Origin of the sequence: Campylobacter concisus (assembly GCF_015230035.1) — a bacterium.
GTDB classification, from domain to species: domain Bacteria; phylum Campylobacterota; class Campylobacteria; order Campylobacterales; family Campylobacteraceae; genus Campylobacter_A; species Campylobacter_A concisus_BK.
The window spans coordinates 57,672-254,869 of record NZ_JAAKZD010000001.1; the positions used below are offsets into that span (position 1 = coordinate 57,672).

Below are 197,198 nucleotides of genomic sequence, written 5' to 3' on the forward strand. Positions count from 1 at the left end.
TTTTCCTGATGGGATGATTTTACCACTACCTCTTGTTATCTCGTCTATCTGTGCCCACGAAGCCCAAAGAAGTAGCCAAAATACAGTTATGCTAACTGCATAAAGTATCTTTTTAGAGGTTGATGGAGCTTTTGCCAAAACTGCTTCCGAGAGGCTTGACATAAATTTCAAGTCATAAGCATCGTAGTTTTTAGCTTGGATGTTTGACTTGATGCCATCTACGCTATTTAAAATTTGATCTCCAGCGCTCTCTTGCTCTTTTATGTCGCTTTTTTGGACTGGCTTTTCGTCTGGCTTTAAATTTTCATTTTGTTGATTTTTTATATCTTCTTGCATAATCACTTCCCACTAAGTCTAGCTAAAACTTCGTCTCTTGGACCATCTAGTAAAATTTTGCCGTTATCCATCACTATGAGCCTATCAACAAGATCGAGCATCGATGTTCTGTGAGTTACTAAAATCATAGTTTTATTTACGGTATTTACCTTTAAATTTGCTTTTAGCTTGCTCTCAACTGTATTGTCTAGTGAATTTGTAGGCTCGTCAAGCAAGATGATAGGACTATCAAGCAAAAATGCCCTAGCCACAGCTATACTTTGACGCTGACCGCCGCTGATACCATCGCCTCTTTCAAATACTGGCATATCAAAACCAAGTGGATGGGCATTGACATATTCATCTACACCACTTACCTTAGCAGCTTTAATGATCTGCATATCATCGACATAAGGAGCTTTTTGAACGATATTTTCTCTAACCGTTCCTTTAAATAGCACAACATCTTGTGGCACGTAGCCGATATTTCTTCTAAGGTCAGCTGGGTCTATCTGGTTGATATCTATACCATCGATTAGTACCGAGCCTTCGGTCGGTGCATAAAGGCCTAGGATTATCTTTTGTAAGGTTGTCTTACCAGAGCCATTTCTACCGATGATGCCTACTTTCTCACCCGGCTGAATGACAAAATTTATCCTATCAAGTGAGCCTTTTGTAGTGTCTGGATATGTAAAGCTAACGTTTTTAAACTCTATCTTGCCCTCAAAAGAATTTCTTCTAACAAATTTCTTGCCCTCAGGTCTTTCAACTGGCATCTGCATGATCTTGCTAAGGCTTTGGTAAGCTGTCTTTGTCTGCTCGAAATTTGCAGCTAGTGAGGCTACTTGACCCATAGGGGCGATCGCACGAGAGCTAAGCATAACAGCAGCGATCAAACCACCCATAGTAAGGTGCGTATCTTGTATCATATAAACACCAAGAACGATGATAGCGATAGTGTTTAACTGCACCAAAAATGAAGTTACGGTTGTGATCGAAGTAGTGATTATTTTTGATTTGATGCTTCTGTTTGCTATCTCGCCAGTCGCCTCTTCCCAGTTCCACTGCACATGGCCGCTAGCACCAAGAGTTTTAATGGTCTCTAAGCTACTAAGGCTCTCTATCAAAATTCCATTTTTCATAGCTGAAGCCTCAAATGTGCTCTTGATAGCGTTTTGAAGTGGGTCTTTTATAAAAAATGTGTAGCACAAAATAGCTATCATGATGACGATAGGCACAAGCACAAGATAGCTTCCAATAAAATAAGTAACTATCAAGAAGATTAACGCAAACGGTAGATCCACAATGGCAGCAAGTGACGCAGATGAGAAGAAATTTCTAACTGTGTCAAATTCTTTCAAGTTACTAGCAAATGAACCAACTGACTTTGGCTTATTGCTAAATTTCATATCCATTACGCGTTCAAACAAGATAGAGCTCATAATAATATCGCTCTTCTTACCTGCGATCTCAAGAAAATATGAACGAACAAATTTTAAAAATAGATCGATGCCATAAACGACGCTCACGCCAAGCGCTAGAACCCAAAGTGTCTCAACAGCGTTATTTGGCACAACGCGGTCATAGACGTTCATCGTAAAGAGTGGGCTTGCAAGGACAAATAAGTTTATGATAAAACTTGCTATCACGACGTCAAAGTAAATTTTCTTAGAGCGCTTTAAAGTGCCCCAAAACCAGTGGTCATTACCAGCGTCGATAAGCTTTGTCGAGCTTGTATCTTCTGGGACAAATTCACGTTTTAGGTAGTAAGCATAGCCTAGATACTCATCTTTTAGCTTGCTTGTTTCTATCGTGCTAGTGCCAGTTGAAAGATCAGGTGTGATGATGTTTGCCATCTTTTTGTCTTCGCTGAAAGATTGCAAGATGCACGCTTTTTTGCCTCTAAGCATCAAGATACAAGGCAAAACTAAAGGCGAAATTTGATCAAGGTCTTTTCTGACAAGCGTCGATGCAAAGCCAGCACGAGAAGCTGCACGAGAAAATAAAGACTTCGAGCTCTTTAGTGAAAAAAGCTCGATCTCTTCGCCATCTTTTACAGGCAGACCGATAGTCAAAGCATCGGCACTATATGGGTTGTTATGAAGTTTGGTAAAGATCACCAAACATTGAAGCAGTTCGTCTTTTATCTTATCGCTATGCATCTATCATCCAATATTTTTGATTTCATCTATGTAAATTCCTTGCATATTTTTAATGCCAAGCTCAATTAGCTTACTCTTTTGCTCTTCGCTCTCAACACCAATCGCAATCAAAATGATATCTTTTGAGCTTAAAACAACATCTAGTGATTGTTTTGTGTTTGCTCCTGATTTATCACTTAAAAAGTCGATTAAGACGCTTGACTGGATCTTTACGTAGTCTGGATTAAATTCTTTTAGCTTCTCAATGCCTTTTGCGCTGAGTTCAAAGTGGTCAAATCCAAAACCAAAGCCGAGTTCTTTTAATTTTTTAGTAAGTCTAACTATACTTTCGATACTAATATCGTCTTTGTTTGGAATTTCTATATAGTTTTTAGATTTTGAAATTTGAGCGATTTTCTTAAGCGTAGCTTCAAGTTTTGAGAAATTTTCGTCCGAGCTTAATATCTCTTTACCCAAATTTATCGCCAAGCTTCCTTGAGGCAAGATATTTTCAGGCAAAATTCTAGCGATTCTATTTAGGATATGAAGATCAAGCATCGCACCTAAATTTAGCTCATTTACCATTGGCATAAAGTATGATGCCATACGCCATTTGCCCTCGCTATCGACTAGCCTTAGATAAAGTTCGTACTGCTCAAAGTTTGAGTCAAAACCAACTACTTTTTGAGCTGCAAATTTAAATTTATCCTCTTTTATAGAGTCAAAGATAAGCTCTTTGTATTTCTCTTTGCCGATGACTAGGGTGTTTTGATTTGCATTAAACTCCTTGCAAGCAAAGCAACCAGCCAGTCTTGCACTAGCCAAAGTGACGTCAGCTGATGTAAGTAGTGTCCTCATGTCAGTACTTGGCGAGTACTCGACAATAGCAGCATTGACTGGGCATTCGCTATCATTTATAGAGAAATTTGCATAGAGCTTTTTAAACTCAGCCATGATCTTATCGTCTAAAGCTGAGAAATTTGATGAGTTTTTACCGTAAGAAAGCAAGATAAAGTCGTTGTCATTTAGCCTTGCAACAATCGCATTTTGGTCATTTTCGGTTGATTTTTCTTGTAAAATTTGAGCTATTTTTATGATGACACTTTGCCATTTTTCAAAGCCAAGAACGCCTTTTAGCCCTGCTAGATCTTTAAAGCTAACAAGTGAAGCAACACCGCTTGAATACTCTTCACTCGCTAGATACTCGCTAAATTTAGTTTGAAAAAATCTTCTATTGTAAGCGCCACTCATAGAGTCTTTATATAAAAGCTCTTGATACTTGCTAAGTGTAGCCGCCTCTCTTTCAAATATGTCTTGAACCTTGCTAACCATTGAGTTCATGGCGAGCACCATCTTTTTAAGGTCGGTTGTGAATGGAATTCTCTTTTGGATGATAAATTTATTATCAAGTATCGCTTCAGCTTGATCTTGCACCTTAACAAGCGGTCTAAATATCGCCTTAAGGGCGAAAAACGCCACGACAAGAGCGATGATGATCATTAAAGCTAGAAAGTTAAAAATATTTTTTGAGTTTGAGTAAAGCTCATTGTAAGCAAGTGCTGTGCTACCTTGAACATAGAGTGTGCCAAATTTAGCCCAGCCAGTCATGATCTCGCTTGTTGCAACAGGAGCTTCAAATTTAGCGATCTTGTAAAACCACTCAGGGATATCTTTAACGATAGTTTGTTGAGAATTTTCTATAAGCACCTTACCATCGACGTCTTCAAGTTTAATGAGCTTGTATCTGCCGCTATCAAACATAGAATTTATCATCGTTTGTGCCAAAGACATATCCTCAGGATCAACAATCGGCTTTAAAGCAAGTCCAAGTGAGTTTGCTGTGTGTCTTGCGTTTTCACCGAGCTGGTCGTTGATGTATCCATTTAGGCTCTTAAAATTTAAGTAGCCAACAGCCATAAAAATCACGATGCCAAAAGCTATCACAGCGATCATAATCTGTTTAAATAGCGTCATAAATCCTCTTTTCCTATCCTATCTATTAGTTCCATCCACTTAGGATTTTGTTTTTTATTTCCACCTGGTATTGCCTGACCAAGACCTTCTTGTTTTGCCAAGTATAGCGAATCACCGTTGAAACTATAAACTGGCACAAGGTCTGTTCTTTGAGTTGCGATTTTTATTTTACCATTTATGTTGTCTAAAATTAATGGAATAGACTTTGGTGTATCATAATATGCCAAAACCATATGTGCTTGGTTGTATCTTAAGGCTTTAACGTATGTGAAGTATAATTTTTGAGTTGGAATTCCAAGTTGCTTTAGTGTGAAATATTTTGCGATAACGTAGTCTTCGCAGTCACCAGCGCCTTTTCCTACAAATTCCATTCTGGTAGCCCAGTAATCTTTTTTATGCCAAAGTTGCATATCATCAACCCACCTAAAAGAGTTAAAAAAATCATTTACTTTTATTAATTTCTCTTGTTCGGTTGCATCTTGCAATGAAGTCATTAAAGAATTTAATGCCGATGCCCTTCTTCTTGCATCTTCTCCATAAATTTTAGCCACCTTTGCTATCGTTGTTTGTTTTATAAAATCCCCGACAGCATTTAATGCTAATAACGAAAAAAGGACGCTTAAAGTAAGCGTCCAGAATTTTGCTTTGACCCTCATGGTCATCACTTTTTAAATTTTTATCTTAAGTCGTTTTGAATACTGCAAGCGCCTTGAATATATCTCTTAGCAAAGCCTGGCTCAAAACTATCTGAAACCATACCCATGTTATCTAGCAATCTATATTTTGCATAAGATAGTGCAGTCTCAGTTGTAGCGATCTCTTTTAAAGCTGTATTGTACTCGTTTTCTGCATCAAGTAGATTGATAAGGTCACGGCGACCGATTCTAAACTCATCTTGGTATGCATCAAGAGTAGCTTTTGAATATTCAACGTGTTGATTTAGATATCCCATTTTCTCTTGGTTAAGAACATAGTTTTGCCATGAGAATTCTAAAGACTCTTTAAGTTCTCTTACAAGCTCGTCCATAGTTTGTTGCTCTTGTTGAACAGCAAGTTGGCTCTTCTCTTTATTTAGCTTATCGTTACCTTTGTTGTAAAGGTTATAGTTTAGTCTTAAAAGAGCATCAAATGTTTGCTCCTCATAATCATCATATAAAACATTTGAGTGATCATAAGCACCTGACACAACAAGATCTAGTTTTGGTAAAAATGGCGCATTTGACTCTTTTACAACAGACTCTGCCATAGCGATGTTTGATCTTTGAACTAGAAGTGTTGGGTTACAAAGAACAGCTTTGTCATAAACAGCCTCTTTAGTGCTTGGTAATGGCAGGTTAAATTCAGGCATTACTAGATTTTTAGCAGCAACTTTTCTTCCATATAGTTTTTCAAATGTAGAAAGTGCGTCTTCATAGTTATTTTTAGCAGCTACATAGTTTGATTGAGCCAAAGTATAGCGTGATCCAGCTTGTCTCTCTTCAGAAGCTACGCCGTAACCTGATGCGGCTCTATCTTTGATTTGATTATAAATTTCCTCATGGCTTTTTACGTTTTCTTCTTCAATGTCAAGAATTCTCTTTGTTTGAAGAACTTGTAGGTAAGCATTTGCAGCACTTAGTGTTAGTCTATCTGCAGCTTGAGCTACTGTGTAAGCAGCTGAGTCAAGTCTTGCGCTTTGAGAGTTGATTCTATTTTTATCAGCACCACCATTGTAAATGTTTTCAACCAAAGTTAAAGATGCGCCAGATACTCTGCCATCGCCTCTTCTTGTTGAGATGCCATCATCAAGACGTTTTCTCTCATATCCTACTCTAGCAGCTGCATCAAGTGTTGGATAGTAAGCATTTTTAGCTATTTTTAGATCTTTGCCTACTTGTAAGTAGTTAAATTCTGTAGCTTTTAAGCTTGGGTTTTCATTTAAGATAGTTTTTACAACTTGATCCAAAGTCAATACACTATCATCAGCTTGTGCTGTAGCTACTGCTTTAGGCTCTGCTGATATAGTTTGCTCTATATTAGATTTTTTAGCTGACTGAGCATTTGTTACAGGTGACTTAGCTCTCATTAAAGCATCTTTATAACCTGACTCATTTTGAACTTTTGCAAGTAACTCATTAGCTTCATTTTCAGAAACTGGAGCTGTATCAACATATAAAAACTTTCTTCCACCAACTTCATAAACGCCAGTAGTTAGTCTGCTATCTGATATTTTGCTGTTTAATTTATTAACAGCATTATCAACCTTAGCAGCGCTATCATCTTGAGCGAATGAAGCTAGAAAAATCCTATAAGGGACATCTTGAGCAGACAGCAGTGTTGCTGCGGCCAAAGCACTAATTGCCAACATCTTTTTCATAACTGGATCCTTTTACCTTTTTATTGTCAAGCTTTGGCTCGACCTTTTTTCGCGGATTATACACTAAAAAGCATTAAATATATTTTAAATATCTTATGACAAAAAAATAATTTTTATATCGTCTTAGAAAATCGCCTTAAATTTTCAGGAATTTTCTTAAGATACTCATCAAAACACATTGCAATATTTCGTATTATCAGCGTTCCTGTCTCATTTACGCTGATTTTATCTGTCGTAACATCGACAAATTCACTTAAATTCTTTAGCTCTTCAAGCTCATTTTTAAAATGTTCAAAGAAATTTATATGAAATTCATCCTCGACTGCCTTGATATTAAGCCCAAAATTACTCATCAAACTCATGATCACACTTTTTCTAAGCAAGTCTTCATCGCTTAGATAAATTCCCTTTGCGTATGGCAATTTTCCACTATCGATCGCTTTTTCGTACTCATCCATATCTTTATGATTTTGCGCGTAGTGTCTTTTGCACTCACCGATACTTGTGATGCCTATACCGATAAGATCAGCGCCACCCTTTGTCGTGTATCCTTGAAAATTTCTATGCAAAGTGCCGTTTGCAAGAGCGCCAAAAAGCTCATCATTTGGCTTTGCAAAGTGATCCATTCCTATCATTTTGTAGCCATTTTTGGTTAAAAACTCAGCTGTAAATTTTAAAATTTCAAGCTTCACTTCTGGATTTGGCAGGGTTGTCTCATCAAATTTACGCATTGATTTTTTTATCCATGGTACGTGAGCGTAGTTAAACACTGCAAGCCTGTCAGGATCAAGCGTAAGAGCAAGCTCAAGCGTCTTTTTAAAGCTCTCTAGGCTTTGATACGGCAGGCCGTAAATTAAATCCATATTGATTGATTTTATGCCCTTTTGCCTAGCCATTTTTACGGCATTTTGAGTGATCTCATAGGGCTGAATTCTATGAATTTCTTTTTGCACCTTCTCATCAAAGTCTTGCACGCCGTAGCTTATGCGGTTAAAGCCGTGAGATATGAGCACATCAAGCTGCTCATTTGTCAAAAATCTAGGGTCTATCTCGCAGCTTATCTCAGCCTCTTTTGAGAAATTTTTAAATTTAGCCTTGATAAGTTTAATAATCTCATCAAGCTGGGCGGCATTGTAAAATGTCGGTGTGCCGCCACCAAAGTGCATCTGCAAGACCTCAGTGCTAGTATCTAGGTGGTGAGCTAAAATTTCAAGCTCTTTTTCTATATATCTTATATATCTCTCTTTGCGGTCTTCTTTGCTCGTGTAGATGACGTTACAGCCACAAAAATAGCAAGCACTCCTGCAAAATGGCAAGTGTAAATAAAGCGAAAGCGGTCTTTTTTTATCGCGGTTTTCAAGCTCTTTTACGTAAGCCTCGTAGCTAAATTTATCGCTAAACTCCGGTGCTGTCGGATAGCTCGTATATCTTGGCCCTGGCCTTGAATACTTCACATACGCGCTAAAATCAATCATCTGCCCTGCTCCTTGCCATTTGGATCATCTCTTTTATATCTACAAATAAATTTGGATGCTCTTTTTTGATATTTTTTACCAGCTTATCAAGGTCGATGTTAAACTGCCTGCTCTTTTTATCGTGAGCGATCTTTTTGATCTCATCCATCGCAACCACCCAAACATCGCTAAAATCAACTGGGATATTTTGCCAGATCGTCTTTTCAAGTCTTAGGTCAAAATTCTCTTTTTGCGACTCTTTTAAGGCCTCTATCAAAGCTGAGAGCGATTGTACAGAAATGACCGTGTGTAAATTTTGATTTTCATCAATGCCAAACCACGGCTCTTTCGAGTCCCAAGAGCCACTTTTTAAATTTAAAATGTGCTCGTTTGGATTTTTCGTTGAAACTATCTCAAAGACCGTTTTTTCAGGCTCGCTTAACCCAAGGTTATTACCGATCTCATCTATCTCATCATATATATTTTTCTCTTCACTCATCTTCTTCTCTCGTCTAACCAGACCATCACGCCCTTTTGTGCATGAAGTCTGTTTTCTGCCTCGCTAAAAATTTCATCCGCGTGCCTTTCAAAGACCGCCTCGCTCACCTCGTAGCCTCTATAAGCTGGCAAGCAGTGCAAAAATATCGCATCTTTTTTAGCTAGGCTCATCAAATTTTCATCCACGCAGTATCCAGCAAAGTCTTTTAGCCTCTTTTCTTTCTCGGCCTCTTGACCCATAGACACCCAAGTGTCCGTAGTCACTACATCGGCACCATTTAGCGCTTCTTTTATATCATTTGTGATAAAAATTTTCGCACCTGAAATTTTTGCGTTTTCATTAGCTATTTTTAAAATTTCAGCATCCACCTCGTAGCCTTTTGGCGTGGCGACCCTTAGCTCAAGACCAAGCTTGCTTGCTAGCATGAGCCACGAGTGCGTCATGTTGTTGCCGTCCCCTACATACGCGACCTTCTCGCCTGCGCTAAATTCAAGCATGGTAAGATAGTCCGCCATAAGCTGCACTGGGTGAAATTTATCGCTTAGGCCGTTTATCACTGGCACGCTTGAAAATTTAGCAAATTCTTCTAGTGTCTCGTGTTTATCGACCCTTAGCATAGCCATATCGCACATCCTACTTATCACTCTAGCGGTGTCACGGATTGGCTCACCACGACCTATTTGTATATCATTTTTACTTAAAAATAGCGCATATCCGCCAAGCTCATGCATGCCCACATCAAAGCTCACTCTAGTTCTGGTTGAACTTTTTTCAAATATCATCGCAAGCTTTTGATCTTTAAGATATGGCTTAAATTCTCTAGCCTTCGCCTCTTTTTTGATCTTGCGGGCTAAATTTATCATCTGCTCGATTTCATCTTTGCTAAAGTCATTTAGCGTCAAAAAGTGCCTCATCTTAGCCCCTTAAAATTTTAGCCGCTTCTTTTGCGTGATAGGTGATGATCAAATTTGCCCCTGCTCTTTTAAAGCCGATTAATGTCTCCATCATAACGCGCTCATAGTCGATGATGCCAGCTTTTGCGCCAGCTTTTAGCAGTGCGTACTCGCCACTTACGTTATAGACGCAAAGTGGCAGAAGTGTTAAATTTCTAAGCTCTCTAACGACGTCAAGATAGGCAAGTGCTGGCTTTACCATCAAGATATCAGCACCTTGCGCCTCGTCTTGCAAGCTCTCATTGATCGCCTCTAGGCGGTTTGCGCTGTCCATTTGATAGCTCTTTCTATCGCCAAAGCTTGGTGCGCTTTGCGCTACGTCGCGAAATGGATCGTAGTAGGCTGAGGCAAATTTAGTTGAGTAAGCCATCACTGGCAAATTTTCAAAGCCATTGTTATCAAGTGTCTCTCTTAGCGTTGTGATGATGCCGTCCATCATACCACTTGGTGCGATCATGTCGGCGCCATTTTGAGCGTGTATCAAGGCTTGCTTGGCTGAAATTTCAAGCGTTGCGTCGTTGTCGATGGTGTTATGCACATGGTCGATTATACCGCAGTGGCCGTGGTCTGTGTATTCGCAAAAGCAAAGATCGGTGACGACTACTAAATTTGGAAATTTATCCTTTATAGCTCTAAGTGCGGTTGCGATGATGCCGTCGTTACTTAGTGCGTCGCTGCCAACGCTATCTTTTAGGCTCGGTATGCCAAATAAAATGATCGATTTTATGCCTAAATTTACTATTTCTTCGCACTCTTTTAAAATTTCATCGATACTCATATGATAAACACCTGGCATCGAAGCGATCTCGTTTTTAACGCCCCTGCCCTCGACCACAAAGAGCGGATAGATGAAGTCATTTACGCTAAGGCTAGTCTCTCTTACCATGTCTCTTAAAGCTGGATTTATTCTTAATCTTCTAAAACGTTTAAACATATTTTTTCCTTTTCTTTGTTAAAATGCGTGATTTTTAGCTAGTTTAGCACAGTTGGAGTAAATTTAAAATGAAAATAGAAATTTCAAACGCCGCAAATCTACCCTCAAGATTTGGCACTTATAAGGTTCAAGCCTTCAAAGAAGGGGCAAAAGAGCACCTCGTGATCTACAAAGAGCCATTAAGCGAAGTAGTAAATCTTAGAATTCACTCTGAGTGCCTAACTGGCGATGCTATCGGAAGCCTAAGGTGCGACTGCCGCGACCAGCTCGAAGTGAGCCTAAAATATATCGAAGAAAATGGCGGCATGGTCATCTACCTGCGTCAAGAGGGCAGAAATATCGGGCTTTTAAACAAGATAAATGCCTACAACCTCCAAGACAAGGGCTTTGACACGATAGAAGCCAATCACCAGCTAGGTTTTAAGGCTGATGAGAGGACGTATGAAGTGGTTGATTTTATCCTAAATCACTACGGCATAAAAGAGGTAAATTTACTCACAAATAACCCTTTAAAACTTCATGGACTAAGCTCAGTAAAGATCGTAAAGCGCGTGCCTATCGTCATCAAACCAAATAAATTTAACGAAGGCTACTTAAAGGTCAAAAAAGAGCAAATGGGGCACATCTTGTGATGAAAAATGGGCTTTGCTTGCCAGCTGAATTTGAGGAAAAAGTAAAGGCTTACGCTCAAATTTTTGCTAAATTTAATAAGGTTCATAGCTTAAGCAACTATAAAGATATAAGCGAGCAGGTGTTTGATAGCATAAAACCGCTTGAAATTTTTGACCTAAGTGCCAAAACAGCGATCGATGTTGGTAGCGGAGCTGGCTTTCCAGCGATATTTTTAGCGCTTGCGATGCCTCAAACGAAGTGGCACCTTTTTGAGCCGATAGCCAAAAAGTCATCATTTCTAAGCTATGCTAAGATCGAGCTTGGCTTGCAAAATTTAGAAGTTCATAGCCAAAAGATCGAGCTTGCAGATAAATTTACGGCTGATCTCATCACTTCAAGGGCGCTTAGCAAGACAAAAGAGCTTATAAAAATTTGTGAGGGATTTTATGATGAGAGCACTAAATTTCTCATCTACAAGGGCTCTAGCATCATGGATGAAATTTCAGGCATAGACGCGCAAATTTATAATGAAAAAAACAGAAACTACATATTTTTTAATCTCAAAAATCAAGGGGAGATACGTTGAAATACTTGCTTTTTGTAGCGATTTTGGTTGCGATTTACATTATATTTTTTAAAAATAGGAAAAAAAGCGACAAGATAAGCAGCAGCAACTTCGAGGAGTGCAGCAAATGCGGCGTCTTTACAGACATCGATCAAATGGTGCTAAGGGACGGAAAATACATCTGTAAAGAGTGTATAAAGGGTGAGAGATGAAAATTTTAGGTGATGAGCTGATCAAATTTGAGCCATTATATCTTTGCAAAAGCGAAGATGAAATTTTAAGCGGCAGGCAAAATCTCTTTAAATTTGATAGAAATTTGATAAAAAAAGCGCTAGAGGCTGGAGCAAACTTTAGTATCATCGCAAATGACATAAACGAAGCCATCATCGCAAACGGCGCTGGAGCAAAATTTATTATTGCCGATATTACGCTAGCAAAAGATCTAGCAAAAATCGCGCAAAACTACCTATTTGACGCGCTTATTGCTGTTTTGATAGAAAGTGAAGCAAGCCTTTGCGAGCTTGCGAAATTTGAGATCGATGCAGCGATCTTGCCAAATGCTATAAAATAAGGAAAAAAATGGAAATTTTCAAAACCGCTTTTTTAATGGTTGCTTTAATGCTAGTTTTTATCGCTGTTGGCGGCTACGTGGGCGGCGAACAAGGTATGATGATCGCCTTTTTGATGGCAGCTGGCATGAACCTATTTTCTTACTTTTTCAGCGACAAGCTCGTTCTAAAAAGATATAACGCCATCCCAGTTGATGAGAGCAACGCTCACGGCCTTTACGAGATCGTCTCACGCCTCACACAAAAGGCGAATTTGCCGATGCCAAAAATTTACATCATACCAGAAGAGGTGCCAAACGCCTTTGCCACAGGGCGCAACCCAAGCCACGCAGCCGTTGCAGTAACCGAGGGGCTTTTAAAAATTTTAAATGAAAACGAGATCGAGGGCGTGCTAGCTCACGAGCTAAGCCATGTAAGGCACTACGACATCCTAACTGGCTCAGTTGCTGCCATACTAGCTGGGGCTATCGCGATGGTCGCAAATTTTGCCAAGATAGGCACCATCGCCGGTCAAAATCAAAACTCGCAGCGAAACGCCAACCCAGTGATTATGCTAATCATCGCCGTTGTGATGCCACTAGCTGCTACGGTCATACAAATGGCGATATCAAGGGAGCGCGAATACAAGGCGGACAAAGGCGCAGCCTATCTAACGGGACACCCAGAGTGGCTAGCTAGCGCGCTAACAAAGCTTGAAAACTACTCGAATTCTTACGTCATGCAAAACGCAAGCGAGCAAAGCGCACATATGTTTATCGTAAATCCATTTGGCTCGCTAACTAGCAAGCTTGGTGTGCTTTTTAGAACGCATCCTAGCACTAGCGACAGGATCGCTGAGCTTCAAAGACTAGAGCAAGAGATAAAAAGAGGTATGTAAAAATTTAGCCCTTAGTAAATTTTGGGCTAATCTTCTTTTTTGCCATCTTTTTTGGCTTTAAATTTAGACATTTGCAAGCAAATTTAAATTTCATGAACGAGCATGTTACGCTTACAAATTCAGAGCATGAGATAATGTGACCTAAATTTGATAAGTTACTAAGGCGATTGAGTAAAGATTTAAAATTTGTAAATTTGCTTTGTCAAATCAGGTGAGCGTCAGGCAAATTTTAAAATTTATGAGTGAGCATATCACGGCTCTAAATTTAGTGGCGAGTGGCTACGAGACCTAAATTTAGTAGTCTGCTAAGGCGAGTGAGTAAGATTTTAAAATTTGCAAAGCAATCTAATGAAATTTATAAATTTTATTTATCAAAAGGGAGACAAGGGGACTCAAGTTACGAGGCCGTCCCCTTATCTCCCTTTAGATCCCCCAATCCCCTCGCACGTTAGAGGTGCATGCTTCAGTGCTTCGCACTGCATGCGGTTTTGTTAAAATTTACAAAGACGGTTTGGCTAAAAACTAAATTTGCAGGACAAAAACGAAAATTTAACCCCGAATTTCACTGAAGTCTCTTGCAATCTTCATCTTTTATGGTGTATTCAAAGATTAGTTCGCCGTTTTCTGAGTAGAAAATTTCATCCAAGCTAACGCCGATACTTAGCATATTTAAGATTTCTTTATCCTTGCATGCAGTTCTTAAATTCTCTTTTTTTATAGCCTCGATAAATTCCAAAAGTTCTTTTTCTTCAAGCCTTTTGATCTCTTGCTTTCTTGCGTGTTTGACGGCGTATCTGTAGATGAGCGTATCGCCGACGTTTAAGATATCATTAAGTGTCAGTGTCGGTGTGCAGATAAATGGGAGCTTTTTTTTGTAGTATGTTACGTGATTTTTCGCTGCCATATCTGGCGTAAGAGCCAGAGCTAGCGAGCAAAAAACCAGCGCAAAAATGGCTACTCGCAACTACTCTTATCCAGCTTCAAATCAAAAAGATGCCTGCCCTCAAAGCCGTAGCTACCACTTAGCGTGATGCCGCGATTTAGCGCAGCCCTTGCCATGCCTGAGTTGCAAAGCGCCTCTTTTCCGTTTTGATAAAATTCATCTTTTAAAGCCGAAATTTGAGCTTTGTTGTAGCCTTTTAGCTTCTTTGTCTTGGTCTCATTTAAGACAAACTCGCCATGAATATTCAGCCCGTCGCTACTTACATCTTTTAGCGTGATCATCTCATCGACCCTGCTTGGTAAATTTGGCTTTGCAGTTTGGACGACAAAGGCTGGGATCTGCTTTGTATCAAGCTGATTTAATATCTGCTCATAGACTTTAAACTCACTCTCTTGCACACCAAAAGCAAGGCTTGCAAGAGCTAATAAAACGATCTTTTTCACATATTACCTTTATATAAATTTTCTAGTGATATTTGGCGAGAGTTTGACCAAGATGTCGTAGTTTATCGTGCCAAAAAAGTTAGCCCAAACGTTTGCGTCCTCAAAGACACAGACCCACTCGCCACTATCTTTGCAGCTAAAACTATCCATCGAAATTTTGCCAAGTACCATCTCGCCGTTTGCAAGCCTTAGCTCGCCATCTCCGCCATATCTTAGCAGTCCGTCGCCATATCCAAGGTCGTAAGTAGCGACGTTTATATCATCTTTTGCTATAAATTTAGCCCCATATCCCACGCTTTGACCACTTTTTAAAACGCGTCTGCTAACGCGCTTTGCCCAAAGTGAAAGCACTGGCTTTAGCTCCAATGAGCCGTTAAACTGGGCATATCCATACTGAGCGATGCCAACGCGCACCATCTCATCTTTTATATCGCTTGCTCTTTCAAGGGCGGCTGAGTTGTGAGAGTGAAAGATCGGTTTTTTTATACCAAACTCATCGCAAAGGGCTAAAATTTTCGCTTTTGCGGCGTTAAAGTTTTCTCTTTGCACGAAATAATCAGCATTTAGCTCATCGCTTGCGCGAAAGTGCGTATAAGCGCCAAGAAGCTCTAAATTTCTTCTAGCTAAAATTTCAAATGCATAATCAAGCTCGCTTATATCAAGCCCATTTCTATGCATGCCAGTGTCGATGGCGAGGTTGATTTTTGTATTTTCTTTTATCTTTAAAAGTGCGTCTATGTCGTTTATGGCGTAGGTAAATTTAGCGCTCTCATCGCCTGTTGGGATGTGCGAGAGGATCAAGATATTTTCAAAGATATCAGCAATCTCATCTGCTTCAAATTCGCTCTTTACAGCGCAGTTTTTTATGCCAAATTTCTTAGCCTCGCTAGCTATGAGCCTTGCGCCGTGTCCATAAGCGTTATCTTTTAGCACAACGATCACTTTTTCTTTTCCGCCAGCTTTGTCACAAATTTTAGTTAGATTATGGATATAAGCTGCTTTGTTTAGGCGTATCTCAGACATTGAAATTCACATTATAAGCTTTATAAACGTCAGGCAAGAGCTTTCTTACGTTGTAGTCAAATGCGTAAAATTTAGCGTAAATTTCTTTTAGATCAGCCTCTTTGACCTTGCTAAAGTCAAAGACATCAGTGCCATTTTTCTTTGGTACTTGGCGGTCTAGCTCAGCAAAAAATGCAGACCTCGCCTCTAAAATTTTCTCTATCTTCTCTTTTACTTCTTGAGATTTTTCCACTTCTACTCCTCTATAAAAATTTTCATCTCATCGCCATAAAGCTTGACATAAAGGGTCTTTTGACCTGCAAATTTATGCGTATCAGCAGCATAATCCTCATAAAAACTCACGCGAAAGAGCTTGTCATTTTTAAGGTTTGGATAAGGCGTGATGAGAAAATTTGAAAAAGCGATATGTTTTTTCTCTTTTTTAGAAAAGATCGCTCGTTTCATATTTTTAAAATTTTCTAAGCTCATGCCGTCATATCGCTCAAAATCTTTATCATAAAATTTCAAATAGCTATCGATGTCACTCTCGCTCCAAGTCTTCTTCCAGTTAAGAATTCCAGAGATGATCACCGCTATGTCGTTCGCGCTTGCTTCTGGGCGCTTGTCCTCATAGATAAATGCGAGTGTTTTTTTATGGTCTATAACTTCGTCAAATTTCATCAAGATGTCATTTTGCATAGCCACGCAGCCTTTTGTCTTTAGCTCATCTGTCCTTTGACCATCGAGTGGATAGCCATGTATCCAGATGCCGCTGCCATTACGTTTTGCAAGTTTATCAAGTAAATTTGGATATGAAAGAGAAAAGGCAATAGGTCCAAGATATCTATCATTTGGCGTAAATCTACGTGTGAGCTGATAGACGCCAACTGGCGTTTTTAGGTCGCCCTCAAGCAGTTTGTCGCCATTTTTGCCAACAATGACGCTTGAGCTAAAGAGTTTTTTTGTAACTCCATCTTTATAAGAGATGACCTCAAGCTCTTTGTCAGTCTTATCAACCACGCTTAGAAGTATCTCGTTGTCGTAATATCCGTATCTAACGTCCTTGTCTTTGAGCTTGTTTAGCCAGTAGTCCTTACTTAAAATGTTCTTTTCAATGGCTTCTATGACAGCAGATGGGCCATTTTTTAAGTAAATTTCTTCGTAATTTTGGGCAAAAAGACAAGGCGCTAACGCGATGAAGAAAAATAGTATCTTTTTCAAGTGAAGTGTCCCAAAAAGTAAAATTTAGTGCGTAATTATAACCTAAAAAATTTCAATTTTTAAATTTTAAAGGGAATTTTAGTTTCTTTATATGTATAATCTGAAAACCATTATTAATTTACCATAAAGGAAAAAATATGAAAAAACTTGTTTTTGGTGCATTGCTTGCGGCTTCTACACTAATGGCAGCTGACATCAGCCTAGAAAATGTCAGAGCAAGAGATACAAAGCCTGGCACAAACAATAGCGCTATTTTTATGAATATCAAAAACGCTTCAAATGCCGATGTAAAGCTAGTTGGCGTTCATTCAAGTGTTTGTAAAAGCACTGAAATTCACACTCACAAGATGGAAAATGGCATGATGGCTATGGTTCAGGTTAAAGATGCCGTGATCCCAAAAAATGGCGAGACTAAGCTAGCACCTGGCGGTCTTCACATCATGCTTATGGATCTAAATAGACCTATAAAAGATGGCGACAAGGTTGATCTGGAGCTTAAATTTAGCAACGGCGAAAGCATCAAGCTTGATAATATCGGAGTAACTAAAAACTTTAAATAATGAAAAAAATTTTAATCCTTTTTTCACTCATCTTTATCGTAGCAGGCGCTTTTTGGATAGGTCATAAATTTATGGTCAGCAAAGAGGATCCGCCTGAATTTGCCGATGTAAATACATCGCTTGATCCTCTAAAATGTGATCTAAACAAAGATGCTTGCGAGGTGAAATTTAATGGCGTTAAGCTAAAGATAGACATCTCGCCAAGACCGATCTTTGCGATGAGGCCATTTAGCTTTAAGATCATTAATGGCAAAAATTTAGGGCTAAAAGATCCAAATCTTGTAATCGATGGCATAAACATGAACATGGGTTCTATAAAGGCAAGGCTTGATCAAAGAGGCGATAATCTAATAGCACAAGTCGTGCTAAGTGCTTGCGTAGTCGATCTTATGAGGTATAGGTTTAAGCTGCTTGATGGCGAAAAAGAGACTGGATTTTTTGTCGATCTTGATCTAAAAATGTAAGGGCAAATGATGAAAAAGACACTTTGGGGCTTGATAATAATCTTAATATGTGCTGGTCTTGCGATGCTTTTTATAAAGCCTAACAAGTATGATTTTAAGGCGCTTTCAGAGCATGGCGAAGTGAGCCTTAAAAACTATAACGGCAAATATAAAGCGATATATTTTGGTTATCTTTACTGCCCCGATGTCTGCCCTACTACGCTCTCTCTTGTGGGCGATGAGCTAAATAAACTAAAAAGAGATGACTTTGAGCTACTTTTCATCACCCTTGATCCTGAGCGTGACACGCCTGAAAATTTAACCCTAATGGCAAAAAATTTCTACAAAGATGCAGACGGACTAAAGATGAACGATCTGCCAAAAGTCGCTAAAAACTACGGCGTAAAATACCAAAAAGTGCATCTTAAAAACTCTGCTATGGGCTACTCTGTCGCTCACAGCTCCGCTATCTATCTGCTAGATAAAGAGGGGAATTTCTACGGTGAAATTTCAAATTTAACTAGTGAAAATATCAGAGAAAATCTTTTAAATTTGATAAAAGAGCGACCTTAAATTTATCTTTTAGATCAGAATTTCTTATTTTTAAAGAAAAACTTCTTAAACAGCTATACAATTCTTTTTAAACTAGCCGATATAGACAACATAAAATCATTATGTAAAGGAATTCGTGTGAAGTCAATCACCAATAAAATAGCGCTAATGCTAATAGTTGCTCTATGTATATCGTTTGTGGCTATGTCAGCCGCTAGTTACTACACTGCTCAGAACAAGACAACCGAGCTAGTCACACAAGCTCAGCGCCAAATTCTAAAAGATATTAAAGATGCAATGGATATATTTTTTAACAATAATCTTCATATTGTCGATAGTATGTCTTCTATCCTGTCTAAGCTAGATGAAAACCGCAACGGTATCGACGCCATCTTAGCTCAAGGCAAATCGATGTCAAATAAAGAGGTTGGGCTTGTTTATGCTGGCTATAATGACGGTGCGATGTACCGCTCAAATGGTAAAAACGAAACCCCAAAAGATGGCTATGATCCAAGGGCTAGAGACTGGTATAAACTAGCTAAAGAAAAAAATGGCATTACCTTTACTGATCCGTATATATCTTCTTCTTTAAAACAAATGGTAATAAGCTTCGTTGCTCCCATAAAAGATGCCGGCGTTGCAGCTACAAATGTTAGTATCGAAGAGCTAAGCAAAGAGATCATGAGTATCAGCAAGACTGATTATAGCTATGCTTTTGTTGCAGATAAAGATGGTAAGATCATCATCCACCCTGATAAAAATATAATAAATACAGCCCCTGAACTAACCAAAAAGTTAATCGAGCGATACAAAGCAAAGGATTTTGACGAGAATGGTCTTATACTATATAAAAATTTAAAAGGTGAAGACTTATATGCTGACTTCATAGAGCTAAATGATCGTGGCTGGCTAGCTATCTCTGCTATGCAAAAAGATGTATTTACGTCAAATACTATGCCACTACTTAAAATACAAGCTATTATGGCTGTTCTTTTTATTGTTATTTTATCTGCATTTGTTTTCTTCCTTTTAAAAAGATCTCTAAAACCTATCAAGACCATACAAGATAAATTAACTGAAGTCTTTAAATTTGTTACATATAAGGCTGATGCTCCAGCTAAATTAGATATAAATAGAAATGATGAGTTTGGAGATATGAGCAAGGTTATTAATGAGAATATCAGCGAAGTAGTTGAAGGCATCAAAAAAGATAATGTAATGATTAGTGAGCTTAATGCTATTGTCAATACTGTCAATAAAGGTAAATTAGGAGTTGTTATAAACCAAAATCCAAATAACCCATCTTTGGCAGAGTTAAAAACACTACTAAACAGCTTCTTTGCTGGTATAACACATAATATTAGAAGTGTTACTGCTATTTTAAACACATATTCTAAGAATGATTTTACACCAACTATAGAGGTTCCAGAAGGTGCTGAAGCCGACCTAAAAGATATGATACTTGGAGTATCAAATATGGGTGAAGTAATTTGCACTATGCTAAACTCAAATTTAAATGATGCCAAGATGCTTGAAGAAAAGGCTACAACTTTGGCTTTGGCTATGAAAGAGCTCACACAAGGTGCTAGCACACAAGCAAATAGCTTACAAGAATCAGCAGCAGCAGTTGAGCAAATGTCTAGCTCAATGAATGCCATCTCTCAAAAGACAGCTGATGTTATAAGACAAAGTGATGAAATTAAAAACATCATAACTATCATTAGAGATATAGCAGATCAAACAAATTTACTTGCTCTTAATGCTGCTATAGAAGCAGCAAGAGCTGGAGAACACGGTAGAGGATTTGCAGTTGTGGCTGATGAAGTTAGAAAGCTAGCTGAGAGAACTCAAAAATCACTTGGTGAGATAGAAGCAAATACAAATGTCCTAGCTCAATCAATAAATGAGATGAGTGAATCAATCAAAGAGCAAAGTGAAGGTATCAATATGATCAATCAATCAGTTGCTCAAATAGATCACCTAACAAAAGAAAATGTAGTAATTGCAAACCAAGCAAATGAAGTCACATCAGAGGTTGATAACATGGCTAAGACAATAGTAAGTGAAGTAAGAAAGAATAAATTTTAATCAAACTGCTTTATAAATCTTCATAAATTTCAACCTGGTTTAGACTGGGTTGGGATTTGTATATTTTTAAATTTAATTTTTATCCAACTGCTTTAAATTTAATAATCAAAAAGCTTAAACAAAAATGCATGCAGTGCTAAAGCACTGCATGTGATTTATTTTTAAGAAATTTCTAGCAAATTTTAAAATTTCCGATTATAAACTAAAAATATTTTTTACAAGAGAAGCTCTAGCAAATTTTAAAATTTGCAAAACAAAAAGATGATTTTAAAAAATTAGATCGCGGACTAAGCCGCAATCCATTATAGATAAACTGGGATATTTGTATGTTCTAAGAAAAATCTTGATGTTCCGCCAAGGACCATCTCCATTAGTCCGTTTTCGCCATATCTGCTGGCTACGATAAGGTCTGCGTTTCTATCATTTGCAGCTTTTAAAAGTGCCTCGCCAGGTATCGTTGTAGTTGCTATGATCTCAAAAGACGCACTAATGCCATGAACCTTAAAATACTCTTCAAGCTTTTTAAGATTTAGCTCAGCATTATCACCAAGGCTTGCCTTTGAAGTGATGCACTGAACTTTTTTAGCGCTCTTTAAAAGATCGATCGCTCCAGTTAGGGCTCTTGAGCTTTGAGTAGTTCCTGTCCAGCTTACAAGGATATTATCAGCCTTAAAATCACGCATCTTTCTAGGGATAACGATCGCATTTTTGCCGCTTTTTAAAACAGCTGACTCAAATGTGCCAGTGATCTTGCCATCAAGTGGCACTGCAGCTACGACTAGATCGCAAAATTTACTCTCTTGCTCAACTATGGCGCTTCTTTTTCCATTATGGATCGTGAAATTTGCAGTGCAAACATCTTCGATGATCTCATTGCTCACCTTTATGCCTAGCTCGGCGCAAATTTTATTAAAAAGCTTTTCGTTCTCTTCGTGCTCAACCGCAAGCTCAGACTTGGCTGATTTTAAAAATTCCTCAAAAAGCACTCCACCACGAAGCGTCATTTTCATATTATAAACCACGCTTGGATCTAGTTGGCAAGTGAGGATCTCCATGTGAGCTTTAAACCATTGTGCAACCTTTAAAGCACCGTAAATTCTTGGCTCGATATCGTCCCCTGCTCCTATTGGAAAAAGCAACTTTTTGTATTTCATCATCTATCCTTTAAAAATTTATTCAACCAAAGAGAGCGAAATTTTGTTTCCTTTTTGCTCGCTCACACACACTTTTACCTGATCGCCTACGTTTAATGGGCTCTTTATCTTCGAGATGTGAAGCAGACCATCAACTCCGTCTTTTAACTCAATAAATACTCCAAAATCAACCACGCTTTTTACGCTTCCAACAAATTCATCTCCGATATTAAATGTCGGTTTTACACGCTCTTTGTCGTGTTTAAACGGCTTTTTGCCAAATGAGCGAGAGTTCTCTTTTGAAGTGATAGAGATGATGTAGTCTTTTGCTGCATCGACGTTTTTCTTAGCGCCGCCTGCGATTTTGACCTCGCCTTTTTCTCTATCAAGGTCGATCGAAACTTCAAATTTCTCGATGATCTCTTTTATAGTCTTGCCAGCTTGACCGATGATATCTACGATCTTGCTTGGATCAACGTTAAATAGCTCAAGTTTTGGTAATACATCTTCGTTTATCTCTATATTTTTATCAGCCTGTGTCATTAGAGTAAGGATGTGCTCTCTGCCGCGTTTTGCTTGATAAAGCGCCTCTTTTAGCACCTCTAGGCTGATGCCTCCAAGCTTGATATCCATCTGAAGCGCTGTGATGCCATCACTTGTGCCAGCAACTTTAAAGTCCATATCTCCGTCGTGGTCTTCAAGACCCATGATATCAGTTAAAACAGCGTGCTTATCACCTTCAAATATAAGACCCATAGCAACACCAGCGACTAGTTTTTGGGTATTGACCCCAGCTGCTCTAAGTGCAAGCGAACCACCGCAAACGCTAGCCATAGAGCTTGAGCCGTTGCTCTCTAAAATTTCTGAAACGACCCTTATCGTATATGGAGAAGCTAGATCGATGCTTGGTGCAAGGGCACGTTTGGCTAAATTTCCATGTCCAAGCTCACGTCTGCCTGGAGCTTTAAGTGGGCTTGCCTCGCCGACACTAAAGCCTGGGAAGTTGTAGTTAAACATAAATTTCTCAACCAAAGGAGCTTTTTCAGTTAGGATGTCATACATCTGCGCATCGCTATCTGTACCAAGAGTGGCGACAACTAGAGCCTGAGTTTGACCTCTTGTAAAGAGGCATGAGCCGTGAGCGTTTGGAAGGACATTTGTCTCGATGCTAATAGGTCTAACCTCTTCAAGCCCGCGTCCGTCGGCTCTAACGCCCTCATTTATGATCTGCTCTCTTACTATTTTCTTTTTATATTTACCAAGGACATTCGAGATGACAGCCTCGTCCCAGCCCTCTTTTTGAGCTACCTCATCGCTTGAAATTTGTTTAGCGATCTTGCCAAGCTCGCTTGCACGCTCGCTCTTTGCCATTTGATTGATCGCGTTTTTAACCTCTGCTTTATAAAATTTATCGATGTAAATAGCGATATTTTCGTTTTCTATCTCTGGTTTTAGCTCAAGTGCGGCATCCTCTTTTTTATGCTCTTTAAACGCCTCTTCATAAGCGCTGCTAGCTCTTAGTATAGCCTTGCCAGCAAAGTCGATCGCCTCAACCATCTTATCTTCGCTAAATTCATTCATCACTTGCTTTTGAGCCATGCTATCACTTAGGCTTGGATCTATCATCGGCTCGATCGCTACCATCGGTATGAGCTGCGTAGTTTGCTGAGGTAAGCTTCTCATCTCGATCATTAAAAGCTCATCTTTTGTGCCAGCAACATAAAGATCGATCGCGCTTTGTTTTAGCTCAGAGTTGCTTGGATTTATAACAAATTTATCATCTATATAGCCAACCCTTACGCCACAAACTGGGCGATTTACAGGGATGTCACTAAGGTAAAGTGCAACTGAAGCCGCATTTAGGCTCACAACTTGTAAATCAACCTCAGGATCAGCTGAAAGCACCATGACAACGATCTGTGTTGGGTATGCGTAGCCTTTTGGGAAAAGTGGGCGAAGTGATCTATCTATGATGCGAGCTGTTAGTGTCTCAAAGTCGCCTGGCTTGGTCTCACGCTTGACGTAACCGCCTGGTATTTTGCCAGCTGCGTAAGCTTTTTCGATGTATTGCACCGTTAGAGGCAAAAAGTCCTCTTCAACTTGCACATCTTCTCTTGCCACAGTTGCTAAAACTACGGTGTTTTTCACCCTTAAAAGCACTGCCCCGCTAGCTTGTTTAGCTACTTTATTAAGGTCAAAAATTTCGACCTGATTATTGACTTCTATACTATATTGCATTATTTTTATCTCCTTGTTGTTTTTGTAACGGTAAATAGTGAGGGCTCTCTTCTAATATCGACATGATGCGCTCGCTCGTAGCCTCGATCTTTTTCTCGTAATACGAATCCACATCGATAAAATCAACAATCTTATTTATCGTATAAATTTCATCGACCATATCATTTAAATTTGCAAAGACATCAGTGGCTATCATCGGCGTTGCGTATGAGATGGACTTTACCTTCACATCAAGCAGCGTCTTTATGCAAATGAGTGCCGTCATGCCAGTCTCACACCCCTCATCGATCAGTAAAATATTCTTGCCCTTTAGCTCTCCTATCAAATTTCCTTTTCTATATTTATAGACATTTTTTAAAATTTTCTCTTCATATTTTCTATGCGCTTCGCCGTAGATGTAGTCATAGCTTATGTTAAAAGCTTTTATGAGAGGATCGTTTAGCACGATATCCTCGGTCTCGCTAACTATCGCTACGTCGCATTCGGTGTTGTTTGGCGCAGGGATTGGCTCGCTAAAGAGCATCTCGTAGCTTAAATTTAGCCCCCTGCAAACCACATCAGTCAGGATAACTGACTCAAGCGACATGCAAAGAACTATCGTCTTAGCGTCATTTAGCTCTTTTTTTGGCAAGATCTCGATGAGCTTGTTAGCTGCATCTAGTTGATCTTTAAATTTAACGCTTGCCATTTATCTAGCCATCTTATTTGCTACTTGATGAAGTAGTGCTGCTTTGTGAAAAGTCATAGTGCAAGCCGCCCATCGGATAGAAATTTATAGTAAAGTAGATGCCACTTTTCTTAGTTGAGGCTGAGCCATTTGTCGTTGTTGTCGGCTCGACATCGTGTTGATAAATTAGCCCGTAGTTCCAGCACTTTCTTTGATGAAGCACGCCAACTCTCCAGCTCTTTGTATAGCTTCTCTCAAGGTCGTATTGCCAGCCGCCAATTAGGCTATATTGATGAGGGAGCTTCACGCCTGCACTGCTTGTAAAGTAGCTATCTTTTGTTGCGCTGTTTTTAGCAAGGCTATCGCTCTTTTTCATCGTATGGAGCATATTTATCCAAAATAGATCATGCGTATAGTAAAGTCCATTTTGAACCTTTTTAAGCTCTCTATCTTTGTGTGAATACTCTAGCTTGTTATAAATGCTAAAATTCTCAAACGGATATAGGTAGATGGCATTTTTTAAATTTGAATACTCATCATCTTTTGTGTAGTAACCTTGTGAGATGCTGTGTTTGACGACTTTTCTGCCACTGCCGTTAAAGAAATACTGCGTCAAATAGCCAGAAACTTCCTCTTTGCTCTGATCTTGAGCTAAGAAATTTTCATATTCATTTAGATCTTTGTCATAGATAAACTCGTCGTCTAAATTTCCTTTTCTGTAGCCTGGTAGCAAATACTCAGCACCAAAATTTAAAGTGTGATAAAAGCTCTCATACGCCTTTGCAAGGTCTGTGTGAAGAGCAAATTTATGGTAGTTATTTACAAAATTTGCGTGTTTATCTTCTCTTTTGTCATCAAATGAATTTATCTTATTTTCGTAGTTTATCCTTGAAGCGTAAAGGTACTCGTAAAATGAAAACGTTAAGCTATCATCAAACAGTGGCACATGCACTGAAGCTGGCAGCGTAAATTCATACTGAGTTGCTCTAACGCCTATCTTTCTATCATATCTATGTGATTGAAGATCGATTGAATATAAGATATTTGGCAAGACTATATCGTTTGTAAATTTATGATACTGAAGCGATGGAAGCTCTTGAAGCGTATCTTTGTTTTCGTTTTTTGAGCCGATTTTTTCGGTATCTATGTAGTATTTCGCATAGGCACCAAAGTAGTGATCGTCATTTGCTATGAAGTAGTTAAATTTAGAGGTGACAAGCGAGTCATAGTCATCATCTCTGCCCTTTAAATTTAGATAGTCTATATCATTTAGCTTAGTTGCATCTATCCACATGCCCTCTTGCAGATCGGCCTCGCTAAGGTATTTTATAAGCTTATCTCTTTCATATTTTAGCCCGACACCTTTATGGGTTTTGTTTTTTAGCTCAGCTCTGTTTGAAGTCTCGCTTTTTTGCTTGGCTCGGTAGCTGTTTTTATCAGTAAATGAACCAAAACTGATCTCACCTCTTGAATCAGGTGAATCAGTAAATCTAAAAGTACCGTAAATTCCAGCGCCCCTGTTTGTTCTTATCTGCGGATCAAACTCCAGATCCCACTCATTATAAGGAGCAAAATAGACTGGCTGCTTGTAGTAAAAGCCCTCTGACTTGCCATATCCAAGCTCTGGTGGCAAAAGGCCTGTCCTTCTTGTAGTATCAGTTGAGAAGCCAAAGTATGGCAAGTAAAAGACTGGCACGTTTGCTATGCGAAAGACTGGGTTAAAAAGGTGCAAAAATTTACTCTGTTTGTTTAGCATGGCTGAGCTTGAGGTGATGCTCCAGTCAGGATCTTGGACGTTGCAGCTTGAAACCATCGCCTTTCTTACTCTGTAGTACTCGCTATCTGAGCTGCTCTCATCACTTCTCATCCACACTTCCATGTCTTTGTTCATCATAAAGAGCGACTCAAAGGCAGCGTTGTTGTTTTTCAAATTTAGCTTAGCGTAGTTTGAGCGGGAGACCTCATCTTTGCCCTTCATCATATTGACATTGCCAAAGAGCTCAATGACTGAGTTGTTTTGATCATAAACAGCACAATCAGCCGTCACAAGATACTCTTGCGAATATACAACGACGTTTTTGTTTGCCGTTACGATGCCATTATCTTGCTTCACATCATCAGCCAATAGCTGCACATCTTGCACTGCTGCACTTAAACTAAAAACACAAACCGGAATCAAAAATAAAATTTTACGCATTTATCACCACTGTTTTTGCTATTTTGTCTTGCCACGTCTGCCTTGCAGGGTTTGAAAGTGCCCAAGCAAAGCCAAGATAAAAACAAGCTTCACTAACTATCCTAAATATCGCCCTAACAAGACTTTGAGTTAAATTTGGCTTATCTAAAATTTCTACATTTATACACATCGTCTTTGTTATCATCTGCCCGAGGCTTGCGCCATAATACCAAACAAAAAATGTGTGATAGATGACTTTTAAAGCGACCACTTGCCAAAATAAATTTAATACTAAATTTCTAGCGTCATCATAGTTAGTGCTAGTAGAAAGAGGCTCCCAATAGATGATCATAAAAAGAAACGAAACTATGATCTCATCGATAGAAAACGCCATGATCCTTTTAGCAAAAGGGGCAAGTGAAATTTCTTCGTTTTGAAGCTTCTCTTCTATCTGCATACTCATTTTAGAGCCTGCCACGCGATATCTTTTCTATAGTGTGCTCCGTCAAATTTGACATTTTCGCAAAGCTCATAGGCCTTATCACGTGCCTCTTTTATGCTCTTTGCAGTCGCCACGCAGACTAGCACTCTGCCCCCATCTGCGTAAATTTCATCACCCTCTTTGCTCACGCCTGCGTAAGCTATATGGGCATCTTTTACATCATTTAAAACAGAAATTTTAGCCTTTGGGCTGCTTTTATAAGGATAATTTTTGCTAGACATCACGACACCAACAGCAAATTCATCTTTTAAACTAATAGGCTTTAGCTCGCCCTTTGCAGCACTTAGTAAAATTTCGCTCAAATTTCCGTCGATTAATGGCATCAAAACCTCGCACTCAGGATCGCCAAATCTCACGTTAAACTCAAGCACATAAGGCTCATTTTTCACAATCATCAGCCCCACAAAAAGCACTCCACAAAACGGACTGCCCTCGTTTTTCATCCCTTTTAACGTAGGTTTTACAACCTCTTCTTCGACCCTTTTTATAAGCTCTTTTGAAGCAAGCGGACTTGGAGCATAAGCGCCCATGCCGCCAGTATTTAGACCCTCATCGTTATCAAGTAGGCGTTTGTGGTCTTGCGCCACTGGCAAGCTTACAAAATTTTCGCCGTCACAAATGGCAAAAAAGCTTAGCTCAAAGCCGTCCAAAAACTCTTCAACCACTACAAATTTACCAGCATCACCAAAGCTAGCTCCACTTAGCATGTCGCTAACTGCCTCTTTGGCTTCTTCTTTGGAATTTGCGATGATCACGCCTTTTCCAGCGCAAAGTCCGTCAGCCTTTATAACCATCGGAGCACTTAGAGTATCGATAAATTTAAATGCTTTTTCTTTATCGTCTGTGTTTAAATATTTTGCAGTTTTTATATTATTTCTAGCTAAAAAGTCCTTCATATAGGCCTTGCTAGCCTCAAGTCTAGCAGCTGCTTTGCTTGGTCCAAAGATGAGTAAACCCTCTTTTTTAAAGATATCCACTACGCCTTCACTAAGAGGCGCTTCAGGTCCCACGATAGTTAGCTCGATACTATTTTTTTTGGCAAAATTTGCTAGCTCATGAAAGTCTTTTATGCTTAAATTCTCACCAAGGCGTGAGGTCGCACCATTTCCAGGCGCAAAGTATAAATTTATATTTTTTTCGCTTTTTAGTTTTAGAGCAATGGCGTATTCGCGGCCGCCACTTCCTATTATGAGAATGTTCATATTATCTCCGTAAATTTAAAAACCCAAGTGGGCGTCGCATAGAAGAGTGGCCCATAAACAAAGCCAATCTTGCAAATAGATGGATACCAAAAGGTTGCAACTTCTCGCTGTTTAAGGCTCAAACGAAGCCACATCGCAAGGCACCCATACCTTTTCGCTAACAAAAAAGTGTTGGACCCCGTAAAATGCTGACTCGCTTCACTCAGGCAATAAAATTATATAAATTCTTTGCTTAAAGTAACGTTTTGGCAAGTGCGATACAAGCGTTTATATCTTGACTTTGACTAACAAGTGGCGTGCTAAATTTTAGCTCTTTTGCAGTGACCTTTCCGATGCTTATCGTCTGATAGCTCTCGTCCCAGCCAAAATTAGTAAGAAAATTTCTCACATTTATCGGAGATGCGAAGATCAAAATGCTATTTTTTGGTGGTTTTAGCTCCATTTTGCAAGGATTTAAGACATTTTCATAGGCAATGACCGCCTTTATATTTACGCCACCGTTTTGCAAAATTTCTAAGAAATTTGAAGCGCTATCTTTGCCCTTTAGATAAAGCACCTTTTTGCCCTTTAAAAGTGGCAAAATTTCTCTTGCAAAGTCATCTCCATGAGCATTTTGTCCAGTGTAAATTTGAGTAAAACCAAGCCCATTTGCAGCCGCCGCACAGCCACTTGCTATGGCAAAAACTGGTAAATTTTCTAGCGCACTGATCTCATTAAATTTTAAGGCATTAAAGGCATTTTTGGAGGTTGCCACAAGCGCGTCAAATTCGCTTAAATTCAAATCAAATTTCAAAAACTCTATCCTGCTAACGCTTAAATTTACAACGCTCTCATCGGCTGTTTTTGTGTTTGAGACAAGATAAATTTTACGCAACTCTTTTTAGCCCTAAAAATGAGATAAAAGCAAGCACGCTGCAAGCTAAAATGGCGATCGAAGTCGAGTAAAAAATGTCACCAAGACCAACTAGTGGCGAGATGATGCCACCTAAGAAAAATGGGCAAAATCCAAGCACCGCTGAGGCTGAGCCAGCGTACTCTCTGCCCTCATTCATCGCGAGTGATGAGGCTGTTGGTAAGATAAATCCAGTAAAGAGCAAAAGCAAGAAAAATGCGATGATAACGCCGATCACTTCAAATTTAAAGCAAAGCATAAACGCTATAAAAATGCTAGCAAACAAGGTGCCAAAAAGCCCAGTTTTTAGCGCTTTTCGTTCATTTAGCAAGCTTGAAAGCCTAGCACCTATAACGATGGCTAGGCCATTTGCCGCAAAGCAAAAGCTATAACTTACTGGGCTTAGCAAGTAAAACTCTTGTAAGATAAAAGAAGATGCCGCGATATAGGCAAACATCGCAGCCATCGTAAATGTCTGGATCGCAATAAATAGCATAAATTTCTTTTTTCTTAAAATTTTGCCAAAGACGCTGTAGGTCTGAAGCAAAGGCACTTTTAGGCGGTTAGCAGGGCTTAGGCTCTCTTTGAAGTAAAAATTTGCGATAAATAGCAAAATACCAATGATTGTTAGCGCCATAAAGATGCCGCGCCAGTCGGTAAATTTAAGTAGCAAGCTGCCGCCTATTGGTGAAAATATCGGAGCAAGACCATTTACAACCATCATCAAACTAAAAAATTTAGTCATCTCGTGACCCTTATAAAGGTCGCTCACAACGGCTCTTGAGATGACGAGACTGCCCGCACTTGCAAGCCCTTGGATGATGCGCATAAAGATAAAAAACTGGATATTTTGCGCAAAAAATATAAAAATAGTGCTAATCGTGTAGATGATGAGCGAGATGGTAAGTGGTGTTTTTCGGCCAAATTTATCGCTGATTGGACCAACTATTAGCTGGCCGATCGCAAGGCCTGCCATCGAGGTCGTAAGAGTTAGCTGGGTTGCTGGAACGCTTGTGCCAAACCACTCAGTTATGGCTGGAAGTGCTGGCAGGTAAAGGTCTGTGACAAATGGACCAAAAGCTGAAAGCGCGCCCAAAAATAGCAGTAAAAATAGTTTGGAATTTTCTTTTTTCATAGCTCTTCTTCAAATTTTAAAGGGATTATATTATGACTTTGCTTTTTGGGTTATTAAGGGTAAATTTAATGTGATTTATAAAAGAGAGAAGCCCTAAAATAGGGCTTATTTTACATTTTGTCTTTTGTGACGATTAGAAGCATTTTGAATTTGTCTTTCACTTTTAGACCGTGTGGGATCTTACCTGGAAGCACGATACTATCGCCCTTTACTAGATGAAAGCTCTCATCAGCTATCTTTAAATCAAGCTCGCCATCAAGCGCGATAAGTAGCGCATCTCCTGGGGCAGCGTGGGTTGAGAGCTCTTGGTCTTTGTCAAAACTAAGTAGCGACATCGAGCCATTTTCGTTTTTGACAAGCGTCTTGCTAACTATCTTGCCACTCTCGTAGCTAACGGCATCTGCGAGGCTAAAAACACTCGCCTTGTCTAAATGATCTATCATAACATTCTCCTTAAAATCTATTAGTAAATATTTTGTCTTCTTTGTAAATTTGAGCTTTCTCCAGGTTTTTGCCTCGATAAGGCAGGCTTCGTCGCGCCCAAGCCTCATCTGCTTTTCGCCATACTCAAGCTGCGCTTCGCCGTCAATGACGAAGGCAAGGCTATCTATAAAAAGCATCTCGTGATCAAGCTCCTCGCCCTCGTCAAATGCGTATATATCTACGCTTGCGTTTTTGTTTTTAAAGAGCCTTTTGCTAACGACGCTTTTTTCAACTATCTTTGTGTCTTTGTCAAGATTATAAATTTTGCTCAAGTTGTATCCTTTTATAATTTTACATGCCATTGTAGTTAAATTTTTTAGATGATTTATTGATAGAGATTATTTGTTTTTCAAATTTTAAAAGATTTATGTAAAACCAAAAAATATCAATACAACACCTGTTCTATTAGTAGTGATAGAACTTTTGCTGACCTTTATTTATATAAAAATTCTTGTATATCAAATTTCTTTTTGCTTCATATCTAGAAAGTAATCTTATTTTCATGTTTCCGTATCATTAATAGATATTCAAATATTAATCCATATAGTGTTTTTAGTTGTTGCTTTGCTATATAAGGCTATTTAATGATATACTGGTATATTTTAATCAACCTATAGTAAAACAAGACAAACATATTCGTCCAAACCAGGTGGTAAATGTATAATGTCTTTTTTAGAAGCCTACTGTAACTCATTATTGTTTTAATATATAAATTCAGCGTTTGTTAAAAAAATCTAATTTAACATTATATAAGATTATAAGTTTTATATAAAAATCACTACTATTTTATATACATTTAATGCATAGATTTAGTACTTATGTCATTATACTTTTGTTTTAAACGATAAAAATTTTTTATCATTTTTAATCTTCCAACTCAATTTCCAGTTTTTTTATAATTTCTCTAGAGAATTTTGCATATTGACTTGATGTATATGGAAAATTATCTTTTGAAAAATCAAAATCTAACTTATTTAAAAGTTCATCATAAAATTCAAAATCTTTAATTCCATATTTATCAATAAGTGTAAGATAGCTCATAATAAACCCATTTATAGATGTTACAGATAATATCTTAGATTTAGGATCATGCCATTCACTATTGAAATGTTTCCTTATTGCCTCAAAATATGTTGAGATTTTTTCTACACAAAATTTTTTATATTTATCCAAGGTTGCATCATCCATTCTTTTTAGTGCCTCTTTATCGCCATCCCAGTGAAAGAATAGATTTTTTCTACCATCCTTGGGGTCTAAAGTTATTAAATAACGCAACGCAAATTTAATTATTGACGCAATTTTAATTTTATTTTCATCCAATAATGACATTTCAAATTTATTTCGAAAAATACTTTCTTTATTTAGGAGATCAATGATTGACCTAGATAAACCAAAATCCGAAATAGGATCTTTAACCATTTGAATATGTAGTAATACATCTTGAGATACTGGTTTGGCATTAGAATTAATATCTAAAAATATTTCACTCTGTATCTTTATTTTTTGAGTATCTGACATACCTTTTGGAAAAATAAGACCCGTAACTAATAAGTGCAACTCTTTTCTTAACTGTGATATTTTAGACTCATCACTATCTGTTTCCAAACCTTCATAATGAGCATAAATACGATGTTGTCCATCAATAATACATATACTATTCATACAATTTGGGATAAGCATAGTGCATACATCAAGCTTATTAATTTCATCAATATTAATAGGTGTATTATCTCTTTTAAAGGAAATATCTTCAGGCAAAGCTACAATGATATTATTATAAAAAGCTTCTTTATTTGTTACTAAAAATTTTCTTATGCTGTTAATTCTTTTATCCTGAATTAGACGTTGATAAAGCAAAGAAGAATCTTCCCAGTTATCTTTTCTTAAGACATAAGAGTTTTTTATTAAAGTCTCTGCAGACATCATGAAGGATACTATTCTTACATTGTCTTTAATGCCGGTAAACGACTTTGGAGTAATTATTGTAGTTTTTATTTCTTTCTGGCTACTTTCTGTAGTAACAATACCTATGTCATCATCATTTAATCCTAAGAATCTAAAAATTTCATATCTGGCCGACCTTTTTATACATTTTGACATTTTAGATAAATACATTAAAGCATTATGGTCGACGAATTTTATCAATGAGTATAATTTATAATCATCATCACTAAAATCAAGTTTTTCTTGAGGAAAATACAAAAACTTGATTTTATATCTATCTAATGAATATTGTTTAATAAATGAACCTTGAAAATTATCATATAGCCATTGGCAAAACTCTGCTGTATTTTTATTGATTTCTACAAATCCCTCATGCTTTTTTCTAACATGATCTTTAATTTTATCTGTTTTTGTTGCTGTATCTTCACAAATCAAAATTATATTCTCATAAATAAATATAAAATCTAATTCTACAGTCCTATGTCCTACTTTAAAGTGTTTATTTAGTGTATTTAAATATTCAAAACCAGCCATAATAAAAGTATTTTTTATACTATTCCTAAAAATTCTAGACAATATTGCTTTTTTTATCTCTTCCGGAGATTTTTTTGATTTTCTAATACTTTTAGGCATTTATACTTGTCCTTCTCTAATTTTACGGAATTCTTCTGGTAACATCGCAACCGAACTATTTAAGTCAGGCTCCATAACTGGTACATCCTTTCTGACTTTTATAACCCCATCAATAGCTTCCTGAATACGCGTTTTGGCAATATTAAAGTATTCTTTTTGTATCTCTGCTCCCACAAAGCATCTCTGCTCTAGTATGGATGCTACACCTGATGTTCCAGAACCCATAAACGGGTCCAAAACTATTCCATTGATGGGCGTTAATGCTTTAATTAGCCTCTGTGGGATAGCAATTGGAAATTGACATGGGTGCTTTGTTTTTTCTATATGGTTGGCCTTAACATTTGGTATATCCCACACATCTGATGGGTTCTTACCCAAGGGGTTACCGCTAAATTCCCCTTTATTCCCTCCTTTATATGAACGTTTGCCTGGGTATTTTTGTGGTATACGTACATTGTCTAAATTAAAATTATATTCTTTGCCTTTTGTAAACCATAGTATTGTTTCATGTCTTCCACTAAAACGTTTTGAACTATTTAGACCATGTCCAAAAGTCCAAATAATTCTATTTCTTAAAACAAGTGGGATTTTATGCTTTAAACTACTTTCATAAAACACCTGATACACATAGTAGTCTAAAGGAAATATCTCTGTTTTGTTAACATGATATCCTACCTGCCAACACAAACTACCACCAACCTTTAGAACCCTATAAATATCATTAAATATTTTTGATTGTTGCTCCTTAAAACTCATAATATCATCATGAATATTTTCATACTCTTTACCTATACAATATGGCGGCGATGTGACAATTAGATCGCAAAAATTATCTGGAATTGTCTTTAGCAACTCCAGACAATCTCCATTAAAAATAGTTACCCTATTGTCTATTGCAAATTTTTCGTTTACTTCCATTTTGTATACCGATATAAATTTTACTCCCACTCGATAGTTGCAGGTGGCTTGCTTGAGATGTCATAAACTACGCGGTTTATGCCATTTACCTCGTTTATGATGCGGCGGCTTACGTTTTCAAGCAGATCATAAGGAAGCCTTGAGAAGCTTGCAGTCATGCCGTCGCTCGCATCGACCACGCGCACACAAACAGCGTTTTCGTAGGTGCGGTTATCACCCATTACGCCAACAGAATTTACGTTTAAAAGTACGCAAAATGCCTGCCAAGTTTTGTTATACCAACCACTACTTTTTAGCTCATCGCGCAAGATCACGTCAGCTTTGCGAAGCAGCTCAAGACTTGGTTTATTTACCTCGCCCATGATGCGGATAGCAAGGCCAGGTCCAGGGAAAGGATGGCGGAAAACTAGCTCGCGGCTTAGTCCAAGCTCAAGACCTAGTTTTCTAACCTCATCTTTAAAAATTTCTCTTAGCGGTTCTATCAGCTCAAATGTCATCCAATCAGGTAAGCCGCCAACGTTGTGGTGGCTCTTTATAGTCTTACTTGAGCCAACGACTGAGCTTTCGATGATGTCAGTATAAAGAGTGCCTTGAGCTAGAAATTTCACATCGCCATGCTTTTTAGCCTCTTTTTCAAAAATTTCTATAAATGTCTCGCCTATGATCTTGCGTTTTTTCTCAGGATCAACGACGCCAGCCAAGCGGTTAAGAAAGATCTCGCTCGCATCTATACTAACTAGCTCAACGCCAAGTTTCGTTCTAAATGTAGCCTCAACCTGCTCTTTTTCGTTTGTTCTAAGAAGTCCGTTATCGACAAAAACAAGGATCAAATTTTCAGGCACAGCAGCTGCCAAAAGTGCCGCAGTAACAGAGCTATCCACACCACCGCTAACTGCGCAAAGCACCTTGTGAGTGCCCACTGTTTTTCTGATCTCTTCTATTTTATTCTTAGCGAAGCTTCCCATGTTCCATGTGCTCTCGCAGCCACAGATATATTTAGCAAAATTCTTTAAAATTTGCGTGCCATACTCGCTATGTTGCACCTCTGCGTGAAACTGGATTGCATAAAATTTACGCTTATCATCACCAAAAGCGCAATAAGGTGAATTTTCGCTAATCGCAATCGCCTCAAAGCCCTTTGGCAGGTCTTTTACATAGTCGCTATGGCTCATCCATACGATTTGTTTTGAAGGTGTATCTTTAAAAAGATCGTGCTCTTTTACGACGCTAAGTTCAGCCTTGCCGTACTCTTTGTGATCAGCTGCTAAAACCTCAGCACCATGTGTGTGAGCAAGTAGCTGCATGCCGTAGCAAACGCCAAGTATAGGGATATTTAGCTCAAAGACGCCGTTATCGCAAAAGTAGGCATCTTTAGCATAAACACTAGCTGGGCCACCACTTAGAATGATACCTTTTGGATCTTTCGCCTTTATATCGCTTAGTTTTGCGTTAAATGGCAAAATTTCAGTATAAACTCCTTCTTCTCTTAGCCTTCTAGCTATTAGCTGAGTATACTGCGAACCAAAGTCCAAAACTATAATCGTATTGTTCATTTATAACCTTTTAAAAGTAGATGTGAAAAATTTCAAACTGCACATACCAAACAATGAGTGATACGATGTATCCTAAAACTACCATCCATGCATATTTCATATGCGCACCAAAGGTATAAATTCCTTTTAATTTACCCATTACTCCAACGCCAGCTGCTGAACCAAAGCTGATCATCGAACCGCCGATACCAGCTGTAAGTGTCACTAGTAACCACTGACTCATAGCCTCGCCCGCATCAGCTCCCATGGCTGGGTTTGCTTTTAGCACAGCTGACATAACAGGGACGTTATCAACGACTGCTGATAAGAAGCCAACTCCGATATTTACAGGTGTTGAGCCAAATTTATCATAAAGTGACACAGCGTAATTTAAAAATCCAGCAAAGTGAAGAGCGCCAACTGCAGCTAAAATTCCAAAGAAGAAAAATAGTGTGTTGTTCTCGATCTTTGACATATAGTGAAAGACATTCATAGGCTCTTCATCTTTGTGAGCTTTTTTGAAATAATATGTATAAAGGCTAAGCAGTGAGAAGCCAAACATCATGCCCCACATAGCTGGTAAATGAAACAACTGGTGCATCATAACAGCACAAAAGATGGTAAATGCACCTATGAAGATAACCGCTTTACCACCCTTTTTCATAACCACTTTTGGCTCATTTGCGACGTCAAAATGAGGCGCAGTATTTGGCACGATGCGTGAAAGTAAAAACGCTGTCACAAACCAGCCGATAAATGAAGCTGGGAAAAGTGCAAAAAAGTCTAAAAATGGTGACTTGCCAGCTGCCCAAACCATAAGTGTAGTGATATCGCCAAATGGACTCCACGCTCCGCCTGCATTTGCTGCTACGACGATGTTTATCGCACCTGCGACTAGGAAATTTGTATTATTTCTATCTATCGTTAAAAGAACGGTTGATAGGATAAGCGCTGTTGTTAGGTTATCAGCCACTGGGCTAATGAAAAACGCCAAAATACCAGTTAGCCAAAATAGCTTTCTGTAAGTGTAGCCTTTTGAAACTAGGTTGTATTTAAGCGCGTTAAATACATCTCTTTCAACAAGTGCTTCGATAAATGTCATCGCTACCATTAAGAAAAATACGATCTGAGCTATCTCTAAGATCAGGTGATTTACCTCGTGCTCTAGCGAATGCACATCCATGCCGTTTATAAGCATATAAACGCCGATTAGTAAAAACATAAAAGTGCCGATAAAAATGGCAGGTTTTGCCTTGTCGATGTGAAAATTCTCTTCTGCTGCTATGAAAAAGTATCCAACAACAAAAATGATAAGCGATAAAATTCCCGCCCATGTAGTAGTTAAGTCAATAGCCACAGCTTCTCCGTCAGCACCAAAGGCTATAGCAAAAAACAAGCCTAGAAGTCCAAATAACCTCATATACTCTCCTTGTAAGATAAAAATTTGCGTATTTTACTTAAATGAGCCTAAAATTTAGGTTAGTTAAATTTATTAAGCTTGCATTACATTTTTATCTTACGCGAAATTTAAGATCAAATTTTATTGATCTTGTCAGTTTTTTTCTCTTTCACAGGTGCATCGCCATAAAATGGATCGTCCTTGTAGCCGCAACCACTAAGTGCAAAAAGAGCGAAAATTAAAATAAAAGATGATAAGATTGCCTTATGAAAGACGCCAAATTTATGATAGATGCTATCCACGAAAATCCTTTGTATAAAGAAAAATTAAGCATGGCAGACGAGTGCCAAGAGCTTCTTCGCCTCATGGGTAAAGCAAAGCGATTTTACATAGCCTTTTGCTACGTTAGAGAAGGCATTTTAACCTTCGTTCTCACTCATCCCTCAGGGCTTTTGGAGCTTAGACGTGATAGTAGTATAAATGATATAAAAGGGTTATTAAAAACCTTTTGCAAATTTAATAAAAATAGCATTTTTGCAAGCGTCATCGAGCCAAAACCTCTTAATGAGATCAACTATATAAAAAACAAAAAAGAAGAAAATATAAGATTTATCGTGAGCAAATATCTAAAATTTTTCACGCCTCAACCTACGCAAAGGTCAAATTTCATCACTCCAGCAAGCAAAGGCGAGTTTAAAAATTTAGCCACAAATGAGCAAATTTATAAGAAATTTGAAGAGCTAAGAGAAATTTTGCTAAAGAAAAACGAGCAGGCAAGATGCTGATAGACGAGATAAGAACGCTTCCAAACGAGCCTGGCGTATATCAATATTTTGACGCTCAAAACAGACTTTTATATGTCGGTAAGGCCAAAATTTTAAAAAACAGGGTCAAAAGCTACTTTAAATTTACCCCAAGCCTAGCCCCAGCTGAAAAGCTAAGCCCAAGAATTTCAAAGATGATAAGCGAGGCTGTGCATCTTGAATACATCGTCACACCAAGCGAAGCAGACGCGCTCATACTTGAAAATTCATTTATCAAACAGCTTAAGCCAAAATACAACATCTTGCTTCGTGACGACAAAACCTATCCTTATATCTTTATAAATTTAAACGATGAATTTCCAAGATTTGAGATCACTAGAAAGGTGGTAAAAGGCTCAAATATACGCTATTTTGGTCCATATTTTAGCGGAGCGGGCGAGCTTCTTGAGGCGCTTTATCTAAATTTTAATCTCGTTCAGAAAAAATCCTGCATCAAAGGCAAAAAAGCCTGCCTTTTTTACCAGCTAAAACGCTGCTACGCCCCATGTGAGGGTAAAATTTCAAAAGAGAGCTACGCCAAAATAGTAGCTGATGCCACAGCCGCTTTGCAAAATCCAAATTTGTTAATCGCTCGCCTTGAAGAGCTCATGCTAAACTACGCCAAGGCCGAAGACTACGAGCAAGCAGCCGCGACTAGAGATAAGATGCAAACGCTTAAAAATATGCAAACAAAGGTCGAGGTCGATCTAGCTAAGCTTGAAGACTTTGAGGCCTACTCGGTCGCTTGCGTGCACGATATGATCTGCGCGGTGAGATTTAGCGTGCAAAGTGGTAAGATAACAGGCGTAAAAACCGATATCACACAGGCTAAAAACGCTCAAAAAGACGAGATAAACGAGGCTTATAAGCAGGCCATTTTAAAAAGCTTTATCGCTGGTCAGCCAATAATCAGCACCAAAATTTATGTCAATGAAAACTTTGAAGATAGCGAGCTGGTGGAGGAAATTTTAAACGAGAGGTTTGGACGTAAATTTAGCATCACTTGCCCAAAAATAGGCGATAAGCGTAAAATTTGTGAGATCGCTACAAAAAACGCTGAAGTTAGCATCGAAAAATACCTAAAAACGCACGACAACGAGCTACTAAACGAGATAAAAGAGTATTTTAATCTAGCTCACACGCCTTACGTGGTCGAAGCCTACGACAACTCACACCTTTTTGGCGAGGCAAGTGTCGGAGCAATGGTGCGCTATGAGCATGGCGAGTGGGCGAAGCAAAACTACCGCCACATGCATCTTGGCTCCAAAAACGACTACGATCAGATGAGAGAGAGCCTCACTGCTAGAGCGCTTAGGTTTGACAAGCTTAGCCCACCTGATCTTTGGGTTATTGACGGGGGCGAAGCGCTTTTAAGCTTAGCCTGTGAAATTTTAGCAAGTAGCGGTGCAAATGTCGATGTGATCGCTATCTCAAAAGAAAAGATAGACGCCAAAGCTCACCGCGCAAAGGGCGAGGCGAAAGATAAAATTTATACAAAAAATGGCAGCTTCAGTCTAAGCACGAGCGATAAAAAGCTGCAGTTTTTCCAAAAAATGCGCGATGAGAGCCATAGATTTGTCATCAGTTTTCACAGAAAAACAAGGCAGAAAAACGATATGCAAAGATCACAGCTAAGACAAGCTGGCGTATCTGAGGGCAGTATCACGAAATTAATCAGCTTTTACGGAAGTTTTGATAAAATCAGCGAAGCAAATTTAGACGAAGTGGCAAAAATAACAAACAAAAGCGTAGCAGCAAAGCTTTTAACGCTCAAAGAAGGAAATTTGAAGTGATAATATACGACAAAAACGGTCAAATTTTAGCGATGGGAGATATCTCTCTTGGTCTGCTTGAATTTAAAGATATAAGGGAGTTTTTAAGCGAGCATAAAGACATTGACGAGCTAGTTTTAGACTACAAAGAGTCTGGAGTTTTTATAGATTATCTAGCTAAAAGACCAAATTTAAGAGTAAATTTAAAGACCAAAAACGGCAAAATTTTAAATGCTACGCTTAAATTTTCAAAGATCAGCTCAGTAAAAAACGAAGAGTATTTCGAGCTTTTGATCCTCGATCAAACAGAAATTTACAGCCAAAACCAACAAGCTGCGATGAAAGCAAAGACCAAACTTCGCTTGCCAAATTTAAAGGTAGATGAAAAAGAGCTTTTGGATAAAGAAGAAGAGGTCTTAAACGAGAGCTGGTTTAGCGAGACTGCTAGCTTTTTAAATTTAAGCAAAAGCGAGTTTGCGACCTATCTTGGTATATTTTTAAGCAAAGCCAAAGATAAGATGATCTTTATCCAAAGTGCGGTGCAAGCGCGAGATACTAAATTTTTAGAAGAGAGCATAAAGATCTTAAAAGAGCCAGCGCTAAATTTAAAGATCACTCCGCTTGTGGCAAATTTTGATGCGCTACTTACCAGACCAAACAAAATTAAAAAGATCGCTCAGATAAATGAAAGACTAAGCGAAATAAGCACGCTTTGCAATAAATTTTCAAAAAGGCTTGGCAATGAGGGTTAGTAAATTTTTAGTTCTTTTGCCGATATTTTTGGCGGCTATCGCCTGCTTTTATAGTGGCGCTCTCTACTTTGATAAATTTAGGATCTCTTATGGCATAAATAGCGAGCTAAAAAGAGAAAGTTTGATAAGAAGCGCCGCATACTCTATCGTTTCAGAAAGAATTGCTTACGAGAGATATAGTCAGACTAGGTCACCACAAGACGAAATAACACTTAGAAAGGCAAATGCTGCTAAAAATTTAGCTGTAAAAATATTTTTAAATAGCCTCTCTAACACTTCAGATGATACAAGGATGAGAGATAGGCTAAATGAAGTTTTAAAAAACGCAAATGCAAGTTGGGAGAGCTTTAACCTCTCGTTTTTCAGCTTTGTTGAGCTAGCAAATTCTGCCTTAGAAAGTGGGCAAGTTATATTTAGAGATGTATCTATAGATGTTGATATCAAGCGCTACATACTCTCTTTGATCAGAACTTACGAGCTACTTAAAAATGTAAATACTGCAAAAGAGCACATTTTAGCCGTGCTTATGGGTAAAGAAAAAATCACCGAAAGCTCGTTAAAACAAACTGTAAATAGCCTTAAACATAATGATATAAATGCAAATTTACTCCCAAGTGGCGAGATAAAAGATAGCATAATAAGAGATATAGATAGGCTTGAAAATATAGAGACCACGCAGGGCTATGACGAGATCCGCTTTAAGCTAAAGCTAAACAATGAGCTGACACGTGATGAAATTTTGCAGATAAATGCCTTTGAAAGCAATAGAGTCAAACTCTTTAGCAAGATAGCAAACATCTTAGCTGACGAGCTAAAGCGCTTAAATGACAACTTTAGAATCAAGGCGCTTTCTCTAACGTTTTTGATGTTTTTACTATCGCTTTGGCTATTTTACGCTGGCTATAAAACATATATCTGGCTAAAAAATTTAGAAAATTTAAACCAAAAAATAAAGCTTATAAGAGATGAGGTTTTAAAAAGAGGCGATAGAAATCCACAAAATTTAATAGAAAATTTCATCGCGCTATATAAAGAGCTACTTCAAAAGTATGAGCAAGAAAGAAGCTTTACAGCGATAAAAGATAGGCTGCTAGTTAGGCTAAATAAGAAATTTTACCTCTCAAAAGAGCAAATTTTAAGCTCGGTCGCTACGCTAAAAAAAGATGAAAACGTGGTAAAAAATGAGCTAGTTTTTGAAAATTTAGAAAAAAATAGCCAGATAATCGCGATAAATTACAGCAATATAAAAGGCTTGCTTGATAGCAGAAATGGCGAAGTTGGACTAAATTTAAAGCCATTTAACCCACAAATTTTGTTTTCAAACATACTTGAAGCGCAGATACCTTTCACGCAAGAGAAAAAGCTAAATTTCTTAACCTACCTTGATGCAAACATTAGCGACGAGCTAGAGGGCGATAGCGAGAAGATAAGCGTCGTCTTTGGCTCTATCATGCAAGCTGTCGTGACAAAATGCGATAAATTTGCCAACTTGATAGTAGAGATAAAAAATGTCAGCGACGCTCTTAGTCAAAGTGGTCTTTTGCTCATCGAAACAAAGATAAGGACAAATCAAATTTTCATAAATGAAGAGCAGATAAAAGCTTTAAACGCAGAAGATGAAAGCGAGATAAATGACGAAGAGAGCGAGTTTTATCTAAGACTTGCTAGCTTTTATCTAAAGCTTTTTAACTCAAGCCTTGACATAAGCACGCTTGGCGGAGCTGGCAATGAGTTTAAATTTATCCTTAGTCTAAAAAAGGTGCAAAAACTGCAAAATTTCAGCCTAAATCACGAGCTAAGGATCGCGTATCTGCCTGATATAAATGCAAAATATAATGAATTTTTCGCAGCCACTTTAGAAGATATGGGGCTTAGGTTTCAAAATATCATCTCAAACAACCAAGCACTAGCGAAAAACTACGACATCGTCTTTGCAAGGCAGAGTGCTAGTAAAAATATAAATATAAAAAATGTGGTCTTGCTAAAAGATCCACTCACGCCACTTAGCGTTGCGCGGCTTGTCTATATGGAGAAGAATAGGGGCGAGAGCATGGCTGAAGAGAAGGTGCTCTTTTTGCTTTGCGACAAAAACCCACTTAGCCTTGAGATGTTTTCGCGCGCTTTTAGCTTCTTAGACTGCGAAGTCATAGGCGTTAGCAGCCATAAAGAGCTTAAGCAAGCACTACTTTTAAATAGATTTAACGCAGTCTTTATCGATGCTTCATTTTTTGAAAATGGCGTGGCAAATTTCGTAAAAGAGATAAGATCGCTTCAAGAAGAGAAGATAAATTTAGTCGCTGTGGTCTCAAACACCTCAAATATCCCTGAAAGAGAGCTTCTGCCAGCGTTTGATGAGAAGATCAGAAAGCCTTTTAGCAAAGATGAGTTAAATCAAATTTTGCCTAAATTTATAAAAAACTATAAGCCAAGCAAAGAAAATAGATATTTTAGTAAAAATGAAAACATAGTGATTTACAAGAGCACGAAGCTTGAAAATAAGATATTTGCTGGCGCTCTTGGCGAGTTTCAAAACACGCTTGAGGTCGCAAATAGCTTTAGTGAGTTTTTGATAAAGATAAAGACGAAACCTTGCTCGCTAGCGCTTGTGGATGAGGCAGCGGAGGGCTTTGATATAAAAGAGCTTTTAGCTACGATATCTGAGCTTAGAGCTGGGCTAAAGCTGGATGCTAGAGTGCTTCTTTTTAGCAATAATTTAGAGCTTAAAAATCAAAAAGAGTATATAAAAATCCTATCTCCAAGCGTGAGCAAGATAGAGCTTACAAACTTCGTAAAATCAGAGCTTGGCGAGATAAATTCGACCCAAAATGAACTAAAGAACAACTTTAAATTTATAAAATTTAAGATTTGAGTTTTTACTTAGCCTATAAATTTAAACTAAATTTATAGGCTTGTATCTTTAGTAAATTTATGTGAGATAAAATTTAATTTTTTGCCGGGAAATTTGCCGCTTTGATTTAAAGTAGCTTGCGTTTTGGCAAAACTATTTTAATCAAATTCTTGCTAAGGATTTGCAGGTTTTTGAATTTATTTAAGCTGCCAGTAGATCAAATTTATTCTCAAAACGACATAGGTAAAAATAGAAATTTAACTAGCCTGTAATTTTGGCATCAGGCTAACTTTAAATCAAATTTACTCTTTTATCCTGCCGATCGCTTCAGCAAATTTTAGCTCTTTGTTTTCAAAGAGGTTGTACTCGATCGCATCTTTTTCGCTAAGTATGACAATGGTTGAGCCAAGCTCGAAATTTCCAAGACACTCGCCCTTTTTGATGTGTAAATTTTCATATTCATAAATTTGCGTAAAATTTGCCACCACATTTGTCTGGATACGCTCGTCAAAGCTAAATTTCATCTTGCCAACATTTAAAAAATAGGATCGTTACAGCTAGGATAAATTTATCTTGACATTAGTTATTCTTTTTAAAGCCAAGCAACGTAAATTTACCCTTGCAGATTGATTACTACCTTTTAAATTTAATAAATTTTATCTATCTTTCTTTTGCAAACTATTTTTATTGTCCTTATGCGCCATAAAGCACGCACATATAAAAACAAAAATCGTTATAGCTAGGATCAAATTTTGCCCTGGCATGAAAGCTCCTGATTTGTAAATTTAAACCTCTTTTGCGCTGTTTTTAAAGACATTTACCACGCTGGCTCGTTTGTGGCAAATTTCAGCATACTCTTTTTCGCTCTTTGAGTCATAGACTATGCCAGCTCCAGCTCCGACAAAGACGTCGCTAAAGCCGTTTTTAGCTGGCACAAAGATGGCTGAGCGGATGAGGATCGCCACCTGAGCGTCGCCATTAAAATGCAAAAATCCAATGCCCCCGCCATAGATATTTCGCTCAAAAATTTCAAGCTCATTGATGATCTGCATCGCTCTGATCTTTGGCGCACCGCTTAACGTGCCAGCCGGGAAGATGCTAGCTAGCACGTCAAAAAGGTTAAGCTCCCTAGCGCACTTGCCATAGACGTCGCTAACGATATGCATCACTTTTTCAAATTTTTGGATATGCATCGCATTTTTCACGACCACGCTCTTTGGCTCTGAAACCCTGCCGATGTCGTTTCTGGCAAGATCAATTAGCATCTTATGTTCAGCCAGCTCCTTTTCGTCACTTAGTAGCTCATTTTCAAGCGCCACGTCAGCGTTTGCGTCGCCTCCTCTTGGTCTTGTGCCAGCGATTGGTGCTACAAAAATTTGCTCACTTTTCATCTCAAAAATAAGCTCAGGTGACGAGCCAACCACATCGCCATAAGGCGTAGGAAAATGAAACATATATGGACTAGGATTTGCGGTGGCTAGCTTTTTGTAAAAATCCAAACTGCTCATATTCGTTGAAATTTCAAGTAGCTCTCCAAGTACAACCTGAAAGACGTCGCCGCTTCTTATATATTCTTTTGCCACTTCAACCATATCTTCAAAGTGTTTCTTTTCGCTACTAAGATCACTTTTTATGCTAAATTCACACTCTTTTTCGCCCTTATGCTCTGCCTTTAAATTTAGCAAAAAGTCATAATACCTCTCTTTATCTCCATAAAAAGTGTAAATTTTACTCATCTTGTCAAAGTGCAGATATGCTTTTGCATCGGCGTAGATAAATTTTGGAAATTCATACTTTTTAGCCTTCTCTTCGCCGATATACTCAAAGTATCTCACGCCATCATATGCAAAGACGCCAAAAAGTCCAGCAAAAGGTGCGAGCGCTCTGTTACAATTAGTATCAAAGTAGCTTCTAAGCCCGTAAAAGTCCATATCCTTTTCATCGATATATTCGCAGTCTATACCGATTATCGTTTGCGTCTTGTCTTCAGCAAGGTAGCTATTTTTAAATTTCTCTCTGATCGCTTCATAATAAAAAAGTGGTTGTTCTAAGAGCATATTTTTCCTTTTAAATTTTTATTGATTATAAAAAATTTTCGCTTTTACTTTTTAGAATTTTGGCTAAATTTTTAAATTTACCCCTTTTTTACTATTTTTTTAAGAGCCCCTTGGCTAAAATTTACGCCAGTCGAGGGAGAAAAAATGCTTTTTGTAGAACTATTTATAATCGGTATCGGCGTTGGTTACATCGCTGGGTTTTTTGGCATCGGTGGCGGCACGGTCGTCGTTCCTATCATGGTCGCCTTTGGATATGACGTGAAAACTGCCATTGGCATAAGTGTCATGCAGATGATCTTTAGCGCGACGTTTGGCTCGTATCTAAACTACAAGGCTGGGCTTTTAAAGCTAGATCGTGGTGTGGTTTTGGGGCTTGGAGGTTTGGTTGGAGCCAGCTTTAGTGGCATCATCGTGTCGCACGCGCCAGCACTTTTGCTTGAGTCTATGCTTCTAGCAACATTTATCTTTTCGCTTATCAAGTTATACTTTTCACCAAATAGCGACGGCTCAAATGCGAATAATTCGCTCTTTTTGCTATTTTTAGTCGGCGTTTTTGTTGGCGTTTTTGCCATTAGTATCGGCATCGGCGGAGGCGTCTTTATCGCTCCTATCTTGGTTGGCTTTTTGCGTTATGAGCTTAAAAAAGCGGTTTCTATGGGCGTGTTTTTCGTTATGTTTGCAGCCATTGCCGGCTTCACATCACTCTCACTAAATGGTCACATCTCATACGCTGAGGGCACATTTTTAGGTCTTGGCTCGCTAATAGGCGCATACTTTGGCACCAAAAAGACGCAAAATACCGACAAAAAAACACTTAAAAAATGGTTTTTGGTCTTTTACATAGCGATGATATGTTTGATATTAAAAGATATGTTTTTTGAGTAAGAGCATGGCTAAATTGCCACGCTCTTTTTTTAAATTTCTTCAAAAAAGTAAGCTTCACTTAGTTTAAAAGCAAGCTCTTTTAGCTCATCTTCGCTTAAATTTACGCCCTTTGCGATCTCTTTAAGGCTAGCCTTGCCGTCAAATTTCAATACAGCCTTGATCTCTTCAACGCTTAAACTAAGCTTGCCATTTAGCTCATTTGCCAAAGATATGACTGGCGAGCTAGCCTCCAGAAAATACCCAAGATAGGCCGCAGCTCTAGGTTTTAGCCTAGTTTTTTTAGGCTCGTATGTGAGCGCAGCAAGCTTTGAGGATGAAATTTTGGTGTTTTGATCGTTTAAAATTTCAAGTAGTCCCATAAATGCTTTGCTCTCGCTCTCTCCAAGTGCAGCCTTTACTTCGCTTAAATTTAGACTTTGAGGATAGGCTTTGCTTAAAATTTCTTGCGTTTTTGTCCTTGGCTGCTCACTAAAATATGCAAAATAAACCCTATCAAGCTCGCTCTCTCCAAGCACCGCGTCAAAGTCCTCAGCGCCTTCAAGCCTTTCTTTGTGCGCGATGAGGCTCTTTCTAAAAGATCTATTAAACAAAAAGTCGTTTAGCTGCTCTTTTTTGATGCGGGTGTTGTAACTTTGCTCGATGTGCGCATCAAAGCGGTAGATCCCGGTTGAGCTTGCAAAAATGTCATTTAGTGAGGCGTCTATGACGTAGCAAAGTCCGTGTTTATCGATGTGCTTGGCAAATTTATGAAAGTAAGTTGGCTCGTTACTAGCCTCCAAAAAGTCGTGCAAAATGTAATAATCACTACCCTTTGCGATGATGCCTTGTAAGAAATTTAGCTGCGTCAAAAGTAGCTTCATGCTGTCTTTATAGACGACGTCACTTTGGTTTTGCAGGCTAAATTTCAAATAATCCTGCAAAAAATTTAGCTCCTCTTTGACGTTAGGTAGCGACTCTTTATCGCCTCTATTTGCGCTGGCAAAGAGCATAAAGTCCCTTAAGATATCAAGGCTTTTCCAGCCTGGATAGGTATTATAAGAGACGTAGGCGATGCCATCTTTGCTAAGTAGCGCCTTTATCGTTGCAAGTAGCGCGTCTCTTACGTTTGGGCTCACCCAGCTATAAACGCCGTGAGCGATGATGTAGTCAAACTCGCCAAGCTCCTTGATATCGTGCTCATTCATGTGCAAAAAGTCACGCTCAAGAAGGGTGAAATTTTCTAAATTCATCTTCTTTGCTATCTTGTTGCCCTCTTCTACTTGGTGGCTTGAGATGTCGATACCAACGACCTTTGCCTCTTTGTGAGAAGCTGCAAATGGCAAGATATTGCCGCCATACGATGAGCCAAGCTCAAGCACTCTGGCATCTTTTAAATTTGCCACCTTTAGACCTAGAAATTTAGCAACCGCCTCTATCCTAACGGGCGAGCAGTCGCTAAATGCAGCGGAGAAATAGGGAATTTCGTCGTAAGCTTTTTTTGCCTTGTTCATCAGCCGTGCTTTCTGGCAAATTCTCTCATGAACTCGCCAAGTTTCTCAACGTCGCTTTGGCTAACGGCGTTGTAGATAGAGGCTCTTATGCCGCCAAGATGTCTGTGACCTTTTAGCCCTAGCATGCCCTCTTTTAGCGCTTCTTCGACAAAAACTGGCTCAAGCGCATGATCTTTTGGTATCGTAAAGCTCACGTTCATATCTGACCTGCTTGATTTTTTGGCGTGACCCACGTAAAAGCCATTTGAGCTGTCTATGATGCTATAAAGCGTGCTTGCTTTTTTGGCATTTATCTTCTCAACCTCGGCAAGTCCGCCAAGATCTAGCAGGTGCTGCATGGTTAAATTTAAAAGATAAATTCCAAAAGTTGGCGGTGTGTTGTAAAGTGAGTTTGCCTCTACGTGCGTTTTGTAGCGCAAAAACATAGGGACGTTTTGGCTGCTCACGCGATCAACTAGGTCTTTTCTTAAAATGACGATAGTCACGCCGCTTGGGCCTGCATTTTTCTGAGCGCCACCATAAAGCAAGCCGATACTGCTAAAATCAAGCGGTCTAGCGAAAAAATCGCTCGAAGCATCGACAACAAGGGGCGATTTGGTCTTTGGCATAGCCTTATACTGCGTGCCGTAAATCGTATTATTTGAGCAGATATAGGCATAGTCGGCATCGTCGCTAAATTTAAACTCAGGGATGTAAGAGAAATTTTCATCCTCGCTGCTTGCTACGACATCTACATTTACGCCAAGCACTTTTGCCTCTTTGATCGCTTTGTTTGTCCAAACGCCAGTGTTTGCGTACTCGGCCCTGCCACCTTGATATAAATTCATCGGTATCATGCTAAATTGCAAGTGTGCGCCGCCTTGCAAAAATAAAATTTCATACTCATCGCCGATGCCGTAAAGCTTTCTTATCTTCTCCATCGCGCCAAAGTGGATCTCCTCAAAGGTCTTGCTTCTGTGGCTGATCTCCATGATAGAGTAGCCCTCGCCTCTGTAGTCGGTAAATTCAGCCTTTGCGTGCTCTAAAACATCTAATGGTATCGCGCTTGGGCCTGCGCTAAAGTTGATTTTTCTACTCATTTTTACTCCTTGATAATTGCTTTTTTATGTGTATTTTGCGAGACAAGCTCGATCTCATCGTTCAAATTTAAATCCCTAAGATCAACCCTCTTGCCATCTTTTCTAACCTCGATAAGCCCCTTAGTGCTCTCAAAAAAGAGCTCCCTCATCTCATAAGCCTTCTCTAGCGAGCCAAGAGCTGAGCCAAGAAGCAAGATCTTTCTTTGCACGGCGTTTGTTAGGGCGTTTTGCTTGTTTGCTACCTCGCTAAATTTTAGCTCGATTCTAGCTTTTAGAGCATTTGATGAAAATTTAGAAAGTAGTAAATTTAATAAATTTTGCTTCTTTGTGATCTTTAAATTTAATGCGCTATCAAGATCATCGCTGAGCCTGTCAAGATACTGAAAAAACGCCTCTTCATCAGGCAAAAGATCAAGCATGGCTGCACTTGGCGTAAGCGATCTGCGGTCTGCCACAAAGTCACTTATAACATAGTCGATCTCATGTCCGATAGCGCTTATGACTGGCGTTTTTGTAGCGTAAATTTCACGTGCCAAGCCCTCGTCGTTAAAGCACCAAAGATCCTCTTTGCTGCCGCCTCCACGAGCTAAAACGATCACATCGACGCCGTATTTATCGGCTCTGCGCAAGGCTTTTATAAGCGAGCTTGGAGCACTTTCGCCCTGAGTTAGCGCGTCAAATATATAAATTTCACTTAGCCTCCAGCGGCTTCTTACCACCTTTAGCATGTCCTGAAGTGCAGCTGAAGTGGTGCTTGTGACAAGGGCTATTTTCTTAGGTAAATTTGGTATCTCTTTTTTTGCACCGATGTCAAAAAGCCCCTCGTTTTCGAGCTTTTCTTTAAGCTGCCTAAACGCAAGCTCAAGCTCGCCCTCGCCATCAGGCAGCATCGCGCTAGCCACTAGCTGATACGACCCACTTGGCGAATAAATGGTCACTTTGCCATAAATTTTAACCTTTAGTCCCTCTTTTGGCAAGAATTTCACCTTTTGGTTATTCATGCGGTACATCACAGCTGAGATACTTGACTTTTCGTCCTTTAGCGTGAAGTACCAGTGCCCAGAGGCGTGCTTAGTAAGGCGTGAAATTTCGCCACTTACCTCGACGTAGTCAAGTGTCGCTTCAAGCAGTGCCTTTGCTTTTTCGTTTAGCTCAGATACGCTAAGCATTGATCTCTTTGACCTTTTTAGCGATAAATAGCGTCGAAATGTCCATGCTAAAGCCCTTGCAAAGCTCTATCTCAAAGCCAGCCTCTATAAGCTCGTCGCAAAAGCTCTTTGCATCCAAGAAATTTTCGATCGAGCTTGGTAGATACTCGTATGCCTCTTTGTTTTTCGAGATAAAGCCCCCAATACTTGGCAAAATTTTACTTAGGTAAAAATCTCTTAGCGCAGTTATAAAGCCCTTTTTTTGGCGTTTGGTAAATTCTAGCACGACGACGTATCCGCCATCAGCCAAGACCCTGTTAAACTCCCTAAGCGCAGCCTTTCGCTCGACCACATTTCTTATGCCGTAGCTTATGCTTAAAATTTGAGCCTCACCGCTTGCAAGCGTTGTATTATCAGCGTAGGCCTCTATAAATTTAAAATTTGGAAATTTCGCCCTCGCCTCTTTTAGCATGCCGCTTGATGGGTCGATGCCAGTTAGGCTTTTCACCTCTACGCCAAATTCTTTTGAAATTTCACTCCAAAGCCCCATCATATCGCCAGTGCCACAAGCCACATCCACGATATTTATGCTTTTATTTTTAAAAATTTCTAGCATATATCTGCAGGCAAATTTCCTCCAGCTCACATCCACGCCAAGGCTTAACACCCTGTTTGCCACGTCGTAAGTCGGAGCGATCTGGTTAAACATATCAACTATTTTTTCTTGTTTTTGCATAAATTTTAGACCTTTATATGTAGTAAATTTTTAAATTTCGCGAGATCTTGCGAGTTGCTTTTATAAATTTAAGCCGTTTTTTTAGTATCTCTTCTCTGGTTTTGTAAATTTGTTTGTAGATTTTACTCTCTAGCTTTTCTTTACCAGCAGCCACTGGCAAGCGCTCTAAGATGCCCAGCCAGACGTCATAGTCTTGAAGCGCACCAAAGATCTCTTGCATATCTTTTAGCCGCTCTTCATACTTTTTAAGCCCGTCAAAATAAAAAATCTCACTCAAAAACTCGTAAGTGTATCTCACCTTTTTAAGCTCGATCCTGATCTTGTGAAAGCTCTCATTAGGGCAGTCTTGATCTAGGCTTTTTAGCCTTTTTTGAGCCAAAACTAGAAGCGTTCTTAGCTTAAACGAGCCAAGGCGCGAAAGACTAACGTCAAAGAGCTTTGATCTATAAAACTCGCCCTCGTTTAAAAATATCTCCCACTCTTTTAAAAATGCGTAGTTTTCCTCATCGCCTAGGTAGCTTTTAACGTTTTCATACTCTAAATTTAGAGCCTTTTGCACAAAGTAAATAAGCTCATTTGCATGCTTTTGCTCGCTTAAAAAACTTAAAAATATGTCTAGGTCTCGCTTTTTATTGGTTGAGTTTGCCAAAATTTTAAAATTCTCTCCAAAAAAGAGCGTCACTTTTTCATCAAAAACGCCGTTAAAAATTTTAAGTAGCGACCTAACTTTTCTTAAATTTACTCGCAGACTATGTAAAATTTCTTCATCGTGATCTTGCAGATAGTCGCTCTTTAGCCTCTTTATCTCTTTAAAGATGCTTAAAAACAAAGCTCTAAGAGCCTCGCCACTTTTTAAATTTGCAGCAAAATTTGGCGAAATTTCTTTGTTTTTAAAGACATTGTAGGCCCTTTTGTAGTCGATTTGTTCATTTTCATTTGCGTGAATGGCAAGAAATTTGTTTTTATATCTTTTATCGCAGGTGACATCGGCCTTACAAAACTGCTCCAAAAATGGTGGCAGTTTAAAATAGACAGCCTCGTTTTCATCAGCAAATTCGATCTCAAATGTGCAAAGTCCATTTAAGCCGTCTTTAAAAACGTCGATGTTGCAAGGGTTATTATTTAGCCGAAAAATGTATCTATCTTTTGTGATTACGCGTCCGATGCGGTTTTTTAAAGCCTTTTTAAACTCCGCCTTTTCGCAAAATTCCTCATTTTCTTCTCTTATAAGATCTTTGCCGACCTTGATCGTTTTTATAAATTTACCCTCTTCACTTCTGAAGCGGATCTCTTCATTTTGCGTGATCTTAGTATAAAACTGAGAAATTTCAAGGTGCTTAAAAACTACCCCAGCCTCTTTTAGAAAATCTAGAATTTGAGAATTTTTGAGTAAAAATTTACGCTCTATCTCCAAACCCACATTTTTCTCCGAAATTTTTTGTTTATTTTAGCGAGTTAGTGCTTAAAATAATGAGAAAAAAGCTAATTTCAGGCTTGTTTGAAGTGTTTTATGAAGAAAAATAAAAATTTATGTTGCATAATGCAACATAAATTTTGCCTTATCGGCAGTGTTTACAGCTTTTTACGCTAGCAACGATATTTAGGCGCTCGATGATGTTACCGATCTTTTTTTCAAGTGCTTCTTGGTATTTGCCAAGCTCTGAGTCATCATAGCTCATATCCTCGACGCTACCGCAGTTTTCGCAAACCACGTGGATGTGCGGATGCTCGTAAATGTCGTATCTCGCCTTTTGATTGACGATATTTACTTCAACCACTAGACCCTCGTCTTTTAGAGTGTTTAGGTTTTTATAGACAGTTGCGAGCGAAACTGATGGATTTTCTTTCAAAATTTCATCATAAAGCTCATCGATCGTTGGATGTGTGTGACGATCAAGAATTCTCAAAACGCTAAGACGCTGCGGCGTTACTTTAAGCCCAGACTGTTTTAGCAACGATACATATTGCATAATTTTCCCCTATACAAATTTTTGCTTTATGCTAGCAAAAGTAATATTAAACGTTTCTTTATTAAATAATATTAATTATTCTCTAGTAATTTTTGGGTAATTTGCTCAGCGCTTATGCCAAGACTCTTTTCAACCTCAGCTGTCGAGCCATGCTGGATAAATTTATCGTCATATTCAAAGCTAACAACGCTTACATTTGATATGCCATTTTCTTGTAAAAAGGCACTTACGATCTCGCCAACACCGCCTTTTTTAGCGCTATCACTAAAGATATACCACTTTTTAGTGCGTTTTGCTAGCTCACATAAAAGCTCTCTATCAAGCGGCTTTACAAAGACTAGATCAACTAAGATCACCTCAAGCTTGCCAGCTAGTAAATTTCTAACCAAATTTGCCTTGCCAACGCCGTTACCATAGCCTAAAAATGCGTTCTCACTCTCTGCATCAGCTAAAATTTCACCCTTGCCAAACTCTAGCGGTTTAGCTTTAAACTCATCCCTTAAAATAAACGCCCCACGCGGATATCTAAACGCGCTAACACCCTTGTAAGAGTAGGCAAATTCCATAACATTTTTCATGCTCTCTTCGCACCTTGGAGCAAAAAGAACCATGTTTGGCACAGCGTTTAAGAAGCTAATGTCAAAAGCGCCCTGATGCGTTTCGCCGTCCTCGCCAACGATGCCTGCTCTATCCATAGCAAATGTGATGTTTAAATTTAAGATAGAAGCGTCGTGGATGACCTGATCGTATGCCCTTTGCATAAAGGTCGAGTATATCGCGACAAATGGCTTAAAGCCCTCTTTTGCCATGGCTGACATCGATGTAACTGCGTGCTGCTCGGCTATCGCCACGTCCCAAAAGCGGTCTGGAAACTCATGTATGAGCGCGTCCATGCCAGTGCCTGTTGGCATCGCAGCCGTTACACCAACGATGTCGCTGTGCTCTCTCGCCATCTTTAAAAGCTGCTCGCTAAAGATCGCCGTGGCTGACTTGTTTGACTGTCTTTTTATAAATTCGCCACTTTTTAGATCAAACGGCCCAACTCCGTGCCAATTTTCATAATAACCCTCGGCAAATTCATACCCTTTACCCTTTAGCGTCTGCACGTGCACGATAACTGGTTTTTTCATGTTTTTGGCGGTTTCAAATGTGCTAAGAAGTGCTGAAAGGTCGTGGCCATCGACTGGACCTATGTACTCAAGCCCAAGCTCTTCAAAAAACATGCCAGGAGTGATGAGCCTGATGCCCTCCTCCATGCGTCTAGCCATGTAAGCTGCAGAGTCTGGCATATAGCTTAAAAAGCGCTCAACCCTGCCTTTAAATTTTTGATAAAACTGCCCTGCCATCATCTGGCTTAGATACTTGCTAAGTGCGCCTATTGGCTTACTTATGCTCATCTCGTTGTCGTTTAGGATGATGACGCAAGGATATTTTCTATCCCCCAGCTCATTTAGCGCCTCATACGCCATGCCGCCACTTAGCGAGCCATCGCCTATGACAGCTACTGGCAAGCGCTCTTCATTTTTTAGTTTGATCGCCTTTGCAGCGCCAACTGCAAGCGAAATGGACGTTGAGCTATGGCCTGCTACAAAGTAGTCAAATTTACTCTCGCTTGGCTTTGTGTAGCCGCTGATGCCATTAAATTTTCTAAGCGTATCAAATTTGTCCCAGCGCCCAGTTAGTAGCTTGTGCGCATAGCTTTGGTGGCTCACGTCAAAGATAAACGGATCTTTTGTAACGTCAAAAATTTTGTGCATCGCAACAATGATCTCGACTGCACCGATGTTTGAGCTAAGGTGACCACCATTTTTGCTAACGGTGGATAGAATTTTATCTCTGATGTCGTGGCAAAGTGCGTTTAGCTCATCGACATTTAGGCTTTTAACGTCTTTATTCATTATTTACCAGCATTTTTAGCTTCTCAAGCCTTGTTTGCATCGTCGCATCGATGTTTCCGCCCTCGCTTATTATCACCACGCCACCTTTGCTTATGGCATCATCAGCGCTTACTTTAACGCGTTCGTTTTTACTAAATTGCTCTTTTAGATAGTCGCTATCTTCAGGATTTACGCGAATTTCTATGTTTTTTACGTCGCTTAGCTCTTTTATAAGCGAATTTGCTAGGTGATGAGCGATCTGGCTAGATGCGCTTGATACCTCTTTTTCTATCACCTCTTTGGCGATCTTTATCGCAGTTTGTCCAAGCTCTTCCTCGCTCTTTTTCAAAAACTCATCAAATTTAACGTATTGCTCGTCAAGCTTTGCGGCTGAAGCGCTAAATTTAGCCTCAAGCTCTTTTATCTTTGCCTCATTTGCAGCGTTTGTTTGAGCTATGCCCTCATTTTTGCCATCCTCTTTTGCACGGATGGTCTCAGCTTCAAGACGCTTTGCAAATTCACTCTCTTGATTTTCTATTTGCATTTGAAGTTTGATGATGTTGCTACTTAGCTCATCTGTCTTTTTAAGCAGCTCCTCAACAAAACTCGAGTCAAATCCAGGCTGGTGAGCTTGGCTATTTTGAGGCTGAGGTGCAAAGTGATTTTGCATATTTGGTTGCACTGGGTGCGGCATCTGAGGCGTGAAATTTTCACCACCTTGCTCTAAATTTTGCTCATTTAGCTCTTCACTAAGGTTGTTCTCTTCTATCAAAACAGGTGCGCTATCTTGGGCTCTTTCATTGCTCCCAAGTACCTTAAATCTATAATTTTCTATAAAATGAGCCGGCGAGGTCTCACTTGTTATCACGCTACTTTTCATTCTATCATCTCATCTGCTTCGCCAACTTGGAAGACACCTTGATCAGCTAGACCTTGGACGACCTCAACGATGCGTCTTTGCGCCTCTTCAACATCTTTTACACGAACAGCGCCAAGGTATTGCATCTCCTCTTTAAAGGCTTCGGCCGCACGCTGAGACATATTTGATAAAAATTTATCTTTAATGCCGTCACTAGCCCCTTTAAATGCGATCATAAGATCTTTTTTATCGACATTTTTGAGAATTTCTCTAATCGCAGTTGCGTTAAGATTGATAATATCTTCAAATGTAAACATAAGCTCTTTGATCGTTGTAGCAAGCTTATCGTCACTTTGTTCGATGCGCTCGATCGTGCTTTTGCTAGCTTTTTGACCAAGTCTGTTAAGTACTTCTGCCACAGCTCTTGGACCACCGACCTCGACCTTGTAAGATGTGAGGCTCTCAAGTTTGCCCTCAAGTACGGTTGAGACACGCTTGATCACTGATGGGCTGATCTCACCAAGGTTTGCCATCCTGATCACGACCTCGCTTCTTAGCTCATCTGAGAAGAAGCTTAGCGTTTCGGCAGCACTTGTTGAGTCCATGTGAGCAAGGATCAGCGCAATGGTTTGAGGGTGCTCTTTTACGATGAAGTCTGCAAGCTGCTGTGGCTTTATCTTATCAAGATAGCCAAAGCTTTTTGAGTTTTCCATGCTTTTTGCAAGCTTGTCTAAAATTTTCTGCGCAGCCTCTGGACCAAATGTGCGGTATAAAATTTCTTTTGCATACTCTAAGCCGCCACTTCTCATGTATTGATTTGACTGCATGAGAGCGTAAAATTCTTCCAAAATAGCGCCTGCTACTTGCTTGTCTATATTTTTTGAAGTCGCTATGTAGCCTGAAATTTCAGTGATGATATCAACATCCATATGAGAAAACATAAGAGCTGTCGCCTCTTCGCCAAGCTGGATCAGTAAAATAGCGATCTTTTCTGGCATCGAAAGATCGTCATATATTATCTTTTGCTTATCGGTTAGTTTTATAGACATCAAATTTCCTTACGCATGTTAAAGTCACTATCGTTTTTAATCATATCTTGGAGTAAATTTGAAATTTCCTCGCTTCGTTCAGTGACTATCGTCTTCATCTTTTCAAGAAGGACGTCGTATTTTAGCTCGTCTTCGTTAAATTCACCGCTAAGACCAAGCTGTTCCTCGACTTTCTTACGAGCAGCTTTAAATTTCTCAAGCGTATCTTCAGCATCCATCTCGATATCTTCAAGATCGTCCTGGGCTTGTTCCTCTTCTTCTTTAGTCTCTTCAAGCATCTTTTGCATAAATGGCACAATGACTTTTTTGTAGAAGATGTAGAGTAGCAGTGCTGCAAAGATGTATTTTAGTAGCGGCAAGAAAGGCATCACGTAGTTGTTCATAAAGCCATCCATCTTCTCGCCAGTGCTGACATCTTTGCCAGTTTTAAACTCAAAGTTATCTAAGCTTACCTCATCGCCTCTATTTTGGTTGTAGCCGATTGATTGCTTGATTAAATTTGTGATTGATTCTCTTTGCTCTTTGGTAAGCGGGGCAAATTCAAGCTCACCAGTTGGCTTGCCGTCTTTGTCCTTTTTGCTTTGATAAAGTCCGTCTATAACGACAGCTGCACTCACTCTGTTTATGCTAGCAAACTGCCCTTTGACATTTGTCACTTTCTTTGAAATTTCGTAGTTTGTCTGCTGCGAGCTTTTGTTGTACTGCTCTTTTAAAGTGCTATCATCAAGACCTTGAACAGGGCCTATATTACTAACTGCACCAGGCACACCGCCTACTTCATTTGGAGCTGAGCCTTGGCGCTTTTCTTCGATGTTGCTCTCGCTTCTTACGACGTTATTTGGGTCATAAACCTCGCTTTTTGTATCTTTTTTATCAAAGTCAAAGTCGATATTTACCTTTGCTACGACCTTGTCCGCACCGCCCACGATAGGAGCTAGGACATTTGCGATCTTTTGCTCGTAATTATTTTCAAACTCGCGCTTATAGCGGATCTGCTGAGCTATGGCATCACTATCAAACTCACCGTCCTCATCGCCAAGTGCGACGCCGTCTTGATTGACGATCTTTACGTTTTCGGTGCTTAAATTTGTAACAGAGGCCGCCACAAGGTTTTTAATGCCAAAAATTTGCTTCGCGTTTAGACTAACGCCTGGCTTTAGCTCAACCACGATCGAGGCAGTTGGCAGTGCTTGTCTTTCAGTAAAGACGCTCTCTTTTGGTATGGCTATTCTTACAGTTGCTTTTTGGATAGATGAGAGGCTCTCGATCGTTCTAGCTAGCTCGCCCTCAAGCGCTCTTTGAAATTTAACTCTCTGCTCGGCATCCGTTGCGCCAAATTCTTGCTTGTCAAAAATTTCAAAACCGATCTTGCTCTCTTTTGGTATGCCAAGCGTTGCAACAGCGATACGCTCTTTATATACATCGCTTGTTGGCACCAGTATTGTGCCTTCATTTGCTAGTTTATACTTGATACCATCTTTGTTTAGCTGATCGACTATTAAGGCTGAGTCGCTTGGGCTGATGTTTTCAAAAAGGACGCTATATCCTGCAAAGCTATCACTTTTGCTTTTGTAAAGCGTTAAAAATACCAAAAAAGCCACAACCAAAACGATCGAGCTGCCTGCGACGATCTTTTGTTTTAGTGAAAGCTTTTGATAAATTTGACTTATTTGATGAAGTAATGCCTTAAAATCCATATCCCTACTTTAAAATTTGCTTTAACTCTTCAAAAACTCTATCGTTTTGCCACGCTTGGCCGATGGTTATTCTCACCGCATTTAAGGCGTAGCTTTTTAAATCTCGTAAAATTATACCTTTTTTTAGCATCTTTTCGCATATCTGGCTTGATTTTGGCTCATTAAATTTAAATGTGATGAAATTTGTGTAGCTTGGGATAAACTCTATGCCGTTTTGCTCTGCAAACTCCTCATATCTTTTCATCTGCTCGAAGTTGTTTTGCATAGTTTTTTGCACAAATTCATCATCTCCAAGCGCTACTATCGCTGCTCTTAGGCTTGGAGTTGTGATGTTAAATGGAGCTCTTAGCTTTGAAAGAGCACCTATGATCTCTTCATTTGCCACGCCGTATCCCACGCGCATGCCACCAAGTGCGTAGGCCTTTGAGAAAGTGCCAAGATAGATGGCATTTTTAAATTTCACCACCTCACTTGGCTTTATCTCTTTTTTGCTATCTTTAAATTTAGCAAATTCGTTGTAAGCGCAGTCAAGCACCACAAGCGTGTTTTCATCAACTTTTTCTATAAATTTAAAAATTTCTTCAGCGTCCAAGCACTCGCCCAAAGGGTTGTTTGGCATACATAGAAAAATAACTGAAATTTCATCTTTTTTCGCGTTATAAATTTCTAAAAACTCGCTCAAATTATGCTCCATGCTCTTTGTGCGATAAATTTTAGCTCCTGTTTGCTTTGCGTAAATTTCATACATCGCAAATGTCACGCCAGCCATCAAAACGCCACTTTGCTTGTTTGCCTTTGCGTGAAGTGCAAACTCTATGATCTGGTCGCTTCCAGAGCCGATGATTATATTTTTGCTAGTTACGCCAAATTTCTTAGCCAGCCCCTCTTTTAGCTCAAAGTAGCTATCGTCTGGATAGAGATGTGCGTTTTTGGCGACCTCTTTTAGCGCCTCTTCTACGCGTTTGCTCGTGCCAAAAGGGTTTTCATTGCTCGCTAGCTTTATCACATCTTTTGCATCGATGCCAAACTCTCTAACTACAAGCTCGATCGGCTTTCCAGCCTCATAATTTACTAGATCATCTAAAAAGTCATTAAATTTCATTACTCATCTCCGTTTAAATAGCTTCCAAGCCAAGTTATCTCAGCGCCACTCTCTTTTGCGAGTTCAAAGGCATTTTGCACCTTCTCATCGTCGATATGCCCTTCAAAGTCAAGGTAAAAAATTGACTTAAATTCGCGTTGCTTTATAGGACGTGACTCAAGTTTTGTGATATTGATATTTTCATTTTTAAAGATAGAAAGCAGATCAGCAAGGCGTCCTGGACTGTGATCAGTCTTTGCTAGGATCGAAGTTTTCGAGTTTTCAACCTTGGCATTTTTAAAATCACTTAAGATCAAAAATCTCGTTCTGTTTGCCATATTATCTTCGATCGTTTCATAGACGATTGGCACGTTGTAAATTTTAGCTGCGATTTTTGAGCAAATGGCGGCTGATTCTCTATCCATAGATGCCATATATGCGGCTGCTGCGGTTGATTTAGCTGGGACAAATTCGACCTCATTTAGCAAGTGATCTTCTAAAAATTTACGGCACTGGTTGTAGCCTTGCGGATGCGAGTAAATTCGCTTTATCTCTTTTAAATTTTCATTTATGCTAACAAAGCTGTGGTGGATATCTACGTAGAGCTCTGCCACTATCTTTATATCATCAAATTTACTCAAGCAATCAAGCGTAGCTCCAACAGCACCTTCAGTGTTGTTTTCGATAGGCACGACGCCGTATTTTGCCTCTTTTTGAGCTAGCTTTGTAAAAACTGCCTCGATCGTAGCAAGTGGTAAATATGCGCTCATCGCGCCAAATCTACTTTGCGCCGCTTGATGCGTATAAGTGCCCTCAGGCCCTAGATAGACGATCTTTTGAGGCATCTCTAAATTTCTACTAACAGCAAAAATTTCAAGATAAATGGCCTCGATCGCAGCCTTGTTTAAAGCTTTATCTTTGCTAAGGCTTGTTAGGCGGCTTATAATGGCTCGCTCGCGCTCAGGACGATATATAGGCGTCCCAGTTGTTTGCTTTAGCTTGCCGATCTGCTCGACAAGCTTCATTCTTTCATTTAGTTTATTTAAGATGAGATCATCGATACTATCGATCTCTTTTCTAAGCTCATTTAGCTCTTGCATCAGCGCTCTCCAAAAACTCAATCTCAGGTGCCACGACGTCCTCAAAGCTCTCTCGTCTTCTTATCAGCCTATCTTTGCCATCAAGCACGCAAACTTCAGCGGCTCTGTTTCTTGTGTTGTAGTTTGAACTCATGCTAAATCCATAAGCCCCAGCCCCTTTAACCACGATGACGTCGCCACTCTTGCACTCTGGTAGATTGATATCTTTTGCTAAAAAGTCGCCGCTTTCACAAACTGGACCGACCACATCGCAAGTGCCTAAATTTTCATCCTTACCATCGACAAAAATTTTGTGATGCGCGCCATAAAGGCTTGGTCTTATGAGATCATTCATCGCGCCATCAGTGATGACAAATCTCTTTTTGCCGTTAAATTTCTCATATAAAACGCTTGCGACAAAGTAGCCAGCATTGCCCACGATGAAGCGTCCTGGCTCGCAAACGACGGTCACATCTTGACCTTTTAGTGCGCCTAAAATTCCTTGTGCGTAGTCGTATAAATTTATCTCTTTTTCATCGTTATAGATGATGCCAAGTCCGCCGCCAACGTCAAAGAATTTGATATCGACCTCAAGCGCTCTTAGCTCTCTTAAAAGCTCGCTTACGATCTTTGCAGCGTCTATTATCGGGCTTAGTGAAGTTAGTTGCGAGCCGATGTGAAAGTGTATGCCAGTTGGTTCAAGAAACTCTGATGCTTTAGCGTGGATATACATCTTTTTAGCCGTCTGCGCATCGACGCCAAATTTGTTTTCATTTAGCCCTGTCGAGATATATGGGTGAGTTTTTGCATCAACTCCTGGATTTACCCTGATGCTAATCCTTGCCTTTAAATTTAGCCCTTTTGCTATCTCTTCAAGCCTTAAAAGTTCGGCAAAACTCTCAACATTTATCAGCAAAATTTCATTTTCTAAAGCCTCTTTTATCTCTTCATCGCTCTTGCCAACGCCGCTAAAGATGATCTGATATCTCTTAGCTCCTGCAAGAAGCGCTCTTTTGACCTCGCCGATGCTCACGCAGTCAAATCCAGCTCCAAGATCAGCCAGAAATTTTAAAACGCTTAAATTTGAGTTTGCTTTTACAGCGTAGCAAACTAGAGATTTTCTAGCGTAAAATGCGTTTTTTAGCGCCTCATAGCGCTCTTTAATGTAGTTAAAATCATAAACGTAAAGTGGGGTTTTGTATTTGCTTGCAAGCTCTTTAAAATCCATAAAATAGCCTTTTTTAAAATGGCTTGATTTTACAAAAAAGTTGCCAAAATTTGGCTTAACGATGCGATTTTATGAGATAAATGGCGTATGCAAAAAGCAAAATAACAGGAAGCACCATGCCGATCTCTGGCAAGATGACTGAGGTTTGAGCAAATTTGGTTAAGATAAAGAGAAGTCCCCAAACTACGAGTGTTATCACAACAAAGATAAATGTTGAGAGTGCGAGGTTAAAAAACCTGCCAGTCACTGGCAAATGATAGTAGAAAATAAGCAATAAAAATGGCGCAAAAAATGGCGTGATGGCAAGGTTATAAAATGCCGTCCTTGCGCTATCAAGCCCTATGCCTTCGTTTTTAAATGTCTTTATAAAATTTATCGCATCAGGTATGTTAAATTTTGAGTTTTCAACGCTTGCAGCACTCTCGATGCTCTTTGGCTTAAAGCCTCTTAGCGCATCTAAATTTTCACTTTTTGCCTTACTAAAGCCACTTTCGCCAAGCTCTAAGCTTTGAGGCAAAAAGGTCTGATTTACATCTTCTAAAACCCACTCATTGTCTTTAAATTTAGCGTGGTCGGCAAAAGTTGTCGAGAGCAAGTCAGTGCCATTAATGTCAAAAATTCTCACGTCATTTGCCCTTTGTTTGGCCGAACTTAGCTCTTTTATATAGATAAATTTGCCTTCAAATTTCAAAAATGAGTCGTTTGTACTTTTTGAAAAAGCGGTGTTTTTAGCGATACTTTTTTGATAGTCATGCGCATAAGCAAATGGCGTAAAATTTAGCCCGACATAAAAAATAGTCACAAAAAAAGCGATAAGAAATGGCGGCAAAATGAGCTTGTTTTTGCTGATGCCAAGAGCATAAAAGCTGATTAGTTCGTTTGAGCGAACCATATTTACATGCAAAATTATTAGCGCAAAGATGAGCGAAAGTGGCAAGACATAGCTGATCGCACTTAGCGCAGTGAGGCCAACGTAGAGTAACTGCAGGTTTGCAGATGGCGGCAGATCTTTTAAATTTGTAAGCAGATCAATGCCAACATAAAATAGCTCAAGCGCTAAAAATACGATAAGAAAAGATTTTATATAGACCCAGTCAACATATCTGGCATATAGTTTCATTTGATAAGGCCTTTTTTTACCGTAAATTTTTGTGAAATTTCGTTGATGTCGCTCTTTAGCAGCTCACAAACCGCATTTTTTGTATAGGCTAAAATTTCATCTAAAGCCCTTTTTTCTTCATCGCCAAACTCTCCAAGGACGAAATTTTTAGCATCGCCCTCATGCCCTATGCCAACGCGCACCCTTTCGTAGTCGTTGCCTATTAGATTATCGATCGATTTTATGCCGTTATGTCCGCCGCTACTGCCGCCTTTTTTAAATTTAACCGCGCCAAAACTAAGATCAAGATCGTCGTGGATGACGATGATCCTATCTGGCTTATAAAAGTCTTTTACTGCCTTAACACTTTGACCTGAGAGGTTCATAAAAGTTGTTGGTTTTAGCAAGATAATGTCGTTAAATTTAAAAACTTCGCCTTGAAATTTAGCTGAGCTAACATCTTTGAAATTTGAGTCTTTTAGGAGGTCTATAAGCATAAAGCCTATGTTGTGTCTAGTATTTTCGTATTTGGGGCCAGGATTGCCCAGCCCCGCTATTAGTGTCACAAAAGCCCTTTTTATTTAGCTTTAATAACTCCAAGTACCGCAACACGGTCAGCGTCAATGATAGTAACGCCTTTAGGAGCTGTGATATCACGAACCAAAATCGTATCATCAATGTCAAGCTTGCTTACATCAACGTCAAATGAATTTGGTAAATTTTCAGCCGTGCATTTTACGCAAAGACGTCTTTTTGACTGGATCAAAACGCCCTTATTTTTAAGACCAATAGGTGTTCCAACTGGCTTAACCGGGATCATATATTTTGATAAAACGCCTGGAAGTGCTACTTTTAGATCCACGTGTTTAAGATCGCTTGTAACAACATCTCTTTGGTAATCAACAATAACGACATTATAAACTTTTCCGCCTACTTTTACATCAAAAGCAAGGCTCTCTTTTTTGCGCGCTTCTTTAATAAAGTCATTTACTTTAAAAGCAGCTGCAACATTCTCTAATCCCTTGCCATAAATGTTGGCGATTAGATAACCATCTCTTCTCAAAGCCTTCGCAGACTTCTTACCGATACTCTCTCTAACGATACCTTCTAACATCGTTTTCCTTTCGTAAAAAATAGGTGCTGATTTTATCCAAAGCTTTATAAATTTCACATAAAGCTTATTAAATTTCTTTAAGTGCGATCACTTCAGGTTGATCTTGTTTGCTTTGAGGTTTGCCAAAATTTACACCATTTTCAAAGCTAAAACCTGCCACATTTGAGCTTTTTATCTTAAGTTGCAAATCGCCCCTATTGCTAGCATTGTCAAGCGCCACTTCGGCACTAATTATCTTATTTTCATAAAGCTCAAGCAGGTGCTGGTCAAAAGTTTGCATGCCGTAAGTATTTTTTGACTCAGCTATGGCAAGATCGATCTCATCAAATTTCTCTTCAGATATGAGCTCTTTTATGCGGGTATTTTTTCTCATGATCTCGACTGCTGGGCGTCTTGTGCCAAAAAGCGTCTTAACTAGCCTTTGTGAGATGACGCAAGCAAGAACTGAAGAGAACATAAGGCTGACTTTATCTCGCTCGCCTTGTGGGAAGCTATTTACTATTCTATTTACGCTCTCTTTTGCATCAAGCGTGTGAAGTGTCGAAAGCACCAAGTGACCAGTCTCAGCAGCTCTAATGGCAGTCTCAATCGTCTCAAGATCTCTCATCTCACCAACCAAAATGATGTCAGGATCTTCTCTAAGTGAAGCCCTTAGCGCATCTGAGAAATTTAGCGCATCTGCCCCGATAGAGCGCTGGTTGATTATGCTTTTATCGTCGTTAAATACGTATTCAATCGGATCTTCGATAGTCACAATATGTGATCTTTTTGTCTGGTTTATGAAATTTATCATACTTGCAAGCGTCGTTGTCTTGCCGCTTCCAGTTGGGCCAGTCACTAGGATGATGCCACGAGTGGTCTCAGTGCAAATTTTTTCTATCACGCTTGGTAAATTTAAATCTTTTATGGTTGGAATTTTCGTTGGAGTGACACGAAAGACAGCAGAAATTCCATTTATCTGCAAAAACATATTTACACGAAAGCAGTACTCATCATTTAGTTTATAAGAAAAATCTATGTCCTTTTTATCCATAAACTCATCAAACTTAGCCCCCAAAAGCTCTTTTGCGATAGCTACCGCATCACTTGGGTCTAAATTTTCTTCGTTAAGTGGCATGATCTCACCATTAAATCTGCCATAAACAAGGCTTGCAGACTTTAGATGAAGATCGCTGCCGCCTTTATCCACTAAAGAGCACAGATATGAGTCTAGGTCTTGTTTGGTCATTAAAGTGATTTCATAATGTCATCAAATGCTGCAACAAACTGCTTTAAGCCGTCATTTAAAAGCTCTTTATAAGTAGCATTTATATCGATCTCATTATTTTTTATGATGTGAAAAAAGCTTGAAATATTCTCTTTGCTAGGGGCATTTTTTGCCTCAGCTTTTTCTTTTATAAATTCTTTTATCGTATCTATCGGAGCTGTGTTTATAGAGTTTTTATACATTAACTCTCTAACGTAATAATCCCCTCTTAAACCACCACCTTTTACGCCAGTGCTTGCAAAAAGTGTCCTTACGTTTTCTAAGCCAAAGTCCTCAATGATATGATAGATATTTGCAGCGTTCATTATGCCGATCTGTCCTGTCGGTAGGCTCTTTGCAGCCATCGTCTCATCAAGCTTTCTATCAAATCTACTAACAAAAACGCTGATCACACCTTTTGGCATCGTCGTATCCACAAAGCGGCTTGCATAAGCTTTGCTACCCTCTTTAAAGGCCTCTAGGCAGTTTTTCGCCTGATCTGGCGAGAAAATGAGCGTCGCATTTACGCTGATACCTCTTGCCATGAGCGCACTCATCGCTTCATAGCCCTCTTTTGTGGCTGGAATTTTTATCATGACATTTGGCATTGAGATAAGGTTGTGAAGTCTGATGCCCTCTTCTATCGTCGCAGCTGTTTCGCCACTTAAATTTGGATCAACCTCAATGCTAACAAAGCCATCATCGCCATTTGCGTAGTTTTTTAGCATTTTACATGCAGCGATCTTGATATCTTGGGTCGCTAAAATTTCATAAAGATCTTTTGGGTGACGCTTGTTGCTATTTTGTATGATCTGTTTGTAAGCAGGTGATGCAAAAGCTGTTTTAAAGATAGCTGGGTTGCTTGTAGCTCCGTTTATAATGCCTTTTTCTAGCAAAGAGTTGAATTCGTTTTGTAAAAAATCTCTCTCTATAAAGTCACACCAAAGAGAAAATTTAGCTTCATTGTCATACATTTTTTTACCTTATAAAATTTAAAATTTCACGCAGATCTTTGACATCCACGCAATGCGTCGCCTCTTTTTTTAAAATTTCTTTCGCACAAAAGGCAATTTTTAGATCACATTTTCTAAACATCGACACATCGTTAGCTCCGTCGCCAACGCACATGATCTCACTTTTATCTAAATTTAATAGCCCCTTTAAGCGATCTATCATCTCGCCTTTTGAGCTACCAAACATCATCTCTCCGCCGACTTCACCTGTTAAAATTCCATCTTTGTGGTGCAAGATATTTGCAAAATTTGCATCAAATTTAAGTTTTTCTTGCATCTTATCAGTTGCGATGTGAAACCCGCCACTAAAGACCACGACTTTTATACCCTTTTGCTTTAGCACAGCTATAAGGTCGCTAGCTCCTGGCATGATGGGTAAATTTTTACAAATTTCATCTGCTTTTGAAAGTGGCATTCCTTTTAAAAATTTTACTCTTGCTGTAAGACTTTCAAAAAAATCAAGTTCGCCGTTCATCGAACGCTTCGTTATGCTAGCCACCTCATTGCTGGCGTTATTAGCGGCGGCGAGGATATCAATCGTCTCGCCGTCCATTATCGTAGAGTCAAAGTCAAAAACACAAAGTTTTATCAAGCTATACCCTAAAAATCACGCTTTAAAAGGCTCTCAACCTTTAAAATCGTAAGGATATTTTGATCACGTTTGCCGATACCATAGATCATACCTTTGTCTTTTACCAAAGTCTCTGGTGGCGGATCAATCCTGTTGCGGTCTATTCTGATAGCCTCCGTCAAGCGGTCTATCACGAAGCCTGCGATATTATCCTCATCTTTCATGACGATATATCTTGTATTTGAGCTTTGCTTTGTAACATTTAGTGAAAAACGTTTTCGCAAATCAATAAGCGGAATAACGTTTCCACGCAAGTTAAAGACACCAAGAACATAGTCAGGTACGCTAGGAACACGGGTGTATTCGATAGGCTTGATTATCTCTTGGATATTTAAAATAGGTATCGCATACTCTTCCTCGCCAACAACGAAGCCTACAAGTTGGACTATATCTTCGTTGTTTTTTATCTCAGGCTCGTCAATTTGTTGTTTTTGTTTGCTTAAAACTTGGTTTAGTTTATCATTCATCGCCTAACCCCTAACCTAATTTAATATTTTTTCTAACAACGTTTTCAAGGTATTCTGACGAATATGGTTTTGTGATATATTCTGTCATACCAACCTCTACTCCGCGCAATCTATCAGTTTTAGACGTTCTTGATGTTACTGCTATTAGCGGTAAAGTGCGATACTTAGAGTATTTGCGAATTTCACCAGCTAGAGTATATCCGTCCATCCTTGGCATCTCAATATCAATGAGCACCGCATCAAATGCATGCTCGCCTGATTTAATTATATTGAGTGCTTCTACTCCGTTAGTTGCTTCTATTATTGTGACGCCGATTGGCTCAAGCGATTTTTGCATGATGGTTCTGTCCATCTTAGAGTCATCAACGATTAGAACCTTATAATCGCTTGGTTTCTCTTTTGCTTTAGTGCTATCTTCCATTTCGGCTCTAATATTTACCTTAATATCCTTTGCCATCTCCATCATAGCACCAACATCTATGATAAGAGTTACGCGACCATCGCCTCTAATAGTAGCTCCAGCGATACCTGGGATATTTTGTAGATAATCACCCATTGACTTAATAACGATCTCTTCTTGACCAACTAAAGTATCTACTATGATACCCAGTTTTGCCTCAGCAACACCGATGATAACGACGTAAGTTTGATCTCCGCCGTCAAAGACTTTATTGACACCAAAGACATCTGAAAGTCTAACAAGAGATAAGACCTCATCTCTTAGTCTTAAAACGTTTTTACCATCGATCGTGTAAATATCATCGATCGGCACGCGAACAGTCTCAAGAACGCTCGCAAGTGGTATCGCATAAAATTCCTCTTGTGTTCCGACAAGTAGTGACTGAATGATCGCAAGTGTGAGTGGAATTTTAAGCTTCATAACCGTGCCTTTTCCAACTTCACTCTCGATATCAATGATACCATTTAGTTTTTCGATATTTGTCTTAACAACGTCCATACCAACGCCACGACCAGATACGTTTGTAACCTTGGCTGCAGTTGAAAATCCTGGCTTAAATATAAGACCAAATGCCTCTTTCTCGCTCATCGCATCAGCTTCACGCTCAGTGATGATGCCTTTTTCTATCGACTTAGCTTTAAGCATATCAGCATCTAAGCCCTTACCATCATCAACTATCTCAACGACGATATGGTTGCCCTCGTTGTAAGCTTTTAGCTGAACAAGACCTTTTTCAGGTTTGCCCATTGCCTTTCTTGTCTCAGGATCTTCGATACCGTGGTCGCATGAGTTTCTGATGATATGCACTAGCGGATCGCCGATCTCTTCAACGATTGATTTATCAAGCTCAGTCTCTTCACCTGAAATTTCAAGGTCGATCTGCTTACCAAGCTCACGGCTAAGATCGCGTATCATACGTGGGAATTTATTAAAGACTTTTGCTATTGGAAGCATCCTTGTCTTCATAACAGCAAGCTGGATATCAGTCGTAACTAAGCTTAGGCTTGATACTACTTGATTTAGCTCTTCAAGAAATTTCTCGCCCTCATATCTCTCTTCTACGTCATCATAAATTTTTAGTAGGCGGTTTTTACCAAGGACAAGCTCGCCGATTAAATTCATCAAGTGATCAAGTCTTTTTACTTCAACACGTATCGTTTGCTCTTGTGCTACTGCACTGCTGCTACTAGCTGCTGGCACTTTTTTATCTGCATCTCTTTCTCTACTAGGAGCTGGCTTGGCAGCGGGTGCTGGTGCAGCGCTTGCAGCTGGAGCTATCTCTTCAGGAGATTTTGGAGCTATGCCTTTTGAAGCACGTCTTGCTTGATCTTCTGCTTTTCTAACTTTTAAAAGTCTTTCTATCTCAGCTTCGACCTCAGAGTCACTTAGTTTTGAAAGCTCAGCATCGCTTACCTCAGGGGCTGCTTCTTCAGCTGGCATGGCAGGCTCTGGCTCTTTTACTGGCTCAGGAGCTGGTGCTGCTGCTGGAGCTTCTGGGGCTACACTTGGGGCTTCACCTTCAGAAATTTGTGTCAGACTAGCGCAGATATTTTTAATATCAATGCCAGCGGCTGCGTCACTACCGTTATCTCTAATGCTCTCAAGTAGTCTTTTCATCATATCAACTGACTCAAGAACAACGTCCATGATATCTGGAGTGATCTTTAGCTCGCCTTTTCTAGCTTTGTTTAAAACATCCTCCATGTGGTGAGTAAGCTCTGTTAAAACGTCAAAATTTAAAAAGCTTGAGCTACCTTTTACTGTGTGAGCAACACGGAAAATTCTATTTAAAAGCTCCAAATCTTCAGGGTTTGCTTCTAGTTCAACAAGGTCATGGTCTATCTGCTCAATAAGTTCGAAAGCCTCTATTAAAAAGTCTTCCATTATTTCTTTCATATCATCCATACTTCACCTCATTTTGCAGATTTAGAATGTGCTTCAATCACTTTGAGCACCTCTTTGTAGAATATACCAGCATCAAATTTTGTAAGGTACATCTCCCCGCCAGCTTCTTTACTCTTTGCTTCGCTAAATTCGTTGCTTAAAGAAGAGTTAAATACAATAGGAATTTCTTTAAACCTATCATCATTTTTAATAGTTGAAGCAAAGCGGTAGCCATCCATTTGTGGCATTTCAATATCGCTTAAGATAACTCTAAGCTCTTTTGCTAAGTTATCTCCATATCTTTGATAAAGCTCTTCCATCCTCTCTAAGCCCTCAACGCCATTTTTAGCCTCAACTATACTAAGGCCCATCTTCTCAAGTGCATCTTTTACAAGCTTTCTAGCAGTTGAGCTATCATCAAGCACAAGAGCCACACCCTTGATCTTCTCGTTTTCATCAACCTCGAAATCTATCTTTGGTGAATAAATTCCTAGCTCTTCAACGATGCTTTCAAGATCAAGAATGAGAAGCACTTCGTCGTTTTCTATTCTTGTCACACCTGTGATCTTGCCCTTATCTAGAGTACCGGCTCCAGCAGCAAAATTTGCAGGCTCTATGTCTTTCCAGTTTATACGTCTGATCCTCTTGGCCTCATGGACGATAAAACCGATCAATATACCGCTAAATTCAGCGATAATAACACGTGGCTTTATGACTACACCCTCAGTTGGCTCGACGATATTCATCCATCTTGCCAAATTTATAACAGGGATAACCACACCTCTTAAATCAAAAATTCCCTCGATATACTCAGGAACGCCAGGAAGCTCGGTAAGATTTGGCATCTTAATGATCTCCCGCACCTTTGCGACATTGACTCCGTATATTCCTTCATATACTTTGTTTTCGGCCTTTTTAAAGATACGAAAATCAACAAGTTCCATCTCGTTTGAGCCCGTTTTTAGTACGTTGTCTCCAAACATCAATGTCCTTTCAAACTCATTTTGAGCAAATTCAACTTTTGCTGGGCGTATTCTACAACAAAATAACTTTGCTCGCATGCAAAACAAGGTAAATTTATATAAAATCTATCGTAAATATCAAATAGCTCACCTTGATGATAGTGTCCCTCTATCACTATACTTGCGTCAAAGCCCTGCAAATGCTTGTTCATTAGCTCCTTGAAGTTTGAAATTTTATAGTGCAAATTTTTCTTAGTAAGTTTAGCTAGTATCGCTTTTGAAATTTTAAAATCCGAAATTTTATCAAGCGCGTTCATAAATTTCAAAAACCATCTAAGCCTTAAAAACCTAAGCGCATACTTATCTATAAAAGGTAAAAATATATCGCCATGCGCGATCTGGACGTGCTCGCCACTTATAGTTCTAAATTTCACTGGCTGAGCGCTAATGTCATAGACCTTTACCCCCTCAAAGCTTAGCCTCTCGCCTTTGTCCCAAAAATCTCTAGTTTTATTAAATAAATTTGAAAGTCTAAAATCGTGGTTGCCCTCGAAATAAAAAATTTCCACCTTTTGTGAAATTTTATTTATAAGCCTTAAGTGCTCAGCGTAAAATTTTTGCGTATATTCGCCCTCGCCCGTTAAAAAATCAAATATATCGCCAAGCAAGAAAATCTGCGGTGGCTCTTTGATCTCTCCTCTATCAACGGCGCGCAAGAATTTCAAAAAGCCATCTCTATTTACATTTTCATGCGCATCAGCCAAAAAGATCGCGCCTTCTTTTATAACGGGGGCATATAGATATTCGCTCAAATTTTGCCTTAATTAAAAAATAGCAGAGCCAAAAAGCAGTTTTTAGCCCTTTGTCTCGTCTTTTTAGTCAAATTTTATAGGTTTGTAGCAGATCTTAACGATCTCAACGTCACTTCTGCCTTTTGGTAAATTTAGCGCCACCTCATCGCCCTCAGCCTTGCCTAAAAGCTGCTTTGCAAGAGGTGAGTTTATCGAGATATAGCCCTTGTCTAGATCACTTTCGCTCACACCAACTATCGTGTAAGTATGCTCTACCTCGGTCTCTTCATCCATTATCGTCACACTTGAGCCAAATCTTACCCTGTCATGCTCGTAGCTACTTGGATCGATCACCTCTGCGTTTGCTAAAAGTGCGCTTAGCTCAGCGATCCTAGCGTCTATAAAGGCTTGCTTCTCTTTTGCGGCGTGATACTCAGCGTTTTCTTTTAGATCGCCATGGCTTCTTGCGATGTCGATCTCTGTTACTATTTGTGGGCGCTGAACTAGCCTTAGATCTTTTAGCTCAGCTTCTATCTTCTCGTATCCGTGCATTGTCATTGGTTCACTCATTTTTTACTCCATATTTTTTAAAATTTTTACTACATTTTTACTGCTGCCATGCCCTAGGTAAGCCCTTAGCTCATCGCAGCCTTTTAAGAATTTTTGCCTATCGCAGCTCTTGTAGGCTCTTAGCAAATTTTCAGCCGTTGCAAACTCTTGGATAAATTCCTCATGAAGCGGCTCTTTGCCCATGAAGTCAAACATTATATTTGCTAGACCTGCGTGCTTGATCTTTACAAATTTTCTAGCGATGAAAACATCTATCGCTTTTGCCTTATATGCTAGCACAAATGGCGTACCAATGAGCGCTGCCTCAAGCGTAGCAGTGCCAGAGCAGACAAAGGCGAAGTCGCTCTCATACAAGGCTTCAGGCGTGTTTGAAACGACCTCAAAATCGCTTGTATCGCCATAAATTTCGCCCACTTTATCAAGCAAAAATGGCGGCACTACAAGCAGCCTTTTTGCTTCTATCCTTTTAGCAAGCTCTCTATAAACTGGCATCAGCCTTGAAATCTCTGACCTTCTTGATCCCGGCAAAAACGCCACTTTGCCGCTGCTACTTAGGCTAGTTTTCTTAAGCTTTATCTCATCCATCAAAGGATGGCCCACGTAGGTCGATCGGCTATAAAATTTAGAGTCAAATGGCAGGATCGAAGCTAGGTTGTCACAATACTTCTCCACAACGCTTACTCTTTTTGGCTTCCACGCCCAAACTTGAGGCAAGATATAGTATGTCACGGCTGCTTTTGCGCCGGCCTCTTTTATCGCCTTTGCAAGTGGGAGGTTAAAGGCTGGACTATCTATTAGCAGCACTGCATCAGCCTCTTTTGCCATCTGGCTCATCACTTTCATCGCCTTTTTGGCTTTAAAGATGAGTGGCAAAACCTCGACAAAGCCCATCGCTGAAAACTCGCTGCTTTTCATATATGGCGTGCCAAGCTCTTCGCTAAAAATTCCCATTAGCTCAAATTCGCCCTCAAAATTTTTTAAAATTTCTTTTAAATGCAAATTTGCCGATGGCTCAAGAGCGGAGACTAAAATTTTCATTTACACACTTTCATCAGGTCTTTTTTTGGAGGGCATTATACGCAAAAATTCTTTAAAATTTTAAGAAAGCTGTGATAAAATCCAACCCTTTAAAGGATAAAATTTGAAAGAAATTTTGATAACAAATGACGATGGATTTGAGGCGGCTGGACTACTTGCCTTAAAAGAAGCTTTAAGCGAGCTAGATGGCGTAAATGTCACGATCGTAGCTCCAAGCTCTGAAAAATCAGCCTGCGCTCACTCTTTGACACTCACAAGGCCGCTTAGATTTATAAAACTTGATGATGGCTTTTTTAAACTTGACGACGCAACGCCCAGCGACTGCGTCTATCTCGCACTTCACGCACTTTATAACAAAAAACCAGACCTAGTAATAAGCGGCATAAATCACGGGGCAAATTTGGGCGAAGATATCACCTACTCTGGCACGTGTGGAGCAGCGATGGAGGGCGTTTTACAGGGCATTAGAAGCATCGCTTTTTCACAGTTTTATGAAAACAACTCACTAAATGAACTTGGCTTTGAGCTGGCAAAAGAGGTGGTGAAATTTATCGTACCGAAAGTGCTAAATGATGAAATTTCGCTAAATCAAAGAGAATTTCTAAATGTAAATATCCCAGCTAGAACTAGCAAAAATTTCAAAGGTTATGCCGTCGTGCCAGCTGGCAGACGCACCTACGCCACGCATGCCACGCTTAATCGCAACCCAAGAGGTATCGAGTACTACTGGCTTGGAAACGCCGCACTTGAATACGAAAAAGGCGAGCCAAGCGACATCAGCAAGGTAAATGAGGGCTTTGCCACGATAACGCCCATAAAACTAAACATGACTTCATACGAGAGCTTGGAGAGCTTAAAAGGGAAATTTGATGCAAAATGATAGATTTACAAGGATAAGATGGCTCTTTGGCGAGGATGGTTTTAGCAAGCTTCAAAGCGCAAAAGTGCTAGTTTGCGGAGCTGGAGGCGTTGGTGGAATGTGCGTAGATGCGCTTGCTAGAAGCGGGGTCGGAAGCATCACGCTTATTGATAAAGACATCTTTGACGTAACAAATCAAAACCGCCAAATTTACAGCGAAAACGTAGGCGGCGTAAAGGTGGAGGAGTTTGCCAAAATTTATCCTTGCATCACGCCTATGCAGACGCTGATCACGCCTGAGTTTGTTACTGGATTTGACTTTAGTAAATTTGACGTGGTGATCGATGCGATCGATGATATAGCTGCCAAGATCGCCCTTGCAAATGCGGTAGATCCTAGCAAATTTATAGCCTCGATGGGTGGGGCAAAAAGGGTTGATCCAACCAAGATAAAGGTGGCCAGCGTTTGGAAAACATCGGTCGATCCACTTGCTAGAAAATATAGATATGAGCTCAAAAAATCAGGCTTTAGCAGTAAATTTGACGTGGTCTTTTCAACAGAAGAGCCACTTTGCAAGCCACTTGGCAGCTTCATGGGCGTGACTGCTTGCTTTGGGCTAAATTTAGCCTCACTAGCTGTTAAAAAGATAGTTGAACAGTAAACCTAAATTTACACTCCGAGCAAAATTTCAAATTAGAGCTAAAATTTTGGATAAATTGAACAGCCAGCTCTACAATACACAAATTTAACAATCCAAGATGAGCATCTAGTAAATTTTAAAATTTACAAGCGATCATAACCACATCACCAAATTTTAAACTTGCTAGAGTTTTAATTCGCATGCGGCACAATAGTGATATCGCATGCACTTTGAACGTGCGAGGGGATTGTAATATCTAAAGGGAGATAATGGAGCGACTTCGTAATTCAAAGCCTCTTCCTCTTTAACAAAGAAATAAAACTTTAAATTTCTAAAAATCTATTTTTGGCAAATTTTAAAACTTTACTCACTCGCCTTAGCAACTTACTAAATTTAGGGCTCATAGCCATTCGCCACTAAATTTAGAAGCGTGATATGCTCGCTCATAAATTTTAAAATTTGATATATAATTCTTGAGTGTTGATCTTAAAATTTGTTTGAAGTTTCTTGTGTGTTAATTTTAATCATCTAGTCTAAATTCGCATAGCCCTCTAAATTTAGAGGACTATGCTTTGTGTTTAATTTTAGTAGTTTATTTTTAGAATTTATTCTTCCTAACATCCTCAACTATAGCTTTAGCCATCTCATCTACTTCTGATGTGACTTCGTTTGCTTGGTTAGCAATTACTACGTTTTCTTTTGTTAAGTGATCTATTTGAGCAACTGATTGATTGATCATATTGATACCTTCACTTTGCTCTTTTATAGATTCACTCATCTCATTTATTGATTGAGCTAGGACATTTGTATTTGCTTCTATCTCACCTAGAGATTTTTGTGTTCTTTCAGCTAGTTTTCTAACTTCATCAGCAACAACGGCAAATCCTCTACCATGTTCTCCTGCTCTGGCTGCTTCTATTGCAGCATTAAGAGCTAGAAGGTTTGTTTGATCTGCTATATCTCTAATGATAGTTATGATGTTTTTAATTTCATCACTTTGTCTTATAACATCAGCTGTCTTTTGAGAGATGGCATTCATTGAGCTAGACATTTGCTCAACTGCAGCTGCTGATTCTTGAAGTGAGCTTGCTTGTGTGCTAGCTGAGCTTGTTACTTGAGAGACTGATTCAGCTAGAAGTTTAGCTTTTTCTTCTAGGGTTTTAGCTTTTTCTAGGTTATAGTTTAGCATTCTAGAGATTTCTGTGCCTAGAGCATTTGTTACCTTTTCTACTTCACCATTTGCGTTTTCTATCCTAGAGGTAAAGTCTGATCTTCTATAGCTATCAAATACCTTTTGGATAACATTTAGATCACTACCTACTTTTGCTTCAAGAACATCAAGCATTTTATTTAGAACGTTTTTAAGTTCTACTAGTTTTGGGTTAGCTGGGTTTTCTGTGATCCTAGCTTTTAAATTTCCTTTTTCTATCTCTTTAGCTGTTGATACTGATTGATTAACAGCAGTAGCATCTTGATTAGCAGTGTCTTGTATCTTTTTGATGTTTTCGTTGATGAGTTGTGCCATAACGCCGAATTCATCTTTAGAATTTATATATATAGGGTCTGCTTTATTTGTCTTATAGTTAAGTAGATCAAAGAAAGATAGTAGGCCTGTTTTTAGTTTGAGGATGATTTTTAGGAGATATGAAGACATTAGAAGTGAAACTATCACAGAGATGATGATCGCTGCTAAGATAACGCCGATAGCTGAGTAAAATAGCGTATGCAAATCTTTTAAAAGCACATCCTCGTCCATCTCGCCAAATAGGTACCAATCAAGGCTTGGGATATATTTTGAGCCAATTATCAAATTTCTCGTGCCATCAAAGTGACGGATGACGCCGCCATTTTTATTCATCAAAACATCAAATTTCTCTTTGCCAAGGACATCTTTTACATTTACTTTGCCGACCCTGTCGCTCTTTTCTATCTTTACGATACCGCTTGAATCAACCATTAAGAATTTACTTCCCTCGCCCATGGTTTTTGAAGTGACTAAATTTACGATGTCATCAAGGTTCATGCCTATCGCGCTTACGCCATAAAATTTGCCGTCTTTTTCAACCTTGCTATTTACATAAAGCGTTAGCGAGCCAGTAGCTTCTGAGACTTGGATGTTTAGAGAATTTATCTCTTTGCCGTTTTTAACATCAAAATACCAGCTATCGCGTGGATTGTCCTTGCTAAGCTGTTTTAAAATTTTGTCGTTTGTGTAGTAGTTTAGAGTTCTATCAGAGACAAACATCGCCGTTGAGAGGTTAAACGCCTTCATAAGGTCGGTGTTGTAGTTAAAAAGCGTTGCTAATCCGTCCTTTGGCTCGCCTTCGTCGATCCACTTGAGAAGATAGTCGTTTTTGGTCATCTGATAAGAGGTATTGATGATCTTGTCTATGGCATAGCCGATCTCACCTGCAACGTTAGAGACAGCTAGTGGTAGCTCATCTTTCACAACTTTTTCTGTATATAGGTTGCGAGCTATGTTGTAACTAATGAGGCTAACGCCGATTAGTAGCAGCACGATCACAGCTGTCAAAATAACAGAAATTTTAATCCTTAAAGACTTCATAAATCACTCCTTGATCAATATTTGCGTAATTATTCAACTTTTTATATAAAAGTAAAATTAATTTAAATAAATCTGAAATTTTGTTTTAACAATGTCACTTTATGGGGTTATAATGACACAAATTTAAATCACTCCATGCCATAAAGTGCTAAAAATTTCTAAGCAATTTTTCAAACTGCACACCATATCTTGTGCGGTTATTATCATTTAGCGTGATCTTGATGCTCTCAAGCACAAAATTTGCTGCCTTTTTGATGGCATTTTGCATGCTTTCGCCATTTATAAGCGAGCTAAAAAGCACTGAAGCGAAGATATCTCCGGTGCCACTTGTGTGAAAGGGCAAATACTCGTGAAAATACTCCGCTTTTTCTTTCGTCTTTGCGTCATATGCTATGATACCACACTCATTTTGCTTGTATCTAATGCCCTTTAAAACGATCTTTTGCGCGCCAAAACTAGCCAAGCCCTCAAGTAGCTCCAAAATGTAATCCTCGCCGTATCCATCACTTAAAAATGGTTTAGCGCACATAAAACTTGCCTCAGTTATGTTTGGCGTGATGACGTGTGCCTTTGTGCAAAGCTCTCTCATCTTTGCCACAAATTTCTCATCAAAGCCGTGATAGAGCTTGCCATTATCGCCCATGCAAGGATCCACAAGCCTTAGCAAAGAGCCGCTATCAAACTCAGCAAAGACCTTCTTAATAAGCTCGAGCTGTCTAAAACTACCTAAAAATCCAGTGTAAATTCCATCAAAGCTGATGCCCTCTTTGTGCCAAACCTGCGTTATAGCGTCAAATTCATCAGTTAGATCACGAAAAGTGAAATTTTTAAAGCCAGTGTGAGTTGAGAGCAGTGCCGTTGGCAAGATGCACGCCTCGATGCCTTGGGCGCTGATTATGGGAAGTGCGACTGTGAGCGAGCATTTGCCCACGCACGAGATGTCTTGTATAGTTAAAATTCGCTTCATCTATCATCTTAATTTATAAAATTTAACGCCGGCAACGTCAGTTTGATAAACCACACCGTCTTGCAAGAGCTTGTTTAAAATTTGCTTTGAGTGCTCTGAGAAATTTTCTTCTACATTTGCCGTAGTTTGCGGACGGCGCTCTAGCATGGCTAAAATTTCGCTCTTGCTAAATTCATACTTTTGCTCTATCTTGTGAGCCCTAGCTATGGTGACTGGCGCGCCTTTTATCTTGCTTGCAAGCTCTTCAAGCCTACTAGCATCAACGCCTTTTACATTGTAAGCTGGCGGGCGATCTATCGTGCCCACATCCACTCGGTGCGGAGCTATCTCATTTATAACCTCATTAAGCGCTATAAATTCCTCTTCTTTGTCGTTAAATCCAGCCACGACCAAAATTTCAAGCACAAGCTCGCCCTTAAATTCCTTGCGAAATTTAGCCATTGCTTTTATAAGTTCATTTACTTCTATGCGACTTTTGTTGCGGTCTATCTTTTGAAATGTGCTTTGCACGGCGCTATCTAGGCTAAATTTAACTATATCAAGCCCAAGCAGTGCTTCACAAATTTTTTGATCCCTCACGCCTGAGCCGTTGCTTAGGATGAGAGTTTTTGCCTTGCCTTTTATCTCATTTACTTTTGCCACCAACTCTTTTAAGTGCGGATAAAGAGTTGGCTCGCCATTTGCTGTAAGCGTAATGACATCGATGTTTTGATGAGCTTTTAAAGCTTCTTTTAAAGCGCTTATGATCCCATCAACGCTTGGGGGATTTTCTATCTCTTCAACCGGCTTTGCGCCCTTTAGCTCGCAATAAACGCAGTCAAAATTACATGATTTTTGCTTTGGACTTAGATCGATGCCAAGGCTCATACCAAAACGGCGCGAATTTATCGGCCCAAAGATGATAGTGCTATCTTGCACTTTTTCTTTGAACCTCTTTTATGAAATATTTTGCGTTTTCAACTGGCACATCTGGCAAAATTCCATGCCCAAGGTTGAAGATATGCGGTGCGCCTTTCATCGTGCTTAAAATTTTATCAACTCCCTCATCGATCGCCTTTTTGCTATATAGTCTTGTTGGCTCCATATTGCCCTGAAGGACGTATCTTGGACTAAGTTTTTCTTTTGCTAGCTCGATCGGCGTGCTCCAATCAACTCCAAAAACGTCAAATTTACCTGAAATTTTATCCAGATAGCCACTTATACCTTTTGGGAAAACGATGATCGGGATCTCTGGGAATTCAGCCTTGACGCTATCAACTATCTTGTTTATGTAGTTAAATCCAAACTCAAAATATGCCTGCTCTTCAAGCGCAGCCGCCCAGCTATCAAAAATTTGCACCGCATTTACGCCTGCTTTTATCTGCTCTTTGACATAAAGGATGAGCGCTTGCGTCACTTTTTCTAAAATTTGATGTAAAAATTCTGGATTTTGATAGAGCATCTTTTTGCAGACCGCATAGTTTTTGCTGCCACCACCCTCTATCATATATGTAGCTATCGTCCACGGCGCACCACAAAAGCCAATGAGCGCCTTATCTTTGGCTAAATTTTCTCTTGTAAGCTTGATCGTATCATAGACGTATGCTAAGCCTTTAACCGATCTTTCGATACTAAGCGCATCAAGTGCGGCCTCATCACGCAAAGGCTTTGTAAAAACTGGTCCCTCGCCCTTTTCAAAGCGCAGATCCATGCCCATTTCAAGAGGCACGACAAGGATATCGCTAAACAAAATCGCCGCATCAACGCCAAGGATTTCAACTGGCTGAAGCGTGACCTCGCTAGCCTTTTTATAATCTTTACAAAGTGATAAAAAGTCCCCTGCTTTAGCTCTTACAGCCATATACTCTGGCAGATATCTGCCAGCTTGGCGCATCATCCAAACAGGCGTATATGGGGTCGGTTTTTTAAGGCAAGCGTCTATGAAAATCATCAAATTTCCTTTAAATTTTTAAATGGATATTATCCAAAAATAGCTAAAGAAAAGATGTAGGAGAAATTTTAAGCGTAAAAACGCTTAAAATTTTAGTGTTCGCCCTTGTGAAGGAAGTAAAGTCCAAGGCAAAGTGCGAGGATAGAAGCCGCAAGATAGGCCATCTCAAGCGGAGTTGTGAAGTTTGCATGAAGCACTCTTTGGAAGAAATTTACGATTAAAACCATGACGATCACTTTGCCAAGCTTGTCTTTTAGCTCATCAAGTGAATGCACTTCAAGCACCTTGCTCTGCTTTGACTGCTTTAGCTGCGTGATCTCTGAGATAAAAAGCTCGTAAATTCCGAAGCTAAATATATAAAGAACAAGCGCCATCAAGTATAGATCGATCGCTCCAACTATCTCACCAACGACCTCTGAATGGAAATTTTCAACGTGAAAATCCGCAGCAAAGAAATATTTATAAACCTCTAAAAGCACCTTGCCGACATCATAACTTGCGATGATGAAAAGCACGATCGCACCTAAAAGTCCAAAGACCACTGGGAAAAGCGTGAAACTGTTGCTTGCAAGCAAAATTCTCTCGAATATTTTACGCAATAAAAACCCTTTTTATGAAATTTAAAAAGGGGGTATTTTATAGTTTTTTCCTTAAAATTTAGGTGCAAAATCGCAATTAATTTTAATGCAAACTACTCTTGCATCATGGTCCATTTTTGTGCGATCCTCACGGCATTTGTCGCAGCTCCCACACGGATCTGATTGACACTGCATCTTAATTACGACTTATTTAAATTTTAGTGGCTAGCATGTAGAAATTTAGTGGCGAGATTTCATTGTGATTTTTGTTTATTTGACTTCAAAGCTAGGCTCACCACAAGCAGGATTTTAAGTCTTTTGGGCTAGAAATTTAACCCAAAAGATAAATATCAATCACCCAAAATGGATAAATTTAGCAGGCTAACGCTCTAGCCTGCAATGGTTACTAAAACAGGCTATTTACGCTTTCGTTGTGATAAACACGGCGTATCACTTCGCCAAAGAGTGAAGCTGTGCTTAGCACTTTTATACAAGGGAGTTCTTCTTTTAATGGGATCGTATCAGTCACCACTAGCTCGTCTAAAAAGCCAAGTTTTAGCCTATCATAGGCTGGCCCGCTAAGCACTGGGTGCGTGCAAAACGCCATTACGCTAGTTGCGCCACGCTCTTTGAAAATTTCAGCTGCTTTCACGATGGTGCCAGCAGTATCGATCATATCATCAACCAAGATCACATCTTTGCCTTTAACATCGCCGATCACGTTCATCACTTCGCTCTCGTTTGCTTTCTCACGGCGTTTATCAACGATGACCATATCTAATAAATTTAGATTTTTTGCCAAGGCTCTAGCACGAGCCACACCGCCTACATCTGGGCTTGCGACGACTGGGTTTGGTAAATTTTTAGCTTTTACGTAGTCGTTAAAAACGATACTACCATAAAGGTTATCTACTGGGATATCGAAAAATCCTTGAATTTGTCCTGCATGAAGGTCCATAGTAACGACCCTGTCGATGCCTGCTGTTTGCATCATATTTGCCACAAGTTTTGCAGTGATAGGCACTCTAGGAGCTGCTTTTCTGTCTTGTCTAGCGTAGCCAAAATACGGCACTATCGCTGTTATAGAGCTTGCGCTGCTGCGTTTTAAAGCGTCAGTTAAGATAAGAAGCTCCATTAAATTTATATTTGCTGGGGCACATGTTGGCTGGATGACAAAAACATCTTTCCCACGCACGCTTTCGCCGATTTGCACACTGATCTCACCATCGCTAAATCTTTTAATGCTAGCTTCACTGAGTGGAAGCGACAAATATTGCGAAATTTTCTTCGAAAGCTCGATGTTTGCGGTGCCTGAGAAAATTTTATAGCCTCTCATAATAGTAACCTTTTTTAGTGATTTTTATGTTGTGATTTTATCAAAATGAGCTTTAAATTTAAATTTATTTACCCACTATTTTTAGTCAAATTTTCTACTCCAAAAGCCAAAATTTACACCAAATTTTTAAACCATTTTACATTTGTAAATTTATGAGGACTAAGATAACAAACATGTTTAAGATATGTAGAATTTACGACTTTATTAAAAGCGACGACGAGAAATTTAAAGGTGTCTTTATCGATAGACTTTATCCTAGAGGCGTGAAAAAAGAGATATTTTCTAGCTTCATCTGGCTAAAATCAGTCACTCCGTCAAACGAGCTAAGGTCATGGTTTCATGAAGATAAAGAGGCTAGGTTTGATGAGTTTTGCAAAAGATTTAGACAAGAGCTAAATGGCAAAGAGGAGCAAGAGGGTCTAAAAGAGCTTAAAAAGCTAGAAAAAGAGTATAAAAACGTGGCACTTCTGACCGCTGTCAAAGAGCCAGAATTTAGCCACGTAAAGGTGATAAAAGAGGCGCTTAGTTCTTTATAAAGCCACTTGCGATGACGCGATCACCCTCATACATCACGCAAAGCTGACCTTGAGCTACGCCAAGTGCGTTTTGATTTAGCGTTAGCTTTGCGGTTTTGTTAGCTTTATCAACCTCAACAAAAGCCTCAAGTTTAGGGCTTCTATATCTTATCTTTGTTTCGCACTCAAATTTATCTTCATCGATAAATAAATTTACATTTTCAAGCTCAACCACCTTTTGAGCAAGGTCGTCCTTCGTGCCGACAACGATCTCATTTTTTTCGGCATTTATCTTGATGACAAAGTGTGGCTCATGAGCGCCAAACACCTCAAAGCCACGGCGTTTGCCGATAGTGTAATGCATGTAGCCTTGGTGGCGACCGATGATATTGCCGTCTTTATCTACCACATTGCCTGGTAAATTTGTGTTGTAGTGCTTGTTTAAAACCTCTATGTAGGTATTTTCCACAAAGCAAATTTCACTGCTTTCTGCCTGAGTAGCGAACTCTTCAAGCACTTTTACGCCTCTTGCTAGCTCTTTTATATCTTTTTTAAATTTATCTCCAAGTGGGAAAATGACATCTTTTAGCACCTCTTTTGGCACCTGAGCTAAAAAGTAGCTTTGATCCTTGCTAGGATCTTTGGCGCAGGTTATAAAACTATCAACCACCTGCACGTAGTGCCCAGTAGCAAGCTTCTCGCAGCCATTTGCCTTTGCAAAGTCAAGTAGCGCACCAAGCTTTATAAATTTATTACACAAGGCACAAGGATTGGGCGTTTTACCCTCTTTGTAGAGCCTGACAAATGGATCATAGACATATTCGTTAAATTTATCCTGCAGATCGAGGACATGCACCTTGATGCCAAGATATTCGCCCACTTTTTTGACTTTTCTGATGTTTTCTTCGTGGTATCCTGGCTTTTGATGAAGCATCATGTAGCAGCCTTGCACCTTGTGTCCAGCCTCTTGCAGAAATTTAGCCGTCATCGTGCTATCTACGCCGCCGCTCATTGCAACCATTATTTTCATATTTTTACCTTTTTTAAATTTAAAGGCGATATTTTATATCTTATTTTTAAATAGCCAAAATTTCGCTTACAATAAGCTCCAGATCATCGGTGATTTTATATAAATTTAGATCTTCTTCGTTTATCGTTTTTTGAGGGATCAGCGTCTTTCGTATAAACTCATCAAGCCCTTGCCAAAACTCGCATCCATAAAGAAAAATTTTCACTTTTTTGCTGCCAACATGAGCAAGTACCAAAATTTCAAATAGCTCATCAAGCGTGCCAAAGCCACCAGGGAAGACGACAAATGCGATAGAGCTATCAGTTAGGGCAAATTTTCTTGGGCTTAAATTTGAAAAGAGATATTTTGCGGTGACGTATGGATTTGTGTTTTGCTCAAATGGAAGCCTCACGTTTAGTGCGACACTAGGGGACTTTGCGCTGTCAAATGCACCCTTGTTTGCCGCTCTCATTATGCCGTCCCCACCGCCAGTTAAGATAGCAAAACCTAGCTCATTTAGCTTGTAAGCTAGCTCGTATGCCTTTTTGCAGTAGAAATTTTCTTCATCAAATCTAGCTGAGCCAAAGAAGGTTACATTTTTGTTTTTATACTTTAAAACGCTTGGAAATTTTAAGAGATCATTTACTAATTCATTCATTATTTTAACTGCTGAAGCCTCTCGCGTTTTGAGCCTATCTGTGTGATCTGTATGCCAAAGTTACCATCTATTATGACAACTTCACCAAGTGCTATCACCTTATCTCCTATCAAAATTTCAAGCGGGTCGTTTGCGAGTTGATTTAGCTCGATGACTGAGCCTATATCCATAGTGAGCACATCTTTTAAGAGCATCCTTTTTGAGCCGATACGAACGCGCATTGGTAGCCTTACGTCCATGATAAGGCCGATATTTCTCATCTCTTCTGCGCTAAATTCGCCCTTTAGTGCATGGGGAGCAGCTGCAGCTTTTGCGCCATCTGCTGGCTCGCTTTTAGCAGGCTCGAAAAATCTCATAAGCGTGTGATCGCAGACAAAAGCCACATGCTCATTTATATCCTCGATCTTTATGTTAAACAAAAAAAGCTTTTCAAAAACGCTAAAATCAAGCGATGAGTTTTCATCTAAGAAATTTACATTTATCACCTCAAAGCTGATCTTTGGCATGCCTTTTTGTGCTCCAAGAGAGGTGCTAAAGGCGCTAAAGAGGTTTGAAAATATCTCTTTTGCAGCGTCAAGCTCGTCACTACCGAGGTTTTCATTCTTTGAAATTTCCTCTTCGCCCATCATCCACTCGCTAACTGCGCTTATGAGCACTGGCGTGCAGGCGATCTCAGCTTTTGCATTGATGTCGCCACTTAATGTCACGCTAGCCATGACAACTGGCGGTTTTATGCCATTTTGTGCTGGCGCGTCAAATTCATTTCTCTCGCCGATCTCTGGCGCTCTACCAGTTAGCCCTTCGATCGTCGCTTTTAACTCATTTGAAAAGATGTTAAAAAATTCATTCGTCATTATCTTCGCTCTCTTCTTCGTTGTTGTGTTCGTTGGCCTCGTCGTATGCCATTAGTTTTGCTTTTCGCTCTTCTTCGTATTTTTCTAGGATGTGCTTGATCTCGTCTTTGTCAGAGCGGATTAGCTGCTCGATCTTGATAGACTTTCTAAATCTATGAAGCCCAACTTCAGCCAAAAATACCTCTTTTTTATCGATACAAACGATCGCTTTATCGTCAGCACCTCTATCAAGCCTTAAGATATCGCCCTCTTTTAAATTTAAAAACTCATTTACGCTTACTATTGACTTCCCCAATATCGCTTCATAAAGTACCTCAGCACGGCCTATTAGCGTTTTTAGCTCTTTGTTTCTACTCTTTTTAGCGCTCGTTTCACCAAGCATGATGTCCCTGTTTGCAAGGCGCGATAGGATCGGCTCTAGGTAGATGACTGGATAGCATAAATTTATCATACCGCTTGAGCCACCGACGATGATCTCCATAACGACCATGATGACGATCTCGTTTTGCGAGACGATCTGCACGACGTTTGGACTGCTCTCTTTTGCCTCGACGTTTGGATACATATCAGTTATCATCGACCAGCTCTCTTTTAGGCGCTGCATGATCATCCTAAGCACCGCATCGAGTAAATTTACCTCGATGTCAGTTAATTCTCTGTTTGCCTCGAAATTTTCGCCAGTTCCGCCAAGCAAGCGGTCTATCATAGGAAATGCTATGCTTGGGTTTATCTCTAAGATACAGTTTCCATCAAGTGGTTTTATCGAAAAGACGTTAAAGCTCGTTGGACTTGGCAAACTCATCAAAAACTCGCCGTATGTCATCTGATCGACGCTGTGAAGCCTAAGCTCGACGATACTTCTCATAACACTTGAGATTTGACTAGCTAAATTTCTAGCAAGCTTGTCGTGGATACCTTTTATCGCACGAAGCTGCTCTTTACTAACGCGGTTTGGGCGCTTGAAGTCATAGATAATGATCTGCTTTTGCTCGCCTTGTTGGCTCTCTTCTATCTCGATATTGCTCGTATCGCCGTCTTCATCGACGACTTCAAGTAGCGCATCTATCTCTTCTTGACTTAAAATATCAGCCATTAAACCCCCAAGCTTCGTCTGATACGATCAAGCAAACGTTTATGAATTTGCGAAATTCTGCTCTCGCTGATGTTCATTATCTGGCTTATCTCTTTTAAATTTAACTCTTCGTAGTAGTAAAGCTGAACTATCATCTGGTCGCGCTCGTCAAAGTCTTTTAGCGCACTTTCGATCTTTAAGATAAGATCCTCTTTTTCTACGCTTTTTTCAACATCGCTTTGACCGATTAGCTCCATTTGCTCGTCTATTGGCAAAATGGTGATGATGCCACTAACTCCCCTTGCCTCTCTTATCTTTTCGATATCTTCATTTAGCTTTTCAGCCAGATACTCGTCGCTTGGCTCTTCTTCGTGTGTGTTAAAGTAGTTATCTATCTCAGTATTTATGCTCTTTACTAGCTTTCTGTCGCTTCTACTAACAACATCAAGCGCTCTAAGGTAGTCAAGCATCGAGCCATAAATTCTCTTTTTGCCATATCCCCAAAATGAGTCGTTTTGCTCTTTGTCATACTTCCTGCTAAGCTTTATCATCTCCTCAACGCCAACGCTTATAAGATCATTTACGTCGATGCTTGAAGGCAAGCGCTCCTTTAGTCTAAACGCCATTGCACGCAGAGCTGGCATGTATTTTAAGACGATCTCGTCTTGCTCTTTTTTAATGGTGCTTTTATAAGCGTTAAGCTGCTTTTGCTTTAGTTCGTACATTTTGCTTACCAGAGTCTAAATTTTCTGTGGTTACTTTTAGCATGATGTTTTCCATCCGTTTTTCCCTAACGTTTAGCTCGGAGATGAGATAGTCCGCGATCTCCTCATGTCTTTGCTTGTCAAAAAATTTCTTCAAAGTCCTTTTTACATCGACGTAGTTCATTATTACGATGTGAATTATAAGGTAAAAAAATAAAGTAATAACTAGCGTATAAACGAGCATTTCGATAGGCTCGCTCACCTTTAGCAATGTAAAAACTATGCCTATGAAAAATCCACAAACCGTAAAAAATGCTATAAAATTTTCTGCACGCAAAGCTCAATCTCCATTAAAATTGTTCTATCAAACGCTTAAAGAAGCCCCCAAAGCTCCTGCTTTGCTCATCTTTAAGCACTTTTCGTTCCAACCTATAAAGCAAATTCGAAGCAATCTGCTTGATCTGCACGCTAGCAGAGCCGTAAGCTTCGTCATCTGTAAAGAGCGTCCTTTGCTTTATGCTCCTTGCCACGCTCTTATCAGAAGCCACGTAGCCAATTAGCTCTAAATTTAAGCTTGGCCCGATATTTGCATTTGCCACTCGCTTTACATTTTCATAAATTCTAGTGGCCTCAGCCTCGTTTTTTACCATATTTAAAAGCAAGAGCTCGCTATTTTTAAACCTTGAGACGATCTTTATGACCGCGTACGCGTCGGTTATCGCCGCAGGGTCAGGCACAGTTACCACGACAACCTCATCAGCTGCTTCTAAAAAGAGCTGCGTACTGCCGCCTATGCCAGCTCCGGTGTCTATTATCAAAAAGTCAAGCCCATCAAGCTCGCTAGCCTCATCTAAAAATCTCTCAAATAAAAATTGATTGTTAAATTTCAAAATTTCATCACCGCTTTCGCCGGGGATAAGGATCAAATTCTTATTTATAGGTATCAAGATATCTTTTAGACTGCACTCGCCTTTTAGCACATGAAGCAGGTTTTTGCCCATTTTAACGTTTAAGATAACATCAAGGTTTGCAAGGCCGATATCAGCGTCAAAAAGCCCTACTTTATAGCCATTTTGCGACAAGACATTTGCCAAATTTGCACTTATCGTGCTCTTGCCAACGCCGCCTTTGCCGCTTGTAATCGCTATAAAATGCGTATTTTTAGCCTTATTTTGAGACTGAACTAAATTTTGTAGTTTTTGCGCTTGGTTATTCATCGCTAGCCTTTTGCTTTGTAAAGCCGTCAAACACGCACTCTACTAGAAATTCGCTCTTTGCCTCCACAAGATCATCAGGCACCTCTTGACCCACGCTAAAGTAGCTAACTGGCGTATTTGTCTCATATATCAGCGAAAAGACGTTGCCAAAAATTTTAGTCTCGTCAAATTTGGTGATTATTAAAGTGTCGATCTCCAAAAATGAAAATCCATTATAAATTTCTATTAGATCCTCGACCTTTGAGCCAGCTGAGAGGACTAAATTTACATCGATTTTTGCACCGCTATGCTTTAAAAATTTATCAAGTCTTTCAAGCTTTTCTTTGTCGTACTGCGAATTTCCAGTGGTGTCGATTAGTATCACGTCGCAGTAGCTAAGCTGCTTTATAGCGTTTTGAAAGTCCTCGACCTCGATGACATCAAGGATCGGTAACTTCATCATCTTAGCGTACTGAAATAGCTGCTCGACCGCTCCGATACGGTACGTATCAAGCGTGATGATGCCCGTTTTATAGCGCTTTTCGTTGCCGTATGCAAAACGAGCCGCGAGCTTTGCAAGAGTCGTCGTTTTGCCAACTCCAGTTGGGCCAACTAGCATCATTATGCGCTGTTTTTTATCGTTTAGCTCTTTTCTGCAAGGCAGCATATTTCGCAAAAGTGAGTAAAAGTACCTTTTTACCGCGGTTGGGTTGCTTTTCATAGAGACTGGCAAATTTTCAAGCGTCGTTTGCATGATCGCCTCTAAATGCTCCTCTTTCATGCCGCTTTGTTTTGCGAGCTTGTAGATGCTAGCAAACTCTGGCGGGATCGAGAGATTGTTGCGATTTGGTGCTTTTTCGTCCCAGATCATGTCAGTTATCAGCCCTATTTTCTCGCTAAGCACGCTTACTTGCTTTGCTACGTCGTCTATTTTTTTATTCATGCCATTTGTATTTGGTTCTTTTATCTCGTTCATATCGACATTTGCGATCGCACTTATCTCTTTTGCAACGTCTGAGATGTTTAAAAGCACGCTCTCATTTGGATCGTAAGGCTCAGGCGACGTCGTCTTTGTCTCAAATTTAGCAGGCTCCTCTTTTATCTCAAATTTTGGCTTTGGTGGCTCGTAGTTTTTGCTAAATTTAGAGTAGGCATTTTCATAGTTTATGGCTTTTACATTTGGCTTTGGCGGCTGCTTTACCTCGTCCTCTTCAACGCTTACTAAAATTTCATAAAGCGGCTTTTTGTTTATCGTTTTGGCTTGAATTTGCTTTGTGGTGACGAGTATGGCCTTCTCGCCGCACGCTTCTTGAGCCTTTTTCAAAGCCTCGATGGTGCTCTCACCTGTAAAAGTATGAAATTTTGTAGCCATTTATATCCTTTAACCTCTCATAAGCCCTAGTGGCACGATCACGCTAAGCCTCTTACTAGCCCCTGGGTGCGGGACGATAAGGCGCGGCGTCTTATAGACTTTTTTACTAAAATACAAAATATCCAGATCAAGCGTGCGTGGCGCATTTTTAAACGTCCTCACGCGCTTAAATTTACTCTCATAGTGCCCCAAAATTTTTAGCAAATTTCTAGGGCTCATAGATGTTTGTAAATTTATAACAGCGTTACTAAAATCATCCTGCGCTTCGTAACCAAACGCCGCATTTATAAGGATCGGCGAGACTTCAACCACGTGAAAACGCCTATCTTCACTAATCGCTCTTATAAATTTATCAAACATCTTTGCGCTATCGCCGATGTTGCCACCCATGCCAACTAGTGCCTCATACTTAAACTCATCTCTTTTATGAAAAAAACTAGGGCAAAAACGGCTTTTTACGATCTTTCTTGCTCCAGCTAGCCTCATAAAATTTCGCACCCACCTTCTCTTGCGACCACCACGTCCTCGATGCGCACGCCAAATTCATTTTCTAGATAAATTCCAGGCTCCACGCTAAAGACCATGCCCTCTTTTATGAGCGTTTCGCTCCTTGCTGAGATGACTGGAAGCTCGTGTATATCGACACCCACGCCGTGCCCTGTCGAGTGAAAAAAGGCCTTTTCATATCCAGCACTTGTTATCACGCTTCTTGCTGCAAGGTCTATCTCGCACGCCCTAACGCCAGCTCTAGCGACCTTTATCGCAGCAGCCTGAGCCTCTTTTACGATCTCGTAAATTTCTTGCATCTTGGCGTTTTTAAATTTTTGCTCCTTTGAAAAGTTAAAATTTTCATCAAAGCAAGCAGTTCTGGTGCGATCAGAGCAGTAACGCTTAAATTTAACCCCAGCGTCAAGTAGCAACAAATCGCCCTTTTTTAAAATTTTATCCCCAGGCAGCGCGTGCGCCTTTGCGGCATTTTCGTTTATCGCTACGATCGGATCAAAGCTAAGACCTAGCTCGTTTTTTTGCCTAAAGATGAGCGAGGCGTTGAAATGAAGCTCTTTTTCGCTCATCCCTTCGCCATTTTCACGCACAAATTTAGCAAATTCATCAAAGCATTTAGCTCCAAATTCGCTAGCCTTTTTTAAAATTTTTATCTCATCTTCGCTCTTGCAAATTCTCTTTAGTCTAGAGAAATTTGCCTTTGGCTTGAAATTTATCTTAAAACCCTTGCTAAGCGCGTTATACTCACTTAAGCTTAGCTCATCAGGGTTAAAAACGAGGCTACTTGGCTTCATCTTTCTTAAAAATGCCCTAACCTCGTTTATTAAATTTCTCTGCGCTAAAAGAACGACCACGCCTGCATTTACGCAGCTTTTTGCCTCGAAATAATACCGCGCGTCTGTAAAAAAGTATTTCACGCCATCAACGCATAGCAAAAACTCATTGTCGCAGCTGTAGCCGCACTCGTAAAATACGGCGTTTTCGTCCTTTAAGATGAAATTCATTGTGCTTTTTGATTTGCTCTTACTGCTTTGATTTGCTCAAAAATTTGAAGCATGCCTATCATCGCTAAATGATAGCCAACTGGTCCAAAGCCCACTATCTGGCCTGCTGCAACTGGTGCGATGAGGCTTTTATGGCGAAATTCTTCTCTTCTATAAACGTTGCTGATATGCACCTCGATAACTGGCAGCGCAACCGCACTTAGCGCGTCACGGATAGCGATAGATGTGTGAGTGTAAGCTGCTGGATTTATGATGATGCCGTCAGCATCGCCCAAGCACTCTTGGATCTTATCGACTAGCTCGCCCTCAAGGTTGCTTTGAAAAAACTCGATCTCAACGTCATTTTGATCGGCAACGATCTTCATTTGAGAGTGGATATCCTCCATCTTCATAACACCGTAAATTCCTGGCTCTCTAGCGCCAAGCATGTTGATATTTGGGCCTTGGATAACCATTATTTTTAGCTTCTTATCCATGTCACTCCTTTTTGATTAAATAGCCCAAATTATACATTTTCGTTCCTAAATTTTCGCTACAATAACAAAAATTTAAGGCTAGAAATGGAAATTTTAAAAGCAAAAAAGATCATCACTGGCGGAGAAAATCCAAAAATTTTAAGAAATTCTTGTGTTGTCATCGAGGGTGATAAAATTTTAGAAATTACAAGCGAAAAAGATGCGCAAAAAAAATTTAAAGAGGCCAAAATTTGCGACTTTGGTGATAGCGTGATCACCCCAGCGTTCGTAAATACGCACGTTCATTTGGAGTTTAGCTCAAACGTTAGCACTCTAAAATATGGCGACTTTATAAAATGGCTTGGCTCTATCGTCGATAAAGGCGGCGAGCTAGCTAAGATGGACGCTAAAAAAGCGATGAATGAAGCCATAAATTCACTGCTAAAAAGCGGAGTTTGTACCATTGGCGAGATATCTAGCTTTGGCTCGGAGCTTGAAATTTTAGCCGCTAGTCCGCTAAAAGTCGTGCTTTTTAGTGAAATTTTAGGCTCAAATGAGCAGATGGCTCAGCAAAATTTGCAAAATTTCTTAGCCAAATTTGAAAAAACAAAAGGCTACAAAAGCCAAAATTTCACTCCAGCCATCTCGCTGCACTCGCCCTACTCTGTGCATCCAAAGCTCGCCAAAGCCGCCCTTGAGATAGCTAAAAAGGATGGTCTTCTTGTTAGCACGCACTTTTTAGAGAGCAAGGCTGAAAAGCAGTGGCTAGAGCACGGCAGCGGTGGCTTTAAAAAGCATCTTTTAAGATTTGGCCCTGATCCAAAGCCGATGTATGACGCGCAGGGCTACTTTGCGATGTTTCGTGAGGTAAATACGCTCTTTACCCACTGCGTTTATGTGAGCGATTTTGCTAAATTTAAGCCTCATCACAGTGTGACGCACTGCGCCGTTTCAAATAGGCTACTTGGCAAAAAGGCGCTAAATTTAAAAGAAATTTTCAAAAATAACGTCAGTCTAAATATCGGCACAGACGGCCTTAGCTCAAATATCAGCCTAAATTTCTGGCATGAGCTAAGAGCTGCCCTTTTTACCCACGCTAGCCTTGATCTAAACGAGCTTGCCACTAGGCTTTTTGTCGCTGCAACGCACGGGGGCGCAAAGGCGCTTAGGACAAATAACGGCGAGATAAAGGCTGGACGCGCAGCCGATATCGCAATCTATAGCGACCTAGAGTGCGATGATAGCGAGCTAATACTTCAACTCATACTTCATACAAACGAGGCTAAAAAACTATATATCGGAGGCAAAATTTGCAAATTTTAAGGCTTATTTTTAGAGGATTTTTGGGAATTTTTAAATTTATAAATAACTACTTTAAGGCGCTTATATTTTTACTCGTCTTATTTTTTATTTTCGCGCCAGATAGCAAGATGAAAGAGCCAAATTTAGCCCGCATTGACATTACCGGCACGATAATGGACACAAGCGAAATTTTAGAAGCATTAGAAAAGGCAAGAGCTGATAGCAACATCAAAGGCGTGCTGCTCTACATCGACAGCCCAGGCGGCGCGCTAAGCCCAAGCGTGGAGCTAGCCATGGCGGTCAAGAGGCTAAAAGAGAGTAAAAAGGTGCTCGCATACGCAGCTGGCAACATGGCAAGTGGCAGCTACTACGCTGGCGTAAATGCTGACACTATCGTAGCAAACCCAGGCGCTTTCATAGGCTCCATTGGCGTCATCATGCAAGGGGCAAACATCGAAAATTTAGCCAAAAATTTAGGCGTGAGCGAGCAGGTGGTGAAGGCTGGCGAGTTTAAAGAGGCTGGCACCTTTATGAGGAGCTGGAGCAAGCAAGAGCGTGAAAGCTTGCAAGGGCTCGTAAATGACGCTTACATGCTCTTTGTAAGTGACGTGGCGGAGGCTAGAAATTTAGATATCAAGAAAAAAGACGAGTGGGCAAACGCAAGGGTCTTTTTGGCACACAATGCCCTAAAAATAGGGCTAATTGATAGCCTTGGTAGCTACATAGACGCTCAAAATGAACTAGCAAAAATAAGCCTCGTAGATGAGCCCGTCTGGCAAGAAAAACCGCAGCTCGAAAAGATAATGGAGAAATTTACAAAGCAAGGCATAAACTCACTTTTTAATGCATTTTTCGAGACAAAGCTTAGATAATGAAAAACCAGCCAAGTTAAATTTAACTGGCTGGCAAAGCTTTTTATAGCTAGCTTATCTAAAATTCCCCTCGCTATCCACAAAGACATCTCGCCCTGCTATTTTTATCAAAAAAGTAGTTTCATTTATTCTTTGAAGCACCTCAAATTTACCATAAATGCTATTTTTGATAACAACACTAAAGTTTTCATCCAAAAGTCCAAATTTATCACCTAGTCGTGATAAATAGAAAAAGTCGCTAGCAAAATCAAAATTCATTTTACATATCGTTTTTCTTTTTATAGATCATGGTTGTTTTTAATTTATGCTATTTAAAAAGTGAGTAAATTTAAGAGAAATTTAAAGTAGATGGTGGAAGCGAGGGGGATCGAACCCCTGTCCAAAAACAAAATCCGTACAGCCTCTACACGCTTAGCAAAAGTGAAAATTTCATCTAAAAAGGCTCACTTTCCAAAACCAAAATTTAGACTAAGACTAAAATTTCAGCTAGCAAGCAGTCACTTTGCTGGCCTACTCTAGCTAAATCACTCGCTTACATCCTAGCTAGAATGAGACAAAGCGAGGCTCAACTGAACTTACGCAGCTTTAGCGTAAGCAGGAGCGAAATTAACGTTGTTTGCGTTTAAATTTAATTTGAGCTTTTTACGCTTTGCTCAAAGCGACGTGCCACCGTACACACTCTGCTCCTGTCGAAGCCAAGTCGCTCCCATAAAAAATGAAATGGTTTAGTTGGATTGTTTAGTCAAGCTTTGCAGGTACGTCAATGATCTTTGGCTCAAGGACGCTAAAATACTCTAGGTCTTTCTCGACGTCGCCTTTGTATTTATGAAACTGATCGCTAATAAGCAGCAACCAATCTATAAATTTATCATTTGCTGGACCTTTTAAGCTTCTAGCCTCTTGAGTGACCTCTTCAGCTAAAGTCGTCAGCTTTAAGATCGGGTCAAGATGCATAAAACCTGCTGCTGATTTAATATTGTGAAAGATCCTAGAAAGCTCTAAAATGCTCTCCTTATACTTGTCAGCTCTTCCTAAATTTATTATCAAAGGCTCTAGCAAATCGCACATCAAAGTGTAGTGAGAGAGAAACTCCTCAACTATATCATAAGAATAATCGACTTCAAGCCTTTTTAATATACCCATTTTCATGTCCTTAAGAAATTGGCGTAATTGTAGCAAAATTTTGATAAAATTGTTAGCATTATCACAAAATTTACCGGACTTAGCCATGAAAGATGAAACAATCGCAAAGAAAAAACTCACTATAAATGATATAAAAAACAAAAAAGGCGTCGAGCCTATCGTGATGATAACCGCCTATGATGCGCTATTTGCGAAGATTTTTGATGACTACGCTGATGTTATCCTTGTTGGCGATAGCTTAAATATGAGCTTTAATATGAAAGAGAGCACGCTAAGTGCTGATATGAGCACCATGCTTTATCACACAAAGGCCGTTTGCGCCGGGGCTAAAAAGACCTTTATCCTAGCTGATATGCCATTTGGCAGCTACACAAACGAAAAACAAGCGATCAAAAATGCTATGAAATTTTTCAAGCAGACAAATGCCGATGCGGTGAAGCTTGAAGTTGGCATGCATCAGGTAAATTTAGTAAAACGCCTCTGCGAAGAGGGCATAAACGTGACAGCCCACATCGGACTAAAGCCGCAGTTTTTTAAATTTGAAGGTGGATATAAGATAAAAGGCAGAAGCGAGCTTGAGGCAAAAAGGCTGGTTGATGAGGCTTTGGCGTTTGAGCAAGCTGGTGCGTTTGGCATACTGCTTGAAGGCACGCTTAGCAACGTAGCAAGCGAGATAACAAGGCAGGTTCGTGTGCCAGTTATCGGTATAGGCTCTGGGGCGGACGTAGACGGACAGGTGCTTGTCTGGTCTGATATGCTTGGATTTTTCGAGGACTTTAAGCCAAAATTTGTCAAGCGCTATCTTGACGGAGCCGCTCTTGTGCGAAAAGGTGTGCAAAGCTACACTGACGAAGTAAAAAACAAAATTTTCCCAAGCGAAGAGTTTTCGTATAAGGGCTAAACTTGTTCTTTATATAAAATACAAATGAGCACCGGTCCAACTAGAATATTTCAATTTATTTTATTTAATATAGGGTTAATTTTTACCATTTACTAATGTATTTTAAAAATTTAATTAAATTTTAGCTCTTACTTTTTATTTGTGACACAAACTGTCATGTTATTTATGTATAATTTTAAAAAAGTAGCAAATAATTTTTAAATATCTTAAAAATATAAAAGATAAATAATAGAATAACTTGCAAAAAAAGTTAAAGGAGAAAAATGATACCGCTTATTCCGTGGTTTGGTTGGGTGATTCTTGCAGCCATTTTTGGAGGCACAATAGCTGTTTTATTAAAAAAAAATAAAGGAACTATTTTGCTTACAGGAGACCCAGGGTCTGGTAAAGACACACTATTAAACACATTGCTTGGAAAAGGTTTTCAAAAAGAATATAGAGCTACACCAAAAGACGAGAAATATGAGGTGAGTTCGGAAATTGACTATACAATCATAAATTTGGCTGGTCACAAGAAATTTGCAAAAAGAAAGGAAGAGATAAAAAACGACCTACAAGAGCTTAAAAATAAAGAGCAGGATAGAAAAATTATATATATTTATATGTTTAATGTTTTAGATTTTATAAACAATGATAAATTAATAATAGCACAAATAGAAAATGCAAAAAAAGAAAGCGAAGAAAGAGAATTTACATCTAAGATAATAGGAACAAGAGGCGATAAGATAGATAAAAATATAAAACCTGAGATAGAAAATAGACTAAGAAAAGAAGGATATGATGCTATTGTTTTTGATATGACAAAAGTTAGTAAAGATGAAGTATTTAATTTTTTAGAAAGGGATTAAAATGATTATTGCAACCATACAAGGTAAAAACAAAAAAGAAGAGACTATAACAACACTAAATGGAGAATTTGTTTATGGCGATGAAGAACAAAGATGTATAGATAAAATTTTAGCAAACACAAAAAATATAGGCAATATAGGAAAACAAAAATTTTGCTCCGTGAATGATAATTTTATAGTCTTTATAGATCATCCAGAAAAAGATGATATAGGAAGAATTCGCACGGCTATGGTTTTTTATAATAAAGACATCACAAAAGAAGAGATATATAAAACAATAGAGAAGATGGGGCTAGATATTCAAAATTTTGATAAATTACAAAAGGAATACACAGAAAAAAAAGCACTCATAAAAGGAGTTATTTTGTTAGCAGCAGCCGTTGGTACTATATTGTTGCTAAAGAGGAATTTGTAATGAAAAATAAAATTCTACCAGTTGATTTTCAAACAAAAATAGATATAGAAGAAAACCCAGAAGCTACAAAGCCAATAACACAAGAGTGTGAGGTGATAGTAGTAGATAATACATTATTAAAAGATATATGGGTCAAAACAGATAAAGGAACTAGTCCTGCAAAAATAGAATATGGCACAAATATAATATTGGCCAAATCCAATTTATATAAAAATCGTTATTATGACTTAAAAAACTACAATGAACTCTACATGGAAGAGTTAATAGCTATGATTCTAGATTTTTCCCTAAAAATGGGTGCAAAATATTTTAGTGTTTCTTACAAAAAAGTTGAAACTGAGTTAAGTGAACAAGAAATTTATTTTTTACAAGAAGCGAATCTGAGTAAATCAGGTGTTGCTGGAGAAGAAAATCTTAATTTCAAAAATAACATATCAACAACCAGTGAAAAAGCACATTATATACAAGAAGAACATAAAAATCTAAAAAACAATATACCACTCAGTAAAGAGGAGTTACAAGAGTGGATCAAAGATGAGGATATAGATATAAATGCTCTACCAGGTTTTTTAGGTAGCTATATCAAACAATACTTGGCTGTTGGTAAAATAAGTGGAGACATAACAAGAACTGAAAATTTAAATATATCTCTACAAGAAAATGCAAAATTTCAAGCAAAAATAAACATTGGGATAAACATACCTAAATTTATATCATCTAACCTAAAAATACAAACCCAATCTAGCAATAACAGGAGCTACTCTTTTGCACAGAGCATCACATACAAAATAACTTTTTAACCGCACGACACATCCTGTCATATCCTCTTTGTAAAATGCAAAAAAACAAAGGAGAGGTGATGAGCAAAATAACAAAAGATCAAATTTACGAGCAGCTTGACAATATAGCCAGCACAAAAGAGTATTTAAAACTAGCCGAACTTGCTAAATTTGAGCTAAAAGATGATAGCTTGGCTAGAGAAATTTATGAAAGAGCACTTTTTGATACAAATAGAAGCGGCATTTTAGTTAAGCTTGGCAGGCATGTTTTATGGCTTTTGCAAGATAGCGAGCTGGCTATAAGGTTTTTCAAGCAAGCCATGAAAAAAGAATTTAGCAAAGATCAACGCAAAAATATCTTGCTTAGTAATTTCAAAAAGACATCAAATGAGCTAGCTTTTTTTGATGAGTTCACAGACTTGATAAACGAAACTAACGAATTTGATGAACTAATAAAGCTGTATCGTCACTTACCGCGTGAAATTTCACTAACAAAAGCCTTTTATCAAAGAGCCTCTAATCTTGTAAAAACATTTTATCAGTTTGAAAACTTACTTAATATGGTTTATAAATTTGATAAAGATATGATGTGGGAGATTTTTAACAAAAGCCCCTTTCCAAACAGGGCAATTCACTATTTTAACCTTAGTCAAATGGATATCTTTGACGAAGCGACAAAGGATAGCTTTTTTGATCAATTTATAGCACGTGAAAAAGAGATAATGAAGCTTATAGATGTGCTAGACTACAACGTTCTAAGCAATGATCAAAAAATAAAGATCATCAAAAAGGCGACCACTCTTGCGGACGATACGCCATCTTTTAAGATAGTAGCGATAGAAATTTTAAAGAATTTTTCAGATAAAAGGTGGGCGATGGATATAAAGAGCCTGCATGACGAGATGAAAAGTGCTGGCAAACTACAGCCCACAAAAAAGAAGAGGAGCTATAGAAGCTATTTTTTCTATAACTTTGCAAAAGAAAAACACCCACCCATTTACACACTAAATGACTATGAAAAAAGTTATTCTATTCTTGATTATTTGATTGTTATTGGGCATAGCTACTATTATTCTGCGGAACCTGATTATGACTGGTATGAAGATGAGTGGAGTTTTTTGGATTGGGAAGTAAAAAACGAGCGTTTGATAGCACCAGATCACCTTTATGAGAGTGTGGAGGACTATCTAAATGAGACCAAAAAACTAATCTCCACAAACATAAAGATTAAAGGAATTTTGCAATGGCTAAAGTAAAAATGAGATATTTTGATATAAAAGACGCCATAAATTTACAAGCCAAGATCGCCGAAGAGATAGGTGGTAAAGCTGGTTGTGACGCCAAATTTATAGCAAAGCTAGAGGATATTTTAGACAAGATCAAAGATGACAGTTGCTATCCAAATTTTAGCGACAAGCTAGCTCACCTCATCTGTTCATGTGTCGTACTTCGCCCATTTTTAGATGTCAATAAAAGCACAGCTTTAATGCTTGGTATCTTTTTTATATTGTTAAACAAGATGCCAATTGCTATAGAAAATTTTGCTTTTGCGGTACAAAATAGCATAATCTTGATCTCTAGATATAGACTTGGCGAAAGTGAGCTAAAAGATCTTATAGAGAGCTTTTTAAAGAGGTAAATTTAAAAAAGCTCTTCTGATTCAAGATAGTTTTGCGAGATATTTCGCTCTTTTTCGTCGGTATTTACATGAAGGACGTAGTAGCCTATCTGCGTGTTGCTAGCATCAAGTAGCGGCACAACGCAAAAATAGTGTGTCTTATATACGTAAAATTCATACTTTTTAAGGTCGATATCGCGCAAAATTCCAACTATATTTAAATTTGCACTGCTTAAATTTTCGATGTAGTAATCCCTTAAAATTTGATCACTCGGCGCGCTTTTATGTGCTGGCATCTTATCTTTTGATAGGAGCACGAAAAGGTCGATGCCTTGCGTTTTATAAAAATTTCCAAGTGAGTCGTAGTTTAGCAAAACCTCGATACTACCGATGTTTTTGCCCTCATGCATCACATTTGAAACAGCCCTTATATGCACCCCAGCATACCACGCCTCGATGCCAACCATGGGCTTATTTTGTCGCCTTGACTCTTGGACTAAAAACCTGCCACTAGCGATCATGTCGCCATATCTGTTTAGATCCCAGCTTCTTACGTAGCTTTTTAGATCTTTGTCGTAAAGATGAAGTTTGATGTTGTTATACATCGACGCTGCGCCAAGAGTTTTGGTCAAATTTTCGATATTTTTTACGCACTCATCGCGGTTTTGACCTAGCAAGCACATCTGTATAGACTCATTTTGAGCAAGCAGGATCGAGATCGCCATTGATGAAAATTTCTCATCATCAATGCTTTTGTTTAGCTGCTTTACGTGGTAGTCAAAAAAGACACGCATGTTGTTTTGCTTTTTTTCAACCATGTATGAGCTATAAAGAAAGTAAAAGAGGCTGCCAAGAAGCGCAAAAACGACTAAAACGATATAGATATTAAAATATTTTTTGTATTTACTCAAAACTAAGCCTTAGTTTTTCTTCTAAAAATTTAGCAAACTCATCAAATTTAGGCAGCACAAGCTCGCTTTTTCTTTTGGGGCTAGCCCAAACGCTATCTGGGAAAAAAGCATCGTTTTCAAATCTCGCAATGACGTGGATATGCACGTGTGGCACGTAGTTTCCAAAGCTTGCGATGTTTATCTTAGTTGGTTTATAAAACTCAAGCATCGCCTTTTCAGCCACCAGCATCGCCTCAAAAAGCCTAGCTCTACTCGCTTCGTCACACTCACTTAGCTCGCGGTATGGCTTAGCGGTAAAAATTTTCACCCACGGAAGCTCGTTCTCTTCGTGCTCAACTCTTATAAATTTATCTTCATATATCATATTTTGCCCCTATTTTATACGAAATTTCTCTCTCGTAAAAGCGTGTAAAGCTTGATCGTTGAGATAAAAAATGTCACGATCGCAGGGCCAAGTATGACGCCCCAGAAGCCAAACGTCGTGATGCCAGCGATCATCGCAAAAAAGATGAGTAGCTCGTTTATCTTTGTTGGTATCTTGACTAGTTTTGAGTTTATAAATTTAATGACAAGCGGCTTTAGAAGCGTATCAGCGCCAAACGAGATCACGATAATGGTGTAAAGTGCGATCGTGATAGCGGCTGCTGTGTTGCCATTTGCAAACTCATAAATGCTAATAGGTGCCCACGCCAAAAAGCCACCAACGACTGGGATGAGTGAAGCGAAGCTAAAAAATATGCCAGTTAGCACGCCGTCATAGCCGTAAAAACTGGTTACAATGGCAAATAAAAAGCCCTGGATGATCATATTTGCGATGGTTGAGTAGAAAACGACGCCCATCACGTTGCCAACCTCGCTTAGTATCGACTCAGTGTCCTCTTTTTTAAGCGGAAGCGCCTCTTTTAGGTAGTTTATAAGCTCGTTGCCATAAAGGTTACAAAAGAAGAAAAAGACTAGGATGATGATCATATCAACGCCAAATTTAAGGCTTAGTTTGCCTAAATTTGCAAGATTAGCAGCGACTTGCGAAAAGAGCATCTTGATATCAAGTCCGCCTATAAATTCCTTGATCTTTGGCTCTAAGAAATTTATCGATTCTGGCAGGCTAAAGTCGTAGTTTTTGATAAACTCGATCGTCTTTGTGACGTTGTTTATATCAAAGCCAGCTGCGTATTTCGCGATCTCGATGACGGCATAAAGAAGCGGCGCGATAAATAGGCAAAGAAGCGCAAATGTCGTAAGACCTGACGAGAGCGTTTTGCGGTTTTTAGTAAGTGTTAAAAATGCGATCTGCACGTTCGCAACAGCCACAGCAAGCAGCGCTGCGATAAAAATGTCAAGTAAAAATGGTTTAAAAAGATAGACCACCAAAGCCAAAGCACAAAACGCAAAAATTCCAAAAAACAGCCTGTTATTCATCTCGCTCCCTTAAAATGGGGTAATTATAGCAGATTTATCAAAGCTACTCATTTGCTCGATAAATTTACTAAAACGCTTTGGTGCTAAATTTGCAAAAAGCAGGCTTTTGGCATTTTTAGCCTGCCACAGCTTAATAAATTTAGATAAATTTATGCCTTACGTAAATTTTCTAGCTCAAAAGCTTATATAAATTTAGCCCTTTACGTGCACTGAAAATTTGCTCCGACAACCTCGCACTCGTCACAAATTTGCATATAGATCGTGCCCTCGACATCCGCCAAAGCACCAAAAGGAATTTGCGCTAGATATTTCATCCTTTGACCGCATTTTGGGCAAGCTAGATACTCGCTATCTTGTAGCCACTGCGGATATCCGCCAAGTAAAATTTCACTATCTATCATATATGAGTAGTGAGCGCAAACCTCGCTGGCTAGCTCGAAATTTTGCCCATCAAGCACCGCCACAGCATCTCTTACGTAGTCTTCGCTCTCGCCCTCGCCCACTACCTCCGTTTGCACGCTTTTTCCGTCATTTTGACAAAAATACTGCACAAAGCCCACGCATATCGGGCAAAATTTAAGCACAGCGTCATTTTTAAGCTCTAGCCCAAGTCGCTTTAGGCTCTCTTTTTTGATGGTGAGTTCTAGCATCTCGCCGTTACAAAATTTACATTTTTCATCATTTGCAGCTTTAAATTTAACGCTTGCCTCTGCGCTTTGGCATGGCTGGCAGGTAACGCACCTATCAAAAACTAGGCTTCTTCTCTTGTCGCTGCTATCAAAGCTCCAGCCAGCAACCTGCGCGTATCCATCCATATCAACGTGAAGCTTTGCCTTCCAAGGCTTTGGCGCATTATAGAGCTTAAAAAATAGCTCTCTCACCACCTCATCGCCCTGCCACGCAAGCGCGCAAAGGATGTGATTTGTTTTTACAGTGTTTTGGGCGCCATTTAGGCTATTTATGAGCTCGTCTCTTACGTCACTTGGGGCATTTTTGTAAATTTCAAATGGGTAGTACTCGCCCTGCTTGGTCACTTCTCTTATGATCTGCTCGTCGCAAATGCCGTGTAGGTAGAAAATATAGACAAGATCGCTGTAAATTTCACCGTATTTGCCTATCTCATCTACGTGGGCTAGGACATTTTTTAGCTTTTGTTTGATCTCATCTTTGCTTAAATTTTCATAAAACTCCAGCTTCTCTTTTTGCCTACACTCATAACAGATCCCGTCAAAGTAAATCGTCCTTTGCTTGCACTTAGGACAAAGATGTGGCTCGCCCATTTTTGCTCCAAATTTAAATTTCGCTACTCAAAAAGCCCTTTTTCGGTGTCGATCTTGACGTTAAAGGTCTCAAAGCACTTCGCACTTGCGATCCTGCCCTTTGCGGTGCGCTCGATAAAGCCATTTGCAAGCAGATATGGCTCGATGACGTCCTCGACCGTGCCCTCATCCTCGCTAAGTGCCGCAGCGATCGTGCTAAGCCCCATAGGACGGCGCCTTGCTTGCATCAAAATTTCTAAATACCTAATATCCATCTCGTCAAATCCAAGCGAATTTACTCCAAGCGCGTTAAGCCCCTCTTTTGCACGCTCATGGCTGATGATTAGCTCGTCATTTACCTCGGCAAAGTCGCGAATTCGCTTTAGTAATCTAAGAGCGATCCTTGGCGTGGCACGTGAGCGTTTGGCGATCTCGAGCGAGGCGTTTTTATCGCACTCTTTACCAAGCTTGGCCGAGGCTATCTGCACGATACGGCTTAGCTCGCTGCTTGTGTAAAACTGCAGCCTAAAGTCCATCCCAAAGCGGTCTCTTAAAGGCGCTGAGATCATGCCAGCACGCGTCGTTGCGCCTATTAGTGTAAATTTTGGTAGGTCTATCTTGATAGTTTGGGCAGCTGGCCCTGAGCCTATGATGATATCAAGCCTAAAATCCTCCATCGCAGGGTAAAGCACCTCTTCGATAGCTGGGCTTAGGCGGTGTATCTCGTCGATAAAAAGCACGTCGCCCTCTTGTAAATTTGTAAGGATCGCTGCGAGATCGCCACTCTTTTCTATCATCGGCGCTGCGGTCATTTTGATACTCACGCCCATTTCGTTTGCGATGATGTGAGCAAGGGTGGTTTTGCCAAGTCCTGGAGGGCCGTAAAATAGCACGTGATCTAGGCATTCGTTTCGCTTTTTGGCTGCTTTTATAAAGACGTCTAAATTTTGTTTTATCTTTTCTTGACCGATGTAGTCTTCAAATTTTGTCGGTCTAAGCGAGACTTCAAAGTCATTTTCAAAGCTTACTTTTTCGATTTCAACGATTCTATCCAAAGTTTTTCCTTCTAAATTTAAGGCTTCATTTTACGCTTTTATGCTTAATCTAAGCTCGTTTAAATTTGTAGTAAAAGGTGCTGCCCTCGCCATAAACGCTATCAACGCCGTATAAAATTTCATGTTTTTGGCAAATTTCACTGACGATATTTAGCCCAAGACCAAAACCGCCTTGAATTTCATCCTCTCTCACGTATCTTTTCCAGACCCTTTTGACGTCCTTTATCCCCTTACCAAAGTCCTGCACGCTAAGATTTATGCGATCTGCTTCAAGCTCTAAATTTACTATTATCTCACTCTCTTTTGGGCTGTATTTTATGGCGTTTGTGATGGTGTTATCGATGATGCGCTGAGCTTCGACCTTGCTTAGCATAGTAAATGCCTCGCTTGCTAAATTTGTCTTTATCTCGATACTCTTGACCTCCGCCACGCTTGAGAGAAATTTCACTCGCTCTTTAACATACTCGCCTAAATTTAGCCTCTCAAGTGGAAATTTGATGTAGCCACGCTTTATGAAATACTCGACATCTTCGTAGGTTATTTGCATCTGTTTTAGGGCGTTTTTGATGCGGGTTATATACTTGTTTTCAAGCCCCAGCATCTCAAGGTTCATGCCAGCCACGCCAAGGGGTGTCTTTAGCTCGTGCATAGCGTCGTTAAAGAAATTATTCATATACTTTTGAAACTCTTTATAAGGCTTAACGCTGCTTAGATATAAAAAATAGACGATAAATAGTACTGCCACAAGGATAACAAGCAGCATGATAGCTGTTAAAAAGAGGCTCTTTTTATTATCAAGCTCCTTTTCTACGACGATGTAGTAAGGGGTCTTATCTTTTATAAAAAAGCTCTTGTAAAAAAGGTACCCGCCCTCTTCTAGAGTTACAAATTTAAAGCTGCTTGGCTCTTTGGTAAGGGTTGAGATGATGGGTTTAAAATTTACGTCGTAAATCGCAAATTTATATTTTAATGAGCTAGCTATATTTTCGTTTTTTAGAAATGAATTTTTGATGATGGTTTCATGCTTCATAGCACCAAAAAGGGCTTTTGAGCTGCTGTTTTTCTGGCTTAAATTTAAGATCACAAAGCTTTGAAAGCAAAAAAGCGACATTATGACAAATGTCGCTATGATCTGGATATTAAAGCTCTTGTGCATCTATCTTGTAGCCTATGCGCCTCTTTGAGATGATAAAGTCGTTTGTTGTCTTGTTTCTTATCTTTAAAACGTGCATTCTTATATCAGCGCCCTCTATATCTTTGTCATTCCAGACAAGATCTCTAAGCTCCTCCATACTGACGTAAGAATTTAGGTGCGAGACCAGGCACTCGACCAAAGCGACCTCTTTTGCACTAAGATCAACAGCTTTGTCGTTTTTATATAGCACACGCTTGTTTAGGTTAAAGCTAAACTCGTCATTTATCTTAACTATGTTTTTATCGTCAGTGCCATAGTATTTTCGCATAAGCTCAGCAACTCTAAATTTAAGCTCAGCAAGCTCAAATGGCTTTTTTAGATACTCATTACAGCCAAGTTCGTAGCCAATCGCCATATCGTCTATATCGACTAAAGATGTCGTTATCATGATAGGAGCGTTTGGATTTAGACTTCTTATATACTTGATGACCTCGTGACCATTTACCCCAGGCACTTTTATGTCGAGTATAAAAAGGTGATAGAAATTTTTCTCTATCAAGTCGCAAGCCTCTTGACCGTCGCTCACCGCTGTAACTTCATAACCAAGCGTCTGCAAAAACTCACAGACGCTCTCTTGAAACCCCAAATCATCTTCTAAAAGCAAAATCTTCAAAATGCTCTCCTAAAAAACAAACTTTAATAAGATTTTTATCTATTGTAATACTTAATAGGTAAATTTCAAATTAAAATTCTTTTTTAAGTATTAAATAAAAATTTGTCCTGCATAGACTATGTAATATCTTAGCAAAAAGACACCACAAATGACTAAAATAGCGTTTAGCACGGCAAATTCGCGTTTGAAATCATGCACCTTTAAAACGCTTAAGTCTAAAATGATAGGCACAGCCATACCAAGACCTATGACGCCGATATAAAACATCAGCCCAAGAGAATTTGCGCTAAGTGCGTTTGCTACGCTCTCCGCACCACTTGCGCTTGCACCTTTTACGACCATAAAAAGAGCAACTATTAGCAAAAACTCAACTATTATCGCAAAAAAGTCAAATTTTAATAAAAAGTGTGCAGTTTGATTTTGCTCTCTTGTTTCATCTTTTAGCACTCCAATAAGCAGTGTAAATGCACCAGCACAGCTTAAGCCAGAAACTAAAAATAATAGTGGCAAAACTGGCGTGTTCCAAAGTGCGATCTTGTGAGCTGCACTTAGCAAAAAGCCCGTATATGCGCCAACGCCGATGCCAAGGATGAAAAGTAAAACTCCAAGCAAACCTGAAAGCTTGCTAGCTAAATTTGCAACAGCGTCAAAAAGAGAAATTTTAAGTGACGAGGTCTCATTTTTAAACGCACCAATCGCGTATATAACGCTAAGAGGCGTATAAACTAGAAGCAGCGCAACGCCTATTGACATAACTGAGTCGAAGTTATAAAGCAAAAGTATCCAGTAAAAGCTAAGAGGCTTGCCAAGATCAATCACCAAAAGAGCAAGTCCAAGGATGATCGCCACTGGAGCGATAAGGGCGGCTGCTTTAAAGTAGTAGTTATCCTTGCCAAATTTATTTGAGATAAGCACAGCAACGATGCTAGCACCTGCACTAAGTCCTGCTAAAAATAGATAAAAAGCTATCGGCCAGCCCCAGTAAATTTCTGTGTATTGAGCTAGGCTTCCTGACATGTTATTCATGGTGTGCTCCTTTTGTATTTGCGATCATCGCAAGTGAAGGTTTTGTGTTTAACTCCGCTTTTGGCAAGTAGTATTTGCTCTCTTTTAGTTTCTTTGAAATTTTAGAGTTTTCATCATTTACGTCGCCAAAAGTTAGGGCATTTGTAGGGCAGACGCTAACACAAGCTGGGTCTTTGCCCTCTTCTAGCCTGCTCTCATAGCAAAATGTGCATTTACCTATCTCGCCATCTGGCAAGACGTAGCGAGCGTCGTATGGACAGGCTAGGATGCAGTACTTGCAACTAACGCAAATTCTGTGATCAAGTAGCGTCACGCCATCAGCCGTTTTAAAGCTAGCACCAGTAGGGCAAACCTCAACACAAGGTGCATCTTCGCACATAACGCAACTTTGACGCAAAAAGTCAGTCTTTAAATTTGGAAATGTCCCACTCATCTTCGCATGCACCTGCAAGCGGTAAACGCCCATTGGTACTTTGTTCGCACTTCTGCAAGCTACTGAGCAGCCTTGACAGCCGATGCATAAATTTTCATCATGTATCATCATATATTTTTTCATTTTCTATCCTTACGCTTTACTTATGCTAACGCCAACATTTGTAACCATAGTCGCAGCCACCGGACCCTCAGCTGGATCAAGAAGCACGCTTGTGTTAAGTCCCACGTGATCTATGCTCTTAAGGCCTGGCGTGATGTGTCCAAAGCCGTGATAGATAAAGAGCGTATCTTCTCTAATGCCCTCAGTCACCATAAGCTTACCCTTTTGCTCGCCAAATTTATTTTTGACCAAAACCATGTCGCCGTCACGTAAATTTTGCTTTTTAGCTGTGTTTGGATTGATCCAGATAGGGCTATCACTCATGAGGTCATTTAAAAATGGCACTGCTTGGGTGTGGCCGTTGGTATGAATAGGCGTTTTACCGCAAGTTAAGCAAAGCTCGTGTCCGTCAAATGTGTCCATATCTTTGTCATTTAGCGCGCCATATCCTGCAAACTGCGCCTCAACGTCAGGCAAAAATAGCTCTATCTTGCCACTTTTTGTTTTAAGCTTAGCCATATCGTCCATCAAACCATTTTCACCTACAAATTTAGATGCGACTGGATATTTAGCGATAAATTTATCGATCATGCCTTTTTCTCTAAACAAAATTCCTGGCTCATCCCACGTGATAAAGCCATCTTTTTCAAGAGCGGCGAGTAAATTTATATCTCCGCCAGCTTGTTGCATCCTAAACTCACGTATGTCGTTCCAAGTGTAAAGCTCATCTATCTTCATGCGGCGTGCTAGCTCTCTAAAGATAAACGCCCCGTCCTTCGTGTCGCCAACTGGATCAACGACTTTATTTCTTATCATATAAGCTGGTTTTAGACCTGACTTGTCCTCTATGCCCTCGTCACGCTCTAGGTAACTGCTCTCAGGCAAAATGACATCAGCAAAGGTCGCCATATCGTTTGGATAGACATCGCTCACTACGATGAGCTCAAGCTTCTTCATCGCCTCTATGCTCTTCATCGTCTCAGCTACGTTTATGAGGTGGTTAAAGCGGATGTTAAACCAACCTTTTATGGCGTATGGCTTCTCGTTTAAGATAGCGTTATCTATATCCATCAAAACGCCATGTTTTCTGTTTACAAATTTATGCGCTCCAGCCTCGCCAGCGAAGTCTAGTCTGGTAACTTTTGGCACTTTAAATTTATCATCTGGGTTTTTAAGAACTGGGAATTTATCCTCGCCTACTAGTTTGTTAAAGGTCTTTGCGTTTTTGCCACCAAAAAGACCGCCCTTAACCTCCCAGTTGCCCATCATCGCATTTGCAACCATGATGGCTTTTGTCCTCATGTATTCAGCTCTTGTGGTAGTTGTCTTATGCCCAAAATCAAAAATAACTCTTGGAGCAGCTTTATAAATTTCATCAGCGATGCGTCTAACATCACTTGCTTTTATGCCAGTGATTGTCTCTTGCCATTCAGGCGTTTTGCCCTCTACGCTTTTAACAATCTCATCAAAGCCAGTTGTAAATTTCTCAATAAATTCTTTATCGTAAGTGCCATTTTGTATCCAAGTGTTGATGAGTGCTAGCACAAATGCTAGATCAGTGCCAGGTTTAACTGGTAGCCACTCATCAGCTTTTGCAGCTACAACGCTAAATCTTGGCTCAAGCACAAGTAGCTTTGTGTCCTTGCTAGCTGCAAATTTAGCAAGCTTTTTGGCATCAGCTATGACGATGCCCTCAAAGAGGTTGTGACCAAAATTTACAACGTATTTTGCATTTGCAAAGTCTCTTTTTAGCTTAGCGATGCCATACATCTGCTCGCAGACCATTTGGTAGGTGATCGGACAGCATGAAAAGTGCGAAAAGCAGTTTGGAGAGCCATAAGCTGAGGCGAAATTTACCATTAGCTTATGCGTTTGCGAGCTTTTACAGGTAAATATAAAGCTTTCAGGGCCATACTTTTGCTTGATATCAAGCATCTTTGAAGCGACATAGTCAAGCGCCTCGTCCCAGCTAACCTCACGCCATTTATTCTCACCTCTCTCACCAACTCTAATTAACGGCTTTTTGATCCTATTTTCATCATAGAGCTGACTTAGACCTGAGCCACCCCTTGCACAAAGAGAGGTTGCTGTGCCGCCAGCTTTTGGATTGCCACTTAAAAAGCAAACTTTGCCATCAACGACTTTTGCTTCGATAGGACACCTTGAAGAGCACATCTCACAAAAGCTATGAACGTGCTTTTCGCCTCCATTTGTAGCACCTTGCAAAGCACCACCTGATAGAGATGATGCCACTGCGCTAACTCCTGCACTGAATTTTAAAAATTCTCTTCTATTTAAGCTCATCTTTCTCCCTTTAAAAGAAATTTTACTTTTTGTTATTTTATTATTTAAAGTTGAAACTAAAATTAAATTTTGTTTAATAATTTTTTTTAGTTTTTATTTTTTATGATATGTGAGATTAACTATCAAAATAGAGCAAATTTTAAAAATGATAGATTAAGCAGGATTAAATTTTAGCGCGATTTTTACGTGATTTATAAAAATGAAAAATTTAAATTTAAAAAGAGATATTATTTAAGAATTTGATATAAAAAATTAAAAATTTAAAGTAGATTAAAAAGCCGAGAGAAGATCTCGGCTTAAGTTTTATATAAGAACTGGAGCTACTATAAATCCAAGGATAACTGATAATGCAACCATTATAGTTCCTGGGATGAAGAATGAGTGGTTAAATACAAATTTACCAACTCTTGTAGTTCCTGTATCATCCATAGCTATCGCACCTAGTGTTGTAGGATATGTTGGCAATACAAATAGACCAGAAACTGCGGCAAATGAAGCTACAAGGATCCAAATTTGACCTGAATTTTCAGGGCTAGTCATACCAAGAGCAGCAGCAACAGCAGGCATCATAACCTTTGTTGTAGCAGCTTGTGAGTATAGCAAGCAGCTTAAGAAATAAAGTGCAACAGCTAGTATAAATGGATACTGAGTAACGAAGTCTTTTGCAACCTCTTTGATAGCGTCAAGGTGTCCATTAACAAATGTTGTACCAAGCCATGCGATACCAACAACGCAGATGCACGCATTCATACCGCTTTGGAAAGTGCTAGTTGATAGAAGTTTGCCTGTCTCAACTTTGCAAGCTACTGCTATTGTAAAGCCGATAGTTAGCATAAAGCTAATGATAGCTGCATCTCTTGAAAGGATAGGTTTTTCTACTAAATTTAAGCTCTTTGAGATGCAAAGCGCATAACAAACAACGATCAAAACGCCAACCGCAAAGATCGCAACTGATCTTTTTGCGTATGGTTTTGGCTCGTGATACTCGACATCCTTAACCTCTGCAACCAAACCTTTTGCAAGTCTATCTTGATAGATAGGATCTTTTGAAAGGTCAAGATCGTAAAATTTATTGATGATAAATGCAGTGATAACCATCGCTACAAATGTAGTTGATATACAAATAAATAGCAACACTGGATAGCTAACACCTAGCTTCTCGCATAGACCACTCATAGCAACAAAAGCAGCTGAGATAGGGCTTGCAGTGATCGCTACTTGAGAAGAGACAACTGAAAGCGCGAGTGGAGCTGAAGGTTTGATGTTTTGAGTTTTTGCAACCTCAACGATAACAGGGATCATAGAAAACGCAGTGTGTCCAGTACCTGCAAGGATAGTTAAAAAGTAAGTAACTATCGGAGCAAGAAAGTTGATCTGTTTTGGATTCTTGCGTAAAATTTTTGTTGCTACTTGAACTAAATAGTCAAGTCCGCCAGCAACTTGCAAAGCTGTGATCGCTGAGATAACTGAAGCGATGATCAAGATAACATCCATAGGGATGTCTTTCATATCGACTTTCATACCAAGTAAAGCGAGTATCACAACGCCTAGACCACCTGCGTAGCCAACGCCCATACCACCTAGTTTGACACCAAGATAGATGCCGCCAAATAGGACTATAATCTGTAAGATCAGCATTATATCCATCGAAAACTCCTTTATTAAATTTTATTACTAAAATCACCACTTAAGCGTGTCAGAATTCTGACACGCTTTTAATAATACTTTGCTTAAATTTTTACTTAACCATGCTCGGATTTAGCATATTTTTAGGCTCTAAAATCTTATCGATCTCTTCTTTGCTTAGATAGCCTCTCTCTAGGCAGATATCGCCAACTGCTTTGCCTGTTTGAAGAGCTTCTTTAGCGATGCTTGCTGATTTTTCGTAACCGATATATGGGTTAAACGCTGTTACGATACCAACTGAGCCAAGAACTGATTTTAAGCAAGCCTCAGGGTTTGCTGTAAGTTTTTTGATAGCTTTTTCAGCTAGTGTTTTCATAGCATTTTCAAGGATAAATATAGAGTTAAATAGCGCATAAGCGATGCCTGGTTCAAATGCATTTAGCTCAAATTCGCCTCTTTCAGAGCAAAGCATGATAGTTACGTCATTGCCGATAACTTCGTAGCACGCTTCACCTACAACCTCAGCGATGACTGGATTTACCTTACCTGGCATGATTGAGCTGCCTGGTTGCATTTGAGGTAAATTTATCTCACCAAGACCGCATCTTGGGCCTGAGTTCATTAGTCTTAAGTCATTTGCGATTTTTGAAAGTCTAACAGCTGCGGTTTTAAGCGCACCACTTACATGCACAAAGTCTGCAGTATCTTGCGTAGCAGCGATAAAATCATCAGCCTTTTTAAAATCAACTCCAGTGATCTCTTTTAGTTTTTTAACAACTACATTTTTATACTCTGGGTGGCAGTTGATACCTGTACCTATCGCAGTTGCGCCCATGTTTAGATGCGTCATTGACTCACGAGCTGCTGTGATCTTTTCGATGTCACTTTTGATGTAGCTTGCAAATGCGTTAAAAGTGTTGCCAAGTGTTGTAGGGACAGCATCTTCAAGCTCTGTTCTACCCATTTTGATGATATCTTTAAATTCTTTTGCTTTTTTCTCAAGCTCATCTTTTAGTAAATTCATAGCAGCAAGCAAGTCAGTAAGTTTTGCATAAGTTGCTACTTTAATAGAGCTTGGATAAGTATCATTTGTGCTTTGTCCAAGGTTTGTGTGGTCATTTGGATGGATGTATTGATACTCGCCTTTTTTATGCCCAAGGCTCTCAAGCGCGATGTTTGTGATGACCTCGTTTGAGTTCATATTTGTACTTGTTCCTGCTCCACCTTGAACCATATCAACGACAAATTGATCTAAAAACTCACTAGCTATTACTCTATCAGCAGCTTTTGCCAAAGCATCAGCTATCTTTGGATCTAAAACGCCAACCTCTTTATTTGCAAGTGCAGCAGCTTTTTTGATCTGTGCAAATGCCTTTACAAAGTATGGATACTCTTTTAATGTTCTACCACTCATGTGGAAGTTTTCAGTAGCCCTAAATGTTTGGATACCATAGTAAAAATTGTCAGAAATTTCCAACTCGCCAATAAAATCATGTTCTCTTCTGGTTGCCATAACAGCTTCTCCTTAGTAAAAATTTGTTACCGAGTGAAATTATATAGGTATTTGAGATTTTAAATATTAATGACTACTTATTTTTTTTAAGCTTTAAGTTTTTGACTTGATATGGCGCTCTTTGAAAGAAAATTATATTTCATATTTAAGCTAATTTTTAGGAATTTGCTTGTCTAAATTGTTATATTACTAATAATATCACTTTTTTATTATATAAAAAGGGTCAAATTAGCTCAGATTTGTCCTACATTTTAAGTTTAAAAGCCATTTTTGAGAAAATTTAATAAAATATTAATATAAATTCAAAATTGTTAAAATGGTAAAATAAAAATTCTAAGTTATATTTTCTTTATAATATTACTTCGTGACACATTTATATGATGAAAATTTAAAATTTGCAGTTCTGCCTAAATTTACAAACTCGCTATGAATGGTAAATTTAAGGGGATAAATTTAAACTGCCTCTAGAAATTTCCTAGAGGCAAAGTAGCGTTTAGCCTTCAAGTCCTAAATTTGCTCTGTACTCTTCGTATGTGCCTTTAAAATCAACGACTTCGCCACTACCTTTTAGGTGTAAAATTCTATTTGCAAAGGCGTCTATCAGCTCCCTATCGTGGCTTACGCAGATGACTGAGCCATTAAAGTTGTAAAATGCCTCGCCAAGTGCGATGATAGCCTCAAGATCAAGGTGGTTGTTTGGCTCATCCATGACAAGTAAATTTGGCCTATGAAGCATGAGTTGAGCTAATCTTACTCGGTGTTTTTCGCCACCGCTTAGCGCTCCAACTGCCTTTTCTTGCTCGGCACCGCTAAAGAGCATCCTGCCAAGGCACTTTCTGATCTCGTCGATGTCCTTGTTTTTGGCATCTTGCAAATATTCATATAGCTTTAGCTCGCCATCTATCTTATTTACCGTATCTTGCGCAAAATATCCTAGCTCGATGGTCGCGCCTATATGCACCTCGCCCGCGTCAGGTTTTATCTCGCCCATTATGATCTTACAAAGTGTGCTTTTACCAACGCCGTTGTGGCCGATGATAGCTAGTTTGTCGCCCTTTTCGAGCTTAAAGTTAAAATTTTCAAATATCACTCTATTATCAAATTTCTTACTTACATTTTTAAGCTCTATTAGTTCATTGCCTATCTCGCGGTTTGCTCGAAATAAAATGCTTGGATCACGCCTGCTTGAGACAGCGATCTCTGCGATATCTAATTTTTCAAGCTGTTTTGCGCGTGAGGTCGCCTGCTTTGCCTTGCTCGCATTTGCTGAAAATCTCGCGATAAATTTCTCCAGCTCCTCTTTCTCTTTTAGCTTCTTATCGCGCTCCATCTCATGCTGCTTTGCGATCAAATTTGCAGCCATATACCAGTCGTCGTAGTTGCCTGAAAACTCGCGAATTTTCTTAAAATCCACATCCAAAATGTTTGTGCAAACTCTATTTAAAAAGTGCCTGTCGTGGCTGATAACCACAAGCGTGCCCTCGTGGTGGTTTAGCTCGTTTTCTAGCCATGCGATCGCGTCTATGTCAAGGTTGTTTGTTGGCTCGTCTAAAAACAAGATGTCTGGCTTTGGAAAGAGCACTTGAGCTAGCAAAACCTTAACTTTATCTGAGTTTTCGACCTCGCCCATAAGCTTATCAAATTCATTTAGCCCTAGCGAGCTTAGGATTTTTTCTATCCTAGTCTCGTACTCGTAGCTTGGGTCTTCCTCAGCGCTTATCATCTCAAGCTCGCTTAAGCGCTCATTTATCTCATCTGTAAATTCCTCGCTCATATAGAGCTTTTCTTTCTCTTTGACAGCGTCATATAGGCGTTTGTTGCCATAAAGCACCGCATCTTTTAGCGTGAAATTTTCAAACGCAAACTGATCTTGCCCAAGCACGCCAACTTTTAGCCCATTTTCTATGATGATCTCGCCGCTAGTTGGCTCGATAGCTCCGCTTAAAATTTTTAAAAATGTCGATTTGCCAGCACCATTTGCACCGATTAGTCCGTATCTGTTGTGGCGATTTAGCTTTAAATTTACATCCTCAAATAGCAAACTGTTTGCAAATCTTTGAGTAAGTCCCCTAACTTCTAACATTATTTTTCCTTAAATTTATTTTTTTGCGATTTTGCCTTAAATTTGATTAAAAAGCCATTTTGCTACTTTAGCCTAAAATGCCCCGTGATCTTGTAGCTATAAAGTATGTTTTCTTCCTGCACGCCAGAGCCGATATTGTGGATGACAAGCGGCATTTGGCCTTCAAATTTATCTGAGATCACGCCGATGTGCGGGAGATTTCTTGGTAGCATCCATGTGACGATATCCCCTGGCAGAAATTTATCATCACTCACCTCAAAACCTTTTCTTTTTAGATAGGTAGCGATGTTTAAAACACGCCTGTGATCGATGTTTTTATCAGCCTTTTTAAGGCCCCATTTTTTAGGGTAGCTTGCGAAATTTCTACTCATATCTTCAAAAATAAGCCTTTGCAGATCCATATCCTGATGACGTAGCGCCCTTACCACAACGTCGGTACAAACGCCCTTTTTGATATCCACGTCGCCCATAGGATAGGCGAGCCTTTCGTAGTTTGGATCATAACTTAGCGTCACGCCGATCTGCGACCTAGCGTCATTTACAAATTTACTCGCCGAAAAGGCAAAAATTTGCGTGGCAAAAAGAGCTAAAAGTAGAAATTTCTTCATTTTCTACTTTAAAAGCATGGTTTTTAAGATACGTTTTCCTATCTCAACACCTGGCTGATCGTAGGTGTTGATGCCTAGCATGATACCAGTGGCCGAGGTTAGTAGCTCGTAGTAAAAAATGAGCCAGCCAGCATGAAACTCATCAAGCCTCTCAAGCGTGATAGTATCGACACTTATGCCCTCTTGCACCAGCGCCATAGCCGTCGCGTCGCACTGCAAATTTATAAGTTCATTTAGGCTTAGACCCGCCACAAAATCACACTCTTCAAGCCCTTTTAGGCTTAAATTTGGGATAGTCTTGTCGCTCGCGTGATCTTTTATCTTTATAAATGTCACACTCTTATCTTTTACGCCGTCCATGATAAGCTGCAAAAAGCTGTGTTGATCACGACTGCCGACAAGTCCAACTGGCGTAAGGCCGACCCTTTTATAGCCTCTTTTTTTACCAAGGCTCTCCGCCCAAAGCTGCACGTACCAGTCGTTAAATTCAAAAAACCTATCGCAATAGCTAAAAATGACGTTTATGCTGGCATTTCTGCTAGTGGCGTAGTGGTAGGCTTTAGCGACTATTGAGCTATCTTTTTGCTCGATGTATTGCTTCTTGCAAGCAAGCGCGCCCTCCAAAAGTGCCTTTATATCGTAGCCACAAATTCCAAGAGGCACAAGACCGATAGCACTTAGCACGCTAAATCTCCCGCCAACATTTTTTGGGATATTGAAAAATTTGATCCCATTTTCTTTGGCGAAATTTTCTAAATTTGTGCCTGGATCAGTTATGATGAGGAAATTTTTACCTAAATTTTGAGGTTTAAAGTCATCAAGCAAGCACTTAAAAATAGTGATCGTCTCGATCGTATTGCCTGATTTTGAGCTTATTATAAAAAGAGTCTCGTCAAAATTTACACCATCAAGCGTACTTTTGTAGCTGCAAGGATCGACGTTATCTAAAAACAAAAGCTCTCTTTTTATCCCCTTTGTGCCTTCAAGCATTGATTTTAGCGCCTTTACGCCAAGACTGCTACCGCCAATGCCAACAAGTACTACATTTTTGATATGAGCTAGCCCCTTCTCATACTCCTCGATCTCGCCAAGTAAATTTTGCCCGAGCACTGGCAGGTGGTAGTAGCCTATCTCACCGCTTTCGTACTCGTCGTTTATGCGTTTGGCGTATGAGTCGATGACATCGCTGCTTGCAAAGTTAAATTTAAATGAAGTTTCTATCATTTACTGCGCTCGTAAAAGAAATTTGTAGCCTCGACAAAGCCATCTATGCTGCCGCAGTCAAACCTCTTGCCCTTAAATTTATAAGCTAGCACCATGCCATCTTTTGCCTGCGTTTTTAGCGCGTCTGTGATCTGAATTTCGCCGTTTTTGCCTGGTTTTGTTCGCTCTAAGATGTTAAAAATATCTGGTGTTAGGATGTAGCGCCCAATTATCGCTAAATTTGTCGGAGCCTCGGCAGGATCAGGCTTTTCAACCATATCATCGACCATTATAAGATCATCTTCTATAAACCTACCGCTTACGACGCCGTAAGACTTAGTCTGCTCTTTTGGCACCTCCATCACAGCTACTACGCTGCAGCGATACTTTTCATAAATTTTAACCATTTGCGAAAGCACGCCCTCGCCGTTTTCATTTATACATAGATCATCTGCCAAAATGACCCCAAATGCTTCATCTCGAACTAGAGTTTTGCCCGTATAAATGGCGTGTCCAAGCCCTTTCATGGCATTTTGCCTAGTAAATGAAAATGTGCATGAGCTCATTAAATTTCTAACTTCGCTTAGTAGCGACTCTTTTGAGCTGCCTGCGATCTCTTTTTCTAGCTCGTAGCTGATGTCAAAATAGTCCTCAAGCGCCCTTTTTCCGCGTCCTGTGACAAAGGCCATATTGTCCATGCCAGCCTCAAGCGCCTCATCAACGCCGTAGTGAATGAGCGGTTTTGTAAGGATCGGCAACATCTCTTTTGGGAGCGATTTTGTAGCTGGTAAAAACCTCGTTCCATATCCAGCCGCTGGAAATAGGCAAGTTTGTATCATTTTAATCCTTCATGAAAAATTGCAAAATTCTACTATCTTTTCCTTAATAATATAAATTTGTATGAATTTACAAGGCTTTAATTAGCAAATTGATAAGATTTTTAAAATTTTAAAAAAAGAGCAAATTTGCAGACGATTGATAGGATTTTTAAAGCCCAGCTTGATATAAAAAAGTCAAATTTCTTAGCATTTTTGTGCCCGATAAGCTCGTTTAAAAGCTTGCACGAACACCTAAAAGAGGAGCATTTTAAGGCTGTTCATGTAGTTTGGGCGACAAGGGAGCTAAACAAATACGGACAAATCGTTGAAAATCAAAGTGATGATGGCGAGCCAAAGGGCACTAGCGGACAGCCAAGCCTAAATGCGCTAAGGGGTGCTGAGCTTATAAACGTTGGTGTCTTGATAGTTCGCTACTTTGGGGGGATAAAGCTTGGCACTGGAGGGCTTGTTAGAGCCTACTCAGGGGCTGTGAACGAAGCGATAAATGAGGCGATAAAAGATGGTGGCGTGATAAAATTTGAGATAAAAGATGAGGTTAAATTTTTTACGCCATTTTCGCTGATGAGCCGCTTTGAACACTACTTCGCCACTAAAAATTTAAGCGAGTTTGAAAGAGAATTTAATGATGCTGGAGCGATCTGGAGCGTAAATTTAAACGAAGCCGAGTTTGCTGAGCTATTTAAATTTTGCAAAGAATTTGAAGCAAGCGAGTTTAAATTTCTAGCCTTGCCACTTGCCAGCAAAGCGCTGTTTATTTATTAAAAGCCAAATCATTGTAAAATATCAAAAATTAAAGCAAAAAGAGAGAAAATGATAACAAAGGAAAATTTAAGAGAAGTTCTCCAAAAACTAAATTTTACGTTAGACGAAAATGGTGAAATTTTTACTAAAAATTATCAAAACGACAATATCCTAGTAAATTTTAAATCTCAAAAAATTATCTATCCAAAAGAGCTTATTTGCGGCGATAAAACTAGCTCAAATTTCGATCATCCCGAAAATTTCGTCGTTTTAGAGTGTATAGATCGCCTTTTAACTAGCGGTTATGCGCCTTCAAATTTAGAGATAGAGCGCAAATGGAAACTCGGCAGAGATCAGAAAAGCGGTAAAGCCGACATTATCGTAAAAGACAATCAAGGCTCAACATATATGATAATAGAATGCAAAACTTTTGGTATGGAGTATAAAAAAGAGCTATCCAAAATGAGAGAAAACGGCGGTCAGCTTTTTAGCTATTATCAGCAAGAAACATCTGCAAAGTTTTTGCTTCTTTATACGGCTGATTTTGATAGCAATACACCTAAAAACGAGTACTTTGCGATAGATTTAAGCGACGATGAAAAGATAAGTAAAAACGCCGATAAAACCTATGAAAATGCTACGAATAATATAGAAAAATTTCAAGTTTGGCGAGATACTTATGAGTATGATGGCTTTAGCGTAGGCGTATTTGATAGCAAGCCGTTTAATATAAAACAAAATCAAAAAACATTACGTAGCTTACAGGAGATTACATTAAGCGACGTGGGCGGTAAATATAATGAATTTGCGACAATTATGCGAAAGCATAACATTAGTGGACGAGAAAACGCTTTTGACAAACTCTTAAATTTATTTCTTTGTAAGATTATTGATGAGTTAGAAAATCCAAACGAGCTTAAATTTAACTATCGCGGAAAAAGATATGACGATATTTATGCTTTTAGCGATAGGCTCCAGCAACTTTATCAAAAAGGTATGATGAAATTTTTGCAAAAAGAGATCGCATACGTCTCTGACAAGCAAATTCAAGATGCTTTTAAATTTCTTAAAAAAGATCCCGACGAAACTAAAAAGACGATAGAAAAATATTTTAGAGAGCTTAAATTTTACACAAATAACGACTTTGCTTTTGTAGAAGTTTATAATGAAGAGCTTTTTAAGAAAAATGTCAAAATTTTGACCGAAGTAGTCGAAATGTTTGAAAACATTCGTCTAACAAATAGCGAGCATAATCAATTTTTAGGCGATTTATTTGAGGGCTTTTTGGATCAAGGCATCAAGCAAAGCGAAGGTCAGTTTTTTACTCCGCTTCCTATCGTTAAATTTATTATTCAAAGCCTGCCAATAGAGCAAATTTTAAAAGATAATGAAGACGTTAGAGTAATTGACTATGCTTGCGGTGCGGGGCATTTTATAAATGAATATGCAAGCTTTATTAAGGCTCATTATATAAAAGATGCGGACGAATTAAAGCGTTATCACAAAAATATTTACGGCGTAGAAAAAGAAAGCCGTTTGGGTAAAGTAAGTAAGGTTGCAAGTTTTATGTATGGGCAAGACTTAAACATTATAGATCAAGACGCGCTAGCCTACCATAAAGATATCGATAAAGGAGGTTTTAACATTTTGATTGCAAATCCGCCTTACTCGGTAAAAGGCTTTTTGACAACTCTAAAAGATGATGATAATTATGAGAAGTACGAACTTAGCGCATTAATTGATACTCTAGAAACCAATAATGCAATCGAGTGTTTTTTCGTGGAGAGGGCTGCCCAAATTTTAGATAAAGACGGCGTTTGCGGTATCGTTTTGCCAAGCTCGCTTATAAATAAAACCGGTAAAATTTACGAGAAAACGCGCGAAATTTTGTTAGGAAATTTCGAGATTATCGCCGTTAGCGAATTCGGAAATAAAACGTTCGGCAAAACGGGTACGAATACGGTTATTTTGTTTTTACGTCGTCTTGCAAACGAGCCAAATGCCTTACTTCACGTCAAAAACCGCGCCGCTAGCGTTATAAACGACGGCAGCTTTTTAGCGCAATATAACGACAGGCTAAATTTAGGCGAATACTGCGAATTTATGGGCTACGACAAAGATAAATACGAAAAATTTATAACGCAAAACGAACTTTTTGTAAATGATATTTTTAGCGAATACGAATCGGCTTTTAAATCTAGTAGCGAGTATAAAAATATAGATAAGAAAAAAATTCCTGATGAACAAAAGAAGGCTGAAATTTCTAAAAAAAAGATCGAGTTCATAAAGGCTATCGAGATAGAAAAATTTAGCATCTTTCAGCTCGTAAATTCTCAAACCACGCTCATAACTAAAGCGCCGAGCGATAACGAGGAACAGAAAAAATTTTTGGGATATGATTGGAGTAATGCCAAAGGCAACGAAGGAATAAAATATATAACGGATGCGGCGATGGGCGGCGATGACAACGAGACAATAGAAAATATAAAAAAGATAAGCTCGATTAAGACCGCGCTTTACGATCCGACGGATTTAGATAATCCCGAAAAATTAAATTTTATTATTCGCGAAGCTTTCGACGGAAAATTAAAACGAATTAACGAGAGCTTAAAGCCGTATGCAAATTTAGTAAATTTACGCGATTGCATAGATTTTCACCGTGCTAGTTTCGATAAGGCGATAAATTTAAGCATGAAAAGTAGAGTAAATATAATGAGTGAGTATCAGATGGTGAAGCTTGGGACTTTGCTTAATACAATAGAAACTGGCTCGCGTCCAAATGGTGGAGTTGGTAATTTAAATGAGGGTGCGTTAAGCCTTGGTGGAGAGCATATCCATAATACAAACGGCATAATAAATTTGGTAAATCCAAAATTTGTAAGCATTGAGTATTATGAAAATAATCAAAAAGGCAGATTAAAACAAAATGATATTTTGCTTTGCAAAGATGGAGCATTAACCGGAAAAATTGCACTTTTAAGAGATGAGCTGAATAACAGAAGAGCTATGGTAAATGAGCATATTTTCATACTTCGAGCAGCCGATATAATTACTCAGAAATATATTTTTTATTTTTTATATTCTCCGTTGGGTCAACAAATTTTAAAACAAAATATTACCGGTGCAGCACAAGGCGGGCTAAATTCTACAAATTTAAAAAACATAAGAATTCCTTTTAGTAATAATAAAGAAAATAAAAAAGTGTTTCAAAAAATCGTAGCCGAATGCGAAAAAGTAGATAATGAGTTTAAAACTATTAGAATGGAAATTGACGAGCTAAAAGCTAAAATGAGCGAAATTTTTACAAAATTCGGAATAAGTTTTAACACAAATGGGGGGGGGTATGAGCTAATTTCTAAATTTTGCGATATTTTAATAGGTGGAACGCCCAAAAGAGGTAATTCCGCATATTATGGCGGAGAAAATTTATGGCTAAGTATTTCAGAGATGAATTCAAACTTAATAACCGACACTAAGGAAAAAATTACAAATTTAGGGGTAAAGAACTCAAACGTTAAACTTATACCAGAAGGTACAACTCTTGTTAGCTTTAAACTAAGTATAGGAAAAACTGCCATTGCAGGAACTAATTTATACACAAATGAAGCAATAGCTGCCTTTGTTATCAAGAAAGAGTTTAAGGATAAAATTTTGGATAAATTTATCTTTTGCTTATTTGATACAAAGTTTATAAAATTACAAAAAAATGGATTGAATGCTTTTGGTCAAAGCCTAAATTCAAAAGACTTAAATTTAATAAAAATCCCACTTCCGCCGCTTTCTACACAAAAGCAAATCGTCTCCGAATTTGAAAAATTAGAAGACGAAATTTTGCAAAGAGAACAAAAACTAACAAATTTACAAGGTGTATACGGTAAAATTTTAGATAAATATTTATGATTTTAAGCCTTTCTATTATAGAATCCATAAAAAATAAAATGAGATTCTATGGAAATTTGGAACGACATTTATAACCACTTTAACCCAGTCGCTTTTAGTGTTTTTGGCTTTAGCGTGCACTGGTATGGGCTTATGTATATTTTAGCCCTTGTTTTAGCACTTGCCATGGCAAAGTATCTCGTTAAAAAAGATGATATTCCTATCTCAAATCAGCTTTTAGATAACTACTTTTTTTGGGTAGAGATAGGCGTCATTTTAGGCGCTAGACTTGGCTGGGTTTTAGTTTATTCTGGCGAAGCAGGATATTATCTAACGCAGCCTTGGCAAATTTTTAATCCAATCCACAACGGCGAGTTTATAGGAATTCGCGGCATGAGCTATCACGGCGCTGTGGTTGGCTTTTTGCTAGCGACGATTTTATTTTGCAAAAGATATAAGCAAAACGCTTGGCAGCTACTTGATCTTTGCGCTATTTGCATACCTTTTGGCTACACCTTTGGCAGGATAGGAAATTTCTTAAATCAAGAGCTTTTTGGCAGGGTTACAGACGTGCCTTGGGCGATAAATGTCTTTGGTCAGCCAAGACATCCAAGCCAGCTTTATGAAGCATTCTTAGAAGGTTTAGTTATTTTTGTCATTTTATTTTTATATAGAAAATATAAGAAATTTAATGGCGAGCTCATAGCACTTTACGCCATTTTATACACATTTGCAAGATTTATTTGTGAATTTTACAGAGAGCCTGATTCTGGACTTGGATTTATTATTTTTGGTCTATCAATGGGGCAAATTTTATCACTTATTATGTGTGGGTTCGGAATTTTTGTCTATATTAAACTCTATAAGAGATTTACGAAAATTTAATGTCAATATTTAAAATTTATTAAAGTAAAGTTCTGATAACATTAGCTTTATCAATTAATGCTAATGTTTAAATTAGTATTAAGAAATGATAACTTATTTCAAATTTCTTAGGAGGGCTCATGACCGGGCTTATAGAAGGTTTTTTGGGGAAACGGTCGGACGGCAAAAAAAGCCGCACTCCAGCCGCTTGGGATAGATGGCAAAGTATTACAGGATTTATTCTAGCCTGTTTCATATTGTGCCATATGGTTTTTACTTCTACTATACTACTTGGCAAAGACGCATTTAACGCTGTCGTAGGATTTGCAGAGGCTAAATTTTTATTTGGCGAGGCTACTTGGTGGATTACAAATGTTATAGCTGCTGTTATCTTTGTAGTTTTTGTAACTCACGCCTTCTTGGCAATGAGAAAATTTCCTGCAAATTATAGACAATACTTAATGTTTAGAGGCCACAAAGACCGCATGAAGCACCTTGATACCACACTTTGGTGGTTTCAGTTTTTAACAGGCTTTGCTCTATTTTTTGCAGCAAGCGCCCACCTCATCGACATCATCTTTGGCGGACACATCACTGCTGACAAATCAGCTGCTGCTTTTCACAAACTAGAAATTTTCTACTTCGCACTACTTGTTTTCATGGTCGTTCACGCTAGCGTTGGCATGTACCGCTTATATGTCAAATGGGTAAGCATTGATGGCGTAAATAAACACGAAATGTTTGCTAAAAGAAACAAGGCAAAGACAGTTGTATTTGTCATTTATGGCATACTTGCTGTGATCGCGCTAATCGCCGATTTCGTGTGGATCAGCCATTAAAAAGGAGCTAGAAGATGAATGTAAAATATTATGACGCATTGGTAATTGGTGGCGGTCTAGCTGGTCTTAGAGCTGCTGTGGCTGCTGGAGAAAAGGGTTTAAGCACCGTAGTTTTGAGCCTCATCCCTGTAAAACGCTCTCACTCTGCTGCTGCACAAGGCGGCATGCAAGCAAGCCTTGGTAACTCTAAAATGAGTGAAGGCGATAACGAAGATGTACACTTTGCTGACACAGTAAAAGGTAGCGACTGGGGTTGTGATCAACAAGTTGCACGTATGTTTTGTCAAACTGCTCCAAAAGCGATTCGTGAGCTTGCAGCTTGGGGTGTGCCTTGGACTAGGATCACAAAAGGCGAAAGAAGCGCTATCATCAACGCTCAAAAGACAACTATCGTTGAAAAAGAAGAGGTTCATGGCCTTATCCACTCACGTGACTTTGGTGGTACAAAAAAGTGGAGAACTTGCTACACAGCTGACGCAACTGGTCACACCATGCTTTTTGCTGTTGCAAACGAAGCGCTTAAACACAATGTAGAAATTCACGACCGCAAAGAGGCGATCGCTTTGATACACCAAAATAACCGCTGTTACGGGGCGATCGTTCGCGACCTAGTAAATGGCGAGATCACAGCTTATGTTTCAAAAGGCACACTTATAGCAACTGGCGGTTATGGTAGAGTTTATAAACACACTACAAACGCTGTTGTTTGCGAAGGTATCGGCGCTGCGATCGCACTTGAGACTGGCGTAGCTCAGCTTGGCAACATGGAAGCTGTTCAGTTTCACCCAACTCCGATCGTCCCATCTGGCATTCTTTTAACAGAAGGTTGCCGCGGTGATGGCGGAATTTTACGTGACGTTGATGGATACCGCTTTATGCCTGATTATGAGCCAGAGAAAAAAGAGCTAGCTAGCCGTGACGTCGTTAGCCGCCGTATCATGGAGCACATCCGTGCAGGCAAAGGCGTACCTAGCCCTTATGGCTATCACGTTTGGCTTGATATCTCTATCCTCGGACGCGAGCACATCGAGAAAAATTTACGTGATGTTCAAGAAATTTGCGAAATTTTTAACGGCATCGATCCTGCTGACACTGAAGTATATACTGACGAGACAGGACATCAGCGTGGCAAAGGCTGGGCGCCGATCCTACCTATGCAGCACTACTCAATGGGCGGCATTAAGACAAAACCAACTGGCGAGAGCCCAACACTAGCTGGTCTATTTAGCGCTGGCGAGGCTGCTTGCTGGGATATGCACGGCTTTAACCGCCTTGGTGGTAACTCAGTTTCTGAGACAGTCGTCGCTGGTATGATCGTTGGTGATTATTTTGCAGATTATTGCGCTAGCCACGAGATCGAGATAAACACAGCTGATATCGAGAAATTTGTTAAAAAACAAGAAGACTATCTAAATAGCCTCGTCACAAAAGAGGGTAAATTTAACGTCTTTGATATCAAAAACAAGATGAAAGAGGTAATGTGGGAACACGTTGCGATATTTAGAACAGGCAAAGGTCTAGAGCTTGCTGTTAAAGAGCTTGAAGCACTCTACAAAGAGTCACTGGATGTAAAAGTAAGCAACAAAGCACTATTTGGCAACCCAGAGCTCGAAGAGGCTTACCGCGTGCCAAAGATGCTAAAACTAGCACTTTGTATCGCAAAAGGTGCGCTTGATAGAACAGAGAGCCGTGGCGCTCACTGCCGCGAAGACTATCCAAAGAGAGATGACCTTAACTGGCTAAACAGAACGCTTACAAGCTGGAAAGAAGGCGACACTATGCCAACTATCACTTATGAGCCACTAGATATCATGAAGATGGAGATGCCGCCAGCATTTAGAGGTTATGGTGCAAAAGGAAATATCATCGAGCATCCAAACAGTGCTATCCGCCAAAAAGAGGTCGATGAAATTCGCGAGAAAATGCAAGCAGAAGGCAAGAGCAGACAAGAAATTCAAGAGGCTTTGATGCACTATGACCTTCAACCAAAATATAAAGCACCAAATGAAAGAGCAGGTATAGGAAATGAGTAGAAAAATAACCATAAAAGCTTTTAAATACAATCCTTTAAGCAAAGTTTCAAAGCCTCATTTTGCGACTTATGAGCTTGAAGAGACTGATGGTATGACGCTATTTATCGCGTTAAATCAAATTCGTGAGAAATTTGATCCAGATCTTAGCTTTGACTTTGTTTGTCGTGCGGGAATTTGTGGAAGTTGTGGCATGCTAGTAAATGGCAAACCAAGCCTAGCTTGCAGAACTCTAACAAAAGACTTTGAAAGCGGTGTAATTGAGCTTATGCCTTTGCCAGTCTTTAAACTGCTAAAAGATCTAAGCGTAGATACTGGCAACTGGATGAACGCTATGAGCAAGCGTGTCGAGAGCTGGATACACACAGATCACGAGACAGATATCTCTAAGCTTGAAGAGAAAGTTGAGCCAGAAGTCGCTCAAGAAGTTTTCGAGCTTGATCGCTGTATAGAGTGCGGAATTTGTGTCGCATCTTGTGGAACAGCTATCATGAGACCTGATTTCATCGGCGCTGTTGGTCTAAACAGGGTTGCTAGATTTAAGATAGACGCGCTTGATAAGAGAACTGACGAGGACTTTTACGAGCTAATCGGCGATGATGATGGTGTATTTGGTTGTATGACTTTGCTTGGCTGCGAAGACAACTGCCCAAAACACCTACCACTTCAAAGCCGCATAGCTTATATGCGTAGAAAAATGGCTGCTATAAAGTAGCAAAGGGGCTGTAAAAAGCCCCAAATTTATTTAAAAACTCTACAAACTGACGCCAAGATACAGATACAAATATCTAGTGCCGCAAATAAGAAAAATACAAATATTAAAAGCGGAAACGACAAGACTATGCCCATTATATAGCCAAGCGGCAAAGTGATAAAAAATAAAAGACCAAAGCCAACACTAAAGCAAAAGAATAGCGCAAACAATGAAGCAATCACGTTCATAAATAAATTGATATTATCAGAGAAAAACTCTGTCAGGCTTACATATTTCATGTGGTGATTATATCTATAAAAATGTAAAAAACAAGAAATTTTTTGGTAAAAAATTTATATAATTTGACATCAAACAACTTCATTTTTTAGGACATAAAATGATACCAAGTTATAAAGAGATGATGCTACCCATTTTAGAATTTGTAGCACAAAATAACAATACAAACAGAAGTGAAATTTACAAATTTATAATAAATCAGTTTAAGCTAAACGATGAAGATCTTTTGCAAAGGATAAAAAGAGGGACACCTACTTATATAAACCGTGCCGACTGGGCTCTAACGTATCTGGCAACCACCGCACAGGTAAAGGCAAAGCCAAAGATGAAGCCTCTTGAGAAGGTTGGGAAAAGTCTGTTTTCTATAACAAATTTTGGTAAAGAGCTGATAAGCAGCAAGAAAGCAAAAGAGAAATTTATATCTTGGTATGATGAAATTTATAAGCAAGAGATCAAACAAGAAAAGAAAGAAGCAGTAGAAAATACACCAGACGACAGCCTAAAAGAAGCATATGAAAAGATAAAAGAAGAGTTAAAAAGTGAAATTTTATCTAGCATTTTAGAAAAAGAGCCTAGATTTTTTGAGCATCTAGTAACAGAGCTTTTAGAGAGGATGGACTATGGAACTGGGAGCCTTACAAATAAAGGACCAGACGGCGGGATAGATGGCATCATAGACGAAGATGAGCTAGGACTTTCTAAAATTTACATCCAAGCAAAGAGATATAAAGATGGCAGTAACATAGGCAGGCAAGAGATACAGCAGTTCATCGGCGCCATCTCAAATAAAAATACCAAAAAAGGCGTCTTTATTACAACGGCAAAATTTACAAAAGAGGCCCAAACGTTTGCCAAAGATAGTCAAAACTTTAGCGTAGTCTTGATAGATGGCGACAGACTGGCTGAGCTAATGATAAAGTATAAAGTAGGCGTTCAAACAAGCCAGATATATGAAATTTGCAAGATCGACACCGACTTTTTTGATGAAAATAATTTTTAAAAATGCTAGCGAATTTAAAATTTGCTAGACGCTCACACATGCGGTTTGAGTTCAAATTTCACTTTAATACCACCGAACTCTCTTTTAGCTTCTCTAGCTTTAAAATTTGCTCTTTTGGTTTTGCTTTTAGGCGTTCAAGCATCGCTATTTTTTGGGCGTAAATTTCATTAAACTCAGCCTTTATATCAAGCAAAGTTTTATTTAAAAAAGAGTTGTTTGAGCACATAAGATCGTCAAATTCATAGAGGCTAAAGGCATTTAGCATGCGATCAAAAACCTCTTTTGCGCTCGGGATGTAAAGCGGTGTGCCCATTTGCAGGTGCGAATTTAGCGAGTTTTCTATCTTTTGCTTTAGAAAATAAACCGCGAGCTTAAGCGCATTTTCGTAGTTTGATGCGACCTTTACGTCAAGCTTTTCAAAAAAGAGCGATATCTTTTGCGTCGCCTTAAATTTGGCATTTTCATACTCTCTTAAGAAGTTCTCATAGGTTCTTCCAGCGTAGGTGTTTATAGATTTTGTCTCGTAGTTTGAGGCAAACTCATCAAATGGATTAAAGCTCTCATAGCGAGATTTGTAAATAAAAAACTCATCTTCTAAGCTTTTATAAAGCTCATCAAAAGCCGATATGATCTCGTTTTCAAGCTCTTTTAGATCTCTTTTGTAGCGTTTAAAAAATTTAGAAAAGACGATATCTTCGTAGATGAGCTTTGAAAAGACCTCGTCCGTGTCAAGGCTTATCATCTCAAAGTTCTCGCGCTTATAAATTTCTTTGTTTAAAAGCGTCTTTGATGGGTTAAATTTTGTCCTAGAAAATGGCTTAAGCAGCTTAAAAACTTCATCGCTTGCAAGCTTTATAGCCTCGCTCATATCGCTATATCGCAGGGCAATTTTAGGCTTAAACTCCTCTTTTATCGCTTCTAGTTTTTCTTCAAGCGTGCCGTTAAATTTATCTAAAATTTCACCAGCTACGTTATAAACTTTGAGGCGATTTTCTTGCTCAGCGATTAAAAAATTTACTATCTTTTTCGCCCTTGCTTTTATGAAATTTTCTTTAAAGTTCGCGTTTAAAAACGTCTCTTTTACCGCGCTTAGTGCTTTAGTAAAATTTGAGCTTTCAAGCTCGCTCTTGTTTTCATTTGCGATGCCATTGAGCGCCTGCTTTGACGAGATAGCGATGATATCTTCAAAAAGCTCGCCATAAGTTTGCCTAGCATGCTTTAGCAGACTTTCAAGCTCGTCCTTGCTTAGCTTGTCCTTTTGGTTGATGAAGCAAAGCGCTTTTAGATCGTTTGTCTTTAAAATTTCTTCTACGCTTTCAAGCTCGCTAGCCTTTGCTGCGTTATTTGCAAGGCTTAGCCAGATCGCACCACAAACCTTTTTTAGCGTGTTTTTGGTCTCTTTTGTGTCGGCATCTCTTAGCGAGTTTAGCCCTGGCGTGTCGATGAAATTTACCTCTTTTAAAATTTCACTTGGCGCATAAAGTGTCATGCTTTTTATCTGCTCGCTCATAGCGTTTAGCTGGGCAAGCTCGCTGCTGGCTAGCAAGCTCTCGCTGCCGTTTGTAAATTTCACGCTAAGAAGCGGCATCTTTGCAAATTTTAGCCGCACAGCCTTTGCCGTGACAGGCGTTAGACCTGATGGCAAGATGTTTTGAGTAAGCAAAGCGTTTAAAAATGTTGATTTGCCACTTGAAAACTGCCCGATGACGGCGATGAGAGGCGGTTCATTTAGAGTGTCGATTAGTAAATTTAGGCTCTCTTTTATCTCATCGCTTGCGTGCAGACTTGGGTCATTTAGCTCATTTACTAGCCTTGCTAGCTCACCTTTAAAGTCGCTTGTAAAAACCTTAAAATATCTCGCCTTATAGGCATTTATAAACTCGTTAAACATTTTCTAGCTCCCCTAAAAGCGAGCAAATTTCATCTTGCAAGGCGTTTTGCTCTTTTAGTTTTAAAAGTGAGTTTTGATTTTGCGAGCTAAGATTTTCTAGCTCATGATCTAGCTCTTTTAGCCTCCTATCAAGCGTGGCTTTTTGAGCGGTTTCATAGGTTTTTATGAGATTTAAAAGGCGGTTTTTTTCATGATCAGTTAAAATTTCACAAAATTGAGAGATATTTTTATCTTTTAGCAAGCCCTCTTTTAAGCCTAAAAGTGCTTCACTTGCATCACTTGAAATTTTCGCTCTAAATGCAGCTAAAAGCTCCTTAAATTCAAGCTTTACGCCCATTTGCTCTAAAAAGTCATTGATGTTAAAAACCTCATCTTTACTCATCACATAATCATCAAAATTTAAAGCGATATTTTGCTCGCACGATCTTGTTTGCACTAAAGTTTCGTTTCTAGCCTCTCTCATAAGTGCCATCACACCGTCACGAAGTGTCGTTTTTGCTATTTGCTCTAGACGCTCAAAATTTAAGCTTTGCTTTTTACTTTTGCAGTAAGCTATCTCACTTTTTACCTTGTCATTTAGATTTTGTAAAAGCGTCTCAAGCCCCATTTTATAAATGTTTTTGGTGTTGCTACTTTCAAGCTTTGCAAGCTCATTTTGAGTTAGACTTTCAAGTTTAAAGAAATTTTCACTAAGTGCGTTTTTAACGCTTGCCTGCTCATTTTGAAGCTTTTTAAGCTCCACTTCATAAGCTTTGAGCGACAAAATTTCAGCCTTAGTGGCTTCAAGCTTGCTATTTAGGATATTTTTTAGCTCCTTTTGATACGAGCTTAAGATAAGGGCTGATTTTTTAGAATTTTTGCCAAAAAGCACCTCGTAAAGATAGTCCTTAAACTCCTCTACGCCGCTATTTGAAGCGCCTTCTAAGTGGCTTTTTGCACTAAGCGCAAAGTAATCAATCTCAACGCCATTTATCTGCTCGCCTATCGCTTTTTTAGTGTAGTTTAGCGTCTCATTTAGCTCTTTAGCACTTAGCTCATCAGCGTGAGTTAGCACCACAGCAAGCCTTACGATGTGCGAGTTTTCAAGGCATTTTTTTAAAAATAGAGCGTCCTTTTGCGTGGCACTTTGTGAGGCGTTCATGAGGTGGGCTAAAAGGTCGCACTCCCTCATAAAATTTGTAGTTATCTGCTCTCTTAAAACCACCGCATCATCGATGCCTGGTGTGTCTATGATGCAGACGTTGTCCTTTAAAAGCTCCAAATCGTCATAAAGCTCGACACTTTTTACAAGATTTGCTGTTTTTGAGCTTGAAGAGGTATAATTTTTTATCTCATCTATGCCGATATCTACGCTTTTGCTTGGTAAATTTTCACTTGATATGCCAAGTGCTAAAAGCTCATCAATGCTGTAAAAATTTACCCTTGCAAAGCTATCTTTGGAGTATTTTAAAATGGTTAAATTTATCGTTTCTGGCACGTTTGAAGCACCAAGGACGGGTTTGTTTAAAAGGGCGTTTAAAAGGGTTGATTTGCCAGAGTTTATGACGCCACTTGCAGCTATGTTAAAAAGCGTTTCGTTTGATCTTTTTTTGGCTGCCATAAGCGCCTCTAAAAATGTTTTATCGCTATCAAGCAAGCTTGCTTTTTCGTTTATCTCATTTAAAAAGTCTAAGTTTTTATGGAAGTGATCTTTTGGCTTGGTATGAGAAATTTTGGTCTCATTAGCGCCCTTGTTTTTGCTTATGATCTTTTCTAAAAAGGCAAATTTCTCATCATCTATGATCTTTTCATCACGTAATTTTTCTAGGTATTTTACTATCTCATCACTTGAAATTTTAGCCTCATTTAGTACTTTAAGAGTCGCAAGCTGTGCACTTTGTATGCTAAATATATCAAGCTCAACCTTAAGCCTTTTTAGCACCAGCCTAAACTCATCAAGCGCCATAAACTGATCTAAATTTCTCTCGTCACAAACCAAAAGAAGAGCTAGCAGATCTGGGTAAAATGGCACGCTAGCAGCAGCATTTGTATAAATTTTATTTGCACGCCAAGCCTGTTTTAAAAACTCATCCATAAAGACTCTTTTTGTTGATATTTTAGGATTTTATTAAATTTTTACTTATGAAGGTATCAAAATTTAAGCACGAGAATTTTATGTTTTTTATAATTAAATTTTAAATTTCAAACTTCTTAAAACTAACTCTTGGATTTATAGTTAGCTCGCTATGGTTTATAAACTCTTTTTTTAAGTATTTCTCACGTCCAGCTCTTGCTATCATCAGCGCATTATCAGAGCAAAACGCAAGTGGGGCTAGCAAAAGTTTGCACCCATTTTTTTGGCAAAGCGTTTCAAGCCTTTTGCGTAAATTTAAATTTGCACTCGCTCCACCAACCACGCCAAATCGCTTGAAATTTCTTAGCTTGAAAACCTTTTCAAGCTTATTTAAAATGTGCTCGCAGGCCGTATTTTCAAAGGCGTAGCAAATATCTGCGATATCTTTTTGTGTGATAGTTTCAAGCTTTGAAATTTCAACTCTGACTTGGTTTTTAAGGCCTGAAAAGCTGTATTCAAGGCGTTTGTCGTGAAGAAGTGGGACGGTAAATTTAAACCTATCTTTATCCTCACACAAAAGTGCATTTTGCTGAACGACGACGCCTCCTGGATAGCCAAGATCAAGCATCTTTGCCACCTTGTCAAAGCTCTCACCAAAGCTATCATCGCTTGTGCTTGCAAGCTCTAAAATCTCGCCATTTTCGCTAATCTCAAGAATCATCGTATGTCCGCCACTAACTAGCAAAACGCCGAGCGGAAAGGTGGCTTCGCGGTCTAAAAATAGCGAGTAGATGTGACCAACCAGGTGATTTACGGCGATTAGTGGGATATTTAGGGCGATGCTTAGCGCTTTTGCCATGCTGACGCCGCCTATCAGACTCACGCTTAGCCCTGGCTCGTTTGTCACGGCGATCGCGTTTATATCTTTTAAATTTGGCAAGATATCATTTAAAAGTGCTGGCAACGCCTTTGTGTGAAGCCTAGCCGCAAGCTCTGGGACCACGCCACCAAAGATAGCGTGCTCCTCTTCTTGTGAAATCTTTTTATAATAAATTTGCTCCAGCGTGCCTTCATCTATGAGCGCGACAGAGCTGTCATCGCAGCTACTTTCTATGCCAAGTATCATCTAAACTCCGCTAGTATCATGCCAGCAAATTTCTCTTTGCCATTTTCGCTTTTATAAAACTCAACTCGGTAAATTTTGCCATCTTTATCTATGCTGTAGCTTTTGTTTAGGCTGTTTTTATCGATCTCTTGCTCGCTCTCATCAACGCTTTTTGTGCCATATCCTATGACATTTACGCGCACGTTTTTGAGAGTTTTTACTTTAAAACTTTTTTTAACGCTAAATTTATCACCACTTTTTAGCTCCTGCTCGTTGCCATCGCTCAAGAGAGAAATTTTATCAAGCGGCTTTGCAAACTCGAAGTATTGCGGCTTTAGCCTTGTGACAGAGCGGTTGCCATACTGCACTTTGTAAGTGTCGTTATCTTTTATGACGGCGATTAGCGGATTTGGCGAGTGGTAGCTTAGCTCGCCCTTTTTAAATGGCACGAAGCTTATCACTGGCTTTAAATTTTTAAGGCTAAGAGCGTAGCTGTCAAATAGCTCAAGCCTGATCTCTTTTTCGATCGCCTTTTTCACACTTTTGACATCAAGCTCAAAGGGCCTAGTAAAGCTAATGCCAGCCTTTTTCATATACTCTTCGATCGCTACTAGGTGATAATATGTCCTTTGCTCGGCGTTTAAATTTTTGCTAGCTTCGTTTGCAAAGGCGGACTTGTTTTGTGTGATAGCGTAGTAGGTGAGGCTTTTTAGCATCTCTTTGTCACCCATCGCTGTGTGCGTATTTTTGACGTGATACTGATGTTTTGGGTCTATGAGGTGCTTATTTAGCACGTCTTTTACGCTTGATGCGATACTTTCAAGCTCTGGGTACTTTGAGCCTGGTAGTGTGCTTTGGTCGATGATACAAGTGTTGCCCCATTTGTCTGGATTTTCGTCCTTGCTTATAAATTTATCTCTGTAATATCCGCTGCCATCGTGTAAATTTAAGATGAGAGTGACGTTTTTGTCGGTGATGACGTCCTTTATCTTCATCACTGAGTTGTAGTCTGGATCGTCCTTTTCGACGTGGGCGAATTTTCTATTCATATCGCCCTTTGTACCGCGACTTCGCTCGATGATGCTTGGAAAATTTAAATTTGGCACAACCCAAAGCGAGCCTTTTGTGATGTTATAATCAGTCGCCACGATAGAAGCAGCCAAAAAGCCGCCTGGCTCGTCGCCTTGTATGCCACCGATTAAGAGCATAGTATTGCTACTTGGCTCACCTTTTTTGATAAGTGCATAGTCCAGTGCGCTTGCATTTGCAAGGCTTGCAGCTACAAGAGCTGCTAAAAAAAGTCTAAATTTACGCATTAATATCCTTCGTAATGCTTTGTCTTTGGCAAAAGCAAATTTAAAACTATACCAGTAACCGCGCCAAGTCCGATACCTGAAAATTTAACCGCTCCAAGGTCAAGCACCATGCCACCGATGGCGAAGATGAAGATGAGGGCTACGATTATCATATTTCTAGGATCAGCAAGATCGACTCTGTTTTTTATAAGCGTCTCCATGCCAACGCTTGCGATGATGCCAAAAAGTAGCAGCATGATACCGCCGATAACTGGCGCTGGGATGGTCGAGAGCACCGCACCAAGCTTGCCAACAAAGGCTAGCACGATAGCAGTGATCGCTGCAAATGTCATGATCGCTGGATTATACGCTTTTGTAAGGCTAACTGCGCCTGTGACCTCTGAGTAGGTGGTATTTGGCGGACCACCAAAGGCAGCAGCTAGCGAGGTGGCTAGGCCGTCGCCTAAAAGGGTGTTTTTAAGCCCTGGATTTTTCAAAAAATCCTCTTTTGTGACGTTTGAGATAGCGAGCATATCGCCGATGTGCTCGATCGCTGGGGCGATGGCGATAGGTATCATGTAGATAATCGCTTCAAGTTCAAATTTTGGTGCGCTAAAGCTTGGCACTCTAAACCAAGGGGCGCTTACAATGGCGCTAAAATCAACCATGCCAAAGCAGTAAGCCACGATGTAGCCAGCGATGATGCCAAGTAGGATCGGTATGAGCCTAAACATCCCGCGTCCTAGCATCATGACAACGATAGTAGCGATAAGCGAGGTGGCTGCAACTATCATCGCTACGTTTTGAGTGTAGGTCTGGGTAGCTGAAGTAGCCATCTTAACGGCATTTGGAGCTAGTATCAGACCTATGGTCATGATGACTGGACCAACGACAACTGGAGGCAAAATTTTATGCAAAATTTTCTCTCCGCCAAAGCGAACCACAAGACTTAGCGCGACATAGAAAAATCCAGCAAATATAACGCCGCCCATCGTCACTGGTATGCCCCATTTTTCGATGCCGTACTGAAGCGGAGCGATGAAGGCAAACGAGCTTGCTAGAAAGATAGGTGGGACATTTTTTCTAGTTATTAGCTGAAAAAGTAGCGTGCCAAGACCTGCCGTAAAGAGCGCTACGTTTGCATCAAGCCCCGTAAGTATTGGCACAAGCACCAGCGCGCCAAAGGCGACAAATAAAAACTGCACACCGATCAAGCTTTGCTTAAGATCAAATTTATACCCCTCATACCTTTGCATTTAGCATCCTTTTTGCGTATTCTCTAACCTCTTTATCAACTTCATAAATTTCATCTACACTTGAAATTTTTATATCTTTAAATTTTTTAGATGAGCCCAAAATGAGCCTTGAGATATCTAAAAATGAGCATTTTTTCTCTAAAAAGCTAAATACTCCAACCTCGTTTGCAGCGTTTATGACGACACCTAGATCAGGACTAGCTAAGACTTCATCTTTTAGCGAAAAGACTGGATATTTTTTAAGGCTGATCTTATGAAATTTGATATTTTTTAGATCAATTAAATTTGCGTGAGAGACGATATTTTGCTCAACTTTTTCAAAGATAGCGTGCGAAATGGCTAGCTTCATATCTGTGCGTGAGAGATGCATCGTGCTTGAGCCGTCGATAAACTCTACCACGGCGTGGATGGCTGAGGTTGGCTCTATCACGGCCTCGATATCTTTTATGCCGTAAAGCCAGTAGGCCTCCATCACCTCAAAAAGTTTGTTTGTCATCGTCGCACTGTCAATCGTTATCTTTGCGCCCATATCCCAGTTTGGATGTTTCAAAGCGTCGCTTGGCGTGACATCTTTTAGAAATTTGATAGGTTTTTTATAAAATGCCCCACCGCTTGCTGTGATGATGAGCTTGCTTGGGGTAGTTTTATTTTCTAGTAGAAATTTAAGCCCAAAATGCTCGCTATCAATGGGCAAAATTTCTCTTGTTTTTAAAAATTTACCGCCAACTACGAGGCTCTCTTTGTTTGCAAGTGCCAGCCTTTTGCCAAGCGCTTGTGTCTTTAGACTAGGAGCAAGACCAGCAAAGCCAACAAGGGCGTTTATTACCTTTTTTGAGCTTGAAATTTCAAGCATTTCTAGCAGTCCAGCCTCGCCAAAAAAGATGTTTTTAGCCTCAATGTTTTTTACATTTTTAGCTAGCTTTTCATCGCCCACGCAGACAAATTTTGGCTTAAATTTTAAAATTTGCTCGTTTAGCAAAGCTACGTTTTTAGCGCAGCTTAGCGCCTCAACCTCTACATTAAATTTCTCGCAGAGCGCTAGAGTATTTTTACCGATCGAGCCAGTTGAGCCAAGTATTACCACGATAGCGACCAAAGTAGCGCAACAACGCCAAATAAATAGCCATCTATCCTATCAAGCATGCCGCCGTGTCCTGGAAAAAGCGAACCACTGTCTTTGACACCACAAAGTCTCTTTAGATAGCTCTCAAAGAGATCTCCCCAGACCGCAAAGACGCAGACTAAAAAGCTTGAAAATAGAATTTGAAAAAATCCATCTGTTACGAAATTTCCAACTACGCAGCCAATTATGGTGCCTACTACCACGCCGCCAACTGCGCCTTCGATGGTTTTGTTTGGTGAGCTTGGGCTAAACGGGTGCTTACCAAACATTTTGCCAACGAAAAATGCGCCACTATCGCTTGCAACGACACTTAAGATAAGCCACGCAAGATAGCCCATACCATACTCTGAATAAAGCATCCACATCATAAAGATAGGAGTTGTCGGATAGACAAAAGGGGCGACTAGCTTTAAATTTTCGCTTTTTATGTGCGCAAGGATAGATGCTACCAGCATGATCGCAAGGATCGCTATGAAGATCGGATTTGTAAAATATGTAAGCACGTAAAATGCGAGTGCTGCATAAACTAGCTGTTTGTGATCGATGCCATAAAGCTTGAGCGACTCATTAAAGGCAAAGTAAAGCACAGCGCCAAGCAAAATAAAATTTAAAATATAATTATCTATAAAAAAAACTATCAAAATAGCAACAAACATCAAAACGCCAGTGATAATGCGTGAGGACATACACTCTCCTTAAAATCGTTATTTTGCCGTAATTATAACACTTAAAATTTAGACGGCGTTTATAAGAGTGAAATTTGGTTTAAAAAGTGTTTTAAAATTTGATACGAGCATGAAAGGATGTTTGATAGTGTTTTATATTTTCATGTGGTTTATTAAATTTTAAAATTTCATGAACGAGTAATTTCGGCTCTAAAATTTGAGCTAAGCTGCAAGCGAAGCCAAATTTTAGTAGTCAATTCTTGCGAGTGAATGAAAGTTTTAAAATTTACAAAGCAACCTAATTAAATTTAAATGTTTATTTCTTTGTTAAGGGGGAAGAGGCTTGAATTACGAAGTCGCTCCCTTCCCCCTTAACAATCCCCTAACCCCTACGACGTTAGAGGTAGCATGCGTCAGTGCTAAAGCACTGCATGCGTTTTATTATAGGGCAAGTGTTTGACAAATTTTAAAATTTATGAGCGAGCATATCACTGCTCTAAATTTAGTAGTCTGCTAAGGCAGGTGAGTAAGATTTTAAAATTTGCAAAATTGCTTTATTAAATCAAGTAAGGTATCAAGTAAATTTTAAAATTTCATGAACGAGTAATTTTGGCTCTAAAATTTGAACTAAGCAGTAAGCGAAGCCAAATTTTAATAGTCAATTCTTGCGAGTGAATGGAATTTTAAAATTTGTAAAAATATTTTTTAGAAATTTAAAGTTTTTATCAAAAGGGAGACAAGGGGAACTCGAGTTACGGTCTGCTTGCAGTTGCGAGCTTGCGAAGCAAAGCCGTCCCCTTATCCCCCTTTTAAAATCCCCCCAAACCCCTCGCACGTTCAAAGTGCATGCAATGGTGCTGGCGCACTGCATGCGGTTATGTGAGAGAATTTATAGCAAATTTTAAAATTTATGAGCGAGCATATCACAGCTCTAAAATTAGCACTAAACGAAGTGCAGCCTAAATTTAGTAGTCTGCTAAGGCGAATGAGTAAAGTTTTAAAATTTATAAATTTGCTTTGTCATATCAGGTGATCGTCAGGCAAATTTTAAAATTTCATGAGCGAGTAATTTCGGCTCTGATTTTAGTGGTAAGCTTTGCGAGACCTAAAATCAGTAGCCAATTCTTGCGAGTGAAGAAGTTTTAAAATTTACAAAAAGCATAAATTTACTACGATCCATGCAGTGGTTTAAATTTGTTTAGTGCAGATTTTATCTGCCATATCCCTATTCTACCCTGCCTCTTGCTAAAACTGGCACCTTTTCGCAGACCTCATCGCCACTTACGAGATAGGCGTAGTCATACAAATTTACCACCGGACAGATGTGGTTTGGATAGATGCGCACAAGATCGCCCACGCGCACGCTTTTTGCAAATTTCTCATTTAAGATGATCGCATGCTCGTCAAATAGGCTGTCTATCCACACTTCATGCTCCGCGATGAGCCCCATGCCAGGCGTCGTGCAAAAGCCCTCGCAGCGCCTCTCTTTGGTTAGCGCCTTTGCCCCAGCATCAAGGATCGTGCGGGTCGCGGTCGGCCTTGAGATCACCGTGGCAAGCACGCTAGCAGCGTTCATATCAAAGCTTCCATAAGCATTTGCCTGCGACGCATCCATAAATATATATGTGCCAGGGCGCAGCTCCGTAACGCCTTTTGGTATTTCAAAGTCGTTTATCAGCGACGGCGTAGAGCCTATGCTAACAGTAATTTTTTCATACCCAAACTCACGCGCGATATCAGCAAATCTTAGCGTTCTTGCAGTCGCTACTTTAAAAATTTGCTCACACTCACGCTTATCTTTTGCCTTGTACGAGTGGCCATCATGCGAGAAAACACCGCAAAATTCCACGTTTTTACACTCTTTAAAAGCGCTCAACAAAGCTCTAAAATCGCCCTCTTCTATGACGCCTGAGCGGTTTTCGCCAACTTCTATCTCGACAAGCAGCCTAGCTATCTCGCCAGCCTCGCCAAAGACCTCGTTAATTAGCCTTAAAACGCCCACGCTATCGACGCCAAAGCTCACTTTAATGCCAGATCTTACAAGGGCTATGATGCGAGCAAATTTCTGCCTTGTGACGATCTCATTTGCGATAAAAATGTCGCTTAGCCCCTCTTTTGCCATCACTTCAGCTTCGCCCACCTTTGCCACCGTGATGCCCTTTGCGCCGCACTCTACTTGCAGTTTTGCAAAGTATGGCATCTTGTGTGTTTTGGTATGTGGTCTTAAGCTTACGTTAAATTTATCAGCATATTTTTGCATTTTGTCTAAGTTTTTTAGCACTATATCTTTGTCTATGAGCAGTGCTGGAGTATCTATTTCAGCGATTTTCATGAGCTATCCTTTCTTTTTTCTTAGATTTTAACTCTAATTATTTAAAAAAGGATAGCTTTTGGCACTTTAAATTTTCAAAGTGTTACTTTTAGGCCTTTCTTGCGCCGATCTTTGGTGCGTCAAACGCCCTGACACGCTTTGGCGTGCCCTTAAATTTCTCGACCTCGACAAGGCTTGTGTGGGCGGTGTTGCTCTGGCTCATCTTGCTTGATGGCACGTCTTTTGTGAGCACGTTTAAATTTCCGTGCAAGCAAAGGCTCTTCTCGCCTGGCACATCTGGGTCGTACCAAGCGCCCTCGCTCACGATGACGACGTTTTGTGGCACATCCTCGGTGACAAACGCACCGCACAAAATTTCGCCCCTGTCGTTGTAAATTTTCACCACGTCGCCCATTTTTATCCCTCTAGCCTCGGCTGTTTTTGGGTTTATGAGCACTGGCTCGCGCTCTGCGATCTCGTTAAAATGGCGAAGCACAGAGTTGTTTAGCTGTGAGTGAAGTCTAAATTTAGAGTGCGCGCCGCTGATGGCGATAGGGTATTTTTTATTTTTTGCGCCCAGCCACTCAAAGGGTTCAAGCCATGTCGCATGCGGTGGGCAGTCATCATAGCCAAAGCCAGCGACCGTTTCAGAGTAAATTTCTATCTTGCCAGATGGCGTTTTTAGCGGATTTGCCACTGGGTCGTCGCGAAATTTCTTGTAGTTTGTAAAGTAGCGTTTTTTCTCATCGACCTTGTCAAATCTAAAATAACCCTTCTGCCAAAACTCATCAAAGCTTGGCATGCTCTCATACCCAAGCCCAGCAGCCTTTTTAACGGCATCTTCGTAAATTTCTTTGACCCACTCTAGCTCGCTTTTGCCCTCGCTAAATGCCTCTTCCCTGCCCCACTCTTTTGCGATGAGCCTTGCGATCTCGAAGTCGCTTTTGCTCTCGCCAAATGGCTTAACAAGCGGCTTAATAGCAAAGAGATACTCGTTAGTTGAGTTTGCCATCTCGATGTCCGTTCGCTCGCACTCAAGCGCAGCTGGCAGGACGATGTCGCTAAATTTAGCCGTGCTCGTCCAAAATGGCTCGCAAGTGATGATCGCTTGCACTTTTTGCATAGCTTTTATCGCCCTGTTGGTCTCTGGATGCCTTGTAAATGTCGAGCCGTTGGCGTTAAACATCACTCTGATCTTTGGTAGCTTGTAGCTCTTGCCATTTCTAGTTATCTCTTTGCCAGGGCTTAAAAGCGCGTCTATAAGCCTTGAGTTTGGCAGCTCGTAGCCCTTAGTCTTTGGCACAAGACCGCTATCAATGAATTTTTGTGGCACCTTCGTCTCAAAAGCCGCTAGTTTAGGTGCTATGAAGCTTTCATCGGCGTTTTTATGCATGCCGTCATTTGTGACAAAGCCACAACCCTCTTTGCCGATGTGTCCAAGCATCGCATTTAGCGTCACTAGCGCCCAATACGCCATCTCGCCGTGATCTTGCCTTTGGATGGCGTAGCCGCTAACTATGACTGAGTCGTTTTTAGCTAGATCCTCGCTAAATTTAGCCAACTCTTGCTCACTCACGCCACAAATTTTGCTTGCCCAAGCTAGGTTTTTATTGACCCCGTCTTTTGTGCCAAGCATATACTCTTTAAATTTATCAAAGCCAACGGTGTATTTTTCTATAAATTCTTTGCTGTAAAGCCCCTTTTCAAAAAGGTAGTTGCACATACCTATCATCATCGCCGTATCGGTGCAAGGCACGACTTCAAGGTGCTTTGCACCAAAATATCTTGCGCTTTCGTTGTGATAAACATCGACGCTATAAATTTTCATCTCGCCGCTCTCGCCTTTTTTTCTGATCTCATCGTAGTATTTATATGAGTTGTGAAGCGGCACGCCAATGGCGATCTTGTTTGAAACGACTGGGTTTGTGCCCCAAAATACGATCGTTTTGGCATTTTTTAAGATAGCCTCCCACTTTGTTGGCGCTAGTGTTGGGTCGATAAAGCCAGTGATGTGAGGCAAGATGACAGTCGCTGCGCCGTAAGAGTAGCCACCAAGCTCATTTACATATCCGCCAAGCACGTTAAGTAGCCTCTTTGCGGTCTTTTGGCTGTGACCGACTTTACCAAGGCTACCCCACTGATAAACCTGTCCGTAGATCGCTTCAGCGCCGTATTTATCAAAATTTTCTTTTAAAATTTTCGCACTTAGCTTTATCGCCTCATCCCAGCTCACGCGCACAAACTCCTCTTTGCCACGAAGCTCTGGCTTTGGGTTGTTTGGGTCAGCCAAAAAGCTCTTTCTAACAAATGGATATTTTACACGGCTTTCGTTTTGGATATGATCAAGAAGTGCGTTGTTTAGCTCATTTGGGCACGCATCGCCCTCAAATGGCTCAGTCTCAACCACGCGCCCTGCGATAGTTTTTACATAAAATGGGCCAAATTTGTTCGCACTTAGGCCACTTTGCTTGTCAAAGAGCGCCTGAGCTGCTCCGTCAAGCTCCTTTGCTTGAAGGCTTGCTGCGCTTAAGGCGCCAAGTCTCAAAAAGTCTCGTCTTTTCATTTTTTCTCCGATATTTGGTTAAATTTGTTTGGTTTTATGAGTTATAAATTTAGTATTTTGTATCATCTTGTCATGAAAAGGCCTTGTAATGTGATACGCAAACTTGCGTCTAAATTGCGTTATTTTAGCCAAAAAATATTAAAGGATAGACAAATGGTAGGATTTTATGTAAATGTAAAGTTAAAAGCTGGATGCGAGGCGAAATTTGAAGAGATTTTAAAAGAGATCGTGCCAGCTTCAAGAAAAGATAAAGGCTGCATAAGCTACGAGTGTGGCGTAGTTGCAGGCACTAAAAGCGAATACTGCTTTATGGAGAGCTGGGAAAATTTAGAGAGCCAAAAAGAGCATATGAAGAGCGCTCATATGGTGAAAAATGCGGCTGCGCTGGAGGCTTGCAAAGAGAGCCAAGAGGTAAAAATAATAAATTTTGTAAGCGTAAAGGAATAATATTTGCTTAAAAAAGGGCAAAATTTAAAAAAATGAGCGAAGAAAAGATGCTTGAGATGATAAACGCGACTGCCGATATTATGTTTATGGCTATACTTAGAGGACGTGTGAGCCTTGAAGCCTGCAAAAAGGACAAGGAGTTCATCGATGCTTTAAGAGAAGAGCTGCTTAGCAAAAACCCAAACAAGCTCAAAGTCGCGCAAGACTCGCACCAGATGATCGCCATTTTTGAAAAATACCGCAATAAAAAATAATCCAACTTAAAATTTAAATTTATTTGCCGATATAGTGTTAAAGGATTTGACATGATAAACGCACTAAATGGACTTAATCAAAGCTTTAACTATCAAGACGCTTTTAATAAGCAGCCAACGACTATCGCAAATTTAGGCAAAGTAAAAATTTCTCCCAATGCCCTAGACTTCAAGCATCTATCACTTTCTGGCTACTCGTCAAATGATAAAATTTCTATCTGGGGCAAGATGAAGTTGCTAGCCTTAAAAATTTCGTTGATAGCACGAAGCTTTGGCGAGCAAGCTCCATTCTAACCAGCGAGAAAAACGGCTTTAGCGTAGATGAGTTTAACAAAACTTACAATATATATGCTATTGCCACCGACAACCTGAAACTTCTAATCAACCACGCCAATGGCATACTTTATCTAAACCGTGAGGCTACAAATTTACTAGACTCTGATCTAAGCGTCGATAAATTTAAAGACAAATGGCTGGAATTTACCGCCGAAAGGATACTTGGCGAGCATGCAAATGTGAAAATTTCTTTTAAAGACGGGGCTTTACACTACGAGCAAACATCGGCTAAAAAACGCATAGAAGTCCTAGGTCAAGCGATGCCGCATCGTGTAAGCTACGCTGATAAAAATAGCAAAGATGAGTTTTTGAAATTTCTAAAAACAAGCTATGAAAAGGGCGAAAATATCGCTGATGTGCTGCAAAATATCGCTCTTACGCCAGTTAGAGAAGATGGCGGTGAAGAGATAGAAGAAGAGAAATTTAAGCCTATGCAAGTTATCAAAAAGAGCGTGACCTACACGGACAAGGATATAAAACGTGAGTTTTTTGAGGAATTTATCAGGCGCGAGGTCGAAAATGGCGCAAGCTTTGATGATCTAGTGCAAAAGCTAAACAAGCTAAAGCCAAAGGATGTGCTGGCTTAGCTTTAGGTTTTAAATTTATGGGGCTGACTTGGCACACTAAATTTATTTTGCTTAAATTTTTGAAGCTGGCTTAGTTCTCTAAATTTCTATTTAAATTTGAATTAAAGAGTTAGTTTAGCTCCAAATTTTCTACTCAAGTTTAAATTTGAAGAGCTAGCTTGACTTCTCAAATTTCTGCTTAATCTTAAATTTTAAAGAGCAAGCTTTGCTCCATAAATTTATATTAGGGCTTAAATTTAAAACGCCTGCTTAACCGATCAAATTTCTATTTAGATTTAAATTTCTTGAAGCCAGCTTAGCTCTCTAGATTTTAGCTCAGACTGAATTTAAAGAGCCAGCCTAGCCCTCAAAAAATTTCTACTTCGGATTATTTATACTTATCACCATATTTTTCTCATCAAGATATAGCCTAGCAGCCTCTTTGATATCGTCATTTGTGAGCGCTTTGACCGCATCTATATACTCATCAGCCGTGTAAAGTGGCGTGTTAAAAATTTTATTTGAGATGATGAGATTTTGCCAAAACTCAGGCTTTTCGTAGTCTTTTCTTATAGAAATTTCACTCTGCGCCTTAAAATCCTCCAAATGTTTTGGCAAAAGTGCGCCATCACGCTTGATACTAGCCATTATCTCCTTTATCTCGGCGATGATCTTGTCCGTGTTTGCAGGGTCGCAAGTAAAGCCGATCACCGCCTTTGAGTGCTCATACGGATAGCGAGCGAGCCTAGCGTTTAGGCTAAAGCCGTATGTTTGACCTTTGTCTTCTCTGATCTTTTCACGAAGCGCCGTTTTTAGGACCGAGCTTAGCGCTCTTAGCTTGACCACCTCTTTGAAGCTGTATTTTGTATCTAAATTTATTATATCCACGCTCACATCGCTTCTTTTTGTGCTTTGATACTCTCTTTTAAAGGTGTGCTGCCCTTTGATGCTTCGCACGCCGTCATCTTTAAAATTTTCAGCCTCGCCAAGCTTAGGCAGCGTGGCGATATACTTTTTAACAAGTGGCAAAAGCCTCTCCTCGTCGGTGTCGCCGATGATTACGAAGGTGTATGAGGCTGCGTTTGTAAATTTATCTTTGATAATCTCTTTTAGCTCATTTAGCTTTAGCGCGTCGATCTGCGCCATCTCAATGGGCGCTACACGCTTGTTGTTTTCGTAAAAAAACTTGCTAAATTCGGTGCTAAATTTATATTCAGGTAAATTTTGCTCTTTAGCTAGCTCATCTTTTGCTCTTTGCTTTATCCTCTCAAGCACGTTTGCATCGGCTCTTGGCGAGCTAAACTCTAAATTTATAACAGCTAGCAACGAGCCAAGATCGCCACTGCTTGAAGAGCCGTAAATGCCCTGTGTAAGCGCCTCTATGCTCTTTTCGTAGCTTACTATCTTGTCGTTTAGCACCTTTGAAAGCTCGTAGTTGTTAAATTTGCCAACGCCACTTTCATTTGTAAGCGCAACCGCAAAGCCGCCAAGCTTAGGATCAGCAAGATCTGAAGTGCCACCCTTGCTAATGGCCGCAAACAAGATGCTATCTTTTTTGGTGGCTAGTGGCTTAAAGATGACTTGCGAGCCATTTGGCAGCTTATAAGTATAGATGCCATGCTTTTGGTCAAATTTGCTAGAAAGGATATCTTTTGGCTCTAAATTTTCATTGCCAAGGCTCTTATTTAGGCTCTGGCTAGCCAAATTTGTATCGTAAGGTTTTGCCTCATCTTTTAGCTTCAAAAAGGCATCTTTGCTAAGTTTAAAACCATCTTTGCTAAAGACCCTCACGCGCTCATCAGGTATGGCTAAAATTTGCCTAAATCTCGCATTAACATCCTCTAGCGTGGTCTCGTTTAAGAGCTTTAGGCTAAGGTTTTTGCTATCTTCATCGCTTAGCACAAAGCCTCCATTTTCGATCATATTTAAAATTTCACTTGCATAAACGCTTGATTTTTTAGTTTTTGAGCGTTTAAATTTAGCCTCTACGTTTGCCACAAACGCCTTTTTCACATCGCTAAAATCGCCTTTGTTAAAGCCAAATTTCTCAATGCCCTTTAAAACACTTAACATATCTTTAAGGCTAGCGTTAAAATCATCTCCGATCACATTTTCCTCAAAGCTATAAATTTTTTGCTTTGCTTGAAGCGTTTGCGCCATAAAATCAACACTTAAATTTGATGAATTATTTGCATTTTTTTGCTCATAAAGCATATTTATAAGGCTAGCTATTAGCGCATCTTTTAAATTTCGCTTCACATCAGCCTCATCCAAGACTGGCTTAAATTTATCAAAAAAGCTAAGTCTTACAAACTGAGCTGCCGTCTCGTTTGCGTCGTAGTTAAAGACATTTAGCCCATCTTTAAAAGCGATGCTTTTGTTTGGATGAACGTATGAGTTGCTATTTTTTGCTGCGCTAAAGTTTTTTTCTATCAGAGCTTTTATCTCATTTTTATCAAAGTCGCCAACTGCCACAAAGCTCATAAACCTTGGCTGATAAAGCCTCTCGTAAAACTCTTGCATGTGCTTAGCATCTACGCTTTTTATCACGTTCATGTCGCCTATGGGCACTCTTTTTTGATAGATGCTGCCAGCAAAGATGTCCTTACTTTGGGCAAGATAGAGCCTATATGCTGGCGTGTTTCGCTGGCGCTCCTCCTCCATTATGACACCTCGCTCCTTATCAAGCTCGCTTGCGTCGATCTTTACGCCATCGATCCAGTTTGAAAAGACCTTGAAAACGTCCTTTAAATTTTTCTCATTTACATTTATGCTTAGCGTGTAGCTCGTCTGATCGTAGCTTGTTTGCGCGTTTAGATCAGCGCCAAATTTAACCCCAAGGCTCTCAAGCTGTTTAATGAGCTCATTTTTGCTAAAGTCACGGCTACCATTAAACGCCATGTGCTCCAAAAAGTGCGCAAGCCCCTGCTCTCCGTCTCTCTCATCAGTCGAGCCTGAGTTTACGACTAGGTAAAATATGGCTGTATTTTGCGGGAGTTTATTCTCTTTTATATAGTATTTAAGCCCGTTTTTTAGCTTGCCGCTTAGCATATCTTTGTCATTTTGCAAGGCAAAGAGACTAAGCGCTAGGCACAAAAGTAGCAGAATTTTTCTCATAATCCGTCCTTTAAATTTCTATCTAAAAGCGGATTTTAGTATAAATTTTAAAATGCAAGATAAAGCTAGCCTGCTAAATTTGCAGGCTAGTTGGGAGGTGTTATTTTAGTTCGTATTTTTTAAGCAGTGCGTCGTAGCTGCCGTCTTTTTTCATCTCATCTAAAATTTGATTTATCTTAGCGATAAGCTCGCTCTGCTTATTTTTGTCAAAAGCGATTGAAAAGCCCTCGCTACCATCAACCTCTTTGAAAAATGCCTCTACTTCAGGGTTTTTCTTGATAAAGCCATAGCCGATCGAGCTATCAAGGATGACTGCGTCAAATTTGCCAACTTTTAGCCCCATGATGAGTGGCACAGTATCTTCTGAAGGCACTACTTTTGCGCCATTTATCGCATTTGCAGCTAGCTCTTGGATGGTGCCTTGTTGCACACCTACTTTTTTACCAGCTAGCTCCTCTTTAGCTTTTAAAGCGTCGTTGCCTTTTTTCTTTAGGTAGATGTTTTCAGTTAGATAGTATGGCTTTGTGAAATCAATCGACTTTAGTCTATCAGGAGTCGCGCTCATCGCACTTATGATGCCATTTATCTTGCCGGCTTTAAGCGCTGGGATGAGGCCATCAAAGCTCATATTTATGATCTTGTATGAAAAGCCAGCACGCTTTGAAATTTCATCTATCAGATCGATGTCAAAGCCTGTTATTTTGTTGTTTTCATCGATGTATTCAAATGGCGGGTAGTTTGCCGCTGTACCAAATTTTAGCTCGTTTGCACAAAGAGCAACAAAAGCTGTCAGTAAAAGAGCAAATATCTTTTTCATGTCTATCCTTTAAAGAGATTTAAAGCCCTAATTATCGGCATTTATCTATTAAAATTTGTTTAAATTTAGCGCAATGACAGAAATTTAGACAAGCTTGTAAAGTGTATAGGCAAGTGCACTAGAAAGATTTTAATCAAATTTCAAAATTTCATGAACGAGTAATTTAGGCTCTAAAATTTGAGCTAAGCTATAAGCGAAGCCAAATTTTAGTAGTCAATTCTTGCGAGTGAGTGAAAGTTTAAAATTTGCAAAGACAGCTTGATTAAATTTGTAAATTTCTTTTTATTTAAAAGGGAGACAAGGGGACTTGAATTACGAAGCCGTCCCCTTATCTCCCTTTAGATCCCACAATCCCCTCGCACGTTAGAAGTGGCATGCAATGGTGCTGGCGCACTGCATGCGATTAAGAACTATGACAAATTTTAAAATTTCATGAACGAGTAATTTCGGCTCTAAAATTTGAGCTAAGCGTTTAGCGAAGCCAAATTTTAATATTCAATTCTTGCGAGAGAATGAGATTTTAAAATTTAAAAAACGCAGTAAATTTAGGTCTTTGTCTAAAGAGTAACTAAATTTAAATTAGCCAGCTGCAAATTTAGCAGCCAGCTAAAATTTTAGTTTTTATGAATGCGAAGGTAGCTATTTAGTGCGCCGACATAGGCCTTAGCGCTTGCCATCATCGTATCGATATCAAGTCCGTGGCCCATTACAGCTGTCTTGCCCTCAAACTCAACCTTTACATCGACTTTTGCAAGAGCATCTTTGCCCTGAGAAACAGCTGTGACCTTGTAGTCTTTTAGCGTGCCGTTAATGCCGCTGATGCGATCAACTACCTTAAATATCGCATCTGCTGTGCCATTGCCAAGGGCTGAGTCGCTAACGATCTCGTCGTTGTGCCTGATGCTCATAGAGGCGCTTGCTAAGCTGCCACCGCTACTTTGAAGAAGCCCTGTGATCTCGTAAGCTTGCGGGATCTTGGTGATCTCCTCTGCCACAAGCGCCCTGATATCATCGTCAAATATCTCTTTTTTCTTATCTGCCAACTCTTTAAATTTCTCAAACGCCTTATTAAGCGCATCGCTATCAAGGTCAAATCCAAGACTAGCAAGCTTATCTTTAAACGCATGACGGCCACTGTGCTTGCCAAGAACGAGCGAGTTTTTCTCTAAACCGATGCTCTCAGCACTGATGATCTCATAAGTCTCTTTGTGCTTTAGTACGCCGTCTTGGTGGATGCCACTCTCGTGCGCGAAGGCGTTTTTACCAACGATTGCTTTGTTTGGTTGTGGCTCGATGCCTGTGATGCTAGCGATCAGCCTTGAAGTTGGATAAATTTCTTTTGAGATGATGCCTGTGTAAAGCGGCGCAAAGACGTCCTGACGAGTTTTTATAGCCATCACGATCTCTTCAAGTGCAGCGTTTCCAGCGCGCTCGCCGATGCCATTTATCGTGCCTTCAACCTGCCTTGCACCAGCTTTTATAGCAGCTAGTGAATTTGCTGTTGCCATGCCAAGATCGTTGTGATTATGCACCGAAACTACCGCTCTATCGCCTATAAATTTTACTATTTCGCTAATGCGAGCTGTGATCTCCTCTGGATACAAGTAGCCAACCGTATCAGGGATGTTTATCGTTTTTGCTCCTGCATTTATCGCTGCGTCGCAAATTTCTTTTAAAAAGTTCATCTCACTTCTGCAAGCATCCTCGCAGCTAAACTCTACGTCATCACAAAACGTTTTTGAGTATTGCACTGCCTCAACTGCACGCCTGATCACCTCGTCTGGGCTCATTTTTAGCTTGTACTGCATGTGGATCGGACTTGTTGCTATGAAGGTGTGAATTCTTTTATTTTTTGCTGGAGCTAGTGCCTCGCCAGCTGCCTTGATATCACGCTCAACCGCACGTGCAAGCGAGCAGACAGTGATGTTTGAAGCTTGCTTTGCGATCTGATTTACTGCGTCAAAGTCACCTGGGCTAGCCGCTGCAAATCCAGCCTCCATCACATCTACACCAAGCCTTTCAAGCTGAAGTGCGATCTGAAGCTTTTCAGCTGTGTTCATAGAAGCTCCTGGGCTTTGCTCGCCATCTCTTAAAGTCGTATCAAAGATTATAATTTTATTTTTATCCATTTTTTGTCCTTTTATGATTTTTTATATTTAAATTTAATGAGTTAAGTAAAGAAGAATTTGCTACCTAAGTAGCAGCAGTAGAGAGTTTTTGATTTCGATTTTTGGTAAAAATTTACGCGATTTTATTATGCCGTTTTCGCTCATTCGCTCTCCTTTTTTTTGTGATTTTTGCTAAACATTATCGCCGCTCTAATAATACCATAAAGCATATAAACGCTCATAAAAAAGGTCGCACTCTCGTAAGGATATAGATAAAGCATAGAAAATACAACTACAAGTGCTACTAAAATTCGCATAACATGAGTTTGTTTTAAATTCATCTTTTTAAAGCTTGGGTAGCGGATGTTGCTAACCATCAAGATAGCTAAAACTGCTTCAAGCAATATCAAGCACCACTCAAAACCATATAAAAATTCATGCTTTAGATAAACACCAACCCAAAGCACTCCGATTATGGCTGCTGATGGTATAGGAAGTCCGATAAAAACATTTGGTTCGTATGTGCCAGTAGTGACATTAAAACGAGCTAGCCTAATGGCTCCAAAGACTACAAACATAGCTGCTATAAGTGCGCCAAATCTGCCAAATTTTGCACCAACTGTTAGATAAAATAAAATCGCTGGAGCCACACCAAATGCTACAAGGTCCGCAAGGCTATCAAACTCCACGCCAAATTTACTTGTAGTCTTTGTAAGTCTTGCTACGCGTCCATCAAGTCCGTCTAAAATCAGTGAAAGAATGATGTAAATAATAGCTTTAAAATAGTTCCCCTGAATAGATGAAATAATGCTTATAACGCCCAAAAAAGCGCTTGCAGCGGTAAATAAATTTGGCAAGATATACATTAACTGCATTTTTTGTATGCTATTCATTTTATTTTTCCTCTTCAAAGTATCCAAGAAGTGAAGCAGCTTTAACGCTCTCGCCAACGCTTACGCAAATTTTAGTATCTCTTGGCAAGTATAAAATCACTTCGCCGCTTCCTAAAAAGCCAAATTTTCTAGAGGCTTTTAGACTGGTAATGTTATAAATTTCTAAACTTCTACTAAAAACTCCAGCTATGATTTTCATAGCAAATTTGATATTTCCTTTTTCAAAACGAATTATCGCTCTTTCGTTTAGCATCTCTGAAATTTTCATAGCCTGACATAAAAAGAGCCCATGCCTTCTTTTAACTTCAGTGACGTTAGCATCGCTTATAGCTCTTAGCGTACCTACGCCAAAAAATGGCTTTGAGATAACTATCTTAGCTACCTCTTTATCATCAAAATTTGAAACGCTGATCTCTTTTATCTTACCATCTATGGGCGAAAGTAAGGCTAGTTTATCATCAGTAAAAGGCTCTCTTTCAGGGTCTCTAAAAAAATAAAGAGTCAAAAGAAGCAGCGCTATAAAAAATAGTGGCGCAAACCCAAATAACACAGATATAGCAAATAAAATCAAAAAGAATAATATAAATTTATACCCTGCTTTTGCGATGTAGCCACTCATTTTTATTCCTCTTTTTTGCCTTTTTCCTCTTCTTCAAGCTCCACAAGCCTGCTTTCAAGACCATTTTCTTCTTCGTAGTTTTTGATGATCTCTCTAACTCGTTTTCCCTCGATAGTCTCTTCTTCGTAAAGCGCTGAAACCATGTTTTCAATGGCACCTTTATAAATTTCAAGCAAGCCAAGCACAGCTGTATATCTCTCATGAAGAAGTGTTTTTACAAACTCATCGACTTTTTCAGCCATCTTGTCACTATAGTCTTTTATGCTTTGTCCGCCATTTAAAAATGTTGCGCGTTGCTTTTCAAGCACCATAAGACCGGCAACATCACTCATACCATACATACTAACCATAGCTTTTATGATATCAGTTGCACGCTCTAGGTCGTTGCTAGCTCCAGTTGATATCTCTTTTATAAAGACCTCTTCAGCAGCCCTACCAGCCAAAAGCACATCCACTTCTGCAAGCAGTTCATGCTTTTGCATCATAAATTTATTCTCTTCAGGCGTATTTAACGTATAGCCAAGCGCCGCAAGACCGCGTGGCACGACTGAGACCTTTGTCACTCTTTTTGCACCTTTTGTTAGCTCAGCTATCAAGGCATGGCCGCTTTCATGGTAAGTGACTATCTTTTTCTCTTTTGGATTTACGCGGCGTGATTTTTTCTCAAGGCCAGCTATCGATCTCTCGACAGCCTCCACTAGATCAGCCTGCTCAACAAAAGTCTTTGACTTACGTCCTGCAAGAAGTGCGGCCTCATTTATGATATTTTCAAGATCAGCACCTGCCAAACCAGTGGTAAGCCTTGCGATATCCTCGATATTCACATCTTTGCCGATTTTCACATCTTTCATATGGACTTTTAAGATGTCACAACGTCCTTTAAAATCAGGCTTATCAACAAGCACTTGCCTGTCAAATCTACCCGGTCTTAAAAGTGCAGCATCCAAAACTTCAGGTCTATTTGTAGCCGCTATGACGATGACTGGCGACTTGTCCGCATCAAAGCCGTCCATCTCAGAAAGAAGCTGATTTAGCGTTTGCTCTCTCTCGTCATTGCCACCCATCGGACCAGAATTTCTGCTCTTACCGATCGCATCGATCTCATCTATAAATACAATCGCTGGAGCCTCTTTTTTTGCATTTTCAAAAAGGTCTCTAACCCTACTTGCACCAACGCCAACAAACATCTCTATAAAGCTTGATGCCGACATAGAAAAAAATGGCACACTAGCCTCACCTGCAACTGCTCTTGCAAGAAGCGTTTTACCAGTACCTGGAGGGCCAACAAGCAAAATACCTTTTGGGATTTTAGCTCCAAGTCTTAGGTATTTATCTGGGCTCTTTAGATAATCAACTATCTCTTGAACCTCTTCTTTTGCCTCTTCAACGCCTGCAACATCGTCAAATTTAACTTTTGGTTTTTCAGAATTTATAAGCTTTTTTGCACTTCCTATGCCTAGTATGCCACCGCCGATATTTTTTTGCATACGACTAGCGATAAACATCCAAATAGCAAAAAATATAAACACCGGTATGATCCATGAAAATATAAGATCTCCAAACCAGTTATTTTCGCTATAAACGCTGTAAGTTATACCGTTTTGCTCAAGTATGCCAATGAGCGTTGGATCATTTATGCGCTTTGCAAGGTAGATAGTCTTGTCACCACCAACGCCTTTTATCGTAGTTTCAGATATCGCAACCTCATTTAGTTGCTTATTTTTAAGCATATCCTTAAATTCAGAATAAGCTATCATCTTGCTTTGAGCGTTGCTACCAAGCCCAAAAGTACCGCCTAGTCCGTCGCCGCTAAAGCTTCTAAAAGCTAGAACTATAACTATCGCAAAAATAGCAAAGATAAAGATGGGATTTTTGTTAAAAAACCCGTTATTATCGCCATTATTTTGGTTATTATTTTGATTATTCATCCATTTCCTTATAAACAAAGCTAACCCAATCATTAGCCTGTTTTATCTCAACTAGCTCCAAATCCTTAAATGTATCTTTAATCCTATCTTCGTATTTATTCAAAATTCCTGACAATACTAAATAGCCGCCCTTTTTAAGCGATTTTTTCAAGTCATTTGAGAGCATAAATATGACATCAGCAATGATATTTGCTACGACGATGTCATATTTTTGCTCTAAATTTGCAATAGAACCTGTCCAAATTTTATTAAATTTAACCTCGTTTAACTCGGCATTGCTAAGCGAGCTTTGCGTGGCCTGTTCATCCGTATCGCAGGCATCGACCTTGCAGCCAAGCTTTGCTAAAGCTATGCTTAATATCCCGCTTCCACATCCCACATCTAAAGCAGTGTCGCCACTTTTTGCATATTTTTGTAAAAGTTGCAAGCAAGAATTTGTGCTTTCATGGTGCCCTGAGCCAAAGGCTAGAGCTGGGTCGATTATGATATTTGTTACGCCACTAAGTGGCTCTTCCCAGCTAGGTCTAATATAAATTTTATCAACCAAAATAGGCTTAACTGCCTTTTTATATTCGCCTAGCCAGTCTTTATTTTCTTTTAAATTAAGAGAAATTTTTAAATCATTTGAAATTTTACAAACACTAGAGAGCCCTTTTGCATACTCTTCGACACCCCAAGCTATATCTTTTAGATCATACTCTTCCCTGATGATGATCTCATGGTCTAGCTCTTCTACACAGGTGACCCCAAAAGAGAAAACTAACTCTAAAATTTCATCATAAAAATTTGATGTTTTGATGCTTAATTCGTAAAATTTATCTTTCATTAACCAAGAACGTCTTCAAGCTTCTCTTTTAAAACTTGTGGCGTAAAAGGTTTAACGATGTAGTTATTAACACCTGCTTTTAAAGCTGTTATAACCTCGGCTTTTCCGCCCTCTGTTGTTACCATTATGATAGGCATATCAACATATTTTTGCTCAGCTCTTACCTTTTTAACAAGCTCAAGACCATTCATCTCAGGCATGTTCCAGTCAGTAATAAGAACCTCAATACCCTCGTTTTGTGTCAAGATATTCCAAGCTTCAAGCCCGTGCTCAGCCTCGAGAATTTCTTGATGTCCTAACCTTTGCAAAGTATTTTTTATGATCCTTCTCATTGTTGAGCTGTCATCTACAACCAAAATCTTCACATAATATCCTTTTAGTAAAAATTGCCCTATTCTAGCTAATTAAAATTTATAAAAGCTTTAACGCTAGCCAACTTGTTTGAAAGCATCTTTCAAATCAAGTCGTCCCTCATAGTAAGCTTTACCAACGATCACACCAGCTATCTCATTTGTCTCTTTAAGTGCCAAAATGTCGTTTATATCGCTCACACCGCCACTTGCTATGGTTTCAAGTTTGCTACTTCTAGCTATTTGCAAGCTAAAATCAACATTAACTCCGCCAAGCATTCCATCTTTGTTAATATCGGTGCAAATCACAGCTTCTACACCCACATCTGCAAATTTTTTTGCAAGATCGACTGCTTTTATGTTTGAAACCTCGCCCCAGCCTTGCACTGCCACATAGCCATCTTTTGCGTCTATGCCAACTACGACTCTGTAAATTTCAGCCATTTTTGCTGTAAAATCTGGATCACGAAGAGCAACTGATCCAAGGATCACCCTGCTAACTCCAAGGTCCAAATAGCACTTTATACGCTCTTCATCTCTTATGCCGCCACCAACTTGCACCTTTAAATTTGTAGCTTTTACTATCTTTTCGATCGTATTAAAATTTATAGCTTCTCCCGCAAATGCTCCGTCAAGATCGACCACATGCAGCCATTTTGCGCCGTAATCTTCAAACCTCTTAGCAAGCTCACTTGGCTCACTGCTATAAATTTTAGCACTTTGCATGAGCCCTTTACTAAGCCTAACTGCTTGCCCCTCTTTTAGATCTATCGCTGGGAAAATTTCCATCACAACCTCGCAAAATTTTCTAAAATTTTAAGCCCAACCTCATGACTTTTTTCTGGATGAGGCTGAAAACCAAAGAGATTTTCATGCTGCACCGCGCTTGTAAATTCATATCCATAAGTTGTCTTTGCAAGTGCAAATTTATCATCGCAAACCACGTGGTAGCTATGCACAAAGTATAAATACTCAAGCTCTTTTAGTCCTAATCTTAAAGGGCTATTTTGCTTAAACTCGAGTGTATTCCAGCCAACATGTGGGATCTTTAGCGGTTTATCAAATTTAGTTTCATCAAATTTAACAACCTCTCCTGGCAAAAGAGAGAGCCCCTCATGCTCGCCAAATTCAAAGCTTTTTTCAAACAAAAGCTGCATACCAAGACAAATTCCTATAAAGGCTTTTCCGCTTTTTACAGCCTCTTTTATCGCTTCATCCATGCCGTTACATTTGAGCTTTTTCATCGCCTCGCCAAATGCCCCAACACCTGGTAAAACGATATGAGAGTGCTCTTTTAGGCTATTGGGCTCACTTAACAAAACACCCTCATGCCCAAGAAATTTAAAAGCATTTATCACGCTTTTGATGTTTCCAGCACCATAATCAATAATAGCGATCATCTGTTCTCTTGTCTTTTTACGCTAAAGAGATAAAAGCTAAGTGCCGCCATCAGCATCGCCACACCGCCTATTAGATAGATAGCGTTTATGATATTTTCAGGTGCAGTGATAGCAAATTTAAAGACTAGCATGAGCGCCTCAATGGCAAGTGCGATGATGATAGAGCCGATAAATCTAACCATCGTCTTATAAATAACGCTATTTTCTTCGTGATTTTTGCCTAAAACTTCTTCTTCAAATATCGTCTTAACAAGGTCAAAAATGGCAAGAGCTAGCGTTAAAATGATTGTTGATTCAAAAATTTCTTCGACATTTATATGCTCGATGCTCTTTGAGATAAAGCTCTTTACGCCGTGCCAAAATAAAAATGCGCAGATCATAAAAAGCGATGCACAAAAGAGTGCATAAACTGTCTTTAAAAATCTACCAAAATGCTCCTCGACAAAGCCGCTATCGACCATATTTAGGATATTTTCTAGGCTTATATCGATGCAAGCGATAAATTTAAGCTCATTTTTTTCATTATAGATAGGCACGCTTGCTGTGACACACAAACCTCCATTTAGGCTTGATGGATATGGATCGCTTAAAACGCACCTTTTCTCGCGCACGGCGGTGTAGTAGTAGGCTTTATTTGCGCGGTTTTCACCCTTTGGGATTTTATACTTTTCATTTAGGCTGATAGAGTCTTCGATTTGTATGCCATTTTCGTCCAAAATGTATAGTGCATCAAAATTTTCTATCTCGTGGCTGATCTTATCAAAGCCAGCTTTTATGTTTTCTAAGCACACTCCAGGCAGTCTGTTTGGCAAATTTCTACTAAACAAATAGCAGATATACGCCCTTGCCTTGTATCTCGTGTCACTAAATCTCTTAATATCTTTTATAACCAAAATTAGCCTTTTAAATTTAATGCATGGTTAAATTCTGGCACGATCACCTTAAGAGCAGGTGCTATCTCGTCATCTTCAAGCTGCAAAAGCCCATTTATCTGTGAATTTAAAAGGGTCAGATCGTAAGGCTGTGAGTGTGTCACAAAGATCGACTCATACTTAGTTTGAACGTCATCTTTGTTGATAAGCAGCTCCTCATAAAGCTTCTCGCCTGGTCTAAGCCCTACAAATTCGATACCTAAATGCTCTTTATTTGAAAGCAGAAGCATCTTTTTAGCAAGATCGACGATCTTAACTGGCTCGCCCATATCAAGTACGAAAAGCTCTCCACCTTTTGCGATAGAGGCTGCTTGAAGGACTAGCTGGCACGCTTCAGATGTAAGCATAAAGTATCTTGTGATCTCTGGGTGAGTGACGCTTAAAGGCTTATTTGCAGCGATCTGTGCTTTAAATTTAGGTATGACTGAGCCACTTGAGCCAAGGACGTTACCAAAGCGCACACAAACTATCTCGCACACACCTGCTTCGTTTGAATTTAGTGCGTAAAGCTCGCAAACACGCTTAGTTGTGCCCATTATGTTTGTTGGGCGCACAGCCTTGTCTGATGAGATCATGACAAATTTCTTAGCACCATATTTTTTAGAAAGATCGACTGCATTTTTTGTGCCAAGAATGTTGTTTTCAACTGCTGAGCGAGGATTTAGCTCACAAAGTGGCACGTGCTTGTAAGCTGCAGCGTGGATGACTATCTCTGGTCTAAATTCTTCAAAAACCTCTTCAAAGTCTTTTAAATTTGTGATATTTACAAGCTTGCTAACAGTTCTTTTATCTCTTGTATCTTCGCCTATTTTATAAAGGTTAAACTCGCTGTGTTCAACCATTATAAGCTCACTTACGCCATATTTCAAGCACTGCTTACAAATTTCGCTTCCTATACTACCGCCAGCTCCAGTGACAAGCACTTTTTTATCTTTTAAGAAATTTGAAATGGCTTCTGGATTAAGGTCTTTTGGCTTTCTAGCAAGTAAATCTTCGATCGAGATATCTTTGATCGGCTCATTTTCGATAAGCGAAAAGAGTTTCATATCTCTTATGCCATATCCAGTTAGCTCATCAACTAAAGCTTGAAGCTCGTCTTGATCAAGTGCTAGTGCGATGATAGCAGTCTTTGCGTCGTAGTCTTTTATAAGGCTTGGTATATCTTTTTTATCTTGAACTAAAAATCCATCACAATATGTGCCAACAAGATCGCTTCTACCATCTACCACGCCAACTGCGTAGTAGTCAAGATAGCCCTGCTTTAAGCCACGTAAGACGTGAAGCGCCTTTGAGGTCGCGCCTATAACGATACAAGGCTCGCCTTTGTGAGGTCTGTTTGAAAAGTCAAGCGCCATTCGTTTTGAAATTCTCAATATTCCGATAAGCAAGCATGATATAAGCATATCTATCAAAATAACACTTCTTGGATACATTGCAAAAATATCTTGCAATACAAAAAAAAGTGGTGTAAATAAGATCGCCGCACAAACGTGAGCTAGGAAAATTTTACGTGCTTCATTTAAGCCAAAAAATCTCCACGGCACCTTGTAAATTTTGAACATCCACATAAAAAAGAGCTTAAATACGATCAAAAATCCAGCCGTTACAAAAAGCCCTTGCACGTAGATATCTGGGATGTCGGCGTTAAATCTTAAAAGATATGCCGCATATATCGAAAAAACAAATATAAAAACATCACCAAGAAGGAAAAATACGAGCCTTTTTAACTTCGTTGCATGAAACATTTACGCATTATCCTTGACTATTTTTATCACTCTTTCTTGTGTCTGCTCGCTCATATCACTGCCACTTGGCAAGCAAATTCCTCTTGAAAATAGATCTTCACTATATCCATCGACAAAGCTTAACGCACCTTTAAAGACAGGCTGCAAGTGCATAGGCTTCCAAAGTGGGCGGCTCTCGATGTTTTCATCAGCTAGTGCTTTTATAACTTTTAAATGCGCATCTTTTTTAGCAAAAACGCCAGTTGTGAGCCATCTGTTTCCACGAGAATTTGGTAGCTCTGGCATAAATTCTAAAATATCGCCAAGCTCTTTTTCATAAATTTCAAAAACTTTTCTCTTTTGCTCGACTCTCTTTTCTAAAACCTCCATCTGAGCCACGCCAATAGCGCCTAGGACGTTGCTTAAGCGGTAGTTGTAGCCGTAGTCTTTATGCTCATAGTGAAGCAAAGGCTCTCTTGCTTGCGTGCTGTAAAATCTAGCTTTTTCAACAAATTCGCTATCTCCAACTAGCATGCCGCCACCTGAAGTGGTGATGATCTTGTTGCCATTAAAGCTATATCCGCCCATCACGCCAAATGTGCCAAGTGCCTTGCCGCCGTAAAATCCACCAAGCGCTTCAGCTGCATCTTCAACCAAAGCGATGCCCTCGTTTTGGCAAATTTCGCAAATTTCTTTCATCTTTGAAGCTTGTCCGTAAAGGTGAGTGACGACTAACGCTTTTGGCTTTTTAGGTAAATTTGAGATCGCTTTTTTAAGTAGCTCTGGGCTTAAATTCCAGCTCTCGTCGCTATCTATAAAGACTGGAGTTGCCTTTTCATAAAGTATCGGCGAGACTGAAGCCATAAAAGTAAAGCTAGAAGCTAGCACAAAATCGCCCTCTTTTACGCCAAGGACGCGAAGTGCTAGGTGAAGTGCCGCAGTTCCAGCGCATAGTGCAAGTGCATCTTTGGCGCCAGTGTAAGCCTTTATGCTATCTTCAAATTTATTGACATATTCGCCAAGTGGCGCTATGTAGTTGCTTTCAAAAACTTTTTTTATATATTCCTGCTCTTTTCCACTCATATTTGGCGGAGATAAAAAAACCCTATCCATTTTCATACCTTTCGTGATTTTTTGGCGATTTTAGCACTTATTTTTAAATTTATATCTTAGCGCGCTCGCATGCAGGCACGCCATACGCCTTTATGCCGTCCTTTATATCTCTAACGACCACGCTTCCAGCGCCTATGATGCAGTTTTTACCGATGCTTATACCTTGAATGACGCTTGAGCCAATGCCAACGTGCGTAAATTCACCCACGCTCACATTTCCAGCAAGGGCTGCATTTGGGCTGATATGAGCAAATTTGCCTATGTCGCACTCATGCTCTATCACCGCACCAGAGTTTATGATAGCACCCTCTTTTATATGGGCTTTTGCGTTTATCACGGCATTTGGCATGACCACTACGCCTTTTTCTATCACAGCGCTTTCGCTCACAACCGCACTTTTATGGATCAAATTTACTATCTCAAAGCCAACATCCTCCACCTTTTGGCTGATCTTTTGCCTTGTTTTATTATCACCTATGGCTATTATGATGTCAGCTTTTTCTAGCTCTGGGCTAAATTTACACTCACTAGCATCATCTAAAAAAGCTATCTCATCATAGCCATTATCTCTAGCGATATCAGCGATCACAAGCCCATGCCCGCTCGCTCCGTAGATGTAAATTTTCTTAGTTTTTGCCATTAAATTTCTCCGTCGTCGCCTGCCCCTCTTTGCTGACACCACTTCGTTTTAGCACCTTTTCGATGGTCTGCAAAGCGATCTTTACATCAAGCATAAAGCTTAAATTTTTAGCATAATAGACGTCGTACTCAAATTTTTTCTCCCAGCTTATGGCGTTTCTGCCATTTACCTGCGCTAGACCTGTGATGCCTGGGCGCACATCGTGGCGGTGCTTTTGCGTTTCGTTATAGATGGGTAGATATTCAACCAAAAGTGGCCTTGGTCCAATGAAACTCATGTCGCCCTTTAGCACGTTAAAAAGCTGTGGCAGCTCATCGAGGCTAAGAGAGCGGATCAGTTTGCCAAATTTACCAAGACGCTGATCATCTGGCAAGAGCTCGCCATTTGCGTCACGCTCGTCGCTCATCGTCTTAAATTTATAAATTTTAAAAATTTTCTCATTAAGCCCCGGTCTTGCCTGTGTAAAAATGACGTCGCGGCTAACCTTAAAATAGATAAAAATCGCCGTTGCTATGATGATAGGTGATGTTAAAATGAGCAAAAACAAGGCCCCTAAAATATCGATCACTCTCTTTAAAAAATTTCTATACATCTATAAATTTCCTATAAATTTCTATATATCTTTTCGCGATTTGCTTCTCGTCAAACTCACTAACTGCCCAGTCCCTGCCATTTGCTCCAAGCTTAGCGCAAAGTGCTTCGTCATCAAGTAAAATTTTTATCTTACCAGCAAGATCACTTGCGTCTTTTACCTTACATAAAAGCCCGTTGTAGCCATCTTTTACAGCTTCATTACAGCCTGTCACGTCGCTTGCAACGACTGCTTTAGCCATGCTCATCGCCTCTAAAACCGTTCTTGGAAAGCCCTCCTTATAGCTTGGCAAAGCCAGTAAATAAGAAGCTTTTAAAAGCTGTGGTATGTCGTTTCTAGCACCAAGATATCGCACCTTGCCACCTTTTAAAAAGCTCTCGTCTGCGGTTGATTTATTACCAGCAAAGCCCTCGCCCACAAAGACAAATTCGCAGTTTTTATAGCCATTTAAAATTTCTGCTGCCTCGTAAAATTCACGAACGCCCTTGTGCCACATGGCTCTGGCGATCATGAGAACCACCTTTTTTTCACCCAAGTCAGCTGCCTGCGTGATAGCTGGGTCAAATTTAGCAGTATCGACGCCGACACTTTTTATGCGATACACCTTGCTTTTATCTATCAAATTTTTAGAGATCAGATAGTCTGGATCTGCGTCATTTACGAAGATGCAAGCATCAGCCTTTGCAAAAGATAGCTTATAAAGGCTCTCCATGACAAAACGCACAGCCTTTGTCTTAATATCATCATCGATATAAAAGCTACCAAGGCCTTCAACCAAATTTATCACGTGCTTTATGCCAGCGTTTTTAGCAGCAAATGTGCCAAAGACATTTGACTTGTGAGCGCCAGTTTGAAGCAGGTCTAAATTTAGCTCACCTAAAATTTGAGATAGTTTTTTTGAGTTATTTATCACGGTTAGCGGATTTAGGCTCGCCTTATCAAGCTCGTAGGTGACGGTATGAAAGCTTTTAGCAAGCTCATTAGTGAAATTTCCTTTTGGAGCGATAGCAAAAACCTCATGCCCCATATCTTTTAAAGCCTGCATGATAGGGCGTCTAAAAAAGTGTATGCTCATATCAGCGTGGCTTAAAAATCCTATCCTTGCCATCTCTACCTCTTTAGCCTATAAACTTTTGCCGCCCCATCAAGTATGACTGGCTCAAAGACCTTAGGATCGTATCTTTCAAGCACGAAAAGCTGGATGTAGGCGCTATTTAAAATGCTCTCATCAAGGATGATAAATCTACCATAATCCCTCATAAAAATGACAGAAATGTTTGAACTTTCATTATTTTTATACTCTTTTACATTTAGCTTGCCAGCCTCGTTGTAGTCGGTCTCTATGAAAGATCTTAGTGGTAAGACTTTGCCATCATAGATCAAATTTGTGACATCACTTGTTAGAGTAAATCCACCACTTAGCCTAATGCCCTTTTCGCTTTGTGAGATCGCTCTTGTGGTTATGAAAAGTCCGTTGTTTAAATTTTTGCCACTTTTTAGATCGATCTTGCTAAACTGCAAAATGGTCGGGAAGATGCTAAGCATCCTATCTGGCAGGTAATAATATATCTCTCTGCTCTTTGCTGGCAGGCTAAAATTTGCCTCTTTTATCTCACTAAAAAACTGATCAACGCTTAAATTTCTATCTTTTAAAATTTGAGCCAAGTTACCATTAAAGTGCTCTTTGAAATTTCGCTCAGTGTATTCTACATCGAGCCTTGCCATATTTGCCGAGCTCATCTCGTCGCTTCCAAGCGCAAAACTCACGGCAAAATTTTCACGTCCAAGGTGCTTTCCGCCGTCAATTAGCGTCTTAACATCGCTGTAATATCTAATCGGATATCCATAGTCCCACCACGCAACCACGTAGTCCTCGCGTCCTGCGATGCCTTTTAGCTTATTTAAAATTTCAACCTCTTTATTTACAAAGACTGGCTCAGCCTTGTAGCCATAGATGTGAATGAGCGCTGGAGCAAGCACAAGAGCTGCTATGAAGGCTCTTATGAGATTTAAAACGGCTCCTTTTAGCTTTAAATTTGCAAGTACAAACTCCACTAAGTAGCCAAAGCCAAGCGCCATGATAGGCACGGCGTAAATGGTAAATCTAAGGCCGCTTTTAAATGCTAAAAAGCCAAGTGCGAGCATGCCAAGCGAGACGGCAAATGAGCGGTGCTTGTAGCAAAATAGCGCAACACCTGCAAGTGAGATCAAAAATGTGATGACATTTGCGCTGATCCTCTCGCAAAATAGCGTAAAATCAACGACGCTTGACTCTTGGATGGTTTGATTGACATTAAAAAAGTGAAAGCTCATGCCGCCAACTTCAGGTGCATCTCTAAAGACGTAAAATTTAAGCTGAAAGATTATCGGATTTAGCCCGCCACGGATGACAAAAATGACAAAGATAATTGCCAAAATACCAAGAGCAAATTTTAAATTTATCACCTCTTTTTTAAAGAGACAAAGTGCATAAATAGCGATGACAGCGATAAATTTAAGCGTTAGATCAAGGTTTGAGATAGCAAGTAAAAGCAGTGAAATTTCAAAGTAAAAAAGTGGATTTTTCCTATCAAAAATGAGCGTGTAAAGTAAAAATAGCCCAGTTAAAATGCTAATAAGCGAAAACGCACTCATATACCACCACATATAGATAAGCACACTTAAAGGGGCGATTATAAGGCTCTTTGCGTCCTTTTTCTCAAGCACTCTAACAAGCCCCCAAACGACAAAGACGCTAAGAGTGATGATGAGCATGTCAGTGTCGTAGTAACCAGCCATCGTGCGGTTGTAGTAGCTATTTGCGATCACAGCAAGAAGTGCAGCGATGAAGCCAGCCATTTTTACTTTGTATTCATTTGCGATCAAGATAACAGGCACAGCCACAAGCGACGAGAAAAATACACTCATATAAATCATCGCCGTCTCAAGCTTGACGCCTAGAAATTTCACGATCCAGTAGGTAAGCGTCGAGAGCGGATAGCCATAGTAGCTAAGGTCGTTTTCTTGGTGAAAGCCAGCTAGCATATCCCTTGCCCCTTCGGCAAATGCGTAGCCGTCGTTTGTGCTGATCATCAGCTCGTTGTTCCAGAAAAAGACTGGATACTCACTCGCCCAAAAGACCCAGTAAAGCCTGCAAACCATGCCAAAGATGACTGCGGCAAATATCATAAGGTATAAAGAGTAATTTTTAAAAAATAAATTTCTATTCATTAGGATTTTCCAAAAAATTTATAAGCTTGCTCGCTATGTTTTCACTATCAAAAAATTTAGCCCGATTATACGCAACATTTTCAAAATTTTGCCTTATTTCACGCTCGTTAAGCACCTTTATCATCGCCTCTTTCATCGCATTTTCGTCATCAACAGGCACTAAGATGCCAAACTCACTCTCGCCCAAAAGCTCCTTTGCGCCGCTCTTGTGCTCAGTTGAGATGATAGTTTTTTCGCACGCTAGTGCTTCAAGCAAGACGTTTGAAAAGCCCTCAAAACGCGAAGCACAAAGCAAGCACGAAGCGTTTTTTATATGCCTAAAAGGATTTTTATCAGTGCCAAGAAGCTTTACTCGATCACCCACGCCAAATTTATCTATCAAATTTTGTAGCTCGTCTTTTAAAGGCCCTTTGCCAAGGATGCCAAGCGTGGCACGAGGGTCGTTAATTAAAGCTATTATTTTTATTAGCATGGCTTGATTTTTACCGCTATCAAGGCGGCCTATGTTTATGAAAAATGGCTTAAAGTCGCCCTCAAGCGGCTCATCTTTTAGCAAATTTATAGTTTTTAGATCAAGGGCGTTATAAAGCACTTTTGTTTTGTCCTCGCTCATGCCAAAATTTCGCACCAGATCCTCTTTGTTGCCAGCTGCATTTGCGAGGATTAGATCAGCCTTTTTATAAAGATGAGTGAGTAAAAATTTATTAACTCGCCCGCTTAGATCGTTTTTATATAGGATCGACGGACAGCTTCGCTCGCTGATAACTAGCCTAGCCTTTAGCCCTAAAATTCTAGCAACCCCAGCGATATAGCAAGGGCGGTTCATAAGCACAAACTGCGTGTCAATGCCCAAAATTTGACAGAGCTTTTTATATTTAAAGGCAAGCAACGGCATCGCTAAAAAGAGCCTTGCAAGCTTCTTTAGTCCGCTCTCGTAAGGATCGCTATTTTCTATAAAATGGATCTGCACCTCACTTGGGATCTCGTAAGCAATGACCTTGCTCATTAAGATGAGATGAACTTCATAATGTTTAACCAAAAATGGCAGTAAATTTGCCACATTTCGCTCAGCCCCACCAGGCCCCATCGAGTATAAAAAAACGGCTAATTTTTTCACTTGCTAACAACCTTTTTTATAAATTCTCGCCACTGTTTGATGATATTTTCTTTGCTAAATAAATTTGCACTTTCACTGGCGTTTTTTGCTAGTTTTTGCCTTAAATTTTCATCTTTTAAAAGCATTTCAAGCTTATTTTTTAGATCATTTGCGTCGCCATTTTTAAAGATAAGCCCGTCTATGCCGTCATTTATAAGCTCTCTTGCGCCCACGGTGTCGCTACTTAGCCTAGCGCAGCTAAAAGCGCCTGATTCGATTAGCACATTTGAAAGCCCCTCGCTTCTTGAGCAAAGAGTGAAAATTTTTGCCTCGCTATAAAGCTTGCTAACATCGCTCATGTGACCTAAAAATTTGACATTAAGCCCTAAAATTGACGCCATTTGCTTTAGTTGCACTTCCTGCCTGCCACTACCTGCGATCTTTATCTCCCAGCCATCAAGCAAGTTCTTATCCACCTTGCTAAGTGCCTCAAAATAGATATCATAGCCCTTGACCGCCTCCAGCCTTGCCACACTTAAGATGACATTTTGCTTTTCGCAATTTTCAGGCACGTCGATAAAAAGTGGATTGTGGATGACCTCGCGATTTTTGGCAAATTTATAGTAGTTGTAGTCGCTTTTACTTAGCACGCTTAGGCCATCTACAAAACGGTAGCTAATATCACGCATAGCGCTTGCGATTTTGCTTTTTAGGTAGCTGTGCTCGTGATGCTCGGTTGCTATTAGTTTGCTCTTTAGCCCAGCATTTGCCAGCACGCAAGCGACGTTTGTCCAGTCGATAAAGCTCATTATCAGATCAGCCCTTTGCTCTTTAAAAAGCGCTCTAAGAGCGAGGATTTTTTTAAATTTTAAAGCGAGCCCTGAGCCAGTGACGCTAAGGTTTATGATATTTATCTTTTCACTAAATTTATAAAGCCCAAGGTCCTCTTCAAGAAGAGCGATAGTGATCTCATTGTCCTTACTAAGCTCGTTTGCAAGCACGTTTAGCACGCGCTCAGCTCCGCCGTTTCTAAGTGCGGCTATGACAAAAAGAATTTTCACTTCACACCTCCAAGCTTTAAAAGCTCTAGCCATTTTTTATAAATTTGCTCCACACTAAACTCATCAAGCCTAGCTCTTGCGTTTTTGACAAATTCGCCCATTTTTGCCTCATCTTGCAGCAAATTTGCAAGCTTTTTACTCATATCATCAACGTCATTTATCTCGCAAAGCAAGCCATCAAAGCCATCTTTTATAAGCTCTTTTGCCCCGCTAGTCCTTGTCGCAACCCGCACGCAGTCGTAGTTTATCGCCTCTATCAAGGTGTTTCCAAGGCCCTCGAAATTTGAGCAAGAGAGCAGCACCTTTGCCCTTTTATAAAGCGAGGCGATGTCGCTTACATTGCCTAAAAACTCCACCTCTGCGCCCAAGCTTTTGGCTAAATTTTCTAAATTTGCTCTCTCGCCACCATCTCCAGCGACAGCGAATTTATAGCCGCTTTGCTTTAAGTTTGCAGCCACTCTTACAAACATTTCGCAGTTTTTTATCTTATTTAGCCTGCCAACAAAGATGATTAAATTTTCTTTAACAAAGCTCTCACTGCGCACCTTTTCAAAGAGTGGGTTGTAAATTTTCATCACATTTTTGCAAAATTTAGAGTAGTAGCCAAGATCCTCGTCGCTTAAGACGCTAAGTGCGTTTGCAAATGGATAGCTAAGGCGTCTTAGCACCTTAAAAATGGCTCTTTTTGGCGCAAGGTAGTTTGTGTGCTCGCTTATGATTATAGGCGTTTTTAGCCCTGCTGAGCTAAAGAGCACCAAGGTATTTACGGCGTCTAAAAATGATATAACAGCATCAAATTTGCCCTCTCTTATGAGCGCTCTTAAAGCAAACACCTTTAAAACTCTCTTTTTTAAATTTCCAATCAAGCCAAGCTCATCAGCCCCAACGCCTAAATTTATGAGCTTCACGCCACTTGCTAGCTCATAAAATGGCTCATCTTTGTCAAATTTAACAAGGCTTACATCGTGATCCATGCTAAATCTTGATGCGATCACCGCGCAAACTCGCTCCGCACCGCCACTTCTAAGCGTTGATGTGACAAATAATACCCTCATATGCCAAACCTTTGTTTTATCTTCACTCTAAGCTTTGAAAGTGCCGGTAAAAAGCCACTTGGTAGCGGGCTAAGCAACAAAAATATAAGCGCCTCTTTGCTAAATTTAATACTAAGACTTTTAAAGATACACCTTAGCATCAACTCATATTCGCCTGCTATTTTGGCGTAGTAAGCGGCATTTTTATACTGCATAGCTAGAAATTTTGGCTCATTTTTTATAGCGATGTCGTAGTGTAAATTTGCTGTTTTGATGTAAGCGTTTGCCACATTTAGCGCGTGCTTGCTGGCATTTAGCGTCGCACTATCGCTTCTTGCGATGCGGTAGATGTAAAGTGGCTTTTTAAGATAGAAGACATTTTTTTCAAAAAAGCGGATATAAAGCTCATTTTCGCCGCCAAAACTGCTCTCATCAAATCTAAAGCCGTCTATAAATTCACGCGAAAAAAGCTTAAAATACTCGCCATTTATCCGCCCGCAGTGATAATCAACCTTGCTCATAGCCCCACTCTTGTTATATGGGCTTCTACCAGCCACGACATCGGTCATCACGCCATCTTTTTCGCAGATCGCGTCTGCAAAAACGCACGAATACTCGCCACTTTTTAAAATTTCATAGCACTGGGCAATCGCCTCTGGCAAAAGCTCGTCGTCATCGTCAAGCAAGCAGACAAACTCGCCTGTTGTGTTGTCAAAGCCGTTATTTTTGTTGCCATTTGGGCTCTTTTTGTGAGTGGTGTTTTTTACAAATTTGATCCTTGCGTCGTTAAAACTCTTGCAAATTTCACTCGCACTCTCGTCATCGCCGTCATCGGTCACAACTATTTCTAAATTTTTATAGCTTTGAGCTAGAGCGCTTTTTATGGCCTTTTTTAAAAGCTCTGGACGCTTATAAGTCGCGGTTACTATGCTAATTAATGGCTCGCTCATTTAGCCCCTTTTAAAAATTCTCTCATAGCCTTGAAGCTTTTCAAGTCGTGAGAAAAATATAAATTTAATTGTTTTTATGTAGGCCTTTAAATTTGCGCTGTATCCCCTCTCAAGGCGCTCGTCCTCGATGTTTGAGCCACTTAGATCAGTTGGGTGTGCAAAAAGGTCACAAAAATACATCTGCATATCATTAACGCCTAGCAAATAGTCCCAAACATCGGTCGTGCAAAGCGCACGTTTATGAATTTCTAGCAAATTTCTAGCACTTTTTTTAGTTAGCACATAAGCCCCTGCTCTATAAATGCTTGAAAATGAATGCTTTGAGACCTGCCAAAGTGGCTTACTTAGGCTAACATCCACCTTTTTGCCAAAGGCGCTAAACCTGCCCTCTAGCCCATCTTGCATGCCACATATCAGCACGCTGTTTTCAGGCATCTTGCTAGCTGCCAAAAAGGCCTCTTTTATGGCACTGTCATCTCCGATCACGTCATCTTCAAAGATGAGGGCAAATTTGGCTTCACTCGCCAAAAATGCCTCGTAGGCTTTTACGTGTGAGAGCGAGCAACCAACCTCAGCTGGGCTTAAAACCTTGCCGTAAGCTTTAAATGACGGCGAAATGATCTTGTAGTACTCCCTAGCGTTTAGCTCCCTGCCATCGACTGCGTCTATTAGCTTAAAGCTATCATAAGAGCCAAATTTCTGCTGCAAAAGCTCGCGCCTTTTGGTATCTTTTGCCAAAGAGATCAGATAAATTTCATTCATTTAAGACCTTTTAAATTTTTTTAAAATTTTACGCCAGACTATGCCTCGCTCGTAAGCATTAAAAAACAAAAAATATCCCAAAACATAAGCTGCGCTGGCGTATATCGCAGCAAAGATAGCAAATTTTAGCCAGTTATCTAAGCTTACAAAGTCCTTGCAGGCAAACATCACAAGCACGCAGAGCGCAAAAACGGCTAAATTTTTAAAATAAACCCCGTAAAATGTGGTGAGTTTTACCTCTAAATTTAAAGCAGCGTTTATGAGGTCAAAGCCAAGAATTCTTATGCTATAAAAAATGGCTGCGACGATGACGATGCCATAAACGCCGTAGTCACTAAATTTGAGCAGGGCGATCTGCGCTATGATCGTGCTAACGCCAAGGATGGTGTTGGCAATGGCTGGGCGGCGAAGCTTGTTTGTCGCGCTATCAAGGTTAAAAAGCGAAAAAACAAAGCTGATAAATACGATAGGCACTAGCGTGATCATCGAGACATTGTAGATAAATTTAACCTCATCTGCGCTTTTAAAAGGTAGCCAAAGCGTGTAAAAATCAAGCCCAAAAACGACGAAAAATGCGGCCGGAGCGCTCATCACAAAGGCGATCACCTTCATTGAAAATTTAGCCTCTTTTATGAGGTCCGTGATCAAATTTTTAGAGTAAAGCTCGACAAATTTTGGCGCAAAGATACCGCTAAGCTGCGCTACAAAGCTCTCAAGTATGATAGGGGCGGCCTTGGCGACTGAAAGAAGGCCAGTGGCGTTTGCACTTACGAAAATGTTGCAGATAAATAGGTCCATACCTGTTAAAAGTATGCGGTTTAGCGCATTAAAGCTGTTCCAAATGCCAGAGCTTAGAAGCTCTTTGATCTTAGAAAAGTCAAATTTACTAAGGCTAAAATTTAGCTCCGGCGTGATGCGAGCTGACATAAAAATGGTGCTAAAAAAGACAAAAAGGCTAGCAACTAGCGCTGAGATGGCGATATATGAAATGAACGGCTTAAAAAAGAAAAAGAGTGCCACGATGAGAGCTGCTAGGATCGCGCTTGAGATGGCGTTTCTAATGGAGAGTAGATAGAGCTTGTTTGTCACAAAAGCACAAACCGTCAAAACGCCGTTAAATAGTCCAACGCAGAAATTTATAAAGTAAAAAACAAGGGTCATTCTCACGTCAAAGAGTAAATTTTCAGGGACGTTTAAAAAGCTTTGCAAATTTAGTATGAAAACAGAGCTAAGCACCACGACAACGGCACAAAAGAAGATATTTACAACAAGGACTGATGAGTAGTAGGTGTTTGCAAGACTTAGGTCTTTTTTGTGCCACGCATGAGCGACAAAGCGCCCACTTACCGAGTTTATGGCTACACTTACGACCGCTGCGTAGCTAACGATGGCGTTGCTAAGACCCACAAAGCCAAATGCCTCATTACCAAGGCTTTTTAAGATAAATGGTGTAAGAAAGAAATTTATGCCCATTGATACGACAAAAACGACGATTGAGCTTATTAGATTGATTAGCATTAGACTTTTAACCTTTGAAATTTAGCCCAAAAGCTAAATTTGAAAAGAAAAAAACATAAATTTTAGCCGCCAAGCCAGATGGCATGGCAGCTAAGTAAATCTTAAATTTAACGCTCACTTACAGCCTAGCGTCAGCCTCTGGGTAGATATTTTTTATATCATAAACCAAGTGGCCTTTTAGGTTGAGCTTTTTAAATTCATTGTGAGCTACGGCGATCACGATGCAGTCGTAGTCGTCTAGGTTATACTCTTTTACTAGATCAAAGCCATACTCGTGTTTTACCTCAGCGCTATCAGCCCAAGGATCAGTCACATCGACCTTGCAGCCAAAGTCTTTTAGCTCATCAACCACGTCTATAACGCGAGAATTTCTTATATCTGGGCAGTTTTCTTTAAATGTCATACCAAGAACAAGCACGCGCGCTTTGTTGATAAGCACACCCTTTCTTATCATTAGTTTTATCACTTGATCGGCTGCATATCTGCCCATATCATCGTTGATGCGGCGACCTGCTAGGATCATTTCAGGGTTGTAGCCAACCTCTTGAGCTTTGTGAGTTAGATAGTATGGATCTACGCCGATGCAGTGACCGCCAACTAGACCTGGACGGAAATTTAAGAAATTCCACTTCGTACCAGCAGCCTCAAGCACGTCGATAGTGTTGATGTGAAGCTTTTCAAAGAGCATCGCAAGCTCGTTTATAAAGGCGATGTTGATGTCGCGCTGAGTATTTTCGATGACCTTTGCAGCCTCTGCTACTTTGATGCTTGAAGCTTTGTGAGTGCCAGCTGTGATGATAGAACGATAAATTTCATCGACCTTATCAGCGATCTCTGGAGTTGAGCCACTTGTGATCTTTTTGATCTTTGTAACAGTGTGCTCTTTATCACCTGGGTTTATGCGCTCTGGAGAGTAGCCGCAGAAGAAGTCTTTGTTAAATTTAAGCCCACTCTTTTCAAGAAGTGGCACGCAAATTTCTTCTGTAACGCCTGGATAAACGGTGCTTTCATAGACAACGATGTCGCCTTTTTTAAGCACTTTTGCCACGCTCTCAGTCGCTTTTACCACTGGAGTTAGATCAGGGCGTTTGTTCTTATCTATCGGAGTTGGGACGGTTACGATGAAAAAGTTGCAACTTCTGATGTCATCTAAATTTAGACTAAATTTCATGCCATTATCGATCGCTTTTTTCATCTGCTCGTTGCTAAGTTCAAGCGTTCTATCATAGCCACTTTTAAGCTCTTCTATACGTTTTGCATTTACGTCAAAGCCTACTACTTCGTACTTCTCGCTAAAAGCTGCTGCTAGTGGAAGTCCCACATATCCAAGTCCTACTACTGCTATTTTCATTTCTCTTTCCTTTTTAAAATTTTTGGTTTTATTATTTCTACACGTTCATAAATTCTTATCTCTGCGCCCACGCCTTGTGGGGTTACGATCTTAATAGGGCTAATGCCAGGCAAAATTTGAGTAAATTCATAATAAATTTGCCTCTTTTTATTTTTGCCATTGCAAGGCTTAAGCGGCTCATCATCTGCGCTAAATTCGTAATAAACCCCGCTTTTATCCTCTTTTTTATCTAAGCCTCCGCCCTCTAGCATAGCAAATTCGCAATCCGTTTGCACCTCTTTAAAAAATGCAACTTCATATTTAAAATAATCATTCGGCATCTTTGAGATAGGTAGCTCAAAAACCTGCTCTTGCATCTTTGCTTCACTTTTGCCTGCCGCATCGCTAGCAAAAAGCGCAAAAGGCAATAAACAAGCTATGAGAGATAAAATTTGCTTCACGCTTTGACGCCTATCTGAAAATACTTAAATCCATGCTCAGCTAAAGTTTTAGCGTTATACTGGTTGCGTCCGTCAAATATGACAGCGTTTTTTAGCCTCTCTTTGATCTCCATAAAATCAGGTGATCTAAACTCGCTCCACTCTGTCACAAGCACCATTGCATCGGCGTTATCAAGAGCATCATATTTATTTTTAGCATATTTTACATCTAAATTTGGCATATATTTTTTAGCTTCTTCGCTCGCTTTTGGATCGTAAGCGACCACTTTTGCGCCAGCCTCGTCTAAAAGCTTTATCAAAGTTAGCGAGCTAGCCTCTCTCATATCATCGGTATTTGGCTTAAACGCAAGCCCCCAAAGTGCGATCGTCTTGCCCTTTAGATCGCCGCCAAAGAAGTTATAAATTTTATCAAATAGCACTCTTTTTTGAGCCTTATTTCTTGACTCGACCGCGTTTAAAAGCTCTGGTTCAAAGCCATTTTGTCTAGCTGTGTAGATGAGTGCCTCGACGTCCTTTGGAAAGCAGCTACCGCCATATCCGCAGCCTGGATAGATAAAGCTATATCCGATCCTTGAGTCGCTGCCGATGCCTTTTCTTACTAAATTTACATCAGCGCCCACGCGTTCGCAGATATTTGCTATCTCGTTTATAAAGCTTATTTTGGTTGCTAACATCGAATTTGCAGCGTATTTTGTCATCTCGGCTGATTTTACGTCCATGCAAATGAGCCTATCGTGATTTTTCATAAATGGCTCGTAAAGCTCTCTCATCACGCTAAAGCCCCACTCGCTGCTAGCTCCGATAACTACGCGATCTGGCTTTAAAAAGTCCTCAACAGCCGCGCCCTCTTTTAAAAACTCTGGATTTGAGACGACTTCAAATTTAACCTCTACATTTCTCTTTTTAAGCTCAGCCTCGATCACCTCATGCACCTTAGCTCCAGTGCCCACTGGAACGGTTGATTTATCGACTACGATTAGCGGTTTGCTTAAATTTTCTCCGATTGACTTGGCAACTGAAAGCACATATTTTAAATCCGCCTGTCCATCAGCGCCCATAGGTGTGCCAACTGCGATAAATAGCACATCTGCATGCTCTAGCGCCTCAGTTATCTGCGTGCTAAATTTAAGCGAGCCATTTTTATAGCACTCACTCACGATATCAGCAAGCCCTGGCTCATATATAGGCACGACGCCATTTTTTAGCGCTTCGATCTTTTTGCTATCAACATCGACGCAGATCACGCTGTTGCCCATCTTAGCAAAACATGCACCACTCACTAGTCCAACATATCCGGTTCCGATTACTGCTATTTTCATGCTTTCCCCTAAATTCTCTTTTCCCACTCAAGGGCAGTTTTTATGATGAGCGCTAGATCGTCTCTTTTTGGCTTCCAGCTTGTTAGCGAGCGCAGTTTGCTTGCGTTTGAGATAAGGATAGCTGGGTCGCCATCCCTTCTTGGCGCATTTAGCACTTTAAAATTTACTCCACTTACTTTTTTTGCGGTCTCGATGACCTCTTTTACGCTAAATCCCATGCCATATCCCACGTTAAAAGTTTCACTTCCATTTTGGCCGATATACTCCAGTGCGCTTATGTGGGCGTCTGCTAGGTCGCTAACGTGGATATAGTCTCTAACGCATGTGCCATCTTTTGTCACGTAGTCATCGCCAAAGATACCCATGCTCTCGCGCTTGCCAAGGGCAGTTTGAACGGCCACCTTGATAAGGTGCGTAGCGTTTGGATAGTTTTGACCGATAAGCCCCTCCTCGTCTGCACCTGCTACGTTAAAGTAGCGCAAAATCGCAAATTTGAAATTTTCATTTGAAGCGGCGTAGTCTTTGATGATCTGCTCGCTCATTAGCTTGCTTCTGCCGTATGGATTTATCGGATTTGTAGGCGTTGTTTCGCTCACCTCCGCCACATCTGGCTCGCCATAAACCGCGGCAGTTGAGCTAAATATAAATTTATTTACATTGTAAGTTTTTGCGTATCTTAGCACTCTTGCGACATTTGCGGTGTTGTTTAGATAGTATTTTAGCGGTTCGCTCATGCTCTCAAAAACCTCGATAAACGCTGCAAAATGGATGATCGCATCAAATTTGCCATTTGCAAAAATTTCGCTTAGATCATCCTCTAAATTTGCATTTATAAATTTGAAATTTCCTATCTTTTGGAGTGCCTCAAGTGCTTTTTGTGAGCCCTTGCAGAGATTGTCGATGATGGTTATCTCATCTTTGCCTTGCTTTAAAAGTGCTTTTACTACGTGGCTGCCGATGTATCCAGCTCCACCTGTTACTAAAATTTTCAAGTTTAAGCCTTTCATTAAAAGTGTGTAATTTTATCAAAAATAGAGTAAAGCAAAAGTAAAGCAAGGCTTGCTTATTAGAATTTTAATAGGCTTTTTAAATCTAATGTTATATGTAATATCTTCTAATCAAAATGGCTTCAAACTAGATAAATCTTATTTATACACTTTATTTGCGAATAGCTTCATAAAAAGCATCATGTTTATTAAAAACAAAACTAAAAGTTGTAATAAATTCATCTTGTAACCACGTTTTTATAATAGTTTTATCCTTACCATCCATTATACTCAAATAATACACTGTGGCAAAAGTTGTAAGCTGATTTACACACGTAAAAAGTGCTGATGCATTATGTGCTAGATAAGCAGGCACATCAGAAATATTTAAAGCATACTTGTTATACAACATACGTCCATAAGCATCATCGAATGAATTAGGTATTTTTGACGTAGTAAAGACCTTATATATTACATAGGCGGCCTCCAATGTTTTATCGGCTGCAAAACCAAGATTGCCATTGGTTAAAGCCGAAACAAGGATATTGGTAGCTATTATTTCAGCATCATCAACAATTTCTATATTTACACGCCATCTCTTGAAAAAATTATATACATCAATTGTTGTTTTAAATTGTTTTCTATCTCCTTTCATAAGTATGGCTGCTGCGAATCTTGAAACTTCTCTCTTGCTAAGTGACAGGTTATAAAATTTATCTAGATATCCTCCAAAAATCTCTAGTGCTACTGGCATTCTTATATCTTGAGTATTTGTTTTATCCTTAAAAACTTCAGATATCATATTTATCCTTTATTTAATTAATTTCTAATAATCTCTATAGAGATATTATTCACAGATGATTGTAAAAGTATTTTAATGCAATTAAACTTATAGGAAACTTTTCTATAGGGAATAAAAATGCTAAATTTGCCACAAATTGTTTCAAAAGAAGAAGAGGAAGAATTTCTAAAAAATGTGGCAAATAACGTAAAAAGAATAAGACAAGAAAAAGGCTTTAGTCAACTTGAAACTGCACTTAGTATAGGGCAAGCCTCAAATGGTTTTTATGCAAATATGGAAAATTTTACAGACAATAAGCGCTTTAATATACTTCATCTTCTTAAGCTCTCAAAACTATTTAATTGTGATATTGCTGATTTTTTTAAGCAAATGTAAATTGCTCTTTAAAATAGACTTACAATCTATTTTAAATTTAATCTTTATAATCCTTCATCTACAAAAAAGGATAAAAATGAATGTCTCAATATTAAATTTACTGCCTATCAAACAAGGCGGTGACGCAAAAGAAGCCATAGACTCGGCCGTTAGACTAGCTATTTTTGCCGAGGATATCGGCATAAATCGCTACTGGGTCGCAGAGCATCACAACATGAGAAATTTAGCAAGCTCAGCCACACAGCTCATCATCGCGCACATCTTAGAGCATACAAAAAGCCTGCGTGTGGGCTCTGGCGGCGTGATGCTACCAAATCACAGCCCCTACTCTATCGCCGAGCAGTACGCCACTCTTGAGACGATATTTCCTAACCGCGTAGATCTTGGGCTAGGCAGAGCTCCAGGGACCGACCAAGAGACGGCTGCAGTGCTTAGGCGCGGTGCAAGAGAGGTTGAATTTAACATGCAGATAAACGAGCTAATGGACTATTTTAACGCCAAAAGAGCCGTGAAAGCCTATCCAAAAGTAGACAAAATTCCACCCATCTACATACTTGGCTCAAGCATATATAGCGCATACGTGGCCGCTGAGTTTGGCCTACCTTACGCCTTTGCGTCGCACTTTGCACCACGTGCGCTAGAAAAAGCAGTAGAAATTTATCGTCAGAATTTCAAGCCCTCTTCGTTTCTTTCTGCCCCTTATGTCATCGCAGGAGCAAACGTGATAATAGCCCAAGGTGACGAGCTAGCAAAGAGTTTGGCAACTACGCAAACACAGTTTTTCTTAAACGTAGTAACTGGCGAAAAAGAGTATTTGCAGCCACCAAAAAAGGATAACGACGAGGTCTTTGCTGTATCTTGCAAAACAGGCGCCAAAGCTCCACATTTTGGGCCGATCGACTTTAGGCAAATAGAGCTAAAAAATAGAGAAAGAAGCGTCACAGAAGAGATGATGGCGTGCTCTTTCATAGGCTCAAAACAAAGCGTTAAAGAGCAAATTTTAGAGTTTCAAAATAGACTTGAAGTCGATGAGATCATGGCTCAAAGCTTTATTTTTGATGAGGAGGCGCAGCTTAGCTCTTTTAGGGCGTTAAAAGAGATCGCGGATGAAATTTAATCCTCTCTAACCCTTAAAAATATAGGAAATCTTGGCTTGCCATAAGACGATAAATTTTGAAATTTATATGTGATGATAGAGCCTATCTTTGGGGGATTTGTGCGTTGCTCGTCGCTTAGTCCTGAGCCTATTTTAAAGATAGTGCCCTCTTTTGGCTCGCCAGCTTTTTCTTTATCATCTTTGCCGCCAAGCGCCTTGCAAGTAAGCGAGCCAGCAAGATTTGCGTATTTGCCGCTGCCTTTATTTATGGAGACCACTTCGCACTCAGCGTCTTTAAATTTCTTAAATTTGAGCGCATTTTTGCTTCGTTTTCGCTCGTAGGGCACATTTGGCTCACGCACGACTGCTCCCTCGCCACCTTTTGCGATAATGTCCTTTGTAAATTTTAAAAACTGGGCGTTATCACGCATCTTTATCTGTTTTACGATGATTAAATTGTCATTTGGCTCATTTTTTAGAAATTTAGCCAAAACTTCAAGTCTATCAAGCAAGCCGCCACTTGCCTCTGACACGTCAAAAACGTGAAATTTAAGCCTGCTCCACGCCCTTTCATCTGGCAGCTTATCCATCACGGTCGCTTGGATTTCTTCAAATTTAAGCCCCTTTGCATAAAGCTCGCCATCGAGTGCAAATTTTGGGAAATTTTTAGTAAAACTTAGTGGTGCATTTAGCTTTTTGCCCTGCCTTGAGAGTAAAATTTCTCCGTCCCAGTAGGCACGCACGCCATCAAGCTTCTCACTAGCTAGCCAGCCTGAGACGTTTTGACCTTTAAATTCGCTAAGGCGCAACAGTTCAAGAGAAAATGCAAAATTTAAAAGCACCAAAAGTGCAAAAATTATTCTAATCAAGCCTTGCACTTGCAAAAACAATAGTCCATATGATCGTCCACCACGCCCACACTTTGCAAAAAAGGCATAGGTGCTAACAGAGCCTAGAAATTTAAACCCTCGCTTTTTTAGCTCCTTTGCCACAAAGTCAGACATCGGCGTGGTTGCCGGCACTTGCTTGATATTTTGATAGTGATTGATGATCTGTTTGCCGTCAAATTTTGGGTCGAATTTCTTTAGCAAATGTCCCCACAAATAGTCATAAAAGCTACCAAATTCTTGCGTTACCGATAAAAATGCAAGGGCGTTTGTGGCAAGCGATTTTAGTTTTAGTCTATTGCGTATCAGCCCTTCGTTTTGCATAAATTTAGCTATCTCGGCCTCGCCGTAAAGCTTGATTTTTTCAGGGTCAAAGCTGTCAAACGCCGCTCTCATGGCCTCCCTTTTTTGAAGCACTCCATGCCACGAAAGTCCCGCTTGAAAGCCCTCTAAAACTATCATCTCAAAAAATTTTCTATCATCTTTTATGACTTTGCCCCACTCATTATCGTGATAGGCTATGTCAAGCTCGCCCTTGGCCCACTCGCAACGTCTCATTTATATCTTTATCCAGTAAAACTCGCTATACCACTCGACAAATTTAGCCACGCCGTCGTTTACTTTTGTATTTGGCTTGTAGTCAAAATCAGCCACAAGGTCGCTCACGTCCGCGAAGGTCGCTGGTACGTCGCCTGCTTGAAGTGGGAGAAAATTTTTCTTGATCTCGCGGCCGATCTTTATCTCAACTGCTTTGATGTAGTCCATGAGCTCAACTGGGCTGTTGTTGCCGATATTATAGACCTTAAACGGCGCTTTTGAAGTGGCAGGGTCTGGGTGTTTTGCATCCCAAGCTGGATTTGGCTTAGCTGGGTTGTCGATGCACTTGATGATGCCCTTTACGATGTCGTCTACGTAGGTAAAGTCGCGCTTCATCTTGCCGTAGTTAAAGACATCGATGCTCTTATTTTTAAGTGCGGCATCAACAAACAAAAATAGCGCCATATCAGGGCGTCCCCATGGTCCATAAACCGTAAAAAAGCGAAGTCCAGTCGTTGGCACGTTAAATAGGTGGCTGTAAGTGTGCGCCATCATCTCGTTGCTCTTTTTGGTCGCTGCGTAGAGGCTTATAGGGTGATTGACCCCCTCGTGCGTAGAAAATGGCATGTTTTCATTTAGGCCATAAACCGAGCTAGAGCTTGCATAGACTAAATTTTTGATCTCATTGTGGCGGCAGCACTCAAGGATGTTCATAAAGCCTGTGATGTTGCTATCTATGTAGGCTTTTGGATTTATGAGCGAGTAGCGAACGCCAGCTTGTGCGGCTAAATTTACCACTACGTCAAATTTCTCTTTAGCAAAAAGCTCTTTCATCGTCTTTTCATCAGCGAGGTCTGCTTTTATAAATTTTAAATTTGGATGCGTTTTTGAGGTGATGAGCTTGCCGTAGTCTATCTCGCTCACGTCAAAGCCAGCCGTTTTTAGGCGTGCAAGCTTTAAATTTACGTCGTAATAGTCATTTATCACGTCATATCCAACGACCTCATCCCCACGAGCCACAAGGGCATTTGCAAGGTGAAATCCTATAAATCCAGCTGTTCCAGTTACTAAAATTTTCATATTTTTCCTTTCATTTTGACTTATTCGTCGTCTAAATTTATCTCAGGCACTTTCTCTTCAAAAAGTGTCTTGTTTTTTGGCTCTTTTGGCTTTAGATCGCTTGCTTTTTTAAGCAGACCGCCCAGCATATCGCGGTTTAGCTCCTCTTTGCTAATCGGCCTTACATCATTAAATTCGCTAAATTCCAAAGCCTCTTTATCTACCTTTATCTCGTAGTCTAACTTGCCAGAAATTCTTGCTAGCTCGTCACTTATCGCAGAGCAAAAGACCTCGCTATATCCTCTGTGAGCGCAGCTTTTGGCTAGAAATTCGCTCATCACGTTTAGGTGATTTATGTAGTCATCTTGCAAGATATTTGCCTGCAAAAGCTCAAATTTCAAAAATAGCCAGTAGGTGTTAAGCACGTCGCTTTCGCAGTATTCGTTTATCTTATCAAGCTCACCTGCGTAGTATAGCTCAAGCACCTGATCGCCGTGCACGTCGTATTTGCCAGGTAAATTTAAGCTAGCGCAAAGCGTATCGAGCTTTAGCCCTCTCACACTTCCAAAATCGCTTATAAAATCAAGCAGATCAAGGTGAAATTTAGGCGAATACCTTGCTCTATAATTTTCCCATTTGTTTTTGTTTAGCTCTTTATTTTCACTCTCGTAATATGCCGCTGCGTTTAGGTTGTAGCGCATCGCACGCACCATAAGCATTGGCAGGTCAAATCCACGGCCATTAAAGCTAACAAGCCTTGGGTTATAATCATTTATAAATTTTAAAAATTTAGCGATGATCTCGCGCTCGTTCTTGCCCTCCATAGTGCTAACTTTTAAAAATTTGCCGTACTCATCGGCCATCACCGCAGAGATCGCCACAACTCTATGAAACATCACAGGCAAAAACTCACTCCCGCTGGCCTCTTTTTGCAAGGCCATCGCCTGCACGCTCACATCTTCGTCGCTTCCATCGATGCCGTAAATTTTTCTTATCAAATTTGCATCAGGTATCGTCTCGCAGTCAAAGACGCAGATGTAACTTTTCGCCATTTTAGCCCTTTTTTAAGCATTTTTTTTTAAAATCATACCAAAAATTTATATTTAAAGTAGCCAATGCAAGATAAAAATCAACTAAAAATAGCCATTGTAAAGCTTTCGGCACTTGGGGACATCGTCCATGCAGCCATCGTGCTTCAGTTTATCAAAAAGCACTACCCAAATGCTCACATCACATGGCTCGTTGATGCCCGTTTTGCAAGCCTTTTAAAAGACCATCCCCTAATCGACGAACTAGTCGTTTTGCCGCTTAAAGAGAGCTTTAAAAAGAGCTACAAGATCATAAAAACACTTGGCAAATTTGACAAGATCATCGACCTGCAAGGACTTTTCAAATCAGCCGTCGTCGCAAAACTACTTGGCAAAGAAATTTATGGCTTTAGTAGAGAGAGCGTCAAGGAAAAGATCGCAGCCAGGCTTTATAGGCATAAATTTAAGATCGACTACAATAAAAATATCATAGTTAGAAACCTAAGTCTTGTTGGATACGCCTTAAATTTTAGCTTTGACAAAAGTGAAATTTTAAAAAAATCGCCCTGCTTTGAAATTTGCAAAAAATTTAAAAATGAAAGCGGCAAAAAACGCGTTTTAATCGCTGCCTTTGCAAGCGAAGAGAGCAAAATTTATGACAAATTTAAAGATGTGATCAGACTGATTGATGGATGCGAAATTTACCTTTGCTACGGGAGTGAGAGCGAAAAAACAAGGGCTGAGGCGATCATTTCAGGCACCAAAGCAAAACTGCTTGAAAAACTAAGCATAAAAGATATGATAGATTTTATCGCGAGCTGCGATCTGGTAATCGGCAACGATAGCGGTCTAACGCACCTTGCATGGGCTGTAAATAGGCCTTCTATCACGCTTTTTGGTAACCGACCAAGCCACCGCAATGCCTACGTCACGGACAAAAATCTTGTCGTTGATATGGGCAAGGAGATAGATGCTAGAAGTATCGATAAAAACGACTTTTGCATAAGAGAAATTTACCCTGAAACGGTTGCAAATTTCGCAAAAAGGCTGCTAAATGGATAGGCTCTATCTAGCTGGCTTTTATACCTTGAAATTTCTTATATTTATATTGCCAAGCTCGCTTCAAAACCTGCTTGCTAAATTTTTAGCATTTGCGTTTATGAAGCTTAAAAAAAAGAGATTTCACATCGTGATGACAAATTTAAACCTCGCTTTTGGTGAGACAAAAACCAAAGAAGAGAAGCTAGAAATCGCCAAAAAATGCTACTACAACTTTGCAAAATATCTTGGTATAAATTTCATCCTCAATCAAAACACGACAAAACAAAAGATACTTGAACAAGTTGTTTTTAAAAATGAGCACTTTTTGCTTGATGCGATGAAGTCTGGTCGGCCTATCATCGTCACAACGGCGCATTTTGGGCAGTGGGAGATATTTGGCCTAGCTGTCGCGGCTCGCTTTGGAGCTTCTTCAGCGCTTGGCAGAAAGCTTGATAGTAGCGTCATGGATAAAATTTTAAGAGCCAACAGAGCGCAGTTTGATGTGGAGCTAATCGACAAAGATGGCGGCGCAAAAGATATCTTAAAAGCGCTGAAAGCTAGGCGAATAGTAGGAATTTTAGTCGATCAAAACACCGCGCCAAAAGATGGCATAAAGGTGCAGTTTTTTGGCAAAGATGTGCTTCACACGCCAGCAGCAAGCGTGCTAGCGCAAAAGACAAATGCCCTTATCATAAACGCATTTATCTACCAAAAAGGTGAAAATTTAAATGAAATTTGCTTTGAAGAGCCAATAGATATAAGCACGTTTGACAAAGAAGATGCCGTGCAAAAAGCGACGCAAATGCAGTGCAGTGCGTGCGAAGAGATGGTTAGGGCAAGGCCTGAGGAGTACTTTTGGTTTCACCAAAGGTTTAAGAGATTTTACGAAAATGAGTATAAATGCTAAGCGTTGTCATTTTGACTTTTAACAGCGAAAAGTACCTAAAAGAGGTGTTAGAGAGCGCTAAATTTGCTGATGAGATCATCGTGGTTGATAGCGGTTCAAAAGATGGCACAAGGCAAATTTGTGATGGCTTTGGCAATGTGAAATTTCACGAGCAAGCTTGGCTTGGATTTGGCGCGCAAAAGCAAAAGGGCGTGGATCTAGCCAAAAACGAGTGGGTCTTTGTGCTTGATAGCGACGAGGTGATTACAGAAGAGCTTAAAAATGAGATCATTAGCACGCTAAAAGAGCCTAAATTTAGCGCTTACAACGTAGCTAGGCTAAATTTCTTTTTTGGCAAAGCGATAAAAAATATGGGGCTATATCCAGACTACACGGTGAGACTTTTTAATAAAAATTTTGCCAAATTTGATGGCAGAGCTGTGCATGAAAAGGTCGTTTTAAATAACGGCTCACAAAGGCTTGGCGCGCTTAAAAATCACTTCTTGCACTACGCGTATGAGAGTATCGAGCAGTTTATCGCCAAGCAAAATCGCTACTCAAGCATGGGCGCAAAAAGAAATTTACTAAAGGCGCTTACAAGCCCAGCTTGGACATTTTTTAAGCTTTACGTGCTAAAAGGCGGCTTTAAAGAGGGCTTTACGGGCTATGTCATCGCTAGGCTTTACGCCCAGTACACATTTTGGAAATATATAAAATGAAAATACTTGTGATTAAATTTAGAAACATCGGCGACGTACTTTTGACAACGCCGCTCATTGAAAATTTGCACCACTACTACCCAGACGCGACCATCGACTTTGCCCTAAACAAAGGGACAGAAGCGATGATAGAAGGCAATCCTTACATAAATAAAATCCACATTTACGATAGACAAAGTGCAAATTCTGGCTTTTTTAAAAAGCTAATGACCGAGCTAAAATTTATAAGAGCGATCAAAAAAGAGAAATACGATATGGCGGTGCAAACGACCACTGGAGACCGCGGCGTCATCATCTCAAAGTACGCCAAGATCAAAAAGATAGTTGGCTTTTTAGGCAAACATAAGGCGATAAACAAGCTTTTAAGCGTAAAGGCAAAATACTACGAAAATTTCTCTCACACGGTTGATCTAAATTTAAACGCGCTAAGGGCTTTAGGTTTTGAACCGGTGAGCAAAAAAGTGACCGTCTTTTCAGATGAGAGCGTGGAGCATCTAAATTTACCAAAACGCTTTGTGCATGTGCATCTAACAAGCCGCTGGATGTTTAAATGTGCAAACGACGAGAGCATGGCAGAGCTTATAGACTACTGCGAAAACGAGCTAAATGTAAAGGTCGTGCTAACAAGCGACAACAAAGAAAATGAGCTAAATAAGCTTGCAAGCGTGCTAAAAATTTGCAAAAGTGAGCCTATAAATTTAGGTGGCAAGCTAAGCCTAAAACAAACGATCGCCCTCTCAAAGCGCTCAAGTCTCTTTATCGGCGTCGATACTGCTATCATGCATATAGCCGCAGCAAACGATGTGCCAGTGATCGCCTTTTTTGGCCCGAGTAACGCTTTTGAATGGGGACCTTGGGATAATAGCTTGATGCAAAATGGCTACACAGCGCAAAATGGCATCCAAAGCATGGGCAAGCACACCGTCTATCAAAAGGACTGGGACTTTGTGCCTTGCGATAAAGAGGGCATAAAAGAGCACGGTATTGAGAAGACTTTAATGGATTTTAGCGACAAGATGCCACAAATAAAAGCAAAAATCAAGCAAAATTTAGGACTATAGCGATGAATATACTTCACACAGAGACGCTTTTTAACTGGGGTGGGCAACAAAATAAGATCATGAATGAGATGCGTCATATGCGTGAGCTAGGACACGGCACAACGCTATTTTGCAACCCAAATTCTGAAATTTCAAAACGCGCTCGAGAAGAAAATTTTAAAGTTATCGAATGTGAGATGAATAAGAAAAATTTTCATAAAACAGTGCCTATATTTTGCAAAATTTTGTGGCAAGAAAATATAGATGTAGTCATATCAAATGGCTCCACAGACAGCTGGGTAGCAGCTATATCAAAAATTTTTACTAGAAAAAAAGGTGTTAAATTTATACGCGAAAGACACAATGAGTTCCCAATAAAAGGCTCTTTGAGTAAATTTTTACACACCACACTTTTTGATAAGATTATAAGCGTAAGCCCAAATGTGACAGAAATTTTGCAAAAAATAGGAGTAAAAAATGAAAAGATATTTTTTATCCCGACTTTTGTGGATTGCGATGCGCTAAACGCAGTGAGATCAACATTTAAAGAAGAATTTAACATCCCAAAACAAGCGATAACAGTAGGTATGTTTTCCTCGCTAAGCCGCCAAAAAGGGGTCTTTGAATTTGCAAATGCACTAAAAATTCTCATACAAGAAAATAGCGATATATATGGCATTTTTGGTGGAAATATCAACAAAAACACAAAAGAGCAAATTTTAAGCATATTTGATGATGATATGCGAGAAAAATTAGTCTTTACTGACTTTAGAAGTGATATAGCAAACGTGGTAAAAGGTATAGATTATTACGCGTTTCCTTCTCACACAGAGGGCCTTCCTACCGCTTTACTAGAAGCTATGGCTCTATCTCGCCCAATAGTCGCTTTTGATATTGCACCTATGAATAACTTGCTTGCAAATAATAGGGGTCAATGTGCTAAATTTTTAGACGCGCAAGATATGGCGAAGAAAATAAATGCGTACATACAAGATGACGATCTAGCCAAACAATGCGCAGAAAACGCCAGCATCTTTGTCAAAGAGAATTACGACACACAAATTCTAAAAAGATATATCAAGAGATTATTGGAGAGCCTATGAATAGTCCAGTCTGCATACTAACAGTTCACCACTGCAACAATAACAAAAACGACTTTGCCATAAGCCCGGAACTTTTAAAAAAGGCACTTCGCATGGCACTTGACGAGGGTTATAAATTTATAAATTATGGCCAGTTTAAAGATATCGTTGCTGGCAGAGCAAAGACTCACAAAAAGAGCATTTTACTAACTTTTGATGATGGATATTTTGATAATTACAAATTTGCTTTTCCTATCTTAAAAGAGCTAAATATCCCAGCCGTTTGTTTTTTGATAACAGATAAGATCAAGGACTTTAAAAGGCAGGATTATGATTTTTCATTTAAAATGCACAAAGATATTGACTACGATAAAGATATAGAGTATTTTTTAAATTTAGATGAGATCAGGCAGATGCAAGAGAGCGGGCTCTTTGAGTTTGATAGTCACACAGTGAGCCACTTTTCTTGCAGAAGTGACGATGAGACAAGGTTAAGAGAGGAGTTTTCCAGCTCGCTTGCTAAGATAAAAGAGCTATTTCCAGAAAAAAAAGAATTTGGATTTTGCTTTCCAAAAGGGCATTTTAACGAGCTTTCGCAAAGGATAGTAAGAGAGTATTATGATTTTGCTTTTAGCGTGATAGATGGTGGATATTGCGTGAGAGATGATAAATTTAAGATAAGACGTATAGATATCTCTAGCAGCTCAAAAAACGATGATGACTATGTTTTTAGGGTTAAAAAGAAGCTTTTTATCTATTCAACGCCAATAATAGGAAATTTATATTCAAATTTTAGGAATAGAGGCTATAAATAATGCTAGAAGCGTTAAATTCAGCTTGCGAAGAGATATTAAAAGAAAAAAAACGGGTGCTTATCACCCTTACCGGACTTCACGGCAGTGGCAAAAGCACGCTTGGTAAAGAGCTAAGACGCAAAGGCTTTGGTGACTTTAAACCATATCAGATCGCCGTCATAGACGATGGTGTGATGAGTGTAAATCTCTTTTTTATCCGCCCAAGGGTAAAAATTAAGTGTGATCAAAGAGACGAGCTAAGGCCTTTTTTTAAATTTATCATGCCATTTGTAAAGGTTGTGATCTATGCAAGCGCCAACCCTCTTACACGCATCAGCAAATGCGATATACTCTGTATTTTAAGCATGGACGAAAAAGAGAGAATCGCTGGAATTTACAAAAGAAACTCCAGCAAAGATCCAGACAACACTCAAAAACATATAGATAAAAAAGAGCTTGATCTAGTAGGCCTTGAATATAAAATTAAATTAGAATTTAAATCACCAATAAAACGAAATATTTAAACACAAGTAATTCCCTATATCTTACGAAAAGAATCTAACAAAGAACGAGAAAATTTTTACTAAATAGCTTATAGCCCACTAGGACCTTATCGCCGCATAGATCGATCCTAAAAAGTCATTTTGGTAGATAAACATAGTCTTTTTAAGCCATTTTTCATCACGTTTTGTCACTATTCGTTTTATCTCCTCTAAATTACCATCGGCCTTGTTTATGCCGCGTTTCGTTGTGAAAAATGCCTTGTAACCATGCTTTTTAGCGGCATTTAGATACTCGTCACTATATTTGCCTCTTGGCCAGCAAAGTGCGTCATCTTCAAAGCCAAAATTTTTCTTCATAAACTCACGGCAAAGACCAAATTCTTCATCCAAGCTAAGCTGTCCAAAATATCCATCAAAATGCCCGTGCGTATGCGAATGAAAATAAAAGCAGTCCTTCATCTTCTCGATCTGCTCTAAATTTAATATCACATCTTGCGGCCTACTTGGAGCAAGCCTTTTGCACTCGTTGTGATCGACGTTTAAAAAGCTAGCAGGCCTCATCTCGTGTGCCTTTTGCGCTGCCTCTATCCAGCCAGTTATTATAAATATATTTGCTTTTAGCCCAAATTCTTTCACGATAGGATAGGCATAGATGTAGTTGTCCATCCAGCCATCGTCAAATGTTATGCAAACGCTCTTTTTAGGCACCTCAAGCTCACCCTTTTTGTATGCGATAAATTCATTTATACTTAACGTTTTATAGCCATTTTCGGCTAGAAATTTCATGTGCGATCTAAACTCATCCACGCTACTAGCGATAAAACCGCTCTTTTCAAGCACGTGGTGATACATCAAAACTGGTACGCTCATTTTACAAGCTCCATATATAAATTTTGTGTGTTTTTTATCATTTTTTCGATGCTAAATGTCTCTTTGACGTACTCTCTGCCAAACTCGCCCATCTGCTTTCTTAAATTTTCATCCAAAATGAGCCTTTCAAGCACTTTTTTTAACTCCTCTTTGTTTCCATTTTCAAATAAAAATCCGCTTTTGCCATCGCTCACAGCCTCGCCAAGGCCGCCCACATCGCTTCCGATGGTAGTTAGCTTGCACGAAGATGCCTCGAGTAGCGCTCCACCGATAGCCTCCATGTCTGAAGGTAGCACGCAGATATCAAGCGAGCCCAAAAAGTCGCTCACGTCGGTTCTGTTGCCAAGCATGAAGATATTTTTCTTATCTTTTATATACTCGTGTAAATTTTTATTTTGGGGACCGTCGCCCACGATAAAAAGGGCTGATTTTTCTAAATTTAGCTCGCTAAATGCATCGATTAAGAGCTTATGATTTTTAGCAGCTCTTAGCACTGCAACAATGCAAACGCCCACTACATCGCCACTTAGGCCAAATTCTTTTTTCATATTTATCTTAAATTCTGGCGTGTATTTTTGTGTGTCTATGCCTGTGTAGATTTTTAGCACCTTCTCTTTTTTCACACCTCTTTTGATAAGATCAGCGCAAACTGAGTTGCAAACGCCAACCACTTTGGTGCTTAGGTTGTAAGGTATGGGAGAGCTTATAGGCAGCTGCAAATGTCTAGTGCGAACCACGCTAACGCCACAAATTTTGCCCACGATAGCGCCTATAGTGCCGTCTTTGCCTGAGTGAGTTGAGATGATTTTTATATTATTTTGTTTTACAAATTTGCAAATTTTTAAAATTTCAAAGATATTAAAAGATTTTTTAAGGTTAAACTCGACAAATTCGCACTCTATCTGCTTTTCAAGGCTTTTTGAGCCAGGATTTAACCCATAAAAAACCTTAAATTTGCTCTTATCTAGTCCGTTTATCACACGCTGCGTGCGATGCTCCTGCCCGCCAAATCCTAAAGAGCTTTCAAGCTCAAGTATATTTATCATTTTTTACTCTTTAAATTCTTTCATTTTTTTATTTGATAAAAAGCCATTTATTGTATTAAAGATTTTTAAAATTTTTGATACATTTTCGTATGATTTTACATTTTTTAGCATTTTTATCAAAATTCTATGTTTTAGTCTAAGTTTTAAAAAACCAGCTGAACTTATAATGCTATCAATATCCTCATAAAAAAGATCAAGCGCCTTTACATAGCTACTATTTTTTAAATTTGGCCTTGATGAGATAGCTGGCATATAGACACTTTTGATCTTTCTAAACTCTAGATCTGGCACCATCTCAAGAGCTAAATTTTTATTTTTTAAAATTGAGATTATGTCCTCATAGACAAATTTATGATCCACCACAGCTTTTAGCTTTTCAAAGCCACTAGTGTTATTTTCTCCGATATTGTAGTTATAAAACGCTCTATTTAGCTTCACAAGAGTCTTTGAAGCGATAACATTTCTTACTAAGGCATGAAAATCTTCAGCCTGTGTGATCCTAACCGGAAATAAATTTTCTTTTAAAATTTCTGTTTTAATAGCTTTATTCCATGTATTATGCAAGACTTTATTATGTCTTGAAGCAAGCAATCTCCTTAAATACTCATTTTTATCTATAGTGCATTCATCTTTTGTCTCAAAGTCTTTTAAATATACTTTTTTATTACCATAAATTTTAAATGCATCTGTTATTACTATATCTGCCTCAAACCTCTCTGCAACATCATATACGCTTGAAGCGTAATCCTTTTCTACGTAATCATCAGCATCAATACAAATAGTGTATTTTCCCTTAGCTAGCAATATACCGTCATTTCTGGCAGCACTTACGCCTGCATTGATCTTTGTTTTTAATATTATTTTATCTTCATACTCTTTTAAAATTTGTGGTGTATTATCACTACTTCCATCGTCTATAACTATTATCTCAATGTCAGTAAAATCTTGGGATATTAGCGAATTTAAACAATTTCTAACATGCTCCTCTTTGTTAAAAACAGGCACTATAAAGCTTATTTTCACGCCAGACACAATACTTCCTTTTAACTTTTTGTTTAATTGTATATTATTTTTAGTTCATCAATGATAAAATGCAAACTTAAATTTTAAAGGATATGCATGAAAAATGAGATTGCGTCAAAACTCTACAACTTTTTTTTGCTTGTGATGCTGTTTACACTACCAGTTACCGAAGGATTAAAACAAATTTCATTAACGCTTTTTGTCTTGGTTGGAATTTATATCTGTGTTAAAGAAAAAAGGCAATTTAAATTTGATGTTATAAATGTCTCCTTCTTTATCTTTGTTTTGGCCACTTTTATAAGCTGCCTTGTAAATGGGGTTTCGCCTTCAAGAGTGCTTGATCCATTAAGATGCATGTTGTTTTTCTTTGTAGCTAGAACTGTTGGAACAGAAAAAATAAATTTTAAATTTATGTTTTATGCACTATTTGCTGGTTTTATTGTCGCTTTTATACCAGCTTGCATAGAAAAATTTAGTGATCCAGATCCAGAGGCTTTTTTAATATTAAAATCAATTGGACATGTAAATCATAGTGCTATTTACATATTTTTAATTTTTCTAACAGCACTATTATTTATGTCAAATAAAAATAAAAATAGATCAATAAATATTTCCATATCTATAATTTGTATTTTAGCTCTTGCTATCGCTGGTTCAAGATCGACTGCTTATATGATTCCATTGGTTAGTGTTTTAATTTTTTCATATTTGATATATAAAAAAGAGGTTAGTTTTAAGCTCTCACTAACACTATCCATTTTATTTTGCGTAGTATTTTTTACATACTTATATATAACCGTAGCCTTTACTGCAGATGAAAGAATATACGATCAAATGTCAAAAGGGGTGCAAGGCGGTGAATTTAGATTTCTCATATTTGAAAGTGCATTTAAAACATGGCAAGACAATATCTTTTTTGGCATAGGTAGTGGAAATTTTAAGAGTATAGATTTGACGCACTTTTTTCCACAAAGTGCAAAAGCACATGTATCTCATGCACACAACACCTTTTTAACATTTTTAACCGAAAAAGGCATTATCGCCCTGCTTGCATATTTAGTATTTCAGCTATCACTTTTTGTAAAATTCATTAAAAATTTCAGGCAAAACAGCATAGTTTTTCTAGCGCTTTTGATGCTTGTTTTTCAAAACGTAATTTCACTTGTAAACACAACATTTCACCATGAAAACGCACTTTTGATGCTCTTGTTTTGGGCACTGGCTTTAGGAGTTATCGATGAAAAAAATAGTATTTTTAAGAACTAATCCAAACGCAGTTGGAGGTGCTGAAAGATACTTAAGAAGGCTTGTTAAGGCCCTAAATGAGCTTGGTATCCAAACAGAAATTCGCTCATATCTTGGAGATATTAGCGTCTCTTCTTGGAAAAAAGCTCTAAATTTTAACCGCCAAGTAAAACGCCAAAAAAGAGAGGACGAGTTTTACTTTAGCCTAGAGCGAGTAAGCTGTGCCGATATCTACAGGGCAGGCGACGGCGTGCATAAGGTTTATAGGGCTACAAAGAGCTTTTGGTGGCTAAACCCACTAAATTTCGTCTATCCATACTTAGAGAAAAAGTGCTTTAAAAACTCCCAAAAGATCATCACAAACTCAAATTTCATCAAAGAGCAGATCATCGCGACTTACGGCATAGAGCCAGAGAAGATCACGACCATTTATAACGGCATAAATTTACCCCAAAGGGTGCAAAAAGCCGAGGCAAAGCTCGCACTCTGTGAGGAATTTGGACTTAAATTTGAGCTTGCGACCCTGCTTTTCGTGGGAAATGGCTTTAAAAGAAAGGGGCTAAAAGAGTTTTTACTCCTTGCTTCAAAGCTAAAAACGCTCGTAAATACGCTCATTGTCGGCAAAGACAAAAACATCTCAAGCTACAAACGCCTAGCTAAAAAACTTGGGCTAAACGCCTATTTTGTCGGCGAGCAAAAGAGCACGGCTAAATTTTATGAGGCGAGCGATATTTTTATCTTTCCAACGCACTATGAACCATTTTCAAATGTCGTGTTAGAGGCACTTAGCTTTAAAAACGTGGTCTTTACGACGGCTCAAAATGGCGCTAGCGAGATTTTAGAAGATAAATTTGTACTTCAAAGCCCAAATGACGAGAGCACGCTGGAGTTTATAGATGAAATTCTCACAAACCATGAGCTTTTAGCGAGCCTGCAAGAGAAGGCCTACGAGCTTTCTTTAAATTTTAGCATCGAAAAAAACGCCGCTCTTACGCTTGATGTTATAAAAGACGCCTTAAAATGAGAGTTTTTATCGAGCTTCCAACCTGGCTTGGTGATAGCGTGATGGCAAGCGCTGCGATCGAAAATTTGGTGCAAAATGAGAAGAATTTACAAATCGTTTTTTTTGGCTCATTTGTAGCTTGCGAGCTTTACAAAAGCCATCCAAACTGCGAAAAAGTGGTCGTTGATGAGAGCAAAAAGGCTAAATTTAGATTTTTATCACTTGGCAAAAGTGCAAAAAGTCTTGGCGAATTTGATCTAGCGCTTAGCTTTAGAAGCTCGTTTGCTAGCAAATTTTTGCTATTTTTTATAAACGCTAAGAAAAAAGCCATATTTAAAAAGAGTAAAACCATCCTTCATCAGGTGCTAAAATATGCAAATTTTGTAAAAAATGCCCTAGGCCTAAGCAAAATTTCTACTCAGCTAAAGCTACATTTTACACCTCAAATTTCAGCTAAAAAAACACTGGCTCTAAATCCAGGTGCGAGCTACGGAAGTGCGAAAAGATGGTATCCAGAGTACTTTGCACAGGTGGCGCTAAATTTTAAAGATGAGTTTGAGATAGTCATCTTTGGTGGCAAAGGCGAGCAAGAAATTTGTGAAAAAATAGAGCAAATTTTAAAAGAAAATGGCTTAGCTTGCCAAAATTTAGCTGGCAAAACCAGCGTCAAAGAGCTTTGTGAGCGCATAGCTGGGCTTAGACAAAATGGCATTTTCGTCACAAACGATAGCGGTCCTATGCACGTAGCTGCCGCCTTTCATGTGCCAACGATTGCTCTTTTTGGACCGACAAAATTTAGCGAGACCTCGCCCTGGGGAAATGAATTTGCAAAGATAGTGCATCTAAATTTGGCTTGCATGCCCTGTATGAAGCGAGTTTGCCCACTAAAAACGCATGCTTGCATGAGAGATCTAAAGCCGCAAATGGTGATAGATGAGATAAATTTACTAAGAAAAGAGCTAGATTATTAAGCTAAGCGCACGAATAACCCAGTCAAAATATAAGCTTAAAGCTTCGCAGAGACGCTTGTTAGCCTGTTTAATTCATCAAATGAAAAAATTACATTATCTTTAAATTTAGCTACTATCTCATCCTTATTTTCGCTAAATTTTATCTCGCAACCCAACAAAAGCCCTTTTATAAAAAGCTTGTGATCAAGCTCATAGGCGCTTATGCACTCATTTACTACGCTTACTACTTCGTTTGCTAAAACTGGCTCTTTAAAGATGACCTCAGCCCTAAATGCAACGTACGCAGCACCTCCGTCGTAATCAATTTTGTAGTAGCTTAACTCCTCGCCAAGCGCCACGCAAGCAACCATGCTGAGCGTATGACCATTTACATTTTCATCTAGCTCAAACTGTGCCGTGCTAAACGCTTCAAGCCCAAATTTCTCGCCAAACTCACGCGCCCTATCTGCAAGGCCAAGCAAGCGCTCGTCAAAGCCATTTACATTTTCATAGCCCCAAAGCCAAGTGTTAGACGAAAAGCTCTCAGAGCCGATAAACTGCATATCAAACTCCTGCTTGTCAAAGCAAATTTTGCCGCTTTCAAAGTCAGCCTGCCATTTGCTAGCCTCGACCACTTGCTTAAAAAGCCGTTTTTGAAGCAGCATCGCTCTGCCAAGGCAAGCGCTAAAAAGCTCACTCCAGTTACTTTTATCTATGCCAAGCTCGTCTAAAAAATGGCTCTTTTTTCTAAAAATATCAAACATCTCTTATCCTTAAATTTACGCCGAAGCCGCAAGCTTTTCTATCTCTTCGCCTACATCATCACTTACGATAAATTCAGTCTTATAGATGAAAATTTCGCCAGTTGCTTCATTTTTTATCTTCAAAATTAGCCGTTTTTGATTATTTGGAGCATTTTTGCTAAAAACTAGCGAGTAAATTTGCTCCAGCTTTTGCCTGCTAAGCTCACTAAGGCTTAAAAGCACCTCCAGCTCAGCATACTCTCTTACTTTTTGAGGGGCGCTCGCCTCTTCATTTTTGCTAAATTTAGAGTTTTGCTTTAGCTTTCTTGTCTTAAAGTCTAAATTTTGCGCATCTTCTAGGCTATAAACCTCATTTAAATTTGTCCTAACAAATTGATCGTCGCGCGAGATATTTATCCTAAATGCATAAGGCAGATCGCGCTTTGCCTCGTCTTTTACGATATCTTCGATGTTGCCAAGCTCCCTTTCAAAGACTGCGATCTCGATGTTGCCGTGAAAGTCTAGCACATTTATAGTGCCCATTTTTTTGCCGCTTTTTGTGATCCTAGTAGCAAAGTCTTCGATCTTGCCAACCACTAAAATTTCAGCGCTTTGTGGCAAGGTCTCAAACTCCGAGCTTAGCGTGTATTTGATCTTATTTATCTCGTCTTTATAGTCATCAAGCGGATGTCCTGAGAGGTAGATGCCAACGCTCTCTTGTTCAAATTTTAATATCTGTTTGACGTCAAATTCATCATTTATAGTGACGAAATTTATCTTCACATCATTCATACTATCATCTTCGCCAAAGAGGCTCTCAGCCGCATTTTTACGTATCTGAGCAGCATTTTTGCAAGCTTCTACGATATTTTCTACATTTTGTAAAAGCATCTTGCGGCTAAAGCCAAACTCATCGAAGCAGCCAGCTTTTATAAGGCTTTCAAAGACCTTTTTATTGACCTTAAATGGATCGATCCTTGAGACAAAGTCGTCCATGCTCTTAAACTCGCCCTTTGCATCACGCTCAGCGATGATGTTCTCAATAGCCGCCCCACCAACGCCTTTAATCGCTCCAAGCCCAAATATAATGCCATCATGATCACCATTTTTAACGACGCTAAATTCTTTGGTTGATTTGTTGATAGATGGTGGCAAAGTATCGATGTTTATGCGTTTTATCTCATCGATGTAGCGAACGATCTTATCGACGTTGCTCTCCTCGCTTGTTAAAAGTGCCGCCATAAATTCAGCCGGATAGTAAGCCTTCAGATACGCCGTCTGAAATGTAACATAAGCGTAGGCTGCGGAGTGAGACTTGTTAAAGCCATATCCTGCAAATTTGACGATCAGCTCGAAAAGATCGTCCGCTTTTTGACCATTTAGCCCTTTGGCTTCAGCACCTTTTACAAACTCGCCCTTTAGCCTATCCATCTCCTCTTTGATCTTTTTACCCATCGCACGGCGCACAAGGTCCGCCCCACCAAGACTAAAGCCGCCTATGGCTTGCACGATCTGCATGACTTGCTCTTGATAGACGATGACGCCGTATGTTGGCGCAAGGATCGGCTCAAGCTCCTTAAATGCGTATGTTATCTCCGCCTCGCCATGTTTTCTTTTGACGAAGTCATCAAGCATACCACTCTCCATCGGTCCTGGGCGATAAAGCGCTAACATCGCGACGATATCCTCAAAGCAGTCTGGGCGCAGGCTGGTTCCTAGCTTTCTCATGCCCTCGCCCTCTATCTGAAAGATGCCGATGGCTTGGCCACTTTGTATCATCTTATAAACGCCAGAGTCGTTTTTATCGACCTGCTCCCAGATGATGTCCTTGCCAGTGCGCTGTTTAACGAGCTTTATCGCATTGTTGATAACCGTTAGCGTCTTAAGGCCAAGAAAGTCAAATTTTATTAAATCAACGTCTTCAAGGTATTTCAGGCTATACTGAGTGACAAAGCGATCTTCTGGACTATTTGGCTGGCGAAATAGTGGGGTTTTGTTCCAAAGCTCTTCGTTTGAGATGACAACGCCTGCTGCGTGCTGACCGGCGTTTCTGTTTAGCCCCTCAAGATCAAGGGCAAATTTCCAAATTTTAGCCGCCTTTGGATTTTGACTTATTAGCTCAGCTATCTTTGGCTCTTTATCATAGGCGTCTTTTAGCGTGATGTTTAGCTCATCAGGGATAAGCTTTGCCATCGCATCAGCCTCCGCATAAGGCATATCGCAGACTCTAGCGACATCTCTAATGACACCCTTTGCGAGCAATTTACCAAATGTAATAACACCAGCAACGTTAAATTTGCCGTATTTTTGCGTGACATAGTCGATGATCTCGCCACGTCTGCTTTGACAAAAATCCACGTCGATATCTGGCATGCTAACGCGCTCTGGGTTTAGAAATCTCTCAAAAAGCAGGTTGTATGGGATAGGATCAAGGTCGGTGATCTTTAGCGAGTAAGCGACCAAGCTACCAGCTGCAGAGCCACGTCCTGGACCAACTGGCACGCCTCTGCGCTTGGCTTCATTTATGAAGTCCCAAACGATCATCATATATCCTGGGAAATTCATCTTATTGATGATGCCGATCTCTATCTCAAGGCGCTTTCTATACTCTTCGTGTAAATTTTCAGGGACAAATTTCAGCCTCTCTTCAAGACCCTTTCTACACTCATGCTCGAAAAAAACAGCGTCATTTTTGAAGCTATATCTGTTTTCTGGCTCTGGGAGGGTCAAATTTCTCTCCTTAGCGCACTCAAGAGTAAATTTAAAATTTGGCGGAGTTGGGTTGCCAAGCTTGATCTCAAGGTTGCACTTATCCACGATCTCTTGGGTGTTTTCTATCGCTTCAGGGATGTCTAAAAATAGCTCATTCATCTGCTCTTTGCTTTTGACAAAAAACTCATGGACGCTGTGGCGAAGTCGGTTTGGGTCGTCTAAGGTTTTGTTCATCGCGATGCACATGAAAACCTCGTGTGCGGCGGCTCTTTCTTTAAAAGTGTAGTGGGTATCGTTTGTGGCGATGACCTTGATGCCAGTCTCTTTTGCGATACGCAAGATGTCATCGTCTATGCGCCTTTGATCGCCGATGCCGTGGCGCATGATCTCAAGGTAAAAGTCATCGCCAAAAATTTCTTTATACTCAAGCGCGACCTCTTTTGCCCGTTCGTAGCCTTTAGCGCCAAATTTAACGTTACGTTCGCTTAAATTTAGATGCCAGCTCACCTCGCCCTGCAAGCAAGCAGAGCTGCAAACTAGGCCCTCGCTGTGCTCTTTTAAAATTTTTTTATTGATACGAGGATAGTAGTAAAAGCCCTCGATGTAGCTCATGGAGCTAAGATACATCAGATTTTTATAGCCAGTCTCGTTTTTGGCGATTAGGATGAGGTGAAAGCGCTGTTTGGTGCTCTTGTCGTCAAGCTGCTCGCCGTTATGCACGTATGCTTCGATGCCAATTAGCGGTTTTATACCATTTTTTTTCATCTTTTTGTAAAAATCAATCGCGCCAAACATGTTGCCGTGATCCGTGATCGCTGCTGCCGTGTCGCCTCTGTCATGAAGCGTATGAGCTAGCTCTTCTATCTTGTTTGCTCCGTCTAGTAGGGAGTATTCGGTGTGTAAATGTAGGTGTGTAAAGCCAGAATTTTCACTCATTTTTTATCCTTTTTAATGAGCGGATTTTACAAAATTTTGGCTAATAAGGCGCTTGATGAAAGCTTAATGATAGCTTTAAAATTTAGAGATTTTTTAAGTCTGTGACAAGAGCAAAGCGCGCGATCATGCTGTCACACTGCGTAATTTAGCGTTTGGCAAATTTTAAAATTAGAGCTAGCAAATCACATTGTCAAATTTAACCTCGATAAAATTTTAAACGGCATGCGCTACGCTAGCACAATCGCATGCAGTTAAAAAACTCGAGCAAATTTTAAAATTTCATGAACGAGTAATTTCGGCTCTGATTTTAGTGGCAAGCTTTGCGAGACCTAAAATCAGTAGTCAATTCTTGCGAGTGAATGGAATTTTAAAATTTGCAAAGACAGCTTGATTAAATTTGTAAATTTCTTTTTATTTAAAAGTGAGACAAGGGGACTCGAGTTACGGTCTGCTCGCAGTTACGATAAGTCGAAGCAAAGCCGTCCCCTTATCCCCCTTTT

183 protein-coding genes, 1 other RNA gene and 3 pseudogenes (1 of these 187 only partly in view) are annotated in these 197,198 nt (G+C 39.6%); 49 read left to right on the forward strand and 138 right to left on the reverse strand.

Annotation, left to right across the window (positions count from 1 at the left end; translation table 11 throughout):
• The 9 genes from G6W41_RS00305 to hemB all read right to left on the reverse strand — a co-directional run.
• Positions 1-336, reverse strand: the beginning of a protein-coding gene (locus G6W41_RS00305; RefSeq protein WP_021089988.1) for an HlyD family type I secretion periplasmic adaptor subunit. Its footprint begins 1,131 nt before the window's first position; only the first 336 of its 1,467 coding nucleotides appear in the window; the start codon lies at positions 334-336; the stop codon falls past the left edge of the window.
• A gap of 2 nt (positions 337-338) precedes the next feature.
• Positions 339-2,477 (reverse strand): type I secretion system permease/ATPase, encoded by a 2,139-nt coding sequence (locus G6W41_RS00310; RefSeq protein WP_002941147.1) that lies wholly within the window; start codon positions 2,475-2,477, stop codon positions 339-341.
• A 3-nt stretch (positions 2,478-2,480) separates the two neighbouring features.
• Positions 2,481-4,430 carry a bifunctional diguanylate cyclase/phosphodiesterase gene (locus G6W41_RS00315; protein ID WP_194170239.1) on the reverse strand — a complete coding sequence of 650 codons (1,950 nt, stop codon included), beginning with the start codon at positions 4,428-4,430 and terminating at the stop codon, positions 2,481-2,483.
• A complete protein-coding gene (locus G6W41_RS00320) occupies positions 4,427-5,086 on the reverse strand; it encodes a transglutaminase-like cysteine peptidase (RefSeq protein WP_012001497.1) in 660 nt (219 codons plus the stop codon). The genes G6W41_RS00315 and G6W41_RS00320 overlap by 4 nt, the downstream gene beginning before the upstream one ends.
• A 20-nt stretch (positions 5,087-5,106) precedes the next feature.
• Entirely contained in the window at positions 5,107-6,786 is a 1,680-nt protein-coding gene (locus tag G6W41_RS00325) for a TolC family outer membrane protein (RefSeq protein ID WP_194170240.1), read from the reverse strand.
• Between the two features lie 113 nt (positions 6,787-6,899).
• The gene (hemN, locus tag G6W41_RS00330; protein WP_194170241.1) at positions 6,900-8,261 is read right to left on the reverse strand and encodes an oxygen-independent coproporphyrinogen III oxidase; all 1,362 of its coding nucleotides are present in this window, start codon (positions 8,259-8,261) and stop codon (positions 6,900-6,902) included.
• Positions 8,254-8,739 (reverse strand): DUF2603 domain-containing protein, encoded by a 486-nt coding sequence (locus tag G6W41_RS00335; RefSeq protein ID WP_012001494.1) that lies wholly within the window; start codon positions 8,737-8,739, stop codon positions 8,254-8,256. Before G6W41_RS00335 ends, hemN begins: the two co-directional genes overlap by 8 nt.
• A complete protein-coding gene (gene argF, locus G6W41_RS00340; protein WP_194170242.1) occupies positions 8,736-9,653 on the reverse strand; it encodes an ornithine carbamoyltransferase in 918 nt (305 codons plus the stop codon). The genes G6W41_RS00335 and argF overlap by 4 nt, the downstream gene beginning before the upstream one ends.
• 1 nt (position 9,654) lies before the next feature.
• Positions 9,655-10,626 (reverse strand): porphobilinogen synthase, encoded by a 972-nt coding sequence (gene hemB / locus G6W41_RS00345; RefSeq protein ID WP_194170243.1) that lies wholly within the window; start codon positions 10,624-10,626, stop codon positions 9,655-9,657.
• Between the two features lie 68 nt (positions 10,627-10,694).
• Between hemB and ribA the strand changes: the two genes are divergently transcribed.
• From ribA to htpX, 5 genes are read left to right on the forward strand one after another with little or no spacing between them, the layout of a single operon-like run.
• On the forward strand, positions 10,695-11,258 hold the full coding sequence (gene ribA, locus G6W41_RS00350; RefSeq protein WP_002941038.1) for a GTP cyclohydrolase II: 564 nt from the start codon (positions 10,695-10,697) through the stop codon (positions 11,256-11,258).
• A complete protein-coding gene (gene rsmG, locus G6W41_RS00355) occupies positions 11,258-11,824 on the forward strand; it encodes a 16S rRNA (guanine(527)-N(7))-methyltransferase RsmG (protein WP_194170244.1) in 567 nt (188 codons plus the stop codon). Before ribA ends, rsmG begins: the two co-directional genes overlap by 1 nt.
• On the forward strand, positions 11,821-12,015 hold the full coding sequence (locus tag G6W41_RS00360; protein ID WP_194170245.1) for a hypothetical protein: 195 nt from the start codon (positions 11,821-11,823) through the stop codon (positions 12,013-12,015). Before rsmG ends, G6W41_RS00360 begins: the two co-directional genes overlap by 4 nt.
• Positions 12,012-12,374 (forward strand): hypothetical protein, encoded by a 363-nt coding sequence (locus G6W41_RS00365; protein WP_194170246.1) that lies wholly within the window; start codon positions 12,012-12,014, stop codon positions 12,372-12,374. Before G6W41_RS00360 ends, G6W41_RS00365 begins: the two co-directional genes overlap by 4 nt.
• 8 nt (positions 12,375-12,382) lie before the next feature.
• Positions 12,383-13,249, forward strand: a complete 867-nt coding sequence (htpX, locus tag G6W41_RS00370) for a zinc metalloprotease HtpX (protein ID WP_194170247.1) — start codon at positions 12,383-12,385, stop codon at positions 13,247-13,249.
• 562 nt (positions 13,250-13,811) lie between these two features.
• Here the strand turns inward: htpX and G6W41_RS00375 are convergent.
• From G6W41_RS00375 to G6W41_RS00395, 5 genes are read right to left on the reverse strand one after another with little or no spacing between them, the layout of a single operon-like run.
• Positions 13,812-14,213 carry a hypothetical protein gene (locus G6W41_RS00375; protein ID WP_194170248.1) on the reverse strand — a complete coding sequence of 134 codons (402 nt, stop codon included), beginning with the start codon at positions 14,211-14,213 and terminating at the stop codon, positions 13,812-13,814.
• Positions 14,204-14,635: a hypothetical protein gene (locus tag G6W41_RS00380; RefSeq protein WP_021088382.1), complete on the reverse strand. Its 432-nt coding sequence runs from the start codon at positions 14,633-14,635 to the stop codon at positions 14,204-14,206. The genes G6W41_RS00375 and G6W41_RS00380 overlap by 10 nt, the downstream gene beginning before the upstream one ends.
• Before the next feature lie 9 nt (positions 14,636-14,644).
• Positions 14,645-15,658 carry an alanine racemase gene (locus tag G6W41_RS00385; RefSeq protein WP_194170249.1) on the reverse strand — a complete coding sequence of 338 codons (1,014 nt, stop codon included), beginning with the start codon at positions 15,656-15,658 and terminating at the stop codon, positions 14,645-14,647.
• Positions 15,651-15,890 carry a CmeU family protein gene (cmeU, locus tag G6W41_RS00390; RefSeq protein ID WP_004317595.1) on the reverse strand — a complete coding sequence of 80 codons (240 nt, stop codon included), beginning with the start codon at positions 15,888-15,890 and terminating at the stop codon, positions 15,651-15,653. Before cmeU ends, G6W41_RS00385 begins: the two co-directional genes overlap by 8 nt.
• Positions 15,891-15,892: 2 nt before the next feature.
• Positions 15,893-16,858, reverse strand: coding sequence for a L,D-transpeptidase family protein (locus tag G6W41_RS00395; RefSeq protein ID WP_194170250.1), 966 nt, complete (start codon positions 16,856-16,858; stop codon positions 15,893-15,895).
• Between the two features lie 137 nt (positions 16,859-16,995).
• Here G6W41_RS00395 and G6W41_RS00400 point away from each other — a divergent pair, with 137 nt between their 5' ends.
• From G6W41_RS00400 to G6W41_RS10400, 5 genes and pseudogenes are all read left to right on the forward strand, one after another.
• Entirely contained in the window at positions 16,996-17,418 is a 423-nt protein-coding gene (locus G6W41_RS00400) for a copper chaperone PCu(A)C (protein ID WP_194170251.1), read from the forward strand.
• A complete protein-coding gene (locus G6W41_RS00405; protein ID WP_194170252.1) occupies positions 17,418-17,882 on the forward strand; it encodes a hypothetical protein in 465 nt (154 codons plus the stop codon). The genes G6W41_RS00400 and G6W41_RS00405 overlap by 1 nt, the downstream gene beginning before the upstream one ends.
• Before the next feature lie 9 nt (positions 17,883-17,891).
• Positions 17,892-18,434, forward strand: a complete 543-nt coding sequence (locus G6W41_RS00410) for an SCO family protein (RefSeq protein WP_194170253.1) — start codon at positions 17,892-17,894, stop codon at positions 18,432-18,434.
• A gap of 276 nt (positions 18,435-18,710) precedes the next feature.
• Positions 18,711-19,172: pseudogene (locus tag G6W41_RS10395) on the forward strand (PDC sensor domain-containing protein); the annotation flags it as partial.
• A gap of 888 nt (positions 19,173-20,060) precedes the next feature.
• Positions 20,061-20,501, forward strand: coding sequence for a methyl-accepting chemotaxis protein (locus tag G6W41_RS10400; RefSeq protein WP_430733008.1), 441 nt, complete (start codon positions 20,061-20,063; stop codon positions 20,499-20,501).
• Positions 20,502-20,803: 302 nt separating this feature from the next.
• Here G6W41_RS10400 and G6W41_RS00420 read toward each other — a convergent pair whose 3' ends face one another.
• The 14 genes from G6W41_RS00420 to G6W41_RS00485 form a co-directional block, all read right to left on the reverse strand.
• Positions 20,804-21,655, reverse strand: coding sequence for a universal stress protein (locus tag G6W41_RS00420; protein WP_194170255.1), 852 nt, complete (start codon positions 21,653-21,655; stop codon positions 20,804-20,806).
• Positions 21,656-21,673: 18 nt separating this feature from the next.
• Positions 21,674-23,872, reverse strand: coding sequence for a polyribonucleotide nucleotidyltransferase (locus G6W41_RS00425; RefSeq protein ID WP_103650396.1), 2,199 nt, complete (start codon positions 23,870-23,872; stop codon positions 21,674-21,676).
• Complete coding sequence (locus G6W41_RS00430) at positions 23,862-24,560, reverse strand: sodium:proton antiporter (RefSeq protein ID WP_103650395.1); 699 nt, start codon at positions 24,558-24,560, stop codon at positions 23,862-23,864. The genes G6W41_RS00425 and G6W41_RS00430 overlap by 11 nt, the downstream gene beginning before the upstream one ends.
• Positions 24,561-24,573: 13 nt before the next feature.
• Entirely contained in the window at positions 24,574-26,736 is a 2,163-nt protein-coding gene (locus G6W41_RS00435) for an LPS-assembly protein LptD (protein WP_194170256.1), read from the reverse strand.
• Positions 26,729-27,178, reverse strand: a complete 450-nt coding sequence (locus G6W41_RS00440) for an RDD family protein (RefSeq protein ID WP_002941696.1) — start codon at positions 27,176-27,178, stop codon at positions 26,729-26,731. The genes G6W41_RS00435 and G6W41_RS00440 overlap by 8 nt, the downstream gene beginning before the upstream one ends.
• Positions 27,175-28,419, reverse strand: a complete 1,245-nt coding sequence (purD, locus tag G6W41_RS00445; protein ID WP_194170257.1) for a phosphoribosylamine--glycine ligase — start codon at positions 28,417-28,419, stop codon at positions 27,175-27,177. Before purD ends, G6W41_RS00440 begins: the two co-directional genes overlap by 4 nt.
• 232 nt (positions 28,420-28,651) lie before the next feature.
• Positions 28,652-29,293 carry a uroporphyrinogen-III synthase gene (locus G6W41_RS00450; protein WP_194170258.1) on the reverse strand — a complete coding sequence of 214 codons (642 nt, stop codon included), beginning with the start codon at positions 29,291-29,293 and terminating at the stop codon, positions 28,652-28,654.
• Complete coding sequence (locus G6W41_RS00455) at positions 29,286-30,446, reverse strand: multidrug effflux MFS transporter (protein ID WP_194170259.1); 1,161 nt, start codon at positions 30,444-30,446, stop codon at positions 29,286-29,288. The genes G6W41_RS00450 and G6W41_RS00455 overlap by 8 nt, the downstream gene beginning before the upstream one ends.
• Before the next feature lie 110 nt (positions 30,447-30,556).
• Positions 30,557-31,201: a cupin domain-containing protein gene (locus tag G6W41_RS00460; protein ID WP_194170260.1), complete on the reverse strand. Its 645-nt coding sequence runs from the start codon at positions 31,199-31,201 to the stop codon at positions 30,557-30,559.
• A 592-nt stretch (positions 31,202-31,793) separates the two neighbouring features.
• Positions 31,794-33,506 (reverse strand): DGQHR domain-containing protein, encoded by a 1,713-nt coding sequence (locus G6W41_RS00465; RefSeq protein ID WP_194170261.1) that lies wholly within the window; start codon positions 33,504-33,506, stop codon positions 31,794-31,796.
• Positions 33,507-34,424 carry a DNA-methyltransferase gene (locus tag G6W41_RS00470; RefSeq protein WP_194170262.1) on the reverse strand — a complete coding sequence of 306 codons (918 nt, stop codon included), beginning with the start codon at positions 34,422-34,424 and terminating at the stop codon, positions 33,507-33,509.
• A 20-nt stretch (positions 34,425-34,444) separates the two neighbouring features.
• Positions 34,445-35,977: a glutamine-hydrolyzing GMP synthase gene (gene guaA / locus G6W41_RS00475; RefSeq protein WP_194170263.1), complete on the reverse strand. Its 1,533-nt coding sequence runs from the start codon at positions 35,975-35,977 to the stop codon at positions 34,445-34,447.
• 10 nt (positions 35,978-35,987) lie between these two features.
• Positions 35,988-37,376, reverse strand: coding sequence for a sodium:proton antiporter NhaD (gene nhaD, locus G6W41_RS00480; protein ID WP_021084730.1), 1,389 nt, complete (start codon positions 37,374-37,376; stop codon positions 35,988-35,990).
• Between the two features lie 113 nt (positions 37,377-37,489).
• Positions 37,490-37,657 (reverse strand): LptM family lipoprotein, encoded by a 168-nt coding sequence (locus G6W41_RS00485; protein WP_012001408.1) that lies wholly within the window; start codon positions 37,655-37,657, stop codon positions 37,490-37,492.
• On the opposite strand from G6W41_RS00485, the gene G6W41_RS00490 reads away from it, so the two are divergent.
• The 4 genes from G6W41_RS00490 to G6W41_RS00505 are packed head-to-tail and all read left to right on the forward strand — an operon-like array spanning position 37,640 to position 43,551.
• Positions 37,640-38,140 (forward strand): hypothetical protein, encoded by a 501-nt coding sequence (locus G6W41_RS00490; RefSeq protein WP_194170264.1) that lies wholly within the window; start codon positions 37,640-37,642, stop codon positions 38,138-38,140. The genes G6W41_RS00485 and G6W41_RS00490 overlap by 18 nt on opposite strands.
• Positions 38,134-39,951 (forward strand): excinuclease ABC subunit UvrC, encoded by a 1,818-nt coding sequence (gene uvrC, locus G6W41_RS00495; protein ID WP_194170265.1) that lies wholly within the window; start codon positions 38,134-38,136, stop codon positions 39,949-39,951. Before G6W41_RS00490 ends, uvrC begins: the two co-directional genes overlap by 7 nt.
• The gene (locus G6W41_RS00500; protein ID WP_021092022.1) at positions 39,948-40,682 is read left to right on the forward strand and encodes a hypothetical protein; all 735 of its coding nucleotides are present in this window, start codon (positions 39,948-39,950) and stop codon (positions 40,680-40,682) included. Before uvrC ends, G6W41_RS00500 begins: the two co-directional genes overlap by 4 nt.
• Positions 40,672-43,551, forward strand: a complete 2,880-nt coding sequence (locus G6W41_RS00505; protein ID WP_194170266.1) for a hypothetical protein — start codon at positions 40,672-40,674, stop codon at positions 43,549-43,551. Before G6W41_RS00500 ends, G6W41_RS00505 begins: the two co-directional genes overlap by 11 nt.
• A gap of 281 nt (positions 43,552-43,832) precedes the next feature.
• On the opposite strand, the gene G6W41_RS00510 is transcribed toward G6W41_RS00505, so the two are convergent.
• Both G6W41_RS00510 and G6W41_RS00515 read right to left on the reverse strand, forming a co-directional pair.
• A complete protein-coding gene (locus G6W41_RS00510; RefSeq protein WP_242039877.1) occupies positions 43,833-44,054 on the reverse strand; it encodes a phosphatidylserine decarboxylase in 222 nt (73 codons plus the stop codon).
• Positions 44,055-44,315: 261 nt separating this feature from the next.
• The gene (locus G6W41_RS00515) at positions 44,316-45,587 is read right to left on the reverse strand and encodes an anthranilate synthase component I family protein (RefSeq protein WP_194170267.1); all 1,272 of its coding nucleotides are present in this window, start codon (positions 45,585-45,587) and stop codon (positions 44,316-44,318) included.
• 144 nt (positions 45,588-45,731) lie between these two features.
• Here G6W41_RS00515 and G6W41_RS00520 point away from each other — a divergent pair, with 144 nt between their 5' ends.
• Complete coding sequence (locus tag G6W41_RS00520; RefSeq protein WP_194170268.1) at positions 45,732-46,472, forward strand: sulfite exporter TauE/SafE family protein; 741 nt, start codon at positions 45,732-45,734, stop codon at positions 46,470-46,472.
• Between the two features lie 29 nt (positions 46,473-46,501).
• On the opposite strand, the gene G6W41_RS00525 is transcribed toward G6W41_RS00520, so the two are convergent.
• The 25 genes from G6W41_RS00525 to lpxB form a co-directional block, all read right to left on the reverse strand.
• Complete coding sequence (locus tag G6W41_RS00525) at positions 46,502-47,962, reverse strand: class I SAM-dependent methyltransferase (protein WP_194170269.1); 1,461 nt, start codon at positions 47,960-47,962, stop codon at positions 46,502-46,504.
• Entirely contained in the window at positions 47,962-49,041 is a 1,080-nt protein-coding gene (gene serC / locus G6W41_RS00530; RefSeq protein WP_103581985.1) for a phosphoserine transaminase, read from the reverse strand. The genes G6W41_RS00525 and serC overlap by 1 nt, the downstream gene beginning before the upstream one ends.
• Positions 49,042-49,043: 2 nt before the next feature.
• Positions 49,044-50,210, reverse strand: a complete 1,167-nt coding sequence (xseA, locus tag G6W41_RS00535; protein WP_194170270.1) for an exodeoxyribonuclease VII large subunit — start codon at positions 50,208-50,210, stop codon at positions 49,044-49,046.
• A complete protein-coding gene (ubiE, locus tag G6W41_RS00540; protein ID WP_103605901.1) occupies positions 50,203-50,925 on the reverse strand; it encodes a bifunctional demethylmenaquinone methyltransferase/2-methoxy-6-polyprenyl-1,4-benzoquinol methylase UbiE in 723 nt (240 codons plus the stop codon). The genes xseA and ubiE overlap by 8 nt, the downstream gene beginning before the upstream one ends.
• A 13-nt stretch (positions 50,926-50,938) precedes the next feature.
• Positions 50,939-52,345, reverse strand: a complete 1,407-nt coding sequence (locus tag G6W41_RS00545) for a CHAD domain-containing protein (RefSeq protein WP_346010869.1) — start codon at positions 52,343-52,345, stop codon at positions 50,939-50,941.
• 139 nt (positions 52,346-52,484) lie between these two features.
• Entirely contained in the window at positions 52,485-52,895 is a 411-nt protein-coding gene (locus tag G6W41_RS00550; protein WP_009294652.1) for a Fur family transcriptional regulator, read from the reverse strand.
• 71 nt (positions 52,896-52,966) lie between these two features.
• Positions 52,967-54,793, reverse strand: coding sequence for a 1-deoxy-D-xylulose-5-phosphate synthase (gene dxs, locus G6W41_RS00555; RefSeq protein ID WP_194170271.1), 1,827 nt, complete (start codon positions 54,791-54,793; stop codon positions 52,967-52,969).
• Positions 54,786-55,652: a flagellar assembly protein FliH gene (gene fliH, locus G6W41_RS00560; protein WP_194170272.1), complete on the reverse strand. Its 867-nt coding sequence runs from the start codon at positions 55,650-55,652 to the stop codon at positions 54,786-54,788. The genes dxs and fliH overlap by 8 nt, the downstream gene beginning before the upstream one ends.
• Positions 55,649-56,680, reverse strand: coding sequence for a flagellar motor switch protein FliG (fliG, locus tag G6W41_RS00565; RefSeq protein ID WP_021087878.1), 1,032 nt, complete (start codon positions 56,678-56,680; stop codon positions 55,649-55,651). Before fliG ends, fliH begins: the two co-directional genes overlap by 4 nt.
• Positions 56,680-58,377, reverse strand: a complete 1,698-nt coding sequence (gene fliF, locus G6W41_RS00570; protein ID WP_194170273.1) for a flagellar basal-body MS-ring/collar protein FliF — start codon at positions 58,375-58,377, stop codon at positions 56,680-56,682. Before fliF ends, fliG begins: the two co-directional genes overlap by 1 nt.
• 4 nt (positions 58,378-58,381) lie before the next feature.
• Positions 58,382-59,479, reverse strand: coding sequence for a histidinol-phosphate transaminase (gene hisC, locus G6W41_RS00575; protein WP_194170274.1), 1,098 nt, complete (start codon positions 59,477-59,479; stop codon positions 58,382-58,384).
• The gene (gene pheA / locus G6W41_RS00580; protein WP_194170275.1) at positions 59,479-60,558 is read right to left on the reverse strand and encodes a prephenate dehydratase; all 1,080 of its coding nucleotides are present in this window, start codon (positions 60,556-60,558) and stop codon (positions 59,479-59,481) included. The genes hisC and pheA overlap by 1 nt, the downstream gene beginning before the upstream one ends.
• Entirely contained in the window at positions 60,542-61,765 is a 1,224-nt protein-coding gene (lysA, locus tag G6W41_RS00585) for a diaminopimelate decarboxylase (protein ID WP_103638387.1), read from the reverse strand. Before lysA ends, pheA begins: the two co-directional genes overlap by 17 nt.
• A 55-nt stretch (positions 61,766-61,820) precedes the next feature.
• Positions 61,821-62,885 (reverse strand): LptF/LptG family permease, encoded by a 1,065-nt coding sequence (locus tag G6W41_RS00590; RefSeq protein WP_194170276.1) that lies wholly within the window; start codon positions 62,883-62,885, stop codon positions 61,821-61,823.
• Positions 62,882-63,430, reverse strand: coding sequence for an aminoacyl-tRNA hydrolase (pth, locus tag G6W41_RS00595; RefSeq protein ID WP_194170277.1), 549 nt, complete (start codon positions 63,428-63,430; stop codon positions 62,882-62,884). The genes G6W41_RS00590 and pth overlap by 4 nt, the downstream gene beginning before the upstream one ends.
• Positions 63,431-63,441: 11 nt before the next feature.
• The gene (locus tag G6W41_RS00600) at positions 63,442-63,978 is read right to left on the reverse strand and encodes a 50S ribosomal protein L25/general stress protein Ctc (RefSeq protein WP_002939542.1); all 537 of its coding nucleotides are present in this window, start codon (positions 63,976-63,978) and stop codon (positions 63,442-63,444) included.
• 67 nt (positions 63,979-64,045) lie between these two features.
• Complete coding sequence (locus G6W41_RS00605) at positions 64,046-65,206, reverse strand: type IV pilus twitching motility protein PilT (protein WP_194170278.1); 1,161 nt, start codon at positions 65,204-65,206, stop codon at positions 64,046-64,048.
• Positions 65,206-66,198 (reverse strand): transaldolase, encoded by a 993-nt coding sequence (locus G6W41_RS00610; protein ID WP_194170279.1) that lies wholly within the window; start codon positions 66,196-66,198, stop codon positions 65,206-65,208. The genes G6W41_RS00605 and G6W41_RS00610 overlap by 1 nt, the downstream gene beginning before the upstream one ends.
• Positions 66,199-66,202: 4 nt before the next feature.
• On the reverse strand, positions 66,203-66,829 hold the full coding sequence (gene serB, locus G6W41_RS00615; protein ID WP_194170280.1) for a phosphoserine phosphatase SerB: 627 nt from the start codon (positions 66,827-66,829) through the stop codon (positions 66,203-66,205).
• Positions 66,830-66,837: 8 nt separating this feature from the next.
• Positions 66,838-67,335: a chemotaxis protein CheW gene (locus G6W41_RS00620; protein ID WP_021087872.1), complete on the reverse strand. Its 498-nt coding sequence runs from the start codon at positions 67,333-67,335 to the stop codon at positions 66,838-66,840.
• Between the two features lie 10 nt (positions 67,336-67,345).
• A complete protein-coding gene (locus tag G6W41_RS00625; protein ID WP_194170281.1) occupies positions 67,346-69,700 on the reverse strand; it encodes a hybrid sensor histidine kinase/response regulator in 2,355 nt (784 codons plus the stop codon).
• An 8-nt stretch (positions 69,701-69,708) separates the two neighbouring features.
• Positions 69,709-70,662 carry a chemotaxis protein gene (locus G6W41_RS00630; RefSeq protein WP_021087860.1) on the reverse strand — a complete coding sequence of 318 codons (954 nt, stop codon included), beginning with the start codon at positions 70,660-70,662 and terminating at the stop codon, positions 69,709-69,711.
• Entirely contained in the window at positions 70,662-71,453 is a 792-nt protein-coding gene (locus G6W41_RS00635; protein ID WP_194170282.1) for a UDP-2,3-diacylglucosamine diphosphatase, read from the reverse strand. The genes G6W41_RS00630 and G6W41_RS00635 overlap by 1 nt, the downstream gene beginning before the upstream one ends.
• A 63-nt stretch (positions 71,454-71,516) precedes the next feature.
• Complete coding sequence (gene greA / locus G6W41_RS00640) at positions 71,517-72,002, reverse strand: transcription elongation factor GreA (protein ID WP_012001423.1); 486 nt, start codon at positions 72,000-72,002, stop codon at positions 71,517-71,519.
• Positions 72,003-72,005: 3 nt separating this feature from the next.
• Positions 72,006-73,040 carry a lipid-A-disaccharide synthase gene (gene lpxB, locus G6W41_RS00645; protein ID WP_194170283.1) on the reverse strand — a complete coding sequence of 345 codons (1,035 nt, stop codon included), beginning with the start codon at positions 73,038-73,040 and terminating at the stop codon, positions 72,006-72,008.
• Positions 73,041-73,143: 103 nt separating this feature from the next.
• Between lpxB and surE the strand changes: the two genes are divergently transcribed.
• Together surE and G6W41_RS00655 are read left to right on the forward strand one after the other, a co-directional pair.
• Positions 73,144-73,920: a 5'/3'-nucleotidase SurE gene (gene surE, locus G6W41_RS00650; RefSeq protein WP_194170284.1), complete on the forward strand. Its 777-nt coding sequence runs from the start codon at positions 73,144-73,146 to the stop codon at positions 73,918-73,920.
• Positions 73,910-74,560 (forward strand): tRNA threonylcarbamoyladenosine dehydratase, encoded by a 651-nt coding sequence (locus G6W41_RS00655; protein ID WP_194170285.1) that lies wholly within the window; start codon positions 73,910-73,912, stop codon positions 74,558-74,560. Before surE ends, G6W41_RS00655 begins: the two co-directional genes overlap by 11 nt.
• 577 nt (positions 74,561-75,137) lie before the next feature.
• On the opposite strand, the gene G6W41_RS10405 is transcribed toward G6W41_RS00655, so the two are convergent.
• The 7 genes and pseudogenes from G6W41_RS10405 to G6W41_RS00685 all read right to left on the reverse strand — a co-directional run bounded on the left by G6W41_RS10405 (position 75,138) and on the right by G6W41_RS00685 (position 81,916).
• Positions 75,138-76,295 (reverse strand): methyl-accepting chemotaxis protein, encoded by a 1,158-nt coding sequence (locus G6W41_RS10405; protein WP_430733009.1) that lies wholly within the window; start codon positions 76,293-76,295, stop codon positions 75,138-75,140.
• A 15-nt stretch (positions 76,296-76,310) separates the two neighbouring features.
• Positions 76,311-77,105 (reverse strand): annotated as a pseudogene (locus G6W41_RS10410) (cache domain-containing protein); the annotation flags it as partial.
• A 148-nt stretch (positions 77,106-77,253) separates the two neighbouring features.
• Positions 77,254-78,072, reverse strand: a complete 819-nt coding sequence (locus tag G6W41_RS00665; protein ID WP_194170286.1) for a pyridoxamine kinase — start codon at positions 78,070-78,072, stop codon at positions 77,254-77,256.
• Positions 78,073-78,075: 3 nt separating this feature from the next.
• Positions 78,076-78,990: a radical SAM protein gene (locus G6W41_RS00670; RefSeq protein WP_194170287.1), complete on the reverse strand. Its 915-nt coding sequence runs from the start codon at positions 78,988-78,990 to the stop codon at positions 78,076-78,078.
• A complete protein-coding gene (gene hemE, locus G6W41_RS00675; RefSeq protein ID WP_103585241.1) occupies positions 78,980-80,002 on the reverse strand; it encodes a uroporphyrinogen decarboxylase in 1,023 nt (340 codons plus the stop codon). The genes G6W41_RS00670 and hemE overlap by 11 nt, the downstream gene beginning before the upstream one ends.
• Before the next feature lie 92 nt (positions 80,003-80,094).
• Complete coding sequence (locus tag G6W41_RS00680) at positions 80,095-80,601, reverse strand: YqhA family protein (RefSeq protein ID WP_103596252.1); 507 nt, start codon at positions 80,599-80,601, stop codon at positions 80,095-80,097.
• Between the two features lie 385 nt (positions 80,602-80,986).
• A complete protein-coding gene (locus G6W41_RS00685) occupies positions 80,987-81,916 on the reverse strand; it encodes a ribose-phosphate pyrophosphokinase (RefSeq protein ID WP_021084389.1) in 930 nt (309 codons plus the stop codon).
• A gap of 173 nt (positions 81,917-82,089) precedes the next feature.
• Here G6W41_RS00685 and G6W41_RS00690 point away from each other — a divergent pair, with 173 nt between their 5' ends.
• A complete protein-coding gene (locus tag G6W41_RS00690; protein WP_004317578.1) occupies positions 82,090-82,452 on the forward strand; it encodes a DUF488 domain-containing protein in 363 nt (120 codons plus the stop codon).
• On the opposite strand, the gene mnmA is transcribed toward G6W41_RS00690, so the two are convergent.
• The 11 genes from mnmA to aroQ are packed head-to-tail and all read right to left on the reverse strand — an operon-like array spanning position 82,439 to position 91,280.
• Entirely contained in the window at positions 82,439-83,491 is a 1,053-nt protein-coding gene (mnmA, locus tag G6W41_RS00695) for a tRNA 2-thiouridine(34) synthase MnmA (RefSeq protein ID WP_346010871.1), read from the reverse strand. The genes G6W41_RS00690 and mnmA overlap by 14 nt on opposite strands.
• 16 nt (positions 83,492-83,507) lie before the next feature.
• Positions 83,508-84,098: a TIGR00730 family Rossman fold protein gene (locus tag G6W41_RS00700; protein ID WP_012140113.1), complete on the reverse strand. Its 591-nt coding sequence runs from the start codon at positions 84,096-84,098 to the stop codon at positions 83,508-83,510.
• The gene (gene fliY, locus G6W41_RS00705; RefSeq protein WP_107946071.1) at positions 84,098-84,952 is read right to left on the reverse strand and encodes a flagellar motor switch protein FliY; all 855 of its coding nucleotides are present in this window, start codon (positions 84,950-84,952) and stop codon (positions 84,098-84,100) included. Before fliY ends, G6W41_RS00700 begins: the two co-directional genes overlap by 1 nt.
• Positions 84,942-86,045 carry a flagellar motor switch protein FliM gene (gene fliM / locus G6W41_RS00710; RefSeq protein ID WP_194170289.1) on the reverse strand — a complete coding sequence of 368 codons (1,104 nt, stop codon included), beginning with the start codon at positions 86,043-86,045 and terminating at the stop codon, positions 84,942-84,944. Before fliM ends, fliY begins: the two co-directional genes overlap by 11 nt.
• Complete coding sequence (locus G6W41_RS00715; protein WP_194170290.1) at positions 86,045-86,749, reverse strand: RNA polymerase sigma factor FliA; 705 nt, start codon at positions 86,747-86,749, stop codon at positions 86,045-86,047. Before G6W41_RS00715 ends, fliM begins: the two co-directional genes overlap by 1 nt.
• Entirely contained in the window at positions 86,721-87,065 is a 345-nt protein-coding gene (locus G6W41_RS00720; RefSeq protein ID WP_012140116.1) for a hypothetical protein, read from the reverse strand. Before G6W41_RS00720 ends, G6W41_RS00715 begins: the two co-directional genes overlap by 29 nt.
• A 13-nt stretch (positions 87,066-87,078) precedes the next feature.
• Complete coding sequence (locus tag G6W41_RS00725) at positions 87,079-87,945, reverse strand: P-loop NTPase (protein WP_103630623.1); 867 nt, start codon at positions 87,943-87,945, stop codon at positions 87,079-87,081.
• Positions 87,938-89,296 (reverse strand): flagellar biosynthesis protein FlhF, encoded by a 1,359-nt coding sequence (gene flhF / locus G6W41_RS00730; protein WP_194170291.1) that lies wholly within the window; start codon positions 89,294-89,296, stop codon positions 87,938-87,940. Before flhF ends, G6W41_RS00725 begins: the two co-directional genes overlap by 8 nt.
• Positions 89,297-89,305: 9 nt before the next feature.
• Positions 89,306-89,782 carry a 2-amino-4-hydroxy-6-hydroxymethyldihydropteridine diphosphokinase gene (gene folK / locus G6W41_RS00735; RefSeq protein ID WP_194170292.1) on the reverse strand — a complete coding sequence of 159 codons (477 nt, stop codon included), beginning with the start codon at positions 89,780-89,782 and terminating at the stop codon, positions 89,306-89,308.
• Positions 89,779-90,804, reverse strand: a complete 1,026-nt coding sequence (locus tag G6W41_RS00740) for a M24 family metallopeptidase (RefSeq protein WP_194170293.1) — start codon at positions 90,802-90,804, stop codon at positions 89,779-89,781. The genes folK and G6W41_RS00740 overlap by 4 nt, the downstream gene beginning before the upstream one ends.
• Positions 90,801-91,280, reverse strand: coding sequence for a type II 3-dehydroquinate dehydratase (gene aroQ, locus G6W41_RS00745; protein ID WP_004317604.1), 480 nt, complete (start codon positions 91,278-91,280; stop codon positions 90,801-90,803). Before aroQ ends, G6W41_RS00740 begins: the two co-directional genes overlap by 4 nt.
• An 84-nt stretch (positions 91,281-91,364) precedes the next feature.
• On the opposite strand from aroQ, the gene mqnF reads away from it, so the two are divergent.
• Together mqnF and sppA are read left to right on the forward strand one after the other, a co-directional pair.
• Positions 91,365-92,582 carry an aminofutalosine deaminase family hydrolase gene (gene mqnF, locus G6W41_RS00750; protein WP_194170294.1) on the forward strand — a complete coding sequence of 406 codons (1,218 nt, stop codon included), beginning with the start codon at positions 91,365-91,367 and terminating at the stop codon, positions 92,580-92,582.
• On the forward strand, positions 92,570-93,433 hold the full coding sequence (gene sppA, locus G6W41_RS00755; RefSeq protein ID WP_194170295.1) for a signal peptide peptidase SppA: 864 nt from the start codon (positions 92,570-92,572) through the stop codon (positions 93,431-93,433). The genes mqnF and sppA overlap by 13 nt, the downstream gene beginning before the upstream one ends.
• A 54-nt stretch (positions 93,434-93,487) precedes the next feature.
• On the opposite strand, the gene G6W41_RS00760 is transcribed toward sppA, so the two are convergent.
• From G6W41_RS00760 to G6W41_RS00770, 3 genes are all read right to left on the reverse strand, one after another.
• A complete protein-coding gene (locus G6W41_RS00760) occupies positions 93,488-93,691 on the reverse strand; it encodes a hypothetical protein (RefSeq protein WP_194170296.1) in 204 nt (67 codons plus the stop codon).
• A 91-nt stretch (positions 93,692-93,782) separates the two neighbouring features.
• Positions 93,783-94,141: a transfer-messenger RNA gene (ssrA, locus tag G6W41_RS00765) on the reverse strand.
• A gap of 30 nt (positions 94,142-94,171) precedes the next feature.
• Positions 94,172-94,576: a hypothetical protein gene (locus G6W41_RS00770; RefSeq protein ID WP_004317574.1), complete on the reverse strand. Its 405-nt coding sequence runs from the start codon at positions 94,574-94,576 to the stop codon at positions 94,172-94,174.
• An 85-nt stretch (positions 94,577-94,661) separates the two neighbouring features.
• On the opposite strand from G6W41_RS00770, the gene panB reads away from it, so the two are divergent.
• From panB to G6W41_RS00800, 6 genes are all read left to right on the forward strand, one after another.
• Positions 94,662-95,477: a 3-methyl-2-oxobutanoate hydroxymethyltransferase gene (panB, locus tag G6W41_RS00775; protein ID WP_194170297.1), complete on the forward strand. Its 816-nt coding sequence runs from the start codon at positions 94,662-94,664 to the stop codon at positions 95,475-95,477.
• A gap of 263 nt (positions 95,478-95,740) precedes the next feature.
• On the forward strand, positions 95,741-96,325 hold the full coding sequence (locus G6W41_RS00780; RefSeq protein WP_194170298.1) for a GTPase: 585 nt from the start codon (positions 95,741-95,743) through the stop codon (positions 96,323-96,325).
• A gap of 1 nt (position 96,326) precedes the next feature.
• On the forward strand, positions 96,327-96,740 hold the full coding sequence (locus tag G6W41_RS00785; protein ID WP_194170299.1) for a hypothetical protein: 414 nt from the start codon (positions 96,327-96,329) through the stop codon (positions 96,738-96,740).
• Positions 96,740-97,540: a hypothetical protein gene (locus G6W41_RS00790; protein ID WP_194170300.1), complete on the forward strand. Its 801-nt coding sequence runs from the start codon at positions 96,740-96,742 to the stop codon at positions 97,538-97,540. Before G6W41_RS00785 ends, G6W41_RS00790 begins: the two co-directional genes overlap by 1 nt.
• Before the next feature lie 59 nt (positions 97,541-97,599).
• Entirely contained in the window at positions 97,600-98,775 is a 1,176-nt protein-coding gene (locus G6W41_RS00795) for a hypothetical protein (RefSeq protein ID WP_194170301.1), read from the forward strand.
• Positions 98,763-99,158 (forward strand): Fic family protein, encoded by a 396-nt coding sequence (locus G6W41_RS00800; RefSeq protein WP_194170302.1) that lies wholly within the window; start codon positions 98,763-98,765, stop codon positions 99,156-99,158. Before G6W41_RS00795 ends, G6W41_RS00800 begins: the two co-directional genes overlap by 13 nt.
• Positions 99,159-99,160: 2 nt before the next feature.
• Here G6W41_RS00800 and G6W41_RS00805 read toward each other — a convergent pair whose 3' ends face one another.
• From G6W41_RS00805 to galU, 16 genes are all read right to left on the reverse strand, one after another.
• Complete coding sequence (locus G6W41_RS00805; RefSeq protein ID WP_194170303.1) at positions 99,161-100,048, reverse strand: cache domain-containing protein; 888 nt, start codon at positions 100,046-100,048, stop codon at positions 99,161-99,163.
• Positions 100,041-100,412 carry an HIT family protein gene (locus tag G6W41_RS00810; protein ID WP_194170304.1) on the reverse strand — a complete coding sequence of 124 codons (372 nt, stop codon included), beginning with the start codon at positions 100,410-100,412 and terminating at the stop codon, positions 100,041-100,043. Before G6W41_RS00810 ends, G6W41_RS00805 begins: the two co-directional genes overlap by 8 nt.
• Before the next feature lie 14 nt (positions 100,413-100,426).
• Entirely contained in the window at positions 100,427-101,467 is a 1,041-nt protein-coding gene (locus G6W41_RS00815; protein ID WP_149715844.1) for an AI-2E family transporter, read from the reverse strand.
• Between the two features lie 200 nt (positions 101,468-101,667).
• On the reverse strand, positions 101,668-102,747 hold the full coding sequence (locus tag G6W41_RS00820; RefSeq protein WP_194170305.1) for a cytochrome C: 1,080 nt from the start codon (positions 102,745-102,747) through the stop codon (positions 101,668-101,670).
• Between the two features lie 23 nt (positions 102,748-102,770).
• Positions 102,771-103,781 carry a Holliday junction branch migration DNA helicase RuvB gene (gene ruvB / locus G6W41_RS00825; protein ID WP_194170306.1) on the reverse strand — a complete coding sequence of 337 codons (1,011 nt, stop codon included), beginning with the start codon at positions 103,779-103,781 and terminating at the stop codon, positions 102,771-102,773.
• Positions 103,782-103,830: 49 nt separating this feature from the next.
• Positions 103,831-104,937 (reverse strand): sensor histidine kinase, encoded by a 1,107-nt coding sequence (locus G6W41_RS00830; protein ID WP_194170307.1) that lies wholly within the window; start codon positions 104,935-104,937, stop codon positions 103,831-103,833.
• A complete protein-coding gene (locus tag G6W41_RS00835) occupies positions 104,921-105,589 on the reverse strand; it encodes a response regulator transcription factor (RefSeq protein ID WP_021087309.1) in 669 nt (222 codons plus the stop codon). The genes G6W41_RS00830 and G6W41_RS00835 overlap by 17 nt, the downstream gene beginning before the upstream one ends.
• 90 nt (positions 105,590-105,679) lie before the next feature.
• Positions 105,680-106,615 (reverse strand): NrfD/PsrC family molybdoenzyme membrane anchor subunit, encoded by a 936-nt coding sequence (nrfD, locus tag G6W41_RS00840; RefSeq protein WP_194170308.1) that lies wholly within the window; start codon positions 106,613-106,615, stop codon positions 105,680-105,682.
• Complete coding sequence (locus G6W41_RS00845; protein WP_103585707.1) at positions 106,608-107,171, reverse strand: 4Fe-4S dicluster domain-containing protein; 564 nt, start codon at positions 107,169-107,171, stop codon at positions 106,608-106,610. Before G6W41_RS00845 ends, nrfD begins: the two co-directional genes overlap by 8 nt.
• Positions 107,172-107,180: 9 nt before the next feature.
• Positions 107,181-109,454, reverse strand: coding sequence for a thiosulfate reductase PhsA (phsA, locus tag G6W41_RS00850; protein WP_194170309.1), 2,274 nt, complete (start codon positions 109,452-109,454; stop codon positions 107,181-107,183).
• Positions 109,455-109,757: 303 nt separating this feature from the next.
• A complete protein-coding gene (locus G6W41_RS00855; RefSeq protein ID WP_149709955.1) occupies positions 109,758-111,101 on the reverse strand; it encodes an anaerobic C4-dicarboxylate transporter in 1,344 nt (447 codons plus the stop codon).
• A 91-nt stretch (positions 111,102-111,192) separates the two neighbouring features.
• Positions 111,193-112,593 (reverse strand): aspartate ammonia-lyase, encoded by a 1,401-nt coding sequence (locus G6W41_RS00860; RefSeq protein ID WP_194170310.1) that lies wholly within the window; start codon positions 112,591-112,593, stop codon positions 111,193-111,195.
• A gap of 493 nt (positions 112,594-113,086) precedes the next feature.
• Positions 113,087-114,676 (reverse strand): ABC-F family ATP-binding cassette domain-containing protein, encoded by a 1,590-nt coding sequence (locus tag G6W41_RS00865; RefSeq protein ID WP_194170311.1) that lies wholly within the window; start codon positions 114,674-114,676, stop codon positions 113,087-113,089.
• A gap of 62 nt (positions 114,677-114,738) precedes the next feature.
• A complete protein-coding gene (locus G6W41_RS00870; protein WP_194170312.1) occupies positions 114,739-115,284 on the reverse strand; it encodes a DUF1287 domain-containing protein in 546 nt (181 codons plus the stop codon).
• A 3-nt stretch (positions 115,285-115,287) separates the two neighbouring features.
• A complete protein-coding gene (locus G6W41_RS00875) occupies positions 115,288-116,508 on the reverse strand; it encodes a glucose-6-phosphate isomerase (RefSeq protein ID WP_194170313.1) in 1,221 nt (406 codons plus the stop codon).
• Positions 116,505-117,326, reverse strand: coding sequence for a UTP--glucose-1-phosphate uridylyltransferase GalU (galU, locus tag G6W41_RS00880; protein WP_009294249.1), 822 nt, complete (start codon positions 117,324-117,326; stop codon positions 116,505-116,507). The genes G6W41_RS00875 and galU overlap by 4 nt, the downstream gene beginning before the upstream one ends.
• Positions 117,327-117,452: 126 nt before the next feature.
• On the opposite strand from galU, the gene G6W41_RS00885 reads away from it, so the two are divergent.
• The 7 genes from G6W41_RS00885 (at position 117,453) to G6W41_RS00915 (ending at position 127,670) form a co-directional block, all read left to right on the forward strand.
• Positions 117,453-118,088, forward strand: a complete 636-nt coding sequence (locus tag G6W41_RS00885) for an IMPACT family protein (RefSeq protein WP_194170314.1) — start codon at positions 117,453-117,455, stop codon at positions 118,086-118,088.
• 48 nt (positions 118,089-118,136) lie between these two features.
• Positions 118,137-121,967: an N-6 DNA methylase gene (locus G6W41_RS00890; RefSeq protein WP_194170315.1), complete on the forward strand. Its 3,831-nt coding sequence runs from the start codon at positions 118,137-118,139 to the stop codon at positions 121,965-121,967.
• A 48-nt stretch (positions 121,968-122,015) separates the two neighbouring features.
• The gene (gene lgt / locus G6W41_RS00895) at positions 122,016-122,831 is read left to right on the forward strand and encodes a prolipoprotein diacylglyceryl transferase (RefSeq protein ID WP_103596898.1); all 816 of its coding nucleotides are present in this window, start codon (positions 122,016-122,018) and stop codon (positions 122,829-122,831) included.
• A gap of 119 nt (positions 122,832-122,950) precedes the next feature.
• Positions 122,951-123,649, forward strand: a complete 699-nt coding sequence (locus G6W41_RS00900; RefSeq protein ID WP_035160410.1) for a fumarate reductase cytochrome b subunit — start codon at positions 122,951-122,953, stop codon at positions 123,647-123,649.
• Positions 123,650-123,663: 14 nt separating this feature from the next.
• Positions 123,664-125,682, forward strand: a complete 2,019-nt coding sequence (locus tag G6W41_RS00905) for a fumarate reductase flavoprotein subunit (RefSeq protein WP_004317497.1) — start codon at positions 123,664-123,666, stop codon at positions 125,680-125,682.
• Positions 125,675-126,394, forward strand: coding sequence for a fumarate reductase iron-sulfur subunit (locus G6W41_RS00910; RefSeq protein ID WP_004317555.1), 720 nt, complete (start codon positions 125,675-125,677; stop codon positions 126,392-126,394). The genes G6W41_RS00905 and G6W41_RS00910 overlap by 8 nt, the downstream gene beginning before the upstream one ends.
• Positions 126,395-126,770: 376 nt before the next feature.
• Entirely contained in the window at positions 126,771-127,670 is a 900-nt protein-coding gene (locus G6W41_RS00915; protein ID WP_194170316.1) for a restriction endonuclease, read from the forward strand.
• Between the two features lie 58 nt (positions 127,671-127,728).
• Here G6W41_RS00915 and G6W41_RS00920 read toward each other — a convergent pair whose 3' ends face one another.
• The 9 genes from G6W41_RS00920 to G6W41_RS00960 form a co-directional block, all read right to left on the reverse strand.
• Positions 127,729-129,561, reverse strand: a complete 1,833-nt coding sequence (locus tag G6W41_RS00920; protein WP_194170317.1) for a dynamin family protein — start codon at positions 129,559-129,561, stop codon at positions 127,729-127,731.
• The gene (locus G6W41_RS00925; RefSeq protein ID WP_194170318.1) at positions 129,554-131,635 is read right to left on the reverse strand and encodes a dynamin family protein; all 2,082 of its coding nucleotides are present in this window, start codon (positions 131,633-131,635) and stop codon (positions 129,554-129,556) included. The genes G6W41_RS00920 and G6W41_RS00925 overlap by 8 nt, the downstream gene beginning before the upstream one ends.
• Positions 131,636-131,735: 100 nt before the next feature.
• Positions 131,736-132,740: a tRNA (adenosine(37)-N6)-threonylcarbamoyltransferase complex transferase subunit TsaD gene (gene tsaD, locus G6W41_RS00930; RefSeq protein WP_194170319.1), complete on the reverse strand. Its 1,005-nt coding sequence runs from the start codon at positions 132,738-132,740 to the stop codon at positions 131,736-131,738.
• Entirely contained in the window at positions 132,737-134,035 is a 1,299-nt protein-coding gene (locus G6W41_RS00935; protein ID WP_194170320.1) for a M99 family carboxypeptidase catalytic domain-containing protein, read from the reverse strand. Before G6W41_RS00935 ends, tsaD begins: the two co-directional genes overlap by 4 nt.
• Entirely contained in the window at positions 134,035-135,270 is a 1,236-nt protein-coding gene (locus G6W41_RS00940; RefSeq protein WP_149705055.1) for a uracil-xanthine permease family protein, read from the reverse strand. The genes G6W41_RS00935 and G6W41_RS00940 overlap by 1 nt, the downstream gene beginning before the upstream one ends.
• Positions 135,257-136,366: a 1-deoxy-D-xylulose-5-phosphate reductoisomerase gene (dxr, locus tag G6W41_RS00945; RefSeq protein ID WP_194170321.1), complete on the reverse strand. Its 1,110-nt coding sequence runs from the start codon at positions 136,364-136,366 to the stop codon at positions 135,257-135,259. Before dxr ends, G6W41_RS00940 begins: the two co-directional genes overlap by 14 nt.
• Positions 136,348-137,079 (reverse strand): phosphatidate cytidylyltransferase, encoded by a 732-nt coding sequence (locus G6W41_RS00950; RefSeq protein WP_194170322.1) that lies wholly within the window; start codon positions 137,077-137,079, stop codon positions 136,348-136,350. The genes dxr and G6W41_RS00950 overlap by 19 nt, the downstream gene beginning before the upstream one ends.
• A 1,204-nt stretch (positions 137,080-138,283) precedes the next feature.
• On the reverse strand, positions 138,284-139,390 hold the full coding sequence (locus G6W41_RS00955; RefSeq protein ID WP_194170323.1) for a D-TA family PLP-dependent enzyme: 1,107 nt from the start codon (positions 139,388-139,390) through the stop codon (positions 138,284-138,286).
• Between the two features lie 88 nt (positions 139,391-139,478).
• On the reverse strand, positions 139,479-141,932 hold the full coding sequence (locus G6W41_RS00960; protein WP_194170324.1) for a molybdopterin-dependent oxidoreductase: 2,454 nt from the start codon (positions 141,930-141,932) through the stop codon (positions 139,479-139,481).
• 153 nt (positions 141,933-142,085) lie between these two features.
• Between G6W41_RS00960 and G6W41_RS00965 the strand changes: the two genes are divergently transcribed.
• The 4 genes from G6W41_RS00965 (at position 142,086) to G6W41_RS00980 (ending at position 143,556) form a co-directional block, all read left to right on the forward strand.
• A complete protein-coding gene (locus G6W41_RS00965) occupies positions 142,086-142,379 on the forward strand; it encodes a putative quinol monooxygenase (RefSeq protein WP_012140151.1) in 294 nt (97 codons plus the stop codon).
• A 32-nt stretch (positions 142,380-142,411) separates the two neighbouring features.
• Positions 142,412-142,633, forward strand: coding sequence for a hypothetical protein (locus G6W41_RS00970; protein WP_002941152.1), 222 nt, complete (start codon positions 142,412-142,414; stop codon positions 142,631-142,633).
• Between the two features lie 51 nt (positions 142,634-142,684).
• Positions 142,685-142,927 carry a hypothetical protein gene (locus tag G6W41_RS00975; RefSeq protein ID WP_194170325.1) on the forward strand — a complete coding sequence of 81 codons (243 nt, stop codon included), beginning with the start codon at positions 142,685-142,687 and terminating at the stop codon, positions 142,925-142,927.
• 221 nt (positions 142,928-143,148) lie between these two features.
• Complete coding sequence (locus tag G6W41_RS00980) at positions 143,149-143,556, forward strand: hypothetical protein (protein WP_194170326.1); 408 nt, start codon at positions 143,149-143,151, stop codon at positions 143,554-143,556.
• 357 nt (positions 143,557-143,913) lie between these two features.
• Here G6W41_RS00980 and G6W41_RS00985 read toward each other — a convergent pair whose 3' ends face one another.
• The 28 genes from G6W41_RS00985 to G6W41_RS01120 all read right to left on the reverse strand — a co-directional run bounded on the left by G6W41_RS00985 (position 143,914) and on the right by G6W41_RS01120 (position 175,123).
• Entirely contained in the window at positions 143,914-146,652 is a 2,739-nt protein-coding gene (locus tag G6W41_RS00985) for a M16 family metallopeptidase (protein ID WP_194170327.1), read from the reverse strand.
• A gap of 100 nt (positions 146,653-146,752) precedes the next feature.
• Positions 146,753-147,469, reverse strand: a complete 717-nt coding sequence (locus G6W41_RS00990) for a basic amino acid ABC transporter substrate-binding protein (protein ID WP_012140154.1) — start codon at positions 147,467-147,469, stop codon at positions 146,753-146,755.
• 614 nt (positions 147,470-148,083) lie between these two features.
• The gene (locus G6W41_RS00995) at positions 148,084-149,598 is read right to left on the reverse strand and encodes a 2-isopropylmalate synthase (protein ID WP_194170328.1); all 1,515 of its coding nucleotides are present in this window, start codon (positions 149,596-149,598) and stop codon (positions 148,084-148,086) included.
• A 140-nt stretch (positions 149,599-149,738) separates the two neighbouring features.
• Positions 149,739-150,470, reverse strand: a complete 732-nt coding sequence (gene pssA, locus G6W41_RS01000) for a CDP-diacylglycerol--serine O-phosphatidyltransferase (protein WP_009294672.1) — start codon at positions 150,468-150,470, stop codon at positions 149,739-149,741.
• Position 150,471: 1 nt separating this feature from the next.
• Positions 150,472-151,089: a phosphatidylserine decarboxylase gene (locus G6W41_RS01005; RefSeq protein ID WP_103569396.1), complete on the reverse strand. Its 618-nt coding sequence runs from the start codon at positions 151,087-151,089 to the stop codon at positions 150,472-150,474.
• A 2-nt stretch (positions 151,090-151,091) separates the two neighbouring features.
• Complete coding sequence (ftsH, locus tag G6W41_RS01010) at positions 151,092-153,017, reverse strand: ATP-dependent zinc metalloprotease FtsH (RefSeq protein WP_103571642.1); 1,926 nt, start codon at positions 153,015-153,017, stop codon at positions 151,092-151,094.
• Entirely contained in the window at positions 153,010-153,843 is an 834-nt protein-coding gene (locus G6W41_RS01015) for a 50S ribosomal protein L11 methyltransferase (RefSeq protein WP_194170329.1), read from the reverse strand. The genes ftsH and G6W41_RS01015 overlap by 8 nt, the downstream gene beginning before the upstream one ends.
• Entirely contained in the window at positions 153,843-154,208 is a 366-nt protein-coding gene (locus G6W41_RS01020; protein WP_002939933.1) for a chemotaxis response regulator CheY, read from the reverse strand. The genes G6W41_RS01015 and G6W41_RS01020 overlap by 1 nt, the downstream gene beginning before the upstream one ends.
• A gap of 63 nt (positions 154,209-154,271) precedes the next feature.
• Positions 154,272-154,982: a 1-(5-phosphoribosyl)-5-[(5-phosphoribosylamino)methylideneamino]imidazole-4-carboxamide isomerase gene (gene hisA, locus G6W41_RS01025; RefSeq protein ID WP_194170330.1), complete on the reverse strand. Its 711-nt coding sequence runs from the start codon at positions 154,980-154,982 to the stop codon at positions 154,272-154,274.
• Complete coding sequence (hisH, locus tag G6W41_RS01030) at positions 154,982-155,593, reverse strand: imidazole glycerol phosphate synthase subunit HisH (protein ID WP_194170331.1); 612 nt, start codon at positions 155,591-155,593, stop codon at positions 154,982-154,984. The genes hisA and hisH overlap by 1 nt, the downstream gene beginning before the upstream one ends.
• On the reverse strand, positions 155,590-156,486 hold the full coding sequence (locus G6W41_RS01035; protein ID WP_009294679.1) for a PDC sensor domain-containing protein: 897 nt from the start codon (positions 156,484-156,486) through the stop codon (positions 155,590-155,592). Before G6W41_RS01035 ends, hisH begins: the two co-directional genes overlap by 4 nt.
• Before the next feature lie 2 nt (positions 156,487-156,488).
• Positions 156,489-158,270: a UDP-N-acetylglucosamine 4,6-dehydratase (configuration-retaining) gene (pglF, locus tag G6W41_RS01040; protein WP_194170332.1), complete on the reverse strand. Its 1,782-nt coding sequence runs from the start codon at positions 158,268-158,270 to the stop codon at positions 156,489-156,491.
• Positions 158,271-159,362 carry a UDP-N-acetylbacillosamine transaminase gene (gene pglE / locus G6W41_RS01045; protein WP_107970023.1) on the reverse strand — a complete coding sequence of 364 codons (1,092 nt, stop codon included), beginning with the start codon at positions 159,360-159,362 and terminating at the stop codon, positions 158,271-158,273. It lies immediately after the preceding gene.
• 49 nt (positions 159,363-159,411) lie between these two features.
• Positions 159,412-160,002 (reverse strand): UDP-N-acetylbacillosamine N-acetyltransferase, encoded by a 591-nt coding sequence (gene pglD, locus G6W41_RS01050; protein WP_194170333.1) that lies wholly within the window; start codon positions 160,000-160,002, stop codon positions 159,412-159,414.
• Positions 159,989-160,594, reverse strand: a complete 606-nt coding sequence (gene pglC, locus G6W41_RS01055; protein WP_012140183.1) for an undecaprenyl phosphate N,N'-diacetylbacillosamine 1-phosphate transferase — start codon at positions 160,592-160,594, stop codon at positions 159,989-159,991. The genes pglD and pglC overlap by 14 nt, the downstream gene beginning before the upstream one ends.
• Entirely contained in the window at positions 160,587-161,702 is a 1,116-nt protein-coding gene (gene pglA / locus G6W41_RS01060) for a N,N'-diacetylbacillosaminyl-diphospho-undecaprenol alpha-1,3-N-acetylgalactosaminyltransferase (RefSeq protein WP_194170334.1), read from the reverse strand. The genes pglC and pglA overlap by 8 nt, the downstream gene beginning before the upstream one ends.
• A 2-nt stretch (positions 161,703-161,704) precedes the next feature.
• A complete protein-coding gene (locus G6W41_RS01065) occupies positions 161,705-163,804 on the reverse strand; it encodes an STT3 domain-containing protein (protein ID WP_194170335.1) in 2,100 nt (699 codons plus the stop codon).
• Positions 163,797-164,921 carry an N-acetylgalactosamine-N,N'-diacetylbacillosaminyl-diphospho-undecaprenol 4-alpha-N-acetylgalactosaminyltransferase gene (pglJ, locus tag G6W41_RS01070; RefSeq protein WP_009294686.1) on the reverse strand — a complete coding sequence of 375 codons (1,125 nt, stop codon included), beginning with the start codon at positions 164,919-164,921 and terminating at the stop codon, positions 163,797-163,799. The genes G6W41_RS01065 and pglJ overlap by 8 nt, the downstream gene beginning before the upstream one ends.
• Entirely contained in the window at positions 164,918-165,961 is a 1,044-nt protein-coding gene (locus G6W41_RS10345) for a glycosyltransferase (protein WP_194170336.1), read from the reverse strand. The genes pglJ and G6W41_RS10345 overlap by 4 nt, the downstream gene beginning before the upstream one ends.
• Complete coding sequence (locus G6W41_RS01080; RefSeq protein ID WP_194170337.1) at positions 165,958-167,016, reverse strand: glycosyltransferase; 1,059 nt, start codon at positions 167,014-167,016, stop codon at positions 165,958-165,960. Before G6W41_RS01080 ends, G6W41_RS10345 begins: the two co-directional genes overlap by 4 nt.
• On the reverse strand, positions 167,013-167,945 hold the full coding sequence (locus G6W41_RS01085; RefSeq protein WP_194170338.1) for a glycosyltransferase family 2 protein: 933 nt from the start codon (positions 167,943-167,945) through the stop codon (positions 167,013-167,015). The genes G6W41_RS01080 and G6W41_RS01085 overlap by 4 nt, the downstream gene beginning before the upstream one ends.
• On the reverse strand, positions 167,946-168,707 hold the full coding sequence (locus G6W41_RS01090) for a glycosyltransferase family 25 protein (RefSeq protein WP_194170339.1): 762 nt from the start codon (positions 168,705-168,707) through the stop codon (positions 167,946-167,948).
• Complete coding sequence (locus G6W41_RS01095; RefSeq protein WP_194170340.1) at positions 168,708-170,225, reverse strand: MATE family efflux transporter; 1,518 nt, start codon at positions 170,223-170,225, stop codon at positions 168,708-168,710.
• A 118-nt stretch (positions 170,226-170,343) separates the two neighbouring features.
• Positions 170,344-171,576 (reverse strand): nucleotide sugar dehydrogenase, encoded by a 1,233-nt coding sequence (locus G6W41_RS01100; protein ID WP_002939912.1) that lies wholly within the window; start codon positions 171,574-171,576, stop codon positions 170,344-170,346.
• On the reverse strand, positions 171,573-172,016 hold the full coding sequence (locus G6W41_RS01105) for an ecotin (protein WP_194170341.1): 444 nt from the start codon (positions 172,014-172,016) through the stop codon (positions 171,573-171,575). Before G6W41_RS01105 ends, G6W41_RS01100 begins: the two co-directional genes overlap by 4 nt.
• Entirely contained in the window at positions 172,013-173,335 is a 1,323-nt protein-coding gene (locus G6W41_RS01110; RefSeq protein ID WP_194170342.1) for a UDP-glucose dehydrogenase family protein, read from the reverse strand. The genes G6W41_RS01105 and G6W41_RS01110 overlap by 4 nt, the downstream gene beginning before the upstream one ends.
• An 8-nt stretch (positions 173,336-173,343) precedes the next feature.
• Positions 173,344-174,327: a UDP-glucose 4-epimerase GalE gene (gene galE, locus G6W41_RS01115; protein WP_194170343.1), complete on the reverse strand. Its 984-nt coding sequence runs from the start codon at positions 174,325-174,327 to the stop codon at positions 173,344-173,346.
• A 166-nt stretch (positions 174,328-174,493) separates the two neighbouring features.
• Complete coding sequence (locus G6W41_RS01120) at positions 174,494-175,123, reverse strand: hypothetical protein (protein WP_194170344.1); 630 nt, start codon at positions 175,121-175,123, stop codon at positions 174,494-174,496.
• A 117-nt stretch (positions 175,124-175,240) separates the two neighbouring features.
• Between G6W41_RS01120 and G6W41_RS01125 the strand changes: the two genes are divergently transcribed.
• Complete coding sequence (locus G6W41_RS01125) at positions 175,241-175,498, forward strand: helix-turn-helix domain-containing protein (protein WP_194170345.1); 258 nt, start codon at positions 175,241-175,243, stop codon at positions 175,496-175,498.
• A 76-nt stretch (positions 175,499-175,574) separates the two neighbouring features.
• On the forward strand, positions 175,575-176,615 hold the full coding sequence (locus tag G6W41_RS01130) for an LLM class flavin-dependent oxidoreductase (protein ID WP_194170346.1): 1,041 nt from the start codon (positions 175,575-175,577) through the stop codon (positions 176,613-176,615).
• Here the strand turns inward: G6W41_RS01130 and G6W41_RS01135 are convergent.
• From G6W41_RS01135 to G6W41_RS01150, 4 genes and pseudogenes are all read right to left on the reverse strand, one after another.
• The gene (locus tag G6W41_RS01135) at positions 176,612-177,460 is read right to left on the reverse strand and encodes a DNA ligase (protein WP_194170366.1); all 849 of its coding nucleotides are present in this window, start codon (positions 177,458-177,460) and stop codon (positions 176,612-176,614) included. The genes G6W41_RS01130 and G6W41_RS01135 overlap by 4 nt on opposite strands.
• Positions 177,460-178,039, reverse strand: a pseudogene (locus G6W41_RS01140) (DNA-3-methyladenine glycosylase I). The gene G6W41_RS01135 and the pseudogene G6W41_RS01140 overlap by 1 nt, the downstream one beginning before the upstream one ends.
• Complete coding sequence (locus G6W41_RS01145; protein ID WP_194170347.1) at positions 178,040-179,098, reverse strand: NAD-dependent epimerase; 1,059 nt, start codon at positions 179,096-179,098, stop codon at positions 178,040-178,042.
• A gap of 20 nt (positions 179,099-179,118) precedes the next feature.
• Entirely contained in the window at positions 179,119-180,129 is a 1,011-nt protein-coding gene (locus tag G6W41_RS01150) for a 3'-5' exonuclease (protein ID WP_194170348.1), read from the reverse strand.
• A gap of 63 nt (positions 180,130-180,192) precedes the next feature.
• Here G6W41_RS01150 and waaC point away from each other — a divergent pair, with 63 nt between their 5' ends.
• The 7 genes from waaC to G6W41_RS01185 are packed head-to-tail and all read left to right on the forward strand — an operon-like array spanning position 180,193 to position 186,191.
• Positions 180,193-181,167 (forward strand): lipopolysaccharide heptosyltransferase I, encoded by a 975-nt coding sequence (gene waaC / locus G6W41_RS01155; RefSeq protein ID WP_194170349.1) that lies wholly within the window; start codon positions 180,193-180,195, stop codon positions 181,165-181,167.
• Positions 181,160-182,053, forward strand: coding sequence for a lipid A biosynthesis lauroyl acyltransferase (locus tag G6W41_RS01160; RefSeq protein ID WP_194170350.1), 894 nt, complete (start codon positions 181,160-181,162; stop codon positions 182,051-182,053). Before waaC ends, G6W41_RS01160 begins: the two co-directional genes overlap by 8 nt.
• Positions 182,047-182,751 (forward strand): glycosyltransferase family 2 protein, encoded by a 705-nt coding sequence (locus G6W41_RS01165; RefSeq protein WP_194170351.1) that lies wholly within the window; start codon positions 182,047-182,049, stop codon positions 182,749-182,751. Before G6W41_RS01160 ends, G6W41_RS01165 begins: the two co-directional genes overlap by 7 nt.
• Positions 182,748-183,812, forward strand: a complete 1,065-nt coding sequence (gene rfaQ, locus G6W41_RS01170; protein WP_194170352.1) for a putative lipopolysaccharide heptosyltransferase III — start codon at positions 182,748-182,750, stop codon at positions 183,810-183,812. Before G6W41_RS01165 ends, rfaQ begins: the two co-directional genes overlap by 4 nt.
• A 2-nt stretch (positions 183,813-183,814) precedes the next feature.
• Positions 183,815-184,894, forward strand: a complete 1,080-nt coding sequence (locus tag G6W41_RS01175) for a glycosyltransferase family 4 protein (RefSeq protein WP_194170353.1) — start codon at positions 183,815-183,817, stop codon at positions 184,892-184,894.
• A complete protein-coding gene (locus tag G6W41_RS01180) occupies positions 184,891-185,688 on the forward strand; it encodes a polysaccharide deacetylase family protein (protein ID WP_194170354.1) in 798 nt (265 codons plus the stop codon). Before G6W41_RS01175 ends, G6W41_RS01180 begins: the two co-directional genes overlap by 4 nt.
• On the forward strand, positions 185,688-186,191 hold the full coding sequence (locus G6W41_RS01185) for a hypothetical protein (protein ID WP_194170355.1): 504 nt from the start codon (positions 185,688-185,690) through the stop codon (positions 186,189-186,191). Before G6W41_RS01180 ends, G6W41_RS01185 begins: the two co-directional genes overlap by 1 nt.
• 78 nt (positions 186,192-186,269) lie before the next feature.
• On the opposite strand, the gene G6W41_RS01190 is transcribed toward G6W41_RS01185, so the two are convergent.
• Genes G6W41_RS01190 through G6W41_RS01200 form a run of 3 tightly spaced genes read right to left on the reverse strand, consistent with a single transcriptional unit; the run spans position 186,270 to position 189,118 of the window.
• Entirely contained in the window at positions 186,270-187,040 is a 771-nt protein-coding gene (locus tag G6W41_RS01190) for a polysaccharide deacetylase family protein (RefSeq protein WP_194170356.1), read from the reverse strand.
• Complete coding sequence (locus tag G6W41_RS01195) at positions 187,037-188,086, reverse strand: glycosyltransferase (protein WP_194170357.1); 1,050 nt, start codon at positions 188,084-188,086, stop codon at positions 187,037-187,039. The genes G6W41_RS01190 and G6W41_RS01195 overlap by 4 nt, the downstream gene beginning before the upstream one ends.
• A 3-nt stretch (positions 188,087-188,089) precedes the next feature.
• Complete coding sequence (locus tag G6W41_RS01200; protein ID WP_194170358.1) at positions 188,090-189,118, reverse strand: glycosyltransferase; 1,029 nt, start codon at positions 189,116-189,118, stop codon at positions 188,090-188,092.
• A gap of 87 nt (positions 189,119-189,205) precedes the next feature.
• On the opposite strand from G6W41_RS01200, the gene G6W41_RS01205 reads away from it, so the two are divergent.
• Genes G6W41_RS01205 through waaF form a run of 3 tightly spaced genes read left to right on the forward strand, consistent with a single transcriptional unit; the run spans position 189,206 to position 192,328 of the window.
• Positions 189,206-190,375, forward strand: a complete 1,170-nt coding sequence (locus tag G6W41_RS01205) for an O-antigen ligase family protein (protein ID WP_194170359.1) — start codon at positions 189,206-189,208, stop codon at positions 190,373-190,375.
• The gene (locus G6W41_RS01210) at positions 190,347-191,378 is read left to right on the forward strand and encodes a glycosyltransferase family 4 protein (protein WP_194170360.1); all 1,032 of its coding nucleotides are present in this window, start codon (positions 190,347-190,349) and stop codon (positions 191,376-191,378) included. The genes G6W41_RS01205 and G6W41_RS01210 overlap by 29 nt, the downstream gene beginning before the upstream one ends.
• On the forward strand, positions 191,375-192,328 hold the full coding sequence (waaF, locus tag G6W41_RS01215; protein WP_194170361.1) for a lipopolysaccharide heptosyltransferase II: 954 nt from the start codon (positions 191,375-191,377) through the stop codon (positions 192,326-192,328). Before G6W41_RS01210 ends, waaF begins: the two co-directional genes overlap by 4 nt.
• Positions 192,329-192,363: 35 nt before the next feature.
• Here waaF and G6W41_RS01220 read toward each other — a convergent pair whose 3' ends face one another.
• Together G6W41_RS01220 and dnaE are read right to left on the reverse strand one after the other, a co-directional pair.
• Positions 192,364-193,071 (reverse strand): DUF6882 domain-containing protein, encoded by a 708-nt coding sequence (locus tag G6W41_RS01220; protein WP_194170362.1) that lies wholly within the window; start codon positions 193,069-193,071, stop codon positions 192,364-192,366.
• A gap of 15 nt (positions 193,072-193,086) precedes the next feature.
• Positions 193,087-196,698, reverse strand: coding sequence for a DNA polymerase III subunit alpha (gene dnaE, locus G6W41_RS01225; RefSeq protein WP_194170363.1), 3,612 nt, complete (start codon positions 196,696-196,698; stop codon positions 193,087-193,089).
• Positions 196,699-197,198: the final 500 nt, after the last annotated feature.

Bases quoted from the DNA above. Each gene is read 5' to 3' on its own strand.
- G6W41_RS00510 (WP_242039877.1), bottom strand. From the start codon at position 44,054: ATGAAATTTAGCTTTGACGAGCGTATCCAGACAAATGTGGTGGCAAAT.
- xseA (WP_194170270.1), bottom strand. From the start codon at position 50,210: ATGCTTAGCGTATCTGAGCTAAACGAAAAAGCAAAGGCACTGCTTGAA.
- G6W41_RS01210 (WP_194170360.1), top strand. From the start codon at position 190,347: ATGAAAAAAATAGTATTTTTAAGAACTAATCCAAACGCAGTTGGAGGT.
- folK (WP_194170292.1), bottom strand. From the start codon at position 89,782: ATGAGGCTAGCTGGAGCAAGAAAGATCGTAAAAAGCCGTTTTTGCCCT.
- G6W41_RS00780 (WP_194170298.1), top strand. From the start codon at position 95,741: ATGATACCGCTTATTCCGTGGTTTGGTTGGGTGATTCTTGCAGCCATT.
- G6W41_RS00325 (WP_194170240.1), bottom strand. From the start codon at position 6,786: ATGAAAAAGATGTTGGCAATTAGTGCTTTGGCCGCAGCAACACTGCTG.
- G6W41_RS00365 (WP_194170246.1), top strand. From the start codon at position 12,012: ATGAAAATTTTAGGTGATGAGCTGATCAAATTTGAGCCATTATATCTT.
- G6W41_RS00655 (WP_194170285.1), top strand. From the start codon at position 73,910: ATGCAAAATGATAGATTTACAAGGATAAGATGGCTCTTTGGCGAGGAT.
- G6W41_RS00975 (WP_194170325.1), top strand. From the start codon at position 142,685: ATGATAAACGCACTAAATGGACTTAATCAAAGCTTTAACTATCAAGAC.
- G6W41_RS00770 (WP_004317574.1), bottom strand. From the start codon at position 94,576: ATGGGTATATTAAAAAGGCTTGAAGTCGATTATTCTTATGATATAGTT.
- guaA (WP_194170263.1), bottom strand. From the start codon at position 35,977: ATGAACAATACGATTATAGTTTTGGACTTTGGTTCGCAGTATACTCAG.
- G6W41_RS10405 (WP_430733009.1), bottom strand. From the start codon at position 76,295: ATGGACGAGGATGTGCTTTTAAAAGATTTGCATACGCTATTTTACTCA.
- G6W41_RS00590 (WP_194170276.1), bottom strand. From the start codon at position 62,885: ATGAAACTATATGCCAGATATGTTGACTGGGTCTATATAAAATCTTTT.
- G6W41_RS00515 (WP_194170267.1), bottom strand. From the start codon at position 45,587: ATGCTCTTAGAACAACCACTTTTTTATTATGAAGCGATCAGAGAGAAA.
- G6W41_RS00740 (WP_194170293.1), bottom strand. From the start codon at position 90,804: ATGAATTTCATCTTAAAGGACGAAAACGCCGTATTTTACGAGTGCGGC.
- G6W41_RS01005 (WP_103569396.1), bottom strand. From the start codon at position 151,089: ATGAGTGGCTACATCGCAAAAGCAGGGTATAAATTTATATTATTCTTT.
- G6W41_RS01150 (WP_194170348.1), bottom strand. From the start codon at position 180,129: ATGGCGAAAAGTTACATCTGCGTCTTTGACTGCGAGACGATACCTGAT.
- pheA (WP_194170275.1), bottom strand. From the start codon at position 60,558: ATGCAAGAGCTAAATGAGCTTAGAAAAGAGATCGATAGTATCGATGAT.
- G6W41_RS00875 (WP_194170313.1), bottom strand. From the start codon at position 116,508: ATGATAGAAACTTCATTTAAATTTAACTTTGCAAGCAGCGATGTCATC.
- pssA (WP_009294672.1), bottom strand. From the start codon at position 150,470: ATGAATAGCATACAAAAAATGCAGTTAATGTATATCTTGCCAAATTTA.
- G6W41_RS00405 (WP_194170252.1), top strand. From the start codon at position 17,418: ATGAAAAAAATTTTAATCCTTTTTTCACTCATCTTTATCGTAGCAGGC.
- G6W41_RS00845 (WP_103585707.1), bottom strand. From the start codon at position 107,171: ATGAAAAAATATATGATGATACATGATGAAAATTTATGCATCGGCTGT.
- G6W41_RS01205 (WP_194170359.1), top strand. From the start codon at position 189,206: ATGAAAAATGAGATTGCGTCAAAACTCTACAACTTTTTTTTGCTTGTG.
- ubiE (WP_103605901.1), bottom strand. From the start codon at position 50,925: ATGCAAAAACAAGAAAAAATAGTTGATATGTTTAACCAGATCGCTCCG.
- G6W41_RS10400 (WP_430733008.1), top strand. From the start codon at position 20,061: ATGAATGCCATCTCTCAAAAGACAGCTGATGTTATAAGACAAAGTGAT.
- G6W41_RS00760 (WP_194170296.1), bottom strand. From the start codon at position 93,691: ATGAATTTTGATTTTGCTAGCGACTTTTTCTATTTATCACGACTAGGT.
- nhaD (WP_021084730.1), bottom strand. From the start codon at position 37,376: ATGAGGTTATTTGGACTTCTAGGCTTGTTTTTTGCTATAGCCTTTGGT.
- G6W41_RS00440 (WP_002941696.1), bottom strand. From the start codon at position 27,178: ATGAGTATGCAGATAGAAGAGAAGCTTCAAAACGAAGAAATTTCACTT.
- G6W41_RS00990 (WP_012140154.1), bottom strand. From the start codon at position 147,469: ATGAAAAAGATATTTGCTCTTTTACTGACAGCTTTTGTTGCTCTTTGT.
- G6W41_RS01185 (WP_194170355.1), top strand. From the start codon at position 185,688: ATGCTAGAAGCGTTAAATTCAGCTTGCGAAGAGATATTAAAAGAAAAA.
- G6W41_RS00520 (WP_194170268.1), top strand. From the start codon at position 45,732: ATGCTTTTTGTAGAACTATTTATAATCGGTATCGGCGTTGGTTACATC.
- lysA (WP_103638387.1), bottom strand. From the start codon at position 61,765: ATGGATTTTAAAGAGCTTGCAAGCAAATACAAAACCCCACTTTACGTT.
- G6W41_RS00935 (WP_194170320.1), bottom strand. From the start codon at position 134,035: ATGCGTAAATTTAGACTTTTTTTAGCAGCTCTTGTAGCTGCAAGCCTT.
- G6W41_RS01065 (WP_194170335.1), bottom strand. From the start codon at position 163,804: ATGAATAGAAATTTATTTTTTAAAAATTACTCTTTATACCTTATGATA.
- G6W41_RS00870 (WP_194170312.1), bottom strand. From the start codon at position 115,284: ATGAAGAAATTTCTACTTTTAGCTCTTTTTGCCACGCAAATTTTTGCC.
- G6W41_RS00810 (WP_194170304.1), bottom strand. From the start codon at position 100,412: ATGATATATGAAGATAAATTTATAAGAGTTGAGCACGAAGAGAACGAG.
- G6W41_RS00855 (WP_149709955.1), bottom strand. From the start codon at position 111,101: ATGGATATAATGCTGATCTTACAGATTATAGTCCTATTTGGCGGCATC.
- G6W41_RS01125 (WP_194170345.1), top strand. From the start codon at position 175,241: ATGCTAAATTTGCCACAAATTGTTTCAAAAGAAGAAGAGGAAGAATTT.
- G6W41_RS00410 (WP_194170253.1), top strand. From the start codon at position 17,892: ATGAAAAAGACACTTTGGGGCTTGATAATAATCTTAATATGTGCTGGT.
- waaF (WP_194170361.1), top strand. From the start codon at position 191,375: ATGAGAGTTTTTATCGAGCTTCCAACCTGGCTTGGTGATAGCGTGATG.
- G6W41_RS00505 (WP_194170266.1), top strand. From the start codon at position 40,672: ATGAGGGTTAGTAAATTTTTAGTTCTTTTGCCGATATTTTTGGCGGCT.
- G6W41_RS00550 (WP_009294652.1), bottom strand. From the start codon at position 52,895: ATGCAATATGTATCGTTGCTAAAACAGTCTGGGCTTAAAGTAACGCCG.
- hisC (WP_194170274.1), bottom strand. From the start codon at position 59,479: ATGAAATTTAATGACTTTTTAGATGATCTAGTAAATTATGAGGCTGGA.
- hisA (WP_194170330.1), bottom strand. From the start codon at position 154,982: ATGGAAATTTTCCCAGCGATAGATCTAAAAGAGGGGCAAGCAGTTAGG.
- htpX (WP_194170247.1), top strand. From the start codon at position 12,383: ATGGAAATTTTCAAAACCGCTTTTTTAATGGTTGCTTTAATGCTAGTT.
- G6W41_RS00525 (WP_194170269.1), bottom strand. From the start codon at position 47,962: ATGAACAAGGCAAAAAAAGCTTACGACGAAATTCCCTATTTCTCCGCT.
- G6W41_RS00800 (WP_194170302.1), top strand. From the start codon at position 98,763: ATGGCTAAAGTAAAAATGAGATATTTTGATATAAAAGACGCCATAAAT.
- G6W41_RS00430 (WP_103650395.1), bottom strand. From the start codon at position 24,560: ATGGCAAGCGTTAAATTTAAAGATCAACTAGATGCAGCTAACAAGCTC.
- G6W41_RS00970 (WP_002941152.1), top strand. From the start codon at position 142,412: ATGAGCGAAGAAAAGATGCTTGAGATGATAAACGCGACTGCCGATATT.
- panB (WP_194170297.1), top strand. From the start codon at position 94,662: ATGAAAGATGAAACAATCGCAAAGAAAAAACTCACTATAAATGATATA.
- nrfD (WP_194170308.1), bottom strand. From the start codon at position 106,615: ATGAATAACATGTCAGGAAGCCTAGCTCAATACACAGAAATTTACTGG.
- G6W41_RS00985 (WP_194170327.1), bottom strand. From the start codon at position 146,652: ATGAGAAAAATTCTGCTACTTTTGTGCCTAGCGCTTAGTCTCTTTGCC.
- pglC (WP_012140183.1), bottom strand. From the start codon at position 160,594: ATGTATAGAAATTTTTTAAAGAGAGTGATCGATATTTTAGGGGCCTTG.
- G6W41_RS00965 (WP_012140151.1), top strand. From the start codon at position 142,086: ATGGTAGGATTTTATGTAAATGTAAAGTTAAAAGCTGGATGCGAGGCG.
- rsmG (WP_194170244.1), top strand. From the start codon at position 11,258: ATGAAAAATGGGCTTTGCTTGCCAGCTGAATTTGAGGAAAAAGTAAAG.
- G6W41_RS01100 (WP_002939912.1), bottom strand. From the start codon at position 171,576: ATGAAAATAGCAGTAGTAGGACTTGGATATGTGGGACTTCCACTAGCA.
- fliG (WP_021087878.1), bottom strand. From the start codon at position 56,680: ATGTCTATAAAACTAACCGATAAGCAAAAGATAATATATGACGATCTT.
- lpxB (WP_194170283.1), bottom strand. From the start codon at position 73,040: ATGAAAATTTTAGTCTCCGCTCTTGAGCCATCGGCAAATTTGCATTTA.
- G6W41_RS00600 (WP_002939542.1), bottom strand. From the start codon at position 63,978: ATGTTAGAAGGTATCGTTAGAGAGAGTATCGGTAAGAAGTCTGCGAAG.
- fliM (WP_194170289.1), bottom strand. From the start codon at position 86,045: ATGGCTGATATTTTAAGTCAAGAAGAGATAGATGCGCTACTTGAAGTC.
- G6W41_RS01095 (WP_194170340.1), bottom strand. From the start codon at position 170,225: ATGCTAATCAATCTAATAAGCTCAATCGTCGTTTTTGTCGTATCAATG.
- G6W41_RS00815 (WP_149715844.1), bottom strand. From the start codon at position 101,467: ATGAATAACAGGCTGTTTTTTGGAATTTTTGCGTTTTGTGCTTTGGCT.
- G6W41_RS01220 (WP_194170362.1), bottom strand. From the start codon at position 193,071: ATGTTTGATATTTTTAGAAAAAAGAGCCATTTTTTAGACGAGCTTGGC.
- hisH (WP_194170331.1), bottom strand. From the start codon at position 155,593: ATGATCGCTATTATTGATTATGGTGCTGGAAACATCAAAAGCGTGATA.
- G6W41_RS01165 (WP_194170351.1), top strand. From the start codon at position 182,047: ATGCTAAGCGTTGTCATTTTGACTTTTAACAGCGAAAAGTACCTAAAA.
- G6W41_RS01120 (WP_194170344.1), bottom strand. From the start codon at position 175,123: ATGATATCTGAAGTTTTTAAGGATAAAACAAATACTCAAGATATAAGA.
- pglD (WP_194170333.1), bottom strand. From the start codon at position 160,002: ATGGCAAAAACTAAGAAAATTTACATCTACGGAGCGAGCGGGCATGGG.
- G6W41_RS01160 (WP_194170350.1), top strand. From the start codon at position 181,160: ATGGATAGGCTCTATCTAGCTGGCTTTTATACCTTGAAATTTCTTATA.
- G6W41_RS00915 (WP_194170316.1), top strand. From the start codon at position 126,771: ATGATACCAAGTTATAAAGAGATGATGCTACCCATTTTAGAATTTGTA.
- G6W41_RS00960 (WP_194170324.1), bottom strand. From the start codon at position 141,932: ATGAAAAGACGAGACTTTTTGAGACTTGGCGCCTTAAGCGCAGCAAGC.
- G6W41_RS00435 (WP_194170256.1), bottom strand. From the start codon at position 26,736: ATGCGTAAAATTTTATTTTTGATTCCGGTTTGTGTTTTTAGTTTAAGT.
- G6W41_RS00310 (WP_002941147.1), bottom strand. From the start codon at position 2,477: ATGCATAGCGATAAGATAAAAGACGAACTGCTTCAATGTTTGGTGATC.
- G6W41_RS00665 (WP_194170286.1), bottom strand. From the start codon at position 78,072: ATGAAGCGAATTTTAACTATACAAGACATCTCGTGCGTGGGCAAATGC.
- phsA (WP_194170309.1), bottom strand. From the start codon at position 109,454: ATGAGCTTAAATAGAAGAGAATTTTTAAAATTCAGTGCAGGAGTTAGC.
- G6W41_RS00795 (WP_194170301.1), top strand. From the start codon at position 97,600: ATGAGCAAAATAACAAAAGATCAAATTTACGAGCAGCTTGACAATATA.
- G6W41_RS01090 (WP_194170339.1), bottom strand. From the start codon at position 168,707: ATGAATGAAATTTATCTGATCTCTTTGGCAAAAGATACCAAAAGGCGC.
- fliF (WP_194170273.1), bottom strand. From the start codon at position 58,377: ATGGATTTTAAGGCATTACTTCATCAAATAAGTCAAATTTATCAAAAG.
- G6W41_RS00940 (WP_149705055.1), bottom strand. From the start codon at position 135,270: ATGCAAAGGTATGAGGGGTATAAATTTGATCTTAAGCAAAGCTTGATC.
- mqnF (WP_194170294.1), top strand. From the start codon at position 91,365: ATGGAAATTTTAAAAGCAAAAAAGATCATCACTGGCGGAGAAAATCCA.
- G6W41_RS00785 (WP_194170299.1), top strand. From the start codon at position 96,327: ATGATTATTGCAACCATACAAGGTAAAAACAAAAAAGAAGAGACTATA.
- G6W41_RS00920 (WP_194170317.1), bottom strand. From the start codon at position 129,561: ATGTTTAACGAGTTTATAAATGCCTATAAGGCGAGATATTTTAAGGTT.
- G6W41_RS00315 (WP_194170239.1), bottom strand. From the start codon at position 4,430: ATGACGCTATTTAAACAGATTATGATCGCTGTGATAGCTTTTGGCATC.
- G6W41_RS00690 (WP_004317578.1), top strand. From the start codon at position 82,090: ATGTTTAAGATATGTAGAATTTACGACTTTATTAAAAGCGACGACGAG.
- aroQ (WP_004317604.1), bottom strand. From the start codon at position 91,280: ATGGATAAGAAGCTAAAAATAATGGTTATCCAAGGCCCAAATATCAAC.
- G6W41_RS01190 (WP_194170356.1), bottom strand. From the start codon at position 187,040: ATGAGCGTACCAGTTTTGATGTATCACCACGTGCTTGAAAAGAGCGGT.
- G6W41_RS00715 (WP_194170290.1), bottom strand. From the start codon at position 86,749: ATGTACGAACTAAAGCAAAAGCAGCTTAACGCTTATAAAAGCACCATT.
- pglF (WP_194170332.1), bottom strand. From the start codon at position 158,270: ATGTTTCATGCAACGAAGTTAAAAAGGCTCGTATTTTTCCTTCTTGGT.
- G6W41_RS00955 (WP_194170323.1), bottom strand. From the start codon at position 139,390: ATGAAAATCGCTGAAATAGATACTCCAGCACTGCTCATAGACAAAGAT.
- G6W41_RS01180 (WP_194170354.1), top strand. From the start codon at position 184,891: ATGAATAGTCCAGTCTGCATACTAACAGTTCACCACTGCAACAATAAC.
- G6W41_RS00900 (WP_035160410.1), top strand. From the start codon at position 122,951: ATGACCGGGCTTATAGAAGGTTTTTTGGGGAAACGGTCGGACGGCAAA.
- G6W41_RS00790 (WP_194170300.1), top strand. From the start codon at position 96,740: ATGAAAAATAAAATTCTACCAGTTGATTTTCAAACAAAAATAGATATA.
- G6W41_RS01085 (WP_194170338.1), bottom strand. From the start codon at position 167,945: ATGAGCGAGCCATTAATTAGCATAGTAACCGCGACTTATAAGCGTCCA.
- G6W41_RS00860 (WP_194170310.1), bottom strand. From the start codon at position 112,593: ATGGCAACCAGAAGAGAACATGATTTTATTGGCGAGTTGGAAATTTCT.
- hemB (WP_194170243.1), bottom strand. From the start codon at position 10,626: ATGTTTAAACGTTTTAGAAGATTAAGAATAAATCCAGCTTTAAGAGAC.
- G6W41_RS00620 (WP_021087872.1), bottom strand. From the start codon at position 67,335: ATGAATGATAAACTAAACCAAGTTTTAAGCAAACAAAAACAACAAATT.
- hemE (WP_103585241.1), bottom strand. From the start codon at position 80,002: ATGATTTTCATAGACGCTTGCCTTAAAAAACCGACCCCATATACGCCT.
- G6W41_RS01195 (WP_194170357.1), bottom strand. From the start codon at position 188,086: ATGATAAATATACTTGAGCTTGAAAGCTCTTTAGGATTTGGCGGGCAG.
- G6W41_RS01110 (WP_194170342.1), bottom strand. From the start codon at position 173,335: ATGAAAATAGCAGTAATCGGAACCGGATATGTTGGACTAGTGAGTGGT.
- G6W41_RS00625 (WP_194170281.1), bottom strand. From the start codon at position 69,700: ATGGATGATATGAAAGAAATAATGGAAGACTTTTTAATAGAGGCTTTC.
- G6W41_RS00910 (WP_004317555.1), top strand. From the start codon at position 125,675: ATGAGTAGAAAAATAACCATAAAAGCTTTTAAATACAATCCTTTAAGC.
- galU (WP_009294249.1), bottom strand. From the start codon at position 117,326: ATGATACAAACTTGCCTATTTCCAGCGGCTGGATATGGAACGAGGTTT.
- fliY (WP_107946071.1), bottom strand. From the start codon at position 84,952: ATGACGAATGAATTTTTTAACATCTTTTCAAATGAGTTAAAAGCGACG.
- G6W41_RS01175 (WP_194170353.1), top strand. From the start codon at position 183,815: ATGAATATACTTCACACAGAGACGCTTTTTAACTGGGGTGGGCAACAA.
- serC (WP_103581985.1), bottom strand. From the start codon at position 49,041: ATGAGTAGAAAAATCAACTTTAGCGCAGGCCCAAGCGCGATACCATTA.
- purD (WP_194170257.1), bottom strand. From the start codon at position 28,419: ATGAACATTCTCATAATAGGAAGTGGCGGCCGCGAATACGCCATTGCT.
- G6W41_RS00925 (WP_194170318.1), bottom strand. From the start codon at position 131,635: ATGGATGAGTTTTTAAAACAGGCTTGGCGTGCAAATAAAATTTATACA.
- G6W41_RS00820 (WP_194170305.1), bottom strand. From the start codon at position 102,747: ATGGGCGAGCCACATCTTTGTCCTAAGTGCAAGCAAAGGACGATTTAC.
- G6W41_RS01015 (WP_194170329.1), bottom strand. From the start codon at position 153,843: ATGAAAGATAAATTTTACGAATTAAGCATCAAAACATCAAATTTTTAT.
- G6W41_RS00630 (WP_021087860.1), bottom strand. From the start codon at position 70,662: ATGTTTGGAGACAACGTACTAAAAACGGGCTCAAACGAGATGGAACTT.
- G6W41_RS00490 (WP_194170264.1), top strand. From the start codon at position 37,640: ATGATAGATGCTATCCACGAAAATCCTTTGTATAAAGAAAAATTAAGC.
- G6W41_RS00320 (WP_012001497.1), bottom strand. From the start codon at position 5,086: ATGAGGGTCAAAGCAAAATTCTGGACGCTTACTTTAAGCGTCCTTTTT.
- ribA (WP_002941038.1), top strand. From the start codon at position 10,695: ATGAAAATAGAAATTTCAAACGCCGCAAATCTACCCTCAAGATTTGGC.
- tsaD (WP_194170319.1), bottom strand. From the start codon at position 132,740: ATGATACTTGGCATAGAAAGTAGCTGCGATGACAGCTCTGTCGCGCTC.
- flhF (WP_194170291.1), bottom strand. From the start codon at position 89,296: ATGGCTACAAAATTTCATACTTTTACAGGTGAGAGCACCATCGAGGCT.
- waaC (WP_194170349.1), top strand. From the start codon at position 180,193: ATGCAAGATAAAAATCAACTAAAAATAGCCATTGTAAAGCTTTCGGCA.
- G6W41_RS00605 (WP_194170278.1), bottom strand. From the start codon at position 65,206: ATGACCAAACAAGACCTAGACTCATATCTGTGCTCTTTAGTGGATAAA.
- rfaQ (WP_194170352.1), top strand. From the start codon at position 182,748: ATGAAAATACTTGTGATTAAATTTAGAAACATCGGCGACGTACTTTTG.
- G6W41_RS00905 (WP_004317497.1), top strand. From the start codon at position 123,664: ATGAATGTAAAATATTATGACGCATTGGTAATTGGTGGCGGTCTAGCT.
- G6W41_RS00335 (WP_012001494.1), bottom strand. From the start codon at position 8,739: ATGAGTGAAGAGAAAAATATATATGATGAGATAGATGAGATCGGTAAT.
- G6W41_RS00420 (WP_194170255.1), bottom strand. From the start codon at position 21,655: ATGAAATACAAAAAGTTGCTTTTTCCAATAGGAGCAGGGGACGATATC.
- G6W41_RS00470 (WP_194170262.1), bottom strand. From the start codon at position 34,424: ATGGAAGTAAACGAAAAATTTGCAATAGACAATAGGGTAACTATTTTT.
- G6W41_RS00400 (WP_194170251.1), top strand. From the start codon at position 16,996: ATGAAAAAACTTGTTTTTGGTGCATTGCTTGCGGCTTCTACACTAATG.
- dxs (WP_194170271.1), bottom strand. From the start codon at position 54,793: ATGAATAAAGACGTTAAAAGCCTAAATGTCGATGAGCTAAACGCACTT.
- pglE (WP_107970023.1), bottom strand. From the start codon at position 159,362: ATGGATAGGGTTTTTTTATCTCCGCCAAATATGAGTGGAAAAGAGCAG.
- G6W41_RS00830 (WP_194170307.1), bottom strand. From the start codon at position 104,937: ATGCACAAGAGCTTTAATATCCAGATCATAGCGACATTTGTCATAATG.
- G6W41_RS00995 (WP_194170328.1), bottom strand. From the start codon at position 149,598: ATGGATAAAAATAAAATTATAATCTTTGATACGACTTTAAGAGATGGC.
- G6W41_RS01130 (WP_194170346.1), top strand. From the start codon at position 175,575: ATGAATGTCTCAATATTAAATTTACTGCCTATCAAACAAGGCGGTGAC.
- greA (WP_012001423.1), bottom strand. From the start codon at position 72,002: ATGAGTGAACCAATGACAATGCACGGATACGAGAAGATAGAAGCTGAG.
- argF (WP_194170242.1), bottom strand. From the start codon at position 9,653: ATGAGGCACTTTTTGACGCTAAATGACTTTAGCAAAGATGAAATCGAG.
- G6W41_RS00725 (WP_103630623.1), bottom strand. From the start codon at position 87,945: ATGAATAACCAAGCGCAAAAACTACAAAATTTAGTTCAGTCTCAAAAT.
- G6W41_RS00685 (WP_021084389.1), bottom strand. From the start codon at position 81,916: ATGAGAGGCTATAAAATTTTCTCAGGCACCGCAAACATCGAGCTTTCG.
- hemN (WP_194170241.1), bottom strand. From the start codon at position 8,261: ATGATTGATTTTAGCGCGTATGTGAAGTATTCAAGGCCAGGGCCAAGA.
- G6W41_RS00465 (WP_194170261.1), bottom strand. From the start codon at position 33,506: ATGCCTAAAAGTATTAGAAAATCAAAAAAATCTCCGGAAGAGATAAAA.
- G6W41_RS00865 (WP_194170311.1), bottom strand. From the start codon at position 114,676: ATGTTAGAAGTTAGGGGACTTACTCAAAGATTTGCAAACAGTTTGCTA.
- pglA (WP_194170334.1), bottom strand. From the start codon at position 161,702: ATGGCAAGGATAGGATTTTTAAGCCACGCTGATATGAGCATACACTTT.
- G6W41_RS00610 (WP_194170279.1), bottom strand. From the start codon at position 66,198: ATGTATGACAATGAAGCTAAATTTTCTCTTTGGTGTGACTTTATAGAG.
- ftsH (WP_103571642.1), bottom strand. From the start codon at position 153,017: ATGAATAATCAAAATAATAACCAAAATAATGGCGATAATAACGGGTTT.
- G6W41_RS00425 (WP_103650396.1), bottom strand. From the start codon at position 23,872: ATGCAATATAGTATAGAAGTCAATAATCAGGTCGAAATTTTTGACCTT.
- G6W41_RS00950 (WP_194170322.1), bottom strand. From the start codon at position 137,079: ATGTCCTCACGCATTATCACTGGCGTTTTGATGTTTGTTGCTATTTTG.
- G6W41_RS00700 (WP_012140113.1), bottom strand. From the start codon at position 84,098: ATGAATGAATTAGTAAATGATCTCTTAAAATTTCCAAGCGTTTTAAAG.
- G6W41_RS00385 (WP_194170249.1), bottom strand. From the start codon at position 15,658: ATGTCTGAGATACGCCTAAACAAAGCAGCTTATATCCATAATCTAACT.
- lgt (WP_103596898.1), top strand. From the start codon at position 122,016: ATGGAAATTTGGAACGACATTTATAACCACTTTAACCCAGTCGCTTTT.
- fliH (WP_194170272.1), bottom strand. From the start codon at position 55,652: ATGAAAAGTAGCGTGATAACAAGTGAGACCTCGCCGGCTCATTTTATA.
- dnaE (WP_194170363.1), bottom strand. From the start codon at position 196,698: ATGAGTGAAAATTCTGGCTTTACACACCTACATTTACACACCGAATAC.
- G6W41_RS00455 (WP_194170259.1), bottom strand. From the start codon at position 30,446: ATGAAAAAAGAAAATTCCAAACTATTTTTACTGCTATTTTTGGGCGCG.
- G6W41_RS00890 (WP_194170315.1), top strand. From the start codon at position 118,137: ATGATAACAAAGGAAAATTTAAGAGAAGTTCTCCAAAAACTAAATTTT.
- G6W41_RS01080 (WP_194170337.1), bottom strand. From the start codon at position 167,016: ATGAGGGTATTATTTGTCACATCAACGCTTAGAAGTGGCGGTGCGGAG.
- uvrC (WP_194170265.1), top strand. From the start codon at position 38,134: ATGCTGATAGACGAGATAAGAACGCTTCCAAACGAGCCTGGCGTATAT.
- G6W41_RS01145 (WP_194170347.1), bottom strand. From the start codon at position 179,098: ATGAAAATTTTAGTAACTGGAACAGCTGGATTTATAGGATTTCACCTT.